At 36.3% G+C, this 230686-nt stretch carries 185 protein-coding genes and 1 tRNA gene (2 of these 186 running past the window's edge); 91 read left to right on the forward strand and 95 right to left on the reverse strand.

Going from position 1 to position 230686, the window contains the following annotated elements; genetic code table 11:
• Positions 1-3344: the 3' portion of a S8 family serine peptidase gene (locus tag KORDIASMS9_RS06380; protein WP_114902047.1), read on the forward strand. 493 nt of this gene lie to the left of the window's left edge; only the last 3344 of its 3837 coding nucleotides appear in the window; its start codon lies beyond the left edge, outside the window; its stop codon occupies positions 3342-3344.
• Positions 3345-3486: 142 nt separating this feature from the next.
• Here KORDIASMS9_RS06380 and KORDIASMS9_RS06385 read toward each other — a convergent pair whose 3' ends face one another.
• The 5 genes from KORDIASMS9_RS06385 to KORDIASMS9_RS06405 all read right to left on the reverse strand — a co-directional run bounded on the left by KORDIASMS9_RS06385 (position 3487) and on the right by KORDIASMS9_RS06405 (position 8216).
• Positions 3487-4245 (reverse strand): hypothetical protein, encoded by a 759-nt coding sequence (locus KORDIASMS9_RS06385; RefSeq protein WP_114902048.1) that lies wholly within the window; start codon positions 4243-4245, stop codon positions 3487-3489.
• A 204-nt stretch (positions 4246-4449) separates the two neighbouring features.
• A complete protein-coding gene (locus KORDIASMS9_RS06390) occupies positions 4450-5163 on the reverse strand; it encodes a 3'-5' exonuclease (protein ID WP_114902049.1) in 714 nt (237 codons plus the stop codon).
• Positions 5164-5374: 211 nt separating this feature from the next.
• Positions 5375-6205: a cyclase family protein gene (locus KORDIASMS9_RS06395; RefSeq protein ID WP_114902050.1), complete on the reverse strand. Its 831-nt coding sequence runs from the start codon at positions 6203-6205 to the stop codon at positions 5375-5377.
• A gap of 258 nt (positions 6206-6463) precedes the next feature.
• The gene (locus KORDIASMS9_RS06400) at positions 6464-6949 is read right to left on the reverse strand and encodes a methylated-DNA--[protein]-cysteine S-methyltransferase (protein ID WP_114902051.1); all 486 of its coding nucleotides are present in this window, start codon (positions 6947-6949) and stop codon (positions 6464-6466) included.
• A gap of 187 nt (positions 6950-7136) precedes the next feature.
• Positions 7137-8216 carry a CNNM domain-containing protein gene (locus tag KORDIASMS9_RS06405; protein ID WP_114902052.1) on the reverse strand — a complete coding sequence of 360 codons (1080 nt, stop codon included), beginning with the start codon at positions 8214-8216 and terminating at the stop codon, positions 7137-7139.
• 233 nt (positions 8217-8449) lie between these two features.
• On the opposite strand from KORDIASMS9_RS06405, the gene KORDIASMS9_RS06410 reads away from it, so the two are divergent.
• Positions 8450-10366, forward strand: a complete 1917-nt coding sequence (locus tag KORDIASMS9_RS06410; RefSeq protein ID WP_114902053.1) for a T9SS type A sorting domain-containing protein — start codon at positions 8450-8452, stop codon at positions 10364-10366.
• A gap of 57 nt (positions 10367-10423) precedes the next feature.
• Here the strand turns inward: KORDIASMS9_RS06410 and KORDIASMS9_RS06415 are convergent, their stop codons facing one another.
• Together KORDIASMS9_RS06415 and hemB are read right to left on the reverse strand one after the other, a co-directional pair.
• Positions 10424-10933 carry a DinB family protein gene (locus KORDIASMS9_RS06415; RefSeq protein WP_114905164.1) on the reverse strand — a complete coding sequence of 170 codons (510 nt, stop codon included), beginning with the start codon at positions 10931-10933 and terminating at the stop codon, positions 10424-10426.
• A 1-nt stretch (position 10934) separates the two neighbouring features.
• Positions 10935-11909, reverse strand: coding sequence for a porphobilinogen synthase (hemB, locus tag KORDIASMS9_RS06420; RefSeq protein WP_114902054.1), 975 nt, complete (start codon positions 11907-11909; stop codon positions 10935-10937).
• Positions 11910-12220: 311 nt separating this feature from the next.
• Here hemB and KORDIASMS9_RS06425 point away from each other — a divergent pair, with 311 nt between their 5' ends.
• A complete protein-coding gene (locus tag KORDIASMS9_RS06425; protein ID WP_162819792.1) occupies positions 12221-14425 on the forward strand; it encodes a hypothetical protein in 2205 nt (734 codons plus the stop codon).
• A gap of 153 nt (positions 14426-14578) precedes the next feature.
• Here the strand turns inward: KORDIASMS9_RS06425 and KORDIASMS9_RS06430 are convergent, their stop codons facing one another.
• From KORDIASMS9_RS06430 to hemA, 13 genes are all read right to left on the reverse strand, one after another.
• Entirely contained in the window at positions 14579-15808 is a 1230-nt protein-coding gene (locus KORDIASMS9_RS06430) for a tetratricopeptide repeat protein (RefSeq protein ID WP_240321145.1), read from the reverse strand.
• Positions 15805-17097 carry an ATP-binding protein gene (locus tag KORDIASMS9_RS06435; RefSeq protein ID WP_114902056.1) on the reverse strand — a complete coding sequence of 431 codons (1293 nt, stop codon included), beginning with the start codon at positions 17095-17097 and terminating at the stop codon, positions 15805-15807. The genes KORDIASMS9_RS06430 and KORDIASMS9_RS06435 overlap by 4 nt, the downstream gene beginning before the upstream one ends.
• Positions 17098-17185: 88 nt before the next feature.
• Positions 17186-17617: a PaaI family thioesterase gene (locus tag KORDIASMS9_RS06440; protein WP_114902057.1), complete on the reverse strand. Its 432-nt coding sequence runs from the start codon at positions 17615-17617 to the stop codon at positions 17186-17188.
• A 118-nt stretch (positions 17618-17735) separates the two neighbouring features.
• Complete coding sequence (gene hemF, locus KORDIASMS9_RS06445) at positions 17736-18638, reverse strand: oxygen-dependent coproporphyrinogen oxidase (RefSeq protein WP_114902058.1); 903 nt, start codon at positions 18636-18638, stop codon at positions 17736-17738.
• A gap of 155 nt (positions 18639-18793) precedes the next feature.
• Positions 18794-18979, reverse strand: a complete 186-nt coding sequence (locus tag KORDIASMS9_RS06450) for a hypothetical protein (RefSeq protein ID WP_114902059.1) — start codon at positions 18977-18979, stop codon at positions 18794-18796.
• A gap of 19 nt (positions 18980-18998) precedes the next feature.
• Positions 18999-19187 carry a hypothetical protein gene (locus KORDIASMS9_RS06455; protein ID WP_114902060.1) on the reverse strand — a complete coding sequence of 63 codons (189 nt, stop codon included), beginning with the start codon at positions 19185-19187 and terminating at the stop codon, positions 18999-19001.
• An 82-nt stretch (positions 19188-19269) separates the two neighbouring features.
• Positions 19270-20013: an EI24 domain-containing protein gene (locus KORDIASMS9_RS06460; RefSeq protein ID WP_114902061.1), complete on the reverse strand. Its 744-nt coding sequence runs from the start codon at positions 20011-20013 to the stop codon at positions 19270-19272.
• On the reverse strand, positions 20010-20534 hold the full coding sequence (locus KORDIASMS9_RS06465) for a GNAT family N-acetyltransferase (protein WP_114902062.1): 525 nt from the start codon (positions 20532-20534) through the stop codon (positions 20010-20012). Before KORDIASMS9_RS06465 ends, KORDIASMS9_RS06460 begins: the two co-directional genes overlap by 4 nt.
• Positions 20535-20827: 293 nt before the next feature.
• Complete coding sequence (gene hemE, locus KORDIASMS9_RS06470) at positions 20828-21850, reverse strand: uroporphyrinogen decarboxylase (protein ID WP_114902063.1); 1023 nt, start codon at positions 21848-21850, stop codon at positions 20828-20830.
• Between the two features lie 57 nt (positions 21851-21907).
• On the reverse strand, positions 21908-22420 hold the full coding sequence (locus KORDIASMS9_RS06475; protein ID WP_114902064.1) for an alpha-ketoglutarate-dependent dioxygenase AlkB: 513 nt from the start codon (positions 22418-22420) through the stop codon (positions 21908-21910).
• A gap of 31 nt (positions 22421-22451) precedes the next feature.
• Complete coding sequence (locus KORDIASMS9_RS06480; protein WP_114902065.1) at positions 22452-22808, reverse strand: four helix bundle protein; 357 nt, start codon at positions 22806-22808, stop codon at positions 22452-22454.
• Positions 22809-22947: 139 nt separating this feature from the next.
• Positions 22948-24528 carry a hydroxymethylbilane synthase gene (hemC, locus tag KORDIASMS9_RS06485; protein ID WP_114902066.1) on the reverse strand — a complete coding sequence of 527 codons (1581 nt, stop codon included), beginning with the start codon at positions 24526-24528 and terminating at the stop codon, positions 22948-22950.
• On the reverse strand, positions 24525-25784 hold the full coding sequence (hemA, locus tag KORDIASMS9_RS06490; RefSeq protein WP_114902067.1) for a glutamyl-tRNA reductase: 1260 nt from the start codon (positions 25782-25784) through the stop codon (positions 24525-24527). Before hemA ends, hemC begins: the two co-directional genes overlap by 4 nt.
• 202 nt (positions 25785-25986) lie before the next feature.
• On the opposite strand from hemA, the gene KORDIASMS9_RS06495 reads away from it, so the two are divergent.
• Together KORDIASMS9_RS06495 and KORDIASMS9_RS06500 are read left to right on the forward strand one after the other, a co-directional pair.
• Positions 25987-26874, forward strand: coding sequence for a helix-turn-helix transcriptional regulator (locus KORDIASMS9_RS06495; RefSeq protein ID WP_114902068.1), 888 nt, complete (start codon positions 25987-25989; stop codon positions 26872-26874).
• A 279-nt stretch (positions 26875-27153) separates the two neighbouring features.
• Positions 27154-28647, forward strand: a complete 1494-nt coding sequence (locus tag KORDIASMS9_RS06500) for an aminotransferase class V-fold PLP-dependent enzyme (RefSeq protein ID WP_114902069.1) — start codon at positions 27154-27156, stop codon at positions 28645-28647.
• A 95-nt stretch (positions 28648-28742) separates the two neighbouring features.
• On the opposite strand, the gene KORDIASMS9_RS06505 is transcribed toward KORDIASMS9_RS06500, so the two are convergent.
• Positions 28743-32192 carry a TraB/GumN family protein gene (locus KORDIASMS9_RS06505; protein WP_114902070.1) on the reverse strand — a complete coding sequence of 1150 codons (3450 nt, stop codon included), beginning with the start codon at positions 32190-32192 and terminating at the stop codon, positions 28743-28745.
• A gap of 213 nt (positions 32193-32405) precedes the next feature.
• On the opposite strand from KORDIASMS9_RS06505, the gene hemH reads away from it, so the two are divergent.
• The 8 genes from hemH to KORDIASMS9_RS23820 all read left to right on the forward strand — a co-directional run bounded on the left by hemH (position 32406) and on the right by KORDIASMS9_RS23820 (position 44002).
• Positions 32406-33449, forward strand: coding sequence for a ferrochelatase (gene hemH, locus KORDIASMS9_RS06510; protein ID WP_114902071.1), 1044 nt, complete (start codon positions 32406-32408; stop codon positions 33447-33449).
• On the forward strand, positions 33449-34789 hold the full coding sequence (locus tag KORDIASMS9_RS06515; protein ID WP_114902072.1) for an MATE family efflux transporter: 1341 nt from the start codon (positions 33449-33451) through the stop codon (positions 34787-34789). Before hemH ends, KORDIASMS9_RS06515 begins: the two co-directional genes overlap by 1 nt.
• A gap of 555 nt (positions 34790-35344) precedes the next feature.
• Positions 35345-38452: a glycosyl hydrolase gene (locus KORDIASMS9_RS06520; protein WP_114902073.1), complete on the forward strand. Its 3108-nt coding sequence runs from the start codon at positions 35345-35347 to the stop codon at positions 38450-38452.
• On the forward strand, positions 38453-39007 hold the full coding sequence (locus tag KORDIASMS9_RS06525) for a CopD family protein (RefSeq protein ID WP_114902074.1): 555 nt from the start codon (positions 38453-38455) through the stop codon (positions 39005-39007). It begins immediately after the preceding gene.
• Positions 39008-39099: 92 nt separating this feature from the next.
• Positions 39100-40512 carry a PAS domain-containing sensor histidine kinase gene (locus tag KORDIASMS9_RS06530; RefSeq protein WP_205318038.1) on the forward strand — a complete coding sequence of 471 codons (1413 nt, stop codon included), beginning with the start codon at positions 39100-39102 and terminating at the stop codon, positions 40510-40512.
• 6 nt (positions 40513-40518) lie between these two features.
• The gene (locus KORDIASMS9_RS06535; protein WP_114902076.1) at positions 40519-41301 is read left to right on the forward strand and encodes an enoyl-CoA hydratase/isomerase family protein; all 783 of its coding nucleotides are present in this window, start codon (positions 40519-40521) and stop codon (positions 41299-41301) included.
• Between the two features lie 157 nt (positions 41302-41458).
• A complete protein-coding gene (locus KORDIASMS9_RS06540) occupies positions 41459-42511 on the forward strand; it encodes a T9SS type A sorting domain-containing protein (RefSeq protein WP_114902077.1) in 1053 nt (350 codons plus the stop codon).
• 138 nt (positions 42512-42649) lie between these two features.
• On the forward strand, positions 42650-44002 hold the full coding sequence (locus KORDIASMS9_RS23820; protein WP_162819707.1) for a transposase: 1353 nt from the start codon (positions 42650-42652) through the stop codon (positions 44000-44002).
• A gap of 248 nt (positions 44003-44250) precedes the next feature.
• Here the strand turns inward: KORDIASMS9_RS23820 and KORDIASMS9_RS06550 are convergent, their stop codons facing one another.
• The gene (locus KORDIASMS9_RS06550) at positions 44251-46398 is read right to left on the reverse strand and encodes a S46 family peptidase (RefSeq protein ID WP_114902078.1); all 2148 of its coding nucleotides are present in this window, start codon (positions 46396-46398) and stop codon (positions 44251-44253) included.
• Positions 46399-46555: 157 nt separating this feature from the next.
• Between KORDIASMS9_RS06550 and KORDIASMS9_RS06555 the strand changes: the two genes are divergently transcribed.
• Together KORDIASMS9_RS06555 and KORDIASMS9_RS06560 are read left to right on the forward strand one after the other, a co-directional pair.
• Positions 46556-47650: a PA0069 family radical SAM protein gene (locus KORDIASMS9_RS06555; protein ID WP_371412757.1), complete on the forward strand. Its 1095-nt coding sequence runs from the start codon at positions 46556-46558 to the stop codon at positions 47648-47650.
• Between the two features lie 125 nt (positions 47651-47775).
• Entirely contained in the window at positions 47776-48207 is a 432-nt protein-coding gene (locus tag KORDIASMS9_RS06560; RefSeq protein WP_114902079.1) for a hypothetical protein, read from the forward strand.
• Between the two features lie 83 nt (positions 48208-48290).
• On the opposite strand, the gene KORDIASMS9_RS06565 is transcribed toward KORDIASMS9_RS06560, so the two are convergent.
• Positions 48291-48887: a hypothetical protein gene (locus KORDIASMS9_RS06565; RefSeq protein ID WP_114902080.1), complete on the reverse strand. Its 597-nt coding sequence runs from the start codon at positions 48885-48887 to the stop codon at positions 48291-48293.
• Between the two features lie 206 nt (positions 48888-49093).
• Between KORDIASMS9_RS06565 and KORDIASMS9_RS06570 the strand changes: the two genes are divergently transcribed.
• Positions 49094-49963 carry an AraC family transcriptional regulator gene (locus tag KORDIASMS9_RS06570; RefSeq protein ID WP_114902081.1) on the forward strand — a complete coding sequence of 290 codons (870 nt, stop codon included), beginning with the start codon at positions 49094-49096 and terminating at the stop codon, positions 49961-49963.
• A 12-nt stretch (positions 49964-49975) separates the two neighbouring features.
• Here the strand turns inward: KORDIASMS9_RS06570 and KORDIASMS9_RS06575 are convergent, their stop codons facing one another.
• The 3 genes from KORDIASMS9_RS06575 to KORDIASMS9_RS06585 form a co-directional block, all read right to left on the reverse strand.
• A complete protein-coding gene (locus KORDIASMS9_RS06575; RefSeq protein WP_114902082.1) occupies positions 49976-50635 on the reverse strand; it encodes an HD domain-containing protein in 660 nt (219 codons plus the stop codon).
• Positions 50636-50662: 27 nt separating this feature from the next.
• Positions 50663-51406, reverse strand: a complete 744-nt coding sequence (locus KORDIASMS9_RS06580; protein ID WP_114902083.1) for a lysophospholipid acyltransferase family protein — start codon at positions 51404-51406, stop codon at positions 50663-50665.
• An 85-nt stretch (positions 51407-51491) separates the two neighbouring features.
• The gene (locus KORDIASMS9_RS06585) at positions 51492-51902 is read right to left on the reverse strand and encodes a BrxA/BrxB family bacilliredoxin (RefSeq protein ID WP_114902084.1); all 411 of its coding nucleotides are present in this window, start codon (positions 51900-51902) and stop codon (positions 51492-51494) included.
• Positions 51903-52084: 182 nt separating this feature from the next.
• Between KORDIASMS9_RS06585 and KORDIASMS9_RS06590 the strand changes: the two genes are divergently transcribed.
• The 4 genes from KORDIASMS9_RS06590 to KORDIASMS9_RS06605 all read left to right on the forward strand — a co-directional run bounded on the left by KORDIASMS9_RS06590 (position 52085) and on the right by KORDIASMS9_RS06605 (position 55738).
• Positions 52085-52897 (forward strand): TerB family tellurite resistance protein, encoded by an 813-nt coding sequence (locus tag KORDIASMS9_RS06590; RefSeq protein WP_114905167.1) that lies wholly within the window; start codon positions 52085-52087, stop codon positions 52895-52897.
• A gap of 68 nt (positions 52898-52965) precedes the next feature.
• Positions 52966-53547: a HupE/UreJ family protein gene (locus KORDIASMS9_RS06595; RefSeq protein WP_114902085.1), complete on the forward strand. Its 582-nt coding sequence runs from the start codon at positions 52966-52968 to the stop codon at positions 53545-53547.
• Positions 53548-53692: 145 nt separating this feature from the next.
• The gene (locus tag KORDIASMS9_RS06600) at positions 53693-54127 is read left to right on the forward strand and encodes a dCMP deaminase family protein (RefSeq protein ID WP_114902086.1); all 435 of its coding nucleotides are present in this window, start codon (positions 53693-53695) and stop codon (positions 54125-54127) included.
• A 12-nt stretch (positions 54128-54139) separates the two neighbouring features.
• Positions 54140-55738, forward strand: coding sequence for a S41 family peptidase (locus tag KORDIASMS9_RS06605; RefSeq protein ID WP_114902087.1), 1599 nt, complete (start codon positions 54140-54142; stop codon positions 55736-55738).
• 278 nt (positions 55739-56016) lie between these two features.
• Here the strand turns inward: KORDIASMS9_RS06605 and KORDIASMS9_RS06610 are convergent, their stop codons facing one another.
• The 3 genes from KORDIASMS9_RS06610 to KORDIASMS9_RS06620 are packed head-to-tail and all read right to left on the reverse strand — an operon-like array spanning position 56017 to position 57450.
• Positions 56017-56619 (reverse strand): FAD-dependent oxidoreductase, encoded by a 603-nt coding sequence (locus KORDIASMS9_RS06610; RefSeq protein WP_114902088.1) that lies wholly within the window; start codon positions 56617-56619, stop codon positions 56017-56019.
• On the reverse strand, positions 56619-56825 hold the full coding sequence (locus KORDIASMS9_RS06615; protein WP_114902089.1) for a hypothetical protein: 207 nt from the start codon (positions 56823-56825) through the stop codon (positions 56619-56621). Before KORDIASMS9_RS06615 ends, KORDIASMS9_RS06610 begins: the two co-directional genes overlap by 1 nt.
• 40 nt (positions 56826-56865) lie before the next feature.
• On the reverse strand, positions 56866-57450 hold the full coding sequence (locus KORDIASMS9_RS06620) for a MarC family protein (RefSeq protein ID WP_114902090.1): 585 nt from the start codon (positions 57448-57450) through the stop codon (positions 56866-56868).
• A gap of 160 nt (positions 57451-57610) precedes the next feature.
• Here KORDIASMS9_RS06620 and KORDIASMS9_RS06625 point away from each other — a divergent pair, with 160 nt between their 5' ends.
• From KORDIASMS9_RS06625 to KORDIASMS9_RS06635, 3 genes are all read left to right on the forward strand, one after another.
• Complete coding sequence (locus KORDIASMS9_RS06625) at positions 57611-58180, forward strand: DUF3109 family protein (RefSeq protein WP_114902091.1); 570 nt, start codon at positions 57611-57613, stop codon at positions 58178-58180.
• A 271-nt stretch (positions 58181-58451) separates the two neighbouring features.
• On the forward strand, positions 58452-59432 hold the full coding sequence (locus KORDIASMS9_RS06630; protein ID WP_114902092.1) for a ribonucleotide-diphosphate reductase subunit beta: 981 nt from the start codon (positions 58452-58454) through the stop codon (positions 59430-59432).
• A gap of 151 nt (positions 59433-59583) precedes the next feature.
• Entirely contained in the window at positions 59584-62022 is a 2439-nt protein-coding gene (locus tag KORDIASMS9_RS06635; RefSeq protein WP_114905168.1) for a ribonucleoside-diphosphate reductase subunit alpha, read from the forward strand.
• Positions 62023-62232: 210 nt separating this feature from the next.
• Here the strand turns inward: KORDIASMS9_RS06635 and KORDIASMS9_RS06640 are convergent, their stop codons facing one another.
• A complete protein-coding gene (locus KORDIASMS9_RS06640) occupies positions 62233-63207 on the reverse strand; it encodes a polyprenyl synthetase family protein (RefSeq protein WP_114905169.1) in 975 nt (324 codons plus the stop codon).
• Positions 63208-63338: 131 nt separating this feature from the next.
• Between KORDIASMS9_RS06640 and KORDIASMS9_RS06645 the strand changes: the two genes are divergently transcribed.
• The 5 genes from KORDIASMS9_RS06645 to KORDIASMS9_RS06665 are packed head-to-tail and all read left to right on the forward strand — an operon-like array spanning position 63339 to position 70423.
• A complete protein-coding gene (locus KORDIASMS9_RS06645) occupies positions 63339-63947 on the forward strand; it encodes a TetR/AcrR family transcriptional regulator (RefSeq protein WP_114902093.1) in 609 nt (202 codons plus the stop codon).
• Between the two features lies 1 nt (position 63948).
• A complete protein-coding gene (locus tag KORDIASMS9_RS06650; protein WP_114902094.1) occupies positions 63949-65277 on the forward strand; it encodes a TolC family protein in 1329 nt (442 codons plus the stop codon).
• A gap of 36 nt (positions 65278-65313) precedes the next feature.
• The gene (locus tag KORDIASMS9_RS06655; RefSeq protein ID WP_114902095.1) at positions 65314-65673 is read left to right on the forward strand and encodes a four helix bundle protein; all 360 of its coding nucleotides are present in this window, start codon (positions 65314-65316) and stop codon (positions 65671-65673) included.
• Between the two features lie 40 nt (positions 65674-65713).
• Complete coding sequence (locus KORDIASMS9_RS06660; protein WP_114902096.1) at positions 65714-66886, forward strand: efflux RND transporter periplasmic adaptor subunit; 1173 nt, start codon at positions 65714-65716, stop codon at positions 66884-66886.
• Between the two features lie 9 nt (positions 66887-66895).
• A complete protein-coding gene (locus KORDIASMS9_RS06665; protein ID WP_114902097.1) occupies positions 66896-70423 on the forward strand; it encodes an efflux RND transporter permease subunit in 3528 nt (1175 codons plus the stop codon).
• A 75-nt stretch (positions 70424-70498) separates the two neighbouring features.
• Here the strand turns inward: KORDIASMS9_RS06665 and KORDIASMS9_RS06670 are convergent, their stop codons facing one another.
• Positions 70499-70858, reverse strand: coding sequence for a toxin-antitoxin system YwqK family antitoxin (locus KORDIASMS9_RS06670; protein ID WP_114902098.1), 360 nt, complete (start codon positions 70856-70858; stop codon positions 70499-70501).
• 414 nt (positions 70859-71272) lie between these two features.
• On the opposite strand from KORDIASMS9_RS06670, the gene KORDIASMS9_RS06675 reads away from it, so the two are divergent.
• From KORDIASMS9_RS06675 to aspS, 3 genes are all read left to right on the forward strand, one after another.
• Positions 71273-71950 carry a DUF6345 domain-containing protein gene (locus KORDIASMS9_RS06675; protein WP_114902099.1) on the forward strand — a complete coding sequence of 226 codons (678 nt, stop codon included), beginning with the start codon at positions 71273-71275 and terminating at the stop codon, positions 71948-71950.
• A 17-nt stretch (positions 71951-71967) separates the two neighbouring features.
• A complete protein-coding gene (locus KORDIASMS9_RS06680) occupies positions 71968-72867 on the forward strand; it encodes a hypothetical protein (RefSeq protein WP_114902100.1) in 900 nt (299 codons plus the stop codon).
• Between the two features lie 188 nt (positions 72868-73055).
• A complete protein-coding gene (aspS, locus tag KORDIASMS9_RS06685; protein WP_114902101.1) occupies positions 73056-74813 on the forward strand; it encodes an aspartate--tRNA ligase in 1758 nt (585 codons plus the stop codon).
• A gap of 109 nt (positions 74814-74922) precedes the next feature.
• Here aspS and KORDIASMS9_RS23115 read toward each other — a convergent pair whose 3' ends face one another.
• Positions 74923-75099 carry a hypothetical protein gene (locus KORDIASMS9_RS23115; RefSeq protein WP_162819793.1) on the reverse strand — a complete coding sequence of 59 codons (177 nt, stop codon included), beginning with the start codon at positions 75097-75099 and terminating at the stop codon, positions 74923-74925.
• A 232-nt stretch (positions 75100-75331) separates the two neighbouring features.
• On the opposite strand from KORDIASMS9_RS23115, the gene KORDIASMS9_RS06690 reads away from it, so the two are divergent.
• The 6 genes from KORDIASMS9_RS06690 (at position 75332) to KORDIASMS9_RS06715 (ending at position 79534) form a co-directional block, all read left to right on the forward strand.
• A complete protein-coding gene (locus tag KORDIASMS9_RS06690; RefSeq protein ID WP_114902102.1) occupies positions 75332-75871 on the forward strand; it encodes a hypothetical protein in 540 nt (179 codons plus the stop codon).
• Positions 75843-76661, forward strand: coding sequence for a tetratricopeptide repeat protein (locus KORDIASMS9_RS06695; protein WP_114902103.1), 819 nt, complete (start codon positions 75843-75845; stop codon positions 76659-76661). Before KORDIASMS9_RS06690 ends, KORDIASMS9_RS06695 begins: the two co-directional genes overlap by 29 nt.
• 30 nt (positions 76662-76691) lie before the next feature.
• Entirely contained in the window at positions 76692-78470 is a 1779-nt protein-coding gene (locus KORDIASMS9_RS06700; protein WP_114902104.1) for a chloride channel protein, read from the forward strand.
• Between the two features lie 15 nt (positions 78471-78485).
• Complete coding sequence (locus tag KORDIASMS9_RS06705) at positions 78486-79007, forward strand: hypothetical protein (RefSeq protein ID WP_114902105.1); 522 nt, start codon at positions 78486-78488, stop codon at positions 79005-79007.
• A 10-nt stretch (positions 79008-79017) separates the two neighbouring features.
• Complete coding sequence (locus tag KORDIASMS9_RS06710) at positions 79018-79257, forward strand: hypothetical protein (protein WP_114902106.1); 240 nt, start codon at positions 79018-79020, stop codon at positions 79255-79257.
• Positions 79258-79339: 82 nt separating this feature from the next.
• On the forward strand, positions 79340-79534 hold the full coding sequence (locus tag KORDIASMS9_RS06715) for a cold-shock protein (protein WP_114902107.1): 195 nt from the start codon (positions 79340-79342) through the stop codon (positions 79532-79534).
• Positions 79535-79620: 86 nt separating this feature from the next.
• On the opposite strand, the gene KORDIASMS9_RS06720 is transcribed toward KORDIASMS9_RS06715, so the two are convergent.
• On the reverse strand, positions 79621-80076 hold the full coding sequence (locus tag KORDIASMS9_RS06720) for a nucleoside deaminase (protein WP_114902108.1): 456 nt from the start codon (positions 80074-80076) through the stop codon (positions 79621-79623).
• An 84-nt stretch (positions 80077-80160) separates the two neighbouring features.
• Between KORDIASMS9_RS06720 and dxs the strand changes: the two genes are divergently transcribed.
• Entirely contained in the window at positions 80161-81933 is a 1773-nt protein-coding gene (gene dxs / locus KORDIASMS9_RS06725) for a 1-deoxy-D-xylulose-5-phosphate synthase (protein WP_114902109.1), read from the forward strand.
• Between the two features lie 161 nt (positions 81934-82094).
• On the opposite strand, the gene KORDIASMS9_RS06730 is transcribed toward dxs, so the two are convergent.
• The 4 genes from KORDIASMS9_RS06730 to KORDIASMS9_RS06740 form a co-directional block, all read right to left on the reverse strand.
• Positions 82095-82505 (reverse strand): DUF1801 domain-containing protein, encoded by a 411-nt coding sequence (locus tag KORDIASMS9_RS06730; protein WP_114902110.1) that lies wholly within the window; start codon positions 82503-82505, stop codon positions 82095-82097.
• Between the two features lie 256 nt (positions 82506-82761).
• On the reverse strand, positions 82762-82902 hold the full coding sequence (locus tag KORDIASMS9_RS23120; protein ID WP_162819794.1) for a hypothetical protein: 141 nt from the start codon (positions 82900-82902) through the stop codon (positions 82762-82764).
• 103 nt (positions 82903-83005) lie between these two features.
• A complete protein-coding gene (locus KORDIASMS9_RS06735; protein ID WP_162819795.1) occupies positions 83006-85801 on the reverse strand; it encodes a T9SS type A sorting domain-containing protein in 2796 nt (931 codons plus the stop codon).
• A gap of 262 nt (positions 85802-86063) precedes the next feature.
• A complete protein-coding gene (locus KORDIASMS9_RS06740) occupies positions 86064-87407 on the reverse strand; it encodes a deoxyguanosinetriphosphate triphosphohydrolase (RefSeq protein ID WP_114902112.1) in 1344 nt (447 codons plus the stop codon).
• Positions 87408-87640: 233 nt separating this feature from the next.
• Here KORDIASMS9_RS06740 and KORDIASMS9_RS06745 point away from each other — a divergent pair, with 233 nt between their 5' ends.
• Entirely contained in the window at positions 87641-90100 is a 2460-nt protein-coding gene (locus tag KORDIASMS9_RS06745) for an inorganic phosphate transporter (RefSeq protein ID WP_240321146.1), read from the forward strand.
• A 9-nt stretch (positions 90101-90109) separates the two neighbouring features.
• Positions 90110-90814: a DUF6503 family protein gene (locus tag KORDIASMS9_RS06750; protein WP_114902113.1), complete on the forward strand. Its 705-nt coding sequence runs from the start codon at positions 90110-90112 to the stop codon at positions 90812-90814.
• A gap of 185 nt (positions 90815-90999) precedes the next feature.
• Here KORDIASMS9_RS06750 and KORDIASMS9_RS06755 read toward each other — a convergent pair whose 3' ends face one another.
• The gene (locus tag KORDIASMS9_RS06755) at positions 91000-93273 is read right to left on the reverse strand and encodes a TonB-dependent receptor (protein WP_114902114.1); all 2274 of its coding nucleotides are present in this window, start codon (positions 93271-93273) and stop codon (positions 91000-91002) included.
• Between the two features lie 107 nt (positions 93274-93380).
• On the opposite strand from KORDIASMS9_RS06755, the gene KORDIASMS9_RS06760 reads away from it, so the two are divergent.
• The 8 genes from KORDIASMS9_RS06760 to KORDIASMS9_RS06795 all read left to right on the forward strand — a co-directional run bounded on the left by KORDIASMS9_RS06760 (position 93381) and on the right by KORDIASMS9_RS06795 (position 101120).
• Entirely contained in the window at positions 93381-94031 is a 651-nt protein-coding gene (locus tag KORDIASMS9_RS06760) for a metal-dependent transcriptional regulator (protein ID WP_205318068.1), read from the forward strand.
• 168 nt (positions 94032-94199) lie between these two features.
• Positions 94200-95114: a metal ABC transporter solute-binding protein, Zn/Mn family gene (locus KORDIASMS9_RS06765; protein WP_114902116.1), complete on the forward strand. Its 915-nt coding sequence runs from the start codon at positions 94200-94202 to the stop codon at positions 95112-95114.
• Between the two features lie 117 nt (positions 95115-95231).
• Positions 95232-95969 carry a metal ABC transporter ATP-binding protein gene (locus KORDIASMS9_RS06770; RefSeq protein WP_114902117.1) on the forward strand — a complete coding sequence of 246 codons (738 nt, stop codon included), beginning with the start codon at positions 95232-95234 and terminating at the stop codon, positions 95967-95969.
• A 5-nt stretch (positions 95970-95974) separates the two neighbouring features.
• Positions 95975-96739, forward strand: coding sequence for a hypothetical protein (locus KORDIASMS9_RS06775; protein ID WP_162819796.1), 765 nt, complete (start codon positions 95975-95977; stop codon positions 96737-96739).
• Positions 96740-96792: 53 nt separating this feature from the next.
• Positions 96793-97866 (forward strand): metal ABC transporter permease, encoded by a 1074-nt coding sequence (locus KORDIASMS9_RS06780; protein WP_114902119.1) that lies wholly within the window; start codon positions 96793-96795, stop codon positions 97864-97866.
• Entirely contained in the window at positions 97859-99250 is a 1392-nt protein-coding gene (locus KORDIASMS9_RS23825; protein ID WP_240321147.1) for a metal ABC transporter permease, read from the forward strand. The genes KORDIASMS9_RS06780 and KORDIASMS9_RS23825 overlap by 8 nt, the downstream gene beginning before the upstream one ends.
• Positions 99251-99722: 472 nt before the next feature.
• Positions 99723-100385: an autotransporter outer membrane beta-barrel domain-containing protein gene (locus KORDIASMS9_RS06790; RefSeq protein ID WP_114902120.1), complete on the forward strand. Its 663-nt coding sequence runs from the start codon at positions 99723-99725 to the stop codon at positions 100383-100385.
• Between the two features lie 108 nt (positions 100386-100493).
• Positions 100494-101120, forward strand: coding sequence for an outer membrane beta-barrel protein (locus tag KORDIASMS9_RS06795; protein WP_114902121.1), 627 nt, complete (start codon positions 100494-100496; stop codon positions 101118-101120).
• Between the two features lie 15 nt (positions 101121-101135).
• Here KORDIASMS9_RS06795 and KORDIASMS9_RS06800 read toward each other — a convergent pair whose 3' ends face one another.
• The 4 genes from KORDIASMS9_RS06800 to KORDIASMS9_RS06815 form a co-directional block, all read right to left on the reverse strand.
• Positions 101136-101258, reverse strand: a complete 123-nt coding sequence (locus tag KORDIASMS9_RS06800; RefSeq protein WP_114902122.1) for a FeoB-associated Cys-rich membrane protein — start codon at positions 101256-101258, stop codon at positions 101136-101138.
• Positions 101259-101262: 4 nt separating this feature from the next.
• Positions 101263-103419, reverse strand: coding sequence for a ferrous iron transport protein B (gene feoB, locus KORDIASMS9_RS06805; protein ID WP_114902123.1), 2157 nt, complete (start codon positions 103417-103419; stop codon positions 101263-101265).
• A 12-nt stretch (positions 103420-103431) separates the two neighbouring features.
• Positions 103432-103659, reverse strand: a complete 228-nt coding sequence (locus KORDIASMS9_RS06810; RefSeq protein WP_114902124.1) for a FeoA family protein — start codon at positions 103657-103659, stop codon at positions 103432-103434.
• Positions 103660-103737: 78 nt separating this feature from the next.
• Positions 103738-104406, reverse strand: coding sequence for an SCO family protein (locus tag KORDIASMS9_RS06815; protein ID WP_114902125.1), 669 nt, complete (start codon positions 104404-104406; stop codon positions 103738-103740).
• A gap of 139 nt (positions 104407-104545) precedes the next feature.
• Here KORDIASMS9_RS06815 and KORDIASMS9_RS06820 point away from each other — a divergent pair, with 139 nt between their 5' ends.
• The 3 genes from KORDIASMS9_RS06820 to KORDIASMS9_RS06830 all read left to right on the forward strand — a co-directional run bounded on the left by KORDIASMS9_RS06820 (position 104546) and on the right by KORDIASMS9_RS06830 (position 107933).
• Positions 104546-106306 carry a M1 family metallopeptidase gene (locus KORDIASMS9_RS06820; protein WP_114902126.1) on the forward strand — a complete coding sequence of 587 codons (1761 nt, stop codon included), beginning with the start codon at positions 104546-104548 and terminating at the stop codon, positions 106304-106306.
• A 119-nt stretch (positions 106307-106425) separates the two neighbouring features.
• On the forward strand, positions 106426-107754 hold the full coding sequence (gene rseP, locus KORDIASMS9_RS06825) for an RIP metalloprotease RseP (protein ID WP_114902127.1): 1329 nt from the start codon (positions 106426-106428) through the stop codon (positions 107752-107754).
• Positions 107755-107859: 105 nt separating this feature from the next.
• Positions 107860-107933 (forward strand) — tRNA-Asn (locus KORDIASMS9_RS06830).
• A gap of 89 nt (positions 107934-108022) precedes the next feature.
• Here the strand turns inward: KORDIASMS9_RS06830 and KORDIASMS9_RS06835 are convergent.
• Together KORDIASMS9_RS06835 and KORDIASMS9_RS06840 are read right to left on the reverse strand one after the other, a co-directional pair.
• Positions 108023-108250, reverse strand: coding sequence for a hypothetical protein (locus KORDIASMS9_RS06835; RefSeq protein ID WP_114902128.1), 228 nt, complete (start codon positions 108248-108250; stop codon positions 108023-108025).
• 135 nt (positions 108251-108385) lie between these two features.
• Positions 108386-110083 (reverse strand): helix-turn-helix domain-containing protein, encoded by a 1698-nt coding sequence (locus KORDIASMS9_RS06840; protein ID WP_114902129.1) that lies wholly within the window; start codon positions 110081-110083, stop codon positions 108386-108388.
• A 796-nt stretch (positions 110084-110879) separates the two neighbouring features.
• Here KORDIASMS9_RS06840 and KORDIASMS9_RS06845 point away from each other — a divergent pair.
• The 5 genes from KORDIASMS9_RS06845 (at position 110880) to KORDIASMS9_RS06865 (ending at position 122446) form a co-directional block, all read left to right on the forward strand.
• Positions 110880-111413 (forward strand): OmpH family outer membrane protein, encoded by a 534-nt coding sequence (locus tag KORDIASMS9_RS06845; RefSeq protein WP_114902130.1) that lies wholly within the window; start codon positions 110880-110882, stop codon positions 111411-111413.
• A 3-nt stretch (positions 111414-111416) separates the two neighbouring features.
• Entirely contained in the window at positions 111417-112028 is a 612-nt protein-coding gene (locus KORDIASMS9_RS06850; RefSeq protein ID WP_114902131.1) for a hypothetical protein, read from the forward strand.
• Positions 112029-112032: 4 nt separating this feature from the next.
• A complete protein-coding gene (locus KORDIASMS9_RS06855; protein WP_114902132.1) occupies positions 112033-117000 on the forward strand; it encodes a hypothetical protein in 4968 nt (1655 codons plus the stop codon).
• Between the two features lie 10 nt (positions 117001-117010).
• A complete protein-coding gene (locus KORDIASMS9_RS06860) occupies positions 117011-121441 on the forward strand; it encodes an RHS repeat domain-containing protein (protein ID WP_162819797.1) in 4431 nt (1476 codons plus the stop codon).
• Between the two features lie 288 nt (positions 121442-121729).
• Positions 121730-122446, forward strand: coding sequence for a hypothetical protein (locus KORDIASMS9_RS06865; RefSeq protein ID WP_114902134.1), 717 nt, complete (start codon positions 121730-121732; stop codon positions 122444-122446).
• A 51-nt stretch (positions 122447-122497) separates the two neighbouring features.
• On the opposite strand, the gene KORDIASMS9_RS06870 is transcribed toward KORDIASMS9_RS06865, so the two are convergent.
• Positions 122498-123232, reverse strand: a complete 735-nt coding sequence (locus KORDIASMS9_RS06870; protein ID WP_114902135.1) for a class I SAM-dependent methyltransferase — start codon at positions 123230-123232, stop codon at positions 122498-122500.
• 365 nt (positions 123233-123597) lie between these two features.
• Between KORDIASMS9_RS06870 and KORDIASMS9_RS06875 the strand changes: the two genes are divergently transcribed.
• From KORDIASMS9_RS06875 to KORDIASMS9_RS06900, 6 genes are read left to right on the forward strand one after another with little or no spacing between them, the layout of a single operon-like run.
• A complete protein-coding gene (locus KORDIASMS9_RS06875) occupies positions 123598-124020 on the forward strand; it encodes a prepilin-type N-terminal cleavage/methylation domain-containing protein (protein WP_114902136.1) in 423 nt (140 codons plus the stop codon).
• A complete protein-coding gene (locus tag KORDIASMS9_RS06880) occupies positions 124017-124499 on the forward strand; it encodes a prepilin peptidase (protein ID WP_371412758.1) in 483 nt (160 codons plus the stop codon). Before KORDIASMS9_RS06875 ends, KORDIASMS9_RS06880 begins: the two co-directional genes overlap by 4 nt.
• On the forward strand, positions 124499-125908 hold the full coding sequence (locus KORDIASMS9_RS06885; protein WP_114902138.1) for a GspE/PulE family protein: 1410 nt from the start codon (positions 124499-124501) through the stop codon (positions 125906-125908). The genes KORDIASMS9_RS06880 and KORDIASMS9_RS06885 overlap by 1 nt, the downstream gene beginning before the upstream one ends.
• A gap of 3 nt (positions 125909-125911) precedes the next feature.
• Positions 125912-128104 (forward strand): type II secretion system protein GspD, encoded by a 2193-nt coding sequence (locus KORDIASMS9_RS06890; RefSeq protein ID WP_114902139.1) that lies wholly within the window; start codon positions 125912-125914, stop codon positions 128102-128104.
• Entirely contained in the window at positions 128104-129300 is a 1197-nt protein-coding gene (locus tag KORDIASMS9_RS06895) for a PilN domain-containing protein (protein ID WP_114902140.1), read from the forward strand. The genes KORDIASMS9_RS06890 and KORDIASMS9_RS06895 overlap by 1 nt, the downstream gene beginning before the upstream one ends.
• Positions 129293-129805: a hypothetical protein gene (locus tag KORDIASMS9_RS06900; protein ID WP_114902141.1), complete on the forward strand. Its 513-nt coding sequence runs from the start codon at positions 129293-129295 to the stop codon at positions 129803-129805. Before KORDIASMS9_RS06895 ends, KORDIASMS9_RS06900 begins: the two co-directional genes overlap by 8 nt.
• 78 nt (positions 129806-129883) lie before the next feature.
• Here KORDIASMS9_RS06900 and KORDIASMS9_RS06905 read toward each other — a convergent pair whose 3' ends face one another.
• The 17 genes from KORDIASMS9_RS06905 to KORDIASMS9_RS06985 form a co-directional block, all read right to left on the reverse strand.
• Complete coding sequence (locus tag KORDIASMS9_RS06905; protein WP_114902142.1) at positions 129884-131023, reverse strand: type II secretion system F family protein; 1140 nt, start codon at positions 131021-131023, stop codon at positions 129884-129886.
• A complete protein-coding gene (locus KORDIASMS9_RS06910) occupies positions 131020-131490 on the reverse strand; it encodes a prepilin-type N-terminal cleavage/methylation domain-containing protein (RefSeq protein WP_114902143.1) in 471 nt (156 codons plus the stop codon). The genes KORDIASMS9_RS06905 and KORDIASMS9_RS06910 overlap by 4 nt, the downstream gene beginning before the upstream one ends.
• Positions 131483-131800, reverse strand: coding sequence for a hypothetical protein (locus KORDIASMS9_RS06915; protein WP_114902144.1), 318 nt, complete (start codon positions 131798-131800; stop codon positions 131483-131485). The genes KORDIASMS9_RS06910 and KORDIASMS9_RS06915 overlap by 8 nt, the downstream gene beginning before the upstream one ends.
• Entirely contained in the window at positions 131788-133095 is a 1308-nt protein-coding gene (locus tag KORDIASMS9_RS06920) for a hypothetical protein (protein ID WP_114902145.1), read from the reverse strand. Before KORDIASMS9_RS06920 ends, KORDIASMS9_RS06915 begins: the two co-directional genes overlap by 13 nt.
• A 3-nt stretch (positions 133096-133098) precedes the next feature.
• A complete protein-coding gene (locus KORDIASMS9_RS06925; RefSeq protein WP_240321148.1) occupies positions 133099-133572 on the reverse strand; it encodes a hypothetical protein in 474 nt (157 codons plus the stop codon).
• On the reverse strand, positions 133569-134228 hold the full coding sequence (locus tag KORDIASMS9_RS23610) for a hypothetical protein (protein ID WP_205318039.1): 660 nt from the start codon (positions 134226-134228) through the stop codon (positions 133569-133571). The genes KORDIASMS9_RS06925 and KORDIASMS9_RS23610 overlap by 4 nt, the downstream gene beginning before the upstream one ends.
• A 5-nt stretch (positions 134229-134233) precedes the next feature.
• Complete coding sequence (locus tag KORDIASMS9_RS06935) at positions 134234-134962, reverse strand: hypothetical protein (RefSeq protein ID WP_114902146.1); 729 nt, start codon at positions 134960-134962, stop codon at positions 134234-134236.
• Positions 134963-135147: 185 nt separating this feature from the next.
• Positions 135148-136455 (reverse strand): TolC family protein, encoded by a 1308-nt coding sequence (locus KORDIASMS9_RS06940; RefSeq protein WP_114902147.1) that lies wholly within the window; start codon positions 136453-136455, stop codon positions 135148-135150.
• Positions 136456-136469: 14 nt separating this feature from the next.
• Positions 136470-139634 carry an efflux RND transporter permease subunit gene (locus KORDIASMS9_RS06945; protein ID WP_114902148.1) on the reverse strand — a complete coding sequence of 1055 codons (3165 nt, stop codon included), beginning with the start codon at positions 139632-139634 and terminating at the stop codon, positions 136470-136472.
• Positions 139631-140746, reverse strand: coding sequence for an efflux RND transporter periplasmic adaptor subunit (locus KORDIASMS9_RS06950; RefSeq protein WP_114902149.1), 1116 nt, complete (start codon positions 140744-140746; stop codon positions 139631-139633). The genes KORDIASMS9_RS06945 and KORDIASMS9_RS06950 overlap by 4 nt, the downstream gene beginning before the upstream one ends.
• 180 nt (positions 140747-140926) lie before the next feature.
• On the reverse strand, positions 140927-141316 hold the full coding sequence (locus KORDIASMS9_RS06955) for a hypothetical protein (RefSeq protein ID WP_114902150.1): 390 nt from the start codon (positions 141314-141316) through the stop codon (positions 140927-140929).
• A 322-nt stretch (positions 141317-141638) separates the two neighbouring features.
• Positions 141639-141794 (reverse strand): DUF1737 domain-containing protein, encoded by a 156-nt coding sequence (locus KORDIASMS9_RS06960; RefSeq protein ID WP_114902151.1) that lies wholly within the window; start codon positions 141792-141794, stop codon positions 141639-141641.
• Positions 141795-141869: 75 nt separating this feature from the next.
• Positions 141870-142592 (reverse strand): LytTR family DNA-binding domain-containing protein, encoded by a 723-nt coding sequence (locus KORDIASMS9_RS06965; RefSeq protein ID WP_114902152.1) that lies wholly within the window; start codon positions 142590-142592, stop codon positions 141870-141872.
• Entirely contained in the window at positions 142592-143590 is a 999-nt protein-coding gene (locus KORDIASMS9_RS06970; protein ID WP_162819798.1) for a sensor histidine kinase, read from the reverse strand. The genes KORDIASMS9_RS06965 and KORDIASMS9_RS06970 overlap by 1 nt, the downstream gene beginning before the upstream one ends.
• Positions 143591-143601: 11 nt before the next feature.
• Positions 143602-143931, reverse strand: a complete 330-nt coding sequence (locus tag KORDIASMS9_RS06975; RefSeq protein WP_114902154.1) for a DUF4907 domain-containing protein — start codon at positions 143929-143931, stop codon at positions 143602-143604.
• A 111-nt stretch (positions 143932-144042) separates the two neighbouring features.
• Positions 144043-145011, reverse strand: a complete 969-nt coding sequence (locus KORDIASMS9_RS06980) for a kelch repeat-containing protein (RefSeq protein ID WP_240321149.1) — start codon at positions 145009-145011, stop codon at positions 144043-144045.
• Position 145012: 1 nt separating this feature from the next.
• The gene (locus KORDIASMS9_RS06985) at positions 145013-145915 is read right to left on the reverse strand and encodes a DUF6268 family outer membrane beta-barrel protein (RefSeq protein ID WP_162819799.1); all 903 of its coding nucleotides are present in this window, start codon (positions 145913-145915) and stop codon (positions 145013-145015) included.
• A 221-nt stretch (positions 145916-146136) separates the two neighbouring features.
• On the opposite strand from KORDIASMS9_RS06985, the gene KORDIASMS9_RS06990 reads away from it, so the two are divergent.
• Positions 146137-147453 carry a DUF4270 family protein gene (locus tag KORDIASMS9_RS06990; protein ID WP_162819800.1) on the forward strand — a complete coding sequence of 439 codons (1317 nt, stop codon included), beginning with the start codon at positions 146137-146139 and terminating at the stop codon, positions 147451-147453.
• The gene (locus tag KORDIASMS9_RS06995; protein WP_162819801.1) at positions 147437-148681 is read left to right on the forward strand and encodes an OmpP1/FadL family transporter; all 1245 of its coding nucleotides are present in this window, start codon (positions 147437-147439) and stop codon (positions 148679-148681) included. The genes KORDIASMS9_RS06990 and KORDIASMS9_RS06995 overlap by 17 nt, the downstream gene beginning before the upstream one ends.
• Before the next feature lie 7 nt (positions 148682-148688).
• Here the strand turns inward: KORDIASMS9_RS06995 and KORDIASMS9_RS07000 are convergent, their stop codons facing one another.
• The 4 genes from KORDIASMS9_RS07000 to KORDIASMS9_RS07015 all read right to left on the reverse strand — a co-directional run bounded on the left by KORDIASMS9_RS07000 (position 148689) and on the right by KORDIASMS9_RS07015 (position 159257).
• Positions 148689-150332 carry a T9SS type A sorting domain-containing protein gene (locus KORDIASMS9_RS07000; protein ID WP_114902159.1) on the reverse strand — a complete coding sequence of 548 codons (1644 nt, stop codon included), beginning with the start codon at positions 150330-150332 and terminating at the stop codon, positions 148689-148691.
• Positions 150333-150463: 131 nt separating this feature from the next.
• Positions 150464-152299 carry an SLC13 family permease gene (locus tag KORDIASMS9_RS07005; protein ID WP_114902160.1) on the reverse strand — a complete coding sequence of 612 codons (1836 nt, stop codon included), beginning with the start codon at positions 152297-152299 and terminating at the stop codon, positions 150464-150466.
• A gap of 99 nt (positions 152300-152398) precedes the next feature.
• Entirely contained in the window at positions 152399-153406 is a 1008-nt protein-coding gene (locus tag KORDIASMS9_RS07010; RefSeq protein ID WP_114902161.1) for a type IX secretion system membrane protein PorP/SprF, read from the reverse strand.
• A gap of 7 nt (positions 153407-153413) precedes the next feature.
• Entirely contained in the window at positions 153414-159257 is a 5844-nt protein-coding gene (locus KORDIASMS9_RS07015; RefSeq protein WP_162819802.1) for a PKD domain-containing protein, read from the reverse strand.
• Positions 159258-159864: 607 nt separating this feature from the next.
• On the opposite strand from KORDIASMS9_RS07015, the gene KORDIASMS9_RS07020 reads away from it, so the two are divergent.
• Positions 159865-160896, forward strand: a complete 1032-nt coding sequence (locus KORDIASMS9_RS07020; RefSeq protein ID WP_114902163.1) for a hypothetical protein — start codon at positions 159865-159867, stop codon at positions 160894-160896.
• Between the two features lie 267 nt (positions 160897-161163).
• On the opposite strand, the gene KORDIASMS9_RS07025 is transcribed toward KORDIASMS9_RS07020, so the two are convergent.
• Positions 161164-164049: a response regulator gene (locus KORDIASMS9_RS07025; protein WP_114902164.1), complete on the reverse strand. Its 2886-nt coding sequence runs from the start codon at positions 164047-164049 to the stop codon at positions 161164-161166.
• A gap of 673 nt (positions 164050-164722) precedes the next feature.
• Between KORDIASMS9_RS07025 and KORDIASMS9_RS07035 the strand changes: the two genes are divergently transcribed.
• From KORDIASMS9_RS07035 to KORDIASMS9_RS07070, 8 genes are all read left to right on the forward strand, one after another.
• Positions 164723-165151, forward strand: a complete 429-nt coding sequence (locus tag KORDIASMS9_RS07035; protein WP_114902166.1) for an ABA4-like family protein — start codon at positions 164723-164725, stop codon at positions 165149-165151.
• Positions 165148-165948 carry a hypothetical protein gene (locus KORDIASMS9_RS07040; RefSeq protein ID WP_114902167.1) on the forward strand — a complete coding sequence of 267 codons (801 nt, stop codon included), beginning with the start codon at positions 165148-165150 and terminating at the stop codon, positions 165946-165948. The genes KORDIASMS9_RS07035 and KORDIASMS9_RS07040 overlap by 4 nt, the downstream gene beginning before the upstream one ends.
• A 2-nt stretch (positions 165949-165950) precedes the next feature.
• Positions 165951-167021, forward strand: a complete 1071-nt coding sequence (locus KORDIASMS9_RS07045) for a sensor histidine kinase (RefSeq protein ID WP_114902168.1) — start codon at positions 165951-165953, stop codon at positions 167019-167021.
• A complete protein-coding gene (locus KORDIASMS9_RS07050) occupies positions 167018-167788 on the forward strand; it encodes a LytTR family DNA-binding domain-containing protein (RefSeq protein WP_114902169.1) in 771 nt (256 codons plus the stop codon). Before KORDIASMS9_RS07045 ends, KORDIASMS9_RS07050 begins: the two co-directional genes overlap by 4 nt.
• A 41-nt stretch (positions 167789-167829) precedes the next feature.
• The gene (locus KORDIASMS9_RS07055) at positions 167830-168918 is read left to right on the forward strand and encodes an SGNH/GDSL hydrolase family protein (RefSeq protein WP_114902170.1); all 1089 of its coding nucleotides are present in this window, start codon (positions 167830-167832) and stop codon (positions 168916-168918) included.
• A gap of 352 nt (positions 168919-169270) precedes the next feature.
• Positions 169271-170551, forward strand: coding sequence for a hypothetical protein (locus KORDIASMS9_RS07060; protein WP_114902171.1), 1281 nt, complete (start codon positions 169271-169273; stop codon positions 170549-170551).
• Positions 170541-171710, forward strand: a complete 1170-nt coding sequence (locus KORDIASMS9_RS07065; RefSeq protein ID WP_114902172.1) for a glycosyltransferase family 2 protein — start codon at positions 170541-170543, stop codon at positions 171708-171710. Before KORDIASMS9_RS07060 ends, KORDIASMS9_RS07065 begins: the two co-directional genes overlap by 11 nt.
• Before the next feature lie 17 nt (positions 171711-171727).
• Complete coding sequence (locus KORDIASMS9_RS07070; protein ID WP_114902173.1) at positions 171728-172087, forward strand: hypothetical protein; 360 nt, start codon at positions 171728-171730, stop codon at positions 172085-172087.
• On the opposite strand, the gene KORDIASMS9_RS07075 is transcribed toward KORDIASMS9_RS07070, so the two are convergent.
• Genes KORDIASMS9_RS07075 through KORDIASMS9_RS07085 form a run of 3 tightly spaced genes read right to left on the reverse strand, consistent with a single transcriptional unit; the run spans position 172088 to position 175907 of the window.
• Complete coding sequence (locus KORDIASMS9_RS07075) at positions 172088-174439, reverse strand: TonB-dependent siderophore receptor (RefSeq protein WP_114902174.1); 2352 nt, start codon at positions 174437-174439, stop codon at positions 172088-172090. It lies immediately after the preceding gene.
• Positions 174440-175351 (reverse strand): FecR family protein, encoded by a 912-nt coding sequence (locus tag KORDIASMS9_RS07080; protein WP_114902175.1) that lies wholly within the window; start codon positions 175349-175351, stop codon positions 174440-174442.
• Between the two features lie 46 nt (positions 175352-175397).
• Positions 175398-175907 carry an RNA polymerase sigma factor gene (locus tag KORDIASMS9_RS07085; protein ID WP_114902176.1) on the reverse strand — a complete coding sequence of 170 codons (510 nt, stop codon included), beginning with the start codon at positions 175905-175907 and terminating at the stop codon, positions 175398-175400.
• 190 nt (positions 175908-176097) lie between these two features.
• Here KORDIASMS9_RS07085 and KORDIASMS9_RS07090 point away from each other — a divergent pair, with 190 nt between their 5' ends.
• From KORDIASMS9_RS07090 to KORDIASMS9_RS07105, 4 genes are all read left to right on the forward strand, one after another.
• On the forward strand, positions 176098-177015 hold the full coding sequence (locus tag KORDIASMS9_RS07090) for a hypothetical protein (protein ID WP_114902177.1): 918 nt from the start codon (positions 176098-176100) through the stop codon (positions 177013-177015).
• Positions 177016-177199: 184 nt separating this feature from the next.
• Positions 177200-177799, forward strand: coding sequence for a methyltransferase domain-containing protein (locus tag KORDIASMS9_RS07095; protein ID WP_114902178.1), 600 nt, complete (start codon positions 177200-177202; stop codon positions 177797-177799).
• 93 nt (positions 177800-177892) lie between these two features.
• Entirely contained in the window at positions 177893-178705 is an 813-nt protein-coding gene (locus KORDIASMS9_RS07100) for a DUF6503 family protein (protein WP_240321150.1), read from the forward strand.
• Entirely contained in the window at positions 178705-179280 is a 576-nt protein-coding gene (locus KORDIASMS9_RS07105; protein WP_114902179.1) for a DUF2911 domain-containing protein, read from the forward strand. Before KORDIASMS9_RS07100 ends, KORDIASMS9_RS07105 begins: the two co-directional genes overlap by 1 nt.
• Positions 179281-179371: 91 nt before the next feature.
• On the opposite strand, the gene KORDIASMS9_RS07110 is transcribed toward KORDIASMS9_RS07105, so the two are convergent.
• From KORDIASMS9_RS07110 to KORDIASMS9_RS07215, 23 genes are all read right to left on the reverse strand, one after another.
• On the reverse strand, positions 179372-180208 hold the full coding sequence (locus KORDIASMS9_RS07110) for a DMT family transporter (protein ID WP_114902180.1): 837 nt from the start codon (positions 180206-180208) through the stop codon (positions 179372-179374).
• Positions 180209-180286: 78 nt separating this feature from the next.
• The gene (locus KORDIASMS9_RS07115) at positions 180287-181297 is read right to left on the reverse strand and encodes a hypothetical protein (RefSeq protein ID WP_162819803.1); all 1011 of its coding nucleotides are present in this window, start codon (positions 181295-181297) and stop codon (positions 180287-180289) included.
• 63 nt (positions 181298-181360) lie between these two features.
• Positions 181361-182080 (reverse strand): DUF4157 domain-containing protein, encoded by a 720-nt coding sequence (locus tag KORDIASMS9_RS07120; RefSeq protein WP_114902182.1) that lies wholly within the window; start codon positions 182078-182080, stop codon positions 181361-181363.
• A gap of 3 nt (positions 182081-182083) precedes the next feature.
• Complete coding sequence (locus KORDIASMS9_RS07125; protein WP_114902183.1) at positions 182084-182605, reverse strand: hypothetical protein; 522 nt, start codon at positions 182603-182605, stop codon at positions 182084-182086.
• A 24-nt stretch (positions 182606-182629) separates the two neighbouring features.
• A complete protein-coding gene (locus KORDIASMS9_RS07130; protein WP_114902184.1) occupies positions 182630-183148 on the reverse strand; it encodes a hypothetical protein in 519 nt (172 codons plus the stop codon).
• 13 nt (positions 183149-183161) lie between these two features.
• The gene (locus KORDIASMS9_RS07135) at positions 183162-184514 is read right to left on the reverse strand and encodes an ATP-binding protein (RefSeq protein WP_114905173.1); all 1353 of its coding nucleotides are present in this window, start codon (positions 184512-184514) and stop codon (positions 183162-183164) included.
• Positions 184504-185427: a hypothetical protein gene (locus tag KORDIASMS9_RS07140; protein ID WP_114902185.1), complete on the reverse strand. Its 924-nt coding sequence runs from the start codon at positions 185425-185427 to the stop codon at positions 184504-184506. Before KORDIASMS9_RS07140 ends, KORDIASMS9_RS07135 begins: the two co-directional genes overlap by 11 nt.
• A 45-nt stretch (positions 185428-185472) precedes the next feature.
• Complete coding sequence (locus KORDIASMS9_RS07145; RefSeq protein WP_114902186.1) at positions 185473-186309, reverse strand: hypothetical protein; 837 nt, start codon at positions 186307-186309, stop codon at positions 185473-185475.
• Positions 186306-188825 (reverse strand): hypothetical protein, encoded by a 2520-nt coding sequence (locus KORDIASMS9_RS07150; RefSeq protein ID WP_114902187.1) that lies wholly within the window; start codon positions 188823-188825, stop codon positions 186306-186308. Before KORDIASMS9_RS07150 ends, KORDIASMS9_RS07145 begins: the two co-directional genes overlap by 4 nt.
• Positions 188826-188965: 140 nt before the next feature.
• On the reverse strand, positions 188966-193165 hold the full coding sequence (locus KORDIASMS9_RS07155; RefSeq protein ID WP_114902188.1) for a contractile injection system tape measure protein: 4200 nt from the start codon (positions 193163-193165) through the stop codon (positions 188966-188968).
• The gene (locus KORDIASMS9_RS07160) at positions 193158-196037 is read right to left on the reverse strand and encodes a hypothetical protein (RefSeq protein WP_114902189.1); all 2880 of its coding nucleotides are present in this window, start codon (positions 196035-196037) and stop codon (positions 193158-193160) included. The genes KORDIASMS9_RS07155 and KORDIASMS9_RS07160 overlap by 8 nt, the downstream gene beginning before the upstream one ends.
• Entirely contained in the window at positions 196037-200740 is a 4704-nt protein-coding gene (locus tag KORDIASMS9_RS07165; protein ID WP_205318040.1) for a hypothetical protein, read from the reverse strand. The genes KORDIASMS9_RS07160 and KORDIASMS9_RS07165 overlap by 1 nt, the downstream gene beginning before the upstream one ends.
• A 31-nt stretch (positions 200741-200771) precedes the next feature.
• The gene (locus KORDIASMS9_RS07170; protein WP_114902191.1) at positions 200772-201200 is read right to left on the reverse strand and encodes a GPW/gp25 family protein; all 429 of its coding nucleotides are present in this window, start codon (positions 201198-201200) and stop codon (positions 200772-200774) included.
• Positions 201193-201492, reverse strand: a complete 300-nt coding sequence (locus tag KORDIASMS9_RS07175) for a PAAR domain-containing protein (RefSeq protein ID WP_114902192.1) — start codon at positions 201490-201492, stop codon at positions 201193-201195. Before KORDIASMS9_RS07175 ends, KORDIASMS9_RS07170 begins: the two co-directional genes overlap by 8 nt.
• Positions 201493-201758: 266 nt before the next feature.
• A complete protein-coding gene (vgrG, locus tag KORDIASMS9_RS07180) occupies positions 201759-203558 on the reverse strand; it encodes a type VI secretion system tip protein VgrG (RefSeq protein WP_114902193.1) in 1800 nt (599 codons plus the stop codon).
• Between the two features lie 6 nt (positions 203559-203564).
• Positions 203565-204236, reverse strand: a complete 672-nt coding sequence (locus tag KORDIASMS9_RS07185; RefSeq protein ID WP_114902194.1) for a hypothetical protein — start codon at positions 204234-204236, stop codon at positions 203565-203567.
• Positions 204237-204245: 9 nt separating this feature from the next.
• Positions 204246-204416, reverse strand: coding sequence for a DUF5908 family protein (locus tag KORDIASMS9_RS23125; RefSeq protein ID WP_162819804.1), 171 nt, complete (start codon positions 204414-204416; stop codon positions 204246-204248).
• Positions 204417-204437: 21 nt separating this feature from the next.
• Positions 204438-204887, reverse strand: a complete 450-nt coding sequence (locus tag KORDIASMS9_RS07190; RefSeq protein ID WP_114902195.1) for a phage tail protein — start codon at positions 204885-204887, stop codon at positions 204438-204440.
• Complete coding sequence (locus KORDIASMS9_RS07195; protein ID WP_114902196.1) at positions 204880-205341, reverse strand: phage tail protein; 462 nt, start codon at positions 205339-205341, stop codon at positions 204880-204882. The genes KORDIASMS9_RS07190 and KORDIASMS9_RS07195 overlap by 8 nt, the downstream gene beginning before the upstream one ends.
• A gap of 59 nt (positions 205342-205400) precedes the next feature.
• Positions 205401-206981 (reverse strand): phage tail sheath C-terminal domain-containing protein, encoded by a 1581-nt coding sequence (locus KORDIASMS9_RS07200; RefSeq protein WP_114902197.1) that lies wholly within the window; start codon positions 206979-206981, stop codon positions 205401-205403.
• Positions 206982-207035: 54 nt separating this feature from the next.
• Positions 207036-207851 (reverse strand): hypothetical protein, encoded by an 816-nt coding sequence (locus tag KORDIASMS9_RS07205; protein ID WP_162819805.1) that lies wholly within the window; start codon positions 207849-207851, stop codon positions 207036-207038.
• Positions 207848-208426, reverse strand: coding sequence for a DUF4255 domain-containing protein (locus KORDIASMS9_RS07210; protein ID WP_114902199.1), 579 nt, complete (start codon positions 208424-208426; stop codon positions 207848-207850). The genes KORDIASMS9_RS07205 and KORDIASMS9_RS07210 overlap by 4 nt, the downstream gene beginning before the upstream one ends.
• Before the next feature lie 305 nt (positions 208427-208731).
• The gene (locus tag KORDIASMS9_RS07215) at positions 208732-211218 is read right to left on the reverse strand and encodes an O-antigen ligase (RefSeq protein WP_114902200.1); all 2487 of its coding nucleotides are present in this window, start codon (positions 211216-211218) and stop codon (positions 208732-208734) included.
• A gap of 282 nt (positions 211219-211500) precedes the next feature.
• On the opposite strand from KORDIASMS9_RS07215, the gene KORDIASMS9_RS07220 reads away from it, so the two are divergent.
• The 11 genes from KORDIASMS9_RS07220 (at position 211501) to KORDIASMS9_RS07270 (ending at position 221966) form a co-directional block, all read left to right on the forward strand.
• Entirely contained in the window at positions 211501-212712 is a 1212-nt protein-coding gene (locus KORDIASMS9_RS07220) for an aminotransferase class V-fold PLP-dependent enzyme (protein WP_114905174.1), read from the forward strand.
• Positions 212713-212978: 266 nt separating this feature from the next.
• Positions 212979-214022, forward strand: a complete 1044-nt coding sequence (locus KORDIASMS9_RS07225) for a M43 family zinc metalloprotease (RefSeq protein WP_114902201.1) — start codon at positions 212979-212981, stop codon at positions 214020-214022.
• 93 nt (positions 214023-214115) lie between these two features.
• Positions 214116-214574 (forward strand): hypothetical protein, encoded by a 459-nt coding sequence (locus KORDIASMS9_RS07230; RefSeq protein ID WP_114902202.1) that lies wholly within the window; start codon positions 214116-214118, stop codon positions 214572-214574.
• A gap of 50 nt (positions 214575-214624) precedes the next feature.
• Positions 214625-215047 (forward strand): SufE family protein, encoded by a 423-nt coding sequence (locus KORDIASMS9_RS07235; protein ID WP_114902203.1) that lies wholly within the window; start codon positions 214625-214627, stop codon positions 215045-215047.
• Position 215048: 1 nt separating this feature from the next.
• Positions 215049-215375 (forward strand): iron-sulfur cluster assembly protein, encoded by a 327-nt coding sequence (locus KORDIASMS9_RS07240; protein ID WP_114902204.1) that lies wholly within the window; start codon positions 215049-215051, stop codon positions 215373-215375.
• Between the two features lie 2 nt (positions 215376-215377).
• On the forward strand, positions 215378-215893 hold the full coding sequence (locus KORDIASMS9_RS07245; protein WP_114902205.1) for a DUF2480 family protein: 516 nt from the start codon (positions 215378-215380) through the stop codon (positions 215891-215893).
• Positions 215894-216082: 189 nt separating this feature from the next.
• Positions 216083-217006: a DUF3078 domain-containing protein gene (locus KORDIASMS9_RS07250; protein ID WP_114902206.1), complete on the forward strand. Its 924-nt coding sequence runs from the start codon at positions 216083-216085 to the stop codon at positions 217004-217006.
• A gap of 148 nt (positions 217007-217154) precedes the next feature.
• Positions 217155-218090 (forward strand): DUF3078 domain-containing protein, encoded by a 936-nt coding sequence (locus tag KORDIASMS9_RS07255; protein WP_114902207.1) that lies wholly within the window; start codon positions 217155-217157, stop codon positions 218088-218090.
• Between the two features lie 441 nt (positions 218091-218531).
• Entirely contained in the window at positions 218532-219926 is a 1395-nt protein-coding gene (locus KORDIASMS9_RS07260) for a sensor histidine kinase KdpD (RefSeq protein WP_114902208.1), read from the forward strand.
• On the forward strand, positions 219926-220642 hold the full coding sequence (locus tag KORDIASMS9_RS07265) for a response regulator transcription factor (protein WP_114902209.1): 717 nt from the start codon (positions 219926-219928) through the stop codon (positions 220640-220642). Before KORDIASMS9_RS07260 ends, KORDIASMS9_RS07265 begins: the two co-directional genes overlap by 1 nt.
• A gap of 34 nt (positions 220643-220676) precedes the next feature.
• Positions 220677-221966: a hypothetical protein gene (locus KORDIASMS9_RS07270; RefSeq protein WP_114902210.1), complete on the forward strand. Its 1290-nt coding sequence runs from the start codon at positions 220677-220679 to the stop codon at positions 221964-221966.
• Positions 221967-222023: 57 nt separating this feature from the next.
• Here KORDIASMS9_RS07270 and KORDIASMS9_RS07275 read toward each other — a convergent pair whose 3' ends face one another.
• Together KORDIASMS9_RS07275 and hflX are read right to left on the reverse strand one after the other, a co-directional pair.
• Entirely contained in the window at positions 222024-222209 is a 186-nt protein-coding gene (locus KORDIASMS9_RS07275; RefSeq protein ID WP_114902211.1) for a hypothetical protein, read from the reverse strand.
• 338 nt (positions 222210-222547) lie between these two features.
• Positions 222548-223759 carry a GTPase HflX gene (gene hflX, locus KORDIASMS9_RS07280; RefSeq protein ID WP_114902212.1) on the reverse strand — a complete coding sequence of 404 codons (1212 nt, stop codon included), beginning with the start codon at positions 223757-223759 and terminating at the stop codon, positions 222548-222550.
• An 83-nt stretch (positions 223760-223842) separates the two neighbouring features.
• Between hflX and KORDIASMS9_RS07285 the strand changes: the two genes are divergently transcribed.
• The 3 genes from KORDIASMS9_RS07285 to KORDIASMS9_RS07295 all read left to right on the forward strand — a co-directional run.
• Positions 223843-224805 carry an endonuclease gene (locus tag KORDIASMS9_RS07285; protein WP_114902213.1) on the forward strand — a complete coding sequence of 321 codons (963 nt, stop codon included), beginning with the start codon at positions 223843-223845 and terminating at the stop codon, positions 224803-224805.
• 91 nt (positions 224806-224896) lie between these two features.
• Complete coding sequence (locus tag KORDIASMS9_RS07290) at positions 224897-230569, forward strand: fibronectin type III domain-containing protein (protein WP_114902214.1); 5673 nt, start codon at positions 224897-224899, stop codon at positions 230567-230569.
• 51 nt (positions 230570-230620) lie between these two features.
• On the forward strand, positions 230621-230686 hold the start of the coding sequence (locus KORDIASMS9_RS07295) for a type IX secretion system membrane protein PorP/SprF (protein ID WP_114902215.1). 852 nt of this gene lie beyond the right edge of the window; 66 of the gene's 918 nt are visible here — the first part of the coding sequence; its start codon is at positions 230621-230623; its stop codon lies beyond the right edge, outside the window.

Genomic DNA, 230686 nt, shown 5'->3' on the forward strand with positions numbered 1-230686 from the left:
ACGTTACAGGAACCATCATGGCTTCTGGAGTTGTAGCAAATGCGAAAGGAATGGCGCCACATGCAAGCGCTGTAGGATACGACTGGAACAGTGATTTAGGTGAAGCAACTTCGGCAGCATCTAGCGGAATGTTAGTTTCAAATCATTCCTACGGTTTTAGAGGCGATTTAGTACCTGATTATTATTTTGGAGCGTATATCACAGAATCTCGCGATTGGGATGAAATTATGTTTAACGCGCCCAACTATTTAATGGTAGTTGCCGCAGGAAATGACGGAAATCAAAACGGATACAATGCAAGTCCTTTGGGCGGCAATAGTTCGTACGATAAACTCACAGGACATTCTACATCCAAAAATAACTTGGTCGTTGCCAATGCACAAGATGCAAACATAGATGCAAGTGGAAACCTAATTTCTGTAGCTATCAATAGTAGTAGTAGTGAAGGTCCAACAGATGATTACCGTATCAAACCAGACATTACAGGAAATGGTACAGGCGTATATTCTACCTACCAAAACAGTGATACTGCGTACAATTCTATTACAGGAACATCTATGGCATCGCCAAACGTAGCAGGTTCTGTATTACTATTACAACAACATTACAACAATACAAATGGTTCATTTGCAAGAGCTGCTACCATCAAAGGATTGGCGTTACATACCGCTGATGATGCAGGAGCTTCGGGTCCTGATGCCGTTTTTGGTTGGGGATTAATGAATACAAAACGCGCAGCAGAAGCTATTTCTAATGATGGAAACGAAGCTAAAATTGAGCAATTGACCTTAACGTCTGGTCAAACGTACTCTATCACAGTTGATTCTGATGGAACAAATCCATTACTAGCTTCAATTTCTTGGACAGATCGTGCAGGAACGGCAACAACAGCAACAAACTCATCTACAGCAGTATTAGTAAATGATTTAGATATCAGAGTAACCAAAGGTGGAACAACCTACAATCCATGGAGATTAACAGGAGTTACAACCAACGGAACAGGAGACAATACCGTAGATCCGTATGAAAGAGTAGATGTTTCGGGAGCTTCCGGAACGTATACAATTACGGTAACACACAAAGGTTCTTTAGTGGGTGGAAGTCAAGATTTCTCATTAATTGTTACAGGACTTTCAGGAACACCAGTAGTATGTAATGCAACAACACCAACAGGAGTTTCAGCATCTGGAATCACAACGTCAGGTGCAGATATTGATTGGAATACCGTAACAGCAGCGACTTATGATGTTCGTTACAGACAATCAGGAACGTCAACTTGGACCACAAATGCAGTAGCAACAAATTCTACTACATTAACAGGATTGGCGGCTTCTACCTCGTATGAAGTACAAGTGCGAAGCGTATGTCCAAGCGGAAATTCATTATACAGTTCGTCAGTAACGTTTACCACGGCTGATATACCAGCATTCTGCTCAGGTTCTATAAGTTCTTTTCCATACAGTGAAGGATTTGAAGCTGGCGATGGCTGGACACAAGTTGGTGGAGATGATGGAGATTGGTACCGCACGAGCGGAAGTACACCATCTTCAGGAACAGGACCAACTTCGGCAGCGCAAGGAACCAACTATTTATTCTTAGAAGCTTCTACAAATAGCAGCCCTGGACAAATAGGAAACAACGGAACTGCAATTTTAGAAAGTGATTGTTTCAACTTGGCAGGAAAATCTTCAGCTACGTTTAGCTTTCAAAATCACATGTACGGAACTGCGGTTGGTAGCATAACTGTACAAGCTTCTACAGATGGAACTTCATGGGCAAACTTATGGTCAGATTCTGGCGATAAAGGAAACCAATGGAATAGTATTTCAGTAAATTTAAGTGCATACTTAGGGCAAGAAGTAAAACTAAGAATTGTAGGAACTACTGGAAACGGTTGGTCTAGTGATATTGCGATTGACGATTTATCAGTCACAGCTGTAGATGCTTCGGCAGATACAACGGCACCTGTAATTACGTTAAATGGTGCAGCAACCATCAACCTAACGGTTGGTGATTCGTTTACGGATCCTGGTGCAACGGCAAGTGATAACATAGATGGCGATTTAACATCAAGCATTGTGGTAACAGGTTCGGTAAATACATCCGTAACAGGAACATATACCTTAAACTACAATGTAAGTGATGCTGCTGGAAATGATGCTACACAAGTATCGAGAACAGTAAATGTGGATCCTGCAAGTACAGGAGGTTGTTCAGGCGGCGTAAGTTCGTTCCCATACAGTGAAGGATTTGAAAATACACTTGGCGCATGGTCACAATCTACCACAGATGATATCAATTGGAGTATTACTTCTGGAGGAACACCATCTTCAGGAACAGGACCAACTGCAGCAGCAGAAGGATCATATTACATTTTTGTAGAAGCTTCTGGAAGCGGAACAGGATATCCTAACAAGCAAGCCATTTTAAACTCGCCATGTTTTGATTTAAGTGGAGAAACACAAGCAACTTTCGCATTTAGCTATAGCATGTATGGCGCTGCCGATATGGGAAGTATTTCTTTAGAAGCGAGCGACGATGATGGTGCCACGTGGACTTCTTTATGGAGTGAAACAGGAAACAAAGGAACTGGCTGGCAAACGGCAAGTGTCAACTTAGCTTCGTATGTGGGCGGAAGTGTTCAATTGCGATTCAACCGTATTACAGGGTCAACTTGGCAAGCAGATATTGCTATTGATGGCGTAAGTCTTTCTACAAGTGGCGGAAGTGGACCATCGTGTTCAAATGTATCATTATCCATTACGTTTGATAATTATCCTGAAGAAACAAGCTGGGAAATCACGAATAGTGGAGGAACAGTAGTCGCTTCTGGCGGAACGTATGCTTCGCAAGCAGATGGCTCAACATTAGTTATTGATGCTGGATGTTTAGATGATGGATGTTATGACTTTACCATTACTGATGCGTACGGTGACGGAATTTGCTGTGCGTATGGAAACGGTTCGTTTACATTGACAAACAATAATACAGGCGCAACATTGGCTTCTGGCGGATCATTTACAACGTCAGATACAACCAACTTCTGTGTATCAGCTTCTGGAACCACAGCAACAGCAGATTACATGACTACTTTTAATGATACTAATGTAAGAGCTACTTTGGATGTGAAAATTTATCCAAATCCTGTAAAAGGAGCTACCTTAAATGTGACAACTTTGCAAGACAATGCAAGTTACACCATTATGAATATGGTAGGACAACACGTAGCAAAAGGAAACATCGTTTCTGGAGCTATCAATGTTTCTAAATTAAGAGCTGGCGTATACATGATTCAAATCAATACTGGATCGCAAACGGTCACTAAGAAATTTATCAAGCAATAATAAATAAATTTAGAGTGCTTAAAAAGCCCAAACGCTTCGTGTGTTTGGGCTTTTTTATGCTTTAAAGAAACATACATAGTTCGTGAGCGTTTAAAAACTCGAATAGTTACACCATTTTATGTGTAAATTGGTATTACAAACACTAACCAGCCATAAACGTTGGATCAAACGTTTCTAGCGTAAGCTTTAATACTTCATAAAATTCATCGGCAGTTCCGTCAATAGAGCGTCGAATCCAAAAACCAGGACAGGTAAATGCTTCATACACATCGTAGCCATTTTTTTCTTGAGATTCCGCAAAATCGCGAAACTTTTCTTGTAAATAAAATGATGGCCCTTTAATGCGACCATTCATATAATCGTGTTTTTCAGGATCGGCAATCGCGTCCAAATACCCATTCATAATTTCTTGATTGTTTGCGGCAACTTTATACGAAAGATAATAGGTGCGTATATATTTTTTGAGATTGCTATCATAATGTGCTTGCAGACCTTTGACAAAGGTTTTATTTTTAAAGACAAACCGAAGATTATCTTCCAATTTTTTGATAAATAGCGGATTGTAATACCCAAACGCTTTATCACTTTTATAATTTGGAGAAGTAGTATGCGGACCTTTTAAAAAGACAGATTCACCAACAATAGTTTCTAAAGTAGCAATGCTAAAAAATTGATCGTATAAGGCATAGCGTCCACGAACGCCACTTTCTGGAATGTACGTTTCTGGTACTTCTTTGTAAAAGTCGATAGCTGAAACAGTGTTGTCCCAATTGTCAATCGTTGCGTTTGAATTTTTGCGTAATTCTTTGATGGTTGTTTCGTTTTTATAGATGGATTTCTGCAAAGAACACGCCGCAATAAAAAGAAAAATCAGGCAAATAAAGGAAGTTTTAAAATTCATAGAAGTGGTTTTGAATTGAACGAATATATAAAATATTAATTTGTCAAATCATCAATTTGATGATTTGAAAATGACTTTCTAAGAAACATATTGTTATACTTAGTTCAAGTATAATTGACTAAAATACTAAAAGCTAACATCCAAAAGCGTTTACATTGAGCTTGCCGAAATGAAGCGTTCCAAAACCAAAGACCTAATAGCCAACTACACATGCAACATTTCTTCATCTTCCAACAACGGTTCATTGCGCAATCTGAGTAATATCTGCGCGACAGCGATGACATCTTTTTCACAATACGTAATGATGCGATCAATATCGCCTTCTTCGTAAAATACATTGCGGACTTGACTGCCATCAATATCATCTTTTGGAGATGGAATGCCCAAAACTTTCGTCATCAAACGCAAGGAAGTATAGTGTTTGTAATCGCCAAACTTCCAGAGTTCCATCGTATCTAAATGCGGAATTTCCCATGGTTTTTTGCCGAATAAATTCAACTTAAACGGTAACGGAACGCGATTGATAATCATACGACGCGCAATGTATGGGAAGTCAAATTCCTTTCCGTTGTGCGCACAAAGCAATTGTTGAGGTCGGTTGAAATGCGATTCGAGCAACGCTTTAAATTCCCGTAATAAGTGCTCTTCTTCGCCGTAAAAGGAAGTTGTTCGAAACTGTCGGATATCGCCTTTATTGGCAAAATAGCCAACGGAAATACAGATGATTTTACCAAATTCTGCCCAAATTCCAGCACGATCATAGAATTCGTCAGCGGTAAATTCGTCTTTACGTTGATACGAAGTTTTTTGTTCCCAAAGCGTTTTTTCTTCGGCATCCAAATCGTCAAAATGTGGATATTCAGGAACCGTTTCTATGTCTAGAAACAATACATTTTCTAAGTTAATTTTATGTAACATACGTCTTTATTTAGTACGTTCATGAGGAAGAATTAGGTACTAGGAAGACTTTGCTAGTTTTCGTTTTTTTAGCTTTTCTTTATAGAAAGACTTTTCAGCAATATACAGGGTTTTGATGACTTCTGCAAAAATCTGTGCATTTGCATTGGTCAAATACATAGTTTTTCAACGGTCATTTCTTGTGTTTGCGCGACTTGTTTTTTTGATCCTTTTACTTTTTAACAATAGCTACAATTCTCAAAGGAGCGCCACTTCCTCCTTTAATTTTCATGGGTAATGCAATGATTTCAAATCCGCTACTCGGCAATTTGTCTAAATTGGTCAAATTTTCAAAAGCAGGAATATTTTGCTGTAGTAAAATTACGTGACTTTTAAAGTATGTAGATTGTCCGTAATCAATGCTTGGTGTATCAATTCCGATTGCGTTTATATTGCGTTGTTGTACCAACCATTCGGCAGCTTCAGCAGACAATCCGGGAAAATGTAACTTTTCAACAGCCATTTCTCCACGTTCGTCAGTGCCCATATATTTTACTTTGTTGGGATAGTATTTGGCAAATCCGGTTTGTAATAATACGATGCTTCCGTTTGGAATTTTTGTATTCTCTTTTTGTTCCCAAGCTTTTAAATCGTCAATGGTAATGAGATAATCTGGATTTGGAAGTGCGTTTTTAGAAACATCTATTTTTATGGCAGCACCGATCAGTTTTTCAAGTGGTATTTCATCGACGGATTGTCCTTTTTCGGCAAAGTGAATTGGTGCGTCAATATGTGTTCCGCCATGTTCTGCAGTACTGAAATTATTGGCGGCATAGAAAAACCCTTTGTCTGTTTTTCCCTTAAAAACCGTATCTAAATTAAATTCTTTTGCCGTAACCCAATACACCGTTTCATCAGAATAGGAGTGTGATAAATCAATGATTTCAGTTTTTACAGCTTGTTTTTGAGGAAATGCTTCCGTGTTTTGTGATTTTTCAGTTTTCTCATTACAAGAATTGAGTAAAAAAAGGAGTAACAGTAGGAATGGAAATGATTTTTTCATCTTGATATTTTTGTCTTATCGTACAAACAGAAGATACTATTTAACGTGAGTTCGATATAAATATTATGCTATGTACATTATTGTTAATACATTACACTTAATGTCAAATCGAGCGCAGTCGAGATTCCTTTGAAAATATCAATTCTTAGCTGTTCTCGACTGCGCTCGAACTGACAAGTGTTTATTTTTCAGTAAATTACAAGTAAAATAAAGGTTTTTTAAGTCGAACTCACGTTATTTATTTTTCTTGAAATGAAATTAAAATAATGATTGTTGCTTTACAGGACTTTCATGCTCCAACAACCATTTTTTTCGCCACAATCCGCCAGCGTACCCTGTGAGCGAACCATCACTTCCAATAACTCTGTGACACGGTGTGACAATCCAAAGTGGATTTTTTCCATTCGCGGAAGCTACGGCACGAATAGCTTTGACATCGCCCAATTTTTTGGAAAGATCTAAATAGGAACAGGTTTTTCCAAATGGAATTTTGTTGAGTTCTTTCCATACTTTTTGTTGAAATGTAGTTCCTTTTGGAGTTAATGATAGATTGAATTCAGTTCGATTTCCAGCAAAATATTCTTCCAGCTGTACAATACATTCTTTTAAAACTTGTGGATTATGTTCAGAGTTTTCAATCTCAATTTTTTCATCTACCACAGAAATTTCGAGAATACCAACAGTGTCGGAAACAACTTTAGCGATTCCCAGTGGAGTTTCAATATGTGCTGTATGTGTATTCATCGGACTTAAAACGCTACTTCGTCGATAAAATGTGTAAAATTACAGATGAAGTGTATTTTTTTCATAAATTTGTGCTTTCTAATTTACGATAATAATTACGAAGTTTATATATAAATCCGTTACAAAAGAAAGTTGTTAGTAGTTGGTGATTTGCGTAAAATTTACCAATGACAAATGCCCAGTCGATTTATTCTTCTGGGTTATTTTTTTCAATAATTCCTAACTTTTTAGCACGTTTTTCCCAACTTTTACGAGCGAGTTGTTGCAAGTCGGCCACATTATCACTTTCGTCCATAATTTCCAAACCAAGCAAGGTTTCAATGACATCTTCCTGACTTACCAATCCGCTTACAGAACCGTATTCGTCTACAACTAAGGCAATATGTTCGCGATGTTCAATGAGTTTTTCAAACAATTCAGGAATCGGCAAATTTCGTTCAGTAACCAACAATTCGCGCTGAATAGAAGACAACGGTTCTGAACCTTTTCCATCAATAATGGCTTCCATTAAAGTATCTTTTAAGAAATAGCCAGAAATATCATCACTTTTAGAGCCGTGAATTGGAATTCGCGAAAACTTTAAATCGGGATTTTCATCATAAAACTGCTGAATGGTTTTGTCAGACGAATCAATTTTTAAAACCGATCGCGGTGTCATGACATCTTTTACCAAAATATCTTTAAAACCAAGCATGTTACGAATCACTTTGCTTTCCGACTCTTGAAACACACCTTTATCGGTTGCAATTTGCGTCATTGTCGTAAAATCTTCACGACTCAAGATGCTTTCGCCATGACCTTTGCTACCAATAATTTTGGTGAACAATTGCAAAATCCATAAAATTCCTGTGTACTTTAAAATCAGCACCATAATATCAAGCGTTCGTGTAGTAAAACCTGCAAGCTGTTTCCAGTACATGGCGCCAATAGTTTTTGGAATGATCTCTGAAGCCACTAAAATCAAAATAGTCATGATAACAGAGATGATAAATACACCGTAACTATCTTCGTCACCATAAAGTTTTTTTGCCTCTGTACCAACCATAATGGCACCCACAGTATGCGCAATGGTATTTAGTGTTAAAATGGCGATTAACGGTTTGTCAACATCTTGTTTTAAGGCTTTCAAATTGTCGGCAAAGGCTTTTCCTTCTTTTTTCTGGATGTTTACAAACGTTGGAGTAACGCTCAATAATACAGCTTCTAAGATGGAACATAGAAAGGAAAAGAATATAGAAATTACTCCGTAAATTATTAATAGTGTCATGATATTTCAAAAATTGTATGTGGCGAATTTAGCTAATATTTTGCTCAATTTTTTAGATACCTCCGTAGAATCTTTGAAGTTTTCGTTTTTTTAGTCAAGATGTGTCATTTTTTATAAAAAATAGTGGTGATGCTTTATAAAGCATCAGTTACTCCTTTATAAAGCGTCAGTATAGATGCTTTTTTTCAGCGATTTAACATGATAAGTTTGCTTCAAACAAAAACATTTAAATTATGAAAAAAAATATCATTAAACTTACATTATTACAAAAGTGCCTTGTGATGTTCGTGGCTTTATCAGTAGTACATCTTGCTACACATACAACAATGGCGCAAGAAGTGAAAGAAACTCAAAACTCAAGAATTGAAGGTGATAATATTGAAGTCACGCTCGAATTGTTTAATCAAATAAAAGATTGGCAAAATAAACGAGACGAACAACTTCCTTTAGATGCGTATTTAGCTACGCAGAACATTTCGCAAGAAATGCAGCCTAAAGTAACTACACTTTTAAGAGAATTGCGAGGCGATTCAAGAGATACAGATTGTAATTGTGTTGTGCTTACGGTAAACTCTTCATATGATGTGGCCGCAAATTATACCAATCAATTTTCACCACCGGAAAACCAAAGCGGCTTGACTACTTGGTATTCTGAATCTATTTCGGGAGCCGCAACACGTCAGCGATTAAAGCTAAATTCACCAACAACAAACAATGAATATGAATATGAAAAGTCGGTAAGCGGTAATGAAACATCTTCTAACAGTTACGCGCATATGTCATTTAATTATTTATGTACCAATGGAAGCTTATTGCCAGAAGATTGTGGCTGCGCTAAAACCATTGATTTACGAGCAAATTATTATGGAGATTCTTGGGTAGCTACTTCTGCCACAGGTGGTTGGGGAACGCATTCCAGTTTTGCAGCTGTGGAAGACGGTGTTGCCTTATTTGCTACAGATCAATATCTAACAGATACGCAGATTACGGTACTTGCTGGTGGACAATTTCAATTGTCTAGAGCACAAGATGATACCTGGAATCCTGAATTTTGGACGAATACAGTTGATTTAGCATCTTCTATTGTGGGAGTCGTTGTAGCAATTAATACGGGTGTGCCAATCAACTGGGCTACGACTGTGACTAATGTAGGTGGACAAATTATAAATGTTTTTCAAACACCAATGGATATACATTATCAAGAAGAAGAAGACGGATCAGCTGCAGATAATTTTTCAGTAAGTTACACTGGAGGTATTACGCTAGAGCCAAACCACATCGTCACAGTGTCTATGATTTCTAAAGGATATATTTATGGAAAAGGAAAAGGAAAATTTGTGAGCGATTCTGAACATAGAAGTGCTTACTTGATTTCAGCAGTATTACCATTTAACAACTCAAATCCAGAGTGTTGTATGGAGCAGTATGGAAAATGGGTTTCTGGAGCCTTAGGACTTCCTGGATCTACAGCGTTACGAAATACTATAGCAGCACACCAAACCTTATTTACTCCTTGGGACAATCTATCAGATACCAACGGTGACGGAAATGTGAATATAAATACAAATATTGGTTTTGCATACCGAGCTGAAGAGTGCAAAGTTTGTGGAATTGATGTCGTAACAGGATTAAATGTGAGCGCTAGCGGATTAAATATTGGTTCCAATACGCGTCCTGCTGTTTTTTCATGGAATGGACAAGCTGGTGTAGCTTATTATCAAATTAACTTGTACAGCAGTACGGGAGTTTTGTTAAATACATTTAATACTTCGGACACAACGTATACAGCGAATTTAGTGCCAGGAGATTATAGTTTTTCTGTAACTGCAATTTGTGATAATGGTGAATCAACAGTTTCAGGAACGCAACCATTTACAGTAAAACCTTTACGAGCTGATGATGGAGACATACGTCTTAAATTGTCACCAAATCCAGGAAAATCTAATGTTGAAATCAACGTTGAAAACTACGAAGAATTCAAAACCATAAACGTTCAAATTACGGACATAAGAGGAATTTCGTACTACAAATCGCAGATCAAAAATGGAGTACATAACGTGAATATTCAAACATGGAATACGGGTATCTATTTTTGTAAAATCACAACAGATGATAACAAAACTACGGTAAAGCAACTAATAAAAGAATAGTTGGGTTTAGTTTAAAATGGGAGAAAGAGAGTCTGTAGCAATACAGGCTCTTTTTTATTACCAACCACGATATCGCGGCGGTTTTATACCGTTTAAGTTTAAATAGACAATGAGTTGTCCTCTGTGGTGCGAAACGTGATCTTGCAATAAATTTAAAATTTGCAACTTGGTTTTAGGACCCGCGAAGAATTTTACAATTTCTTTTAATTCTTCGGGAGAAGCTTTTTTGATGATGGTTGCTGTATTATCAAATGCAATTTTTAATGCGGCAATCACTTCCACTTTTGTTGTATACGTTGCTTCCTTTTGATCGTTCTTCGTTTCTTTTGAAAAGTAGGTAGAACTCAACCAATCCATATTTTGTTTGATATGCAAAAGTTGCTCTTTAAAGGTCTTTTGGCGTTCAGTAGGTTTGAAATCATACTTGTCTTCTGGCATGGCTTCTGCCATTTCTACTAAATACTGTTTAGAATTTTCCCATTTCTCTAAAAAGGCAGAAATTGGTGTGTCTTGTGCGTTTGCGAATGTAGTTGCGAAAAGGACAATAAGTACAATATATTTTTTCATTTTACGATAATAATTTAATAACATCTTTGGCAAAATAACTCGCAATCATATCTGCGCCCGCACGTTTAAACGCCATAATCGATTCTAGCATTACTTGATCGTGATTGAGCCAACCTTTTTCCGCTGCAGCTTTAATCATCGCATATTCGCCACTTACTTGATAGACAGCAACTGGCACATCAAATTCATTTTTCACTTCGCGGACAATATCTAAATATGCCATACCTGGTTTTACCATCACAATATCTGCACCTTCATCAATGTCCATTTCGGTTTCTCGCATGGCTTCAAAACGATTGGCAGGATCCATTTGATAGGTTTTTTTATCTCCAAATCCTGGTGCAGAATCGAGTGCATCACGGAAAGGACCATAAAATGCTGAGGCGTATTTGGCACTGTAACTCATAATGCCAACATCGGTAAAGTTTTCATCTTCCAAGGCTTCGCGAATACTCAAAATACGTCCATCCATCATGTCACTTGGTGCTACAAAATCCGCTCCAGCTTCTGCATGTGAAACGCTCATTTCTGCCAACACTTCAATGGTATCGTCATTTACAATTTTTCCATCTTCTACAATGCCATCATGACCATACGAAGAATACGGATCGAGCGCAACATCGGTCATCACAATCATATCAGGACAGGTATTTTTTATCACTTTGATGGCGCGTTGCATCAAACCATCTGGATTTAAGGCTTCTGTTCCTTTATTATCTTTTAAATTATCTGGCACTTTTACAAACAGTAAAACAGCTTTTAATCCTAAACTCCAAAGTAATTTCAATTCGCCAACTAGCGTATCCAAACTATGGCGATAATAATTCGGCATCGAAGGAATTTCTTCTTTGACACCTTTGCCTTCCACCACAAAAAGTGGTACTAAAAAATCGTTGGCTGAAATGGTATTTTCTCTTACCAAACCGCGAATGGCAGCATTGGTGCGTAAACGTCTGTTGCGTCGAAGTGGAAACATATTTTTTGTTTAAAAAGTGACTTCTACAAAGATACTAAATAACGTGGGTTCCGTATGATTTCTAAAAAAATTAAGTGTTTTTCAGTTATAAATTACAGCAAAAAGACATTCTAACATCAGTCAAATATTCCTAACAATACAAAAGGTACTCGTTATTTATAAAATACGATGATATTAAACACAATAATAGTTTTAAAGTAGCGGTTGTCAGTTATCTTTGAAGTCGCAACTTTTTTGATTGCTTCACAAACTTATTCATCACAATTCAACATTCTCAAATTCAAAGAATACACGCATAAATTATACCAAATATGATAAAAAAATACACAATACTAAGCTTCTTTTTAATAGGAATCACGTGTGGAATGCAAGCACAAGAATTTGCTTGGGTTAACCAAGTAGGAACGACAACAAATGACGACTTAACGAGTATTACAAGTGACAATTCAGGAAACGTGTATATTTCTGGACATTCTTCGGCTTCTTTTGTTAACAAATATGATGCTTCTGGAACGTTAACATGGTCAAAAGGTATTGATAATATAAATGCTTTAGGAAATACAGGAAATAGCGAAATGATGCACACCAATATAGATGGCAGTGGAAATATTATTTCTGTGGGAAGTTTTCGCGCTACGTGTGATTTTGATCCTTCTCCAATTGCAGCTATTTCCATAACATCTGTAACAGCTTCATTTGGACCAACGTGGGACATATTTATTCAAAAATTAGATGCCAATGGCGATTTTCTTTGGGCTAAAAGGATTGGAGGAAATTCAAGTGTCAGAGATACTGCATTGATGTCTAAAACCGATGCTGATGGTAATATTTATGTGACTGGATACTTTGGCGGAACGGTAGATTTTGATTCTGGAACTGGCATAAATAACATGACAGCTAATGGTAGTGATGACGCCGCTTTTTTATTGAAACTAGATGCTGCGGGTAATTTTTTATGGTCAAGAAAAATAACAACAAATGACGACTCAAGATCAAATGCGTTAGTGTTAGACGCTTCCAACAATGTATACATTACAGGATATTTTAAAGGAACACTAACGAGTGCCTTTGGAATATTTACTGCACAACAAACTAGAGATAGTTTTATCGCTAAATTTGATACAAATGGAAACGTTTTAGGAACTTATGTTTATGGAGGAGAAACCGAATCTATAGCTATTGATGCAAATGATGATTTGCTAGTTGCTGGCTTTTTTAGAAGTACAGTAGATTTAGATCCTTCTCCAACAGGAACAACCAATGCAACATCAGCAGGAGTTACAGATATGTTTTTAACTAAAATTGATGCTTCAGGAAATTTAATTTGGACCAATACTTTTGGAAATACAGGTTTTGACGATATTGCTTCTGTGGCTGTAGACGGACAAGGAAGTGCCTACGTTACCGGGCGCTTTTTTGAAACCATAGATTTTGATCCCTCAGCAAACACAAACAGTCTCACTTCTATCACTACCGATATAAATGGTGGAGGCGATATTTTTGTTGCGAAATACAATAACTTAGGCGAATATGTTTGGGCGTACAGACCTGATGGAACCAACGGCTCAGATGATGGAAGGTTTATCTCGGTAGATCATCTTTATAATGTATACACCATAGGAAATTTTGTTGGATCACACGATTTTAATTTCTTGGCAGGCGTCAATGTCTTAACATCTATGGGAAGTTATGATGGGTACATTCTAAAAATGGAACAAAGTGAATTATTTGCTAAAATAAGTCCCAAAGTATTTCTACAAGGTGCGTTATCGGCTAGTGGAAATACGAGTTTAATGCGAGATGATTTAAGAGTTTCTAGCTATTTACCCACAACATCTCCGTATGGTGATGGATCTTCTTGTGATGCTTCTGTTTTTAACGCTGGTGGCACTAGTGGAACAGGAAACGCCGATGATGATATTGTAGATTGGGTTTGGGTAGCATTAAGAGACGCTACAAACAATACCAATATTGTTGCAAGTGCAGCTGCGTTGCTCCAAAAAGATGGTGATGTTGTTGCGTTAGATGGAATTTCAACGCTAGAACTTGCAGTTCCTTATGCAGATTATTATGTGTCTATACATCACAGAAATCATTTAGCGATTATGAGTGCAGCGGTATTTTCAATAACAGATCAGGCAACTACTGTAGATTTTACCAATAGTTTGAATCAAATAACCTTTGGAGTCAATGCGCAAAAAGACATGGGAACAGGAACCATGGCGTTATGGTCTGGTGATGTAAATAACGATGCCTTAGTGCAATATGCAGGTATTACACCCGATTCGCCTTTTATCTTATCTCAAGTTTTGAATGACGCTGGCAACTTTTTAGTTTTACCAACATTTATTCTTACGGGCTACAGTAATGCTGATATAGATATGGATGGAAATACGCAATACACTGGAACCAATCCAGATACACCTTTCATCTTGCAAAATATACTAAGCGATCCTGGAAACTTCTTAAATTTAAGTACGTACCAAATACTTGAACAAGTACCAGTAAATGAATAAAATTTCACAATAATTTTTCATGTTACTGTGAGTTTGATATAAAAAGAAAACGAAAGTAAAAACTGAAATTTAACACTTTAGGTGATTAAAGCATGTTTTTTGTAAAATTTTGTTTGAATGAAATTTATGCCGAACTCACAGTAAATATGTTTCTCACGAAATAAAATTAAACAACCATGTATACACCACCATCATTCCCAGCACAATGCCGCCTACGAGCATGATATCTGCTGTAAATAACATTCCCAGAAAACCTACGGAAAGCATCGCGATTCCATAAAAAAGTCCAATCATTCGTCCTTTTTTACTTTCTCGTAAAAACGATCCTGGTAAAGGCAATAAGGCACAAAAACAGGTAAATCCCCAAAGCATGTATAATGGATTGTCAAGCGCGAAGAATAAAACAACGCCTAAAATTCCCGCTAAGGTCAATCCGCCAAAAGCGTAACCACTGTACTTTTCATTATCGGTCAATAAATATTTTCCATACGAATCGCCCAATAAAATAGTGTTCGATAATGCTTCCATAATCCAGCCGCCAAGCACAAAAACTAAATACACAATGACAAGTGGAATGATCAAAAAGGTCAAATCAGAAGCTTCTAGCATTTTAACGCCAAAGCGATACGCAACATACAAACCAATAATAAAAATCCATTGATTTCGCGACGACTGTTTGCTCATCCAAAAGGCATATTTTAAATACCATTTGTACAAGAAGTTTTTCGATTTAATAGCGGTTGCCATGCCTTCACGCGCGTATTGCATGTTTGGATTGAGTTGTAAGGCTTGTTTGAAATGATGCAAGGCTTTTTTAGTATCGCCATTTTCCAATGAAACCCATCCAACATTGGCATGTGCGTAATCATCTTCGGCATTGTCATACAAAATATGTTCTACCGTTTGATTGGCTTCTTCTTTCCGATTCAACTTGGTCAATAAACGTGCACGAATGTTTAAGCAGGCAGTATTTTTAGGATCGAGTTGCAACCCTTCATTCACAAAATGCAGTGCTTCTTCAAACTTCTTTTTGTCCATCAACAACGCGCCTTTAAACCCAAAATAATCGGCTTGATACGGATCGAGTTCAATGCTTTTATTCACCAAACTAATCGCGTCTTGCAGTTTGTCTAATCGGGAAGCGATTTGTGCTTTCAAAAAGAATAAATTACCTTCATTGGGTGTTTCATGCAATAATTCATCAATCATTTGGGATGATTTTGCATACTCGTCCACATTGAAAAAACACAATGCTAAATAGTATTTGCTGGCATAATTGTACACACTTTCGGAAACGGCTTCGCTCAAATAAGGAATCGCTTCTTGAAAACGTCCCAATTCAAACAATTGCACGCCGCGTAAGTGGTTTTTTGATTCGATCATTTTTTGATGTTTAAATAGGCTAAAATATCATCGTACAATCCGCTATCGTTGGCATACAACGCATAATTTTTTGAAGACACAAACCATTCTTTCGTGCTTGGTTTTATCTTTTTAATGGCTTTTAAAATATCTTTTGTGCTTAATGGTTTTGGAATTCCGTCTTTGAAAGAAGCTTCTAATTTGCGTTCAATAGCAACATCAATCGCCGCTTGGATATCCGCACCCGAAAATTCTTTGGCGGCTTTTGCCAACGCCATATAATCAATGGTTTCCGTTGGTTTTTCTTGAAGATGAATGTTAAAAATAGACGCTTTGGCTTCTACATCTGGTGGCGATACAAAAATAATACGATCAAACCGTCCTGGACGGCGAAATGCTGGATCTAAATGCCATGGTGCGTTGGTGGCACCTAAGACTAAAATTCCATCATTATCTGCGTCAATTCCGTCCAATTCTGCCAAAAACTGATTGATCACAGTTCTTCCAGAGGTTTTGTTGACATCGTTTCGGTTCGCGCCAAGCGCATCAATTTCATCTATAAAAATGACACACGGCGTATTTTTTCGAGCAGTTTCAAAGATTTCGTGCAAGTTTTTCTCTGAGTTTCCAATCCACATGTCCAAAATATCATTGATGCCAACACTGATAAAATTCGCGTTGATTTCTCCCGCAGTGGCACGTGCAATATGCGTTTTTCCACATCCTGGCGGACCGTATAAGAGAATACCGCCACCAATTTTTTTGCCATACGCTTTGTACAAATCGCGGTGTTCTAACGGTTTTATGATTTTAAGATCAATCTCCTTTTTAATATCGTCCATGCCACCAATACTGGCAAAATTGGTCGTTGGCTTTTTTAAGAACGACAAACCATCTTCATCAATAAAATCGGGTTCGCGCGTTGTATTGACTTTTAACATATTGTCAAAATCTTCATTCTGGTAACTCGGATCAAGTTCTAAAAGTTCTTTATAGGTTTCTTGCGCGTCGCTATAATTTTCTTGATTGATTTGGCAATAGCACAACAATTCTAAATATTTTGGTTCGGCATTTACCTTGATGATTTCTTCTAATAAGACTTCGGCGGCTGTTAATTTTTGCTGTTTGTAGAAGCAATTTGCCAGTTCGTATTTGGCGTCAATATGATTGCTGTCTAGATCAATAATTTCGATCAATTGTTGTTCGGCTTCTTCAAAACTTCCTTGCTGCATGTATAGTTTGGCAATTTGAAGTTTGAGCGGAATATTATTGGGAGAAAACTGTAAGGCTTCTAATAAACTTTCTAACATGCGTTCAATTTTTCTTTACATCAATTTTTAAAATTATTTAAAAATACAATAGTTTTCAAGAAAAGTCACGCAATATGAAAAACTTACATTATTTATATCCAATTTCTTCGCTCAATGTAATTTTGCTTTTTGTGAAGTTTCCTGTGCCAAACGCAATTTCACGTCCTTTTTCATCCACCAAGGTACTTTCTGCCACAAATAAATTGCGCGATTTGAATTTGACTGTTCCCGTTGCTGTTATTTTTCCCGAATTTACAGGTCGTGTAATATTGATATTGAAGGAAGTGGTTAACACAAACGCATCTTTTACCACAGAATTTACTGCAAAGAAAGCGGCATCATCTAAGAGTTTGAAATATACCGAACCATGAATTGCGCCCAATGCATGAAAATACTTTGGATCAATCGTCATAGAAATCGTAGCAGTTTCATCGTCAATTGCAATTTCGGTCGTATGATAAATCTGCGTATTCATATTGGCAGATAAATACATGCGTTCGAGTTTTCGGTAGTGTTCCATGATTTAAAAGTAGTGAATTTTTAAAAATAGCTTGAAGAAAAGTGTTTGTAAATCTATAAATTCAACTATTCTTTGATGAGATTCTGAATCAAGTTCAGAATGACGTTTCATGAGCTTTTCAAACCCAATCTTTCGGCTTCTGCAACACTTCAATCAATTTTGCTTCTTCACTTCCGTCTTCGGGATGATGATTGTATTTCCATTGTACGGTTGGTGGCAAACTCATCAAAATACTTTCAATACGACCGTTGGTTTTGAGTCCAAACAAAGTTCCACGATCGTGTACCAAGTTAAATTCCACATAACGTCCGCGTCGCACTTCTTGCCAATCTTTGTGTGCTTGTGTGTATTCCATTTCTTTGCGACGTTCTACAATAGGCACATAACTTTGTAGAAAACTGTTTCCGATTTCCGTGACAAAATCATAACGATCTTGCATCGTAAATTCGTCTGTCTTTTTTAGGTAATCAAAAAATAATCCGCCAACGCCGCGTGCTTCATTTCGGTGTGCATTCCAAAAATAGTTGTCACAAGTTTCCTTGAATTTTGGATAAAATTCTGAATGATGTTTGTCGCAAGCTTCTTTACAAACGGAATGAAAGTGTGTTGCATCTTCCTCAAACAAATAATAGGGCGTTAAATCTTGTCCGCCGCCAAACCATTGCGTGACTACATTTCCATCAGCATCATACATTTCAAAATAGCGCCAATTGGCATGCACGGTAGGAATGAACGGATTTTTAGGATGCAATACCAAACTCAATCCACACGCAAAAAAATCACCTTGTTCTACCTTGAAATTTTTACGTAACGCTTCGGGTAATTCTCCATGAACTGCCGAAATGTTGACACCGCCTTTTTCAAAAATAGCCCCATTTTCAATCACACGTGTACGTCCGCCGCCGCCTTCTGGACGTTCCCATAAATCTTCTTGAAACCTAGCTTTTCCATCAATTTTTTCGAGTGTTGACGTAATGGAATCTTGTAATTGATGAATGTAGTTGAGAAATTGGTCTTTCATGTTAAATCACTTGCTTTGAACTGTATTGCAAAGGTACTTTTTATATTAGAAATATGGCAAAATTCCTTTAGGCAAAAAAAGAAGCCATTGCTGACTTCTTTCATATAAATTGTATGTTATACCAATTAAACTATCAGATTGGTATTAATCTGTTTTTAGGAGACACATTTTGGATAGCCATTACAAGATAAGTTACAGCTATTTCTTTCGCTCGGACACGCTGCACCAGGACAGCTATCAGTTGGTGCTGCAAAACCACCAATGATCATTTTTTGAGCTTGTTCTTCTAATGAAACAATTGTGTTTTTCCCTAATTTTAATGTTGTTTTACTTTTTTTCATTGTTTTAACTTTTTGCTTATTATCTTATTGGCATTTGGATAGTATCTTCACACGGTCCGTTTTCAGCACACGTTTTTCTCTCTGTTGGACATGCCTGTCCAGGACAGCTTTCATAGGAAGTTTGTGCTTGTTGGAATCCACCTAAAATGCTTTCTAAAGAAGCAATTGTTTTCTTACTAAATGCTAATTTTGCTTTACTTTTTTTCATATGTTTTATATTTTAATTAAACATGAAATGTAGCGAAAATTTATAGGAAATATTCTATATGAAGTCTTAAAAAAATGAATTTTCACTTTTTTGTGTGCAATTCTCTCAAGGTAGAAAGGGTGCCCGCTACGGCGGAAAGTGGCAATACGAACAAAATTCCAACTACGGGAATTAGCAAAATCAGCATGAATACGATTCCGTTTCCAATGGCAATTCCACGATGTGCGCGTACATATTGAACGCTTCTTTGGTATGGAAAATACCGTTCTAGCGTATAATCCATATTTCCAAATCCGGCATAATACGCTTGCACTAAAAAGATCAACACCAAAAATACCACACCGATAACAGGAATAAAACTAAAGATGAAAAACGGAATGATCCACAGAATTTCAATGAACGCGTTTCGAACGCCAATTTGAATTCCTCTTGCAAATGCGGATGTTTGTGCTTTAAAACCGGTGCCTGGTTTTTTGACAATTCCGTAGATATGACGTTCTATTTTTTCTGAAATCGGACTCATAAATGGTGCCACAATAATCATCAACGCATGTTTAAAAATGACAATTCCGAAGGCTAAAACGATCAAGCCACCAATAAAATTACTAATCGCAATTACGGTTTGTTTACCCCAAGAAAATGTCCATACACTGGCAATATAACCGCCAATATCATCTGAAAAACCCCAAGAAGCACCAATGATGACAATTCCCAAAATAAAACTGACGATAATCGGGATTTTAAAAAAGCGCCATAAATTGAGTTCGTTCAACAAGCGGTATGCTGAAAAGTAATCTTGAATTCCGTTAAATATTTCTTTTATCATAAGTTGCGTTCAAAATGTAAAACGTCCATCACATTTCCGTGAAAATCTTCGTGTCCGTTTTTGATGCGTTTCGTTAATACAAAGTTATGTTTTTCTGCGATACGCAAGCTACTTGGATTGTCTTCTCCAATAATTACAACCGCTTTTGTAAGGTGTAATTTGTCTTTACAGTAGGAAAGCAATTGTGAAATTCCCGCTGAAACAATGCCTTTTCCTTCATGTGCGCCATCAATAAAATAGGCAAGTTCACATTGTTTGGTTTGCCAATTTATCTTTTTTATGATCAACAAACCAATGGGTAATTGAGAAACTTTAGAAACAATTTTAAAGGTGTAATTTTCTTTGGCGTTGGCTTCGCGAATTTTGGTTTGAATGTAATATTCGGTCGCCAGTAACGAACAGTTTTCTTTTGCGGTAATTGGAAAATATTGATGCAATCGTGTGGCATTCGCTTGAATCAACTCAAAAAGCGGAATTTTGTCTGTTGTTTCTAAAAGTGCTATGGAAAATTTTGGTTGCATTGTTGTAAATGTAGTGCAAAATTTGATGGTATAAAAAATCCGTCATTCACTTTTGCAAACAACGGATCACTTATTAGTTTTTATTTTGTTAGATTCCCGATTTCTAGGGAACTACAACGTTAGGGATGTAGGCACTTCGACTACGCTCCGCACAAGCTTTGTTGGAGCTTTTGGATTCCTGCCTTTGCAGGAATGACAAAGTAGTGTTAAAAAAAAGCGACTGCTGAAAGCCCGACCACAAAAGTACGCTGCGATTTTCTCGAAGCGTACTTTTGTGGGAACGCCCAATTGTATTATACTTTGTATTCTTTGACTGCTTCGATAAAGGCTTTGGCATTGTCCAATGGAATGTCTGGCAGAATTCCGTGACCTAAGTTGACGATGTATTTGTCTTTTCCGAATTCGTTGATCATTTGATGCACCATTTTCTTAATTTCCGCTGGTGGCGAATACAATCGCGTTGGATCAAAGTTTCCTTGCAATGTGATGTTTCCACCTGTGAGATAACGTGCATTTCGTGCAGAACACGTCCAATCGACACCTAAAGCCGCCGCGTTGGATTGTGCCATTTCTTGAAACGCAAACCAACAACCTTTTCCGTATGCAATGACGGGCGCATCATCTTTGAGTGCTTCAATAATTTGGTTAATGTATTGCCATGAAAATTCTTGATAATCTGTTGGCGATAACATGCCGCCCCAAGAATCGAACACTTGTAGCGCATTCACACCCGCTTTTACTTTTTCTTTGAGATACGCAATGGTCGTATCTGTAATTTTTTGCAATAATTGATGTGCCGCTACCGGATTGGTAAAGCAGAATTTTTTGGCTTTGTCAAAGTTTTTGCTTCCTTGTCCTTGCACACAGTAGCACAAAATTGTCCATGGCGAACCTGCAAAACCGATCAATGGAATTTCGTCATTGAGCAGTTCTTTCGTCGCTTTGATGGCTTTGTACACATAATCTAAGACTTGTGCATCAGGAACAATAACATTGTCTACATCTTTTTGTGTTCGCACAGGCTTTGGCAAATACGGTCCAAAATTAGGCTTCATTTGCACTTCAATATTCATGGCTTGCGGAATGACGAGAATGTCCGAAAATAAAATGGCAGCGTCCATTCCGTAGCGACGAATGGGTTGCACTGTAATTTCACTTGCCAATTCAGGTGTTTGACAACGTGTAAAGAAATCGTATTTTTTTTTGATTTCCATGAATTCTGGTAAATAGCGTCCTGCTTGGCGCATCATCCATACGGGCGGACGTTCTACGGTTTCTCCTTTTAATGCTCTTAGAAATAGGTCGTTTTTTATCATGTTTTAGCTTTTGGCTATTAGCTTTTGGCTTTTGGCTCTTTGCTTTTAGCTATTTTTTTATTTCATCTTACGAAAGGTCAAACTCATTCTTCCTTTTTCAGTATCTGATTTTGGAATTGCGTGTTGCCATTTGTCTTGTACTTCGTTAGTCATATAAATAAAAGAACCTGAAGGCAATTCAAAGTCTTTTATTACTTCTTTATTTTTTATGTTTCGAAATCGTAATGTTCGTGTTTCACCAACTGAAACGATTCCGACACCTGTATTTTCTGCTAATATGTCTGTTTGATCAGAGTGAAAACCCATTCGAGATTTTCCATCCAAATAATAGTTAATCAAACAGTTGTTTGGCACAAAGTTGAGTGTTTTTTCAATTAAATCAATAACTTCTTGTATTTCTTTATGGAATGGTTCATACGGATAACTGATTTGAGAATAGTTGTATGCTTTCCCAAAACTCGCTGTTTTACGTGCAGACATACGCTCATCCCAAGAAACATTGTTTTTTAAAAAATCAAATAATACTTCTGGTTGTTGGATGAAGTTTTCTATGTATGTAATACCGTTCATTTTTTGGCTATTAGCTTTTGGCTCTTTGCTTTTAGCTATTTTTGATTTTGTTTATTAATCCGTTAATCATTTTACCTTCTTTTTGAATCAATGCTAAAATTGAATTTATCTTAGAAGCTTCAATTAGATTGAGTTCTGTAATAATGATCATTTGTGTTTCTAATTCGAATAGCGAACCTATTGCGATTTCCAAGAATCTTTTGAATTCTATTTCACTATTTCTACTACAACCTTCCGCTATGTTTGAAGGAATAGAAACCGCAGCACGTGTTATTTGACTTTTTAATCCGTATCTTTCTGTTGAAGGTAAATTATCTGAGAGTTTGTAAACTTCTTTTACAAGTGCGATTCCGTTTTTCCAAATCTCTAATTTCTTAAAATCCCTCATTTTTTTTAGCTTCTAGATTCTAGCCTTTCGTATTTTTGTTGATAATTTTTTACTGTATAATTATTTTAAACGAATATTTTTATTTTTTAGCTAACAGCTAACAGCTAACAGCTAACAGCTAACAGCTAACAGCTAACAGCTAACGAGCGTAGTGCGAGTTGACCAACTCAATCACACTTTCCACGGTTGGGACTTTGGCAACTCTTACATCTTCAAAGTGTTTTTTTGCTTCGTTGGCAGTCGTTTCGCCAATACAATATGCAATTCCTTTGGCTTTGTTGGCGGAAACATAACTTTGTACTGTTGATGGACTGTAAAATAGGACGCCTTCAATGCCGTCTTGTAATTTTTCCGCATCCAACATGGTTTTGTACGCGTGTACTTCTGTGACTTCTATATGATTTTCTTCTAAAATTTTTGGCAATGCATCTAAGCGAATGTCACTGCAAAAATAGGTTGCGGTTGTTCCTTCGATAAATTCTACTAAATACTCCGCCAGTAGTTTTGAGTTGCGTGTCGATTTGGTCACAGGACCAATTTTTTGCTCAATGAGCTTTTTTGTTCTTCTCCCAACGCAGTAAATGTTTTCAAATTGCAATTCGGCAGATGAAAAGTTTTGCACCAAGGCTTCTACGGCATTTTTACTGGTAATGATAACGTTTTTAATTGGTTTTCGAACGACTTGCGGCTTGATTCTATTTGTGCTAATTTTGATGAAATCGCTACTTTCCATAACAATTCCGTCATTGAATTTTTGGCGTTGTGCTTCTGTCAACAATTTGGTAGAATACACATTAATTTGCTTGCCCGTGTTTTTGATTTCATCCATCAAGCGTTTTCCGCCACGTTCAATGATAAAGTCTGAACAGTATTGTGCCAATTCGTGATGTTCGCCGAGTTTTTCGTAACGTGTTACGTAAATTCGCTTCGTTCCGTCAGTGCTTAGCAATACACCTTCTAGCGTGACAACGTCATCTTTTATATAGGCAATGGCACCAATTGGCGCGGTACAACCACCTTCTAATAAGTTTAAAAATTTGCGTTCAATGGTTGTACAAATTTCTGTTTCTTCATGATTGATTTCTGCGCAAATTGTTCTTACTTCTTCATCAGCTTCTAGCGCTGTAATCATAATAGCACCTTGTGCTGGCGCTGGAACCATCCATTCTAAATTCACAGAATCTTCTGGTCGTAAACCAATACGTCCCAATCCCGCGGCAGCGAAAATAGCACCATTCCAGTGTTCATTGTCTTGCAGTTTTTGCAAACGCGTGTTTACATTTCCTCGTAAATCTTCAATGGTATGTGTTGGGTATCGGTGTAGCCATTGTGCTTTTCGGCGCAAGCTTCCTGTGGCAATCACAGCTTCGCGTTGCGATAAAAATTCTTCATTTTTCTTAAAAACCAACATGTCGCGTACATTTCCGCGTTTTAACACGGCAGCTTGTACAATACCTTTCGGAAGAACTGTAGGAACATCTTTTAGCGAATGCACAGCAATATCAATGTCGCCGTTAAGCATGGCAATATCAAGCGTTCGGGTGAAAATCCCTGTAATTCCGAGTTCGTAAAGTGGTTTGTCTAAGACTAAATCGCCTGTAGCTTTTACAGGAACTAATTCGGTTGTATGCCCTAAAAATTCGAGTTGTTCTTGTACGACTTTGGCTTGCCACAATGCGAGTTCACTATCTCTAGTCCCGATTCTGATGCGTTTACTCATAGTGAGTTGTTTTCCAATTGAAATACTTTTTGTATTAGTGCTACACTTTCTTCTGAAGTGGTACTATCACCTTTGAGATGATTGGCGAATTGTGTAGTTATTTTTTGAATGATTCTATTGCTGATGATTTCTGCTTGCGATTCGTCGAAATCATTGAGTTTTTTACGTTGAAAGTCCAATTCAGCATTTTTGATCGCTGTCAATTTTTGTTTCAACGCTTTGATCGTTGGTGCAAATTTTCGAGTTTCCAACCAAGCGATGAATTCTGATTTTACTTCTGAAATGATGATTTCCGCTTTTGGCACATCTGCTTTTCTACGCTCCAAAGTTTCATCGGTAATTTGCGATAATGCATCTAAATGAACTAAGGTTACATTGTCAAGTTCTGTTACATTACGCGATACATTTTCTGGAATGGATAAATCGAGAATTAATAATTCTTTGTTGGTTAGAATATCTTCTTTGGAAACTGTTGGACGGTGCGCGCCGGTTGCAACAATAAGTACATCTGTTTTTTGAATTTCCTCGGAAAGTGCTTCGTAATCTTTCACTGTTAGATTGAACTTTCCAGCAATTCTTTCAGCTTTGTCTTTCGTTCTATTAATCAGTGTAATGTGATCGTTTTTAGTGTGTTTCACTAAATTTTCACAGGTATTTCGACCAATTTTACCAGTTCCGAAAAGGAGAATATTTTTTTCTGAAATGTTTTCTATGTTTCTCAATATGTATTGAACGGACGCAAAAGCAACCGAAGTGGCTCCTGAAGAAATTTCTGTTTCGTTCTTAATACGTTTGCTTGCGGTAATGACTGAATTTACCAAACGTTCCATAAAACCATTGATCAATCCTACTTTTTGCGAAGCTTTGAATCCTTTTTTTAATTGTGAGATGATTTCGAAATCACCTAAAATTTGACTATCCAAACCACTTCCAACTTTGAACATCTGATTGATAGCATCTTTATTCTTATAGATATACGCTACTTTTTCAAACTCTTCCGCAGTTCCATTTGAATAGTCGCACAATAATTTGATAAATTGGCAAGGATGTGAAGCAAAACCGTAGATTTCTGTTCGGTTACAAGTAGAAATGATGAGCGCGCCATCTCCAATATGTTGAACCTTGGTAGTTTCTAATATGGAAGCCTGCGCTGCATCTGTCAAACTAAATTTTCCTCTAATATGTGCTTCTGCTTTTTGATAGCTCAAGCCTACACAGTAGAAAGAATTATGTTTAGAAATGTTATATTGCTTCATAGTGATTCAGAATCGGTAACAAAAGTATCATTCAGTGCGAAATAAAAATAACGCTCAAAGGACTTTTTATAACGCTATAAGTTTTTTATGATAAATATCATGAAAAACTTATGAAAAGTTGTAATTTTACTGCAAAATAGGGCTTTTTAGGGGATCTAGCATAGAATCATTCTAAATAAGACAAAAACAGGTATTTCTACTTATGGAGGAAAAAAATAACGCTCAAAGGACTTTTAAAGAGACTCAGGTCGAAGATGGCTTCTATATTTTGAAGCTTCAAAATGATAGTGATGATACTCAGCAACTTATCCGCGAAATTGACAGTAGCTTCATACAGTTTCATTTTTGTGTAAAAGGCGCGTGTAAATTCAATTTTAACAATGGAAGGTATTCTTTTGATGTGTTGGATGAACATGCATTGTTATTATACAATCCGCAAACAGATTTACCGATTAATGTCGATGTAAGCGCTAAAACATGGTTGATTTCTGTGTTGATTCCTATTAAAAAGTTTCACTCGTTATTTTCTACCGAAGCCAATTATATTCACTTTTTAGATGCCGATAAGAAAGATAAAAAGTACTACGATACTAAAAAAATAACGCCGATGATGGCTGTGGTGTTGAATCAAATGCTGAACAACAACATGCACGAATCCATCAAAAAATTATATTTAAAAGGAAAAGCCTACGAGCTGCTGAGTTTGTATTTTAATCGAAGTGAAGATGCCGATATTGAGCAATGTCCGTTTTTGGTAGATGAAGAGAATGTATTAAAAATCCGTCGCGCGAAAGATATCGTTATTGCAAATATGGCAGAACCTCCAGGCTTGCAGGAATTGGCAAATGAAGTTGGTTTGAATATTAAGAAATTGAAAGAAGGTTTTAAGCAAATTTATGGCGATTCCGTGTTTAGCTTTTTGTTTGATTATAAAATGGAATATGCTCGAAAACTTTTAGAATCAGGCAGTTATAACGTGAATGAAGTTGGTCATAAAGTCGGGTATAGCACGGCAAGTCACTTTATTGCTGCATTTAAAAAGAAATATGGCACTACACCGAAAAAGTATATTGTATCAAGTGCGAGTTAGCGTGAATAGTGTGTTAATGTGGTAATTTGAAAATGTACCCATTAAAATATGATTTAAAAGATTATTACAAGTAAATGTACTACACTTATCTTATTTGTTGGCATGAGTTTAAACTCGCGTTAACGTATAAATACGTTGCTTTTGCGTACTATCCGCAAAGGTATTTTCCGTAATTATGGGCTGTTTTAGGACTGTATTTCTATTCAAATTTGTGTTTTAAGAAAAGGTGATCTCTGAAAAACCTGAAACGAGTAAGAAACACAATTTAATTGAAATAGTATGGAAACGAATACGATTCAACACGACATGCTTGCGCTTGTAGAAACACTAGCACAACAATCATTAATTACTGACGAACAATATCATCTACTAAAACAAGATTTTAAACTGACTTCTACTGTTGAAGCAATTTTTGATTGGGCGCAGGTTCGAAAATTATTTTTTGATAGCGGAGTCAATCCAAATTTTGAAGTAGAACCAATGAATTCTGCCAATTTGTGTCCTACATTTTTTCCAGTGCTGAGAAGCATCAATTCGTTGCGCTTACAGTTTAATGCAGATATTTCGATGCAATCGAGAAAAGAACGGTATACACGAATTTTAGAAACGATACGTAAGGTAATTGGTCAACATGTGGGCGCGGTATCTACATCTGAGATTAAAAACATTGCGTTGGTTCGGAATACGAGTGAAGCCAACAATCAACTTTCTAAAGGATTTAAGCTTTGGGAAGGAAATACCGTTTTGTTGTGGGATGAAAATCATCCGACGAATAATAATGTCTGGAAATTACGATCAACCGCAACGAAAAAGGTGCAGCTATTTTCACTGAAAGAAGTCGATTTTTTTCAGTGGACAGATGCTGAAATTCTAAAAAAAATAGGTGACATTATTATTGATACCATCAAAAATACGGATGGTAAAACGGTAATGTTGAGTTTTTCGGAAGTATCTAACATTTCGGGAATCTGTATGCCTTCCCAAGAAATTGTAAAAAGAGTCCGCGCGGAATATCCAGACATGCACATTCATGTTGATGGCGCTGTAAGTTGGGGCGGATTGGGGATCAATTTGATAGAAAAAAATGGTGTCAAAGGTGTCGATTGTGACAGTTTTGCGTCAAGTTCGCACAAATGGTTGATGGGACCTTTTGAAACAGGCATTTTTTACATGAAACCTGAGCGCGCTAAAAATTTCGATATTAGCATTCATGCGTATGATGGAAAAATAGGTTTTAAAGATGAACTGCCAAAAGATACATCGCGATTTGAATTGCTAGGGCAAAGAGATGAAGCCAATCTTTATGCGTTAGGACATACGATTGCACAACACAATAACATCAATGGGAACGATCCAAAACGTATTGAAAAGCGCGTAAAATTTCTTCAAAATGACTTGCGAAAAAAATTAAAATACATCGCTGGAAGATTACGAATCGAAATTATTCACATAACGCCTATTTCTGAAAAATTCTCTAATGGTGTAACAGTGTTTTCAATAATTCCACCTAGAAGAACACTTAATCATGAAAATTTATACAATTATTTATACGGGAAAAGAGGCGATCGACATCGTTTTGCAGTTGGTTTTATTCCAGAAAGAAAAGGCGATAATCCACATCCTGAAGCACTTCGAATTTGTCCACACATTATGAATTTACCTGAGCAAATTTCCGCAGTTGTGCTAAAGATTGCAGATTTTATTGATGAAAATCATACGATTACGATGGAAGAATTGAATAGGCTAACACTTGAAAACGCAGTTGTGAATTAGAAGTTACGGCGCGAGTCGGGAGACTCGCGCCAGCGTCAGTGCAAGTCTCTACGTCAGCTGTTTGCTATCGCGAGTCTCCCGCTCCGCGATGCACATTAATATGACCGCGTTCGTCCGCTGATGCGTTTTCGTCGTTTATATTTTACTTGTTCTACGGCTTCTTCAAACAATTCTTCGTCAATTTCCGCACCGTAAATGCGTTTGCCTCTCGATTTGGTCAATAAATACGGTTCGGTGTTCAATGTTGGTTTGTCCACAAATGCCACATGATATAATTTGTTCGTATCACGATAGCGATTTTCTTCTGTGACTTTGAAAAAATAAATGGTAATATCGCCATCTTCATTTGTGACGTTCACCGTTTTTACAAACGAAATGGTGTCTTTCTCTTTATCGAGTCCAATGCGACTCATTAGTCCTGCTTTTGCATAGTGTTGTTGGGTTTTCAGCGAATCGGGAACAATGGCTAACAAGTCGTTTTCTGCCAATTTCCATAACATAGAAGCCAGCGCTTTGTCATCAAAAAAGGTCTTTTCTTTCAATTCGCCAGGAATTTGTTCTTTGTTTTTTGCCAACAATACTACATACGTCGTCAAGGCGGTTTTTGCTTCTGTTTTGATCAATTTTTGATAGAAATCTCGAACGTTTTTATCCTTTCGGAACGGAAATAACAACTTTACATATAACTCCAATGCTTGTCCGCTTTTATAATTGTAAGAAGACGATTTCCCTAAGTTCCGCTTCACTTCAATTCGGGCATCGTTCAACAATTGATTTTTATACTTTTTATAAATTTTTGGTTTGATGAGACTACTATCGCTTAATTGCGTTAATAGTTGATAAATAGGCATTTTATACTCTTGAATGCTTGAGTATTTTAGCAATTCAGGGAACAATTCCTTTTTCAATTCTAACCTGTCTTTTCCTGTTTTAAACAGTCGATTGATGGCTCTTGAATCTAGCGGAAAATCTTTTTCTAACAACTCCAAAATCATTTCGTAAGAAGCTTCATCTTTCTGTTGTAACAGCGTTTTTAAAATCGCCGTTTGTGTTTTTGGCTTGTCGTACGCTTCAATGTATAATTCTTTTAAAAATGGAAAAATTCGATCATTTTCAAGCTTTCCTAAAGACGAAATTAAATAGTTTTTAATATTCTCTCGATCTTCATCAAACTCGTGTGTTTTCAAAAGTTCAATAATTGGATTTGCATGTGCATCATCAAACTTAATTTTAGCATACGCTTTGAGTACAATGCTGTCATTATTTTTAATGCCATCAAAGAAAATTTGCGTTTTGTCTACAAACACATCTTTCCCAAGTAAAGTATCTAACGGCGTAAAGGTTTCGTAAAAATTCTTCACAAATTCTGAACGTGCTGCGATGGAATCTTCCAACGTAGTTAAGCTAAATAAAACACCATTTTTCAAGATATTTTTTCGGTATATTCGTTTTGCGCTCGCGGTATCTTTTAAAATATACGTGCTGTAATATAGATTATCTTTTTGTGCACGTTTTTTATCTTCAATTACAAAATTATATTCGTAAAAACGTTCCATGCCATCCCACAAACTGTCAATATTGTGAAACATTTGCAAGTCGTGATATTTTACGCGGCGCACCAATACTTTTTCATTGCTTTTTGACGTATAGGTAATGTATTTTTTTTCTTGATCATACTCCTTTTTATCAGGATTGAATCGCGAATTATACGAAGATCCAATTGCAGGTTGTTTGGTATTGGTCAACACGGAAAAATGCAGAGAAGTATCCAACACTTTGTTAAATTCTTTATATGTTGGTGTTTTTAGTTTGAACGATGTAAAATAGGTTTGTGCCTTTTGTGCATCGTCAGTGATCATGCCGAGCAAATAATAACTTTCATCTTTTACGATGGTTTTTAGGTAGATTTTCCGCTTTGAAATCGTATCAACAATCGCGGACGATTCATAACTTTTATAATCATAATTGACAAAGGTGCCATCAATCTTCTCAATATCAAGTTTTTTGTAAAAATTATCGTGAATATATTCTGCTTCAAACGCATCTTCTTCAATATAGCTGATGTCGTTATTAAAGACTTCTTTAAAGAAATAATATTCGTCATTCACAGCGGCTTGCAACAACTTATTTCCTACGTTTTTGGTGTTGTCTGAAATAAAATTTGCAGGAAATAAAAACGCGTATTTATTAAATTCCGAAGTATAGGTTTTTAATTCGTTAGAAGGTTTGCGAAATTGTATCGAGTTAAAAATTTCTTGCTCATATTGTAGTACAAAATCTTTCTTTCCGCCAAATTTGATGATGATCATTTCCAACGGCGTTTTGTAAATATGATACTTCTGGTAATCGCCTTTTTTCGTTTTATTCACAATGCTAAATCCAGGAAACGGACTCGTCAACGGTTCTTTGGAAATAATATCGCCAGGAATGTCTTCGTATAATAATGGATCAATTTCTTCCAAGGTAATTTTTTCCTCATTCGGAAACAGATCGTAGGTATTTAAACGTGTAATGGTCAAATATGCACCGTTGGTCATGTCGGGTGCGAGGTAAAATTTTTGTTCTTTATATACAAATTCACGCAGTTCATCAAACGTTTTTATGGTAATAAAACCATCAGGCGTGCTGTAACTATTCAATTCAGGTTGTACGTGCAAGTCTTCCAACTCAACTTTTGCTTTCATGGCAAAATCGGTTTGTTTAGACGTCAACGGTTTCACCGTATATCCACGATCTTCTAACATTTGCAACATGCCTTTTTCTCCTGCTAAATGTGCGGCACCAACACCTGCAAAAACGGTTTTATGTTGCATGAGCGAATCCATCACAATGACCATATTTTCATTGCGTTTGTACAACATGTGTTCACGATAAAAATCAGTATTTACAGCGGCGCCAATAGAATCGAGTAGCCAAATATTTCGATCTCTGTACGCGTCTTCTTGAACGGTATAGCGATTTTGATCTTTGAACATTTTTTGAACCCATTCATCCGGTTTTTTCTTCAAAATATTATACGCTGCGCGCGAAGTTAAATACCGCGATTCTTTGATGTCTTCTAAACTAATAATCGGTTTGTTGTTCTTTTTTCCTGCTTGGTAAATAAACATATCCAAGTAGGTTTCTTCTTCAAAATCATCCGCGCCAGCTTGTTTGCGGTACAAATATCCGTTGATGATTCTATTGTCAAATCGAATAATGCGTCGCACGGCTTCTTTCTTGGAAAATCGCGGATTGAAATTTCGATTGTAAAAATTCTCTTCCCCATAACTTTGTGGGGATTCTTCAGACATTTGTTCATAATTATGTGCCAGCCAGGTTGTCGGATCAGATTCTAGGGCAACCGTTTCGGCTTCATTCAATGCTTTAAAAAACACATCGTCCAATCGGAACGCAACTTTCTTACTCACGTGCATCGTTCCGTACAAAAAAGACGGTTTTTCCATGCCATTTCCAGAAACTTCCCAAAGCAGACTTTGTTTGTCTTCTTGAGCAATTAAAAAAGTGGTGCAGCACAGAAATAAGAGTGAAATATATAATCTCATAAAAAAGGTAGAAAAAATTAATGGTAATCGTGTTCTCGGTAAAATGTCAACTAATGTACTAAAGATATGAATTCTTTCATGTTAACAGAATCATAATGCGTAAAAAAGGCTTTTTAATGAGTGTATAAACATTTCCTATACTTGTCTGTGCAATATTTGAAGATAGAGTCGTATTTTTGTAATTCTTTAAAAAGAAGACTAAAAAACAAACAAATGAAAGGTGTATTACTGATAAATCTTGGTTCGCCAGATAGCCCAAATCCTAAAGACGTAAAAACATATTTAGCCGAATTCTTAATGGACGAACGCGTGATTGATGTTCCAAAATGGCTTCGAACGTTCTTAGTAAAAGGAATCATTCTCAATACGCGTCCGAAAAAATCGGCAAAAGCCTATCAAAAAATCTGGTGGGATGAAGGTTCTCCATTAATCATTATCTCTGAACGTTTTCAAGAAAAAATTAAAGCGCGCGCCAAAGTGCCTGTTGCATTGGGAATGCGTTACGGTTCCATGAGCATTCACAAAGGATTGAAAGAATTGCACGATCAAGGTGTAGATGAAGTATTGGTTGTTCCACTGTATCCACACTACGCGATGTCTTCGTACGAAACGGTAGTTGTCAAAACGGAAGAAGAGCAAAAAGCACACTTCCCAAACATGGAATTGACAGTTGTGCCGCCTTTTTACAAACATCCAGATTACATCCGCGTACTTTCAGAAAAAATAAAAAAACACATCGCAGACATTGATTACGATCATATTCTGTTTTCGTATCACGGAATTCCAGAAAGACATATTCGTAAATCTGATCCAACAAAATCGCATTGCAAAATGGACGGAAGTTGTTGCAATACGCCGTCAAAAGCACACGAATATTGCTACAGACATCAATGTTTTGAAACCACAAAATTAGTGGGTGAATATTTAGACTTGCCAGCAGATAAATTCAGCAACTCGTTCCAATCGCGTCTCGGTGGCGATCCTTGGTTAAAACCGTATACGGATAAAGAATTTGAACGTTTTCCAGAAGAAGGCAAAAAGAATTTAGTTGTCATCACGCCAGCATTCGTAGCCGATTGTTTGGAAACGCTTGAAGAAATTGCAATGGAAGGTGAAGAAGAATTCAAAGAAGCTGGAGGAGAAGAATATCAGCATATTCCTTGCCTAAACGACGATGATGAGTGGGTAAAAGTTATGACCCGTTGGATTAACGAATGGAGTGTAACTTCCGAAGCTAAAGAAGAAATAAACGCCTAATGGCAACCAACAAATCTGCCGAACTAGGAACGCAACCCATCGGTAAATTGCTCATTGCACAAGCGGTTCCAGCGTCGATTGGAATCCTTGTCATGTCGCTCAATATGGTTGTTGATACCATTTTTGTGGGACAATGGATTGGTGCGATGGCAATTGCGGCAATAACGGTTGTGGTACCGCTTACCTTTTTAATAGCTTCTATTGGAATGGCAATTGGTGTTGGTGGCGCGTCCATCATTTCCAGAGCGTTAGGAAGAGACGATCACGACAAAGCACAGCGAACGTTTGGAAACATGATTGTCATGTCGTTCGGTTTGGCAATTTTCTTTGTCATTGTCGGACTCATCTTTAAAGAAGAAGCCTTGGCATTATTTGGTGCGAAAGGTAAAATTTTACCGCCCGCCGAAATCTACTATGTCATTGTCATGTACGGAATTCCTTTTTTGGCATTGTGTATGACGGGAAATCCTGTGGTGCGTGCAGAAGGCAAACCAAAATTTGCCATGGTTGCGTTGATTCTTCCTGCGTTTGGAAACATATTTTTCGATTATTTATTTATCAATGTGTTGGATATGGGCATGGCAGGCGCGGCTTGGGCAACGTCCATTTCGTACTTTATCTGCTTTCTCTTCATCTATTGGTTTTTCCTATCAAAACACAGTGAACTTAAAATTAAATTGCGTTGTTTCAAGTTAGAACATGCTATTGTGCGTGAAATAACAGAACTCGGTGGTGTAACCTTGGCGCGACAAGGAATGGTGAGTATTCTTTCCATCATTCTCAATCATACACTATTTCAATATGGCGGCGAAACGTCGGTTACCATTTATGGAATTATCAGCAGAATGTTAATGTTTGCACTATTTCCTGTGATGGGAATTTCGCAAGGATTTCTACCAATTGCAGGTTACAATTACGGAGCAGAAAAGTTGGCGCGTGTGCGCGAAAGTATCAATATATCCATCAAATATGGAACAGGTTTGGCGTTGATAATCTTTGCCGTCATCATGTTTTTTCCAGAACAAATCACGCAAGTGTTCACCAAAGACGAAACCGTTATTCGTGAAACGCCAAATGCACTGCGTTGGGTATTTCTAGTCACACCATTAATCGCGGTACAAATGATTGGTGCAGGCTATTTTCAAGCCATTGGAAAAGCCGTTCCTGCGTTATTGCTCACCTTAACCAAACAAGGTTTTTTCCTCATTCCGTTAATTCTCATCTTACCACAATACTTTGGAATCTTTGGAGTTTGGGTTGCCTTTCCAATTGCCGATTTGATGTCAACGATTGTTACTGGTTGGTATTTAAATCGGGAAGTGAGACGTACGTTGAAGTGATCTTAGATGTTAAATGTTGAATTTTAAATGTTGAATTATTTCAAAGCACAATTTGTTTCTTTTAGAAACTACGCAGTTGTTTATAAAGTGTAGTATTATCAAACAAAGACAACACATTGAGTGATGAATTAGTATTGAGAAGTTTCAAATATCATCTGAGTATATTTTAGATTGCCTTTTAGATTTTTAGATGCTGAATGTTGAATTATTTCAAAGCACAATTTGTTTCTTCTAGAAACTACGCAGTTGTTTAGAAAGTGTAGTATTATCAAACAAAGACGTCACATCGAGTGATTTTCGTTAGAAAATTGTATCGAGATGTACTTTGAAGTTTATTCCGTATTTGTGAGTATTCCTCGATAGCTTTATTGAGGGCAGTCGAAATACAATTTTTCTCCATTTCATTTCGAAAAACCACTCGAAAAGCCGCTTGCTTTTATTTATAGGTTAAGAGTTATTAAAAACAAATCCACAAAACAACAATTAACAAAAACACAAATCCATCCTAAAAGAATAATCCGTATTTTAGTAGCTAAAACCAAACGAGCCTAAAAAATGCGAATTACAACTCTACTACTGGCGCTATTTCTTACCCTAGCCAGCCAATTGGAAGCACAAGCACAAACTTTTGACGAAACGTATTATAAAAACCTAGAATACAGACTTATCGGGCCGTTTCGTGGCGGACGAAGCGCCGCAGTCACAGGCGTTCCCAACAAACCAAATTTGTTCTACTTTGGAGCAACAGGCGGCGGAATTTGGAAAACAACCAATGGCGGACGCGCTTGGGAAAATATTTCTGACGGTTATTTTGGCGGAAGTATCGGTTCCATTACGGTTTCAAAAAGCGATCCGAATGTCATGTATGTTGGCGGTGGTGAAAAAACCGTGCGTGGAAATGTTTCTTCAGGGTACGGCGTTTGGAAAAGTGTCGACGCTGGAAAAACATGGAAAGCTTCGGGACTTAAAAATTCACGACATATTCCAAGAATGGCAGTGCATCCTACAAATTCAGATATTGTATATGCTGGTGTGATGGGAAATATTTACAAATCTTCCAATGATAGAGGTGTTTACAAAAGTATAGATGGCGGAAAAACATGGAAAAAAACCTTGTTTGCCAATGCAGATGCAGGTGTTGTCGATTTGCTAATTGATCCTACAAACCCAAGAATTCTGTACGCTTCTACCTGGCGAGTTCGCAGAACGCCGTACAGTTTAAGTTCTGGTGGCGATGGTTCCGCTTTGTGGAAAAGTACCGATAGCGGCGAAACGTGGACAGAAATCTCCACGAAAAAAGGATTTCCAACAGGAACTTTGGGAATTATTGGAGTTACCGTTTCTCCACTTAACAATCAACGTGTTTGGGCAATTGTAGAAAACAAAGACAAAGGTGGTTTGTACCGAAGTGAAGACGGCGGCGAAACGTGGACGCAAGTCAACAGCGAACGTAAATTGCGTCAGCGCGCTTGGTACTACACACGTGTGTATGCAGATACCGAAAACGAAGATGTGGTGTATGTATTAAACGTGCGTTATCATAAAAGTACGGATGGCGGAAAAACATTCAGTACGTACAACGCTCCGCACGGAGATCATCACGATTTGTGGATTGCACCCGAAAATCCAAAACGCATGATTATTGGCGATGATGGTGGCGCGCAAATAACCTATGATGGCGGCGAAACTTGGAGCACGTATCACAATCAACCGACGTCACAATTTTATCGTGTCACAACGGATAACAGTTTTCCTTATAGAATTTATGTAGCACAACAAGACAATTCTACCATACGAATTCCACATAGAACTGACGGACGCTCTATTTCGGAAGACGATTGGGAAAGTACGGCTGGTGGCGAATCGGCACATATTGCGGTCGATCCAAAAGACAATGACATCGTATATGGAGGAAGTTACGACGGTTTCCTCACGAGAGTAAATCATAAAAAAGGAACAGTTCGTGCTATAAATGTGTGGCCAGATAATCCGATGGGACACGGCGCAGAAGGCATGAAATATCGCTTTCAGTGGAATTTCCCAATTATTTTTTCAAAACACAATCCGAATAAATTATATACCTTTTCAAATCGTGTGCATGTCACCGAAAATGAAGGACAATCTTGGAAAATTATCAGTCCCGATTTGACGCGAAACGATCCGGAAAAATTGAAATCTTCTGGCGGACCGATTACGCAGGATAACACTTCCGTAGAATATTACTGTACTATTTTTGCTGCGCAAGAATCGTCATTGAAAGAAGGTTTACTATGGATTGGAAGTGACGACGGATTGATTCATATCACGCAAGATGGTGGACAAACTTGGCAAAATGTAACGCCAAAAGGAATGCCCGATTGGATGATGATCAACAGCATTGAGCCAAGTGCATTTGATGCAGGAACGTGTTATGTAGCGGGAACGAAATACAAAACAGGCGATTTTAATCCTTATATCTATAAAACGACTGATTACGGAAAAACGTGGACAAAAATTACGAACGGAATTAATTCGGAGCATTTTACACGCGTGGTTCGTGAAGATCCAAAACGCAAAGGTTTACTGTACGCAGGAACGGAAACAGGCATGTATATTTCGTTTGACGATGGAAAAAACTGGCAATCGTTTCAGCTAAACTTGCCAATTGTTCCAATTACGGATCTAATCGTAAAAGACAACAATTTAGTCGTGGCGACACAAGGAAGAAGTGTGTGGATTATTGACGATTTAACCGTGATTCACCAACAATACAATCTCACAAAAAATGCACACATTCTTTACAAGCCAAAAGATAGTTACAGAATGCGCGGCGGTTCTCAAAAAGGAAGTAAAACCGAAGGAACCAATCATCCAAATGGCGTGATGACGTTTTTCTATCTCAATGAGTATGACGAAAAAGATGAGGTTTCGCTAACGTATATGGAAGCGAATGGTGATGTTATAAAAACATTCAGCACAAAAAATAAGGAGAAGGACAAACTTACGGTTGACAAAGGCGCGAATATGTTTGTGTGGAACATGATGTATAAAGGTACAGAACGTTTAAAAGGAATGATTTTGTGGTGGGCAAGTCTCAACGGACCAAAAGCAGTGCCAGGCGAATACAAAGTAAAATTGACCGTGAAAAAAGAAGGAGAAGATGCGGTTGAAATCACGAAACCTTTTACAATTTTAGCCGATAAAAGAGCCGAAAGTACGCTTGCCGACATGCAAAAGCAATTTGATTTCATCAAAGATGTGAATGCTACGATGGACAACGCACACAAATCGATCAAAAAAATTCGTAAGATCAATGCAAAATTGACCTCTTTTGCAACACAATATAAGGACGACGAAAACGTAAAAGAATTGGTAGACAAAGCGAAGGAATTGAAAAAGCAATTCACGGAAATTGAAGAAGCGTTGTATCAAACGAAAAACCGCAGTGGACAAGATCCGTTGAATTTTCCAATTCGTCTCACAAACAAATTAGGACACTTAAATTCGCTCGTAAGCATGGGCGATTTTGCACCAACCGAACAAGATATTGCGGTGAAAAACGAATTGACACAAAAAATTAATGCAGAACTCAGCACATTCAACAACTTGATTGATACTGAAATCAAAGCGTTTAACGATGCTTTTAATGCGAAAAAACTAAATTATCTCTTTATAGAAGACTAAATGTTATTAGAATATTACGGTTACATAAAAGCACTGCATTTAATATTTGTAGTCACATGGTTTGCGGCGTTATTTTATATTCCGCGCTTGTTTGTATATCAAATTGAAGCCTTTCACAAACCTTCGCCTGACAAGGAAATTTTAGGCACACAACTCAAACTTATGGCAAAACGCTTGTGGTTTATTATTGGGTGGCCATCCATGGTGTTGGCAACTCTTTTTGCAGTGTTGCTACTCATTGCCAATGCATCTTTATTGCAATTGGGTTGGATGCACGTAAAGCTAGCATTTGTATTTTTGCTAATTCTATATCATTTAAAAACACACCAAATGTACAAGCAATTGCAAAAAGATGACGTGCGGTATACGTCCAATTTTATGCGATTGTGGAATGAAGGTGCGACATTTATTCTATTTGCCGTGATCTTTTTGGTGATTTTAAAAAGCGCTATCAATTGGATTTTTGGCGTGATTGGAATTTTCGTATTAGGAATCTTATTAATGATTGGATTTAAAGTGTACAAACGCATCCGCGAGAAGAATCCGAATGCCTAATTTTGGCTTGATTATTGTGCGAAAGCAAGGAAGATAAACCCACATTCATGAAACCCGCTAGACTTTCATTACGTTCCCGAATATTTGCTTACATGATTCTACTGATTTTGGTAGCTTCTATTTTAATTGCATTGGTGACTATTTATCAATACAGTGAACAATCGAACGATTACCATTTGCGTCGTTTAGATCGAAAGGAAAAGCAAGTAAAAGGGCACATCAAATACTTGATTAATTTTGAAACAACCTATGTTGTCAGTGAAGAAAATTTAGCATTGATCTTTAAGGAAGAAATCTACAAAATTGCCGATATTCACAACGTAACCTTCAATTTGTACGACTTGGAAGGTGGTTTTTTGAAAACTTCAGATACATCTATACGAAGTGAAGGAATTATTGAATGTTTGCCCGCTAAAATTCTAAACAATCTGCAATACGATATTGACAAACATTACGTAGATGATATTGCTGTTGAAAACGGCACCGAATATCAATCTTCATACAGTATTATTACGGATATCAAATCAAAACCGCTCGGAATTATCAATCTTCGGTACAAGTTAGACAATACCTTCAGCGATAGCGAACTGCGCGAATTTTTAACACGATTGGGATATACGTACGTTTTAATGTTGCTGATCGCGATTGTATTTGCGTATTTTATTTCCAAATACATTACAAAATCACTCAAAAAAATTGGTGAAAAGCTCGATCAGACACGTTTCAATCAACGGAATGAAAAAATTATTGTGGAAGATGCAGGTGAAGAAATTTACAACCTAATCAACGCGTATAATAGTATGATTGACGAGTTGGAAGAAAGTGCGGTAAAACTGGCGAAAAGTGAACGAGAACAAGCGTGGCGTGAAATGGCAAAACAAGTAGCGCACGAAATCAAAAATCCGCTAACACCCATGCGTTTGAGCGTGCAAAGTTTCCAACGAAAGTTTGATCCGAATGATCCAAACATTCATCAAAAAGTAGACGAATACACTAAAACGCTTATTCAACAGATAGATACAATGAGCAATATTGCGTCTGCATTCTCCAATTTTGCCAAAATGCCAGCACAGCAAAACGAAATGTTGAACGTGGTCGAAATTACACGTTTGGCAATGGAGTTGTTCACCGAAGATTATATTAATTACTCGTATGAAGAAAGTGAAATAATTGCCAAGTTTGATCGAACACAACTCATTCGTGTGGTTACGAATTTGGTAAAAAATGCCATTCAAGCCATTTCTGACGAACGTCCGCCACGAATTGAAGTTCGCGTGTTTGAGCAGGATGATAAAGTGATGATTACCGTTCAGGATAACGGAATTGGAATTTTAAAAGACAATGCACCGAAAATATTTGAGCCTAAATTTACCACCAAAACAAGTGGAATGGGATTAGGACTCGGAATGGTAAAAAATATTGTAGAAACTTACGACGGAAATATTACTTTTACATCAGAAGAAAACAAAGGCACCACTTTTAGAGTGTCATTTCCAAAAATCTAAATAACCATGAGCTACGAAAACATCCTTGTACAAAAAGAAAACGGAATTGCAACCGTAACGATCAATCGTCCCAAAAAGTTAAACGCGTTAAATCGTGATACCATTCAAGAATTACATACTGCTTTTTCAGCGTTAGAAGCTGATGCCGAAACAAAAGTGATTGTCCTAACAGGAAGTGGTGAAAAAGCCTTTGTAGCAGGTGCTGATATTAGTGAATTTGCTGATTTTTCAGTGGACGAAGGTGGAAAATTAGCGGCAAAAGGACAAGAACTCTTATTTGATTTTGTACAGAATTTAGGAACACCTGTTATTGCTGCTGTAAATGGATTTGCACTTGGTGGCGGATTGGAATTGGCAATGGCAGCACATTTCAGAATCGCGAGTGACAATGCCAAAATGGGCTTGCCAGAAGTATCGCTTGGCGTGATTCCTGGATATGGCGGAACACAACGTTTGCCACAATTGGTAGGCAAAGGAAAAGCCATGGAAATGATTATGACCGCTGGTATGATTGGCGCAGAAGAAGCCAAACAGTGCGGTTTGGTAAATCATGTGACAACGCAAGAAGAGTTGTTAGGTTTGGCAAATAAACTTGCGACTAAAATCACGCGAAACTCCTTAGTAGCTATTCGCGGTGCGATTAAAGCTGTGAATGCCAATTATGAAGATGGTGTAAATGGTTACAAAGTTGAAATTTCTGAATTTGGAAACTGTTTTGGAACGGAAGATTTCAACGAAGGAACTACTGCGTTTTTAGAAAAACGCAAAGCAAATTTCCCAGGAAAATAAAAGATACTTCTAGCAAAATACAGGTGTTTTCTCGTGTTTTTTAATGTTTGAGTGCTATTTTTTGGTATAAATTGTGATAATTTCCTATTTTGAGTAGGGTAAATAGTTGACTATAATGTTATTATAGTGATATACCAACCAATTCACAAAACCAACCATGAAAAAAACTGTACTTGCTATTCTATTTTGCGCGTTTGTCTACAACGTAAACGCACAATGTACCATAGATCCTTTTATTCAACAAAACTATGAATTGGATGCTCAATTGTTAGTCTTGCGTGAAATTTACAATAACACAAGTGATCCGGATTATGACAATCCGTTTTTAACACAATCCCGTGTAGATGCTTATCTAGAGAAGTTTTCAGCAATGTATGCCAATCCACAAAACTTAGTAGACGTAGATTCTATATTTAATGAATTTCAATTTCATGTAAATTCGTATAATTTAGCCTATAAAAAAATGGAATTCAAAGTGCCCACAACGGCGAGTTGGGTTCAAAATTTAAAAGATACTGGACAATCTGGTGTAACTGCGGTTGACGATTTTTTGACACAATATCAATTTTCAGTGACTAGTTTTTTTGATTATTCATCGGGAAGTAATGCAGGGCTCACAATATTTGAGCTGACTACGGCATACGATTTTTTGAACACCTATGCATTGATTGATGACTTGCAAAACACCTCTAGTGATATTACAGAAGTTGATGATAATTTGCTGGACCTTTTTGTATTATGTAATTACACAGGAATCCCCTATACGGTACAAGAATACGCACTGCCTCCCGCGGATCTTCCTGTAAATCAGTGTAATATATGGAAAAGTAGTACTTCTACAAATACTGAATTTATATTTGGTTTTTCATTAGGAATTTGTTTCAATCCTGGATCATATATTCCTAACCTTAGATATGTAACTGTTTCTGCTGATTGTAGTATGGTGACCTTTTCTAGAACGCTGTCTGCAGCAGAAGTTGAACTTATAGATGTAAAAATCTATCCAAATCCAGCTTCTGATTTTATAACTATAGAAGGAATTGACACTATTCAATCTGTAGAAGTTCATTCTATTTTAGGGAAAAGAGTAGGAGTTTCTATGAATACCAATTCACAACTTGATGTGAGCAAATTACAAAGCGGCATCTATTTCTTAAAAGTAATAGACGATCAAAATCGTTCTGCGATTAAGAAATTTATCAAACAATAAAAAGTTCATTTAAAAAGGCGCATTCAGAAAATACGTAAAGCCTTTTAAATACTAATATTTCTTTGTAAATTAAAGAAACATAAAACCCCGAAAATGACCGATATGGTTCAAAAACGGGGTTTTCTTTTTTCTCTAGCCATGAAAATACAAAGAATTTCTGATTTACAAACCCGTTTATCTCTTTTTTCGATATCTGAAAATTACACGCTGTTTTATGAGCGTTTTTTGCAAAGTGATTTAGGTAAGATTTATACAGCCATTCCTTGGGACGATTTGGTAGCCACTTTTAATATTAAGGAACACAAACTAGGTAGGAATATGCTTTTCAGTCCTAAAGGTCGTCTAGCTTTAATGTTTTTAAAACATTATGCTTGTTGTAGCGATAAACGTCTTTTAGAACAACTTAACAGTAATGTTGACTATCAGTTTTTTTGTGACATTTCTTTAGGTTTTAATCGGTTGACAAATTCTAAAATCGTGAGTCAAATACGATGTGAGTTAGCGGGCTGTTTGGATATTGAAGTCTTGGAAAAGTGTCTATACGTAAACTGGTCTGGTTATATAGAGAATCCTGATCAAGTCACTGTGGATGCTACTTGTTATGAGAGTGAACTGCGATATCCTACCAATCAAAAGCTACTATGGGAAGCTGTTCATTGGATGTACAATCAACTCCGCAAAAATGCTAAAGTAGTAGGGGTAAAAATGATACGCAGTAAATACTTGAAATGGAAACTACGTTATCATGGCTTTAGCAAGATGCGTCGTAAGTCCAAGTCCAAACGAAAATCACTGACACGGGCACTTTTATTGTTATTAAAGAAGTTTATCGACTTTGAAGCTCACTTACGTAAAAAGTACAACTTGCAAGCAAGTGTACAATACTATCGCAGAGTAGCCACCATCAAAAAAGCCTACCTCCAACAAGAACAGCACTTTAGAACAGGTGAAAAGATTAAAGACCGTATTGTAAGTATTGCAAAAGATTACCTGAGACCTATTGTTAGAGGAAAAGAAATCAAGCCTGTAGAATTTGGAGCAAAAGTCAATAAACTACAGATCGATGGAATTAGTTTTATAGAACACCTAAGTTTTAATGCTTTTAATGAGGGAACACGACTGCAAGCCACCATCTACAAAGCACAACAACTTACCCATAGAAAAACCAAGATTATTGGGGCAGATGCCATATATGCCACTAATAAGAATAGAAAATTTATCACAAAGCATCAGATCAAAACTGACTTTAAAAGAAAAGGGAAGCCGCCTAAAGACTATAAAGAGGAGCAAAAACTTAAGCGCCTAATCACAAAAGAAAGAGCTACACGATTGGAAGGTAGTTTTGGAAAAGAAAAAGAGCATTACCTTCTCAAAAAAATAAAAGCCAAAACAAAGCCCACGGAAACCTTGTGGATATTCTTTGGCATACATACCGCTAATGCTTTAGAAATCGGTAGAAGAATCTGCAAAAACCAACAAATAGCAGCATAAAATTTTAAAATAGCTTACCAAAACTATGGAATAGGTATGTCTTGTCGTTAACAAAATCAACCAAAAAGAACCTAAAAACGATTTAAAATGAAAATCCAAGAAATGAAATAGATCAAATCTTGGATTTTTATGTTTTAGCTAGCTTTAAGTGAGCTATTTTCTGAATGCGCCTAAAAACATAAAAAAATCCTGCTCAATACTGAGCAGGATTTTTAGCATATTCGTTTTAGTAGTAAGCTAAATAGGTATTACTTTTTAATCGTTAATTCTTTGATAATATTATCTGCGCCCGATAGTTTATCAACCAACCACAACACATATCGAATATCTACATTGATGGTGCGTTGTAATTTGTCGTCGAAAATGACGTCACCAGCCATGGCTTCAATATTTCCATCAAAAGCCAAACCGATCAATTCACCTTTTCCATTCAATACTGGCGAACCTGAGTTTCCTCCTGTAATATCGTTATTCGTTAAGAAGTTTACAGGCATGTATCCGTTTTTGTCTGCATATTGACCAAAATCTTTTTTCTTATATAAGTCCATTACTTCCGCAGGTAAATCAAATTCATCATCATTAGGCTTGTACTTTGCAATCATCCCTTTCATTGTGGTGTAATTGTTTATTTTCGCGTCGTTTCTAGCGTCTTTCGGTAATGCCACTACTTTTCCGTATGTTAAACGCAATGTAGAGTTGGCATCAGGATATTTTACGCTGCTTAGTTTTGACACACGCAATCCTTGTACAAATTTTCTATATGCTTTGCTGTACGCTTCCTCTGCGGTTGCAATTGCTTCTGGGTTTTCTCTGTATTTTGCGAGTAAGTCTTTCGACAGTAAATACAGTAGATCGTTTTCTAATAATACTTTGTTTGGATACATTAAAAATGCTTCCAAGCGTTCTTTCGATGTAAATATGCTCAATTCCATGATTGCATTTACGTAGTTTTCCAAATCGTCTCCTGCATCTTCTTTGAGTTGTTTTACAGCAGCAGGCAATTCATATCCAGATTTTTCAATATATAATTTTAATTGTGCTACCATCACATCTTTTTCCAAAGGCAAGTACATATTTTTAAAAGTATCATCAATCAATGCTTGTAATCTTGGCTGTAATTCTTCGCGTTTCGCTTTGTTTTGTTCTATGAAATATTCTAAGTTTCTACCAATTCTCCATGGAGCTACCGCAAATTTGCTTCCGCGTAAAAGACCAATTAAATAATTATCATGTCGTGCCTTATCGTTGGTTAGTGCATAATACGCATTGATATCACTCACCACATTTCCATACATTTCTTTGTTGCGTTTTTTATTTGCCCAACGATCAAATTTCTTTTCCAAAGCACGTTTTTTGTCGGCTGTCCCATGTTTGGTTAAGGCATCAATCATTCCTTGTCTGTTCTTCCAATAATTGGCAATTCCTGCGTATGCAGAAGCATATTTCAGATTTACATCTTCACTATTGTCCATATGTTTTTTCATGACATCCATACTCACCTTTGAAGCTTCAACCCAAGCAGGGTAGGCATATTGTACGTTTTGTTCAATTCCTTCCGCAGGCATCCAACGGTTGGTACGCCCAGGATACCCTAAAATCATGGCAAAATCATTTTCTTTCACACCAGTTAAATCTACTGCCAAGTGTTTTTTAGGTTTCATCGGAATGTTATCTTCTGAATATTTTGCAGCATTTCCATCTTTATCAGTATACACTCTAAACAGTGAAAAATCTCCTGTATGGCGCGGCCATTCCCAGTTATCGGTATCTCCACCAAATTTTCCAATACTTTCCGTTGGCGTTCCTACCAAACGAACATCTTCATAATCTTCATACACAAAAAAGTAAAATTCATTTCCTTGGAAGAAAGAACGTACCGAAACCGTGTATTTTCCGCCTTCATTGTTTTCTTTCTCAATAACGGCAATTTCTTTATTGATAGCAGCTTCTCGTTCTTTTTCGGACATTGTATCGTTTACTTTTGACAAAATACGCTCACTTACGTCGTCCATTCGTACAAAAAAGCGAACATACAAACTTTCAGGTTTCAATTCTTCGTCAAAGCTTTTTGCCCAAAAACCATTTTTTAGATGATTTTTTTCTTCTGTAGATAATTCCGCAATCGCATCATATCCACAGTGGTGATTGGTCAATACCAATCCTTGTTCGGAAATAATACTCGCTGTACAACCACCATTAAATTGCACAATGGCATCTTTAAGACTATTATTATTAATGCTATAAATTTCTTCGGCGGTTAGTTGTAACCCCATTTTTTGCATATCTCTATGATTCAATCTGTCGATAAACATCAAGAACCACATGCCTTCATTGGCTTTTGAACTTGTAGGCATCATAAAAATGCTTACAATGATAAATAGAATTATTTTTTTCATGTATTTGTGTTTTTTAGAGGGCTAAATATACTTAAAATTGAAACTTTTTATTGGGAGATTAACGAATAATTATAATTTGAAAGATAGCATCTAAATTCCCGTAGTTGCAGTTCTTTTACACGTGTAAGAAATATTTCAAATACGATGTTTTTTACTTTTGAAAAAAAGAAAGAAAACCTTGGGAAATTCAACTACAATAAAAGGCAGAGGTGCGCAAAAAAATGTACACAATCGTTTTTTGGAAAATGCACACGAAGTGCGTTCCGATTTTTTAGAATATTGCCAAAAAGAAGGCGAAGAAGCCGATAAAAACAAAACAACGTATATCAACGTATTTCCCAAAACTATCCTTAACAAAGTTACAAGTCCCGATGTAGGCATGGAGTATTCGCTAAATCCGTATCAAGGTTGTGAGCATGGTTGTATTTATTGTTACGCCAGAAATAGTCATGAATTTTGGGGTTTTAGTGCCGGATTGGATTTTGAACGAAAAATTCTCATCAAACAAAATGCGCCGCAACTCTTAGAATCTACCATAAAAAAGAAAACCTGGAAAGCGCATACCATTGTATTATCGGGAAATACTGATTGTTATCAACCTGCGGAAAAAGAACTGAAAATCACCCGAAATTTGTTGAAAGTATGCTTAAAATACAGACATCCTGTAGCCATTATCACTAAAAACTCACTCATCCTACGCGATTTAGATGTGTTGAAAGAATTGGCAAAAGACAATCTCATTGGTGTTAATATTTCCATAACGTCCTTGTCGGAAGAAACACGCCGCGTGTTGGAACCGCGCACCGCAACCATCAAGAAACGACTAGAAACGGTGAAAACACTGGCGGAAAACGGAATTCCTGTGAATGTGATGCTGGCGCCTATAATTCCGTCCATCAACAGTCATGAAATTCTGCCTTTGGCGAAAAAAGTATCGGAATTGGGTGCCACTTCCATTGCGTTTACCATTGTACGATTGAATGGCGCGATTGGTGAAATTTTCACCGATTGGATTCGCAAAACCATGCCTGACAAAGCGGATAAAGTATTGCATCAAATAGAAAGTTGTCATGGCGGTACGTTGAACGATAGTCGCTACGGACATCGGATGCGCGGCGAAGGAAAAATAGCAGAACAAATTAGAAACTTAATTCATCTTGCCCGACGCAAATATTTTAAAGATAAAAAAATGCCGAAACTCAATACGAAACTTCATGAACACTACAAAAACGGGCAATATTCGTTGTTCTAAAAACGCTCACAAACTAAAAACCACGCTTACAAACTAATATGCGTGTTGCGTAGAATATTCTTATATATTTATACAAAGAACCCCAATTTTCAACGTGAAAAATGTACCATCAAACATAAATCACAATGAAAAAAATAATAGTGTGTATGCTTTCGTTTTTTGTACTTTCGTGTGCATCTGATGATGAATTAGTGTCAATTACAGAAGAAAACAGCATCAGTTTTCATCTAAATGGAGTTGCATATTTTATAACGGAATATGATGTTGGAATTGATCCGACAGATTCCAATATGCGGATGATTGAAGCTGTATTTGACAACGACACCAAAAAAATATCCTTCTTTGTCATTGTAGAAGAAACCAACGAAATAGAACGTTTTGTGTTAGAAGAACATGGCGTTTCGTGGATTTCCGAATTTGGATTGGGATATAGAGATACTTCTATCACAACGCATACAGACAGTAAAATGGAAGGAACATTCAACATTATCATGGAAGACAGAAACGGTCAGCCTTTACATATATTTATCAACGGAGTGATTAATATTGGGTTTTAGTTGTTGGCTAATTACACTATAAAAACAAAAAGCGTAGCATCATGAGACACTACGCTTTTCAACATTAATTGTGTTGGTTGAATCTAAAATTTAATACGTTCTGAAAATTCTCGTCCTTGACTTTCAAAGAAAACGGTATAACTTCCTTTTTTCTCTTTCGAAAGTTCAAATATACGTTCCATAATTTTTGTGTTTTCAACTTCTTCTGAAAAAAGTAGTTCTTTTCCCTGCTGAAAAGATGGTGTGTAGTATAATTTCATCTTCAAAGGTGCTACATCTAAAGAAAGTCGAGAAACAAATAAGTAATTGTCTTCCAAACGAACGGTTGGTTTGTAAATGACAGTTTCATTCTTTTTGTCAAATGTAACCTTGTTTGAAGCGACTGTAAATGGAATGACTACAATTTTTACATCTTTATCCAACTCTACATAATAGTTTCCATCAGGTAAAGAAGTAAGGTCAAAACCTTTGGCATAACTTCCATTTTTTTGAATCGATTCTTTATAAACGATGAGTAAATTAGCGTCTTTAATAACCAATTGATGTCCTTTCTTCACATTATCAAATGTGATGACAGTAGGTTCTTTGTGATTGTCTAAAGAAGATGTACCGTTCGCAAAACTAAGCATACTTACGATCATCATTCCCGTGCATACGATGTGTTTCATTCTTTTGTTCATGACTTTGTGTTTTAAATAATTACAGTACAAATGTAGGTTTGATGTTGCCATGGAAAAACGCCTATTTTGGCAGATTTGTGTGTTATTTTAACCGTTAAATAATTGTAAACTTTTTTATAAGTTAAAATAGCATAGAATTAAGATAAAAGAACACACTTTTTAGGCAGATTTAGTCGTAAATTTGTACAGCTAGTAAACATCTTGCTGTGAATACGAAACCTACATTAGAAAAAATAACGCCTGCGTTTGGAAATTCAATTCTTGTGGCACAAAATACCAAAAAGCGAAAACGAGAATCGGCATTTTGGCATTTTCACCCAGAAGTGGAATTGGTGTATGTAAATAAAGGAAAAGGAAAATGCCATATTGGAAATCATTTGTCGTATTTCAACAACAGCCAGTTAATTTTGATTGGTTCTAATTTGCCGCACAATGGTTTTGCCGATCGCTTAACGTCGAAAGGAAAAGAAACGCTGATACAGTTTAAAACTGATATATTAGGGAAAGAATTTTACAATTTGCCTGAAATGCAAGCCATTTCACTCTTACTAGAGAAAGCAAAAAAAGGAATTCGGTTTAAACCAGAAACTAAAAGAATTGTGGGGCCAAAAATTGAAAAACTGCCCAAATATGAAGGGTTTAAAAGAATCATTAAACTGTTAGAAATTCTGGATATGTTGGCGGTTGCAGAAGATTATGAGTTGCTCAACGTCGACGGATTTGCCTTTGAAACACAACCGCAAGACAGTGTAAAGATTGATACGATTTTTAAATACATCAACAGTAACTTTCAGCGTCACATTAGCTTGGACGAAATCGCGGATGAAGTCAACATGACTGTTCCTGCATTTTGTAGATACTTTAAAAAAGTAACAGGAAAAACCTTTACCAAATTGGTGAACGAATACAGAGTGGTATTTGCCACAAAATTATTATTGGAAAGTCAAAATAGCATTACTGAAATTTGCTATGAAAGTGGTTTCAACAACTTTTCACATTTCAACAAACTCTTCAAAGAAATTACCGGAAAAAGTGCCTCTAAATACAGAAGTGAAATGAAAATGATGATTCAATAACCCAGCACCTTTTCAAGCTTTTCCATTCCATTCCGCAAAAAACTGCGCTAAAAACTGTTCCATAAACACATGTCGTTGTTCGGCAATTTTTTGTCCAGTTTTCGTATTCATTTTATCTTTCAACAATAATAGCTTTTCATAAAAATGATTGATGGTTGGTGTAGTCGATTTTTTATATTCCGCTTTGGACATATTTAGATTTGGTGCAATTGCAGGATCGTACAACTTTCGATCTTTAAATCCGCCATAGTTAAAACAACGTGCAATTCCAATCGCGCCAATGGCATCCAAACGATCTGCATCTTGAATCACATCCAACTCTGGCGAACGAAATTGCTGCTCAAAATTTCCACCTTTAAACGAGATATTACTAATAATGTTTTCAACATGCACAATGTCCGCTTCCGCCACAGCGACACTTTCCAAGAAATTCCGCGCTACTTTTGGTCCAATCGTTTCGTCACCATGGTGAAACTTTGAATCGGCAATATCGTGTAATAACGCGCCGAGACTCACAATAAAAACGTCTACAGTTTCTTCTTTGGCAATCAACAACGCATTTTTGTACACACGTTCTATATGAAACCAATCGTGTCCACCTTCTGCATTTGCTAAGGTTTCTTTCACAAACACAATCGTTTTTTGGATGATTTCTTCTTTAGATAATGACATAACGACTTCTCTTTTCAGTATAAAAAATTATGCAACAACAATGTGTGAAGTAATTACTTTTTCAAGCTGTGCAATCAGTTCTTGGTATGTTGCCTTTGGATAATCGCTCAGTAAAATAGGCGGATGCGCATCAATCGTAATTTTTGCACCCAAACCTAATGGAAACTTTCCATATTTGGTCGTTTTCCATGAATTATTGATTGTTACGGGAATAATCTGTGCATTCGGAATGTACTTAAATAATACCTCCAATCCTCTAGTTTTAAACGGTTTTGGAATGCCGGTGCGACTGCGTGTTCCTTCAGGAAAAATAATGCCTGCGTAATTGTTATTGTAAATAAGTTTTGCAAATCGGATAATTTCTGCAATGGATTGCTTTTGATTCTTTCTGTCAATCAACGCAGCGCCTGTTTGTCGTAAACTAAACGAAATGCTTGGAATGCCTTTTCCCAATTCTTTTTTGCTGATAAATCTCGGATAATGCTTTCGAAACATCCAAATCAATGGTGGAACATCGTTCATACTTTGATGATTTGACACAATAATCACAGGTTTATCTTTCGCCAATTTGTACTGATTGCGAAGTCGGTAACGCGTACCCAAAATAGCATGACAATACATCAAACTAATTTGCAACGCATTCACACTACGTTGATGTCCGTTGTGTCCGCCAAGCTTCAAAAAAATCCATTGAATGGGATGAAAAATCACTAGCAACAATCCAAAAACAAGCATATAAATACTTGAAAGTAGGTAGGATATAATTTTCATTACTTCCTTATATTTTATATTGATTCAACAAAAAAACAAAACCACGCGATGGCGTGGTTTGTATAACGTATTCGATAAAAGTGAATTAGCAATTTTCGTTGTACGCATCTTTCAGGTTTTCAGCAATCATTTCTGCTGGTCTTCCTTCAATATGATGACGTTCTAACATGTGTACTAACTGTCCATCTTTAAACAATGCCATGCTTGGAGACGATGGAGGAAAAGGAATCATATAGCTTCTTGCTTTATCAGTTGCTTCTCTATCTACGCCTGCAAAAACCGTTACTAAATTATCAGGTTTTTTATCATTATCTAAAGACATACGTGCGCCAGGTCTTGCATTGGCTGCAGCACAACCACACACTGAATTTACAACAACTAAGGTTGTCCCTTCTTTTGCTAACGCAGAGTCAACAGCTTCTACCGTATGTAATTCTTCAAAACCTACTGCGGTTAAATCGGCGCGCATTGGTTTTACCAATTCTGGTGGATACATAATCTTTATAAATTAAATTCATTAATAATTTTGCAAAGATACGGATAAATCCTATTGCACCCGAATTCAGAAATGCTGTTTTTTTGTTAAAGAAAACTGAAAATGTAGTAGCTATTTTTAGAAATATACTGGTTGTCAATACTTTTTTCTCGGGAAAATGTATCTTTGGTAAAAAACAAGATATGAGTGGATTTGCAAGCTGGATTGGAGGCGCGTTAGGTTGGACACTTGGTGGCCCTATTGGAGCCGCTATTGGTTTTGCCATCGGATCAGCCGTTGATAAAGCAACGTCAAAAGGATTATTACTGGATGAACCGAAACAATCAAAAAAACGCCGTCGTAAAAGAGCTGAACCTACGTATGAAAAACGGAGAAGGCGCAGAACTACCACTGCGGAAAAGCAATCGCAAACCAAATCAGGAGATTTTGAAGTGAGTTTGTTGGTGCTTTCTGCGATTGTGATGAAAGCAGATGGCGAAGTTTCCCAATCTGAAAAAGATTATGTGCGTGATTATTTTATAAAAATGTATGGGAAAGAACGTTCTAATAATGCGTTTAAATTGTTCAACGGATTATTGAAAAAAGAAGATATTTCCACACGTCAAGTTTGTCAGCAAATCCAAACGTTTATGGACCATTCGTCGCGTTTGCAATTACTACATTACTTATTTGGTGTGACCAAAGCAGACGGACACGTAAGCGAAGAAGAAGTAGAACTGATTGAAAAAATAGCAGGATATCTATACATTAACGATCGCGATTATCAATCGATCAAAGCAATGTTTTACGATCCAATTGATGCTGCGTATCGCATTTTAGAAATTGACAAATCGGTTACGATCAACGAAATCAAAAAAGCCTATCGTAAAATGGCGAAAAAATACCACCCTGATAAACTGCAACACTTAGGTGAAGAACACGTAAAAGGCGCAGAAGAAAAATTTCAACGTGTACAAAAAGCTTACGAACAACTGCAAGAAGAACGCGGTTTTTAAATTCCCAAAATAAAATGTAAGTTTGAAACACAAACCCCAAACCCCAAACCTAAAACCTACAATTACTTATGAGCGACTTTTGGATTTTCTTTAAATTAGGACTCAATCACGTATTAAACTTTGACGGATACGATCATATTTTATTCTTAATTGTACTTGTTGTTGCGTATGTGTTTAAAGATTGGAAACGCGTATTTTGGATTGTCTCCGTATTTACGATCGGACATACCATTTCTTTAGCATTATCAACATACAATGTTATATCTGTTCGTGTCAATACAGCGGAACTACTTGTATACGTAACCATTATTGCGACTGCATTGTACAATATATTTACTGCTGGGAAAAACAATAACAAAACAAAAATTGTCATTCTCTTAGTCGTCGCATTATTCTTTGGATTGATTCATGGTTTGGCATTCTCCAACTATTTCAAAGAAATGACCAACGGTATAGAAAGCAAGTTATTGCCAATGTTAGAATTTGCCTTAGGTGTAGAAGCGGCACAAATCATTATTGTTTTAGTTGTTTTACTACTTTCGTTCGTATTCCAAACCGTATTCCGTTTCTCCAAAAGAGATTGGGTAATGGTTGTTTCCTCCATTGTACTTGGTATCGCTTTTCATATTGTGGATGCGAATTTTTTGTAGAAGATACTTTCATAACCACAATTTTGGTAAAAAATTAACAACGAAGTTATTGTGATTCCATCAGAAACCTAATATCTTCGTTACAGAAGGTGAAGAAGCAACGATTACAGTTGCTTTTTTTCGCTTTAAAAAGTTACATTTGTACATGCTCAAACAAAAAAAAGCAAAATACGATCACGCCTATTTGCGCATGGCAAAAGAATGGGGAAAACTTTCCTATTGTCAACGAAGACAAGTTGGCGCGATTATTGTCAAAGATAGAATGATCATTTCTGATGGTTACAACGGAACACCTTCAGGATTTGAAAATTTCTGTGAAGATGAAGAAGGCTACACAAAATGGTATGTATTGCATGCGGAGGCAAACGCCATCTTAAAAGTAGCAGCTTCTACGCAATCCTGTGTTGGTGCCACATTGTATATTACGATGTCGCCATGTAAGGAATGTAGTAAGCTGATTCATCAATCAGGAATTACGAGAGTTGTGTATGTAGATGCGTACAAAGATGATTCAGGCATACAATTTTTAAAAAAAGCAGGCGTTGAAGTAGAACACATTCCTTCGGTTGAAGCGTCTTAAAACAAGCATATTTTGAATAAAAAAACACAATACTTACTTCCCGTGATCATTGCAGCCGCAGTTGCCGCAGGTGTATTTATTGGTGGAAAATTAAATTTCAGTGCTACGCCCGAAAAACTATTCTCATCCAACACAAGCAAAGACAAACTCAATCGCTTGATTGATTACATTGACTACGAATATGTAGATGATGTCGATGTGGACAGCATTGTGGATGTGACGGTAAATAATATCTTAGAAAATTTAGATCCGCATTCTGTATACATTCCTTCGGAAGAAGAAAAAAGAGTAGCAGAAAACATGCAAGGTGATTTTGTAGGTGTCGGAATTCGTTTTGATATCATCAATGATACGCTCACAGTTGTGAGAACCTTAGAAGGTGGCCCAAGTGTTGCCGCAGGAATCAGAGCGGGCGATCGCATTTTAATGGCGGACAAAGATACGTTGTACGGAAAAAATTTGCGCAACACACAAGTCATCAAACGATTGAAAGGTACAGAAGATACGTCTGTAAAATTGAAAATCTACCGTAAAAGCACTGATGAAGAGTTATACATTGATCTAAAAAGAGCCAAAGTTCCAATCAAAAGTGTAGTAGCGCATTACATGTTAACAGACGATTTAGGCTATATAAAAATCAATCGTTTTGCAGAAACTACCTATGACGAATTTGAAGAAGCATTGGAAAATCTGCAACAGCAAGGCGCTAAACATTTAACGTTGGATTTACGCAACAATCCAGGTGGAATTTTAGACATTACACGCGATATTGCGGATGAATTTTTGGAAGATGGAAAATTAATTCTGTTCACCAAAAATAAAAAAGGAGAGATTGATAACTATTACGCTACCGACAAAGGCGATTTTGAAGATGGCGAAATTTATGTGTTGATCAATGAAAAATCAGCATCAGCAAGTGAAATTGTAGCAGGCGCACTGCAAGACAATGATAAAGGTGTCATTGTAGGAAGAAGATCGTTTGGAAAAGGATTGGTACAACGACCAATGCCGCTCGGAGATGGTTCGGTAGTTCGTTTAACGATTTCACGTTATTATACACCAACAGGACGTTCCATTCAGCGTTCGTACAAAAAAGGGAACAACGATTATTTTGATGAATATTATGAACGTTTCAAATCGGGAGAATTGAAGTCGATGGATAGCATCAAAGTAGCAGATTCGCTCAAATTTAAAACGCCAAAAGGTAAAATTGTATATGGCGGTGGCGGCATCATTCCAGATGTATTTGTACCATTGACAAGTTCACCAGAAGAATTATCGCTGGAACGCGGATTGCGTGCAAAATTTGCTGGATATATTGATGAATTTGTCTTTGAAAAACTAGACACTGACAGAGCTGCGTATAGCAATATGTCGTTTCAAGAGTTTATGGATACTTTTGAAATTTCAGAAGAATTACTCCAAGAATATGCTGAATATTTTAGCAAAAAGCGCGGGCAACGTATCTACATAGAAAAATTTGCCAATCAAATGAAACGACACCTCAAAGCCGTGTTTGTTGAGCAATTATACGGAACCAATGAGTATGAACAACAACTCAATGTTGGCGATGCAATGATTGAAAAAGTGCTAGAGTTGCATGGGAATTAATGTGATTAGTACTGAGTATTGAGAAGTTAGTATTGAGAACTTTCAAAGAAAAATTCCGCAAGACTATTCTAAACAAAACACAATATCTTCATATTTTCAATAAAACTAGAACCGTCACTTCGTGTGGTTTTCGATAGAAAATTGTATCGAGAAGTACTTTGAAATTCTTACCAGAATTTTGCTCGATTTGACGTTTGTAACAATGTGTAGATTTTGAATGTTTGTTTAAAACTAAAGAGGATTCGTGTCAATTCAGTATAGTGAAGCGATCTAAAAATCTAGATTTTATCATGCACTTTCGTGTGATTGCCATCATTCCAAAGCGTTAAAATGTCAGTAGCAACCTGCGCGCCACTTCCTGCGGCAATGGCAAATTGACTTCTCCAACCGGCAATGGTGCCACAAGCATACAATCCATCTTTTACCAAATGATCATCGTTTTTTAAATACACACGATCTTTTTTGGCAGCCGCTCTTGGATGCGGCGCAATACATTCCTCCAAACCTTCAATCGTAAACGGTTTTGCATAATTCAACGCGATTACGACCAGTTTACTCTGATAGGTGTTTTTATTCGTTACGATTTGAAAATTGCCTGCTTCTCCTGTAATTTCAAGTACTTTTTCTTTGGTAATTTGTGTCACGTGCGGATACACTTCCGTGAGATGTGCTTGTCCTTCCATCAAAATTTCCGCACCTGTTTTTCCTTTTGGTAAGCCTAATACATTATTAAACAATGCATTTTGCAAATGGGAAGATCGTTGGTGAAGTACAATGCCAATCTTTTTATCTACAGCAAACGGTTTCTCTTTGGCAGAACCTAAAATGAGCGCGCATTGCATTCCTGAAACACCGCCACCAACCACAAGGACGTCAAACATTACTTCTTAGAATTATTAATTTTTTCCTGAATCTTCTTTGACGTCAAGAAAATCAATACAATCATAATAGCACACAAAGAAGCCAATACGCCTACTAAGGCTACCAAGCTGTCTCCTTGTAAAATATTGTCAAAATTTAGTTTGGTTACGTTGTAAATACAAAGAAACGCTGCTAACACGATAAACACATACGAGAATATTTTCATTTTTCTTTTCCTTTTAAAAGTGAATTTTTACGGTGCAAAATTACGCAAATATTTCTTGAATTCCCGTAGTAAATATTTTAACTGAAATTGCTAACAGGATGACTCCGAATACTTTTCGTAAAATACGAATTCCATTCTGACCAAGCCAGCGTTCTATCTTCACTGAAGCTTTCAACACAATATACATAATGATCATATTGATTAAAAGTGCCACGACAATATTTTCTGGACTAAATTCCGCACGAAGCGATAAAATAGACGTCAAACTTCCAGGTCCGGCAACCAATGGAAAAGCAATCGGAAACACAGACGCATCACTCATGGCATTTTCTTCATCTTCCTTAAACAAGGTAATTCCCAAAATCATTTCCAATGCCAAAAAGAACAGAACAAACGAACCTGCAATCGCAAATTGACTCGCCGTAATGCCAATTAAGTTCAACATACTTTGTCCCACAAACAAAAACACGGTCAAAATAACACCTGCAATAATGGTCGCTTTTCCCGATTGAATATGTCCTGTTTTGCGGCGTAAATCTATAATAATAGGAATGTTTCCAATAATATCAATCACGGCAAAAAGTACCATACTTGCCGTTAGAATATGTTTAAAATTTAGTTCCATTGTTGATCCTTTTTAAAATTTGCGGCAAAAGTATAGTATTCCTCCAATTTTCAATGCAAAATCATGTGTTTTTTAGTTTAAATTAAGGTGAAGTTTACGGTCGTAAAAAAATCATAGAATTGGCTGAAATTAAAACTGTAGAAAAAAGTATATTTGCCACATGTTTCAAATAGGAAAAACCATCATTTCAGAAGATATTATTGAAAACGACTTTGTGTGCAATCTCAGTGCGTGCAAAGGAATTTGTTGTGTAGAAGGTGATGCTGGTGCGCCACTGGAAGATGAAGAAATTAAAAAGTTGGATGCTATTTACGACACCGTAAAACCTTTTTTGCGAAAAGAAGGAATTGCGGCTATTGAAGCGCAAGGAACCTATATTGTGCGAGAAAATGGCGATTTGGAAACACCTTTGGTCAACGGTGCGGAATGTGCCTATGTAACGTTTGATCAAAATAATACTGCGATGTGCGGAATTGAACAAGCGTATAATAAAGGTGTAATTGATTGGAAAAAACCAATTTCTTGTCACTTATACCCAGTGCGTGTGGAAGCGTATAGTGATTTTGCAGCAGTCAATTATCACCGATGGCCCATTTGTGATGATGCGTGTAGTTTAGGGAAAGAATTACAAGTACCGATCTATAAATTTGTAAAAGAAGCCTTGATTCGAAAATTTGGAGAAGATTGGTATTTGGAACTTGAGAAAACTGCCAAAAAATTGGGACGCTAATCCATAAATCTCATTTTCTCATTTTTTTTCACAAACGCTTGTTTTATCGCTGTTAACAACGAATAGGTATTTGTAAGTTATTGATAATCAGTAAAAAATGCCGTTTTTTAAAAATGTTAAAAAGTAGGAAAAAACTGTACTGTTGTTAAAAACTCTCGAACTTTGTGAATAAGTTACACTTTCATTTCCGCCTACAATTTTCCATCTTTGTTATTCCCAAATCAAACAATAGTCTTTTACCCAATTTTACATTAAAAAACTCTATAATTTTATGTCATCAGCAATAGAACCCATCTTACAAGAAAACAAAGACAGATTTGTGATTTTTCCAATCAAACATGCAGATATTTGGGAATGGTATAAAAAATCGGAAGCTAGTTTTTGGACAGCGGAAGAAATTGACCTTCACCAAGATTTGACAGACTGGAATACAAAATTGAATGATGACGAACGTTATTTTATCAAGCATATTTTGGCATTTTTTGCCGCTTCAGACGGAATTGTAAATGAAAACTTAGCAGAAAACTTTGTCAACGAAGTACAATATTCAGAAGCAAAGTTTTTCTACGGATTCCAAATTATGATGGAAAACATTCATTCTGAAACATATTCGTTATTAATTGACACGTATGTAAAGGATGAAAAAGAGAAAAGCAAATTGTTTCAAGCAATTGAAAATTTTCCTGCTATCAAAAAGAAAGCCGATTGGGCATTGCAATGGATTGATTCACCAAGTTTTGCAGAACGTTTAATTGCGTTTGCTGCAGTAGAAGGTATTTTCTTTTCAGGTGCATTCTGTTCTATCTATTGGTTGAAGAAAAGAGGAATTATGCCTGGATTAACGTTTTCTAATGAGTTAATTTCTCGTGATGAAGGTGTACACTGTGATTTTGCAGTACACTTACACAACAATCACTTGGTAAATAAAGTTCCGAAAGAACGTATTCGCGGAATTATTGTAGATGCATTAAACATCGAACGCGAATTTATCACAGAGTCTTTACCTGTAAGTCTCATTGGAATGAATGCTAAATTAATGACACAATATTTAGAGTTTGTAACAGACCGACTCCTACAAGAATTAGGTTGTGAAAAAGAATACAATGTGTCCAATCCATTCGATTTTATGGATATGATTTCTCTTCAAGGAAAAACAAACTTCTTTGAAAAAAGAGTTTCAGAATACCAAAAAGCAGGTGTGCTGAACAAAGAAGAAGAGAAAGACAAATTTAGCTTTGACGCAGATTTCTAAAAGAAAACTCCTTTCATTTTGATTGCTTAGGGAATCAAAATTGTAAATACATTAATAAAACCCAACATGCCAATTTTTTCCCGAAAATTGGTAAAAAAACTAACCCCTTTTCTCAACGAAAGTGAGAAAAGCACAAAAAACAGATGAGCGTATGTTTGTAGTAAAAAGAGACGGAAGAAAAGAGCCAATGATGTTTGACAAGATCACTTCGCGAGTGAGAAAGTTATGCTATGGCTTAAATGATTTAGTAGATCCTGTAAAAGTTGCGATGCGTGTAATTGAAGGATTATATGATGGAGTAACCACTTCAGAATTAGACAATTTGGCAGCAGAAATTGCCGCCACCATGACGACAACGCATCCTGATTATGCACGATTGGCAGCGCGTATTTCCGTGTCAAACTTACACAAAAACACCAAAAAATCATTCTCGGAAGCGATGGTGGATTTGTACGAATATGTAAATCCAAGAACAGGAAAAAAAGCACCATTATTATCAGATGAGGTGTATAATGTAATTATGGAAAATGCAGATCGCTTGGATTCTACCATTATCTATAATCGCGATTTTGGATACGATTACTTCGGATTTAAAACCTTAGAACGCTCCTACTTACTAAAATTAAACGGTAAAATTGCAGAACGTCCACAGCACATGCTTATGCGTGTTTCTGTTGGAATTCACTTAAACGATTTAGACGCAGCGATTGAAACATACGAATTGATGTCTAAAAAGTACTTTACGCATGCAACGCCAACGCTTTTCAACTCGGGAACGCCAAAACCACAAATGTCATCTTGTTTCTTGTTAGCAATGCAAGATGATAGTATTGATGGAATTTACGATACGCTCAAACAAACGGCAAAAATTTCACAATCTGCAGGTGGAATAGGATTGTCTATTCACAATGTACGTGCAACAGGATCATACATTGCAGGAACTAACGGAACAAGTAATGGAATTGTGCCAATGTTGCGTGTATACAATGATACGGCACGTTATGTAGATCAAGGTGGCGGAAAGCGTAAAGGCTCATTTGCAATTTATGTAGAACCTTGGCATGCGGATATTTTTGACTTTCTAGACTTGAAAAAGAATCATGGAAAAGAAGAAATGCGTGCGCGCGATTTATTCTATGCAATGTGGATTCCAGATTTATTCATGAAACGTGTAGAAGAAAATGGACCTTGGACATTGATGTGTCCTAACGAATGTCCAAACTTATTCAACGTTCATAGTGAAGAGTTTGAAGCATTGTACTTACAATACGAAGCAGCAGGAAAAGGAAGAAAAACCATCAAGGCGCGTGAGTTATGGGAGAAAATCCTAGAATCTCAAATTGAAACAGGAACGCCATACATGTTGTATAAAGATGCGGCAAACCGTAAATCGAACCAAAAGAACTTAGGAACCATTCGTTCTTCAAATTTATGTACGGAAATCATGGAGTATACGTCTCCTGATGAAGTTGCCGTGTGTAACTTGGCTTCGATTGCATTGCCAATGTTTATCAAAGGAAAAGAATTTGATCACAAAGAATTATTCCGTGTGACAAAACGTGTGACGAAAAACTTAAACAAAGTAATTGATCGTAATTACTATCCTGTAAAAGAAGCAGAAAACTCTAACTTCCGTCACCGTCCAATTGGATTGGGTGTGCAAGGATTGGCAGATACGTTCATCAAACTGCGTATGCCTTTTACGTCTGATGAAGCAAAAAAGCTAAACCAAGAGATTTTTGAAACCTTATACTTTGCAGCAGTTACGGCTTCTATGGAAATGGCAAAAATAGAAGGTCCATACCAAACGTATGAAGGTTCGCCAATATCAAAAGGAGAATTCCAACACAATCTTTGGGGAATTAAAGATGAAGAACTCAGCGGACGTTGGGACTGGGGAAAACTGCGCAAGCAAGTAGCTGAAAATGGTGTGCGTAACTCGTTATTAGTAGCGCCAATGCCAACAGCATCTACCTCACAAATTCTTGGAAACAACGAGTGTTTTGAGCCGTATACATCAAACATTTATACGCGAAGAGTACTTTCTGGAGAATTCATTGTGGTGAATAAGCATTTGCTAGAAGATTTAGTAAGCTTAAACCTTTGGACAGAAGATTTAAAGCAAGAATTGATGCGTGCCAATGGTTCTATCCAACACATTGACGAAATTCCACAAGACATCAAAGAATTGTATAAAACAGTGTGGGAATTGAGCATGAAAGACATCATTGACATGTCGCGTCACAGAGGATATTTCATTGATCAATCGCAGTCACTAAACTTGTTTATGGAAGGTGCAACCATGGCAAAATTAACGTCTATGCATTTCTACGCTTGGAAATCTGGATTAAAAACAGGAATGTATTACTTGCGTACAAAATCGGCAGTTGATGCGATTAAATTTACCTTGAAGAAAGAGGTAAAAAAAGCGCCTGTAGCTGTTGAAGCTGCCACGTCAATTTCTGTACAAACGGTAGCCGAAAAACCAACTCCAGTAGCAGTTGAGCCATTAACGCCAGAAGAAATGAAAGAAATGATTGCAAGAGCTAAAGACGGGCAAGATGATGATTGCTTAATGTGTGGTTCTTAAATTGAATTTGATAACAGTGTGAGTTTCAAAACTTACATTAGCATATAGAAGAAGGGAATGTTGGAAAACATTCCCTTTTTTAATTGGTATAAGTATTCAATTTCGTCCAAGTACTTCTCGATACAAATTTGCTGCACAAATTCACTCGAAGTGACGTTTGGTAATTCAAAAGCCAAAAAAATCTAACAGCGCAACAGCGCGGTCTAAAATCTATACCGTTCTATTCATCAATTGCTTACCAAACGCTTGAAGTTGTTGCTTTTCTTTGTCGCCAATATGCAACGTTTGCAATACTTTAAACGCTTTTTGTGTATACTCAGAAATGGCCGTTTTCATCGTTTCTGGTATATTAGCTTTGTTAAAAATAGCTTTCACAGTCGCTACTTTTTCGTCAGTACCTTCAGATTTCTCAGAAAATAATCGCAACAGTGTTTTTGTGTCTTCTTTTGAACTGTTTTCAAGTGCTTTTAAGTATAAATAGGTCTTTTTATTTTCAATAATATCGCCGCCAACTTGTTTTCCAAACGTTTCTGGATCGCCGTAGGCATCTAAATAATCATCTTGAAGCTGAAAAGCCAATCCTAAATAACGACCAAAATCGTAAATGCCTTGTGCATCTTGTTCGCTGGTTTCTGCAATAATAGCACCCATTTTCATCGCGGCGCCGACCAAAACGGCGGTTTTATATTCAATCATTCTCAAATATTCAGGAATGGTCACATCGTTTCTCGTTTCAAAATCCACATCATATTGCTGTCCTTCACACACTTCAATGGCTGTTTTACTAAATAATTCTGCCAACGCTTTAAAAATTGGACCTTCATAATTTTCAAACAATTGATAGGCTAAAATCAACATCGCATCGCCTGATAAAATACCAGTATTCAAATCCCACTTTTCATGTACGGTTGCTTTTCCTCTTCGCAATGGCGCGCCATCCATAATATCATCATGCACCAACGAAAAGTTGTGAAAAACTTCTACCGCCAAGGCAGCATCTAAGGCTTTCGTGTGAGAAGTTCCAAAAATTTCTGCCGTCATCAAGGTCAACACAGGACGCAAGCGTTTTCCACCTAATTGAAGAATATACACAATAGGTTCATATAAATTCTTCGGTTCGGTTAATACTACTTTTTCTTCAAGATATTCAATAAATGTTTCTCTGTATTGAGCAATCTGTATCATGTATGTGAAAATTTTACCAAAAATACCATATTTCCTTTGCATGCAAATTAAAATGAATTGTTAAATAATTGTAAAAACTTTGGAAACTTTTTTTGTTTTCAAAGTTTCCTGCATATTTTTGCAGCCTACTTATGAAAGATAAAATAAAAGTAACGGCAACGGAATTGTTCTTAAACTTAGGGTTTAAGAGTGTGACTATGGATGATATTGCCAATGAAATGGGAATCTCCAAAAAGACCATTTACACACATTTCAACAATAAAACAGCATTGGTAAGTGAGGTAACAAGTTCGCTATTTTGTGTAATTAGCGAAGGAATCGATTTGATTTGTTCTATAGAAAAGAACTCTATTGAAGAGTTGTACGAAATCAAACGCTTTGTGATGGAACATTTAAAAAATGAAAAAACGTCGCCTTTATATCAACTTCACAAATACTATCCAAAAATCTATGCAACCTTAAAAAAGAAGCAATTTGATTTGATGCAAGATTGTGTCATGGATAATTTAAAGCGTGGTGTGCACACAGGAATGTATCGTGATAATATCAATGTTGAATTTGTATCACGCATTTATTTCACGGGCGTTACAGGGATTAAAGATCAAGACTTTTTTCCTGCCAGAATGTTTCCAATGGACGCGTTGATGGATCAATTTTTAGAATACCACTTGCGTGGAATTTGCACACCTAAAGGACTTGAAACTTTACAAGAATGTATAACAACTAACCAATTAACATAACATGCGAAACAAACTAATATATCTCTTTAGTTTATGTTTTCTGAGTTTCGGATTTGCTCAGAATCAAGAAATACCCAGAAGCTTTTCTTTAGAGGAAGCCATTACTTTTGCGCTTGAAAATAACAGAACAGTCAAAAATGCAGTTCGTGATATTGAAGCTGCGAAAGAGCAAAAATGGGAAACGACAGCGGATGGACTTCCGCAACTGAATGGTAATATTGACTACATATACAACATAAAACAGCAATTTGAAGATGCGGTCGATTTTGATGAAAACGGATTCATTGACTTTGGTGCTCAGCAGTCTGTAACAGCAACGGCGACGTTATCGCAATTGGTGTTTGATGGTTCGTATTTGGTAGGATTGCAATCGGCAAAAGTATTTTTAGAAATTTCTAAAAATGCCAAAGAAAAAACCGATTTAGAAATTCGTCAAGGAGTCATAAACGCCTATGGAAATGTGTTACTTGCTGAAGAAAGTATTATGATTTTAGAGCGAAATAAGAAAACGCTGGAAGACAATTTGAGCGAAACTCGTAAAATTTATGAAAATGGTTTGACAGAGGAAGAAAATGTAGAACAATTAGAAATTACGTTGTCAAGTGTGGAGAGTAATTTGAGAAATATGAAGCGTCTGCGCGATCTTTCCTATCAAATGTTCAATATTACGTTGGGAATTGATGTAAACAACGAAACCAAACTAACAGATACGTTGCCAACGCTAACGTTTCAAAACATAACACCATCACTCTTAGAAGCCGATGAAGATGTGACGAAAACGATCGATTATAAAATTGCGGCAAATGATACGCGTTCCAAAGAATTATTGGTCAAATTAGAAAAAAGCAAAGCGCTGCCATCATTGAGCGGATTTTTATCTGGTTCGTATTTAGGAAATGGTGATCAGTTTGAATTTTTTACCAACAATCAAACCTGGTTAGGAATTGCCTCTTTTGGATTTAGTTTGAACATTCCGATTTTCAGTTCCTTGAAACGAAGTGCTTCTACGCAACGTGCAAAAATCAATCTTGAAAAAGCACAAGATGATTTGTTGGAAGTAGAACAACAACTAAAATTTCAAATTGCTTCTGCAAAAAGCGACTATCAATTATCCATTGAAGAATACGAAACTTCAAAGAAAAATTTGAGGCTTTCGGAACGTATCGAGAAAAAAAATCAAGTCAAGTTTTTTGAAGGTGTAGGTTCTAGTTTCGATTTGCGCCAAGCACAAACACAACTCTACACAGCACAACAAGAATATTTACAAGCTATGCTGGATGTTATTAACAAAAAAGCAGCGTTGGAAACGATTTTAAATACAACGAATTAATTTATAAAGTTTAATAGTTTATATGTTTAAAAGTTTATGAAACAGTTCTCATTTGAAAAATTGAATGTTTGGCAAAAGTCAAAAACCTTAGCTGTAAACATATATACAATCACAGGAAAATTTCCTGAAGTAGAACGCTTTGGACTTATAAGTCAAATAAGAAGATGTAGTATTTCTGTCGCTTCAAATATAGCTGAAGGTACAGGTAGAAATTCCGCAAATGATAAAGCAAGATTTACAGAAATTGCCTATAGTTCCTTAATTGAGTTATTAAGCCAACGGGTTATTGCATACGACTTAAACTTTATAATTAAAGATGTATATGAATTAACTAGAAAAGACATAGAAGAAATTAGCAGAATGTTAAATGCATTACGCAAATCGCAGCTAAACTAATAAACCAATAACAAAAAACTGACAACAAAAAACAACAATAATGAAAAAAATAAATATCCTCCTTCTTCCAATCATCCTTATACTTGCATCGTGCGGCGGCGGAAAAGAGAAAGACATTGACACGTTAATCACTGAAAAAAACGTTGAAAAACTAACAGAAAGAAGAGACGCTTTAAAAACAGAAAGGAGTGAATTGGATGCAAAAATCAAACAGCTTTCAGAGGCTATTGAAGAAATCAATCCAACGAAAAAGAAAACTTTTATTACGGTATTTTCTGCCAAAGACAGCATTTTCAATCATTACCTAGAATTACAAGGAAGTGTAGACACCAAAAAAAATATAGTCATCACGCCAGAGTATAGCGGAATTCTAAAACAAGTATTTGTCAAAGAAGGACAACGTGTTTCCAAAGGGCAAATTTTAGGAAGAATCGACGATGGCGGATTGAGTCAGCAAGTATCGCAATTGCAAATTCAAGCTGACTTGGCAAAAACAACCTACGATCGTCAAAAAAGATTGTGGGATCAAAAAATTGGTTCGGAAATACAGTTTTTACAAGCAAAATCTGCATACGAAGCGCAACAAAAAGCCGTAGATCAGTTGCAAACGCAATTGAGCAAAACTGCGGTCAGAGCACCTTTTTCAGGTGTTATTGATGATGTCATTACTGAGCAAGGTTCGGTAGTTGCTGCGGGACAATCACAATTGATTCGTATTGTAAACTTGCGCGATATGTACATTGAAGCGGTCATTCCTGAAAAATACCTGACAAGTGTGACAAAAGGAAAAAATGTAGAAGTATATTTTCCAGTATTAGGAAAAACGGTGAATGAAAAAATTCGCCAAGCGGCAGATTTTATTGATCCAAACAACCGTACGTTCAAAGTGGAAATTGGCGTTAATAACAAAGATGGAAACATTAAACCGAATCTTACGGCAAAGCTTAAAATCAACGATTACACAAACCCAAGCGCAATTTTAATTCCGCAAAATGTCATTTCCGAAAATGCAGAAGGCGAGCAATATGTATATGTAGCAGATTCCATTCAAGGAAAAACAGCCAAAGCCAAAAGAGCCGTTATCAAAACAGGAAAAACACAAGGTGACTTTATTGAAGTCTTAGACGGATTAAAAAATGGAGACGCAGTTGTAGATGAAGGTGCACGTAGTGTAAATGACGGACAAGAAGTAACGATTCTAACAAAAAAATAACAGCGACCAATGTCAGATAAAAAAATAAATAAGGAATTCAAATTATCCTCTTGGGCAATAGATAATCCTACCATTATCTACATCATTATGGGATTGTTGTTGGTACTCGGATTGTCGGCGTACTTTAGCATGCCAAGGGAAAACTTTCCGGAAATCAAGGAAACAAAAATTTACATCAGTACCATTTATCCAGGAAATACCGCCGAAGATATTGAAAAGCTGATTGTAGATCCGCTCGAAGATCAAATTAAAAATATCAGTAATGTGGTAGAAGTAACGTCAACTTCACAAGAAGACTACGGAATTATTGTAGTTGAATTTGACGAAGACATTACAGTTGAAGAAGCCAAAACGAAAATAAAAGACAAAGTCGATACTGAAAAAGGTGGAGAAGATTGGCCAACGTTCAACGGCGCAAAAGTAGAACCAAATGTGTTTGACTTAAACATCTCAGAAGAAACGCCAATTCTAAACATCAACATTTTGGGTGATTACACGGTGGAAAAACTCAAAGAGTATGCAGAATTTCTAGAAGATGAAATAGAAGACTTAGAGCAAATAAAACAAGTAGACATTCGTGGAGCACAAGAAAGAGAAGTAGAAGTTGCGGTAGACGTGTATAAAATGATGGCCGCAAAAGTAAACTTTGACGATGTTAAAAATGCCATTGCCAATGGAAACGTCACGATTTCTGCTGGAAACTTAATCTCTTCAGGACAAAGACGTACCATTCGTATTTTAGGAGAAATTGAGGAGCCAAAAGAGCTGAATGACTTTGTGGTAAAATCTTTAGATGGACCAGTATACTTGCGTGATATTGCAACGGTAAAATTTCAAGAAGAAGACAAAACAACCTATGCGCGTGAGTTTGGAAAAAGAGTGGTCATGCTCGATGTGAAAAAGCGTGCGGGAAAAAATATGGTCGCTGCCGCAGAAAAAATCAATGTCATTATTGATGATTTCAAAAAAGAGCATGAAGACTTAAAAGTAACGATTACTAATGATCAATCTGAAAAAACCATCAACCAAGTAAATGACTTGGTCAACAATATCATTTTCGGAATCATCTTGGTTGTGTATATCTTAATGTTTTTCTTAGGATTTAGAAACGCACTATTCGTAGGATTGGCAATTCCAATGTCCATGTTTATGTCGTTTATGATTCTGAATTTGTTAGGATATACCATGAATACCATGATTCTTTTTGCACTCATTATGGGACTTGGAATGCTCGTCGATAATGGAATTGTAGTTGTGGAAAACGTATATCGTTTGATGGACGAAGAAGGAATGTCGCGAATAGAAGCTGCCAAAAAAGGAATCGGAGAAATTGCATTTCCCATCATCATTTCTACCTTAACTACAGTAGCGGCATTCGTTCCGCTTGGAATGTGGCCTGGTGTCATGGGGCAATTCATGATCTACTTCCCAATTACACTTTCTGTCGTATTAGGTTCATCCTTATTTGTGGCAATATTTATCAACTCCATGATGGTTTCCCAATTTATGGAAGTCGGCGAGCGTGAACTCAAACTAAGACAATTGCTCATTCTCACTGCTGTACTATTATTTTTAGGTGTTATATGTTATCTAATTGGTGGCGATGCGAGAGGATTAGGAACCTTATTTATCTTTATTGCAATCATGTTTTGGGTATACAAATATGTCCTCAAACCATTGGCACGTTTTTTCCAAACGAAAATATTAGCAGCACTTGAAAGAGCGTACGAACGTTTCTTGCGATATGCCTTAACGGGATGGAAATCGTTTGCATTCTCTTTTGGAACTTTTATGTTACTAATTGTGACGTTTGCATTCTTCGGACAATCCATAGGAAGCAAACGAACCAAAGTAGAGTTCTTTCCAGATAACAAACCAAATCAAATCATCGTTTATATTGAATATCCACAAGGAACCGCGATTGAAAAGACGAATGAAATCACCAAATCTATTGAACAACGTGTATACGAAGTTCTGAGAGATGACGAATACATGGAAGATGGTAGTAATTTCTTAGTAGAATCTGCCGTATCACAAGTAGGTGAAGGTGCTGGAAATCCACAAACCGATGGTGGTTCTACTGCGGAAATGCCACATAAAGGTAAAATTACCGCGTCTATGCGCGAATACAAATTCCGAAAAGGAAAAGACAGTGAAGTATTGCGTAAAAAAGTAACGGAAGCACTCAAAGGAATTTATCCAGGAGTTGCCATTTCTGTAGAAAAAGATGCGGTTGGTCCGCCTGTTGGGTATCCGATCAATATTGAATTAGAAGGAAAAGATTATACAAAATTAATCGCCGAAGCTGAAAAATTACGCGATCTCATCAACTCAAAAAATATTGCAGGAATTGAAGAATTAAAAATCGACGTGAACAAAGGAAAACCTGCGATGCAAGTCGTGGTAGATCGTGAAAAAGCGGGAGAATTAGGTGTTTCTGCAGGACAAGTTGGGGAACAACTACGTAACTCACTATTTGGTGTAAAAGCTGCGGTGTACAAGGAAGATGGCGAAGATTATGATATATATGTGCGTTTCAATCAAGACAATCGTTATAACAAAAGTTCGTTGTTCAATCAAAAATTGATTTTTAGAAATCAAATGGGGCAATTGAAAGAAATTCCAGTGTCGGCAGTTACCAAACAACGAAATACCTCTGGATTTAGCGCCATCAAACACAACGATTACAAACGTGTTGTAACCGTATATTCAGGACTCGCACCAGGCTACACAGATGCTGCTGCGATTGTAGATCAAATCAAAGCAGAACTTGGAGACGAATTTAAGCCAGAAGGAATTAAAGTTGATTTTACAGGACAAATTGAAGAACAAGAAAAGCAAATGATCTTTTTAATGAGTGCATTCTTTGCTGGTTTAGGGTTAATTATGCTGATTCTGATCTTCCAATTTAGTTCAATCTCAAAACCAACCATCATCATGATTGCGATCTTTTTAAGTTTGATTGGTGTTTTTGGAGGATTATTAATCACAGGTGCGCCATTTGTTATTATGATGACCATGATGGGAATTATTTCCCTTGCGGGAATTGTGGTAAATAATGGTGTGGTTTTACTCGATTATACACAATTACTGATTGATCGAAAAAAACATCAATTAAAAATTCCGAAAGACACCTATTTACCAATACCGCATGTATTTGAAGCTATCGTAAAAGCTGGAAAAGCGCGTTTGCGTCCTGTATTACTAACAGCAATTACAACGGTTTTAGGATTAATTCCGCTCGCCATCGGATTCAATATTGATTTCTTCTCGCTATTCAGTGAATTTGATCCAAAAATATATTTAGGAGGAGACAACGTCATATTCTGGGGACCATTAGCCTGGACAGTTATTTACGGATTGATTATTGCAACATTCCTAACGTTAATCATCGTTCCAATACTATTCTATCTCATTACGAAATTCAAATTTTGGGCGTTCAAAAGCAAACGTCCTATAGAATATGGTAGCATTATCAACGACGCAGATGAAGATGACAACATCAACGAAATTGATTTACCGATAGAAACGGTGTAATAAAATAGAAACTTATAAAAACAAAAAAATCCCGAAATCATACAATTTCGGGATTTTTTTATGATCGTTAAAAACTTATTTATTGCTAACTACCGTAGTAGAGCGTTTCCAAGTATTAACGTCTTTAATTTTACTATTTGCATAATCTACTTCACTCAAACGATCTGTATTCCAAAAGAACCACTTTCCTACTTTTTGTCCTTTATCGTAGTTTCCAACAGCAGTTTTCTTTCCGTTTACGTCAAATGATTTCCATTCTCCTTGCAACTTTCCATCGAGGGTAAAAAAACCTGTTTGTGCTACTTCACCATTGGCATGATAATATGTAGCTTCAATCAAATCTCCTTTTTTCTCTAAGGTTGGTTTCTTGTCGTTTTGCGCAAATGCAGTCAGTCCTGAAACTAGGAAAACTGCTATTAAAAGTAATTTCTTCATGTCTATATATTTTTAATAATTTGAGGCTTCTGTTAATATTTACATTACAAACTTAACGTTTTTTTTACTTTCAAGCAACATTTGCATAACATTAAATTAACATTGGAATCGAAAAATACTGTATTTCAGCAGTTTAATGATGGTTTTAATAATAACATTCAGCCAAAAAAGGGGAAAAACACCTATTCGTAATTAGGGTTAAGATGGCAGTTATTCATCAGATTAGCATGTATTTTTGAGAAAAACTAAAACTAATACCAATTTACACATAAAATGATGTTTATAAACTCGTTCATTTGGCAGTTTAGTTCTTTGTGAATACGTTCCGTAGCTAAGGCTATACAGCCAAAGCAACTTCGTATCCAAAACACCATTTTAAATGTAAATTGATATAATTTAAAAAAACTACTACTTATGGGGGCAATTGGAATAGAATGGGTAAACCAATATAATGGCAACGCTTCTGATCTTAATAATAACGATGACAATGCCAGAGGTTTTTATAACACGCTGCATGGCACGCGACAATTTGATTATGGAGATAACCTAGCTTGGGATCAAGATTTTGAAAAATCAGGAAAAGGATCGCCAAACGCGGGAACTGATACAACATATATTGATAATGTTGATATTGCTTTTTTCTCAGGTCACGGTGCTAGAGATTATTTATTATTTGGTCGAAACGATCGCGACAATGCAAAAGCCCGAAATACAGAAATGGAATTGGGCGACAAAGACTTAGAATGGATTGTTTTTGATGGATGCAATGCACTAGATTTTAACGGCTTATGGAACCGTTGGGGTTGGGGCGTTTTTAAAGGATTGCACTATATTTTAGGATTTGCAACAATTTGTTATGACAGAAAAAGTAGAGGGAAAAAATTTGCCAACCGATTAAATGATGGCTGGACCATGCGTGAAGCATGGATAAAAGCTTGTAAAGAAACGGAACCTAATGCAACAAAATGGGCGTATTTACGTGCCAACGAAGGCGGAATTACTACCTATAACGATCATTGGCATGGAAAAGGATTTGTAAGTCCAGATCCTGACAATCCTGATATGTTACTATACCTTAACGGAAATTGCTAATTATAAAAATCACAAAGATGAACGATTCATTATTCAAAATAAACACAAAATTACCAAAGCACGTTGGCGACATATTCATGTATAAAACCTTTCACTTTGGTACAGCATCCACTAGAAACAGAGACTATGCCGATTATGTGATGAAACGTGTGGAATTTTTGCGCTCCAACTTCAAAACGGAAGGTGAACTTAGAGATTTAGGCGAACAACTGATCATCAAAAATGAAAAAGAAGCGTTGGAAATTTACACTGCAAGCGATTCTTTTTGGTGGACCGATCGCGTGAATGCATTCAGTGAAAATAGAAAACTTTCAGAAAATCTTCCAGACCGAGATGAAGCTACAAAAAATGCAGTTCAATTGTTAGAAAAACTAAAAATTGACACCCAATTCATGAAATTACAATCGGTAACTAACAATATTGCGGCTTTTAGCCGATCGCCAAAAGACGAAAAAGGAGAACAATATCCAACAAGCGTCAATATAAATTTTTCGTATGAATTGGACGGATTTCCATTATTTGGTTCGGGTGCTAAAACCCAAGTATCATACGTCACAAAAGATCAATCTGTGGAGGTTTTACATTTTTACAGAACGCCCAAACAGGCAGGTAAAATAGCGATCATTTCACCTGAAGAAGCATTGCAGCAAGTGTTAGACAATTCTCGTTTTGCTACTATCAAAGAACAAGGAAAAAGCTCTGGGGAAATCACGGATGTAAGTTTAGGGTATTACACTGCAGATCCAACCGACTTACAACGCTACTTGCTTCCAGTGTATAAAGTACAAGGAAATGTATCTACACCGCTGCTTGAAAATTACGAGTTCAACTTATATGTCATTGCTGCGAAAGAAAGTCAAGACAAAGCCAAACAAACAGGCTTGGTTAATCAGCCATTGGACACGGTTTTCAACTAATAAAACTGCCAAGAATACTAAGCGCTTCACAAACTATTGTGGAGCGTTTTTTTATTTGTGAAAATGTCATATCGAGCGCAGTCGAGATATCAATGAAAAGAATAGTATCATTTTCAAATTTATTTCCACTTCCAACACACTTCATCCACTAAAAACTTGTAAATTTGCGCTTTTAAAATCGCATACACATGTACAGATCACATAGTTGTGGTGAACTAAGAGCATCACACATTTCACAAGAAGTTACCTTAGCAGGTTGGGTTCAAAAGTCTAGAGATAAAGGATTTATGATTTGGGTAGATCTCCGCGATCGCTACGGAATCACACAATTAATCTTCGATGAAGAACGCACACCAACAACCGTTTTTGAAACCGCAAAAACACTTGGTCGCGAATTCGTAATTCAAGTGAAAGGAAACGTGATAGAACGTGAAGCGAAAAACGCAAAAATGCCTACGGGCGATATTGAAATTTTAGTAACCGAATTAACGGTGCTTAACGCTTCATTATTGCCACCATTTACGATTGAAGATGAAACGGATGGAGGAGAAGATATCCGAATGAAATATCGCTACCTAGACATTCGTCGAAATCCTGTAAAAGACAGTCTCATCTTTCGTCATAAAGTAACGATGGAAGTGCGCAAATACTTGTCTTCGCAAGAATTTATTGAGGTAGAAACGCCATACTTAATCAAATCGACACCAGAAGGCGCACGTGATTTTGTAGTGCCTTCTCGTATGAATGAAGGACAATTTTACGCCTTGCCACAATCGCCACAAACCTTCAAACAATTATTGATGGTGGGCGGAATGGACAAATACTTTCAAATTGTAAAATGCTTTCGCGATGAAGATTTACGTGCCGACAGACAACCAGAATTTACGCAAATTGACTGCGAAATGGCGTTTGTAGAACAAGAAGATATTTTAAACGTATTTGAAGGACTAACGCGTCACTTACTCAAAGAAATCAAAGGAATAGAAGTAGATAAATTCCCAAGAATGACCTTTGATCATGCCATGAAAACCTACGGAAATGACAAACCAGACATTCGTTTTGGAATGGAATTTGGCGAGTTAAACGAAGTAGCACAACACAAAGAATTCAACGTATTCAATTCGGCAGAATTGGTGGTTGGAATTGCCGTTCCTGAAGCTGCAAGTTACACACGAAAGCAAATTGACAAACTCATTGATTGGGTAAAACGTCCACAAGTTGGTGCGCTCGGAATGGTCTATGTAAAATGCAATGAAGATGGAAGCTTCAAATCATCGGTAGATAAATTCTACGACCAAGAAGATTTGGCAAAATGGGCGGAAGTTACAGGAGCCAAGCCAGGTGATTTAATCTGTGTATTATCAGGGAATACCAATAAAGTTCGTGCGCAACTAAGCGCCTTACGTATGGAAATGGCAGAACGCTTAAACTTGCGAAATCCAAAAGAATTTGCGCCACTTTGGGTGGTAGATTTTCCGTTGTTAGAACTCGACGAAGAAACAGGACACTATCACGCCATGCACCATCCATTTACGTCTCCAAAACCAGGACAATTACAATTATTAGACAGCAATCCTGGCGATGTAAAAGCAAACGCGTATGATTTGGTCTTAAACGGAAATGAAATCGGTGGTGGATCTATTCGTATTCACGATAAAGAAATGCAAGCTGTCATGTTTAAGCATTTAGGATTTACCGAAGAAGAAGCGAAAGCGCAATTCGGGTTCTTAATGGACGCTTTCCAATACGGAGCGCCGCCACATGGTGGATTGGCGTTTGGATTGGATAGATTGGTTGCCATTTTAGGCGGACAAGAAACGATTCGTGATTTCATTGCGTTCCCAAAAAACAATTCTGGTCGTGATGTCATGATTGATGCACCTGCGCCAATTGATTCGGAACAATTAAAAGAACTCAGTATACAGCTGAATATACAAGAAAAATAAACAGTAAAAAGGCTGTCTAAAAAGAAATAAAATATTAAGCCAAACCTTTCGTTGAACTAGATTCATTATTGATTTGGTTTTCAAAACTTCTTAGACAGCTTTATTATCTCTAATTCATTTGGCAACCTCTGTTTGGACATGAAAATTTGAACGATGGATCACAGGTAATACTCAATTGGTCACACTGCCATTCTAAAGCACTTGCGCCTCCTTTTACAACGGTACAACGTAAATTGCTAATGGTTTTCTTTGAAAACTGTAATTTTTCTAATGTTTTCTTTTTCATAACTTTCTTTTTTAGTTAAAGATTAATTTTTGCCATTTGTAAGAATGACTTTTCTCACATAAAAATACAACTTTTTCAAAAAACTTTCAATTTTGATCCATAATGAAGAGTGTAGCTTCTAAAAGCTTACTTATTTGTCATTAATAAAACTAAAAAAGTAATTCATACTAACAGATACGTTGTATGTTGAAAATTGATCGTATTTCTGATTAATTTTAGATATTTTTGCAGTATGAGAACAATCAAAACTCGAAAAATATATAGCATTGCTATCGTGTTAGCCATTTGCGTTGCTTCTTGCGAACAGCTACCAAAAGAAGAAACCTATATTCCCACAGAAAATGCATTTACTTCAGATGCACATTATATTGATCCTGCAACAGCGTTGCTAAGTGACGGATTTTCAGCCTGTAATGAAGACTATATTTTGCAATATTACAATCCAGAATATGCACAGTATAGCCAAGGGAAAAATGGATTGCGTAACTTTATCTTGTCAAACTATCAAAACAAAAACTATACAGATTCTGGCTATCTCAACATTCGCTTTGTCATCAATTGCAAAGGAGAAGCAGGACGGTATGTGATTCATGAAAACGACTTGGATTTACAACCAAAAACATTTAACAAAGACTTAAAAGAACAACTTTTTGGGTTGACCACGCAACTTAAAGAATGGACGCCAAACTTTATACGTGGCAATTTTTACGATACATACATGTACATCTCATACCGAATAGAAAATGGAAACATTACAGAAATTCTTCCTTAGTATACTAGCGATATCAGTATTGTGTGCTTGCGAAGATGAAAGCGAGCGAAAAAAACGTGCCTTAGAGAGTTTTCAACGCGGAATGAAACATTACCAAGGATCTCAAAACGGAATCAACGCATTTGCGAGAGCTGTAGAACTCGATCCGACACATGCAGAATCGTGGCGCGAATTGTCCATTCCTTTCCTAAAAAGAGGCATGCCACATTTGTGGAAAAAATACATTGACAAAGCGGTGGAACTCGATCCTATTGCTTGGCAAGGCTATCGTGGATACAATTATTTGTGGTTTTATCGCGATTATAAAAGTGCCATTGCCGATTTTGATGCAACAGACACACTTACGCCAAACTTTATAGACAATCCGCAAGGACATAGTGTCGATTATTGGCGCGGAATTGCTTATTTGGGCTTAAAAGATTACAAAAACAGTATTGCCTATTTTGACAAACACATTCAAAAAGAAATTGACGAAAGTGGTGAAGATTGGGTAGAACATGAAGCATTTCTATATCGCGGCATCGCACATTATGAAGCTGGAAACGACGAAAAAGCACTGAAAGATTTAAACACCTTACTCAAATACAATGCAGACTTTGCTGATCCGAAATATTACAAAGCGGCAATTATTGCAAAAAAAGATACAAAAGCAGCGTTGCAAATTCTTGAAGAAGCAATTCAAGATTTCCAAAATGGTTACACGGATAAGCGTCCGTACGTAGAAACCATTCGTCAACTCTATTTGGAAGATTATACAAACCTACAAGCGAAATTGGAAACGATGGATTAGATTTGTACTTTTAAAAGATACAAACGCAAGATGCCATCACAGAAAAAATCACGCTTTACACGCTTTTTAATTTGGAGATACAAACATATTTCCAATAAAAATTTCGTGTATATATTAAGTGTTTTAGTCGGTTTAAGCTCTGGTTTGGTGGCAGTAACGATTAAAAACATCACGTTTTCTATTCAGGCATTGTTGGAAAACGGAATTATCTTTTCTAAAAACCAATTGTACTTTATTTTGCCCATTATCGGCTTGTTTTTGGTATATGTATTGTTGCGATTCGTCTTTAAAAAAGAAACCGAACACGCCATTTCTTCTATTCTGTATGCGTTATCGAAACGTACGGGCATCATGGAAAATCACAAAATGTACATTCCGCTACTTACCGCACCGTTAACGGTTGGTTTTGGAGGTTCCGTCGGATTGCTCGGACCAGCAGTAGCTTCAGGTTCTGCCATAAGTTCCAACATTAGCAAATTGTTTCATATTGACAGCAAAACGCGGATGTTGTTGATTGGTTGTGCGGCGGCTGGTGCCATTTCGTCCATCTTTAAATCGCCCATTGCAGCCATTATATTTGCGATAGAAGTGTTCAGTCTCGATTTAACCTTAACGTCTTTAATTCCGTTGTTATTAGCATCAGTTTCGGCAGTAGTAACGTCGTATTTTTTCTTGGGAAATGAAAACTTATTCAATTTCAATCTTATAGAACAATTTCAGTTGGGCGACATTCCTTTTTACATTTTACTAGGTGTAGGAACGGCTTTTGCGTCTATTTACTTTACCAAAATGCACTTTGGGATTACAAAATTTTTTGAACGCTTTCGCGAGAAGAAACACAGACTCATTATTGGCGGATTGACCATTGGTGTCATGCTGTATTTTATTCCGCCGCTCTACGGAGAAGGTTTCGGATTCATTACCAATCTGTTAGATGGCAATCATATAGAAGCACTCGGAACCACACCTTTAGATAAGTATACAGACAATATTTGGGTCGTCATTCTATTATTGATCGGAATCACCATTTTTAAAGCAGTAGCAATGACAACAACTTTTGCTGCGGGCGGTTCGGGCGGAATTTTCATTCCAACAATGGTCATGGGAAGTGCGCTCGGAAATGTGGTTGCGAAAATCATCAATCAATTAGGATTTAGTGTTTCGGAAGCTAATTTTACACTCGTCGGAATGGCAGGATTAATTGCAGGCGTATTGCATGCGCCGTTAACCGCTATTTTCTTAATTGCAGAAATAACGGGCGGTTATGACTTATTTGTACCTTTAATGTTGACGTGTGCGATTTCGTTTCTTATCACAAAAAATCTATTAAATTATACCATTTACACACGTGAATTAGCCGCTACGGGCGATTTACTAACGCACAATAAAGACGAAACGGTACTTACGTTGATGGCTTTGGATACCGTAATTGAGAAAAACTTTAGCATCATTCAGCCACAAATGACTTTGGGACAAATGCTGCATGAAGCGGTGGCAAAATCGAATCGAAATTTATTTCCTGTGGTCGATGATGAAGACAATTTGGTCGGTATTATTTTGCTGGATGATATTCGTGAATTTATGTTTGATACCGCGTTGTACGAGTCACTTCACGTAGATGACATTATGCATCACGCGCCCGATTATATTATTTATGAAGAAGACAATATGAAAACCGTCATGAAAAAGTTTCAAGATAGCAGCGCATGGAATTTACCAGTGTTGAAAAATGAAAAATATTACGGATTCGTCTCAAAATCGAAATTATTGACGGCGTATCGCAGAAAGTTGATTAATTTTACGCGATAATTTGTATTTTTCAGCATGAGATATATTTTCAGCATATTGATATTAGTATTTGCCTCTTCAATTGTTCTTTCTCAAGAATTAAAAATTGTTGATAGAGATGGATTTTCAATAGCGTTTCCATCAAACTGGGAAGAAAAAGAAATGCCGGGTCATCTTATTTATATTATGGAATCTGATAAAGAATCAGAAGGTTACTTACTAACTTTAGGAGTACAAGTCACAAAAGAGAAAGAAACTTTAGAAGAATTTATAAAGCGATATGAACACGATTTATTAAATAATACAACTTATAAAGATTGTAAAATTGAATTGAAAAAAGAAATATCTTCTGGTGGTAAAAAAGGGATGCGTTATTTTTGTCATGCAATAGCTGCACACATTCCAATAGAAATTATCAGCTTCGCTATTGAACATGATGGGCAAATTATTTTGACAACTGCAACTGCTTTTTGGCTCGATCCTTCTAAAAAAACAACAGATTTTATACTATTATTCAATACAATTGAAAAAATACTTAATTCAATAAAAGTAGCATAGATACGATATTATGAAATACTTTCTCATCACACTCATTACAGCTTTAATTGGCGTTTCAATTTTCGCTTACAATTACGAATTTGCCGAAGAAGACTTTGATCAAAAAGTGATTGGAATTTGCATTTTGATCTTCACTTTTATTTGGATGCCTGTATTTATTTACTATCGTTACAAGGACAAAAAAAAGGAAGATTTTATACTTTCTAACGAAAAATTGAAAGAAATGAATGACTATGGTCGAAAAGAATAACACAAAAAACACACTTTATGTATGTGGGTTGTCCTTGAAAAATAGTAACTTAGTTTTCTATTAATTTTATTTTTTATCACAAATGACTGGTACAGTTAAATTTTTCAATGAAGACAAAGGTTTTGGATTCATTACCAACGACAACACAGGAAGAGACATTTTTGTTCATGTTTCCAACTTAAATGGCTTAGTATTAAACGAAGGCGACAACGTTTCTTACGAAGAAGAAGAAGGCCGTAAAGGGATGGTTGCTACACAAGTGCAAATTATTGAATAAATTGTTCAACAAACCCACCGTTACAAGTTACACGCGCAATGAAAGTTGCGCGTTTTTTGTTATACCAATTTACATTTAAAATGGTATTAGTTTAAATTTCGTCTTTGAATAAAAAACTGTTTCAGCAATTGTGAAGCTTCTTCTGCTAATACGCCGCCTTTCATCACGGTTTTTGGATGTAGTTTAGTGTTTAAATTGATGCAACCACGTTCGGTATCGCGTGCGCCGTAGACAATATTTGATATTTGACTCCAATACAACGCGCCAGCACACATTTGGCAAGGTTCAAGCGTAACGTAGAGCGTACATCTTTTTAAATATTTTCCGCCTAAAAAATTTGCGGCTGCGGTAATTGCCATCATTTCAGCATGCGCTGTGACATCGTTTAAGGTTTCTGTTAAGTTATGTCCGCGCGCAATCACTCTATTGTCAATGACAATCACAGCACCTACGGGAATTTCGCCTTTTTCAAACGCAAATTCGGCTTCTTGCAGTGCTTTTTTCATAAAGTAGTTGTCGTCAAAGATGTTTTCGAGTTGCATGGATGAAAGTATTATGATGTAAAATTAGTAAGTTTTTAGTGAACCAACTTCAAAAATCGTAATTTTATACCTTGAAAATCCCGCATGAAAAATTTACTTTCACATATCAATTCACCAACCGATTTACGGAAACTTTCCAAAAAAGAACTTCCTCAAGTTGCGCAAGAATTACGCGAATTTATTATTGACATTGTTTCTGTGAAAGAAGGACATTTAGGCGCAAGCTTGGGCGTGGTCGATTTGACAATTGCGCTACATTATGTGTTTAACACGCCAAAAGATTTGCTCGTTTGGGATGTGGGACATCAAGCATACGGACATAAGATTTTAACCGAAAGACGCGAAGTTTTCCACACAAACCGACAAAAAAAAGGCATTTCTGGTTTTCCTAAACGCGAGGAAAGTGAATACGATACGTTTGGCGTGGGACATTCGTCAACGGCGATTTCCGCAGCGTTGGGAATGGCGATTGCGTCCAAGTTACAACAGAATTTTACCAAACAACATATTGCCGTTGTTGGCGATGCTTCTATTGCAAGCGGAATGGCGTTTGAAGCCATGAACCATGCAGGCGTTACGGATACGAACATTTTGATTATTTTGAATGATAACGCTATCGGAATTGATCCAAGTGTAGGCGCATTAAAAATGTATTTGACCAATGTAAAGAAAGGCACACAGAAGCAAGATAATATTTTTGAAGCCCTAAATTTCAACTATTCGGGACCGATTGACGGACATGATATTATTGCGGTTGTAGCTGAATTGGAACGCTTAAAAACGGTCAAAGGGCCAAAGTTTTTGCATGTCATTACCACGAAAGGCAAAGGATTGCAAAAAGCTGAAGAAGATCAAGTGAAATATCATGCGCCCGGGAAGTTTGATAAATTTACTGGCGAACTGAAACCCAAAAATACCGCACATTTACCGCCAAAGTTTCAAGATGTATTTGGACATACGATTGTAGAATTAGCGCAAAAAAATGAAAAAATTGTGGGAATTACGCCTGCCATGCCCACAGGAAGTTCATTAAAATTTATGATGGAAGCTATTCCCGATAGAGCATTTGATGTTGGGATTGCCGAACAACACGCAGTGACGCTGGCGGCCGGAATGGCAACCCAAGGTTTAGTTCCGTTTTGTAATGTGTATTCTACATTTTTGCAACGCGCGTACGATCAGGTGATTCATGATGTAGCATTGCAGAATTTACCTGTCATTTTTTGTTTGGACAGAGCTGGTTTGGTAGGACAAGATGGCGCTACACATCACGGTGTGTTTGATTTGGCATATTTACGCTGCATTCCAAATTTGATCATTTTTGCACCTTTTGATGAGGTTGCACTTCGAAATATCATGTACACTGCACAACTTGGCTTAGCGCATCCAATTGCAATTCGGTATCCTAGAGGTCGCGGAAGTGTTATAGATTGGAAAAAACCATTTCAAAACATAGAAATCGGGAAAGGTCGTTGTTTGATTTCAGGTTCAAAAGTAGCGGTATTAAGTATTGGATATATTGGAAATCTAGCGAAAGCGGCGATCAACGAATTGGATGTTACGGATGAAATTGGTTTGTATGATATGCAGTTTGTAAAACCGTTGGATGAACAGTTATTGCATCAAGTGTTTGCAACGTATGAAACGATTGTGACGCTTGAAAATGGTGTTATTACTGGTGGTTTTGGAAGTGCCATTGTCGAATTTGCTTCAAAACATACATATTCTAATACAATACAAATGTTAGGCGTTCCCGATACATTTATAGAGCATGGAACGGTTGAAGAATTGCATGAGGAATGTGGTATTTCAAAAGAAGCGATAAAGAAAATGTTGATTTTTTTGTTAGACAATTAGCATCTTTATCATTCCTGCGAAGGCAGTAATCCATGAGTTCAGTGTTGATTTTGCCGAAATTAAGACAAGATTCGGTATGGTTTCAAAGTAGATCTCGATATAAAATTCTTTCAGAATTCCACTCGATCTGACGATTCGAATTTACACATTACAACAGGAGTCTATCGTTTCAACTGATAGCTTTTTTCAATGAGCTGTTTTAAAATATTCATGTCTACATCTGAAAGACTTTTTACATACAAACACCCTTTTCCTGTTTTGTGTTTTCCGAGGTTGTTTAATAATTCAGTTTCTGTGTTTACATCATACGTCATGTAGAGCGACATATGTGCTTTTGCGGGAGAGAATCCTGTGCGAAACCATTCAAATTCATCACCATTTTTTCGTTGATACGAATATTTTCCATAACCAATCATGTTTTTCCCCCACATTTTCGCTTCTTTTCCCGTGACTTCTTTAAATACTTCTAGCAATATTTTTGCATCTGCTTTTCGTTTTTCGTTTTGAACGGTTTCAACAAAAGCATGTACATCTTTTTCAGTTTCTGCATTTACTAAGGTTTTTTTCGCCATGATGCATCGTTTTTAGGTTAATTATTTAGAGAAATAAAAAGCGAACGTCTTACATCAAATTTATACATTAACGTGAGTTCGACTTAAAAAACCTTTATTTTACTTGTAATTTACTGAAAAATAAACACTTGTCAGTTCGAGCGCAGTCGAGAACAGCTAAGAATTGATATTTTCAAAGGAATCTCGACTGCGCTCGATTTGACATTAAGTGTAATGTATTAACAATAAAGTACATAGCATAATATTTATATCGAACTCACGTTACATTAGTTAATATCGCTTTCGCTGGAATTTTTCCTTGTTGTGCTTCTTTTTTCTTTTTACTACTAATGATGTAGCCAATAATGGCAAGAAATAGCAAAATATATATAATTCTTCTTCTTTTCGTTTGATTCATAATCATAAAACTTCCAGCAAATACTAAGTTACTATTTTTTCAAGTATAAAAAAAAGCGGACGTATTGAGATACGTCCGCTTTCAATTTTATATAGAATGCTCTTTACTGAATCACGATTTTTTGTGTTTTGATAGCATCGTTTTGTTGAATTTTCAAAATGTAAACTCCTGTTGATAATTCAGAAAGGTTCAAGTTAGCAGGTGCATTTCTTGCTAAATCAAGTTGTTTTACACCAGCTTGTTGTCCTGCAATTGTATATGCTGTAATGGTAGCTTTCCCGCTTTGATTTGCTTTAATGGTCATATTTCCATTAGAAATCGTCGGATAGATGGAAAAGTTATCAGCCGCTGTAAATTCTTCTGTGCTTAATACGCCTGGAAGGAACTTTCCGGTAAAGAAACCTCTACCGTGCGTGGTAGCCAATACGGTATTGTCTGTAGTTCGTAAATCTAAATCCAATACAGGAACGGCGCGCATTCCATTATCAGAACGTGTCCATGTTGGGGTTGGTGTATCAAAATTAGCAGATCTCCAAACACCAAGTTCTGTTCCTATAATGACTTCAGCACCATTGGCTACTAAAGGATTTACTAGAATTGCTTTTACAGGAATATCTGGTAAATTTCCTTCTTTTGCTTGCCAAGTTGCTCCAGCATCAGGCGAATACCATACATTCGTTACTCCATAGTTATGGAAAGTTACATACAAATCGTCTTCCGTTTCACCGAATTCAATATCTGAAATACTTCCTACAAAACCTGGATCTTGTACGTTTGACCAAAGTCGTATGTTGGTTAAAGCAGCTTCAATTTTTAATAAACGCCCATTGCGAAGTCCTGCATATACTGTTTGCCCATTGGCAGATACTGCAAATGCAGTAGGACGACTATTTAGTAATGAATTGGTTAAATTGTTTGTCACAATGCTAGCACTTCCGCTAGTAATATTTGTATACTGCCCAATAACAGCGGATCCTCCAGAGGCATCAGCATACAGTGTATTGGTGTTTTTGTCCAATTCTGCTACGTTGATAAAAGCACCATTGTTTCCATTACTTGCTATAAAATACGCCCCTGAAAAATTTAAGGAAGGATATGGAATGAATACGTGACTTAAAAACGGGAAGGAAGCAATCATATACCCATCGTTAAAATCAATCGCTGTATATGCGCCATCTCCTCCTAAGAATTCGGCAACACTATTGATACCAGCATTCGCATCCAAAGTAATTAAACTTCCGTTGTCTTGTGTTCCTCCGGCAAAATCATCACCATCAGCGATATCGCCATCGGCAATGTCGCCATAATAAAATTGCGTTACGTTATAATTTAAGTTTCTTGATTGAATAGCATTGGCATTCCCTGCTGAGTTAACGATATCCGCGCTGTAATATACACCACCGTCATTTCCTATGATTGCCTGTGTATTGTCATTCGGACGAAAAACAATCGCATGCTGATCCGCATGCACAAAAGAAGCTGTAATATTTTGCTGTCCGTTTCCTGTTGTCCATTTCGAAATTTGATCCCAATTGTTTAGATTGCTATCATATTTAAACAAATCAATACCACCAACATATAAGTTATCATTGTTATCTACTTCAATCGGTAAATTATAAAATGCTTGTTGTCTTGTGTAATCAGATGCAGGAATTCCATTATCGGCATCATTAGGTTCTGTTAAAGCGGAAAGAGACACAAAATTATCCGTTGTTTGATACAAATCTGCTTGCGATCCACTTCCAATATCAGCAGCAACCCAAAAAGTGCCTGGAGTTATAGAAGAAGGCTCTATTTCTGTACGTTGTGCACTTGGTATTGTGGTTACTAAATTGAAAGTATTTCCATCCGTTGATTGGTAAATAGATCCTCCAGGATTTCCTAAATAGTCTCCCGTAGTCGCTAACCATATATCGTTGTTTAAATCGATTTCAATATCGTTTGGATTTCTAAACGCACCATTGCTATATTGAATTGGAAAGCGTGACCAGTTTGCGCCACCATCATCAGATTTGTACAATCCGTGTTGATCAAATCCTAAAATATTTGTTGGGCTTCCTGCTTCTCGGTAACGAGCACTCGCCATGGCAGCATATATTTCTGTTGTTCCGTTGTTATCTCTTGCAACAAGGTCATTTACATAGAAAATTCCATCTAAAAGCAATACGCCACCTGGGGAAGAAGTTGAAGTTCCGAAGTTTCCACCAATTACCTGCTGCCAGTTTGCACCACCATCTGTAGATTTATAGACTCCAGATCCTACAGCAAATCCTGATGTATAGGATTCTCCTGAGGCTAGATACATGATGTTTGAATTATTTGGATCAGAAATAAGTACGGTTACGGAAATGTTATCCGCTAATCCTGGTACTAATTGCCAAGGTGAATTTGCATCTGTAATATCATCATTTACCCATAATCCACCAGAAACTCCACCTGCAAATACACGTGTATAGTCGTCAGCAGGATTGGCATTGTTGATGTCATTCGGATCAAATAGTAAAGCTCTTGTACGACCACCAATGTTATTAGGTCCACGTTCTTCCCAGTTATTGTCTACGGCATCTCCAGGCGCACGACCTTGCAATTGCGATAGTTGTCGCTGAATTTCAGGAATCAATTCTGGAGTTGGTCTTCCAAGACTTGGATTCATCGTCAATTCCCATAATTGTTCATTGTAAGCATTTGGTGGCAATCCTTTTGCTTTACGATCTTTACGTGATAACTTTTGTGTTTCTTTGTACGGACTATTGGCTAAAAAATTAGCATGTTTTTCACGCAATTCAGCGCTTGAAATTTTTTCTTGTGCTTCCTCAGACGATACATTCATCAGAACATATCCTGCGACAGCGACAAATAGAAGACTTGCAAATGCTCCTATTGTTAATTTTCTTTTCATATTTTTTGTTTTAAGCATAATTGAATCTCACGCAAGTGATTTAGTAATCATCTCATTAATTTTTAATGCAATTTTTTTGAGGTATATTTAATTTTAAAATGGACTGAGTAAAACGTGTTATTCTTTTTGAGTTAGTGTTTTTAAAATGTTTTTTGCGTCTACTTTAAAGCTAAAATAGTGAGTGCAGCGCAAAAAATGAATGCTGTTTTTTTAGAATAATTTTAGACATAATATTTAGTAAATTGGGTTTAGCAAAATTTATTTATACGGTTTTGGCTGTGAGTTTGTTAAACAGAATTACCGCTTTACTATCTGATAATTTAGAGATGTAATTGGTAATATTCATCAGCCTGTGGTATAAATAGTCTGTTGTATAGTCTACACTTTCGGGTAAAACTTTCAAAATGAGTTTGTCATAATTTGAAAGTGTTCCTGTATGATAGTTTTCTACGGCTGTAATAAAGGTGTTGAGCAACTGTTGCAATACGTGATATCCTGTAATTTCTTTTTCGATAACTTCGTCACTTCTGTAGATTTTATCAATGCTTATTTTGATAATATCATCAATTTGCGCCTTGTATTTGCTCTTGTCCATAATACCTACAGAAAAATTGCCTGCACAGATGGCTTCTTCGTTTTCCAAGAAGATACGCACTGCATCTTCAATTAAAGTGTTGATAGATAATGCTCGTAAATAACTTAAACGGTCTTCACGGTGTTGCAATTGGCTATATTTTTCTTTGTGAATGGTATCTCGCACCAAATTGATTAAATACTCCAATGCTTTTTCTTCTTGAATCAATCCGAGATTGATGCCATCTTCAAAATCAATAATGGTATAGCAAATATCATCGGCGGCTTCTACCAAAAATGTCAGTGGATGTCTTGCATACCGAATGTCATCTCCATTTCCATATTTCGTTAAGCCAAGTTCCTCAGCAACATCAGTAAACGCTTCTTTTTGCGATTGAAAAATTCCGTATTTCTTATCTGCAATATGTGTAGTTGGTTTTTTAGGAAGCGATTGTTTTGGATATTTCATAAAAGCACCTAAGGTTGCATAACTCAAACGCAAACTTCCGTCTACACCTTTGCGATTTTCGGTCAAAATTTTAAATCCGTTGGCATTTCCTTCAAAATCACATACATCTTGAAACTCTTTTGGAGTTAACTTTGATTGAAATTTTGATCCATTCCCGATTTTAAAATATTCACCAATGGCTTTTTCGCCAGAATGTCCAAACGGTGGATTTCCAATATCATGTGCCAAAGCAGCCGCAGCGACAATAGCGCCAAAATCGTTGAACTGAAATCCGTGAACTTCTTTTAAATGTGGATATTTTTCTAGGAGTTTTGTGCCTACTTTTCTTCCCAAACTTCTTCCTACCACCGAAACTTCCAAGCTATGTGTAAGTCGTGTGTGTACAAAGTCAGTTTTAGATAATGGAACTACCTGAGTTTTATCTTGCAAGCTGCGAAAAGCGGAGGAAAAAATGACGCGATCGTAATCCACTTCGAATCCCAATCGGGTTTCGTCTTGCTCTTTACGCAGTCGTTTATGGGTATCTCCGTGACGTTTTAAAGAGAGTAATTGTTCCCAATTCATTAGAAAAATAGCATTTTACGTGCAATATACCACATATATAAATGAAATGCCAATCCTTAACAATTATCAACGCTTCATACCAGCATTTAAAGGAAAATGAACGATATTTCCTCGATTTTTTAGTTATTTGTTATATTTAACACAGCTATGGATGGTATTTAAGATATAACCTTTAGGTAACATTACATTTGGCGACACTATTGATATTTGTAAATTATTTTTAATATCCTCATATGGACAATATTTACTTACTGATGATCATTGCATTGACGGTATTGGCAATTGCCGATTTAGTCGTAGGAGTTAGTAATGATGCAGTAAACTTCTTAAACTCAGCTATTGGCTCTAAAGCCATTTCTTTTAAAACCATCATGATCGTTGCGAGTATTGGTGTTGCTATTGGTGCTATTTTTTCAAGTGGATTGATGGAAGTCGCCCGAAAAGGGATTTTTACACCCGAAAATTTCGTTTTTCATGAAATCATGATCATTTTCATGGCGGTGATGATTACGGATATTTTACTGCTCGACTTTTTTAATACGCTCGGAATGCCAACGTCTACCACGGTTTCCATTGTGTTTGAATTGTTGGGTGCCGCAGTTGCCATGGCACTAATTAAAATTAGTAAACAAGGAGCCGATTACGATACCTTACTTCAATACATAAACACCTCACAAGCCACTAAAATTATTGTAGGAATTCTGCTCTCGGTAGTCATTGCCTTTACCGTTGGTGCACTTGTACAGTGGATTTCACGCTTGTTGTTATCCTATAATTTTAATGAAAAAGCACGTTGGATTGGCGCTTTGTTTGGTGGATTTGCCTTAACAGCGATTACCTATTTTATTTTTGTAAAAGGAATCAAAGGAACTACGTATGCGAGTTCTATTATAGAAACTTTATACACAGGGCCACGTGATGGTTTGCTCGCTTGGGCTAATGAATATTTCACAACTACCTATGAAAGTATCGCAGAACTTGTAAAAGCCAAAGAAAAAACACTCACAGTTGACGATAAAACAGGTGTAGCTACCATTACATTAAAGAATTTCTTAGAAGTGTATGTATGGCAAATTGTATCGATCAGTTTGGTGGTTTGGTCTGTGATTTCGTATGTAATAATGTCGTTTCTTAAAACGAATATCTACAAACTAATTATCATTGTAGGAACGTTTGCGTTGGCACTCGCTTTCGCTGGAAACGACTTGGTAAACTTTATTGGTGTACCAATTGCAGGTTGGCAATCATACGATAGGTTTATGATAGATGCTGGAGCAAATGCTGCCGATATAGAGTTGGCTGCTAGAAGTTTTTCCATGGATTTCTTAGAAGATAAAGTACCGACACCAACCATCTTTTTGGTCATTGCAGGATTGATCATGGTGGTGACACTATGGTTTTCAAGCAAAGCAAAAGCCGTTGTCAAAACATCGATCGATTTATCTAGTCAAGAACAAACCAAAGAGCGTTTTAGACCGAACTACTTATCAAGAGCACTGGTGCGAACTTCTATTAGTATGTCACAAGGGATTGCGCAAATTACACCAAATTCTTGGGAAAAGAAGATTGACAAACAGTTTACCATTCCGCCAGTAAAAAGTTATCAAAACAAAAAAGACATTCCTGCATTTGATATGGTACGTGCGGCTGTAAATTTAATGGTAGCCAGCGTATTAATTTCGATTGCGACTTCGATGAAATTACCATTATCTACAACGTATGTAACATTTATGGTTGCGATGGGAACCTCTTTGGCAGACAGAGCTTGGGGCGCAGAAAGTGCAGTGTATAGAGTTGCTGGCGTATTGAATGTGATTGGAGGATGGTTTTTTACAGCAATTGTAGCTTTTGTTGCTGCAGGATTAATTGCCTTTTTGCTAAATATCAATCTTGAAATTATGTTGCTCTTATTGTTGAGTTTGGCAGCATTCCTATTGATTCGAAATTATATCATTCACAATAAAAAGGCGAAAGAAGCGAAAGTTGAAGACAGCTTAAAGAAAGCGGAAAGTAGTTCAGTGCAAGGTGTTATCCACGAAAGTGCTGACAATATTGGAAGTGTATTGACAAGAGGAAATAGAATTTATACAAGCGCTATCAACGGTTTGGCTAAGCAAGATTTGAATATGCTGAAGAAAAATCGTAAAAATATTTCCAAGCTATCCGATGAAATTGACGAATTGCGTGATAATATTTTCTTCTTCATCAAAAACTTAGATGAAGCAAGTAGCGTGGGTGCGAGTAATTTTTACATCAATATTTTAGACTATTTGCAAAACATTACACAATCGCTAGAGTACATTTCGAAAGCGAGTTTAAAACATGTAAACAACAATCACAAGAAGCTTAAATTCAATCAGATAAAAGAACTGAAACAGGTTGATGAAGCAATGGAAGCTTTGTTCAATCAGACAAAAGAAGCGTTCGCTTCCCGTTCGTTTGAAGATATTGAAGGTGTACTTGTCAGTAGAAATTCCATTTTTGAATTGGTGCAACAAAAAATTCAAACGCAGGTAGAACGTACGCGTACCGAAGAATCGAGTCCGAAAAATACAACACTATATTTTAGCATATTGCTAGAAACGAAAGATTTATTGAACGCTACGATGGATCTTTTAGAAGTATATTACAAAGAGCACGATAGTTCGGTAGAACCAGCAACGATCAAAGAAAAATCGGATCAAGAAGAATAAATAACACACATGATTAAAACCATTTTCACTTTTATCATTCTAACCACCACGACATTTGCTGTTGGACAAGAATTGTCGGGGGAAGAATTGTTAGCAAAAGCCATTCAATACCACGATCCAAATGGCAATTGGGATTCTTTCAATGGAACATTACAAATTACGATGGAAACTCCTAAAAATCCTGCACGTGTAAGTACCATCAAGATCAACTTACCCAAAGAATATTTTTACGTAAAAGCCACACGTGCTGCGGAAACTACAGAATATACAGTTGAGAAAAACGATTGTAAAATTGCCTTCAACGGCAACACGGAAGTTTCTGAAGAAGTCAAAAAAGAAAACAATCTCAATTGCGAACGCGCCCATTTGTACAAGAATTATTACACGTATTTATATGGGTTGCCCATGAAATTAAAAGACGAAGGAACCATCATTGCTTCAAAAGTGATGAAAAAAACCTTTAAAGGGAAAGAATATTTAGTGCTAAAAGCAACCTACAAAGAAAGTGTTGGAAAAGATACATGGTACTTTTACTTTGATCCAAAAACGTATGCTATGGAAATCTATCAATTTTTTAAGAATGAATCTAAAAATGATGGAGAGTACATTTTACTTTCAGAAGAAAAAGTGGTCAACGGAATCAAAATGCCAAAAATTCGCGCTTGGTATTACAATGCAAATGATGGTTATTTAGGTACTGATATTTTAGATTGATGGTTAGTTTGAGTTGAAAACCCCAACCAGCTTCGGCTTCACTTTTAGGTTGTTAGACTATTTGAAACATCGTTACGAGAAAGTACGACGAAGTAATCTGCTATTTCAGGAGCATTGCGATTTTTCCGAAATCCGTCATGCGATCTTGAATCAAGTTCAAGATGACACAAAATGATTCAAAAAAATCAAAGATCTGTTCCAAAGCGAAGTCCAACAAAAATTGTGCGCGGTTGTGCAGGTCCGTAAATATAATTTGGATCACGGTCAATCGTTTGGTCAAAATCATCTTGATACGCGTTCAGCACATTTTTGACGCCAGCGTTGATTTCCAAGCCATATTTTTCAGAAATACGAAACGTTTTACTAGCATTTAAGCCAACTTCAAACAAAGTAGGCGTTTCTTCCAAAACGGTTTCAGGAATAAAACCAGCCACATGCGGTACAAACATACTTCCTGTATACACGCCATTTACATTAAAACTCCATTGGTCGTTTGGCGTAAAACTCATCAACATATTTCCATATACATTCGGCGTACGCGTGATTCTATTTGTTACAATTCCTTGTTCGGGTTCATACGAATTTTCAAAATAACTATTCTGAAACGTTCCGCCAAGCTGAAATAAAAACTTCGGATTTGGACTGTAACGCGCTTCCAAATTCACACCATTTACAATCGCATTATCACCATTTATCTTTTCCTTAATCTCCAAACCATCTACTTCGCCGCGTGCTTCATACACAAACGGATCGTTGATTGTCGTATAAAAACCTTCCAACGTCAACACGAGTTGATGATCTTCATGCTGATGCGAATATTCCAACGAACCAATAAAACTATGCGACAATTCCTCCTTTAAATCTGCTGCCAAACGCACCCGACGCACTTCACCCGTAATAATCTCCGAATGCACATCCTCCGAATAAAATTGTGGCGCACGAAAACCTTGCGAATAGCCAGTTCTAAAACTCACGGTTTCACTAATATTATACAAAACACTTACGCGCGGATTCACAATAAAAAGTGATTCATTTGTCAAATTAGACGTAAACAATTCACCGCGAGCACCTGTAAGAACTTTTAAATTGTCTAAAATTTTCCAGTCGAGTTGTGTATATATTCCAAGTGTATTGGTGTTTTGCGTTATCGGAATGATCAACGGATTTTCCCTGCGTTCTGTAATGCGATTAAAGCGATGTTCTACGCCAGACGTCAAATCCATACTGCCACTGATAAAATTTTCAAACTTTACCGTATGTTGCATTCCTGCAACGGTCACAAAATCTTTCGTCAAGCCAAAACCGTTTGGATCTTGATTCGTACCATAATAATTGTCAGATCGTGTATGTTGAATATTTCCATAGGCGGAAAACTTCTGTAGATAATCTTCTGAAAAATAATCAAATGTCAAACCACCGCCAATCACATTACTCGTAATTTCTTCGGCGATATTGGCAAATAAAGGCGATTTGTCTAGAAAATCTCCACCGCGACGGTATTCATGCGATGTATTAAATTCGAGTGTTAACTTGCGTCTAAAATCTAACTTATAAAACGATTTGAAGCCGAAGTTGAGGTTTTGCAATTTGGTAATTTCGGTAAACCCATCATCGTTATTGTCATAACCTTCACGATTGCGGTGCATGCCAAAAAAGGTAATTCCTTTATTCAAATCTTCGGATACAAATGTGGAATTAAAAGTTGTCACAGCATCCGTGCTTTCGCCGTCAATCAAGCCAATTTTTGAAGCGACTTGAAACTGATTTTCCACAGGATCTTTCGTAATAATATTAATTGTTCCCGCAATCGCATTCGAACCAAAAATAGCAGATCCGCCGCCGCGTGTGACTTCAATTTGTTCAATCATATTGGTGGGAATCTGTTCCAAACCATAAATTCCGTTCAACGAACTAAATACAGGACGACTATTGACTAAAATTTGCGAATACGCACCATCCAAACCGTTAATTCGTATTTGTGTAAATCCACAATTCTGGCAATTTACTTCCGTACGCAAACCAGGTTGAAAATTCAAACCTTCAAACAGCGTAGCAGCTTGAACCTTTTGTAACGATTCAGCATTTGTAACTGTCACCAAAACAGGCGCTTCACGGCGATTCAACGCAGTTCGTGTTGCAGAAACCACGACCTGATCCAATCCTAAAAGATCTTCTTCCAAATACAGAGTAAATGACAAGTTTTTATCAGTAACTGTAATTGCTTTTTCAATCGTTTTAAAACCGATAGATTGCACCATCAAAACATAATTCCCTTTCATAACTTTCAATGAAAAGTTTCCAGCTTCATCCGTAATAGTGCCGTTATTGGTATTCTTTAAATAAACATTCGCAAAAGGAGTTGGACTGTCTTTATGAAGTACAGTTCCTTTAATTTCAAATGTTTGAGAGAAGCCTGTAACAGATAATAAGTAAAAAGCTAAACAAACTTTTAAGTTCATAGTAATATTTTTTTTGTAAATATATTACTTATTTTTAGTCTTGTCTAAAAAAAGAAATTATATAAAGGTAAAAATTGTATATTTGTCCTGTTAATTAATGCATTATGATGACACTTTCTGAAGAAAACTACTTAAAAGCCATCTATCACATTAGTGATGCCTGTGATGGTGGTATTAGCACAAATGCCATTGCGGAACGGATGAATACCAAAGCATCTTCTGTGACAGATATGATTAAAAAACTATCTGAAAAAGGCTTGGTGCATTACAAGCGTTACAAGGGTTCTGAATTGACGGAAGAAGGAAAATTAGTGGCTGCCAATATCATTAGAAAACACCGTTTGTGGGAAGTATTTTTGGTAGAAAAGCTCAACTTCACGTGGGATGAGGTGCATGATGTAGCAGAACAATTGGAACACATAAAATCTGAAAAACTCATTAATCAATTGGATGAGTTTTTAGGGTTTCCTAAGCGCGATCCGCACGGCGATCCTATTCCAGATAAAGACGGAAACATGTCTGATCATGCAGACGTATTATTGGTAACGTTGAATACAAATGACAAAGGAATTATTGTCGGTGTAAAAGATTCCTCTTCCTCATTCTTAAAATATTTGGACAAACAAGGAATTGCGTTGGGCAAAAAAGTGAAAGTGATGGACAAAGAACCGTTTGACAATTCCATGAAAATTCGCATTAAAAAAGAAGAATTCATGATTTCACAACAAATTGCGAATAATATTTATATCAAAAAGTAGTATGAAAGGTAATAGGTTTTTAGCATTAAGCATTCGTTGTATTTCGAACGTCACCTCGAGTGGCGAATCTACGATTCGTTGTATCGAGAAGTACTATGAAACGCTAAGGAGTTAAAGAACAAAGTAACAAAAAGACACTTCGACAAGCTCAGTGTAAACAATAAATAAATGAAAAAATACATATACATACTAATTGCTGCCATTACGATAACGAGTTGTAAAACGGAAGTGAAAAAGCAAAACGGAACGCTTCAAATCGTAACCACAACCACCATGATTACGGACATGGTAAAAAACATTGGTGGCGATGTAGTGGAAGTACAAGGTTTGATGGGAAGTGGTGTAGATCCGCATTTGTACAAAGCCAGCGCAGGCGATGTTGACAAGCTGTTTGAAGCAGACGTGATCATTTACAATGGATTGCATTTGGAAGGAAAATTGGAAGATGTTTTTGAAAAAATGCGCCAACAACAACGGCAAATTATTGCCGTTTCGGATGCTATTGACAAAAATGGCTTGATTGGTTCTGAATATTTTGCCTCCAATTACGATCCGCATATATGGTTCCACATTGACTATTGGAAGCAAGCCGCACAATTTGTGATCAACGAACTCAAACGATTAGACAGTAAAAATGCAGAAACCTTTGAAAAAAACGGACAAGCGTATTTGTCAAAATTAGATGCATTGGCGAAGGAGATTTCAGTAACGATTGAAGCATTACCTGTTGAAAAGCGAATTCTAGTTACAGCGCACGATGCGTTCAATTACTTTGGAAAATTACATAATTTTGAAGTTGTGGGTTTGCAAGGATTATCTACCGCAACAGAAGCTGGAGTACAAGATGTTCAAAAGTTGGCGGACTTTATTATTGAAAAAAATGTAAAAGCTATTTTTGTGGAAAGTTCAGTGCCAAAACGTACTATTGAAGCCTTGCAAGCTTCGGTAGAAGCAAACGGACATGAAGTCGCTATTGGCGGAACCTTATATTCAGATGCACTTGGCAACGCAGGAACGGTAGAAGGAACCTATATTGGAATGTATACATATAATGTACAAACGATAGTGAACGCATTAAAGTAGTTCCGTTTGAACTTAAAATGTTGAATACACAAATTAACGAATCAACAAAAAGACACTTCGACAAGCTCAGTGTAAACTATAAATAATCAAAAGCTCAGTGTAAACACTAAATAACCAATGAAAAAAAACTACGCCATCACCGTTGATGACCTTACGGTCGCTTACAATTACAAACCTGTACTTTGGGATATTGATTTGGCGATTCCAGAAGGTGTATTAATGTGTATTGTAGGACCAAATGGCGCGGGAAAATCTACGTTGATCAAGGCAATTTTGGGAATTTTGAAACCGATTGCAGGAACGATTTCTATTTTTGGAAAACCGTATGCAAAACAACGTTCATTAGTTGCGTATGTGCCGCAAAAAGGAAGCGTAGATTGGGATTTTCCAACCACCGCATTAGATGTTGTAATGATGGGAACCTACGGAAGTCTCGGTTGGATAAAACGTCCTGGGAAAAAAGAAAAGAAAGCTGCGTTGGAAGCCTTGGAAAAAGTTGGGATGTTGCCTTTTAAAAACAGACAAATCAGTCAGCTTTCGGGTGGACAACAACAGCGAATTTTCTTGGCAAGAGCTTTGGTACAAAATGCTTCCATCTACTTTATGGACGAACCGTTTCAAGGTGTAGATGCCACGACTGAAAAAGCGATCATCAACATCTTAAAAGAACTCCGAAAAGCAGGAAAAACAGTCGTAGTGGTGCATCACGATTTGCAAACGGTTCCCGAATATTTTGATTGGGTAACGTTTCTAAATGTGAAAAAAATTGCCACAGGTCCCGTAAAAGATATTTTCAATGATGACAATTTGACTAAAACCTACGGAATTAACTATAAAGTGAGTGTTCAAGAATAACGCGTATGAAACCAAAAACGTTCTTTTTACTACTATTCAGTGCTTTTTCACTTTCAATGTTTGCCCAAATCAACATGAAAGCGGAAGAAGCAAACCTGCTGAAAACATTGCTAAAATTACGTTCCAATGATCAAGAAATGGACTTGGAAAAAGTGTCGATTCAATTTGAAAATACACTCAAAACAATACTTTCAAAAGAAGAAAGCTGGCACTACAAATTTCCCGAATTGCGCAAATACATTGATATCAAGCAATCAAAAGATAAAAAAATCAGAACCTTTAGTTGGGACAGTCGCATGGGCGGAAGTTGGCATACCTTAAACACGTTCATTCAGCACGAAACTGAAAACGGTTTGCACGTATTTTCATTGCAAAATAAAAAAGTATTGGACAATGAAGAATTACATGCCAACGAAGCATACAGAGACGCCGTTATCATAGATATTCACACGTTTCATAACGGATATTTGTTGGAAGGTTTTGGAACGCATGGAAGCGGACATCATCACAAAGTATTGACGTATTACGAGTTGGTCAACGAAAAATTAATTCGAAAAGAAATTTTTGAAAACAACCAATCGATATACGTGTTTTTAATTCCAAGAAAGTATGATTTTGATCTAGAAGTGAATGTAGAAACGAAAACCATCACGCATAGCGAATTTGTAATGGACAACGATATTGGTTTTTATATGCCAACCGAAAAGCAAGTCATACTGACGTTTGACGGGAAAAAATTCAACAAAACCATTAAAAATAAAAAGCCATAGATTTTCAAGATTACATACAGCTTATTTTTTCTAACTATACCGCGCGGATTGTGATGTTAGGAACTGCCATTTTGGGCGCCATTTGTGGCATGCTGGGAAGTTTTGCCGTATTGCGAAAGCAAAGCCTGTTGGGCGATGCCATTTCGCACGCTGCGTTGCCAGGAATTGCCATTGCTTTCTTAATTACAGGTGTAAAAGACAGCAATTTGTTCTTGTTGGGTGCGTTAATCAGTGGATTGATTGGTACATTTTGGATTCGAAGCATCACGAAAAACACACATTTAAAATCGGATACGGCGTTAGGCTTAACACTTTCTTTATTTTTCGGATTCGGAATGCTGCTTTTAACCTTTATTCAAAAACAACCGAATGCCAGTCAAGCTGGATTGGACACGTATTTATTCGGTCAAGCCGCGACGTTATTGGCAAAAGATGTGTGGCTCATTGCGATTGTGGCAGGAATTGCATTGTTAATTTTACTCGTTTTTTGGAAAGAATTTAAAATCTTACTGTTTGACGAAGATTATACCAAAACGCTTGGTTTCAATACGCGTTTCATAGATATTTTAATCACTACATTTATCGTCATCACCATTGTGTTAGGTTTGCAAACCGTAGGCGTTATTTTAATGAGTGCCATGTTGCTTGCTCCAGCCGCAGCGGCACGACAATGGACAAACAGTTTGGAAATTATGGTCATTTTAGCAGCGATTTTTGGAGCTTTTTCAGGTGTGGTTGGCACAGGAATCAGTACTGTTGTCGGGAATCTTTCCACAGGTCCAGTCATTGTATTAGTTGCCTCAGGAATTGTGTTGCTTTCGTTTATATTTTCGCCAAAAAGAGGTTTATTATTCAGAGAAATTCGCTTTCGAAAAAATAGAAACAACATCAAAATGCAAAAAACCTTGGCGTTTATGTATGAAATTGCCAAAACACATGAACATATTTCGCATCCGCACGCAATTAAAATCTTAAATGATTTTCAAGGATTTTCAAAACGTTCGTTGCAGGAACTCGTGGATTTGAGTTATGTGCAAATTAACGGACAACAATGGTCTATGACGCAAAAAGGCTTTACAACCGCTGCCAATTTATACAATCAACAAATAGAAGATACGCATGAATAGCGCACAAATCACCATACAAATTATTGTGACACTTGTCGCGATTGCCTGCGCCATTCCAGGAACATTTTTGGTATTGCGAAAAATGTCGTTAATCAGCGATGCCATCAGTCATTCTATCTTATTGGGAATTGTGATTGGTTTTTTTATTGTGGAAGATACTTCGTCGCCGTTGCTCATTTTCTTGGCTGCCTTGGCGGGAGTTGTCACAGTAATATTGGTCGAATTCATTCAAAAAACAGGTTTAGTCAAAGAAGATACTGCTATTGGACTTGTATTTCCTGCGTTGTTTAGTATTGGTGTCATTCTCATCTCAAAAAATGCCAACGATGTCCATTTAGATATTGATTCGGTGATGGTTGGAGATTTAAGTCTCGCACCGTTTGATCCGTTGTTGATCAATTGTCAAGAAGGCATTGCAGATTCGTGTGTCAACTTAGGGCCAAAAGCCATTTGGGTAGTTGGGATTATTTTGATCATTACGTTAACATTATTATTTGCCTTTTTCAAGGAATTAAAAGTGAGCACGTTTGATGCAGGTTTGGCAGCAGCCCTAGGATTTTCACCAGTTATTATGCATTACGGATTGATGACAGTTTCATCCATCACCATTGTTGGAGCCTTTGATGCGGTTGGACCGATATTGGTTGTTGCACTCATGATTGCGCCTGCGGCAACTGCGTATTTATTCACCAAAGATTTAAAGAAAATGTTGTTGCTTTCCTGCTTTTTTGGTGTCATTGCTTCCATTGCAGGATTTTGGTTGGCATACATTATAGATGCTTCTATTTCGGGTTCTATGACGACGGTGTTGGCAGTATTATTTTTACTTGTTTATGAACCGATTATTACTTCTGTTGTTGTGAGTTTTTTGACAGGAGTTGGTATTATTTTTTATCAGTGGTATACCTTTTTAATGGCACAAGGTATTGAGCTTGACAAAATGCTTTTAGGAAAGAAGATACAAACCGTATTTTCAGAATTTATATTTTTAGATTATTTCTACATCTTCGTTATGACTTCTATATTTTCTGCGACATTAATCTACATATTACCAAAAAGAGGCTTGATTTATGGCTATTATAAAGTACGACAACAAAAAACGGAAATCATGTTGTTGGTGTTTTTATTGCACATTCGAAATCATACCGAAGAAAGCGAACGTCATGTAAAACATTTAAACGAACATATCAATTGGCAACGATTGCGATCACAATCTATTGTCGCTTTGGCGGAGAAGAATAATATGATAACGGTTACGGATCAAATTATTTCTTTAACAGAAAAAGGAGACGATTTTACCGAAAAAGCCATTGATTATATCATCACTAATAAAGACACAGAAATAGAAGAAATGAAAGATGATTTCTTTTTATTTAGAGGATAAAACAACACATCATTAAGAAAAAAGCAGTTTTTGTAAAAACGCACATTCTTTCAAAAACGCAGAAAACATCCTCAAAATCAACTAACAAACATTAGTTACTTGTTAATCAGTAACTTATGGATATTTCACAATAACCGTTTATCGAATAATTAAGTGCGTTTATCGACAAACTATGTTCGTTAACCTAATTATTGATCATTTCATGGATAAAGAATGTACTTTAGTATTGAGTAATTTTAGAAATCATTTAGTTGTTTAACTTAAGACATTAATTAACAACTTATTGTTAAGAAAAGAGAGTGAGGCTTAACACTCTCTTTTTTTATGCTTATTTTTTACCTACATCTCCTATTTCAACACTTCACGCTTCGTTAAAGTCTATTAAAATACCATTAAAGCACTGTTAAAAAGACAGGGATTTTGAAACGGCTATAGTACATTTGGTAGCAACATTAACATTAAAACCATTATAATGAAAAAAATTACACTATTCGTGTGTCTACTATGTATTGCCTTTGTAAATGCTCAAGATGACGACAAAAACACTGCTGACAAACTTACTTTTGATAAAGGAACACAGTTTGTAAACCTAAATTTTTCTTTGAATAGTAGTCAATCTGACTTTACGCAACAAATGCAAGGACAAATAGGAAATGGAGAAAGTGATGCTTTTGGCTTTCAAATAAATGCTTCCTATGCGTATGCCATTAGCAGCGATTTATTCTTAGGAATTGGTTTGGGATATTCCATTACTAATCTCAAGAGTGAAATCAATAATGTAACGCAAAATGAAAGCGATAATAAGTCGTATCAAATATTTCCATATGTGCGTTATTACAAAGGAATAGGAAAAAAATTAGCACTATTTGTGCAAGGAGAAGCACGATATTTTCGTATTGAAAATGACCTAAACTCATTAAACAACGGAACATCTGACAATTTCTTTGTTGGAGTGCGACCAGGAATTACATTGATGCTCAATAAAAATCTAGCTATAGAAACTTCTATTGGCGCATTGGGTTATTCACATAGAAAAGGAGAAAGCGAACAATTAGATACTGAAACAACAGGCAATTCGTTTGGTTTATCTTTAAACTCTTCTGAATTATTTTTTGGATTGAACTATTATTTCTAGGCGCGCATCAAATCATAAACATCACAATTTTTGGTAAGCTGCTAAACGTAGTTAGAAAAAATCTACGACTAACGACCATCTTACCATTTTGAAAATCAACATACAAAAATGAAAAAAAATATACTTTATATAAGTCTGCTTATAGTTGCATTTGTTCATGCGCAAGAAGTAGACACACAAACTTCAGATAAACTTCGTTTTGAAAAACACACACAGTTTATCAATACAAACTTCTCTATAAGTGTAACGAATCAAGAAACCAGATCATTAACTGCGAATACTACCGTAGACGAGAAACGTAATTCCTATAACTTTCAAGTTTCTTATGCGTACGGTATTGCTGAAAACCTTTTTTTAGGCGCTGGCCTTGGTTACGGACATGAAGTCACTACGTTTGGTTCAAATTCAGTAATAGGAAATAGATATAGAATACTTCCTTTTGTACGCTATTATAAAGGAATAGGAAAGCGTTTAGCACTTTATCTTCAAGGAGAAGTTAGTTTACAACATACAAATGTTGACAGATCTAAAGAAAATAGTTTTTCTGCGGGACTTCGCCCAGGAATTACATTGATGCTCAATAAAAAATTGGCATTGGAAACTTCTATAGGATTCTTTGGCTACTCTTCAAGTAATTTTGAAGGAGATAATATTCCTTCCGAAAGGGATAACAAAGCAATTAATTTGTCATTAAATTCTTCGAACTTACTTTTTGGATTGAATTATTATTTTTAAAAAGTGAAATTATACTTATGAACAACCGCAATCGTCTTCTCCACAAGCTTTTGCGGTTTTCTTTTTCCAAAAGAATTTCTTCACGATAAAAGCTATCGCAATTAAAAATACAACACCAACTATTATCTTTTGAATCATGCTATTATTTTAAAAACTGATACGCAATCAATCCTGCAACATACGCAATCACGGTCATGGCACCTAATTGAATCATGGGCCATTTCCAGCCATTGGTTTCTCGTTTTACAATTGCTAATGTACTCATGCATTGCATGGCAAACGCATAGAATAGTAAGAGTGAAATTCCCGTAGCAAAGGTAAATACTTTTTTTCCAGAGTTGGAATGCACTTCTGCTTGCATTTTTGCTTTGATGGTATTTCCACTTTCGTCATCGCCTTCGCTTCCTACACTATAAATGGTTGCCAAAGTTCCGATAAAGACTTCGCGCGCTGCAAACGAACTTACTAAGGCAATTCCTATTTTCCAGTCGTAACCCAAAGGTTTAATGGCAGGTTCTATGGCTTTTCCAATTGTACCCAATACTGAATTTTCCAAGCGCATTCCTGCAATTTCATCTTCAATTAATTCTTCTTTAAATTCAGGTATTTTTTTGATGATAGAATCATTCATCGCTTCCTCATCAAACGTTTTTCCAGCTTCTTTATATTCTTCTTCCAAACTTTCACCGTAGCGAAGTATTTTATTTTTCAACGCAACTTCTTGTATTTTTGTAAAACCATTTTTTTCAATGGATTCCGCTACAATGGATTCCGCATTATGAAATTGATCATTCACACCAACAGATCCTAAAACCCACAAAATAATGGAAATCGCTAAAATGATTTTTCCAGCTTCAAACACAAATGTTTTGGTTTTTTCAACAACCGTATATGCCACATTTTTCAACAATGGCACTTTGTATTTTGGCAATTCTACTACAAAATACGACTTGCTTTCAATTCGTAAGGTTTTATGTAAAATGTACGCTGATAGTAACGCAATGGCAAATCCGATCAAGTATAATAACATTAAGGTAATTCCTTGCCAATTAAAAATCCAAAACACACGTTCGTTCGGAATGATGAGCGCAATCAAAATGGCGTACACAGGCAAACGCGCTGAGCACGTGATAAACGGTGTCACTAAAATGGTGATCAAACGTTCTTTCCAGCTTTCTATGTTTCTCGTTGCCATAATTGCAGGAATCGCGCAAGCGGCACCCGAAATTAACGGAACGACACTTTTTCCGCTCAAGCCAAATTTACGCATGATTTTATCCATTAAAAAGACGACGCGACTCATATAACCACTTTCTTCCAAAATGGCAATAAAGAGAAATAAAAAGGCAATTTGTGGAATAAAAATGACGATTCCGCCCAAACCAGTAATGATGCCATCGGCGAGTAAATCGGTAAACATTCCAGCAGGCAATACTTCTTTTGTCCATTTGGCAAGTGCGCCAAATGCGCCGTCAATAAAGTCCATAGGCACATTACTCCACTCAAAAATCACTTGAAATATTAGCAATAATAATATGGCAAAAATCCCGTAGCCAAAGAATTTATGTGTAAAAACACGATCGAGTTTCGCTTGTATGTCTGTTGCTTTGGAACGATCGACTACATACGACTTTTTCAACGCTTCGTTGATAAATTGATAGCGCACAATGGTTTCGCGGTGCTGTACTTTTTTAAGTTCCGTTTTTGATAGAGAAGTGAATAAATCGGTATTGGTAATGGTATTTTGTGTAATTCTTTCTGCGGGAATGCAACGTTTTGTTGACAGTGATTTGTATTCGATGATGGCTTCTTTTACCTCATCAATTCCTGTTTTTTGCTTGGAGCTGATGACGACAATCTTCGTTTTTAAATCTGCTTCTAACTGTGGAATGTTTATAGAAATTCCTTTCGATTGCATTTGATCCGCCATGTTCACGACCAATATTGTGGGAATTTCTAAATCTTTTACTTGCGTGTAGATGAGCAAGTTGCGTTTTAACTGTTCCACATCTGTTACCACAATAGCAACATCAGGATAATTGTCATTTTCAGGAGTATTTAAAACGTCAATTACAATCTTTTCATCTGCGGAAGAAGGATTTAAACTATAAGTTCCTGGCAAATCTAAAATGGTTGCTTTTTGCGTTTTGGAGAGTTTGCAAGTTCCTGTCTTCTTATCTACTGTAATGCCAGGGTAATTTCCAACTTTTTGGTTCAAGCCTGTCAAATGGTTAAATAAGGATGTTTTTCCTGTATTTGGATTTCCTATTAAGGCTACTTTTATGGTTGAATCACTCATGAGGAACTGGAATTACAAAACTTTTTCAATTTGAATTTGCGCTGCAGTATCTTTTCTGATGGCAATATTACTTTCGTTAATCGTTAAAAATAAAGGACCATTAAAAATTGCGGTTTGTACCAATGAAATTTCGTTTCCAGGCAAGCAACCCATTTCAATAAGTTTTAGCGGAATGGAATCAATTGGAAAGTCGAGAATAATCGCTGTTTCCCCTTTTTTTAAATCTGCAATCGTCAACACGTCTTTATTTAGATTAATTTTAAAGAAGCAAAAATACACCAAAAAGTTTAGTTAGAAAATTTCCGTGTCAAAAAAGCATTATTCGTAAGAAGCTTTGAGAATTTTAATATCTTTTAGTAGTTTTTGAATTGCTTCCTCATTGGTACCGTCGTAGGTTCCACGAACTCTTTTTTCTTTGTCAACCAAAATGAAATTTTCGGTATGTATCATGCCATAATCGTCATCACCAGTAGATTTTACAGCCAAATACGATTTGCGAGCTAGGTCATATATCTGTTTCTTATCGCCCGTGACTAAATTCCACTTTTTATCATTGACACCTTTTTCAATAGCATAGCGTTTGAGTTGTGCAACTGTATCAATTTCTGGCGTGACCGAATGCGATAACAACATGACATCATCATCGTCAAGAATTTCTTTTTGCACAAGCGCCATATTCTTTGTCATTACTGGACAAATTGTTTGGCATGTTGTAAAGAAAAAATCGGTTACATAAATTTTATTTTTATACGTGTCTTGTGTGATGGTATCTCCGTTTTGATTGATGAGTTTAAAATCTTTAATCACATGATATTTTCGAACGTGTTGAATGGAAGCGTCTACCAATTCAGGGTTGAAATTATCAGGCTGATACACTGGAAGTGCGTCTTCTTGCTTCAATGCATAGTAAAAAGATACAATGATAATGGTTGATATACAGCCCATTACGATCGCAAAAAGTCTGTATTTCTTAAAAAATGTTAACATGTAATGTCGTTTAACGGATAAATTTACAGTTCGTCGATAAATTTTAGGGGGTTTATCGAAAAAACCGTGGACAAATTTACGATTTTTAAATTTGACTGGGAAAAATTCCTATATTGTTAATCCCAAATCTAGCTTAACTATGAAAAAAACCATCTTAGCCATTGGTTTTTTATGGACTTTCGTCGCTCTTAGCCAAACTGATCAAGACTTGATCAATGTCGCTAATGGTGAGTCTCAGAAAGCAGTAAAACTACAGGATTTTCAAGCAAATGAGAACACAGCTTATTATGATTTACTTTCGCATAGATTAGAGTTAGAGTTAGATCCTGAAAAACACTACATTAAAGGAGAAGTTACTACAGAATTTCGCGTTTTAGAAAATACAGATACGATCGTTTTTGATTTATATGATAATTTAGAAGTGTCTTCCGTGACTGGAAATGATGAAAAACCACTACAGTTTATCCACGAAAATAACGAGCTTTCCATTTTATTTACAAATGATCTTTGCGAAACGGCAACACATACGTTAACGATTGCCTACGAAGGAACTCCTAACAAGAATACAAGTGGCGACGGATTTGTCACAACAAAAACACGAAATAACATCCCATCATTATATACACTTTCTGAACCGTATGGTTCTAGCGAATGGTGGCCATGCAAACAAGACTTAAACGATAAAATAGATCAAATTGACGTCATCATTACGGCTCCTGCAGCTTACAAAGCTGTTTCCAACGGAATGGTAATATCAGAAACTCAAGAAGGAGCTTTGATGACGACGCATTGGCAACATAATTACCCAATTCCGACCTATTTAATTGGAATTGCCGTAACAGAGTATGAGGTTTTCTCGCAAACGATAGAAAGAAATGGACATAGTTTTGATATTGTAAATTATGTGTATCCTGAATCTAAAGACAAAGCCGAAGAGTATACCGAAGTGACGGTGGAAATCATGAATTTGTTTCAAGACTTATTTGGGGAATATCCTTATAAAGATGAAAAATACGGTCACGCTGAGTTTGAATATGGCGGTGGTATGGAACATTCAACGATTTCTTTTATGGGGAATTTTAGCAGATCGTTAATTGCGCACGAATTGGCACACCAATGGTTTGGAAACAAAGTGACATGTGAGTCTTGGAATCATATTTGGCTCAACGAAGGATTTGCCACGTATTTATCTGGATTGGTAGAACGTCATTTTGATGGAGAAGAAGATTTTATCAATTGGAAACGTGGAAAAATTGCAGACATTACCACGTCGCGCGCTGGTTCTGTGTATATACAAGATGAAAAACTAGAGAATGTAGGGCGTATTTTTAGTTCTCGTTTGACCTATAATAAAGGTGCGATGGTGATTCACATGTTGCGTCAAAAATTAGGAGACGAAGTATTTTTTAAAGCGATCAGAAATTATTTAAACGATGAAGAATTGGCGTATGGATATGCAAATACAGACCAATTACAAGCACATTTAGAAAATACAAGCGGAGAAGATTTACAAGAATTTTTTAGCGATTGGATTTACGGACAAGGATATCCTTCGTATGATGTAGCGTGGTATCAAGCGAGTACGAATGAATTGAATCTTACATTCAATCAAACACAATCGAGCAAAAAAGTAGATTTCTTTGAAATGAACGTTCCAGTTTTAGTAGTTGGTGCGCAAGGAGAAGAAAAATACCTTACAGTTGATCATACTTTCAACGGACAGGAATTTGCTATTAGTGTAGATTTTGAAATTGCAGATATTATTTTGGATCCCAAATTTGATATGATTTCTAAAAATAACACCATTAGAATTGACATTGATGCTGTTGCTGAATTGGAAATTCAATCTTCTATTGACAATACGGCAAATAAAACTTCGCTGGTAACTGTTAAAAAATAACACATCACATACACTTTCTGAGTAAATATGGTAAAATCTGATTTTTAGGTTGCTGCTATTTTTTTTAAGTAATCATAAAACCTTACTTTTGTGCGTTCTATAAACATTTTACATTATAAATGGGCGTATTTATTCAGATTACATCGTTTGTCTTAATCATTTCAATTTTAGTAATTCTTCATGAATTAGGGCATTTCATACCAGCAAAACTTTTCAAAACAAAAGTTGAAAAATTCTACTTATTCTTTGATCCTTGGTTTTCTATTGTGAAAAAGAAAGTGGGTGACACCGTTTATGGAATTGGTTGGTTGCCTTTAGGTGGTTATGTAAAAATTGCCGGAATGATTGATGAAAGCATGGACAAAGAACAAATGGAAAAACCACCACAACCGTGGGAATTCCGTTCCAAACCCGCTTGGCAACGTTTAATTATTATGTTAGGTGGCGTTATTGTGAACTTTTTGTTAGCTTGGGTAATTTACATTTCCACATTTGTATACTATGGTGAATCGTATATTCCTGTAGACGAAATAAAAGATGGATTGTATGTAGATGAAATTTCAGAGCAAATAGGATTGCGTACGGGCGATAAAATTCTTAAAATAGACGGGAAAGATGTTGAAAAACTAGACAAATACTTGTCTATTGATATTCTTTTAGGTGATGAAATGACGGTATTGCGCAATGGAAAAGAAGAAACCTTTCTGTTGAGTGATGAAGGTAAAAAAGCAGCTTTAGATAGTCAAGGAAGAAACTTTGTAAATCCACGTTTTGCACCTGTTATTACAGTAGATACTACCAAAACCAACGCTCGAGAAGCTGGATTGCTTACGAATGATGAAATTATTGCTGTAAACGGAACTAAGGTGCAGTTTTGGGATGAATTCACCAAAAACATAAAAGCAAATAAAAGTAAGGAAGTAACTATTACGCTAAAAAGGGACGGTCGTGAATTGATGTTTCCTGTAAAAGTTACAGATAGTGCCACTATTGGTGTTATATTGAATAGTGAAGAAGCGAAAGAGCGGTTGCTTGTCAAAAAAGAATATGGGTTTATAGAGGCGATCCCTAGAGGCTTTGAAGAAACGATCAACGTATTGGTACGTCAAGTAAAACAATTCAAGTTGATATTTAATCCTGTCATTCAAGGATACAAAAAAGTAAAAGGTCCAATTGGGATTGTAGAAATGATGCCACCTTCATGGAATTGGAAGTTCTTTTGGGGCTTTATGGCGATGTTTTCCGTGTGGTTAGCCTTTTTAAATATCTTACCTATACCAGCTTTGGATGGTGGTCATGTAATGTTTTTATTGTACGAAATCATTGTGGGAAAAGCACCTTCGCAGAAAGTCATGGAAATTGGTCAAATCATAGGATTTGTGATCATCATGAGTTTAATGGTAGTCATCTTCGGAAACGACATTTGGAACTTGATCAAAGGCAGTTAAGTCGTAGAAGCATCAAACAAGTTAAAAGTTTTTCAATTTTTTAAATAATTTGTTTGTTCGAAATAAAAAATAGCATATATTTGCCCTCGCAAAAAGCAATAACACTCCTCCTTAGCTCAGTTGGTTAGAGCATTTGACTGTTAATCAAAGGGTCCTTGGTTCGAGCCCAAGAGGGGGAGCAAAGCTTTCAAAAGCCATCCATTAGGGTGGCTTTTTTTATGTGTGTACTTCTCGTGAAACTGTGAATTTTTCCAAGTTGGTTATAATTTTAACATTTAGTCACACCAACCATGCACATAGAGTGATGCACTGAAATACAAGCTACGCATGTTACTTCATTCGTATTACAATTTAGCCATGTTGGGTCTGAGTTATCGCTTGGGTCATGTCCAGAATCAGTAGTGGTCTCTGTTCCTCCAAAATCATCACCACCAGTTATACTAAATTGATTCAACTTTGAGATTTGTTCCTTCTTAAATAAAAGTTTTTTTTTCATACGAATGCGGTTTTAAAATTCAGATTATTTCTCTGGTAAGAGTTTACATCTGACTGTTAACAATTTCATCAAATATAAAAGGATATACAGCTAACTTTGTAAACTTCATTCTGTCAATTTATAAACTAGCCCTAACTAACTGCTTTGATTATCAATTTTATGTAGATTTTTAATAAACGTTGACGGATATATGTTTGTCACTTTTTTAAATGCCCTAGAGAAAGGTTTTGCAGTTTTAAAACCACATTCTTTTGCAATAGCTTCAATTGTATAGGCTCTAAAACGGGTGTCATCTTTAAGTCGTTTTATGGAGTACTGGACACGTAATTTTTTTATATATGTTGTGTAAGATTCATTCTTATACTCATTTATAATGTTAGAAAGATACGCTGTATTCGTATGCAGCTTTTTTGCCAAGAAAGGCAATGTGCAATTTTGTTGTAAAAACAAATGATCGCTTTCAAATTGTGTCAGTGCATCCAGAATTTGCTGAGTTTGTACTTCAGGAATTACTTTTTTTACGATATTAGCATCATTTTCTTTTGTTTCCTCAAGAAGTTTTTGAAAAGAAGCCTTATTTTTTTGTTCACGCCTTCTAAAAAATAAATATCCTACAATAAGCGATATAACCAGTATTATTGAAAAAATATACCAACCTGTTTTCTTTTTGGAGATGTTTTTTAAAGCATCTTCTAATCTATAGATCCTTTTTTGAAGTATGCGTATTTTATCTTTTTGGTCTATGGATGCCTTGGTTTTTTCATTATCTGAATAGCGTTGCTCAGTATATGCAATTGCTAGCTGTGCATATTTTATAGCATTTTTTAAATCTCCTTTTTGCTCATAACATTCTGATAGAAGTGAATAGGTAGAAGGTTTGTTTAATTTTTTTGAAGCGCCTCTAAAAAATGGTTCACTTTTTTTAATATAATAAATGGCACTATCAGTTTGCTGTAATCTTAAAAATGTTTTTCCTTTGTAAAAGTAACTTTCTTGAAGTGTTTGCTGCACTTTTGTGACTTCATTCGTTTTTATCGAACGATTAAAATAAGTGAGTGCTGTTGCATAATTTTCTTTTATAAAAGCATGAATCCCAGATAAGTTTTCAAAATATGCAATTGTTTTCAGATCCTTTTCTTGAATTGCAAGTTGGAGTCCTTTTTGTGTGAAAAAAGAAAAAGAATCGAGTAATTTTTTTTGTTCTTTATAAAATGAATATTTACGTAAGTATGTATTTCCTAAGCTTCTTATAATACTGAGTCTTAAATTATAATCAATAGTATCAGTTTCCACCTTTTTGTACAGTAAATTAAGTATTATTAAAGCCTTGTCTAGTTCGCCCAAGGTATAATAAAGTGCTCCAATTTTATGTTCAATTTTTAGAATTAAATTTTTATTTTGTTCTAATTCTGCAATTGCTAAAGCCTTAAAATAATAGTTTGATGCGTTATCATATTCTTTTTCCTTATAATAATAATATCCCTTTTTTTCATACACGTATGCCAGTTCTATCTTTTTTCCAATCTTAGCCAAATCATAAGCAGATTCTAGATATGAAAACGCTTTTTCTTTAGTTCCATGAAGAATTTGATGATGACACATTTTTAGAAAAGCAGTAAGTTTCTCTTCTCTTTTAGTTGCTTTTGGATAAAGCGCATCCAGATAAATTTTAGCAAGCTTAGGATTTGTTTTTCGGATAGATTCATAGGTGTTGGCTATCTGTTTAAATGAATACTTTTCCAAACTGTCAGATTCACTTTGTGGAGTTGTTTGACTATTACCAAACAATGGAGTTAAAATGTATAAGAATAATAAAAAAATAGCATTTTTCATCTGAGAAGAAAATTTAGAAATAAGTAAAACTAGTAACGTATTTTATAAAAATAGGTACATTCTTTAAGATATCTAATTTTAAAATATTTTTTACGATCTTATATATGATCATGTAAGTAATCTGGTTGAACACTGAACACTTTGTAATATTTCTAAAACTGAATGCATGATTTTACTAGTGATTTTGAAATTCAAAAATAGTTTTGGTTGAATTCAGTCGTTTTTGATTTGATCAACTCAATAGATCACTAATAAAGTTTTTTTGGGATGTAGAATATTAAAAATAATACCAGCACAAAATTTGAACCAAGTTGTAGAAAAACGTACTCACTGCATATTATGTAAGGATCAATAAAAGATAACTCGCCAACAATCAATTTTTTGGTTCAATAACAAGGAAGAGCGCAAACTATAAGGTTATTTTTCTCATTCAAAATAAGATTTTACCTCTCTATTTTTCTACTAAAATAGAGATTAGAGAATTATACCAATTTACATTTAAAATTATTGTATGGTTTGCTCCAGCCAAAATATAATGATTGCAACTACAGAAGTATGACCAAAAATTAATGTTTTAAATGTTCATAAATTGACATATTTGCAAGCGAAAAAACAGGAATAAAAATTTGTTAACATATTCTTAACAAGAAAAAACATGCAAAAAAGCTCAAAAATCAACGCTTATTTCCAAAAATCAACGCTTACAAAAAACATTTTCCAATTTTAGTTGAAAAGACTACTTTCGCGAATATTGCTTTTCAGAAACTAAAATTAGTTTTTAATTTAACCTATATACATGAATAAAATAGCTATTTCCTTGTCCATACTTGCCGTACTATTGGCAACATTTGCAATCTTCTATCTTAAACCATCAAACGAATTAGTTTACGTAGATGTAAACAAACTTTTGGATGGATACAAGCGCACGGAAATTGTTCGCAATGACTTGCAACAAAAAACTAAACTGCTCACATCAAATGTTGATAGTTTAATTTCGGGTTGGCAAAAAGAGTTGAAAACTTATGAAAAAGAACGTTCTTCAATGTCAACAAAAGAAAAAGAACTCCAACAAGAGCTTCTATCAAATAAGCAGCAACAAATCAATAATTATCAGCAAGCCGTTCAAAAGCAAGTAGCGGAAGAAGATCAAAAGGCTACGCAGACCGTCATTAATGATATTAATGATTATGTAAAAGAATACGGTAAAAAAGGAGGATACCAAATCATATTTGGTGCAGGTGGCAATGGAAATATCATGTATGCTTCTGAGGGAACCGATTTAACAGCACAAGTTTTAGAGGGTTTAAATAAAGAATTTGAAGGAAAGTAATTTATGAATAAAAAGATACTTTTTTTACTACTTCCCATAGTTGTAATACTGTCTGGTTGTTCTAACAATACCTTTGATTCACAAACGGAATTGTTAGCATTTATTCAAGATGAGTCGAATGGTTTTCTTCAAGAAAAAACGGTGAACGGAATTACATTTCAGCTATTGTATCGGCCTACCGATTTATTGGTGCATCAAGAGCTGACCAATCAAGATAAAAGCAGCATTCCAGCATTAAAAAACAGGTATAATCAATATCTATATTTCAATCTATCAATGTCTCGAGGAACTAAAGAATTACTAAGTGCTTTGCCTAAAAATAAAAATGAATTCGGGCAAATGGTCAATGATCTTGCTTTTGGAATGGATCAAAAGGTAAATTTATTTACAAAGAAAAAAGACACTATAGAGATGGTAGATTTTATCTATCCAAGAATGTATGGGATGAGCAATGCAACAACAATCATGTTGGTATACCCAAGAAATAAAGAAAAACTTCAAGGCGATTATTTACATCTAACCATTGAAGATTTTGGAACCAATACAGGAGAAGTAAAATTCAAAATTCCAACAGACATACTAAAACACGAACCAAAATTATCTTTTAAACAATAAATAGATGGTCAAAACGAAATTTTCACATAGAGTTTTAGCGGTTTTTTTAGCGCTAAATTTTTTATCTACAATTATTCCAATAAACCAATTATTAGCAAATAATAGTGGACCAACAGCACCAGAAGCATCTAGTTTTGAACCTGTGGATGCTACTGATATGGTAAATTTAATCACAGGAGATTTAAGTTATGTGCTTCCATTGTTAAATGTACCTTCTCCTGAAGGCGGCTATCCTTTATCATTATCATATCATGCAGGTATTGCGATGGATCAAGAAGCGTCATGGGTTGGATTGGGCTGGAATTTAAATCCTGGAGCCATTAATAGATCAGTTAATGGATTTCCTGATGATTGGGGTAAGTCTAGAGTAAACGAATTTTTTTATGATGTAGGTTGGACTGAAAACTTTTATGATGTTGGAATAGGCGGAAGATTTAAGGGAGGAATCTCTATTGGTTTAGGTGCTTCTTGGGGAAGTAATAAGGCCTTTGGAGGAAGTGTTAGTTTTGGCTATGGAAAAACTTCTATTGACTTAAATACGAATTATGGTGCTAGTATTAAATTTAAGAAAGGGTTTAGTTTAGGGATATCTGCGAAAAGTATCAGTTTAGGACATTCTTTTAGTCAAACTGCTGGCGACATGAAGTTAGGAGGAGGTGCCAAAATAGGATATAATTTTAGCGATAACACATTTAATGGGAGTTATTCAAATAGTCTAAACTATGATAATTCATTAAAGTCTTCTGTTGGAATATCTTTTAGTTCTAAGGGAACTTCGATTACAAATGGCTTAGGTTATGGAAAAAGGAGTGCTTCATACACATCTTCATCATCATCATTGTCAGCAGGCGATTATACAATTAAATCAAAAACAAAAGGGTTAAATCTAGATTTTGGTGCTTTTTGGTTAAAATATATCAACACTGAAGTGGAATATTCATTATTTAAAAGAAATAATTTATACGTTTCAGGAACTTTATATCCTTATGAGGCTTTAAAAGTTAGAAACAACTTAGTGGATCAAAATAGTTTTATGGACGTCTTAGAATCTGGAATATATGATGAAACGTATGGTCATACGAATGAGTTTTTGAGACCAAATCATGACAACTATTCTGTAAATGCACAGGGAATTTCTGGTAATATTAAGCCTAACTATTTTGAAGAAATAAATTTAATTCAGAAAGGAAATAAGATAGAAGCGTCGTTAGAAACTTGGAAGGAATACATAGCCCCAGCCAATTTAGAGAATGACACAGAGAATGACATTAATGAAAAAACATATTTCTATTTTGACGGGGAATATAGTGGTTTTAGACGTATAGATAGAACAAAGTTTTTAAAACCAAGTTCTGTTACTCAGATGAATACTGCTAATGCGACACAATTTTACACGCAAGATACTGGCAACTATAGTTTGACAACAACTCCAGATGGAAATCAAATACATGTCAACAACAGAAAAAGGTCAGGGAATTATGTTGAAACGTATTCCAATCAAGATATTAGAAATAACACTACTGGAACAGAATTTTTAGAAGCAAAAGATTTGGTACGCACTGATATGAATACATTTATAGACGAAGGTGTAGGTGCTTTTAAAATTACAGCTGTTGATGGGAAAACATATCACTATTCTTTACCTGTATATCAGTTTGAATCTGTAAACAAAAACTTTAAGGATGATACGAATGAAGATAAAAACTTCCTTGAAATAACAAAATCTAAACCGTACGCGACTCATTGGCTTTTAACAGCTATAACTGGACCTGATTTTATAAAAATGGATGCAAACAGAAACTATCCAGACGAGGGTGATTATGGGTATTGGGTGCGTTTTGATTATGGAAAATGGTCAGACGGTCATGGATGGAGAACTCCGAACAATGAGTATGAAACAATTTACAATAATAATGATCAAAATTATGTGTATTCTTACGGAAGAAAGCAAATTTATTACTTAGATGCTATCAAGACACGTACACATACTGCCTTATTTGTAAAAAATTTAAGATTGGATAACAATTCAATCGAAATTCCAGAATACACGACAAAATGGACTTCAGGCAATTTTGATTATATAGCAAATAGTAAAAGCTTTCAAGAAGATAAAACAAAGCCATTTGCAAAACCAGGAGAAGTATTATATAGGCAAAACAATTCAACCTGGACATTGGCTTCACAAGATCAATTTAGTGGTATAGAAATAGAAGACTGGGAAGCAAGAAAGCAAAATTTAAAATATTTTGATATTCCTTCAGGAAAAACCTTAAGATTAGATAAAATATTACTGTTAAAAAATGAAGATGCTACTTATAATAAAGGAGCTGGCAATCTAACTTCTGTATTAGATGGTGTAGTGTATACAAATGATATATTCTTTGATATTTTGGCAACTAGATATGGAAGTAGCGACATGCCTGTTTCTTTAATAAACGAAACCTTATATGCTGATAAAAATATAATTAAACAATTTCAATTAAACCAACATCAAAATGTATTAGACGTAAGTGATCTTGTATTGAATAATTTAGAAGTTAAAGCAGTCAAAACGATTGACTTCAATTATGATGAGTCCTATCCACTAGGAAAAAACTCGATAACATCCAATGCTTCTAGTAAAGGAAGATTAACATTAAGCACCCTAGATTTTGGAGGGAAATCAGGTGTTAAATTAATACCTCCCTATTCATTCAATTACGCAAACGCAGCAGAATCTTTTAATAAAGATAACATAGATATTTGGGGATATAATAAGGATTTAGCTGATGTTTGGAGTTTAAATTCTATACAATCACCGTTAGGAGGAAAGATTCAAATAGAATATGAAAATGATAAGTATACACCAGCGGCAGCAGGGGAAATAGTTTTTAGAAAGGATTTAAGACAGTATTATGATGACCTTAATACGCCTAGAACAGTTACTATTCCAGATGCCAATGGATATTTTATAATTGATAGTAGACAACACTTTGGAATTAAAGTTGGTGATCAATTAGACTTCTTCTATGGCTGCGGCTCTTTTGATATTTTTTCAGGAGTGTCACAATTAACTACAACAAGAACAGCTACAATTACAGAATATTTAGGAGGAACAGAATATAGAGCTCAAGTGAGTGCTCCTCCAAATCAATTTGAATGCGATCCTACTGACGGCGATGCAATATCAATTACTGCTAAATATAATTTAAACCAAGAATTTGAAGGAGGTGGTATACGCGTAAAAAGTATAAAAGTTATTGATGAAAATAGTAGTGAATATATCACCAACTATAATTACAACAATGGAACAACTTCTTATATACCGTTAAAAGACTATAATTTATCTTTTGCTTCTGAACTACCTGCGCCAGGAGTACTTTATGAAGATGTTGAAGTGGAAAATTTAGATGCGAATACCCGAACCAATTACAAGTTTGAAGTATTGAAAAAAATCCCAGGGACAGCAGACTATAATTTATTAACAGCAACAATGGAAGCTGACAGTCATTTTGCACCTCCTGGGGCAGCATATGTATTGAAAGTAAATATAGAAGATAAATTATCTAGACTGGGTAATTTAATATCAACTGAAAGCTATAATTCAGAAGGTCATTTGTTATCAAAAGTTACTAATAATTATAAAGATGATTTGAATGCTGATGGTCAAATAGGAACTACGCAAGAAAGTTTTAAAAGTATGCACAGATTTACATCTAGAGAAGATCTAAATGGATTTAGAAGTGAAACTTGGAGATTTGACAATACTAGTTATACAAAATATCCAAATGTCCTTTCGAGTCTTGCGGAAGTTTCAAATGGAATCGAAAATGTCACGTATTATGATAAGCATGATTTTTTAACAGGTCAATTACTTGAATCTACCAACATAGGTAGTAAAGGAAATCAATTTAAAATAGAACTCATTCCTGCTCATACGAAATATATTGCAATGGGAGCAAAAGTTGATGATATGACCAACAAAAATATGTTAACTCAAGAAGCGATGAGTAAAACATATTTAAAAGTAAACAATCAATGGAAAGAAACAAGTATAGGAATAACAACTTGGAATAATAACTGGTCATATACAAATCAAGTTGGTCTACAAAATACACCTTCAACAGATGATGAAAAAATTTGGCGTAAACACAAGTCATACACATGGCAAGGAAATCTTGATACCAATGGAACCTTGCTAGGGTATTCTGATACTTTTAATTGGAATTTGGGCGCAAGTCAGACTAGTGAATGGAAACAACTATCAGAAATTACACAATATAATCATTATTCTATGCCTCTTGAAACCAAAGATGTAAACGGTAACAAAGTAGCAACAAAAACAGGAGATGATTCTTCGAAAATATTGGCAGTAGGAAATGCTGGATATGGAGAGATGTTCTACACAGGTGCTGAAAATGATAGCCCGTCAACAGCAACTACATACATAGATCAGCAAATAAAAATGGACAATGGCGCTACACGAACTAACACAAAATTTCATACAGGAAGAAGTTCAGTTGAAATACCAGTTGGAGGACGTTTAGGGGCAATTTTCCGAGAGAATACCTACAGAACAGGTAAATATAAAATATCTGTTTGGGTACACAAAGAGAACAATGACAATGCAAGAATTCAAGGAAACGCTTTTAATGGTGAAATCATTCCTGCTGGCGATTGGGTACTTATGAACCACTATGTATCATTCTCAAACAATACAGGAACACAATTCCCTTATGTAACTTCAGCTAGCGGAATTATACACGTAGATGACTACAGAATTCATCCTGTAAGTTCTTCTATGTCTAGTTATGTTTATAATGAATGGGACGAACTATCTTATATATTAGACAGTAATAATCTAGCAACATATTTTGAATATGACAACGCTGGAAGGCTTGTGAAAACATCCAAAGAAGTTGTAGATGATGGCTCTCTTACAGGAGGTTTTAAGAAAATATCTGAAAATAAATATCATTACAAAAACAACTAAAAATCGAGAAATGAAAAAAAGCATATTAATTATAATATTAGTTCTAGGCTATATTCATTTTGGATTAGCACAGAACATGACTTGGGGAGTCAATAATAGTTTTATACTACATGAACAAACTATTTTTCCTGGCGAGAACTATATGTATTCCAATATACCAGATCATAGTGAAATTACTTCTATAGATAGATTGCTATCCGCGACGACTTCAGCTTATGTGAAGGTATCTAATATTTCAGAATTTTCCAGTTCTCCAGGCGGAGTCACTCTAAACAGTCCTCCATCAACGCTTAATTTGTCAATTTCTTTAGTGCCTGTTTCAACTTCAGAGATTACTTTAGAGCGTGATAAATTTACACTTCTAGTTCGTCCAGGACGCGGTAGTATTGGCGGTACTACCTACTATAGCATCGTTGCATTTAAGGGAACATCTCTATCATCATCGACTGTGGCTACAGTTAATAATTTAACGCTGACCGATATTGTCAATGCAGAAGTCATGATTGAAAAAGTAGGGGTTTCTACAATTAATTTCAAATACAACGGAACCATTTTTGGGACCACGGTCATAGCAGATCCTAGTGTGGATTACAACCTATACTTTGATACGCCTACGGGTCCGTATTTTGGATTTAAGTATGATTTTCAAGGTTTTGATTTTAGTCCTTTGTATTATCCGTGTATCACAGGATCAGCGAATTCAGATAAAAACTGGATATCAAACTGTTCATATGATATAAATGGTAATATAAAGGTTTCTGGAATTTCATATTCAGATGAGTTGGGTAGACTATTACAGACACAAGGTTTTGATTTAAAGACTGGTAAAAGATGGATTTCAGAAATACAATATGATCAACAAGGAAGACCTGCATTTGCTACTTCTTCATCTCCAGCAAATTTACTTGGTTTAGAATATACCTATAAGACAGATTTTATTAAAAAAGTAAATGGAATTGCCTATACGAATTCAGATTGGGAGAATATAATACCACAAGCAGTGGGAAGTCAAGAAGAATCATTAGGATGGTATTATAGTACAAATAATACAAGTGAGCCTTTTCAGGATATTACAGATTACCCGTTTATTAGAACCACATATAGTAATCTCAACCCAGGAGCTACTCAAAAGATAGAGGGAGGAAGGCAACTAGATAATAATATTCCACAAGGGTTTTCATATACAGTTCCAGCTACACAGGAATTATATTATGTTTTTGGAAGTGATGCTTTTCAAGGAGAAACCGCAGTAGAAGGAAAAGAAGTTATTTTGAAAGCTTCTAAGACAGTTTCAATAGATGAAAAAGGAAATGAAAATGTAAAATTTACTGATGCAGAGGGAAAAACTTTGGCATCAGCTCGTTCAGGAGGAACTGTAAATTATGACGTAGTAGCTCTAATAGGAGAACAAGGATATATTGATGTGCACATTCCAAAAAATATAACAAACTCACAAATATCTTTTGAAAATAGTAACATTGGTGATTATACGATTTACAACCTTCGAACGGAAACGATAGTAACTTCTATGACAGGTGGAAATTTTTATCGCTTAGTATTAAACAATGCTTCAAGTGAAAACAAGAGCTACATTACATCTGCAGGAACTATTGTATCAGATGCAAATAGTAAAGGAATCAGGTATCCTGTCAATTATTATGATTATGCGTTAAGCTATTACGATGATGCAGGGATGCTTGTAAAGTCTACTCAACCTTTAGGTTTTAATGCTTCATGTTTGACAACAATTCAAGCAAATCCAACGCATAGTTTAGAAAGTACTTTTACATACAATGCCTTAGGTGAAATAGTAACTTCTACCAGCCCTGACAATGGTATAGCCACCTTTAAGTACCGAGCTGATGGACAAATACGTTTTTCTCAAAATAGTAAACAAGCGTTAGTCAATGAATTTTCTTATACAAATTATGATAATTTAGGGCGATCTATCGAAAGTGGAGTTGCACAGGGGAATTTTTCAACCGTAGATGCGGATATTGATGTTTTCTCAGCAACTAATTATAAAGAACAAAATTTTGTTACATACGATGAGGTAAATACATCAGAATTAAGTTCATTAAATATTGACTATCAATCTCCTTCCTTTTTATCAGGAAATGTAGCCAAAACACAAAATGATCAAACAACTACTTATTACAGTTATGATATCTATGGGCGTGTAAAATGGGTGGTACAAAATATTACAGACTTAGGTTTTAAAACAATCGATTATGAATATGATCCAATAACGAGTGCAATTTCTAAAACGGTGTATCAAAAACATGATGCTAATGAGCAATTTATTCATAGATACACTTATAATTCCGTTGATAATAGCCTTGTAAAGGTAGAGACTTCCACAGATGATATTATATACACAGAACATGCTGTTTATGAGTATTATGAAACAGGTCAGTTAAAAAATATTCAATTAGCAGAAGGAATACAACAAATAGATTATGTATACACATTAGGCGGACAACTAAAATCGATCAACCACCCTAGTCTATCTTCGATAGATGATCCAGGCGGCAGTGCTAATGATATGTTTGGAATGACCATTGATTATTTTACAAATGATTATCAACGTACCAATAGCTTTCCAACAGTTACCACAGGAACCAATCAATACAATGGTAATATCAAAGGAATCACATGGAATGTAGATCAAGATGCAGGAGAAAACCCATTACAATATAGCTATGAATACAATAGAGAAAACTGGTTGACAGAAGCTAATTTTAATGGAAATGGAAATATAAATACCACAATACCTCAAAACATAACGATAGATACGACTGCCGACCCAGATCAAACGGTTGCCGCTAGTAGCTCCATAAATTTTCTACCTGGTGCTCAAGTAACTGCTGTTACAGGAACAGAATTCAATGCAGTAATAAATACTAATACAGCGGCAGGTAATTATGAGTCTACAGATTATCAAGTATCAAACATAACCTATGATGCCAATGGTAATATAAAGACCTTAGATCGTAATAAGAACACGCAAGGTGGAAGCAATAAAATGGATGAGTTATCCTATGTATACAACACCAACAAGCCTAATCAATTAAAGCAGATTACAGATGCTGTCACGGTAATCACAAATGCTAATGATATTAAGACGCAAACCAATCCCGATAATTACGAATATAATGAAATAGGTCAGTTGATTAGAAACAATGGAGAGGATATAAGTTATACATATAATGCAAAAGGACTGGTAACAGAAATAAAAAAGATATTAACGGATGAGTTAATTGTAAAATTTTATTACAATGATAAAAATCATAGAGTAAAAAAAGAAAGTTTTAGTAATGGTATATTACAAACTACAACTCATTACATTCGAAATACATTCGGTATACCACTGGCTATCTATGAAAATAGTACTTTAGTTGAACATACAATCTATGGCAACACAACATTAGGAATTCATTACAGAGCAAGTGATACCAATGCATATCAATTGACAGATCATTTAGGAAATGTTAGGGCCGTAATTTTAAGAAATGGGACGAATGCAGTTTCTTTAACGGCAAAAACGGATTACTATCCTTTTGGAATGCCTATGCCAAACAGGCATGTTGGTGACGGATACAGATATGCATATCAAGGACAGGAAAAAGACCCGGAAACAAATATGGAAGCTTTTGAACTTCGTTTATGGGATAGTCGTATCGGACGTTGGTTAACTACCGATCCTTACAATCAATTTCATTCTCCTTATTTAGGGATGGGGAATAATCCAATCAATGGAATTGACCCCGATGGAGGAAAGTTTTTTGATTGGTATGAAATATTAGATTCAGATGGTAATGAGACTGGAAGAATAGTTTGGCTTGACGGCAATGAAGAACATGATGGATTTAAACACTTATCGTATTGGTATAGAGAGACAGATACTTATAATAATACCTATGTTTACGATCCAATTACTAAAGGAGTCTATTATTCAGGATGGCTTAGTAATGGAGAATATGTACAGAATATGATGACCGAATCATTTGATGGATGGCTTGATGTAGTATTAATTGAAGCAGATACAAGAAGTACAGGAGAAAAAATAGATGATTATGTAAGAGGCATTGAAAACGCAGTCATAAGAACAACATCAAAACTTACAAACATAGTTGGAAGCCAAATAAATGTTTGGTGGCATGAGGGATTTCACCCAGGAAGAGCATATAATGCTGAACACTATTTGTGGGAGCATTACTGGGAATTAGATGAAAACAGAAAGTATGTTAAAATTCATTTGCGAGACTCAAAAGATATAGAAACTGCATTAGATCCCGTGGTGATTCTCACTTCAATACCTGGAGGTTTTACTTATAATTTAACGGGTAAAGCAATTCAAGATTTTATTCTAAATAAAACTATAAATGCAACAATATTAGAAACCATAAGAACTATTCATAGTAACTATAATGAAAAATAAAAATGGAGGACTATATAATTTTCTTTCTAATCTTACTGTTTTTAGAGATTCCAGGAGCTTTTGTTCGCTGGATTTGGCTGAGAAAAAAATACTCTTTCAAAGAAGTTCTATTAAATAATAATAGAATATACAATTTTATAATTAGTGTAATTTTACTTGCAATAGGATTATCAATTTTTAATAGCTTTAATTAAATATTGATTTTTTCACATATGTGGAGTCTATCCATTTAAAAAATATTTTATAATTATTATATCAAATAAATAACCTTAATAAAAAAACATAAAAATGAAAAAACACACATTATCCATTCTATTCGCAATGCTCTCATTAGCAGTTTTTGCACAACACGATTACGACAACGAAGGCGTTATTTACTCCCATGGAACAGATCCACATGTGTCCATTGGAAGTGATACGCTTCTAGGAACTTTTTCAACTCAACAATCAGTACTTCAACTGCTCAATACAGATGGAGCGGTTGTTTCCCTAGGTATGATGTTCGATCCCTTACATAGAGTATATATGAATTTCAATGCATTTGGAAATGGAATATATCTAGATCCAAATGCGTCACTTTCACTTTCAGGCGGCTCTAGCTTTTTTAGATTTAATGGCTCAGGAATAGATGGTGGTTCCGTTTCCATAGGCTCAAATACTACGGTGGTACCCACAGGATATAAACTTGCTGTTGGTGGAAAAATAATTACGGAAGAAGTAACTGTACAACTAGAAACTGAGTGGCCCGATTTTGTATTTCATAAAAATTATGATCTGGATAGCTTAGAAGAAGTTGAAAAACATATAGAAGAAAAAGGACACCTAAAAAATGTTCCTTCAGCAAAAGAAGTTGAGGAAAACGGAATCTCTTTAGGGGAAATGAATGCAAAAGTTCTTCAAAAAGTAGAAGAATTAACACTGTATATGATTGAACTCAACAAAGAAGTAAAAGAGCTTAAAGAAGAAAATAAAAAGCTAAAAGCGCTATTGAAAAAAGCGCAATAACACATGCATACATTATCTGGAAGAGTGAAATCACTAACAAACCCTAGTATTTCACTCTTTTACTTTTTGAAGTAAATAATTGGGATTATGAGCTATGATTTTAAACGCATCATGCTGCTGAATTTCTTGTATAAAATCCGAGCTTCCAAAATGTAAATGTTTCGCAGAATCATCAAGCAAGATAAACCCGTTTACCTTTAACTTTGAAGCTACATTTTCAAAATCTTTTTTGGTCTGTTCATACGAGTGATCTCCATCAATATAACCAAAAGAAATCTCTTGCTGAATGCTAAATGTTCTATCAAAAACATCGGTAAACTCATTATTGGCATTCCATTGCTCAAAAAACGCATCAGAAGTGAGATGACAGGTATGTGGTTTCTTATTTGGATGTAATAACGATGCAGCATTAACAAATGCCTGTTTTATATATGATACATACTCTTTTCTTGTCACATCAACCTTTCCATCAATATGTGTTTCAATGATTCCTGTATGATCCTTAAAACCTTCATAAATCCACGCATCACAACCCACAAACATGTGTTTTTTATCATGCTTAGTTAACAAATGCAACATTACATTGGTAGACAAACCGGCATACGATCCGATCTCAAAAACAATACCGTCATCCGGCATATGTCGGATTGCATAATCCATTAAATAAATATTACCTTCATGCAGCATGCCTTCGCCAATAATGGTCGCTTTAATCCTTTTAAGAAAAGAATCATCGTGAATAGTTTTATACTTTTTCCTAAAAATTCTTTGAATACTTTTTTTCATGATGCGCGTATTGGAGCTACAATTTCCCAAATAGTAAGACGAAGATCAAAAGTATTGATTTTTTTAAAATGGGAAGTCACAAATCAAAACTTTCATTGGTTTTTTTCAGAAGAATACTAAAAATACCTTTCATTCAAATAATAGAACTCAGAACAGATCAATTCCTATTTTCTTTTTTAAAACGTTCGTACACTAAAAAGAAAGAAAAGTGTACACATACAAAAGCGAGTATGCTACCAAAAAGAACAAAGAAAAATATATAAGCGTTACCAATAAGTATTTTGTATTGTTTATTTTAGCTCATTGTATATTCTCTATCGATGCCACATATATTAAACTAAAATCGTTAGTGTTAAAAACTGTCAATGAAGCTCACAAAATATTCAGTATCAAAACATAAAGTAAAAGCCTTTAACTTACAGGAAATCCTAATAGTGCTGGCAATTATTGGAATTTTACTGCTCATAGCATTGCCCAATTTAATGCCGTATATCTCCAAAGCAAAAGCCACAGAAGCACAATTTCAACTCAGAGCGATTCACTCCATGCAAACACAATATCGCTATCTATATTCACGCTATTCTAATGACTTCAACGAAATAGACTTCGAAGTACCATTAACCACTGATAAAGGCGGAAATGCACGCTATTCTTATGAAATAATGTCCGCGGATGGAGCCAGTTTCAAAGCACGTGCAGAAGCCACAGAAGACTTCGATGGCGACGGAATCAGAAATGTGTGGGAAATTGACGAAAAAGGAAATCTCAAAGAAATTATAAAAGATTGAGCATTGCTGTAAAAATCATACTAATCGGATCACTAATGAGCATTTTGTATCAAGATATCAAAGAAAGACGTGTATATTGGTTTCTATTTCCAATAGTTGCCTGTACTGCGGGATATTTGTATTTTACAAATACGTTTTTTGAACTCTTTTGGCGAACTGCCGCAGTGAATTTCGGAATCATCGCATTGATACTACTAGTGCTTCAAGCATATACAAAACTCAAACTAAAAAGCAACTTACAAGAAGTATTCGGATTGGGTGATGCGTTGTTATTTATCGCACTATGCGCCGCGTTTCCAATTGCGACTTTTATCGTATTTTTTGCCTTTTCATTAGTGTTTTCCTTGATACTACATGTTGTGCTAAAAACGCAAACAAAAATGGCTTCCGTTCCACTTGCAGGGTATATGAGCCTGTTTTTTATAGGAATATATATGATGAATTGGACAGGATTTCTACCAAATATCTACAGCGTATAATGGAAGTGCAAAACTATAACATACACGTTTCATTGCAACAACTCATTAGCAGTTCGCAAGCGTATCACTATCGCGTGATTCCAATTGCCGTTGAAAATGAAGTCATAACATTTAAGTCAGAATCTACCAATGAAGCATTGCGCAAAGAACTTTCAATTGTTTTCAATAAAGAAATTCAACTAGAACGAGCATCTTCTTCAACTATTGAAAAATACCTAGCGACAAACTTTCGAAAAACAGCCAGCAACAAAGCGGAAGCATTACACTATACAGACGATTTCCTAGAAAAAATCATCATGGCTGCGAAAGACATTGGAAGTAGTGATATTCACTTTGAACCCTATGAACATTCCTGTAGAATTCGCTTTCGCTTAGATGGAAAACTCAAAGAACACTATGTCATTCCTTTAGCAGAATATCCTGTGATCATCAACAAAATCAAAATCAAAGCACAACTAGATATCTCTGAAAAACGATTGCCGCAAGATGGACGCATCACCATCAACAATGTGCAAGGCGAATTTGACATTCGTGTCTCCTCGTTGCCAACCTTACACGGCGAAAAAATAGTGCTTCGAATTCTTAGTAAAGATGCCAATCACATCAATCTGGACGAACTCGGTTTTTCTAAAAATGAATTACAGACCTACAAAGAAATCATCAAAAAACCGAACGGAATCATCCTCATTTCAGGTCCCACAGGATCAGGAAAAACGACCACGCTATACGCAACACTAAAATTACTAAACGATTCAGAAACAAACATTCTCACCATTGAAGATCCTATTGAATATACACTAGAAGGAATCAATCAAGTGCAACTCAAAGAAAACATTGGACTCGATTTTTCAAGCACATTGCGAACCTTCTTACGTCAAGATCCGGATGTAATCATGGTAGGAGAAATTCGTGATGCCAAAACCGCAAACATGGCAATCAGAGCCGCACTCACAGGACATTTGGTATTATCAACGATTCACACCAACTCTGCTTGGGCAACGATTTCACGATTAATCGACATGGACATTCCGCCATTTCTCATTGCAAGTACATTGAATATGAGTGTAGCACAACGCTTGGTTCGAAAACTTTGCAATCACTGTAAAACAGCAAAACCTATTGAAACGGCAACGCTCCCAAAAGATGTGAAACTTCCTAAAAACATTCAAACGCATCACGTCGCAGTTGGTTGTAATGCCTGCTATCAAACAGGGTATTTAGGCAGAAAAGCCGTCTATGAAATCATTCCGATTGGCACAGAATTAATCAATCATATCAAACAAAACGAAACGGAAATTTCAGACTATCTGAAACAAAAAAATATAAACACTTTAAAAGACAATGCAATGGCACTTATTGAACATGGAACGACTTCCATCGACGAAGCCTATGCATTGCTATCAAACTAAAAAATGAAAAAGCTATTCATACTCATACTCTGCTTTATACAATTTACGGCATTTGCACAAGAAATACCGCGCATTGAAGCACTCAAAAATCAAATAGAAGCACTTGCGGTAGACAATGTGGGACTTACAGAAAATGTAAAAACGGATATCAGTGTCGCCAATGTGTCGCTCAGTAGTTTTTTGCTCGCTGTGGCGGAAATACACAAACTGAACTTTAACATTTCATCAGAACTCAGCAGCATCAACATTGCAACTAATTTCCCAAATGTAACAGTGGCAGATTTGCTTATTTTTCTATGCAAAGAACACGAACTCACTATCGAATTTACAGGAAACATTCTCTCGGTGAAAAAATACATCAAACCGATTGAAAAAGTACAGCCAAAAGCAATTCCAATGACGTACGATATGAAAAGCGATCGTGTGAGTTTGGATATAAAAAATGATACGCTGTATACAGCTTTTAAAAAAATCATGAATACAACGGGAAAAAATCTAGTATTCTCTCCTGATATTGAAAACAAAATGATCACTTTTTATGTAAAAGATGTTTCGTTTGACACTGCCATGGAACAATTGGCGTTTGCGAATCAATTGTACATGGAAAAAGGGAGCAATGGTTTTTACATCTTTGAAAATGACGCACAAGTAGTTGCAAACAATCAAAATGGCAATACTGCACCACCAAAAGCAAGACGCAGAAAGTCAAACTTTACCTTTAAAATCTTAGACAAACAACGAAAAATGATCGAAGTTGATTTCACCAATGTGTCCATTGATGCAGTCATTCATGACATTGGCACGGCTTTAGAAATTGACATATTTACATCCACACCACTCACCAATGCAGGAACGGCAAGCGTTACTTCAAAACGTATCTATTTTGACGATTTGCTTACAAAAATGTTTGAAAGCAATCAGACGAATTCCATGCAAGGAACTGCAAATACAAGCAGATCAAATAGTGGTCAACGTGGAAATCAAAACAATCAAGTAACAGGAACAACACAAGCCTTTTTTACCTTCAAAAAAGACCGAAACATGTATATTTTCGGAACAGCAAATCAACTCAGCTTGCGCGAAATATCAATCATTCCACTAATGCATCGTTCCATAGAATTACTAACCGATTCCAGTGGCAGTGCCAATACAACACGCGCCAGAAGTAGCAATGTAGGACAAGCTTCAGGATTAGGTGGCAACAATCAATTTGATTCTTTTTCGGGTGGAAATCAAAACAGAGCAACGCTTAGTAGGAGTGGACAAGCCAATCAAGGAAATGGGTTGGCAAATAACAACCGCAGTCAAGCAGAAGCACTCATCAATATTTTACCTGCTGATCTCATTGCAGATTTACAGATTCAAGCAGATTATGAACTCAACAGTTTCTACGTAAGTGGACCAAGTTCTAGTGTAAATCGCTTTCGAAATTTTATTGAAAAAATAGACAAACCTGTTCCCGTCATTCTCATTGAAGTCATGCTGATTGATGTAAGCAAACTATCCGTAGTGGAAACCGGAATCAGTTGGGGAATTGGCGATGAAGCAACACGCACAAGTGGAAGCATTTTTCCAACTACCAATTTAACGCTTGGCGCAGAAACTGTCAATCGTGTCATTGGCGGTTTTGACGGTTTTGGCTCGTTTAACTTAGGGAAAGTAGTGCCTGAATTTTTTGCCAATATTTCTGCGATGGAACAAGATGGCGATATCAAAATTCGTTCTACGCCAAAAATATCAACGCTAAACGGACATCGTGCCACACTTTCCAACGGAACTACTTCGTATTATGCGGTAACTCAGCGTAACATTTACGGAACAGACAATCCGCAGACTTCAGAAATTACCAACTATTTTCCAATTGATGCAGAACTTGGAATTTCCATCAAACCTATCGTTTCAGGTGACGGACAAGTTACGCTTGATATATTTGTGATTCAATCTACCTTCGGAAATCGAATAGACGATGCAGCACCGCCAGATATTAGCTCTAGAGAATTTAGATCTATTGTAAGAATGCGCGATCAAGACATTGCCGTATTAGGTGGTATTGAAGAAATGCAAAAAAGAAACGAAGGCAATGGTGTACCATTTTTAGCTAGAATTCCAGTCATAAAATGGTTGTTCAGCAAGCGTAGAAGACAAAAATCGAAAGCAAAACTTACGGTACTTATCAAACCAACAGTCATTTATTAATGCTTGATCAGCTCAAAACATATCTTTTATACGGAACTTCCTATTGTGGCATTGAACACAATAGCAGCAACACTATTGAAGCAATTCTGCTAAAAAAGAAGAAAGCTGAAGTTGTCATTGAAGATACCGTTTCGGGAAAAACCATTGATGAAATTGCTCCAAAATTGCCCAAAAAACAACATGCGTTTCTCATTGTAAACAACGATGATGTGTTGAGCAAATACATTCAAAGCAATGAAGCCTCTCAAAATCGCTTGTTGTATGAAGCGTTTCCAAATTTGAAAATCAATGACTTTTACTATGAAATTGATTCGCACGGAAACTTTCACAACATTTCCATCTGTAGAAAAGCTACCGTTGACAAACTCATAGAAGCGTATCAAAAACAACAGCTTACCATCATTGGGTTTTCATTAGGAAATGCAATGACTGCTGTTGTCACTAAATTTATAGCGGAACCGAGCTATTATACTTCAAACGCTTTACTGACCAAAGAAAACAATCAAATCACAGGAATTTCAGCACAAGAAGAAGTGCCAACTCAAACATATACGATCAATGGATTGGAAGTTCAAAATACACAATTGCTGAATTTCGCAGGTGCATTATCGTACATTTTACAATCCAAAACAACGGTTTCCAATTTTGAGGAAACGGAAACAGCATTGACAACAAACTTTCGGCAAAAGCGTTTCTTTAGTCAGTTTATCATCTTCGGATTGGGTTTTATGTTGTTGGTATTACTGTTGAATTTTTTTCTATTCAATTCGTACTATGAAGCTGTGGAAAGCATGAAGCAAACAGCCGCTGTGAATAGTTCGCAAAAAGAAAAACTATTACAGCTCAAAGCGAGTGTGGATGAAAAACAAAAAATGGTGGATGATATCTTAAAAAACTCATCTTCAAGAAGTTCTTTTTATATGGATGCAATTGCCAACTCGCTTCCGAGTACGATGCAGTTGGCAGGATTAACCTATCAACCCATTGAAAAGCGCATTAAAAAAAATAAGGCAATTCAATTGACGCAAAATACCATCACAATTTCAGGAATTTCCACAGATAGCGACTTGTTTTCCGATTGGATTCAAACCCTAGAAGATTTGGATTGGATTGATACTGTCACGGTTCTCAATTACGGTTCACAATCCAAAAACACCACAGATTTTTCACTAAAAATAACCTTGTTCCATGAGTAATACACTAAAAAATAGAGTGCTTATTGGCGGGTTTATAGTACTGCTTTTTCTGTGTTACAAATTTGCAATCGCCAATACGTTTGCGCTCAAATCAGAATATTCGAAACTTACCAAAGAACAAAAAATCTTTGAGAATACGCCGAAACAAATAGCACTTTTAAAGAAGAAAGAACACTATTACGATTCGCTATTAACCAAATATAAAATTGGCGGAACTTCACTACAAAACAACTTGCTCAATACGGTCGCGACATTTGCGAAAATAAATGACTTAAAAGTTGTTGATTTCTTAGAGCCGCATGTATTTAGTGAAAAATCATTGACAATTAATACCTATTCTTTTACCGTTGAAGGACATTTTAACAATATCCTCCAACTCATTTATACACTTGAACAACGCACCAAATACGGCGAAGTCATTAGTGTTTCGTATGAAAAAAAGAAAAACTACCGTACAGGAACATCCTATCTACAAGCAAAAATTGTACTGCAAAGTTTTGGGTAATTATAGTTACATGAAGTCGTTGCATGAAGTCTCCGTTAATGTTGCATGAAGTCTCCGACTTCATGTAAACATTCAACATTAAGCACCCAAAACCGTTCCCAACTTAAACATCGGTAAATACATGGCAATCAAAATAACACCCACCATAATTCCAACCAATACAATAATCAACGGTTCCATAATGGTAGACATCATTTTGGATTGACGTTGGACTTGTTCGTGATATTGCACATTCAAACGATCAAAAATAAATTCTGTCTGATTGGTTTGTTCGGCAACTTTCACAAGCGCAATCATCTTATCACTAAAAATAGGATGCGAAGCCAAACTCTCACTCAACGTTGCGCCTTTTAAAATGGATTGCTCTACACTTTCCAAAGCATCTTGCAACGGATAAAAATCAATCATCTTTTTCACCAATTGGATGCTATTGATCACAGGAACTTTAGAAGCCGACAACAACGCAACCGCTTGTGTAAACTGTGACAAGTACACGGTTTTGATAAAGTTTCCAAAAAACGGCAATTTCAACAGAAAACGATCCTTAAAACGGCGATACCATTCTTTCTTATGAAATAAAAATCGGGAAGAAAATAACGCAATCATTCCCACCAAAATCAACAAACCATACGATTTTAAAAATCCTGAAACATTAATGATAAATTCAGTAATGCCAGGCAATGCCACTTTGTTCTGTTTAAAAATATCTTCAAACATCGGTACGACAAATTGCAACATGAAAATCACCACCAAAAATGCCGTACTCAAAATAATAATAGGATACGTAAGCGCACTAATCACATCTCTGCGTTGTTGATTTTTTCTGCCAAAAAAACTGCCCAATTGCCTCGCCACTTCTGAAAGCGTTCCTGTTTCTTCGCCAATTTTAATAGAATAATATTCGTATTCTGTAAAAGCTTTGTGCGATCGAATGGCTTCCGACATGCTTTGTCCGTCAATCAAATCGTCTACCACAGTAGCTAAAATTTCCTTTGTGTTTTTTTTCTTTTGTGAATTGTGTAAAAGCTCCAAAGATTCTTTCAAAGAAACGCCTGCGCTCAAAAGCACTGCGAGTTCGGTATAAAAATCCTCTTTGAGTTTATTGGAAAAACCTTTCCCGAAAAGGACAATCTCTTTCTGTAAAATAGAAGCAATTTCAGATTGTTTTCTTGAAGAAACATTCTTTTCTTGGTTGATATTTTCTAACTTAAAACTCATGGATTCATATAGGTATTTGCAGTATTTCGCTTGTAAATAAAAATAGCCGCACTTTTAAACTCCTTGCCAGCAGTAAGTTTAAAAGCATCAATTTTATTTGTATTTGTTTCTACACCTTCAAAATAAAGGCTAATATCATTGATCGTTATATTGAAAGTATCTGTTGCTTTTTCAACATAATTTGTATCAAAACGATAGCTTATTGTGTCTATTTCGGAGATAAAATCTAACCTTTTTTCAACATCATCATACTGAATTTGGTTGGAACGATGTACATCAATATACAAAGATTGCTCTAGCAAACTCATACTTGTCGTATGTTGAAAATTTGTTTGAATGCCTCCCATTTGCTTTTGCACCAATTGCAACACCGAAAACGCAATGCCCGCTACGATCACCGTAATCAAAATTACAATGATCAATTCACTAAGCGTAAACGCTGCTATTTTATGTTTCCGACTATTCATACTTTTCGATGCGAATCGTTTTTTGAGTTTCTTTGTGGGAAGCTTCAAAAATGAGCTTCTTGCCTTCTCGTGCTACAAAAATCTCCCAATTGTTAAATTCCTCATCATACGGAATGGAAATTTGATGGTGCTTGGATAAATATGCAAGTTCAGAAATATGCGTTTTTAATGCATCCGTATTTTGTCGCACAGTAGTATTAAACAAGGAATTTAACAAAAACGTAGAAATCATAAACACAAGCACAATTAGTACCGTGGCAACCAACGTTTCCATCAATGTCGCAGCTTTTATCTTTTTTAATACAACCATTTCATTACTTTACATTTCAAATTCCCCAAAGGGAAACCTACATATTCATCAATCAATTCAGCACTCGAAATACTTCCGTTATATATATGATTTTGATACACCGAACCGAATTGTTTGGTGATGAAGCCGCTCGTATATACACTTCCATACACATTTCCTAACAATTCCAATTGCTGCTGACAGTACAAAAAGCCTTCTAATTTGGAATTCTCTTTGAGCATAATTTGCGGTTCAAAACGATTCTTAGTTTCGTCTTGCAAATAGCAAATAATTCCTTGAACGCGCGTATCTTGATCTATAAAAATATGTTTTTTAAGCTCTTGATTGGATGTTACTTTCAAATCGTCTTCGGTCTTTATCACCAATGCCGAAGGATAGCTGAGTTCACAATTTGTTCCAACGAGAATTTGCGTGCTTGCAATGGCTTGAAACGTTCCTTTCACATTAGACTCAATCACAATTTCTGGAGCAATCAAAATAACATCTTTGAGCGTTGAAGATGCAGCAACTTTTATTTTAGTGTTGGATCGAATTAAAATGTTTCCCACAAGTTTTACATTCAACAAGTCCAATTCGCCACGACTAAACACGGTTTTTACAGGTTTGGTAAACGAATTTGTATAAATTCTCCCTGGTTTCAAATCTATATAACGATCGTTTTGCATGGGAAGCGGTAATTTTTGCAAAGCGGCCAAATAATTCGTCAACTGCTGTGGAAGTTGCGGAAGCGTTTCAGAACTCTTCAAAATAGTTCCGTATACGAGTGTATTCCCATAATACGAATTTCCTGAAATTGTTCCTGCGCGGACACCTCTTTTAGGCAAATAGGTTTTTCCTTCAATTTTTGTATTTCCAACCACAATCAAAGGACGATTGGTTTCCTGTAGAAACAACGCCGTCCGATCCAATCCTGATTGCCAACCACTCACAAACGCCATTTTTTCAAACGTTTTTCCTTTGGTGGTCGCTTGCGAAAATACTTTTCCAAACATTCCCCAATAACTTTTGTGCAGTTTGGAAGTCATGCCGAGTTCTGCATCCAAAACTCTTGACATGGTATCTATTTCTCTCGTATAGTTTTCGAGGGCTTCTAATAAAGTAAATTCTGATTGCTGAATGGTTTCTATGAGCAGATCAGACTTTTTTTCAAACAAAGAATGCGAATGTACAAGCACCACAAAAACAGAGAGCAACACCGCAATAATTGCGGAAATTAAAATGGCAAACTGCAACGCGCCTGCTTTTACTCGATGATCGAGATTTAAAATTTTTTGAAGTGTATCTCGATATTTCATAAACTATTTAGACACTGCAATCGTTTTGCGTTTTCCTTTGTAGCGAATTGTGATTGACTTTTTAGTTCCTGTCAAAAGTTCAATATCTTGAATGGTTTTTCCTGTTTTAAAAAGTTGTTGCGTTCCTTGAATAGAAACGATGTAGATATTCTGAGCACTTTTTGGTTTTGAAATCACACCTTTATACACAATTGGTGGAAACACTACCGAATCTTTTTTTATTGAAACTTTTCGGGTTGTATTAGAAGTTTGTTTTTCGCGGTATGGTTTTCCCAAAAAAGGATCGCGATGTTTGGTATGGATACGAAACGTGTCCTTTTCAATGGTTTGTTTGGGTGAAAAAGTTACGTTTGAATTTGCAGCGATCACAGGCGACTCATCAGCATTCATCTTAGAAAAAATCTGATAACCAATGACGCCCCAAATTCCGAGAACCACCACCAATAACATATATGTTTTTCCTTTTTTTGTGATCATTCTATTGTAAATGAATATGTTGCATACGGCGTTGCATATCCGCTATTTTCAGCGCGTACACGCCATTGATAGCTATTTCCAGCTTCTAACTCAACCGAAATTGAATTTTCAGGAACTGTAGTGTCTAATTCTAATTGAATAATATTCTGAAAATCAGGTCGTGCAATTTGAACGTGATAGTTTTCTGCATTTTCTACCGCTTCCCAAGACAACGTAAATGTTGTAAGATTAAGTGTAATAGTATCAGCAGGAGCAATCAAATTCACAGTGCTATTTGTGATGTCTTGAACTTCCGTAACATCCGTTGTAAATGAATAGGTTGTGTATGCTGTTGTATAATCGCTGTTTTTTGCACGGACACGCCATTGATAGGAATTGCCTGCTTCTACGTCTATCGAAATTGAATTTTCCAAAATGGTAGTATCTAGTTCTAATTGAATAATATTTTCAAAATCGGGACGAGCAACTTGTACTTGATAGCTTTCTGCATTTTCTACCGTTTCCCAAGACAAGGTAAATGTGGTAATGTTCACGATAGCATCATCCGCAGGAGCGATCAAATTCACAGTATCATTCGTGATGTCTGGAACTTCAATAATTTCAGAGCAACTCACCAAAAAAAGAGGGATACATATACTGTATATATATTTTTTCATCGTATTTATAATTTAAAATAATTGTCCTTTTGAACTGCCTTGTGTGCTTTGCGATGCGTATTTGGTGGACAACCTTCAGAATCGCTCACAATATCAGCAATCACTAGTTTATGTTTGTTATTTTCTTTCCAGCAAAAATTAGCGGTTTCATAAGCAAATACAACACCTTTAGACACTACTAAAACTTGCTTTTTTCCATCTAAAAACACCAGTTGTAAACTAAATTTCTTGGAAGCTGATTGTACCAAAAACACTTCTTCTGCTTTTTTTAATAGATTGATATCTTCTGTAGAAAATCCCACTGCAACACTCGTGACCATTTGTGCATCTTCTTTGGTTTCCAAATAGGAACGCAATCCTGTATTTTTAGCATCATTCAGTGCCGAAGTAATGGCAACACGATCTACAAATTGTAAGAGCACATATTCAGGCTTTACGTTGAGTGAATCTGTATAGGCTAGTGCTACTTTTTTCGTTTGTTCGTTTGCTTTGGCAAAGGCTTTAAAAGTTTGCTTGGAAAAAGCTACAGGTTGTACGCTTAGTTTTATTTTTTCTTCAAAAACAGGAATCGCAATGCTTTTATACGAATTTGAAATAACCGTTTCATTAGACAAACCGATCGAACCCAATTCAACATTGGTTTCCGTAAGTTTTTGCGTTGTTTGATGCACTGAAATGGTTGTGCAACTCACGACTGTTATTGAGAGTAAGATTCCAATAAAGAAATTTCGCATACGTATTATTTTTTTCAAAAATACTTAAAGATATTGGAATTATGTAAAATAATATACAAGCGTAAAAGTAGGGAATGTAATTTTTTGTTTCTACTGAAGATTTCACCTAAAAAACGACTCTTGACTCTTTGAATTTAATACAGCTAAAAAGGAAATATTTTTCAAAAACATAAAAAACACATACGTTACTTCAACAATTTCCCCGCCATTTGCAACAATTGCAATTCGGAGTTTTTAGCGTCGTATTTGGCTTGACTTAAATTAAGTTTCGCGTTCAACAAATTGATTTGTGCTTGTCTGAAATCTAACGTGATCACTTGTCCTAATTTGTATTGCTCTTCGGTGCGTTGAAAACTTTGCACGTTGGTTTCCAAGTTCATTTCCTGCACGCGAATGGTATACAACGCATTTTGATAGGTTTCCCATGTATTGTTCAAATCACGCAGTAATTGTTGTGAGGTTTGCTGTTTGCGAATATTTTCGCTATCCAAGGCAATCTTAGCATTCTGAACCCGCGTTTTGGTTTTTCCACCATCAAAAACATCCCAGGTCAAATTTAAACCTACACCAAATCCGTTAGTAGTTTGACTCGCAAAAGCAAAGGCTTGATCACTATTACTTCTACCAACACTATACGAACCGTCCGCTGAAATTGTTGGCAACCAACCCGATTTGTTCATCTTAATATCGTAGGCGTTAATGGCAATATTCTTCTCAATTTGCAGCAATTGTACATTGTTTTGTTGTAAATTTTCTTGTAAATCTTCCAAAGTCAAATCAAAGGTGTAGTCGATGTTGGTATCTACTTCATAATTGATCTCTGAAACGTCTGTTCCCATCAAAATATTTAGATCACGTTTGGCATTTTTTAGCAATCTTTGACTATCCAAATAGGAAATACTATCATTATTACGATCCACTTCTGCGGTCAACACATCCAATTTGGTAGCTTGTCCAAATTCAAAATTATACTGTGTGCGTTCCAAGCGTTGTCGCGAAATCGCCAACGTTTCAGATAAATTCTTAGTATTTTCAGATAAACGCGCAATTTCAAAATAACTCGTGTACACTTGCAACAGTGTATTTTCAATAGTTTGCCGTGCTTGTAACTCTGTTAACCCTTGTGTTTCTTGCAATTTCTTAAAATTATATCTTCGGTTAAAACCATCAAAAACAGTATAGTTTAGTGAAACTGTGGCATTGTAATTTTCGGTCACGGCGCCATCAATAACAAACGGATCGCCTTCTTGTGTTTCTGCATCCACATTATTTTCATCATACGTTGCACTTGCGGAAGTGGTGACCGTTGGTAAATAACCTGTGTTGTAAATGCTGGTGTTATTTTTAGCCGTTTCTATTTCATTTACAGACACTAACACATCGTAATTGTTTTGTAAAACTAATTGTATGACTTCGTTTTGGGTGCGTATTTTTTGCGCTTTCGCGGGAATGAACCCTAGAAAAATCACAAGTATGAAACATATTTTTTTCATCAGATACTTACTTTTTAATCGATAAATTCTTGTTCGCTTTCCATCTCAATAATGGCACGTTCTACTGCTTCATTGGTGGGTTTTTTGCCAGTCCAAAGCCAGGTAAGATTCACTTTTCCAGCATTGAAAAACGAGAGTAAAATAGGAAGTGTAAATAAGGTCAATACGGTGGCAATTGCGATTCCATACGCGACCGAAATTGCCATCGGAATTAAAAATTGTGCTTGGCGACTCGTTTCAAAAATCAAAGGTGCCAATCCGACAATGGTGGTCAACGATGTTAAAAAAATCGCTCTAAATCGTGATTTTCCTGCCGCAATCACGGCTTCTTTGTATGGCAAACCTTCTTTTAAGAAAGTATTGAGTTTGGTAATTAACACGAGTCCGTCGTTCACTACAATTCCCACTAAGGCAATAATTCCAAGCATGGACAAAATATTAATCGGGAAACCGTGAATATAATGTCCCCAAGCCACACCAATCAAGCTAAACGGAATGATTACCAACAAAATTAACGGCTGACTGTACGAGCGAAAGGTAAACACAATCACGATGTAAATCAGCAATAAAAATACTGGGCCAACCGTTGCCACGGAACCAATTATTTTTTGTGCCTCTCGGTTTTGACCTTCAAACAATTGCGATACACTTGGATACTTTTTAATGACTTTAGGCATGATTTCTGTTGAAATACTTTGCATAATGGCAGTAGCACTTTCCTTTGGGTTTTTCATGTTGGCTTCCACACGAATTTCGCGCAATCCGCCCAAATGACGAATGCTTACTTCACCACGCGCAATGGTATAGGTGGCAATTTCACCAAAGGCCACACGCGCTCCTGAAGGCGTAATAATTTGCATGTTTTCTAAGCTTTCAATGGATTCGCGTTCTTCACGTACATACCGAACCCACACACGTATTTCATCCTGTCCGCGCTGAAAACGCTGAATCTCTGAACCAAAAAATCCGCTTCGTATTTGCGACATCACATCGTTGAGTTGCAAGCCGAGTGAATATGCATTGTCTTTTAATGTTACTTTAATTTCTTTAATTCCAGCAGGATCGGTATCTACAACGTCTCTCACTTTTGGACTTTTGGCAATAAACGCCTTTACCATTTCCTTTGCCTTTCGCAAGTCTTCAATATCATCGCTGACCAAAGAAACCGACACAGGTTTTCCACCCAAAGAAGTTCCCGAACCGTAAATAAGTTTTTCAGCACCGTAAATTTCACCCACTTCTTCTTTAAAGGCCAGCGAAATTTCATCCGCAGAAAAATCACGCAATTCGCCAGGCAATAGGTTGACTAAAACAGTAGCATTTGCTGAGCCTGGACCAATAGTTTTAATAGCGTTTAATACAGGTTGTTGTTTAGGATCGTCGGTCGTTGCAAACTTTTTGTTCACCTTCCAAACGGCGGTTTCTATTTTTTGTGCGAGCGAATCTGTAATCTTTTCATTCGTACCTTCGGGCATGGTCAATTCAATACTAACGGTTTCACTAGCAACTGGAGGGAAAAAGGTAAATTGTATAATTCCGCCAGCAATCGCTCCAAGCGTTATCATTAAGAATACCGTGGGGATGATTAGCCCTAAAATTTTTGTGTACACATTTTCCATAAAAAAAGTAATGGACGGTGCGTAGATGCGGTTTTTGATGAAATTCATCAAGAGTTCTGCCTGTTTGCTGAGGTAATTTGGTTTTTGTTCTCTATTCAATGCCTTAGAATGGGCAATGTGCGCGGGCAGAATGATCAATGCTTCCACCAACGAAACCGTAAGAGTCACGGCGACCACAATGGCAACTTCTCCAAAGAAAGAACCAATATCTCCATCCAAAAAGAAGAAAATTGAAAATGCCAAAACAGTGGTGACAATAGCAGATAAAATAGGAGGAATTACTTGCATCGTACCATCAATCGCAGCTCTGATGGGCGTTTTTCCTTTTTCGTATTCGCTGTAGATATTTTCTGCAATGACAATGCCGTCATCGACCAAAATACCAATTACGATGATCATTCCAAACAATGACAATACGTTAATGGTAATTCCAAAATAACCGACAAACGTAAACATTCCCAAGAAGGCGACAGGCAAACCAAATGCCACCCAAAACGCTAAACGTGGTTTTAAAAAGATCGCCAAAAATATAAAGACGAGGACCATTCCGATGAGTGCATTTTCAAGGAGTAATTGCGTACGCTGTTCTAGAATAACAGACGTGTCGAACGTAATGGATATTTGAATTTTATTACTGGTTTTGTTGAAGTTTTCAATATACGTACGCACTTTTTCTGCGGTTTGCAACAAGTCTTCGCTGTTGGTATTTTGGATGTCGATCGTCACGGCAATTTCGCCGTTATAAAAGGTGGCATTGGGCGATTCATTAAATTGATCTTTCACCGTAGCAATGTCTTTCAACTGAATGATATTTCCGTTCGCATCAGACTTTACCACGACATTTTCAAGTGATTTTGCTTCATAGGCACGATTTTTTGCGCGAATTAAATATTCTTCAGCTTCTGTTTTTACCGAACCTGCCGTCGTGATGATGCTCGTTTTGGAAACCGCATCGGCAATGTCTTGAAACGACAAATTATAGGCGCGCAAATCACTTTCTCGCACGGCAATTTCAATTTCTTCATCAGGAAAACCTGAAAGTGTCACTTGCGAAATCCCTTGCATGCGCAGAATATCTGTTTCTACTTTTCGAGCCGTTTGCTTTAAGGTGCGTAACGGAATATCGGTTCCACTGATGACAAAGCTGACGGATTTTGCAATGTTTTCACGTTTGCCAATTACTGGCGGTTCCATCCCAACGGGGAAATTAGGAATCTTATCGACGGCATTTTTTATATCTGCCAGTACGTTGTCAATGTTGTAGCTTCTATCAATTTCTACCGTAAGTACTGCATTGTTTTCAGACGATGTTGAAGTCACACGATCTACACCGACGACACCTTTTAAATTTGTTTCGATAGGCAACACCACACCTTCTTCAATTTCTTGTGGAGACGCACCAGGATATACTGCCGAAATGGTGATAATGTTGGAGTTTACTTGTGGAAAAAAGGACGTTTTTAAACTTGAATATCCGAAGTAGCCAAACAACACAAATGCAATCACGATGATATTGACCGCAACAGGATATTTGATAAAATAGGAGATGATTTTTTTCATTCGTCAATAGTTACAGGATTTACTATCAATCCTTTGTAGGCGTTGGGAAGTACTTGCGTAAGCATCGTAGCGCCATCTGGCAACCCTTTAATCACGACTTTCGTATCGTTGGAATGAATGGGAGTTACTTTTACCAAATCGAGGGTTTTGCTGTTGACAACAAAGAGTTTGTTGTTGTCAATGAGTAATTTTCGATCAATTTCAATGGCGTTTTCTGCTTTTTCTACGGGAATATTGGCTTCTAAATACATGCCTTCTCTCAGATTTTTGTCTTTTACTTCGATAAAAACGGTGACGGTTTGCGTACTTTGATCTACACGTGCATTGATGCGCGTTACTTTTCCAGTGTATTGCTGCTTTTGTTCGATGTCATTCAGCAACACTTCTTTTCCTTTTTGCAATAGATTCACATACATTGCATTGACATTTACTTCCAATTCATACACAGATGGATTGATAAATTCGCCCAATTTTTGACCAGATCTCACCAAGGCACCTTTGTTTACGTTTGCTTCGGTAACCGTTCCACTAAAAGGTGCCGTAATTCGGTATTTGACGAGTCTTTCTTCTAAATTTTTAATCGTGTAAAACGTATTGTAAATATTTTTTGCTGTGACAAATAGTTGTTCACGATCGGAATTTGTGGGTGGTAGTTTTTGTGTTGTTTGATTGACATTAAATTCTTTTAAATAGGCATACCAAGCATTGTATGATTCTTGGTAATCCAAACGCATGTCTGGCATGATGGAAGCAATCAAGTTTTGCAGATTGCTGCGTTGTGCTAAAATCGTTGCATAAAATTCGTTGCTGTTTATTTTTAGAATCGTTTCTCCTTTTCGGAAGCTAACACCTGGACGAAACTCTTTTCCGGAAGTTTCTAACAACCCTTGTACTTCTGCGAACAATTCTACTTTGTTTTTGGCAACTAAGTTTCCGTTGGCGTTTACAACAATTGGAATTTCACTATTGGTCACTTTTTCTACATAGACGATTTTGGGAGCATTATTGGGAATTACTGCTTCTTTTTTAGGAGTTTCGCTGAATGTTTTAGAGACAAACATACCGATCAATAGTAAACCGATACAAACACCAACGATGATTATTTTTCGCATGATATTGTGTGCTTTGGTGTTAAAAAAAGAAGCGTTCGAACTACGGCAAACGCTTCTTTAGAAATAAATAATTAAAAAACGAATTACTTGATTAACAAGATTTAGTGTCCTGTGGATTGTCCTTTCTTAGGAACATATATTCTTTAAAAGTACACATTGGACGTATTTTTAGCTGCTATGCTATTTGTTTTTTCGGCTATCAATCCATGCCTTGAATTCTTCTTGCATTTCTTCTGAAACGGAGTCTTCATACTGTTTCATTTGGTCTGCGGTGAGTATATTTTGAAGTTTACCTTTGGTTTCTTTTTGAAGCGATTTCATTTTCCCGCGCATGGTAAAAATAGAACCGTTTTCGAAGATGTCTTTTTTCTTTTTGGCATCTTCAAGCATGATGGGTTGCACATTGATAGTTTGTACATCCGTAAGCGTTAGTTTTTCTTGCAACATTGACGTCATTTTTTCCGCCATTTCCGTAGCTGGTGTGGCTTTCATTTTTGCCATACGCGATTGAGAAAACCCGTGTGTAGAAAACAACGTAAAAGCAATAATAGTGAGATATTTGTAATACATTTTCTTTCTTTTTATTCAAAAGTAGCTAGTTGTCGAAGGGTTTGAAACTATATTATACGTAGCGGTAATTTGTATATACAAATCTGGTTTTTTTGTCGATGAAGGGTTTTGGTTGATGAGTTGAAATCAAAAAAAAAATGTAATAAATGTCAAATCGAGCGCAGTCGAGATTTCTTTGAAATTATAAATTCTTAGTTGTTCTCGACTGCGCTCGAACTGACAAGTGGTAAGTTTTAGTAAATGATGATGTAATGTAGTGATTTCTTGAATTTCTTCATTTGAGAGAGTTCCATCTATCATAATGAATTACCTTAAAATAAGATTATTCACATATAATAGCTTGTGCAAAAAATATATCATTATCTCCTCTAGTACTTATTGATACACCTCCTTGTAGTTTCCAACCACGACTTAAAGCCTTTTCTATTCGACTTTCTAATTCTTCAGCCTTTGTATCCCTTAATATTTCATACTTCATATTTATAAAAATTAAAAATTACACTATATGTAAATATATAAATTTCCTACAAAAATCCAAAGTATTCAAAAAGTACTAAATCCCCAAACGCTTCAACACCTCACTTTTATAAGTTTCGCCAATAGGAATGCGAATGTCGTCAATGATAATTTTTGTTTTTTGCAAGGCGCGAATGTAATTGATGTTCACCAAAAAGGAACGATGTACGCGCAAGAAATAATTTGGCAATTTGTCTTGTATGACTTTGAAGTTGGAAAGCGTCAACACTGGTTTGTTGCTGTCTTTGAGGTGAATTTTGATATAATCTTTCAATCCTTGAATGTACTTGATGTCGTCCACGCTAATTTTAATATTTTCATATTCCGATTTTACAAAAATAAAGTCGTTGGTCGCTGACGTTTCTTGCAGACTTGAAGACGTAATGTTAGGACGCTCTTGATGTTCCATTTCGTATTTTTCTTTAGCTTTTGTTACCGCTTTTAAGAATCGGTGAAACGGAATTGGTTTTACCAAATAATCGGTGGCGTTGAGGTTAAACGCATCCAATGCATATTGCGGATACGCCGTTGTGAAAATGAATTGTGGAATGTTATGTACGGTTTTTACCAAGTCAATTCCCGTAAGGTTGGGCATTTGAATGTCTAAAAAGACCAAATCTACCTGGTTTTTGTTTAGCATTGTAATGGCGTCTAGCGGATTGTTGCATTTTGCCACAATGTCAATGCCGCCAATTTGGAGTAAATACGATTCTATCACATCAATCGCCAGCGGTTCATCATCAATAATAATACATTTCATTAGTCTAGTTTTAAGGAGAGATTGATGGTAAATTTTCGATCTTTTTCAGTAATTCTCAAGGTGTGACGCTCCGGATATAAAAGCTCCAAACGATCGCGCGTATTTTTGAGTCCAATCCCTGAGTTTTCTTTGTCTGTCGTGTTCTCACCGATGATATTTTCACACAAAAAATGCAAGTGATCACCTTGTACTTTGATTTCTATTTTAATGTCGGTATTTCCTTTGTAATCGGTGCCGTATTTAAAGGCGTTTTCAATAAAAGAGATAAATAAAAGTGGTCTTACTTTTTGTGATGAAACTGTGCCGTGAATGTTGATCTTTACGTTTTCATTCTGCGCGATGCGTAAGCGTTGCAGTTTGATGTAATTTTGAATGTAATCCAGCTCTTGCTGAAGCAATACAAATTCGTCATCTGCTTGATACAACATGTAGCGCATTAATTCCGACAAGGTAATGACTGCTTCGGGTGCGTCATTGGATTTTTTCCGCGTAAGCGAATAAATACTATTTAACGAGTTGAACAAAAAATGCGGGCTCAACTGACTTTTTAAAGCTTCCAACTCTGATAAATTTTGTGAAGCTTCAATTTCGCGTTTGGTTTCATCATTTTTTCTCCATTCTTCATAAATACGAATGCTCGTACTTACAATGATAAACATAGAAGAAAACAATACAGGAAGCGATTTTGGAATTTTGTCCGTGTCCAGCGGAAGAAAATCTGGCCTATTCAAAACATAAAAATCAAAAATAAAATTGATACTCAGTAACACGGCAATTGAAGCCAGAAAGAGTATGAACTTTTTTCTGAATAATAATAGCGGAACAAAGAACAAGTAATTCACATAAAAGGTGACAATTTTGACACTTACTCGCATTAAAAAATCGCTTGGAAAAGAACCTCTTTCCACAAAAATTTGAGTAGAAATGGCACTAATGAAAAACATCCATGTGAAAAAATGGATAAAGAATCGTTTTCTATGTTTTATGTATTCTCCCAAGGTTTTTTAGTTCAAAGTAAATGTACACAATTAAAATCTATTTGTAATTGTTTGAGTTCTTCTAAAGTAACCGATGGGCCTTTGCTTTCAATCATTTTTTTAGTGACTAAATCAGCCGTGCGTTGTGCATCTTGTTCTGTGCAAAAAGGTACATTTCCTTGAACAGCAGGAATAAATGTTTGTTTGATCACCACTTTTTCCTCAATTCGAATTACGTACCCAAATCCTTTAGTTAACGGAATCACCTCTGAGGTAATTCCGTAGTTTTGCTCTACACAAGCCGTACAAAGTACGAGTAGGAGCAAAAGGGTTTTATATGTATTTTTTTGTAAAATTTTCATCAGTATAAAAAGAAAAGCATCCTAACAATAAACATCATTAGGATGCTAAGTTGAGTAAGCATGTAACAAACCACTATTATAAATCACACTTACCTTCCCTAAAAAAAAAGTCTAATCGTCTTCGTTGTATTCTTCTTGCGGAAATAATTCATAATTGTCGTCTAAGTATAGATTTCCTGTTCTTCCAAGCAAAACCAAACCTCTGGTTCCGTTAGAGAAACTAATGGCATCTTGTCTAATTGCCGCTTCTAATCCAGTCACTTCTTCCCAAGTATCAGTTCCAGGGCTGTATTCCCATACCGTTCCGATGGCACCTACATTATATCCGGTAGCAATGTAGCCCAAACCGTTAATGGCAAAACCAGTTCCAAAAGAACGCATTACACGGTAATCATCGTCATCATCTAAATCGCGCAATTTGGTCCATTGTTCGGTTGCGGTATCAAATTCCCAGAAATCATCTACGAAAAGTCCGTTGCTTTCACCAGTGCCTAAGTATACTTTGTCATTTAAGTTAAAAGCGATACCGCCTCTTCGTTTTTGTCCACCAAAACCAACTAACTCTGTCCATTCATCCGTCGTTGGATTGTAACGCCAAAAGTCTTTTTTATCATTATCGCCATCGTAACCTGTGCCTAAATAGCCAAATCCATTTCCAGCAAAACCGACTGCTTCATAGCGTGGCGTACCAGCAAAGCTTGCTTTTTGTGTCCAGCTATTTGTGGCAACATCATATTCCCAAAAATCACCCAATTCATTATCGCCATCATAGCCTAAACCTGCATATCCTTTATTATCAATGGCAAAGGCAGAAGCAGAACTTCGTGGTGTTCCTGGAAAAGCAGCTTTTTGCACCCAAAAATCTCCATTCATATCATATTGCCAGAAGTCGGTTAGGTAATCGTCGCCATCATAGCCAGTTCCCATGTATCCGTTATTGTCAATCATAAAAGAAAAGGCATTGCTTCGTGGTGTTCCGTCAAATACAGAACGATCTGTCCAATTTCCGCGTGAGGTATCATCATCGTTATTATCGCAACTTATGCATAGCATCATGCTGACCATAAGTGTGCATATCATTTTATTTTTGTTGCTCATCATTTCGTTTTTTAGTATTTAAATTAAATTTTATTCCTGTTGAAAAGTAAGGTTTTGCCGCAGCGTCAAAGTCATACAGCGTATTGTTGTCTTCGTCTAAAAGTTCATATTCATTTAAGAAAGAATAGCCGCCTTTTACAGATATTGCCCAATTGCTGTCCATCCAATAGTTGTATTCCAAGCCGAGTCCCGCAGAAACAAACAAGGATTTTTGTGCTTTTCGCGTGCCTGGAATAATGACATCTTCACTCAAGTTGGCATAAAACCCATTGAACCATGAAGACAATCGAAACTCACTTTTTTCTGTCATTCGGTACGACACAAACATGCGTGGAAACCCTAAACTGATCGTATATTTTTCATTCAATTTCTTCGTATAATTGATAATTGGTAAAATTCTAGGTTCTCCAAATACAGGAAGATAGCCAACACCAATTGTCAATTCGTATGGCTTTTCAGGACTTCCTCCAAATTTTTTCACGCCCAAACTTGCATTGAATTGAAAGTCTTCTGATTGTATACTTGATGCCAAGTTGGATACGATGGAAGTTCCTCCACTGACTTGTAAATTCCAACCATTTGATGAAATTGGGCGTATGTACATCAATCGGTAATTGATACCATATATTTCGTTAAATGCAGTAGTGCTAAAATTGACACCGTTGTGATTCAACTGAAAATAGTCCAATCCTACGGAATTCATCAACATTCCTTTCTTTAGTTTGATGGGAATATTGGCACTCACATTTGTTCGGTAAAACTCTACTTCATCTTCTCCTTCGGGAGTCATGGTATAGTTGAACGAAAGTAAATCTGGCTTTTCCTGCGCAGCGCATATCATTACAGTCATACAAAACAGCATACAACACCAATGCGTCTTTTTCATAGCTTAAAATTTTCAACGAAAGTATTTTTAGGTATAATTCACACAAAAAATACTAGACAGATACCTCTTTTTTATATACAAACAAGGGTTTTTTATAGATGAAACCGTTTTTTAAGGCTCGTATGTGGAAATATGGTATTGGTCTAGTAAATAAAGGTTTCAGTATATAAATTTTAGTGTGGCACGATGATTCTGCTAGTTTTGGCGAAAAATTAGATAGCATGAAATACCTATATAGTTGGTTATGCGTACTTGTACTGGCTTCTTGCAGTATAGATCGGGAGAATATTTCGCTCACAGTGGGCGAAGAGTTTAATGATCTTACTACACGTGTCATACTGATTGATACGTTACAGATAGAAGCTTCCACATTTAAGTTTGATTCTATTATTACATCGAATACGACGCGAATTTTAGTGGGCTCATACACTGATCCAGTTTTTGGAACAACGACTTCGGATAGTTATTTAGAATTGATTCCAACCGATGGCGATTTTGATTTGCGTGATGATGCCGTGTACGATTCCATTGCGTTGATTATGAAGTACGATCGTTATTTTTACAACGATACCATTCCGCAGCAGCGTTTTACTGTACATGAAGTAACAGACAATATTAAAACAGATACTGACGCTTTTTACAACACCACAACGTTTGAAACAAACGAAAACCCGATTGGTGATATTGTGTTTGAAGCGCGTCCAACCAAAGGAGATTCCTTGCATATTCCCATTGATCAAGCGTATGGACAATTGTTATTTGAACGTTTGAATGACAATACCATCAATGATATTGACGACTTTTTGAATCGCTACAACGGAATTCAAATTCGACCTGACGCCCAAAACACATCGGTTTTAGGCTTTTCACCTTCACCCAACAATACGTTTCTTCGTTTGTATTATACGGTTCCTGATGAAATTGAAGATCAAGAATATGAAAAAGATTTTTCAGTGAATGGAGTTAAATTATTCAATCATATTGAAAGTGATCGTACAGGAACCATTTTTCAAGATTTAAACAATCAAGAAACCGATGCAATAGCAAGTGAAACTACGGATGACAAAAGCTATATACAAGCAGGAACGGGAATTGCATTAAAAGTGGAAATTCCACATATAAAAAATTTATTTGATGTTGCCGGAGAAAATGGCGTGTTGATGAGTGCCAATTTGCGTTTTAGACCTTCGTTGAATTCGTATACACAAAATTTAACCATCAGAGATTCGCTCGTTACGTTCATTCTCGATCAAAATACCGAAGTAGAATCGCAATTATTTCAATTAGACGGAAGTCCTGTATATGCTGAGATTGAAGATCAAAATGATGAATTTAATACCTTGACGTATAGCGTTCCGATTGACTTTTTTGTACAAACAAAATTACAAGAACGCTTTGAGCAAAATACGTCGCTGAGCTTTTATCCAGTGACGTTCAACAGTTCTGTAGATCGTTTTATTATTGATGGAGAAGGCAGCAGCAATAGCCGAAAAATAACGTTAGAAATCACCTATGCAGTTTATGAAGATGAAGAGTAGTTTGCTCGTCCTATTGAGTGTTTTGGGAATGCAGTTTGCATGCGCACAAAGTTCAAGTTTGTCAAGTTCGCCATACTCGTTATACGGTTTGGGTGTGCCCAATGAAACGGGCGTCGGAATCATTAATGCGTTAGGAAAATTGGGTTTTGCCATGCCTTCGTTGACAAATATCAATGATAAAAATCCTGCGTCGCTTGGGCGAATGACACAAAAATCATTTCTATTTGATGTAGGAATCAAAGCGCAGCGCGAAACCGTGATCAATTCTTTTGTAGAAGAAACGCGTTTCAATGCAAACTTCTCCAATATTTCATTGGCGTTTCCTATTTCAGAAAAATCAGGTGTGGGAATCACGCTCATTCCATTTACCAATGTGGGATATGTTTTGTTGGGAATAGAAACGAATATAGAAGGAACGACAGATACTTTTTTCACGAATGTAAATGGTGCTGGCGGTTTGAACGATTTTAAATTCAGTTACGGATATAGTGTTACGGATAGCTTCAGAGTAGGTGCAAGTGGTTCGATACTTTTTGGAACTATTGATGAAACGGAAACCAATTTTATTGACGATACAGCTTTAATCATCACGGAAGAAAATCATTATTCGGGGTTTCGGTTTGATGTTGGTTTGCAATACGACTGGTCTGAACGCACTTCTTTTGGGTTGAATGCCAAATTTCCAACGCTGCTCAATGGAAGTCAATCACGTACCATTGAAACGTTGGGAACTGCCACCATTACTACGCGTGAAGAAGACAACAATTTACCAGATTTTGAGCTGCCGTTGGAAGTTGGTTTTGGATTTATCAGCAACTTTCTGACAAATAAATTAACGATAAATGCCGATTACCAACATAGTTTTTGGGATTCCACTGATCAACGCGATTACTTAGGTGAATATGTAGATCAGCATCAGTTTGGGATGGGACTTTCCTATCGAAAAAATGGAAGGGCGCTCAAATATTGGGATCGTATTTTTTACCGCGTAGGTTTTAATTATGACAGTGGAAATTTAAAAGTAAACGATTACCGAGTTGAAAATTATACGCTCAGTACAGGTGTTGGTTTGCCCATTTCGTCGCGTACCAATTCTATGCTGAATATTTCGTATTCGTATGGGCAAAAAGGACGTGTTTCCAACGGACTCATTCAAGAGAATTTCCACTTACTCACGCTTAACTTTAGTTTTGATGGCAAATGGTTTGTGAAACGGAGGTACGATTAAACGGTGTTTAGTTAATCAACAGCATTCTAGTATACGTTGCTGATTGATTGGTGATTTTTATAAAATACTGTCCAGAGGACCAGTCTGACACATCAATATTCATTTGTTGGTTTTTATGATTTTCTTTACCATACACTTTTTTTCCAGTAATATCATAAATTAGTATGCTTGCTTCATGTAGAAATCCCCATTGAATCGTAACAAAGGTCGTGGCTGGATTCGGATATATATATAAATTATTTAAGAGCTGTTCATCAACTTCCAAGGATGTATCTGAAATGTCAACACCTTTAAAGCTAAGCATCCCAATACCATTTTGATTCACAATAAAAGGAGTATCATTAGGATTGTGACCTAAATAGGATAGCTTTGGCTGCGCTTCAACACTATTTTCCGATAAATTAAGGGTTACAGTATTTCCAAAAACACTTCCGCTTATAATTACGATATCCGTATTACCTTCTATCCAAAAATCATTTTCCACACCATTCTGCCAAGTGTATATATCCGTTGCTGGAAGTAAATCAAATCTAATTTGATTTCTCAACGTATTTGTAAAGCGTACATTGTCAATATTAGGGGAATAAATTCCACTGTCATTGGCTGAGTCGTAAAAATCATAAGCGACCAAATCATACAATCGTGTTGCTAAGACTTCATATCCATTTACATTATAATAGTGGCAATCATCGAAGCCTTTGGTGATTGCATTGGAAGAAATCAAAGTTGTTTTGGGAAGTAACCCCAATCTTCTGTTTGCTTCTGGAGCTTGAAAATCTCTTCGATAATCGGGATATCCGGTAATTGAACAGCCGTATCTTACTTGAAAGATATAGTACTGAGCTGGCGCGTAATCTTCTTCCCAAGCCGCATACAAGTTGTGAAAAGCATTTACATAATTTGCAACAGATGTAAACGCATTTGATTCTCCTTGAAACCACACAATTCCCCTTACATCTCCCACAGAAAGATTGGCTTCATGATACCTGCTTAAAAGTCTTCCGTAGTTGGTGTCTTGGTCTAAAATATCATCATCATTCCGAAGAAAATGTGAAACCGCTTTCCCACCTTCGCCACCGTTTAATACTAAAACGGGTACATTTTGATTGTTTATGATAGATGCTGCAAATCGATATCCAATTCCCCCAAAAGTAAAAGGATTCGGATCAAAACTCCATTCTTGGGTTTCGAGCACAAAAGTTCTTATAAAATTATTTTGAAAAGGAAACGGTTGGTTAAAGAATCGATTTCTAATCGAATTGGATTGCCCAGTGACGATATACACATCGCCTGCAACAATATTATTAGTTTCTTTAAGTATAATGCCCGTATCAGCAGTAAGTTTAAATCTATATTGGAACAATCCAGCGGCTATAGTTTGAGAGAATTCAAAACCAGCAGTATTGTTGTTATATGACAAAGGATAGGTTAGGCTTTCTATGAGTATATCATCTTTATATACTTCTAATGTCAACACCGAAAAACCACTAGACATCTCAACTTCACCAGAAACTTCAACTGTAGCCGTGTTGCTGATCACATCTCTTTTGTATAATTGAAGATCTTCAGGAAATTCATAGATAGAAACCTGTGAAGAAGCTAAATACGGCAATAACACAGAAAATAATAGCGAAATTTTTAAAAATTTCATGAAAAAACAATTTTTTGAAAAAGTATGAAAGATTTGTCAGACTATCAAATTTCTTCTTTTATCAGCTGTATTTGTTAGTTGTTTTTAATTTTATGTTTTGAATACGTTCAAAGATGCTCGCTTTTAGTGTTTTAAAAAGGCCAAATTAACGGAACTAACAGCATAGAAACGATAAAGAATATCAGCAACAACGGCGCACCAACTTTTACATAATCCATAAACTTATAATCTCCTGCCGACATCACCATGGCGTTTGTCGTAGTTCCAACAGGCGTTAAAAAAGCGGTAGAAGCACTAATGGCAACAACAATCATAAACGGTTCTGGAGAAATGCCTAACGATTGTGCGGCAATGATGGCAATAGGCGCCATTAAAACCGCTGTGGCGGAATTGTTAATTGCTTGACTGAATAAAGTGGTTAATAAAAATATGCCGCTCAATAATACGATTGGATGTACACTTCCCAGCGTGTTTACCAAACTATCGGCTGCCAATGCGGCAACACCTGTTTTTTGCAATGCCAGTCCCATCGGAATCATCGCGGCAATCATAACCACGCTAATCCAACTGATGCCTTTGTAGGCTTTTGCCATTGGTACGCAACCTGTTATTAAGATGAATCCTGCGCTAATCATCGCAGCAATGGCGCCTGGCACAATTTTGAAGACTAATAAAAAAATCATCAATAACAGCATTCCTAACGAAATGTATGATTTATACGTAAGCTTGTCTACATTTTTTGCCATACTTTCTGGACTTCCTGAGATAACAATATTTTTGTACATATTTTTCAATGCTTCAATGCGTTCCCAAGTACCGCGAATGACAAACGCATCACCCGCTTTTATCGCTACATTTTTATCTTTGAGTGGTTTATTGTTTCGAGAGGCTCCCAACAACTGAACTCCTGCTTGTTGTAAGTACAAACCCATAGGAATATTGCGCCCTAAAACGATAGAATTTGGAGTCACAATCATTTCTGCCATGCCCACTTCTTGATTTATAAATTCTTCTTTTAAATCGTCATTGTCACTTTTAAATGGAAGAATCCCTAAATGATATTTAATGACAAACTTATCAATGTCTTTTGCGCTTCCTTTTACCGTAATAATATCGTGATAGCGCAGTTCGGTATCTGCTGTTGGAAACTCAACAAAACGTTTGATTCCTTTTAGGGGTTTTGGAAAACGTCTGCGCAAACGTATGACGGACAAGTTGTTTTCTTCAAATTTCCAATCGCCAATATTCGTGTCAATCATCGGAGACATGGAACGAATTCGCAATCGGTAAATGTTATCGCCAACACTGTAATTTTCAATCCATTCGTGCATTTCTGAATCAATATTTACAGGTTGATTGTCGGTAGTGTTTTTGGGTAAAATTTTAAATCCTACATATCTAAAATACAGAATCGAAATGATGAGTAACGGCAAACCAATCAGCGCAAATTCGAAAAAAGAAAAGGATTCAAAACCGTTTTCTGCCAAGGCATTACTCGCAATAATATTTGGTGGTGTTCCTGTCAGTGTGAGCAATCCGCCCGTATTGGAGCCAAAGGCAACAGGCATTAATATTTTAGATGGTACAGTTCCAATGCTCCAAGCTGCGGAAACACTTACGGGAAGTAAAGTAGCCACAGTTCCTGTATTGCTCACAAATCCTGATAAAACGCCAGAACCTAAACTGACCAGCACCAAGAGTTTGGGTACACTTTTTCCTGCCCATTGCACAAATTTTTGTCCAGCCAACGCCGTCCAGCCAGTTTGCGATAAACCTTCTCCGATAATAAATAAAGAAGCAATCATAATCACGGTAGCGTTGCTAAAACCGCTTAGGGTTTCTTGCAAATCTAAGATGCCTGTTAGGAATAAACTCAACATGGACATGAGCGCGACAATATCGGGTGTAAATTTTCCCCATACAAAAAGGGCAATCGTGATAACTAAAATAACAAGAACGATGTACATAGCAATTTAATCTTGGTAATGGATATATAAAATACTTTTTACGCTGCAATTTAATTAATGTAAAAGTAATATTTTACAGATGGAATCAGTTTATATAATTTATTTTATGTAGGTAGGACAACCATAACAATCTTCATAACGAGATGTAAAGCGATAGGTTAAAGAAAATTCATAGACTCCATTTGTTCTTCCAATGTTGGAAGTATTCACATCATACGAAACACCAAACCGTAAATCGTCGGTAATGCGAACACCAAAAAAAGGATTTATAGAGGTTAATACATGACTGTTTTCAGTTCTGTCAAAAACATCCATAGAAAATGTTGCACCTGCCAGAAAGCGTTCAAAATCGAAAATAGTTCCTATATCCAAACGATCAAACCTGCCTTGTCGCATATAATTTCCAGTAGCAATTAATTTAGCTTCATTCGGTAAAAACGAAATATCGACCATATCTAATAATTTTATTTCATAACCTGTACTAACAGAAAGCAACATTTCTAGCGGTTCATTTCTTTCATCACGCAGCGAAATATTAGGTCTGTTAATATGTTTTAAAGAAAATCCTATCCAAGAATTACGCGTGTTAAATACCATTCCGGCAGAAATATCTACATAATTGACAGTCGTATTTGGTGTTAAGGGATCAATTGAGGTAGGACTATTGACACCTGTATTGATATTTATTTGATCTTCTAAAAGTAGATTTTGAAAGTTAAAATCTTTGAATCCCCAACCTATTTCGATGCCTGGTCTAAAAAACCATTCGTCAGACAATTGTACTCGATATGCGTAATTAACATTGAATTGTTGAAGTCTATAATCGTTAAAGCTTTCTGTTTGACTTATAGCATTGAAACCGATTCCGCTATTAGCTTCTTCTAGCCAAAAACTAGCAAAAGCATAACTCGTTTCAACTCTTAAATCTAATGACGGCCATTGTATTCTCTGCAAAACACCTGCATACGGAGCTTCTGAACTACCCGAAAACCCTGGGTTTAACGTTTCAGGAATAAGATAAAACTGTGTAAATATTGGATCCTGTGCTTTTACTTTAGAGATTGAAAATAAAAGTGCTACAATAAAAATTAAAAATTTGATTTTCATAGCTTAATTAAAGAATTAGTGTGAAAGCACCGCTTTTTTCAACCGTTTTCCCAAAGAACGTTTTTGCAGTGAATGTATAATAATAATTTCCGTTTTCAGACTTCTCAGGTTTGCGACTACCAACAGTGCCATCCCAACCTCGAATAGTATCACCTGACTCAGAATAAATTAAGCTTCCCCACGTATCATAAATATTCAACTCCATTGAGTCTAAACCTATAAATATAGGTCTGAATAAATCATTTAAACCGTCTTCATTAGGTGTAAAACCTGTGGGTAATTCTAGTTTGTATCCTTTGTCAATTTCTAAACTGATTACTTTCGTATAAACACATCCATCTGGAAAAGTCACGGTTTGTGTAACGATATAAGTTCCTGGCGAAGCATACGAATGGATAGGATTTTCTTCATTCGAAAAGTTTCCATCACCAAAATCCCACGAGACACTGAAATCATCACCTGTGGTGGTAGTGGTAAATTGAATTGGATCTATTTGTGAATAAATTCCGAAGGTTTCAAATGCTACGGAAGTGAGCGTAAAATCAGCATCACTAAACTCTGGAATATCTACTTCAAAAGTATAACTAGCGGTACAACCCAAAGCATCCGTTACGTCTAAAATGACGAGTCCATTTTGTGAAGTAGTCATCATTTCATCATTAACTCCTGTAACGATTCCGCTTGACCAATTCAAGGAAAATGGCGGTACACCACCAGAAACTTGTGCGGTAAATATTTGACTTGCCGAAAAAGCAGCACAGTTGACAACCGTTTCCGTAGCAACATCAATGACAATTTCGGGCGGACGAATAATCGTGAAAGTGTCTGAAGCTTCACAACCATTTCCATCCACAACGTTTACAAGATAATCTCCCGCAGGAATGTCGTTTAAATCTTCCGAAGTTTCTCCATTAGACCAACTTACAGTATACGGTTCAGAACCACCAGAAATTAACAAGTTAATCGCACCTGAACTCGCATCGTCACAATCCAAGGCATTGGTGATATTGCCAGAAAGTGTCAACTCGGCAGGTTGAATAATGATAAAAGTTTCCGTGTAAGAACAGGGTGTTGCATCTGTTATATTTACGGTATACGCGCCAGGACCTAAATTGTTTCGTTCTGTACCCGCATTTGCATCATCTGTCCACGCAAAATCTATCGGTTCTTGTCCACCTTGAAAGTTTAAGTTGATACTTCCATCATTTGCACCAAAGCAAGAAATTTGTTGTACTACAGGTGCTATCGTAAAGGATATTGGTGGCGGAATCGTCACTGTGACCGAAGCCGTACAATTATTTGTGTCGGTAACAGTAATCGTATAATCGCCCGCAGATAAATTTGTTTGACTTAAACCTTCTCCTAAATTACTCCACGCAATGGTATAGGAACCAGATCCGCCTGTAATACTCGTAATTGTGATGGAACCGTTATTGTCATCAAAGCATAAAGGTTCGGTGGATGTAAATGTAATCACAATTTCGTCAGGCTGTGTGATCAATACGCTTAACGTGTCGTCGCAACCATTTGCATCTGTCACTGTTAGGTTGTAGGTTCCGCCAGCTAAATTTGTTAAGTTTTGATCGGTACTTGTAAAACCATTTGGTCCAGTCCAAGCATACGTATATTCAAAAACGCCTGGAGCGGTTTCTGTAGGCGATCCACCTGTGACATTGATGTCGATTGCTCCAGAAGTTTCGCCAAAACACGCCACATTTGTTTGGTTTACTAGAGAAGCCAATAATTCATTCGGTTCTGTAATGACAAATGTTTGTGTTACAGGACCACAACCGTTGGCATCTGTAACTGTTAATTCGTAGGTGGCTGCTGAAAGGTTTGAAATATCTTCGTTCGTAGAAAAAGCAATCCCATTTCTCGTCCAGTTGTATACGTAATTTGGTGTTCCCCCTGCAATTGTTACTGCAATTTCTCCATCATTCGCACCAAAACAACTGATACTATTTTCTGTATCTACTGTGAGAGTTAACGCATTAGGTTCAGTAATCGTATAGGTTTCATTAAAAGGACAACCACCTTCATCTTGTACCGAAAGTGTATAATCGCCAGGCGCTAAATTAGAAATCGTTGCATTGCTGGAAGTAAATCCTCCTGGACCTGTCCATGAAAGAATGTAAGGTGTTCCTGAAGTAAATGGTACGCCGCCAGTAATATTGGTGATGATTTCACCATTATTTGCGCCAAAACAATCAATTTGTGTGATGGTAATGTTTGCAGAAATAGCTGGATTTACGGTCACTTCTACAGTAAACGGAGTTCCATTACAAATTCCTGCCGTTGGTGTTACCGTATACGTAACCACAGCAGGCGAAGCGGTGCTATTTGTTAAGGTTTGACTGATATTTGTTTGTGGATTCGTCGCTGCACTTGCGCCTGTAATGCTTCCTACGGGAACAATCGTTGGTGCTGTCCACGTATAGGTTGTACTCGTTGGTACTGTATCGCCGTTTGTGGTATTTGGTGTTATAGAAAAGGTGTCGCCACTACAGATGGTTTCCGTGAAATTGCTGATACTTGGTGTTTCATTGACGATAATTTCCGCCGTATTGGAAGTGATCTCAGAGCAACCTCCTGTTGAAAACGTAATAATACAATAATAATAGATTGTTCCTGTGGTAGCAACCGATGGTGTATACGAAGCTGTAGTTTCTCCAGCAATGGCAGTTCCTGTAGTAACATCATCGACTGTATTGGAATACCATTGATAGGTTGGTGTGCCCACTCCATTGGTAAAACTTACGGAAAGCGTAGTTACCGCATCACCCAAACAGAGTTCTTGTGATGGTGGTTGCGTGGTAAATGCAGGTCCAGGATTTACATTCACTTCTGAAGTATTACTCACAGCAGAACAACTTGCGCTTGCCGCTTGTGAAATGACACAATAATAATACAAAGTTCCCACAGTATTTGTTGGTGGTGTAAATGTTGCGTTGGTGGCTCCTGCAATGGCAGTTCCTCCTGTATTTGAATTTACCGTATTGCTAAACCATTGGTATGAGAATGTTCCCAAACCACCCGAAGCTTGCACGGTTACATCTTGTGGAACACTGTTTTGACATAAGGTTTGTGTTGCTAACGGTTGTACATCGACTACAGGTGAATTCACAACGATAATTTCTGCCACATCACTTATAACATCATTACAACCGCTTCCCGCAAAGGAAAGTTCAACATAATAGTAAAAGTTTCCTGCTGTGGTAAATATTGGTGGCGTGTATGTTGCATTGGTGGCTCCTGCAATGGCAGTTCCGCCTGTATTACTGTTGGTTGTGTTGCTAAACCATTGATAGGAAACAGTTCCTGTTCCATCTGTAAAAGTCACTGATAAAGGAGTGTCAATTGTACTTCCTACACATAAGCTTTGTGTTGTAGTTGGTTGATTTGTTATACTTGCATTTGGTGTGACTGTGACACTTGCCACTTGCGAACTGATATTAGAACAACCACCTGTTGCAAAGGTAATTTCACAGTAATAGAATAGTTCGCCTATGGTGTCCGTTGGCGGAATATAATCAGCATTGGTTGCACCTGCAATAGCTGTTCCACCAGTGTTACTGTTTGTTGTATTGCTAAACCATTGGTATTGTGCCGAAGCATCAGAAGTTGCCACACTTAACGTTATTGGCGCTCCGTTTTGACATACCACACTCGATTGTGGTTGTTGCGTGATTTCGGGTGCAGGATTTACGGTGATTACAAAATCTACAGGAGTGCCATCACAATTTCCGATGGTTGGTGTTACCGTATATGTCACCGTTCCTGAAGCAGTATTCGTAGTCGTAAGTATTTGTCCTAAGATATCACCTGTTCCAGATGGTGAAAATCCGCTAATTCCCGCAGTAGCGGTGGCAGTCCAAGAGAAGGTAGTTCCTGTGACACTAGACGTTACGTTGATGTCTGAAAAAGCAGTTCCTGAACATATATCTTGTGTTAGATTTGTGTTGGTAATGACAGGCACTTCTTCAATGGTAAACGTTTCTGAGATCAGTGCAGACGTACCACAATCGTTCGTTACTTGTAGTGTGAATGTGTAGGTTCCTGCGGTTCCATAGTCAATTGTTCCAGGTGATTCTAGGTTGGAACTTGCAGGTGTTGCTCCTGGAAATTGCCAGTCATACGTTACTGATCCAGCATTATCCGTACAGGTATTTATGATTGCGGATGGATTGATGGAAGTCGTATTACAAATAATCCCGACAGGATCAATCGTAGCTGTTGGTGGTTGTTTGACGATGACTTGCTGTGATGTGTTTTCCGTTCCACAGAAATTTGTTCCTGCGAGTTGAATGGTATACGTTCCTGGTGTGACAAAATTGAACGAAGGATTTGCGGAAGTTGCTGAGGTACCATTCGTAAAACTCCAATCTTCGGGAGTTGTTCCACAAAAATCGGATGCGTACGTAACTTGCCATAAATAGGTTGGTGGTACACAACCCGAAGATTCATCTGTGGTATTTGTAGTCGTTACAGCCAAAGGTGTACAACCGTTGTCTGTACTCAACGTAAACTGTGGATTTACAGGTGCTTCCACACAAATCGTTTGTGAGATCATGTCTGTTGCACAGGTATTTCCAACCATTTGTGTTATCGTATAATTTCCTGGCTGTGTAAAATTAACACATAAGTTTTCAGAGCCAGTGATCCAAAGATTAGGATTCGTAGATCCAAAATCATTTCCTAAAGTTCCACTATTTATTGTATATGTATTGGGCGTTATTTGCCAAGTAATGCTAGGGTTTGTATCACAATCACTATTGGTACCATTTGTAGCATTTCCAATAGATAAATCTTGAAAACATACTTCGGTATTTGTACAGGCAGGTTCTGTTGGAAATGAAAAATCTGCTATTGGATCTGATGAAACTAGAATTGGTGCCACCGTTGCGGTAGATGTTGCACATAAATTGGAAGCGGATATGGTAGCAGAAAAAGAATTCATAAATCCACCACTATTCGTTCCGCAAGAAGTCACATTAAATTGATGCGTTATGGAGGATGGAGGTGGATGCGTTATGGTTGGTAAGGTAGTACCATCACTAAAAACGACCGTGTAGGTTGTGGATGCTGGGTTATTTTCAAAACCTGTAATTTGAAACGTAAGCGAACCGCCTGCACAGATGGTTGTATTTCCGGGTGTATCAAACCCAATTCCAGGGGTAGAACCTAAAAATACAGTGTATTCTTGTACCGTTGTACACCCATTATTTCCTACAATTGTATAGGTAAGTGTGTAGGTGCCTTGATTATAGTCGTGTGTTAATAAATTCCAAGTAGTACCTGTAAAAGGCGTAGTTCCATCGCCCCAATCAATCGTATAATTGGTATTTAAAGTTGACGCTGTTGAAGACGCATTGGTAAACGTAAACGTAGCTGTGGGATTACCATCACAAATGCTAAATAAAAATTGTCCAGGTTCAGTTCCATCACCATTTATAGTTGGATCTGGACCAGGTGTAATTGTAATATCAATGGATTGCCCTGTTACCATCATACTAGCTCCAGTTTGATCTTGAACATTTGTTAAAACATAGGTGATGACTCCGTCAAAATTGGTAGCAGTGGTTAATGTCACACTGTTTTCACCTGGCGCAGTTGTAACTGTTGCTTGGACTCCATTCCTGGTATAGGTAAATGTATATGGAGCGGTTCCAGCTGATCCTGTCAATGTAATTATGGGCGAATCGCTGTATTGACAAATGGTGGTAACATCTACACTAATTGTTGCATTGGGCATCATGCTAACAAGTGTAGGTTTTGAATTTGATGACAATGCACTATTGGTTTGTAATGCAAAGCAAATCAAAAATAGTGCGAGTAGGTATTTTTTGATCATAGGCGGTTGTCTTGTGTCAAACGACATATTCAGTAAACTTGTAAACGTTAAAATTTTAACAGATTAAAAGTACTTAATATCTTTTGGTTAGTATGAGAAATACGTTAAAAAATTTGAACAACGTCTTCATTTTCAAAATAATTCAATCTTTGGCGTTTATTTTTATGGATTTCCGCATTTCAAGTACTTTTTATGATTTCTTTATTTCTTGCTGCTAAGTTAACAGGAAATCAATTTATATATAACCTCAATATAGATGGGTTTTTCTATACTTATAATTAAGGATGTAGACATTTTTTAAAGCCCTCGATTTTCTATCACACTTCTCGTATGTCCGTTTTTGTAACGTTTTACGGCTTCTTGTCCGAAAATGCAAGCGGCTATCCGTTATTGAAACCTTCTGTCCGTTTTTGCATTTGATACGAGCTTGTACCTACCTACTTTTATATCGTTAAATAACTAATATTTTATTAACCAAATCATTTTTTATATGAAAAATTTAAAAAAGAGAAATCCACATTTTAATCCATAGCTTCCTTGTAATTAAACAATGTATTAAACTTGATTTCTTAGAAACCAATAATGTTAAAAAATAAAAATATATATTATGAAAAAAATTAATAAACTTTTAGGATCATTAATCTTAATTTCTTTTTTTGCTTTTATAAGCTGTCAAAAACAGGATTTAGCCGGAGAAGATACAACGACTACTGCACTTGAAGAAGATGTAACAAATGTAAAGCCCGATGTAGTTTCTGAAACTTATAAATTTGGCAAAACAATTGAAGATCTTAACTTCGCAAAAAGACCAACTACCTTGAATACCTTTACTTCTTGGAATCAAATTACTAAAAATGAAGTAAGGGATGTTGGTATTGATGATTCAGATGTTTTCGATATCATAGATGATCAATATCCATACAATTCACCGTACTTTAATTATGATGAGGTGCTGTCTGTATCACTTAATAATTCAGAGAGTTATGGACCTAATTATTGGTCAAATATAACTAACCCTAATACAAGTGATCCTGATTTGCCTGAATATAGATTCTATGGTACGGGAGATGTTAGTCAAAATAATGATTTTACACCATGGCAACCAGTCCAAAATGTTAGTGCAGAAGTAATTACAAACTATTTAGATGAACCACAATTACTGGATAGAGAGCTTTGGTTTACTACAACAAGGTCTGTTAGTCGTGAATTTACAATAGAAGCTAGTACCACTGTAAGTATAGAGGCATCAATTGAAATCCCCTTTGTCGCAGATATAGGAGGTTCTATTTCGACTACATTAGGAGTATCATCTACCGTAGCTGATGAAAAAGAATTCAATAGAGATTTTTATAAGCCTGCCATAGAAATCCCCGTTGGAAAATCAGTAAGATTTGTACTTGAAGAAAGAACAGTTCCAGTAGAAACAGAATGGAAGTTTCCAATTCAATTTAGAGGAAATTATGTTGTGGGAAGAGGAGTAGGAAATTTCGGTGTACCTTACTTTGTAGATGTTCATAAAGTGAATGTTAATGCCTTTGATGATGAGTATGATCAACCAGATAAATATCACACTGTTCTAGTTACTGAATATCTATCACATGAATTTAGAATTGGGGCTTATATAATCAACAACCAATAGATAGATATTTATACAATAAAAGAGGCTCTCTAAAAAGCCAGATTTTCGTCAAACCGAACTTGAATCGGTTTCTCATCATCATTGAAAATCAGGATAATAATATCATTTTAAATGTAAATTGGTATAAGATTCTGAATCAAATTCAGAATGACGTTTTAAAAACTTTTTAGACAGCCACTTTCTTAGTTTTATAGATTAAGAGATGGACGAGAATGAATAAAACTTTCATTAGAAACACTTGATCATTCATATCTTAATTTTTTGATTTTAAATTTGAAAATAATTAGACGGATGCTTTCCAAAACGTTCCATATACAATTTACTAAAACGCGTAGTATTGTGCATTCCTACAGACATTGCCACCGCTTTTACATTGTTATATGTGCCGTCTTCGAACAAAGTTCTTGCTTTTAATAACTGAATTTCTCGTTGAAACTTCTTCGGACTCAACCCCGTAATCAGTTTTATTTTTCTACGTAATTGACGTTCGCTTAGATATGTTTTTTCAGAAAGGTCATTGAGTTTAAAATCTGAATTGTCCATATTTTCCTCAATGATTTCCGCTACTTTTTCAATTAATTCGGTATCGGATTTGCTAGTTTTTACGCTTAAACCCATATAGATGCTATTATTTTTAGGAGTCATTTCTAACAATTCATCATCCATGTGAACAGTAGCTTCTATTTCTTCTTTAAATTCTTTTCTGCTCTGATACCGTTGCAACAGGTTTTGTATTCTTGCTAACAATTCAGAAGCTATAAAAGGTTTGGTCAAATAATCGTCCACGCCAATAGTAAGTGCGTTTAACTTGTATTTAATGTCTGATAATGCCGTTAACATGATGATGGGAATTTCACGATACGCATCAGATTCTTTCAATGTTTCTAGCAAGGTAAATCCGTCCATGGCAGGCATCATTACGTCTGAGACAATCAAGTCAACCGCAGTAGATTGTAACTTATCTAGTGCTTCTTTTCCATTATTCACAATGACTAATTGATAATTTTCTTGTAGGATAGAAGCAATAAACTGTTGCATTTCAGGATGATCTTCCACAATTAGAATTGTTTTATCGCTAACTTCAGTATTGAGCGTAAAATGATCTGAGATAGCTTCTATAGTAGGAACTTGCACATTTGTAAATGTCATCTTCGTTTTTTTAGTAACATTTTTTAAGGGAAGCGTTACTATAAATTCACTTCCTTTGTCTATCTCACTTTGTAGATAAATGGTTCCGTTCATGAGTTCCACCAATTCTTTCACTAAAGACAATCCAATTCCATAACCACCTTCTAAAGGTTTTGAAGTATCCTTGCTTTGAAAATAACGATCAAAAACAAGCGGAATATCATCTATAGAAATTCCAACACCTGTATCTTTTACGGAAATAACAAGGATATCTTTTGTGTCAAGTTTCCCATATACAGAGATGGTTCCTTTAGCAGGCGTATACTTTATTGCATTTGAAAGTAAATTACTCAATACTTTCTCTAGTTTTTTTGTGTCGATAATCGTATGTAAATGCTCTAAATTTTTAAAACAAAAATCAAAGGTGAGTTGTTTTTGTTTCATTAATGGTACAAATTTTTGCATTATTGTATTCAAAAAAGTATCTAGGGCAGTACGTCGTGTGTGTAATGCCATTTTTTTGACTTTGAGTTTGGACAGATCAAGAATATCATTGATCAATGTTTTCAAAGAAGCGGTATTTTTCATTGCCATTTTTAACTTTGATTTGGTGACAACATCTAATTGCTCATTATTACTATTCAAAGCTTGCTCCAAAGGTCCTGTAATTAATGTTAATGGCGTTTGTAATTCGTGTGTGATATTGGAAAAAAACAATGATTTGGCATCATCCAGTTGTTTTAACTCTTTATTCTTTTTAACGATTTCACGCACAAGTTCCATTTTCTTTCTTCGATCTTTATAGATATAAATAGCAGCTATCAATGCTATAATAAATAATAAAACAATAAAAAGAATCACTTGATTTAAAGTCTCACTTTCTGCTTCTACAAGTGCGATACTTTCATCTCTTCGCTGAATTTCCAATAATAGACTCTTTTTAAGTTGTTTGTTATTAGAAATCTTATTTTTAATAGTAGCTATTTTTTCTAAAACAGTATTTGCTTTTTCAAAAAGCCCTTTTTCTTTATACACATTATACAAAAGGTTCGCAAAGGCAATATGTCTTTCTGAAACATTTTGATTCATAATAAGACCGAATGCTTTTTCAGCATTATAAAGTTTCATGGAAAGATCGTTTTTCTTTGCACTCATTAACGCTTTTAAATAATAGTATTTTGACAGTAAACTAAGATAATTTTTTTCATTTATCAATATATCATGCGCTTTCTCTAAAAAAAGATCAGCTTGTATGATGTCATTGGTATCTACATACAAATGCGCCAATTCCAAATAAGCCATTGCTGTTCTAAAAACATACTTATTTCTTGTAGCAGTAGTCAAAGCTTTATTTATAAAATCTAACGCTATATCCATATTTCCTAATTCTCTGCTATAACGTGCGTAGCGTAGATAAACAATAGAAGAAATTTTAGTAGTAGTTATATTTTTTTTATTGATGTACGTAAAAAGCGCATCAAATTGATCAAGGGCAAGTTGATAATTTTTTTGTATAGCATATATTTCCGAAATATTAGTAGTTGCAGATTGTCTTCGATCAAAAAAGCTATGATCAAAAATATCCTCGGTTTCGGCAATAATGATATTAAAATAATTCAATGCCTTTACCAAATCACCTAAGCTCAAATAAACGGTTCCCTTAAAACCAACACCAACTAGAAATTGTTTCTTACTTTCAGGAGAAAGTTTATTTTTGGTTAGTTGTACCACTTTATCGCTATAATACAAGATGCTATCATAACGAGGCTCCTTCAGATAATAGGTTGATTTATAATATATTTTACATATATCGGTGTAAGCCTTAGCAGAATCGATGGTGTTGACTGCTACTTTTAGCAGGTCTAATTTTTCACGTAATTTTTTTTGATGCGTAGCTAATAACGTTGTTCGTAAATCTTTAGATTCTGATGTGTTGGTATCTTTATTATTGCTATATGAAAAAAAGCCAATTAACAAAGCACACCCAAAAAGTATTTTTCTATGTAGATTTTTTGGGCAATTCATAATTAAATTTAACTCTTTTTTTATGAAATTGGGTATATTTTCGACAAACAACTTCCTTTTAATTGTGCAAAAAAGTAGGTTAAAACCGTAATAAAATTCTGTAATACTTATTTGTGCAAAGAAAATAAAAAAATCGAAAGTAACTGAATAATACCAATTTACATTTAAAATAGTGTTTTGGACATGAAGTTGCTTTGGCAGTATAGGATGCTGTGAATGATTTGCATAGCCGTAGCTACGAAAAGTATTTGCAAAGAATTAGGCTATAAAATGAACGAGTTTATAAACATCATTTTAAGTGTAAATTGGTATAATAGGTTGCCTAGTAAATTTTTACAAAAATTAAAATAAACATAAAAAATCAATCCAAATCGTAAAATATAGTCACTTGCCTACGGAAAAACCATAAACTTTCTAAGGTTCGCCTTTTTCTTGAAAATAACATCAAAAAGAAAGAATAGTATTACAAAAACTAAGCTTTTGAGACTAAATTTACAATGTATTGGAAAGTTGTAAAATTATTCAATTTGAGTGTTTTACTATTAAAATCCATACAACTTTCACACTTCAAACCACAATTACGACACTTCAACAAAAAGACCTATTATCTTAGTACAAGAAGTTTCATCTTTGAACCATCAATCAAAAAACGAACCTATAAAATAAACAACCTATGACACCTTCAGAAGTTTTTAAAATTGCCAACATGCTTATACTACCCATGTGGATCTTGCTTATTTTTCTTCCCAGATGGAAAGTGACACGATTTTTCATTGACTATAAAGTCGTTCCCATCATCCTTTCGGTAATTTATGCGATTTACATTGCTATTGCTTTGAGCGCTGGTGGCGGAATGGACTTTGGAAGTCTACAATCTGTCATGCAATTATTCACAGTAGAAAACGCTGTGTTGGCGGGTTGGCTTCACTATTTAGCCTTCGATTTACTAGTCGGAATGTGGATGGTGAACCAAAACAAAAGCTTGAAAATTCATCCAGTCATCATGGCGCCGTGTTTGGCAGGAACGCTTATGTTAGGTCCTGTAGGTTTCTTAGTTTTTATGATCGTTAAAAGTATCAAACTTAAAAACGCAACCGTATGAAACTCATCAAACACATTTTTAACACCGTAAAAAAAGAAAGTCCAATACTATATGCAATTGTGCTGCTACATTTTGTGCTGGCTGTAGTGTGTATAGGTGGAATTTTAATAGACGATCGTACAGTGACAGGAATTAATGTATGGATAAAACCTTTTAAATTCTGGATTTCTGGCGGAATTTACATACTAACATTAGGCTTTTTCATCACCAAATATCCGTATTCAAACATCAAGAAAAATATCGTCAGAAATATTGTTTCTTGGACCTTGTTACTAGAAGTTGGCATCATATTTTACCAAGCAGTTCGAGGCGTGCGCTCACATTACAACCAAGATTCGCTGTTTGATGGAATGTTATTCATGGCAATGGGAATCTTAATCGGAATCAATGTGTTGGTCATGATTTTACTAGCATTTGATGCGGCACGATTAAAATTGAAAGTCGCCAAACCCATTCAAGTTGCCATCTTTCTCGGTTGGGTCGTTGTCATTGTAGGAAGTTGGGTTGGCGGACAAATGATCGGTCAAAATGCACACAATGTCGGTATTGCCGATGGCGGCGATGGTTTGCCAATCTTAAATTGGAGTACAACTGCGGGCGATTTGCGCGTAGCACACTTTGTGGCGTTGCATGGTATTCAAATAATTCCGTTATTCGCATGGATGCTGGTTAAAAAATGGCATGCAACAATGGCTAAGAAAACCGTTGCAGTTATCATTTTCGGATTGTTATTTGCAGCGTGCATTGCGTATGTGTTCTATCAAGCCAAACAAGGAATGCCACTCATTAAACTATAAAAATGAAACTTCTCAACAAAGAAAAACGCTTACAATACATAGGTTTCAACGATATTTGGTTTGTTGTGATCGGTATTATCATTCTCAGTTTTGTAACCGATTATTTATTCACCAATTCATTTGCACGCTATCCTTTTTGGAAAGCCATACCACATTGGAGTATCTCGCTCTTTTTTTCCATAGCAAACTGGTTGGTAATGCGCATGTATTTTATTTTCTTACGAAAAAAACTTCCAAATGTGGAACAAGTAGGCAAACGCGCATTGATCTTATTTGTAACGATTGTTGTCTCTGTAACTATTATTGATGCCATAGGTGGACTTATTGTTGGATATATTTTAAATGAAACGTATTATTTTTCGGAACGAATTAGAATCTTACTTCCAATCATTATCATCAGTATGATGGTCATGGCAATATATGAAGCCATTTACTTTTACGTGCAACTCAAAAAATCCATTCGTGAAGAAGAACAAGCAAAACAAGTCGTCGTTTTGGCACAGTTAGATGCGCTTCGCAATCAAGCACAGCCACATTTTTTCTTTAACAGTCTAAATACCTTGCGCGATATCATTGATCAAAATTCAAAAGATGACGCGAAACAATTTGTAGACAAACTCTCTGATGTATACCGTTTTATCTTAGATGCTGGCGATGCAAACGTGATTCCGCTTCGCAACGAACTAAAATTTGCAAAAGCTTACATTCACATTCAAAAAGAACGTTTTGCCGATAATTTAAAACTCAATTGGCAACTTCCAGAAACGATTTTGGATCGCTTGATTGTGCCGATGAGTTTGCAACTATTATTAGAAAACGCCATCAAACACAATGTCATTTCGCGCTCAAAACCGTTGACCATCAATGTGAACGTTGAAAATGATTATTTAATTGTGAAGAATAAAATACAGTTAAAATCAACAAAATTACCATCTACCAAACTCGGTTTGATCAATATTGAAAAACGACACGCATTGATTTCTGACAAACGCCCAAAAATTGACAATAATGGCAAACAATTTACGGTTGCAGTACCTTTACTTTTATCATCTGACTTAAACACATACTCATGAATGTACTCATCATCGAAGACGAATTTCGCGCAGCAAATCAGTTGCAAAACATGTTGAAACAATGTGGTTTTCAGTACCATTTAGCAGACACGATTGATACGGTGGAAGATGCTGTGAAATGGTTTCAAACAAACGAAATGCCCAATTTGGTATTTATGGATATTCAATTGGCAGACGGTTTAAGCTTTGAAATTTTCCAGAAAGTTGAGGTGGAAGCACCAATCATATTCACTACAGCTTTTGATCAATATGCCATTCAAGCATTCAAAGTAAACAGTGTGGACTATCTGTTAAAACCGATACAGAAAGAAGATTTACAAAAAGCACTCGAAAAATTCAACAAATCAAATTCATCGCAGCAGATTGAAAATTCAGTCTTAAAACAATTATTAACAAGTATTCAATCGCAAACAGAACAAAAAAACGCTAAAAAACGAAATGGCTTATTAGTCAAAGAAGGCGCCGGTTTTGTACAAATCAACATTGCCAATTTGCTGTACATATATTCGGAAGACAGCGTTACATTTGGCGTTACCGAAACCAAGCGCTATGTCATTGACGAAACGATAGATCAGTTGTTCAGCACATTACATCAAGATGAATTTTATCGCATCAATCGTGGACAAATAGTAGCGAAACGTGCCATTCAAAAAATAAATCCGTATTTTAATCATCGTGTAAAACTTACCGTTTCCAACGAACGCGATCAAGAATTCATTGTCAGCCGCCAAAAAACGAGTGATTTTAAAGCGTGGATGAATCAATAGTTGAAAATTTTAAAATATAAATTGGTATTTTCGTCTTCACAATGCCAAAAAAACTCAAACTCATACTCACCAACATTGCCATTTTATTGATAGGAATTCTATTGATAGAACTCTGCTTCGGCGGATGGTTTAGCAGTAGCAATCAATTGCGCAATTTAGGAATCATCAAAGATGCCAAATTCGAATTTGACGTGAGTCATTTGTACGACACCAACACACCCACAATCACATATACAAGAGATAAATTTGGTTTGCGCGGTATTTCCACCTACAATCAACCTTCAACAATCAACATTCTTACGGTTGGTGGCAGCACAACGGATCAACGGTATTTAGACGATTCCCAAACATGGCAGGAAATATTGGAACATGAACTTCAAAAAAATGGCAAGAACTTGCACGTTTCCAACGCAGGTGTAGACGGGCAATCAACGTACGGACATCTAAAAAGCACCGATATTTGGTTTCCGAAAATTGAAAAATTGCAACCAAAAATCATTCTTTTTTATGTCGGAATTAATGACTTTTATACCGTAAATGGCGATTCCAAATACGATGATATTCAACAAGTAGAAAATGGTGGTTTTAAAAGTAATATCAAAGACAAATCAGCCTTATACAACGCGTACCGAAAGCTGAAAGGCATGCAAAAAGCCACCAAATTTGAAGTCGGACATCGTAACATTAATTTTTCACGCGTGCACTACACCAAAGAAGTCGTCGTCAATGAAAAATTGTTAGAAATCTATGATGAAAAAAATCTAAAAGCCTTTAAAACTCGGATTCAAAAACTGATTGCGTATGCCGAAAGTCTGAACGCGATTCCTATTTTTATGACACAACCAACCTTACACTTTAAAATTAGAAAAGGTGTTGTTTTTGGCACAGAAGAAATCAAATATCTTGAAGAAAAATACGCGTACAACGGTTTGGGATATTTCAAACTACTCAACAAACTCAACGACGCCATCCGAGAAGTTTCAGCATCGGAATTGGTCATCGATTTCACCAACGATGAAACGTGGAACATTATGGATTTTTACGATTACTTTCACATGACACCCATAGGCGCAAAAAAATTAGGCAAAAAAATATACACCGAATTAGACAAACGAAACTTAGTAAAATAGCTCTTGGATTTCTACACAAACATTCATGTAAAATCTCCGCATGAGTAATCCCAAAAAGCATTCGTGAATTCGTGACAAAACTTTGCAAAACAATCCGTAATAATTGAAAAAAAGCTGAGCACGAATTCACGAATTATTTTTATTTCTGATAATTTATTTGATTCGTCTTTGCGAGAATTTCACAAAAATTCGTGGCAATCTGTTTCTTTCAACTACAATATCGTTCTATATTAATAATATAGCCACGTTGAAAACTCCTCCTTCAGATTAGCAACGTCAGTAATATTTAGATTTGTGACATTGAGCGCACTCGAAATGAAAAAATATAAATACTTTTACCAAAACGAAAACGGTGAAGTGGAAGCAACAAAAAAGTAACATTGCAATCGGAATTTTATTTCTGATCGCTTTTGTGGTGGTACTTCGCAATCCCGCAGTATTTTTCCCAGATTCACAAGGATATTTGGAAATGCACATCATCCGAACGCCAGGATATCCGCTATTTCTTCAATTTGCACAAAGTATTTTTGGCGATTATTTTGAGACAGCAACCGTAACGATTCAAATCTTATTTGGATGTTTTAGTATCTATTACTTCATTTATAAATTACGATCAAACCAGGTTTTAAATGACTTTTTCAGTGTTTGTTTGGCATTTGTATTGTTGTTGCCATTCATTACAGGATTGAAAATTGCCAATAACATGCTCTCAGAATCGCTGTCGTATTCGTTATACTTAATCATTGTTGCAAAATTCATTGCGTTCTTCCTCACAAAAAATGTCAAAGAACTTTATATGACGTTGCCAATTTTAGCGGTATTACTCATTACGAGATATCAATTTATCTTTTTCATTCCGCTTGGATTAGGACTCATTTTTTGGGTAAGTTACGTTCAAAAATCATTCAAAAAATACGCGCTTATCAGTGTGTTATTTGTAGCGCTTCCGCTGATTACGTCCTTGGCAGATAAAACCTATCACAAAATTATTCACGGTCATTTTGTAAGCACACCTTGGACGGGAATGAGTGTCATTACGCCAATATTATTTGTAGCAGACGCTGAAGATGCTACGGTGTTAGAAACTGCGAAAGAAAAGGAATTTTTTAACAATGTCTATCAAGATTTGGCGGAAAAACAAATGAATAGCAATCATTTACAAGTTCCTTCAAACGATACACCAACCATGTATTACATTAAAAATTACGCGAACATTCAAATGGGACCGATTTTTAAAAACGGAGAAGCACTTTTAGATAAAACCCTGACGAAAACAGAAAAATTCATTGCCTTAGATCAATTCATAAGCAAGGTTTCCAAACCTCTATTGTTTGACAATTTCTCAAAGTGGAGACGCTTGTATACAGGAAATGCCATTTTTGGTTTTGGCGGTTTCAAATATGCACTTTTGTACTTTTTAATTGCGTTGTGTAGTTGTATCGCATTGCTAAAACGAGATCAAGCAATATATAAAATCATAGGACTAAGTTCACTATTGGTCATTGGAAACGTGCTCATCGTTGCGATTGGAATGCACGCGGTAGTTCGCTTTACTTTTTACAGCGATTGGGTATTATTCTTCACGATTTTCGTATTATTGAATGCGCTTAACAAAAAACGGTATGAATCCTGAATTATCTGTTGTAATGCCATGTCTCAACGAAGCTGAGACTTTGGAAATCTGTATCAAAAAAGCACAGGGTTTTTTTGAAAAACATCAAGTCAATGGTGAAGTTGTCATTGCCGATAACGGAAGCACAGATGGTTCGCAAGCCATTGCCAAACGTTTGAATGCACGCGTTGTTCCTGTTGCTGAAAAAGGTTATGGAAACGCACTAAAAGGTGGCATCAAAGCAGCAAAAGGGAAATTTATCGTTATGGGCGATGCAGACGATAGTTACGACTTTTCGAAGCTGGAATTATTTGTGGAAAAGCTTCGCGAAGGCTACGACTTAGTGATGGGAAATCGGTTCAAAGGCGGCGTCAAAAAAGGAGCCATGCCATTTTTGCATAAATATTTGGGAAATCCTGTATTATCGTTTATTGGACGACTCTTTTTCAATATCAAAATTGGTGATTTTCATTGCGGATTGCGCGGTTTTTCCAAAGAAGCGTTTCTCAAAATGGAACTCAACACCACGGGAATGGAATTCGCTTCCGAAATGATCGTAAAATCGAAACTCAACGGATTGACGATTGCAGAAGTTCCAACGATTTTATCTCCTGATGGACGTTCGCGTCCACCACACTTAAACACATGGCGCGATGGTTGGCGACACTTACGTTTTTTATTGCTCTACAGTCCGCGATGGCTCTTTTTATATCCTGCATTTTTGTTGATTATAGTGGGAACAGTTTTATCTACATTGCTTATCTTAAAACCACTAAATTTCAACGGAATTGTTTTTGATGTACACACACTTTTATACACAGCAAGTGCAGTTATCATTGGATTTCAATTTTTGATGTTTTATGGTTTGACCAAAATTTTTGCGGTTGAAAACGGATTGCTTCCCAAAAGTGATCGCTACCACAAATTATTCAAGTTTTTCAATTTGGAAAAAGGCTTGATCGTTGGTTTTTTAACCTTTGCTTTGGGAATTTATCTAAGCATTGCAGGATTATTAGACTGGAAAGCCACAAGTTTTAGCGATTTACAACCTGCCGAAACCTTACGCGTGATTGTTCCTGCGGTATTCACCATCATGTTAGGATTGCAAATCATTCTCTTTAGTTTCTTTTTTAGTATTTTGGGATTGAAACAAAATAGTAAACCTGAAATGAAAGCTTAAAAATAGATACATTTTTCATGCAAGGCGGACCATTTAACATTCACAAACCAAACCAAAAAGTATATTTAACAACTGGAATATACGGGATACGAGTATTAGGTGGTTGGAGTGTTCGCGTCCGTGATTTCTCTGTGTCTTTAAGAATAGAGAATATGAACATCACTATTGAACCCAAAAAGACAATCTGGAGAGTACAAGATTGGGGATTTAAGAAAAGAACAAAAAAAATAATGGTATTGGATGTACTACAATCAGGAAATTATATCATTACATTTAAAAACCCTAAAAGTTTAAGCGTAAGAAGATCAAACTTGATTGTAATGCGGTTGTTTGAAAAAGAACTTCCCAATGAAAGTTTAGAAATATGTATTGGATGATCAAAACTCCAACCGAACCATAAAATTAGGCGTTCGTCCCAACGAAATTTTATCAATAGTTCGCAATTGAAATTCAGCATTTTGTGTGTTGAGAATGACGCGATAATTTCGGTTTAAAATATTTCGCTGATTGTATATATTCAATAAAGAAACTCCGAAAGACGCTTTTAGATTTTTATTTTTAAAAGGCGTTAGTTTATACTTTGCAGAAAAATCTAAGCGATGATACGGTTGTAAACGTTCTCCGTTTCGTTCTCCGTATTGAATGGTAATATTTTCTGCCGTATCACCTTCCAAACCTGTAGCCAAGGTATACGGACGCGAGGTTCGGTAACGCCAACCAAGAGACAATTCTAAATTGCCAAATGTTGCCGATTGCACCAGCGACAAATAATGTCGGATGTCAAAATTTCCGTCAAACGGAAGCGTATTGTTTAAATCTTCAAACTGAAATTCGTTTTGGGTGAAGGCATAACTTACCAAACTCGTAAAGTTATAGAAGCGCTTTTTAACCAATACATCCAAACCAAAAATAGTACTTTCACCAACAGACAATCCGGTAGTTTCAATGTCAAAACCACGCGTAAGTGACGTGAGATTGTTGATTTTTTTATAATACATTTCTGCATCTACATTCCAAGAATCGTACTGAAAACTTCCGCCCAAACTGACTTGTTCACTGCGCAACACAGGAATTTCCTCATCTGTAGAAACCCAAACTTGATTCTCCAATCCGAAGCTTTGCGTTTCAAACTCCGTAATCTGACTTACAAACTGATATTGACGTTCCGCAGAAAAAACCGCGTTAAAGTGATCGTCAATCTTCTTTGAAATATGAATTCGTGGTTCTACAAAAAACTCATCAATTTCAGTAGCATAACTTCCGCGAATGCCTGAAAAAATTGTCCAATCGTTCCAAGTAAAACGATGTTCACCAAAAATGGCGTGAATGGTATTTTTAGAATTTTCAGAAGTCACCAAAAAATCAGGATCAAAAATCACATCCGATTGTCGTCCAATGGTATAATCCAATTTGTTTGCAATCAATTCGTAACCGCCAATAAAACGATGTTGTTTGTTCAGTGTATATGTAGCTTGCGCATGCAATCCGATTTCGGAAATACCATTTTCTTTGACCGTTTCATAATCAAACAAATTAGACAATAATTCTTCTCCCAAATACTTAAAATTATACTGTGAAGTTGTCAAATTTAGTTCGGTAGCAACATTTTTATTCCACAAATATTCCCAAGAAATACCAATGCCGAAATTATTAATATTTAATCTGTCCTCTGTGCGACGATTGATTTCATCAAACTGTGACACAAAATCGAGGTCGTTTTGAGAAGCAATAGCACTAACTTCGAGCGTATTGTTTTCGGTAAGTTCGGCAATAACTTTCGCCGTAAAATCAATAAAATAGAAAGAATTATTGGTACGAGAAAGCATGTCGCTAAACGTTCCTGTATTGTCTGTGATTTTAGTATTTTGAAAAATTTGCTCTGAAAATTCATCAAACGTAACCGTTTCAAACGCATCCGAATACGAACGACGAAACGAAGCAATAACGGCTACTTTTTCGCCAATAGGTTGTTGTACAAACGCATCTACATAAATCATATTGGCGCCCAATCCGACAACCGTTTTTTTCGGAATATTGGTTTTAGATTCAATATCGATCACGCCTGAAATATGATTCCCGTAGCGAGAAGGTGTGGCGTTTTTGTATATCGTTACGTTATCAATCAAATACGGATTGAAGGAAGAAATCATCCCAAAAAAGTGATCGTATTGATACATTTTAATGCCATCCCAAAGTATCAAATTTTGATCGGGCGTTCCACCGCGAATGTTCAATCCTGTAGAAGTTTCGTCGGGACTTTGAATGCCTGGAATGAGTTGTACACTTTGCATGACATCTGCTTCTACAAAACCTGGAAGCACTTGAAAATCTTTGGGCCTGGCTTCAATAGCGCCGTCAATGGTTTTTAAAAATCCTGTCGTCAAATAATTGGCAATGACGACTTCTTCTAAATCAATGGTACGCGCAGCAATGTTGCTTTTTTTCTGTTGTTTTAGAATGTAGGAAGCGGCTGTGATTTTTCGAAAAATTAAGTTCGTTTGTTGGGAAATAATTTCTATCGTTTCCGAAAGTGTTTCGGGTAATTTTTGCAGTGAAATGATTTTCCCTTGCACAATGTTAGAATTGTATGAAATGCTGACTTCAAAGCGTTTTTCTACATCCGTAAGTACCGTTTTTAGCGGCGTATTTTTGTAAGCATTCGCTGGCTGTTGTGGATATGCGTAGTAGAAGCACACGAGTAATAAATATACTAAATATGCTTTTTTCATCTACTTTTTTGAGAGCGTCACTAGGTTCATATTCAGTGTGTAATCAATGTCCATGGCTTCAAAAACAGTTTGCAGTGCGACTTCAAGATTGTTGTTTACAAAACGACCTGTAAAGCGTTCTTGCGTGAATTTTTCTTTGTTTTTTATGGTGATTTCATATTGATTTTCTAATGCGTCCAATACTTCCGAAAGAGGCGTTTCTGTAAAGGAACTTAAACCAGACATCCAAGTCTTTTCTGTAGTATTGAATGTCCAGTCAGTTACAGTAGCATTGTAGGTTCTCACTGCTTTTCCCTTCGTTAACATGTGCGTTTTTTGGGTAGTATTTGTCACATTTACTTTTCCAGAAAAGCATTGTACTTCTAAGAAATTTGTATTGGTATCTACATTAAATTCTGTGCCTAAAACTTCGATAGTTCCTTCTTTTGTGATGACTTTAAAAGGCGCACCTTTGGTGACTATAAAATACGCTTCGCCATCTAAGTGAAGTATTCGTTCATTAGTATAACTTTCTTTATCGTAATCTAGCGTTGATTTTGCATTTAAAACAACTTCTGAGCCATCAGGAAGATTGATGGCAAGTTGTTTTCCAAAATCGGTTTGGTAGCTCATTGTGGAATTCTTCAAGAAAAAGTAGAGTCCAAATAAAATAATTAGGGAAGCTGCGGCAACATACACATAACGCAAGTTCAGTGTTCTTACTTTCGGTTGTGACGCTATTTTTTCTTTGATACTTGCCAACACGGCATCTTCATCATACGCAGGATCTTTTAATTTGTCCGTCGCGTTGATGATTTTAGCATAGGTTGTATACGCTTCTGTTTGTTCAAAAGCGTGTGTTTCTTCGGGAGACAATTCTCCACTAAGCCATTTTGCTAAATCAATTTCGGTATGTTCTTCATGCTTCTTCATGTGCTCTTAACTTTATAGACAACTCAGTTTTAGTTTACCCTACCTTTTATATATCACCAATTTCTTTTCGCATTATTTTTAATGCATTGTGCATGCGTTTTTCGACAGCTTTCTTTGAAATATCAAGGAATACTGCAATTTCAGTATATGTTTTTTTGTCGATTCGATTTAGTAAAAAAACTTCACGTTGTTTCTCAGACAAACTGGCAATGGCATTTTCTAATTTTTGCATGAATTCTTTTTCTTCTAACAAAAATTCAGGATTTTCTACATCTACGTCCGACGTTTTAGTCTGCTCGTGTTGCCATACTATTTTTTGATGCTTCACCACATTTAAAAATGCATTGTTGGCGACTCTTTTTAGAAAGAATAACGCATTTGCAAATGGTACCTTTTTACAGTTATTCCACAATTTAATATAGGCTTCTTGTACCAAATCTTCTGCTAAATTTGAATCGCCACATTTATAAAAAATATAATTGCGCAGTGTCCTAGAATGCTGCCTAAAAAGGGCATCAAAATTTTGAGTTTCGCAGATTGATTTTTTGGGTTTCAAGATATATATAATTGGTATGAGTGATTCCTTGTTTCAAAAGTAGATAAAAAATATTAACTTGTAATTTATTAAAAATCAGAGAATTGAATTTTTATTTCTAATTTTTTTTGCGCAAAGGTAGGGTGAAAATAGATACAGTTGTCTATAATTCGTAAACCCAAAAAAACACAATTCTAAACTAAAAATAATTATGAAAAAAATTCTGAAATTCTCATTAATTCTTGCGCTTGCCGTTTTTACGTTTTCTTGTAGTAACGACAACACAGATGTTATTCCTGAAGATCCACAAGGTAGCGAAACAAATGCGCTGATAAAAGCAAATTTGAATACGTATGCACAAAATGCAGTTTCTACCAATCAAGCACAGTCAATGTTTGAAAACAACGAAGAAAACAGTGAAATTGTTGATGATTTTCCAATTGAGAGCTGCTTTACGATAAACTTTCCATATACTGTAACCAATGGAAATACAACTGGAACTGTAAATAATGAAGCAGAAGCAGAAAACTTCTTTAACGCAGGCTACACAATAGCATTTCCTTTGGATATTACCTTAACTGATGGAACTGTAATTACACTTGCAAACGAATTTGAATTTATCGAAATTATTGAAGATTGTCTTGACGAGGAAATCATCTCTTTCGGAAACGATTGTTTTGAATTCAATTTTCCTTTAAGTGTTATCACTGAAGATGGGAATTCAGTAGTCGTAAATGATGAATTTGAATTATTTTCTTTAGAAACTGCCGTTGGTTTCGACTATCCAATTTCTGTAACTACAGAAACTGAAAACGGCGCTGTTGTCGTAACGATTAATAATGACGACGAGTTTGATGACCTATACAACGAATGTTATGACATTGATGATTGTGATGATTGCTATGAAAACTGTTTCGAAATTGTATATCCAATTACGCTAGTACAAGACAATGGAACTATAGTAACCGTAAATGATGATGATGAGTTTTTTACATTCCTAAGTGGTCTTGGTGAAAATGATTTCTTTACACCAACGTATCCAATGAATATTGAGTATGAAGATGGAACATTAGCAACCATTAACAGTGATGATGAATTGGAAGCAGCATTTGATGCTTGTGACGACTAAAAGTTTGGTTATGAATAGATAGACAAACCTACGTTTTTAAGCAACGTACCGTTTTTTAATTATTCATAAAAACCCTTGTTTCGAAAGAAGCAAGGGTTTTCTTGTGTGTAAAGATTCAATTATTGAAAAGTTCTTTCTGTAAGAAGTCAAATTCTTTTCCGAACTTTACCTAAAAATTGCATTCATGAATTCCGCAGAAACAAAAGAATATTGGTCACAACGGTATAAAGAAGCTCGTACAGGTTGGGATATTGGTGCGCCTTCCACACCTTTACAAGCATATATTGATCAACTAACAGATAAGAATCTGAAAATTTTAATTCCAGGTGCAGGAAATGCGTACGAAGCTGAATATTTGTGGAAACAAGGATTTACAAACGTATTCATTTTAGATATTTCTGAACTTCCACTGCAAGAATTCCAACAGCGAAACCCTAATTTTCCTGCTGAACATTTACTGTGTGAAAACTTTTTTGAACACAAAGGAACCTACGATTTAATTGTAGAGCAAACGTTCTTTTGTTCGTTTCCACCATTGCCAGAAACCCGAAAAAAATATGCAAAACACATGTATGAATTGTTGCGTTCAAATGGAAAGTTAGTAGGTTTATGGTTCAATTTTCCTTTGACGGATGATTTGGAAAATCCACCCTTTGGTGGAAGCAAAGCTGCATATCTGAGCTATTTTGAACCGTATTTTGAGATAAGAACTTTCGAGAAAGCACACAATTCCATTCCGCCACGTGCAGGGAAAGAGTTGTTTGGAGTATTCGTAAAAAGTTAAACTTTGTTAAAGTAGGAAAGGATTGGGATTTAATTCGACAAATTCACCAACCAAATAAAAACGAACAATACTAACTTAAAGTTTCAAACAGTTTTGAAAAAAACGCTCCAAGCATTCGTACTACTTATATTGTTTTTTGGTTTCACAGCATGTGATTCCAACAAAAAATCATCAACAAAAGAAACGGAAACAGTTTCAAATACTAACACAAAAGAAATAGCCAAAACTACCGATAAAGCTACAGAAATTCTTCAAGCAACTATTCAAGCACATGGTGGTAAATTGTATGATCAGGCGAAGTTTCAATTTACGTTTAGAGGAACCAACTATCGTTTTAAAAATGATGGCGACAAGTATATGTACAGTTCGTATCGTTTTAAAGAAGGCACATCTACGAAAGATGAACTAGCCAATGGAACATTCTCACGCAAAGTGAATGACTCAACAGTAACACTTTCCGACAAGAAACAAGCAAGTGCAATTGGTGCGCTTAATTCCGTGATTTATTTTGCTACGTTGCCACACAAATTGAATGATAAAGCGGTTAATGTGAGCTTTGTAGAAGAAACTACCATCAAAGAGCAATTGTACGATGTGTTGAAAGTTACTTTTAACCAAGATGGCGGCGGTGAAGATTTTGAAGATGAGTATCACTATTGGATCAATCAAAAGACAAAAAAAATAGAGTATCTCGCGTACAATTACCAAGTAAATGATGGTGGTGTTCGTTTTAGAAGTGCGTACAATGTGCGTGTGGTAGACGGAATTACGTTTCAAGATTACATCAATTACAAAGCGGACGTTGGTACACCATTAAAGGATTTGCCAGCTTTATACGAAAAAGGAAATTTAAAAGAATTATCACGAATAGAAACCCAAAACATAATTAATCTAAACAATCTATAATGAAAAAAATCATGATGATGCTTGCGTTTTTTGCAGCAGTAAGCGTAACATACGCACAAAAATTCCCAAAAGCAGACAAAAGTCCAACGGATATTGCACATTATCCAACCAACGCAGCTAAAAGAGCTTTTGCCAAAACAGCCGAGCAAAAGAAAGCTTTGGAGCCAAAAATTAGAGTCATTTATGCGCGACCTTATAAAAAAGGAAGAGACGTTTTTGGCGGTTTGTTAAAGTTTGGAAAAGCATGGCGCGTGGGCGCAAACGAATCTACGGAGATTTTATTTATGACAGATGTTATGGTGGGCGATACTCAAGTAAAAGCAGGACGTTATTCAGTCGTAATCATCCCAACAAAAGATTCTTGGACGATGAAAATTAATTCTGAAAATGACGGATGGGGAAATTACTCGTACGACGCTTCTAAAGATGTGGCGAGCATTACCGTTCCGACACAAAAGAGTGATAAAGAAATAGAGCAATTATCCGTTGTTTTATACGAAAAAAGTGAAAATACAGTACATTTAAAAATAGGTTGGGACACCACGGTTGCAGAGTTTCCAATTACGTTGAAATAAAATACTAAAGAAGCAATTATTTAGTTCAAGTTTATACTTTAAGTAAACTTCAAAAAGCACTTGCGAGTAATCGTGAGTGTTTTTTTGTGATTTATTTTGAAGTTTTTAGGTACGTATTCAACGTTAAACCAATGACAATTAAAATAATTCCGAGCAGACTCCAAAGTGTATATGATTCTCCAAACCAACTCAGTCCGATGAGCATGGTGAAAATGACTTCAATATACTTTAAGGGAGCGGCTTTGTTGGTTTCGGCAAGTTGCAAGGCTTTCGTCATATATAATTGTCCCACATAGCCAAAAACACCCAAACTGAGCAATAATGCCCATTCCCAACCAACGGGCGTTTTCCAATACGGAATGCACAAAATTCCACCAGCTAGTAAAGCAACCAACATAAAATAATTCACCACAACAATTGGATGATCGTCCGCACCAATTTTACGAATAATGATAAATACCAAGCCGCTAAAAAAGGCAGAAGCGAGTACGAGTAATAATCCTGTCGTATCAATTTGTGTGTCAAATCCTTTTAAAACGACCACACCACTAAACGCAATAAGGAAAAAGAGCCATTGTACAGGTTTTATTTTTTCTTTGAGAATGAATAAGGCAAAAACCGCTGCAAAAATAGGAGAAATATACCGTAGCGAAACTGCCGAACCAATAGGTAGATATTTGATTGACATAAAAAACAATGCCATCGACGTGACTCCGACAACGCCGCGAAGTATGAGCAATGTGCGTTTATTCCCAAGCATGGAAATATTATACTTTAGCAACAGCGGAATGGTAAAAAACAAGGTTCCGATAGATCGGAAAAATACAATTTGATACGCATTAAAATCGCCCAAATACTTTACAATCGCATTCAAAAACGCAAAGCCAATCGCGCTGATGATCATGAATTGAATGGCTTTTTTGAGCATATAGTTTGTGATTTTTTACAAAGCACAAAAGTAGAGAAATAAAATAATTATGAATGGTATTTTACAATAGAAATGACATTATTGTCTGCGCTGATACGCTTCGTGACTCATGCGTTTGATGCGTTTTGCAAAAGGAGAATTTCCGCCAATTCGTTCTTGATGAATGTATAACAATAATTCATTCATTACGGTATCATATTCATTGTCTGGATTTCCCATGGCATAATTTAATCTGCCTTGTATAAAATGTTTTTGAACTGGTGCTATCGTAGGGTCTGATTGTAAAGAACGATTGGCAGCATTTAGCTTTTTGATTAAATAATTGCGTTGATGCGTCATATTTTGACCAATCTGTTGATCATTTGCACCGCGTAAATGAAGATTTGCAAATGTTAAGTGCTGATTCATTCCGTATTTTCTGTCTGCACGTGCATGTGTCAATTCATGCAGTAAATATCGTTGTCGTTCTTCTGGATCTCGAATAGTTCTATCCAATCTAACATTATAACCTGCGGCTCTAACTTGATGATTTTTTCTACTAGTATCACCTTTAGGATGAACAGCCCCAAAAGAAGCCGTCACAGGATCAGGATTATCCATAGTTTCCGTCATTACTTTATGGAGTAATTTATTTTTTTGAGGAACAGTACGCCGTGTCCTTTTCAAATTTTCCAACGGATTTCCCTTAAATTTTTTATATCCTAAATATCCCAAACCGCCGATGAGTCCTATTCCACCTGCAATTGCCAATCCTGCGCTACCAATTCCTGCACCAACAGCCAACGCGCCCAAACCCAAACCAGCCGTAATAGCACTTGCTTTTCCATCTTTGGTTGCAAAAGGATTCCAACTTACTGCTTGAACAACCTTATTTTGAGATGTTACATTTGTGTTTTTCTTAGCTGCGATTTCTTTTTGCTGCAACGCGCTGCTATCCATCATAGTAATTTGCTTTTGCTCTATAATAGAAGAAGCGCGATTATCTTCTAAAGAAAAACTACTTTTTTCACCCGAAAAAGCATGTACATATGCAGCAACTGGTTGCCGTTTTCTCTCTTTGGTTTTATGAAGAAGTTGTGTGTTCATCATTTATATGTCAATGGTGCTGATGATCATAAATTGAATATTGTTGATTTATGATAGATGAATAACCTACCCATGATGCTTTTTTAGCCACTTCGTACACTCAATCCATGTGGGTACATTCAGAGCTCTTAGTTGCTTATTTGTCATTTTGTAGCTATCTCTCAACTTTGCAACTATTTGTTGTTTTGTCATTTTTTTTGTAAAATTAACAGTATGGTTGTTATGAAATTTAATGTGATCAAATTCTATATGCCACTTGTCTCCTTTTCCAGCATCAAATACTCCTTTTTTATGTAGCTGCGCAATTGTTCCTGCGTGCCCATCCATTATTTTTACATTTCGCTTTTCTTTTTTTTGAGTAACCACAGCTCTTGCGCCCATCACATCTGCTTCTTTTTCCAAGCCAAGGTTATCGTTTATTTTCGCACCATTTACGGTTTTTGTAGGTTGTACACGTCCTTGTTTTTGCTGTACTACATGCCAAGCTTCATGCGCTAAATGCTTTTCTTGTCCAGAAGCCAAATGAATATTGGTTCCTTGTGCATACGCATGCGCGTTGAGTTGTGCAGGTTTGCTAGAATTGTAATGTACTTTGACATCATCTAAGGAATGACCAGAAAGGTTTTCCATACCCGATTTTAAATTGTCAGGCAATCCTGTGTTGTTTTTTTTCTGTTGAATGATAGATGCGGGACGATTGTCTTCCAACATCTTTCCTTTTCGTTGATGCGCAGCAGCCGTTTTTGTTGTTTTTGTGACTGATTTTTTATGTAGTTGTTTTTTCATGGTCTAGTCCGCTTTAGTGAGTTTTGATAATTTATTCTCCGTCCTCATTTGCATTGCAAAAGATCCTTCAGGAGGTTTTCCTGGATCTTTTGTCCAAGCGCCTGCACCACCATCTTTAATGGTATAATGATACTTTGTACCACCAATATTAAAAGTACCTGTAAAGCTGGTAAATGTTTTCGCTTGTTCCTTCCATCCATTGCAATGAAAATGTTGAATAAATTTAAGTCCAGTACCCAATTCAGCAGATTCATCAACAATACCAGCATTTTTAGAACGTCCAATTTTATTTTCTGCAAATCTTAAAACAGATGGCGTACTAAAAAGTTGTATAACATCTGAAGCTACGCGTTGAATAGGATTTGATGTTTGCATGAATGAAATAATTTTTCGTTGAGAAACCGCTTGTATGCGATTATCTTTCAATGAAATACCATCATGCTGACTTTTTACAGATTCAGCTGTATGCGCCACCGCTATTTTCTGTGAGTTTTTTGCCGAATTTTTCTGCTGTTGTGTTGTCATGGTATTTCTTTTTGCACACTATTATTAACGAATTGTACTATTGGTAGCAACGATTACAGGACTTTTTCCACCTTCATAATCCAAGGCAGAGCAATAATTGTAGCCGTTGATATATGTTTCAAGTCTTTCCAAATGTGGATCGTAATAGGGCAACTCGACTGTTTTTCCAGTAATTAAACGTCGTATATATTCATTGTAAAAAGGATATTCTGTAAATAGCTTGTCAACATGTTCAAGTTCAATGTGTGCCTCTTTATGGTAATGATGCATCATATTTTTATAGTTGATGATTCCTACAGCAACTTGTTCATAAAAGTATTGGAGTATTTTTTGAAAAGATGTTGTTTCGCTTGAACCAATTAAAAACACACGACGATTGGTTATGAGATAACCAATAATATTGAAATTTTTTTCAACAGTGCAACTATTAAGAGCTTCGGCAATAATGATATTTCGCTGGTCTTGCGGAATGTCTTTGCGCCATGAATGCATCACCAATAGTTGGGCATGCTTTTTAAATCGTATTATTTCTTCAATAGTCATCCTCAGAATGATGTTAAGGTTGCATAATGGTTTTGTTTTCTTTTTTGAGTTCTCTTCGTATTCCCGTAATTAATTCTTGCTTTTTCACAACAGTATCACCACGTTGAATGGCCGCCAACGCACAGTAACGCAGCACATTGATAATGGCACCACCAGCCAATTCATAATTTTCAGCAATGGAAAAGACATCAATGTCAGGCGACAGTGTACACGTTCCTGAGAATGCTTTTTGCCACAATGTAAAACGTTCTTCCACAGAAGGCATTTTAAAGTGAATGATCGATTGAAATCTTCTAGAAAATGCGTCATCCATGTTTGCTTTTAAATTGGACGCCAAAATGATGAATCCGGGAAAGTCTTCAATGCGTTGCAATAAATAGGCTGTTTGCTGATTGGCATGTCGATCGTTAGATGAATTCGCTTTGGTTCGTTTTCCAAACAACGCGTCGGCTTCGTCAAAGAATAGAATCCAATTTTGATGAGCAGCGGTATCAAAAATACGCGATAGGTTTTTTTCGGTTTCTCCAATGTATTTGGATACAATCATCGACAAATCTACGCGATATACATCCAAGCCTAAATTTTTACCTAATAAAGAAACGGTCAACGTTTTTCCCGTTCCTGGAGGTCCGTAAAATAAAGCTCTATAGCCAGGTTTCAAGCGTTTGAACAATCCCCAATCTTGTAACAAGGTATCTTTGTGAACCAACCAAGTTTTCAATTCTTCTACTTGATCCATAATGGCAGGATTTAGCACCACATCCTCCCACGCTAACTCGGTCGTTATTTTTTGTGCTGGAAACGTACTACTATGTGCTAACTTTGGTTTTTCTCCCGTAAGGAAATAATACAACCATCGGTGATTTAAGTTTAAAACACCATTAAAGTTAGGGATAAACGGTTCTGTCGTTTCTATATCTAATACCTGTTCTCTTTGAAAGATATGATCGTTTTCAAACAGTGAAAGCACTTGCAATCGCCATTCCGGATTTAATGCTGAGATGAGAAATAACAAGGTTTGTCCTGTAGGCAAAAAACCACTGTGATTTTTATCGATGACACCTCCAAATTCGGTAAATCCACGATTGTAAATACTATTTTGACCGAAAAACACATCTAATATTTCTGGTCGAATGTGCGGTGTTATCGCCAACGCCAAGGCAATGCGTTCTATATTGGTTAAATTCCATGCTTGTACCGTATTGGCAAAAGGGGAATCTACTTCTGACAGATCGGGCATGGGAAGTTCAGTCCAATGCATTTCGACACCTTCATGTTGCAAATAACAGCTGATGACTTGATTGATGACATTTTGCAACCAATCAATTTCAGCGTATAGCGAACCGATATTTTCATTAGTTTCCATAGGTGTTGAATAATTCATATACATCGTCTAAGTTGGCATTTGTCCAAGAAAAATACTGTAAAGCTGTATTTGGATTCAACTGATTTGCCTGCAACATGTCTAGTATACAAGCTTGCGCATTAGAATTTACAGATGCAGAAAACGAAAGGGTATCATGATGAAAATCATATTCATAAAAATTATTTACCCAAGCAGGAACTCGTTGTCTTTCAGCAATTAAATCACTGATAAAGACTTCAAATTTTTCTTGTTGAACGACTAGTTTTTTTGCTTTAAAAAAAAGTGGTTTTCGCTTGTCTTCACGATGGTAAAACTCTATTTCTCTTGCTTGGATGGTTTTGGCACTTGAATCGCCAAAAATGTCTACCAATCCATAGTTTTCTGATTCTGTAGCAATTTCCAATTCTCCTTTGTCGGAACTTGCAATTGCCAGTGTCCAATCTTGCGTAGTGGCACATTCGGTGACGATATAAAGCTCTCGAAACGAATAGATGACTTGCGTCATTTTAATGATCAATTCTTCTTGAATTTCGCTCCAATTAGCAATTTTAACAGACTCGGGAGCACTACTTTTAAAGAAGAAACTTCCAAATCCGTCAAAAGCTAATACTTGTTTGCTAAACTCAAAATCACCTTCAATCGCATTGTGTCCGCTGTCGCGACCAGAATACGGTTTGGTAATACCTTCGCTAAAATTCCAGCTTGCTGGGTTGAGTTTAATTCCATTCTCAAAAGTGACATCATCTACATGGACAACATTGTTTCTAAAGATATTACCTAAGACGATAATTTCTCCATTTTTAATTTGAAAGAAATCGCCAGGAAATACACTCTGACTTAGTTTTCGTGTGGGTATAAAGCCACCTGTTTTACTGTAAAAGCTTCGATAGAATTTTTTGAATACCTTGTCCATAATAGTTGTTTTTAAGAGATTAAATTACACCTAAGATACTCAAAATTAAGAGGCTAAAGCTGCGGCGTTGGCTGCGGCATATCCAGCTTGTAATGAGCTAAGATTTATTTGTGCTTTGCTCAATTCTCTCTTGGTATTGTTCAATTGCTTGATGGTGTCATTACTTGCCGCCAATGCTTGATTGTACATATTTTCACTGATTACATACGCTGTATACAATAATCCTCTAATACTGGTTGCAGGAGATAATGGAACATCGCTTTGTATGTTATCTACAGTGTCATCACCAATTACAAATTCATAGAGTTTTATGGCTTGTAACATTTCTAAAGCTACCGCAGCTTCCGATTCTTTGGTGGTTGCTTGTGCTGCAAAAACCGATTGCAAGGCTACTAATGTTAAGGCTACAGCATTGTTTGCATCTGAACTTGCAGTGGTAACCATCGTAACCAATTCGTCTGAAATTAAAGGATTTGTTGCTTTTGTTCGGATGACTAAATTTCCAAGTTTATTAATGATTTCGGCAGAGAAAATCAATTTGTCTATCAGATGGCTTATTTCTTTAGAAACCTTTTTTATTTTAGATTCTGCCAAAACGGTTTCATTAAAGGTAAGTTCTGAGTTGTTTTTTAGGGTGAGTAAATTTTCTACAACTTCATCTACCAAATCTTTATTGCTAAGTGCTTTGTTTTTGTTCGTTTCTGCAGTTGCTAAATCTGTTTTTAGTTTGTTTGATTTATCCGTTAATGAATTTACAATCGCTTCTAATTGTTCGACTAAGCTTTCCGCATTGAGAACTTTTTGTGATAATTCGTCGAGTTCCTGCTTTTTGCGTTCAGTAACGCCGTATTTTGATGACTGTAAAGTTAATAAGTTGCTCATGATAATTGGTTTTTATAGTTAATAAGACTTGTTGAGTTTTTTGGTTGATATTTGAAATCATTTGTGTTTTGAAAGTCAGATAATGCATTGGTAAACTGCATATTCTGCTCTACAGATGCCGCACTTGAAACCGCCAATATAGCTGGAATGTATATATTTTTGTTAATTAGTCTGTTTCCAAAATTATCGGTAGTTTCTGGTTCAATGGTCATTTCTTGTCTGCTACAGATATATCCATTAAGAATATATTTATAACCAGCAGCAATGATCTTTAGATCACCAACTAACTTCAACATAAGTTCATCTAACACCATTTCTTCGACTAATACGATGGTGTCCTTTATTAATTGTTCGAATTCCTTTTTTGCTTTTTCAAAAGAGTTTATAATTGCTTGTACATCCTTTAAAATGGCAATAATATCTTCTTTCAGCTTTTCTCGCCCTTTCTTAGTCAAAGAATCTTTTAGAAGTTGATCACAGTCTGTAATAAATTTATTAACATTTTGCTCTAAAGCTTCTATATTAACTTCTAAAGCTTCCGCATCATCCAAAATCTTTACAATTTGTGATGTGATTGCTTTTAAAAGAGAGTCTTTCGCTTCTGCTGTTGACGTGTAACTACCTGCAGGTACTTGTTCTGCAGTTAATAGATCAAAGTAAAAGCCTGGCTTTAAATGTTGTTTGCTATTTTCTAAATTGGTAATTGCCGCACTTCTTTGCGCTTTTAAAGCTGCCAGTGCTTTTTCTAATTTGGCAAGTTGTGCTTCAAGGTTTTCTTTCTGTAAAGTTAAACTGGCAATCGTAGCTGTTAATGCCACTTCTTCTTTTTCTAGCGTAGCTTTCTCTTTTGGATCCGTAGATTTTTTCTTGCTCTTTGCTTTTACACTTTTTAACTCATCATTTGCTTCTTTGAGTTGCGCATCTATTCCTGTAATTTCCGCTTGTTTTGATGTAATTTTTGTGCTAGTACTTGCAATTTGAGGATCGTAGTAGTCCGCAATTTTTTCCATGCCTTCTGCTTCAGACTCAATAGCATTCAATCCTTCAACAGTTAGCAAATCTTTGATTAAATCTTTATTGTGTGGAAGAAACATGCATCTGTATGACACTGTATAATCTTTATCTTCCCAAACCGTAAAACTTACTACTTGTTTTTTTGAAGCATCTGTAGGTACAACAACATCTTTGCTAGGAGCACTAATGCCATTAGGTGTCACAACAATATTCGCAGCTTTTGGTGCATTTAATTGATTTTGAAGTACGAATTTTGCAGAAGCAGCCGACAAATAATTGTCAAACGTATTGATCATTTTCTTATAATTCGTTCTCAATTCTGCATACACAAAAATCACATAATCACTTCCCAATTTCATAGGATCACCATCGGTATCGTTTAACTGAGATGTAAATATTTTTTGAGTAATATTTCCTAAGCTTGGGTTCTTTTTTTGTACCGTTAAAAACTCTTCTTGAGAAATTTGGACGAATTGTTTTTTATCATTTTTTGTCACCAATCCATCCGCTTCAGAAATAGAGAATGTATCTTTTTTACTAGTTTTTGCTAGCATGATATAGTAATTCTGTACAGGATTGTACACCTTAATGGTTTCATCATCTTCCGAAGGCTTTTGTAGTTGTTGTAGCGGTTGAATGACGTTTAAAAAAGGTGCTTTATAATGTGAAAATTGCACCGTGTAATGTGTTTCATCTCCAATTGGCTTATCAGCATCAGATTCGTCTGCTGTACTTACTCCCATAATAGAAATTACTCCTAAACCAAGATTTAATTCCTTACTGGTTAGCGTATACGCTGTTTCTGTAGCATGATATACTGCATTTACATCTTCTAAAGCGCCTTCTGCCTTTTTCTCTTCCGTATTGGAAGTTGCTAATTTTTCAGTTTCAGTAACCAATTCCGTCGTAATCGCATCTAACTCAGTAGCGGTAACGCTTAATAAGCTTTTTACAGAAGCATCGGCGGTTGTCGCTTCTTCAGCTAATGTATTTGCAGATATTTCAGACACTAACGCAGTAGCTTCCATACTGTGTTGCGAAGTACGTTCTGCCAAATACGCAGTTTGATCCATGTATTGTTTTGCTTTTTCTGCCTGGCGGTAAATTTCCGTACCATAATCAGCAGCGTTGACAATACTAAAAATACTTCCTGTATCACTCGCAAGCTTTAAAATAGCATTGGCAGCTATTTGTACATTGGCAGCAGCTACCGCGCCATTAGAGACTGATTTTGCCACATAACTTTTTACGTTATTTGCAGACGTTAATACATTGGTAGACATATCACTGTCAGTAACAGCTTGACTGTTTACCTTTTGTTGAAAATTGTATTTCAACGTAGTCACTTCTAATTTTTCGGCTGCAGTAACACGCGCTCCTTGTGCATAATACATGGAAAATGTAGCAGCATCTTTTTGTGACTTTAGTTTTTGTAATTCCAATTCTTGTGCGTTCAATGACGAAACGACACTCGAATGTAGATTTTCATTGTAAGAATTCATAAATTTTATTTTTTAGTTTGTTAATTAAATTTTAAACCATTTTTCAGGTTAAATTATCTTCTTCCGGTCTGAATATTTTCAGCCTTAGCTACTGTCTATTTTTACTGTTTGTGTGTGTACGTTCATGGTTGTATTGTTTTTTAAAATGGCCAAGTAACATGCAATGGTTTCTCCATCCATGGTAATTTTATGATTGAAAAAGAAAAAGGCGATTTGATCATTAAAATATCATACGCGCGTTTTTCTACAGTGAGTTCCCAGCGTTCTTCTGTCTCGCGTAAAATACCTTCACGAACAAGCCAGTTGCCACGGAAACCATCTACGGAAGTGTTGCCAATAGCCGTCCAGTGATTGATGGCAGCTTGAATCATTCCATCGATCAATTCTTTTTGACTTTCGGTCATGTCCACACTACTTTTTACAGGCGTAAATGGTGAAATTCCGACTAAAACCTTGTTCAGTGTTAGTAGCGATTCTTCCGTTTCAGTGAGTCCCGTAACGATGTATTGCAAATAATGGATAGCGTTGAGTTGTGCTTCGTCCGAGATAAAAACGTTGTCTTTAATGAGGTCCAAACGCTCTAATAACATTAAAAAATACGTGTTCAACAATACCAATCCTGCGTTGGGAATGGCAATGCCTTCTTTGGGTAAAGTCTTTGAGGTTTCGTCTATCATTTTGGTATCTATTTTTTTAAGTGTGTTTGCTGAATTTTCGCTTTTGGATGATTTTTCACTCGAAATCAAACTTTTATACGTCACCAATAAAGCTGTCGGCAACATCATTTTGATCGTGTTGATGGCTGTGAAAAAATCCTGCTTTTGCACTGCTTTTTTTCCGCAAGTCTCCCACAATAATTCATTCCAAATTTGCGTGCTGGCAATCAAAGACCAATTGGAAGTACGCCAAGCGATCACTATTTTATTAAGAATGATTTCTTGTAATTTTTTTGTTGAAATACCGCGCATGTTGGTAAACGCAATGTTTTCATATAGTTTTTGAACATCTAAAAGTTCGCGGTGTTGTGTTGTGTATAATTTCAGCAGCGTTGTAACAAAGGTTTCAAAATGAAGGGTTTGCGCGAATTGAAGCAACTGCACTTCCGAAATTTGCGAACTGCGAATGGTTTTTAACATCACCAACGGTTGCTGCGCGATCAATTCGTTGACCACACGTTCGTAACTGTACGCTTCTTTGTGTACAAACCAACTCGGTAATGAAAATTCTTTGATGAGGTGTGCGCTCAACAGTTCTATTTGTGCAGTTTTTGTATAGGTTTGAATGGCTTCCGAAAGTGAAATTTGTGGTTGCTCGTATAGCAATTCAAAAACTTGATGTCTTTTTACCAATACTTTTTTGAGTAAAGAAGGAACTTGACTGTTTTGATTGCGTAGGTGTTTTACAATCGTAATTTGATCCAACGTGGCAATTTCTGAAAGTGCATCAAATGTCGTTTCTATGAGCATTTCTACTATTTTTTTCGCTGCTTTTTTCTGTTGAATTAACGCCATGGTTTGTTTCCAGAAAATGGTTTCCAAATTAGAAAGGATTTGTGCATTTCCCAGTTGTCTGGCAAGCATGAATAAGGTTTGAATTGACTGAAATACTTCCGATTGCGCACTTGAATTGTCATTGGCATGAAACACGATAAATGTTTCAAATGACATCGCTTCTCGTAAAAATGTCAACTGTTTTTGACTGATCGAAGTTTCCCGTAAAATGCTTCTAATTTTTGAAGGTGAAGTTTCCAATCCAAAGACAAGCAAGTCTGAAAAACCAACGGTTTTGTTGTGAATTTCAACGGTAGTTTTCGTGGTTTTTAATTGTGTATGTAAGGTTTCAAATAATGCTACTATAGAAATTTGATATGGTGTTTGTAGCGTTTGTATTTCAGTTACAATTTTGGGTGTTTTTTCCGCAAGTTTCAACACTTTCTTGGGTGTCGCTTGCAATACAGGAAATGCTTGAACAACCGTTTTTTCAAATAGCGAAACCAAACGGCGTTCGTTCCCGCGATGTGTTGTATAATCCACCAATACTTGCCAAAAAAGTTCGTGCAATATAGAGTTGATTTGTGTGGTGTTCAACGTTGTTTTTACTGTTGTAAAACGGGTTAAAAATTTTGTTAGTAAACGTGTACGGAGCTGTTTTCCGTTTGCAACGAGGTAGGAAATAAACCTGTCTTCATGCGCTTTGAATTCGATTGAGTTTACTTTTTTGGAACGCACCAGTTTTGAAAGATGTGTGGCAACTTCCGTTTGTTGGTTTGTTGCTTCGGTGAATGTCAAAATCACTTCCAAATCAGTTTGTGCTACTTGTACTTTATAGCGTTTTTGCAAGGAAACAAATTCACGTGCCGACCATGAAAGGGTACGTGTTTTTGGAGTTTTCAATAACAACTGTATCACTTCTTGAATGTCTTTTTTGGAAACGCGTACGCGACTTTCTTGTTGCTCCAAAGTTTGTAATAGTTGCGAGAAGAATTTGGCGGCGTTTCCTTTTGGTTGCTTCCAAACAACTTCCAATCCAATTGCCATAAGCGTATTTTTGATAGCGCGAATCGCCGTTGCTTTTTTTGGATTGTTGGAAATCAATGTTTCTAACAATTGCTGAATTTTTAGCAACAACACATGTTTTTGTGGCACAACCGTTTTTAGGAATCGTGTTGTTCCGTATTCCGCAATCAAAGCCGTAATATGCATTTTGAATTTGGGTGTTTTTTTAAATTCTTGTACCACGTTCCAAAACGTTGTTGGCGAAGCTGAAATCCATTTTTGCACTGTTTTTTCTAGGGTTTTTGTACTGTTGGAAGTTTCAATTTCCGTTGCATAACGCGCTAGAATTTGTTGCAATGTAGCTTTGGATGTATAGGTTTTTGTATTTTTAATTTCTTTTTGATACAGCAAATTTAATTCGTTAAATAGCGTGATGAAACTTGTTTTCTTTTGTGTTGTGGTTACATTTGCTGAGACAAAATGATCTAAAATGACGAGTTTGCGTTGCGGTTGTTTTTTGGCTAATTTTTCGATCACGAAATCTAAAAAGGCACTTTTTTCCACCGATGTATTTTGATGTGCGATACAAAATTCAATGCCGAACGTATACAAGTCTAACACATCTACTTTTACATGATCGGTTGTAGGAAGTTTTGCTAAAAATGAAATTTGCTTCAATACGTTTTTCGATTGCACAGGTGATAAAGCCACAAATAGATTTTCAACCGACGCAGGAATTAAATCTTGTAAAATCGCTTTCCAAACAGTTGGTTTTTGTGCTACTTTTAGGATGATTTTTTGAAAACGCGGTGTATCTAATTTTGATAAATTAATGACCAATTCGTTAAACTCATTTTTCTGCACATTGGTACTTCTCGCGGAAGCGTTATAAAAATACGTTTCCACTTTTGCCCAAAAATTTTCTTGCTGCTTTTCCGTTTTGATACGTGAAAAAGTAGTATTACGAACTTCTTCAGATAATAATTTTAATATTGCGATAAAACCCTTATCTACTTGCGAATATTCATTGGTACGTTCTATGGCATCTTCAATCAATTCAATCATTGCATCGTACGAAAGGTTGAAATGACTTGCCATTTGTGAAACCGTACTTCGCACAAAAGCAATGCGATTGAAAATAGTGCCGCGTTCTGTAAAGAGATAATTTAAAATCCACAACCAAATATTTTTCTTCAGATCATTGGTGCTCGTTTGAACAATTGTTTCTTTTTCTTGTACTTTGACAAATTCTTCTGAAAAATTGATAATTTGTTGATGATTGTTCGGTTCTAATCCCGCAATGATTTTTTTGATAATTGCATCTGGAAATTGCCAAGCAATGCGCTTTCTAACATTGAGAGAAACGCCAATGTGTTGAATCATCTGGATAACATCCAAACGATTATTTAACAATTGTGAACGCATAATTTCTACAGAACTTCCGTAGGTTTCTTGATAATTCCACGGTAAGATTCCTTGCAGAAGGAAATCGCGCAATACGTTAATTTGTGCAATGTCTTCATGAATTATTTCCAAGGTTTGATCGCCGTTTTTCGGATACATGATCAAGTCGTACAATGCATTTCGTAAGGCTTCTTCCAAACGCAACGGAAGTTCGCTCAACATATTTTCATAGGTAATGGCACCGAGATCAATGGCTAACTTTTTAATCTTCAAGGTTTGCCCTTTTGGACAAATACTGTCAAACACACTATGGATCACGCGCTTCATTTTGTACGCACTCCATGCACTGATATCCGTCTGCAATTGATGCGCCAAACTATTGGAATCAAAAGCCGTTTGCCATTGGCAACTTGATATGATATGTGTTCCTTGACTATGCATTGGTGTCTTTATATATTGTTTTTAATTGTGTCACTAAGTTTCCTGCACTAGCAACTATTTTTTGCGCGCGCGTAGTTGCTGCGTTTGTGACTGTTTCAAATGGTTTTGGTGCCGCATAAATGTTTGCATTGTACCATGTAACATACAATGGAATTAATGTTTTTAAATCGTCTGCACTTGTAGGCATAGGATGTGCCGAAATATGGATTGGCAATTGACTTTCCATAAAGTAGGAGAGACGATGTTGCCAATCGGACTCTTGTAATTCTTTTATATAATCTGGAAAAATCCACAACAGCGTATTTTGAAATAATGAATCTGTGATGTCCGTATTGTGTTCTCCATTCCAACTTACTGTAGCGGCCCATAAAATTGATGAATTTTCAATCGGTGAAAACACAACATCAGTCAGCTCTTCTTCAGGTATTTTTGTGGTTGTAAACGTTGGATTGATTTTTTGCAAAAAAGTGTCAATGTCTTGCGATTTTATCGTGTCGAATGCTGCTGAAAGTATCATGAACTCCTCATAGGTTAAGGTCACTTCCATACTAATAATGATTCCAGGTACGACTGTATCTTGAAAGTACAGCTGAAACGTTCCAGATTGTAATAACAAGTTTGTTTCAATCGAAATCATTCCTTTTCGCTCTGTCAAAAGCCATAAGGTAAGCGCACTTTCTTCGAAAAAATCTTCTGATGGATTGACAATCATGTCTTCAGTATCTCCATCTAAAACGCATTGTATAAAGTTGATGTAAATTGGTTTTAGCGTCAACAACATGCTTAGTTTTAAAGAAATGGTTGCATAATCCAAGCAATCTTGTGTGGTAATGGTTTCTAGTTTATTGACCTGTTTTACATTAAACACACCTTGGCTTTTATAGGTTTTTGTAAGAATATTGTACAATTCTTTCTTTGCTAAATATTCCGCTTTTATTTGAGCAATTTGTTCCTGTGTTTGTCCTAAAACATTTGAAAGTGATAGTTGTAAATCAGCCAATGCTTCTCTTGCATTGGCGTTGGCTAATTGCTGAATTAAAGTTGCATTGATGTCTACCATATAAGCGTTCAATTTTGCCGCGCCAATACAGTTATACGTTTTGGTTCTGTTGTATGAAAGTACTTGTAAATTTTGAAGATATACGCTTTTAATAATTACGCGATCTTTGATGATATTGCCAGAATATACCGTTCCAAAAACAAGCGTATCCATCACCAAAGGCGATTCGCCATGTCGCGCCAATAGATGATTGAGCAAGTCGTTTCTGCGTTGTAAATTTACGGTGTCATCCTCTGAAAACACCAACAAACCATACATGTATGAGTTGTACGGATCGTCTTGGTATTCTAGCCAATTTTGATATGTAAGTTCGTCTTGTGATTGTGAAACTGGACCAAATTTAAAAATGCTATTGTTCCGCAATAAGGGTTGTACATTTGGCACACTTTTATACAGCGATTGGTAAAAATATGTGGGTGAAAATACTTCAAACGGCGCAGGATATTTGGGATGCGCTTTTTCTTCTTTCGATTTGATATTGTTATACTGTTCTAAATCGGAAGGTGTACCTGTGATGGCGTTTTTAAAGGAAAATAATTTGTCAATATTCGCCAATTGTGCAAACTGATTGCTTAGCATCTGATCGAACAAACTTAAATAGCCTTTCAATTGTCTTGATTGTGCTATTTGATAGGCTGGCATGGAATCGTTCACCGCATTTAAACCAACCGCATACGCTTCTGGAAATGTGTGTTGAATGGAATAGTAACTGGTAATGTCTCTGTATTTTCCTGTTGGTACTTTAGGTGCAATTTGTACCGAAGCCACTTCATTAATTTGTGAACTTGGTTGTTGCATGTTTGCCAATTCGTCTAGCAAAGAGGTTTTTAAAGAAGTGTTTAATTTTTTGCCTTGCATGCTTATTGAAAAACCTGATGTGTCTGTACTATCTGTGTCTTTTGATTGCTTTGGTAGTACGCTGAAAGTTAAGATTTCATATTGTTCACAAGTTGCCGAATTTTTTGGCGCATTTTTATATGTAAATGAAATTCCCGAAACCGTTTGTACGCCGTCAATATTTTTGATGAGTTGTGTAATTTCAAAAGGATAAATAGTATTTCTTTTAGGTTGAATACTTTCAGAAGGAATCCAGCCGTTTTTGAGCGATGGTCCATTGAAAATGGCGTTTGTTTTTTCGCCAGAAACTTTCAACATATCATATCCTGTCTGCGTTACCTCTGGAAAAATATAATTATTGATAGACTGCATAATTTCAGGTAGCACCGAGTTAAAATCATATCCAGATTGTAATTCCAATGTTCCGCTTACGGTATATTCTTTTGGGGAAAGTAGTTGCGGTTGCAAAAACAATTCACCCAAATTTCGACGACTGTTCAATACCGACAAAGTTTCACTTATGGGCGCATCAATTACAGACGGATTGCTGTAATTCGGATCTAACAAGAGATATACTTGATAGATGCCATTTACAAACGGAAACGTTAACGAAATTGGTAAAATCACCACATTTTTAACGCTTGGCACTTCATCAATAATAAACTTTATATAATCGTTCACCGTGATGGACGAAGTTGTTAAAATATTTTGCGGCAGGTAAAATTGATTTTCAACAGTTAAATCGCCGTTTTTAGCTGTCAAAATATCTTTTATGGAGAAATTTGCACAATAGCCAAGTTCTGTAAAGGCATAGCACAATTGCTCCAAAATAGTCACACCAGGATCGCTCGGATTCAAGTTTGTCCAGGCTTTATCACTATGCTCTTGAATGTACGCAAGACCTGCTGCTTTGAGCGCTTCAAAATCGAGCTCCAAAGGAAGTTGTGTGTCTACGATGTAATTTTCCTGCGTCATTAGTTGTATGTGATTGTACTATTTTTTGTCATGTTATTAAGTGATGGTACCAATAGAATTCCATCTTTTTGCGCTATTTCTTGCTTGGGTTTTTCATTTTTTCGATATTCAATGGCTCCGGTGTCAAAATTTTTAGTGCCAACTAGAAACGAAATGCTGGTTACTTCTAAAATGCTGTCATAACTGTTGATAAATGCGGCAAGTTGCGCCGTAGTCAGTCCTGTATCAATGGTAATTTGTTCTTGTGCGCTGGTAATCCATGGTGCTAAGAATATATTGATGCCATTGTTTACTTCTTTGGTCACGGAGGTAATATCTTCACCAGGTTGCACTTGAATTTCTGCCGTAATTTTTACATAGTGCAATTCAAAATTCTCCACAGAAACCGTCAAAAAAGGTGACACGCGTGCAGCAATGTATTGTTGTATTTCCAATTCCTTACATTCGCTGAGTAGCGGTTGAAACGCGTTGGTTTCTGTAGCATCTGCAACACGTTTTATGACATGTGTAAACGCTTGTTTTTGAGATTTTTTGTATATCGTTTTGGAATAATATACTTCTGGAAACTCCAATCGGATTGTGTTGTAAAAATCGTCCATGGTCACCAACCGATCTTTCGTTTTGAGTCGTGTGCTTACGCGCGCATTCATTTGCATGTTGGTTTCTGCGGCTTTTCCACCAAACGAAGCAAAAGGTTGCACTGTTGCTGCAATTTCGGGAATGGCAGTTTGCGGACTTGTAATAACATTTGGTAAAATTTGCGGAATTTCCGTTGAAAAATCATCTGCCGCTACGACACGTTGCAATGTAAATCCGTTGGTGTTGAGATACGAAGTTTCTGGAAAGCTATCAAGATTGTCAATAGTGCCAATCGCAATCCAATAATTGCTTCCGCTCATTGTGTCATGAACCGTTGTAATATCAGCAGGAATATTGATGGTGATGATACCTGAACAGGTAAAATGATCGGTATCATCTGCAATATCAGTATCTGCAAACGCTTTCCAGCCATCGGTACTTAGATACGAATATTGAATTGATTTTTTTTCAAGTATTTTCTCTGTGTACGTTCGCGCAAGCTCAACATAAAAACTTACTTCAGCAGGCATGATAAGATCTTGCAATTCGATAAATAATTGACCTTTTGATGAGAATTTTGGCAATATAGGCAAGGCTGTTAGTGGTGTTATGAGTCTTTCTGTTTTTTTTGTGGGCAAGGTTCCAATTATGATATTTTCTGCGATGATTCTTTCATCTAAAGTGGTATCATATACTTTGTAATTGGCAAAAGGTGTATTGTAAAAACATTGCAGCGGATAGTTTTGTTTATTTGTGGAAAAATCATAACTCACCGAAGCCGCATAACTTCCTTGAAATGCACTGACCATTGGGACAAACGGAATGTTTGGCGGAGAGACCAACGGGTTTTCTGCACCTGAATTGTTTATTTTTTCTGCGATGATATCCGCATTGAATAGCGCAATTGCTTGTACTACTTTTGGGTATAACTCTGTTCCAAAACCGTAGGTAGGCTCGGTTAATTTCATTCGTAAAAATCCTGCTTCCGTTTTGTCGGTAAGTTGCAGTATTTTTTGCTGTAATGTTGCATCAACATTTGCTGGATTCAAGTCAATTCCTGCAAAATCGAACGTGCGCGATACAGGAATCGTTTTTAGATTGGTAGTGTCTTCGAAAAATAAGTTTTCTTCTATCGCGGAAGAAAATGTATTCGTATTAATGGTATAATAAAAACTTTCCCAAATACTATGTTGCAGTTGTTGAAAATCTACATAAAATGAGTCATTAGAAAAATAATTCGTAATTGCAGGAGGTGTTTCAGTGGCTGTATCTGTTTCGTTATCAGTTCCAAAGATATTTTTTAGTTGACTGAAAAATGTTTTTTTCTCTTTTCCTTTTGGAGTAAGCGCACTTGTTTCAAAGGCATTAATTTTTTCTGTAATGGTTGTTTTTGTAGTGTTGATTTCGTTTGTAATAGTTGTTTTTGCTGTATTTACCGTAGTTGCATCTACTTTTCCGGCTGTGGTAATAGTGGAACTTAATGTTTGTAATGTCGTTGTAATGGAGCTTGACATTTGCGTATTTAACGTTTGAATAGCTACGATCAATGTACTGACAGCTTTTATGTTCTTTGCTAGTTTTGTGTTTTGATTTTGTACTGTACTTGTAAGATCGGCTACGTTAGTTTTGATCAATTGTACAGCATCACTTACTGTATTTTTGTTGAGTATATTGGCAAACAAATTATCTTCCGAGGAAGTGACCCCTTGATAAAACGAATTTTGCAATTGTGTAATTTTTTCAAGTGCTGCGATCAACATATCAACTTGTGAAAGTTCTGATGAGTACGCACCATTTAAGTATTGATTATACGCTTGGTAATAGTTTTCAAAATCAAAATCAGCAGCAAACGGATTCCACGTTAACGTAAAACTGATGTCCGTAGCTGGTTTGCTGAAAATTTCGGCATTTCCTACCATAAAATGCTGATTCACTTTTGGCGCGCCTCCCAACAATTGAAAAGGTTTTTTAGGATTCAATTGTCCAAAATCATTATACAATTGAAAATTTTGCAATTCGTTTACAGTAACATCAATATTTAGTGTAGCAATTGCTAGTTTTGAGTATGTATCATCGTAATTTGGAAATACAATTTTTAGCAGTGGCCATTCAGAAGTATATCCATCAGGATTTTTGGTAAATGCTTTAATTGCTGGATCTGTTGCATTCAACTGTAATTGTAGTTGATTTTTGTTGGAATCAGTAGAAATATTTCCAGCAGCAGGTACTTCAAACCAAGCTTTCTCCGTGCTTAGGTAGAATGTAAAGTCAGGTTGTGAAAAATCAATTTCTTTACTTTTTGAAAATGTAAACGTAAGCAAGAGCGTTCTTTTTGTAGCTTCTTCCAAATAAAACATCGGCGAAGCAATCGTAAATGCCAATTCTTGTTGTGTGCCAACTGGGGTTTGTGCAGAACCAAAGGTTTTCCACGTTTCTATTGCACCAGTTTCACCTTTAGTAACCATATTTACAGGCGGTAATTTTTCTAAGTATAATTGAATGCTACCAGTATTGTTGGTTTTAGCAAGTGTGTATGCATTGACAATTTTTGCAGGATTGAACGAGGTTTTCTGCGTAGCTTCAAACAGAATTGGTTGCTTATCTGCATTAATTCCCGCAGAAAAAAGGGTATTTTTTTCGAGTTGAAATGTCGCTGTTTTCTTTGCCAATTCGCTACTTGCAAAAACCATATCGGGCGATACACTGTTTGGCGATTGTTTTAAAATGTCGTCGTAATAAAAATTCAAATGTTTGGTAGCCAACGAATTGAATTGTTTCTGATAAATTTTCAACAAACTCGTGAAGGTTCTCAGTAACATCGTATCTGGAAAATGTCCAGGCTTTTGTTGCAGCGTTATCAATTCGGTATCGGCATACGAAATGCACTTGCTGTAAAATCCAAAAACTGTTTTTCCTGTGCCTTTTAAACCATTAAAAATATCCAATCGGACTTGTTTGGTTAAAATATATGCAATGATTTCTTTGAGCAATTTGTAAAGTTCTTTCTCAATTTTCACAATATCTTTTACAAGCGTTTCAAAAACCCTTTTCAAAATGGTTAAAAACCATTCGCCAAACGTTTCTAAAATGCTCACAATTGTACTTATTATTGCTTCCAAATAGTACAGAGCTTTGTCAATCAATTGTTGAAAATTTTCTGGAGTCAAATTGACCGTAATAGCTGTAAGCGTATCTTGAAAGTCTTTGATGTCGTTCAGCAAGTTTTCTATGGCGTCAGAAGCATCTTTTTCCGTGGTATTTGCTGTGAGTTTTTTCAGTTCCGCAATAATTGCCTCAACTATTTTATATACAACTTTTGCGGCTCCTTTTTTAAATGTAATTACTTTATCAATGATAGCACTTGCGTTTGAAAATAAAGTATTCAACGCTTTTTTTAATTCTGTAAAAGCGGCTTTCACAGTTGCACTTATTTCTTGCGGTGTACTTGGCAATTTACCTTTAAGGAATTGAAGTAGTTCGTTAACCAAAGTGGCAAAATCCTTAAAAAAGTAATACACATACTCATTTTCAGGTGAAAACTTCAAGTTTAATAATGTCCAATAGGGTGTTTTTCCTTTGCTATCTTTCCAGATTTTTTGATCGTAATTCTCATACAAATAGGTATCTACAGGTTGTATGTTTGGAACGATTTTATTGAGATTAAGATCCGTTCGCAACGCCAAAATTGCCCAAAGCAAGGCGCTTTGTTGTTGTTTTACTTGCTGAATGATATAGGTTTTAAGATTGTAATCCAAAGTCGATTGTTGCATGTAACTCGTCCATTGTTCAACGGTTTGAAACACTGCACTCAACTGATCAAAGAGCTGATTGAATCCGTTTGAAATATACGTTGTGTGGATGTCTTCTTGCAAGGCTATTTCCAATTGTAAACATATATTAATAAACAACGAATAGGCTTTTTGAAAAGCTGTTTTTGCAATAGAAGCCACTAAAAAAACAGGATCTTTTAGTAAAAAAGGAGCCCAATTTCCGTTAATCGTATTTGTACGATCATAAAAGTTAAACAATGAGGCAAAGTCTGCCAGTAGCCGCAAATTATCAGTTTCCGTTCTGCCATCTATCAAACCAGCACTGGGCACTAAAGCTTCCTCTAGTGCTATCATTGCTGTATGTTGATCAAATTGACGCATTGTTTTATCGTTGTAAATTGGTGCCTTCTTTTATGTAAAAAGGATACACATAATTGTGTCTTGTATTGGTTTGATTGTACATATAATCAATAGAAACTTCTACCAAGCCATTTTGTAAATCGGCAAAAGTGACCTCAACTTTTAGTACTTTTATTCTTGGTTCATTATTTAAGAGTGACGCTTTTACGGCTTCTCTAATTTCTCCTTGTAACGTAGGACGCATTTCTTTAAAGAAAAACGTTTGCAATCCTGAACCAAATTGCGGTGAGAATGGGCGTTCTCCAAACGTGGTTTGCATGATCAAATGAATCATTTCATTGATATTCGTTTCATACTTGGTCAATTGCAACTGATGATTTTCCACAGAAAACGTCACTGGAAATGACCAACCCGAACCGAGAAATTCTTTTTGTATGTTGTTCAAGCTATCCACCGATCATCACTGTAAAATCTCCCAAAACAATAGATCCGCCGTGTGCGGTGGTATCGCCTATTCGTGCGGCGGGCATTCCGCCAATCATAACGGTGGCAGAACCTTTTACAATAGAATCTGGTGGTCCTACACAAGTCAACATATCGCCCACACGTGCGGCAGGCAATTTGCCAATTAAAACAGTAGGTTCTCCGGGTCCAATAACAGGGCCGCCTACATGCGGAATTGGTGGAAGTCCTGGTGTTACCATCGGACATTCATGAAAATCGGTTAATCGTGCTGCTGGTGGCATAGTTTTGTTTTAGTATTGAGATGTTAGTATTGAGAATTGAGAATACTTTGTAATTCACTCATAACATCTTTATTTTATTTATAATATTGATTTACATAAGATTTTAGTCATACTTACTAATTCCTATTTTTCCCAAGTACTTCTCGATACTAAATTTCTACAAAATTTCACTCGAAGTGACGTTTTTGTTTTTCTAGTATTGAGATGTAAGTATTGAGAATTGAGAAAAATCTAATATCTCACTACTCAATTCTAATATCTATTAGTTAATTAATCATCACCATCGCGCCTTTAATAGTGGTTTCTGTTCCGCCTTGAAGCGAAGCGGTCATGCTTCCTTCTGCGGAGTATTGCATATCAGCGGTTTGTTTGATGTTCATTCCTTTGACTTGTACATCGCCGCCTGAAGATTCAATAGAAACGCCCATATCACCTTTTAACGTGAGGTTTTGCGAAGCTTGTACGGTAATGTCTTTGTCACTTGTAATGGTAATGCCACTTTCCGACATCACAATGCTGTTGTTGTTTTGATCTTTGATGGTGATTTGCTTATCTTGATCGCTAAAAATAGCGGTATTTTTACTAGGTGTTTCTAGTGTAAGCACTTTGTTTTCATCGTCAAATTTCACGTTGATTCCTGTTTTGGATACAATTGCTTTGATGGTGTTTTTTTCGTCAGGATCTAAGCCTTCAAACGGTTTGTTTTTGTCTGAACTATACATGCTTCCCAAAATGATTGGATAGCGAGGATCTTCATTCAAAAAACCAACCACAACTTCATCGCCAACTTCTGGCATAAAGAACGCACCTGCGCCTGAAGTGGAGTAGAAGTTTGTCAATCGTGCCCATAAACCTTCTCCATTTGGATCAAATAAAGGAATATCAACTAATACACGATATTGACTATCTGGATCTTCATACATCTTTTTTACGGTAGCATTGAACAATCCTTGTGCGCCTGGCAATAATCCGGAAGCTGGTGGTGCCATGACGTCTGGTTCTTCTGTAAACCATACAGGCGACAAACCAACGGAAACTTCGGTAGTCCAGTTTCCATGTCCAATCAAATGATGCACGTTGGAAATAATGTGATCGCCATTAAAACGATCGCCCAAACCTGCCAGAGTGATGTATTTTCCTGGATCAACCAAGTTGCTTCCTTGAAATTTGACTTCCCCTTGAATTTTAGCATACGCACTTTTTACCAACGCCGCTTTGGACCAATTTGTTAAGTCAGCAGCTTGCACTGGCGCGGTAGTTTGCAATTCATAATCAGACAATCCGACAACTTCCGATAGTTTTTTAGATGATAAGTTTCCCGGACCTGCATAACTACTAGAAGCATCACCTGAAGCAGTTGCCTGTTGAGAAAAATCCCAAGAAGTTCCTTTTGCCGAACCTAATTGTGTAACTGAATCAAGCGAAGCATTAAACTCCAATAGGTTATTTCCATAGGCAATTTCTAAGACAGAGGTTGTATCATTATCTGGAGGAAACACGGAGACTTTTCCATTGAGTGTCGTTACAATCATGCCGTTTGTTTCCGCTCTAGCGAGGATAAAATCCCAATCGGTTGTATAGTATTGCACTTGCTCTGGCCATTCGGTTGTCGTTGCCGAAACATCAGCCGATAAGCCGCTATAATTTCCAATAATAGCACTCATAATGTCACTGTCTTTCTTTTTGGCGTAGGTGACACTTTTACGTCCAACAATCATTTTTACGGCTTCATCACGACATTCTACTACTAAAACGGAACCTTCTGCACCGTGTATACGAATGCTTTGTTTGGTAATGATTCCTTCAAAAATGGTTTCGTTTTTAGAATCGTATCCGACTTCAATCGTAATTTTATTTCCTGGCACAAATGTGCTAGAGGAACTTACGTCAAACGTTTCTGTAGCGGGACTTCCATCAATGATGACTATTTTTGCTACCGAGATGCGATTGATCCCTTTTTCCACTTCAATAGATTGTACGTCCATGGCGTCTGGAATAGCACTTCCATCGGTTTTAATATCGAAAGTGACCAATCCGCCACTTGTAATGTTTGTTGATGCGCTCATATAGTTTTAGGTTGGCTTAATGATTGGTGGAAATACCAATTGTTCTCCACCTTTTAATTGTCTGAATTTGTTTAAATCATTGTACTCTGCTACTTGAATGTAATAGTACGGCGTGTTCCAAACCTTGTTTGATAATTGCGGCAAGCTTTCTCCTTGAACAACTTCGACCAAATGTGAAATGTCGGGAGAACTTTCATTGTCTTCTTTTTTTCGCTTGTCAGCAGAAACATATTTTCCGAAGCTTAATGAGATTTTCGCTCTCAGCGGACTTCCATCAGGTTTGAAAAGTGTGTACGTAGTATCAAATGATTTTAATACGCTGTAAAATACCAAATCGCTTCCCCATTGAATTTTTACGAAATTCGGTCTGTGAATATCGCCGTTGTAGGTGTATACAATGTCTTCTAAGGTTTCAATTTCCTTATTGAGATCAGTTCGTTTGTTATCGACAATACCTGTACAATCAATGACAATGTCAAAACTGAGATTGTCGCTTGGTGTGTGTTTGTATTTTTGCGATGTTGTACTTGTATCAATAGGTTGTTGTTCATTGTATTCAATGCTACGACTCCATTTGATTGATTCTGGATTGATCATGAGATTGTACGGATCGCCTGAGACGGCTTGTGTAAAGTCTTCGTCTTTGTATCCTGTTATTTTCATATATTCTAATGCCATAATCGTGCTTTATCGGTTATACTTTTCTCGTTTTTGTGCTTCAGTAATCATGCGACGGCAACTTTCCAATACTTCATTTTTGAGTTGTGAAGTATCATACGCGCTGCGTTTGCTGTGCAAGTTTTCATGAACGGTTTTTATTTCCGTCTTGATGACTAATTCTCTGATTTCTATCGGCATTTTGTACGTTTTGTATACGATTTATGAACTTGTTCCCACATCAAAATACGTGTATGCAAGTTCCATAGTTTCAATCAATATTTCACTTTCCTGCGATTTTAAATCGGACACTGCATAGCTTACGGGATATGCGTTGTGAAATGTCCATTTTTTTAAAACTTTCGCTTCATTATCAAGGAGATTTACAGATACATCTTGCGTTTTTATGGCGGTTGCAAGTCCACCATCAAGTGTATCTGAAAACCATTGAATGAGTGACGATCCTGTTGGAACAATGGCGCGTTTGAGTATTAAATTTTTACTCGAACTCGTCGTTGGCAACCGATATTTGAATCGGTTTTCTCCGCCGCCAGCCACTTCTTCTATGCCCAATTCTTTGCTGATTCCTGAGACTTCTTTAAAAGCCGCATCTTCGCCTTCAAACGAAAGTGAAAAATAGAAACCAACAGGATATGCACTGTTATTATCCATTTGTTATGATGAGTTGTTCGTGTGCAATTTCTAAGGTATCAATTGCCACTTCGTTTCCATCAGATTTCAAATCGGTACTTGTAATTTTGGTTGGCCATGCATTGTTGAGCTGCCATTGCATGGTTACTTTTCCGGCTTCGTCCAATAGTTTTATTAATACCGTTCTACGCTTGATTGTGTTCATAGAAATTTCTGCATGCCATTTCCAAAAGGTATTGTCGTTGACAAAAACGCCGCGTTTCATGGTTACATTTCCATACTTTACAATGCCCGGCATTTTTTCAGTGGAAAAGAGTGTACTATTACTTTTACGGTATTCTATGATTTGATTTTCAACGTCCATTCCAGAAACTTCTTGGAATGCAACGCCTTTCATTTCAGTTCCTAAATCTACTTCGAATCGGAACTTCGGCATGGGCCATGTTGCGCCTTCTTTACTTCCATCATCTGCCATAATCTTATGTTTTTAATGAGTTATACTTTTTGTTTTTTTATACGGTTTCTAGGTATTTATTAACTAGAAGTTGCTTGTTGTTGTTGGAATGTCAGTACAATAAATTCTGCTGGACGTACTACAGCAACTTTGACAGTTACATTCATAAATCCATTTAAAATATCGTCTGAAGTCATGGTGGAACCTAATCCGCATTCTACCGAAAAGGCTGCTGCTGCTGTGGCACCTTGCAATCCTCCTTGTTTCCATATTCCAGTTAGGAAGCTTCCAATCATTGATTTTACACCTTCCCACGTATTTTTGTCATTTGGTTCAAAAACGTACGCTTGCGCTGCTAGTTTACAGGATTGTTCCAAGAAATTCATGGTTCTTCTTACGGATAAGTAACGCCAATCTAAGCTGTTTCCATCTAAGGTTCTGGCACCCCAAATTAGAATTCCAAGTCCATTGAAAAAACGAATCGCGTTGATTGATTTTCCTGAAACTGCATCCACATTTAGGTCTGCTTGTTGCGATTCTGAAAGTTTTATAGGTAAGGATGACGCACCCACCATAGAAGTATTTGCTGGTGCTTGCCATGGACCAACTTCGTTATCCGTTACAGTAATTACTCCAGCCATTCCGCCACTTGGTGGTAACATATTTGCATCGCTCAATACATGATTGATGATGGAACTGTACGTTTTGCTAGAAGTAATGAGTGAATTGTTGTATTGACTCACAGTTAATGGGGTTCCTGAAGGATTTTCAATGTTTCCAATAATCGTATCTACTGTTTGGTTTGGATTGTCTGCTGGACTTAATAATGGTTGTAATTGCTTTACATCGCCACCAAATAGATTGGTATAATCAATGTCGGAAGTCTGCATAATAGTCGTTCCCACAAATGGATAATACGCTGTTCCGTAATTGAGTCCGTTGGCACCAGTGTTGTCACGGAATGCGGTGATGTCGTCCATCCACATTACGGGATCAGGATTTCTTCCTCCAATTACATCAAAAATGGCAACGGCGGTTTGCATTTCTTCTGCTTGTAATAGCATAGAAGCCATCAAGGTTCCGTTATTTGCCACGGAAAGCAATGTCGCTTCTGGACAGATATACATGGTTGGTTCTTGTTCGTTTTTCAACAATGCCAATCCGTTTGTTAAATCGTTCAATTGTACGTTCGGATTTACAATTTGATCGCCTGGTGTCATTGCTTTTCCTGATTGTGCTCCATAACTTCCCACAGATACAATATATGCATCACCGCCACCATTTTCATAGAATAAGCGAATGCTGTTGTACAAATAGTAAATCGTGTTTGGATCGGGCACAATGGAATAGTAGGTGCCATCAATTAACATATAATCACCTTTTTCGGGCTGACTTTTTTCTGCCACCAAATAATACTGCGGACTGTATTGTTTTGCAGGATCTGCGGGTGCAGGAGGATCAGGTAGCATAAAAATTGCTTGAAAATCTGTAAAGGATGTAATTTTGGTCGGCACATTCGTGTACGATTTCCCTTCATACATGGCTTGTGGAGTATATCCTATAAATGCGGGAACTGCGGTTGCTACGGGAACAACAGAATTTCCGAAACCATTTATTTCATTGATATAAACCCCTGGAGATTTAATGGTTGATAAATTCATAAAATAGTAGTTATTAGTTCGTAATAATTTTTTATAAGTACTGAATAAGGCATCTTAGATATATAAGTACACTAAGGATGCTATTGTATGGTCGTCTTGTGTTTGTAAATTTTGTGGATTCGGAATAGGCAATCCTTTGAATATGATTTCCTTTCGTTCGCCTGAAATGGTTTTTTTGGTATTGATTAAATTGAATTGATGTGTTACTTCATTTGTTAATGGAATTTGGATTTGTGATGAAAATGGCAATGCGATATCACCATTTTGTAAGGTAATTTCCGCCGCAGCGGTAAACTGAATGGCTGCGTCTGTACTTTGTATTTCGAGTTGATTGTATTCTTGATTAGATTTGTTGATTATATAATAAACCCACTGTGTTTGGCGTGCCTGCAATTGAATGCTGTAAGCTATAGGATCGTTTGTTTTTTTTGCTTGAATGAGATCTTCAAACTTGATTGTCAATTGTAATGCATGTTGTGTAGCTGCTTTTTGCACAAATGTTTCTTTGAGCATTATACTATTGTTTGAAGCATCACTGTTTGTTTGATCACTTGTAAATGTGAGCACGCCAACTTCGTTCATGGGAATGTCCGTAAAATAGTAGAAATTCTGATCGGTGGTTCTTCCTAAAAATTCAAAAGCCGTTTGCCCAGAAACTTGCGAAATATAGTTTAAGTACGTTTCTAAAGATTGATTGGTGGTGGAATACACTTCAAATCCATCATTTGTTTTGCGTATTGTAAGTCCGTACTTCTGAAATGTGGCTTGCGTTTCTGCGGCAGCTTCATATAGCAAACATTCACAAACGTTTGATGCATAATACGAATGCGACACACTCACGTTGAATAGTAATGTATAGGTTGTATTCATGATTTTTCGTCAGTATTTGTGTTGATGCTTTGTACTGCGGTATCAAATCCTTCTGCTTCGTCAGCGACAATTGTTACGAGTCTCAATTTATAAATGACAGATGGTTGATATTTCGCGCCAAGCGCGGTCCACAAGTTTTGCATCTGCATGTAGTTTTCTCCTTTTTGAAATTCGTACTCCAACTTGCTAATTTCTTTCGGAATTTCAGCACTTTTAGTGGCATCAACCATTTCATTAATTTGAAAAAACTGAATAGATGCATCTAAAAATTTTAAGGCTTCTATATAATTGTCAAAATTGGGTGTAATCAGCGTATACAAGTTATACCGATGGCTTAGCGATTTTCGGACATAATTTCCATCGCTTACTCGTTGATTTTGGTTGTAAAATTGTTTCGTAGTTTCTTGCTCCACGTGAATCAGCGAGATAATGATTTTGTTTTGATTTTCTTTAGGTACAGCGCCTGTTTGATCAATAATAGGATTGATCACTACAACATCGTCATCCAAGCCAAATTTCATTTTGACATATTGGTTGAGTGTTTTTCCTGTAAATTGAAGTGCTTTTTCAATCATGTTGGTAAATGGTTTGGTTAGCTCGCTTGTAGCATGCTAAAATTAATAATACATTGATTGCACACAGTGAAGTAGGCGTATACGATTCATGTACATTTTGTAGTCGCACAAAATTTTCCGTAGACAAAACGTAGACAACATGAAATTTAGAACAATACAAATGCTGTATTGTAGCTCATATTATAGATGCTTTTATAATTATTTGGGGGAGAAGATATCAGCAATACTTCCTCACAAAAGATAGGAAATTATTGTGAATGAATTGAGTAGTTATTTTAATAAGTTAGCTGTGAGAATACACTATGTTATTCTTCATATTTAGAAGGTGGCAAACTCATTGCTTGTGGATATTTTTTCTTTCGGCTTGCACGGTAATCTTCTTTGGCTTTTTCGAGTTGTCCCAATTGCTCATAACAATATCCGCGACTGTATTCTGCTTTTCCATCGACAAAGGCACGTGCTTTAATGACTCGCGAAAGGTTTTTGATAGCAGCTTCGTAGTCTTTATTAATCAAATCGATAATACCAATATTTTGAACCGAGAGAAAGTCTCTAGGATTGGTTTCTAAAATTTTTTCAAAAATAACGCGCGCCTGTGCATATTGTTGTTTTACAAACAAGTCGTACGCTTCTTGATGTTTTTCTTTTACTTCTTTGCTGCTTAAATAGGATTTAAATTTGAGTTTCCCCATCACTTCTTTTTTTGCATCTACCAGTTTTTTGCTATACGTATTGTATGCAATTCCAGTATCCAACACTTTCAACATTAAATCACTGTCTTTGTAAAACTCATACATCGTATTGGCTTTCGTTTCCCATTCGTTAATATCTCTTGGATTGTATTTAGAATAACGATGCATAGCATTCAGCAAACTTGCGGTATCTTTTCGTTTTGCATAAATCTTTTTCAACATGTAATAATTGGTCTTAAATGCTGGGAAAATATCAAAAACTTGTTCCGAATAGTATTGTGCACTATCTAAATTATCTTTTACATTTAAAAAGATTTCTGCTTTAAATGATTTTACCAACAACGCATCTACATTGTATGATTTTGATTCGTTTAAAATTTTCAACGCTTCGTCATATTGCTTTGCTTTGATGGCGTAATTTGCTAAAAACACATTATTTACCGTTCCTACATAACTCAATTGCGGATAGTTTGTCCATTGTTTTTTGACACTTTCAAAGCTATTTTTAAGCTTCTTATCACTAAATAACGTTTTGCCCATTAAATCGGTTCGAAGATTACGCTGCAATTGATACGCACTCAGTATCGCATAATTAGAAGCTGTACTCACCACACTGAATAAAAACAAAATCCCAAACAACGCGTATGGTAATTTTTTGTTGGAAGTTGCAGGTTGATCGCTTTTTTTTGAGCGTGTAAAAGCAATTAGCAAACTTACCGTGAAAATAAAATAAAACTGAATTGGTGGTCGCTCTAGCGGAAAGTTTAAAAGTGCGTCAAACGTATACGAAGCCGCTACTAAAAAAATAGCGAAATACACCCATTGCATTTCATACGAAGTTTCGGTGCGCATCAACTTAAAAAACCAGAGCAATGGAAACACAAATAAGCTTACATACAACAAAAAACCTACAATTCCAGTCTCAGCAAGTTTTTCTAAAAAATCATTGTGTGCTCGTCTTGGATTGGCGAACGCACCTTTATTATTATTGAAGTTTTGATAATGCTCTCTTTTACCAACTGCTTTGTAATTTCCGTAGCCAACACCTAAAATTGGACTTTTCTTAAAGTTTCTAATTGCCAAAGCCCACAGTGAAAACCGCCCAGAACTAAGATTCGATTTCTTTTGAATGGTAATGGTATTGTTTGCTATTTTACCTTCTTTTACAGCACTATTTTCCGCAATCGTCTTTCCTTTATAAAAATCAATATTCTTTGGGTTGAGCATGTCATCCAAAGAATTCATAGTGCCTTTTTCAATTTTATTCACATTGACCACCATTAAAATGACAAACAACGGTGTCAATGCTAAAATGATGGTTTCTTTTTTTAAAGAAGCTGTATTTTTCTTTTTGATAATTCCGAAGAGTAAAAAACCAAGGATGCAAAGGAACATAAAACTCAACGAAACCATGGCCGATCTTGAACCTACTAAAAATAGTGCCATCATCCCTAAAATGATTGCAAGGAGCGAAGTATATTTCCAAATTTTGGTAAAATGAATAAAACCATATATCAATAATGGCAACTGCACCGCAATAAAAGCAGTATAAATGTTCACATTGGAAAATCCACTTCGAAGTCCATTTACAAACTCCAACGATCGCATCAATGCTGCATTTCCATAAAAATAATTTACAGCGCGCCAACCATAAAACCCTACCAAAACGATAGAAACTTTACAGGCAAATACAAAAAATGCCTTCGGGTTTTTTCTCACGAAAGTGTACACGCAAAAAAAGGCAACTATAATATTTACAAAACGCGACAAGTGTACCAAACTTTCACTTGCATTAATAGCGGTAATCATGGACAAACAACCTACAGTAAAAAATCCTGCCAGCAACCCGAGATACAATTTTGCGGTTTTCTGTAACTGAAATGCTTGAAAAAAATGGTTGTTTTTTACAATAAAAATCAACGCAACAATATTGAGTAACGACACATACAACCATTGTGGCGCATCATAATCCATGGCATTTAGCAAAGGAATAAAACACGACATCATATACAAGAGTAGAAAAACATGTGCAATGATCAATTGATTTGGAAGTTGGTTTGTTGCGGAAGCCGCGTTGCTTTTAGGCTTGTTTTTAGGCATTGCTTGGATTTTTACGTCATGAAAAATACTAATTTTCACCGTGTAAGTCAAATGAATTCTAACGACTATTAGTCATGACTTTCAAAACAAATAAAGAGAAAAATATTGAAATCTGATAAAATGTTTTTTAAAAGAATAGAAGAAACCCGATTAAACGCATCAATACAACGTTGATTGCTGTTACAATAACAACGTATTTATTATAAAAAGTGATAAAGGATTCTACGAATAGTTAGTATCTTTGCAATGCAAGAAAAAGAGAGTATGATGGAAAAAGAAATTATGTTAGATATTGAAAAAATACGCAAAGATTTTCCTGTGCTTCATCGTGAAGTCAATGGAAAACCATTAGTATATTTTGACAACGCTGCAACTTCACAAACGCCACAGCAAGTCATTGATTGTATTGTGGATTATTATTCTCGCTACAACGCGAATATTCATCGTGGCGTACATACCTTGAGTCAAGAAGCGACCGATGCGTATGAAGAAGCACGTATCAAAATACAGCAACATTTCAACGCGGCAAAACCGTATGAAATAATCTTAACCTCAGGAACTACCGATAGTATTAACTTAGTAGCAAACGGTTTTTCGTCTTTCTTGGAAAAAGGAGATGAAATTATTGTTTCAGCATTAGAACACCATTCTAATATTGTGCCTTGGCAAATGTTGTGTGAGCGTACGGGCGCTGTTTTAAAAGTAATTCCGATGTTTGAAAGTGGACAGTTAGACATGGAAGCATACACGTCTTTACTCAATAAAAACACAAAATTGGTGTTTTGTAATCATGTGTCAAATGCATTGGGAGTGATCAATCCGATAGCATTTATCATAGAAAAAGCACACGAAGTTGGTGCAGCCGTTTTAATTGATGGCGCGCAAGCAGCTCCACATATCAAAGCAGATGTGCAAGCACTAAATGTAGATTTCTACGTAGCTTCTGCACACAAAATATGCGGTCCAACGGGCGTTGGTGTGTTATACGGAAAAGAAGATTGGTTGCACAAATTGCCACCATACAGAGGCGGCGGCGAAATGATTGACCAAGTAACGTTTGAAAAAACAACGTATGCAGGTTTGCCACACAAATTTGAAGCAGGAACACCCAATATTTGTGGCGTTATTGCTTTTGGCGCTGCGTTAGACTATATGAATGACATCGGTTTTGAAGCCATTGCGGCGTATGAAAACGAATTATTGGAATATGCCACTGAAAAATTACTGGCCATTGGCGATGTTACTATTTATGGAACAGGTGCAAAAACGGCGGTGATTTCTTTTAATATAGAAAACATTCATCCGTACGACATTGGTACCATTGTAGACAAACTCGGAATCGCAGTGCGGACAGGACATCACTGCGCACAACCAATAATGGATTTCTATAAAATTCCAGGAACGGTAAGAGCTTCATTTTCGTTCTATAATACCAAAGAAGAAATTGACGTTTTTATTGAAGCTGTACAGAAAGCTAAAATGATGCTTTCGTAAAAACGAATATAAAATACCGCTTATCGACAGAATCGACCTATTGGTCGATTCTTCTTTTTTGTAGTAAACTGAAAATCAACCCTGTATTTCGTCGATAACGTCAGTAATTTTCACTTGTAATCTAAAAATGACAAAATGTTATATTTGTAACAATTGTTCTGTAAAAATGCTATTTATCTAAAAAATTAGCAAAAACCTTAAAATATTCTTAAAAAAAACTAGTTTTGACAGATTTTTATTAACCCTAATACACAAATAATTTAATTATGAAAAAACTTCTAGTAAGCATGTTCGCGCTTGGCGCAATCATGGTGTCTTGTAGCGATGACCAGGCTGTAAACACAAATGACTTAGAGCAGCAAAAAGCAGATATGAGTGACTTCTACTTATATACTGAGAACACTGAAAAAGCAGCTGGAGGCTGTTATTCAATGCAAAAATTAAATGCACAGCTTGACAAAAATCCTGAGTTATTTGAAAAAATGTATGACATTGAGAAAAAGTTTCGACAAAACTCAATAGCTCAAAGACCAGGAAATGGTAACGGCGGCGGTAACAACGGCGGCGGCGGCGGAGATCCAGAACCACCAACAGATAACTTAGGTGTGGTAACAATTCCTGTGTATGTACATGTTGTATATAGCAACAGCAATGAAAATATTAGCGATGCGCAGATCAATTCGCAAATGGCGGTATTGAATGATGACTTTAGAAGAACAAATAATGATGCAAACCAAACGCCATCTTTATTTGCTCCCGTAGCGGCAGATACTGAAATTCAGTTTAGCTTAGCAGGAACATTCAGATACTCAAACTCAAGAACTTCTTGGGGAACAAATGACTTAGTAAAAGCTACATATCCACCAGTAACACCATCAACTCACATGAATATTTGGGTGTGTAACATTGGAGGTGGAATCTTAGGATACGCGCAATTCCCAGGTGGAAGTTCAGCAACTGATGGTATTGTAGTAGGACCACAATTTTTTGGAACTACAGGTTTTGTAGCATCTCCATTTGACGAAGGTAGAACGACAACTCACGAAGTAGGTCACTACTTAAATCTACGTCACATTTGGGGAGACGGAAGATGTAACAGAGATGATTTTGTTTCTGACACACCAACTTCTGACAGACCAAACTACGGATGTCCTTCATTCCCAACAACACACTGTCGTTCAACAGACATGACTATGAACTACATGGATTATACTAACGATGCGTGTATGAACATGTTTAGTGAAGGTCAAAAAGCAAGAATGCGTGGTGTATTAGTTTCAGGTGGCGCAAGAGCTAGCTTAGTAAACTAACCTATATAGTGCTAAATTTAAATTTAAGAAAGACGTCATTATTGGCGTCTTTTTTTGTATTATTATACGAACCGAATTTTAAACCCATTCATCATGAAATATCTACTAGTTCTATTCTCCATCACACTATTTGCTAAAGGTTGTAATGATAAAAATCCCGATGAGGAAACTCTAAAAAATGCCCAAGACAAAATTTCTATCCAGTATGAAGCGTCTACGCGAGGATTTTATCAAAAAATAAATTTGACCAAAGAACTATTTTCTCTGACCAAAATTCGTGGTGGCAAAGTTTCTGTACAACAAGAAGTTTCTGAGGAAGATTGGAACGAAATTGTAACACTTCTTGATAAGATAGATGCTGAAAAACTCAAAAAAAATTATATGAATGCAGACGATGTTGGACGAGATGCCGTTATTCCTGCAATATTGCAAATTAGTTACAAAGAAAATGTAGTTACCAATGTAGAGTTTGGACATGGAAATCCGCCCAAAGCACTTGCCGCACTCATGACAAAAATTGAAGCAATGGCAAATGCAGTTGACAAACCGTAATAGTTGTTGTATTTTTGCGTCTAATAAACCATTGTGTAAAGGAAGAAGAAATGACGATACAAGAAATACAAGACGAAATTGTAGACGAATTCAGCATGTTTGACGATTGGATGCAACGGTATGAATACATGATTGACCTCGGAAAATCATTGCCTTTGATTGATGAAAATCTTAAAAAAGACGAAAACCTCATCAAAGGTTGTCAAAGTAAAGTATGGGTTCATGGAGAAATGAATGACGGGAAACTCGTATTTACCGCAGATAGTGACGCCATTATTACCAAAGGAATCATTGCGATTTTAATTCGTGCATTTTCCAATCAACATCCAGCAGCTATTATTGATGCCAATACCAATTTTATTGATGAAATTGGCTTAAAAGAACATTTGTCACCAACACGTGCCAACGGATTGGTGAGTATGATCAAACAACTAAAGTTATACGCAATCGCGTATCAAACACAACTCAATTAACATGTCAGAAACAACGATAGATACAGACGCTTTAGGCGAAAAAATAGTACGCGTTTTAAAAACAATTTACGATCCAGAAATTCCAGTAGATATTTACGAATTAGGATTAATTTACGATGTTTTTATCAATGAAAACTTCGATGCAAAAATTTTAATGACGTTGACATCACCAAATTGTCCTGTTGCAGAAACGCTTCCGCTAGAAGTAGAAGAAAAAGTAAAATCGCTCAAAGAAATCAACAATGCTACCGTTGAAATTACCTTTGAACCGCCATGGGACAAAGATTTAATTAGTGAAGAAGCAAAACTAGAATTAGGTTTACTATAACTATGGCAGACGAAATCATCAATAGAGTAGCGCAGAGCAAATTGGTTACTTTCAACTTGGAAGATTATTATCCAAATGGTGCGCGTGTGCAATTTGACATTTCTGGCTGGTTGATGGAAGGATTGATTCTTCGCGAAAAAGAATTCCGAAATCATGTTGCCGAACACGATTGGTCACAATATCAAGGAAACTATATAGCGTTGCATTGTAGTACAGACGCTATTATTCCTGCATGGGCATACATGTTGGTGAGCGTATATTTAACGCCTTTTGTCGAAAAAGTTATTATTGGTTCGTTAGAAAATCTAGAAACGTCCATTTACCAAGATATCATCCGAAATTTAGACGTTTCGGCATATCAAGATGCACCTGTAATTATAAAAGGTTGTGCCAACAAACCTATACCAGACAACGCCTACGCGATGATGGTTGCCAAATTACACGGTGTGGCAAAAAGCATTATGTATGGCGAAGCTTGTTCGTCGGTTCCTTTGTACAAGAAGCAGAAAAAATCTTAAAACTTCATTTAATTTACTGATTATCATTTGTTTAAATAAATTATTTTAGTTTTGTAAACTAATGTTCAAATTTTATATTTGCCCTCGCAAAAATAAAAAGGTTGTGAAATAAATTCTTACATTAGCTATGATAACTAATGTTTACAAAAAATCATTTTACATCACTCATAAACAAATAAAAATAAACAAATGAAAAAAATCGTATTTGCTATTGCACTATGTGTAGGATTAAGTTCAATGAATGCGCAAACTGCGGAAGAATTGAAAGCACAAAAAAAGGAAAAACAAGCAGCCGCCGATGCTTTGCAAGCAGAAGCTAATGCAATTCAAGCACAAATTGATGCACTTCCAGGTTGGAAAGTAGGTGCTTTTGGAACTATTGGTGGAAGTCTTTCAGAATTCAACAATTGGTATGCGCAAGGTGTGCCAAACAACGCTTCAGGAAACATCGGATTTACCGTAAACGCGTATTCAAACTTAAATCAAGAAAAATTCTTTTGGAACAATAGTTTAAATGTAAACTTAGCGTGGGTAAAGTTAGACGACAAAGACGATCCAACGGATAGCGACAAATTCAGAGAAGCAACAGACGTATTCAACGTGAGTTCCTTATACGGACGCAAATTGAGCGATAAATTTGCAATTTCTGGATTGATGGAATACAGAACCACGTTACTAAGCAACTTCAACGATCCTGGATACTTAGATGTTGGTGTTGGTGGAACTTGGACGCCAATTTCAAACTTAATCGTAGTAATTCATCCATTAAACTACAACTTTGTATTTAGTGATAATGATACTGTATTCGAATCTTCGTTAGGTGCTAAAATTGTAGCAGATTATACAAGAAGTATCGGAGCCATCAACTTTAAAACCAACTTATCAATGTTCCAAAGTTATGAAAGCAGCGACTTATCAAACTGGACATGGACAAACTCATTCAGCTACACGTTGTGGAAAATGATTGGTGTTGGTTTTGATTTCGGATTAAGGCAAAACAAGCAAGAAGCGGTAAACTTCAATCTTGCACAAGGAAATGCAGGAACTACGTTTGACAATGTAGATAACAAATTACAATCATACTGGACTATTGGTTTGAGTTACAAACTATAAATAACATACCAAGCTCATATACAAAGCGTTTCCATTGGAAGCGCTTTTTTTTTAAACTAGATTTTAAAATATTTTGCATTCAGAATTTGCCTTAAAGTCGCAGACCTTTTATTTTTGGCGCTTTATTTTTTAAAACGAAGTACTCACTATGAAAACTGCACTAACGCTCTGCCTATTGTTCATAAGCACATTGGTTACTGCACAGGAATTACAAACATCGAAAGTAGTAAAAGCTACTATCATAGGTTCTGCTAGAATTCAGGAATCATACACACCAAAAGATACGATTCCGAAAGGTTGGCGATCTCGCGGGAATATTTCGTTTCTTTTCAATCAGACCGTATTTTCTAATTGGGCAGCTGGAGGTGAAAATACCATTTCGGGAACTTTGGGTATTACGTATGATTTGAATTACCATCAAGAAAAGTGGGATTGGGACACAAGAATTGTAGCAGCATACGGTTTGATACAAACGCGAAACAGTGAATTTGCTAAAAAAACAGACGATCGTTTTGAGTTGAATTCTGTCATTGGTAAAAAAGGAAAAAACAATTGGTTTTACTCGGCATTTTTGAACTTCAGAACACAAATGACCAAAGGATTTCGATTTGAAACAGACGAAAACGGAAAAGAAATTCGCACACAAAATACCAATATTTTGTCGCCAGCATACATTTCGTTTGGACCTGGATTGTTATGGAAAAAAGGTGATAACGCTAACTTCAATCTTGCGCCTGCAACTTCCAAAATGACGATTGTAGATCCTAATTTTACCTTGCCAAACTCCGCATATTTTGGCGTTGCAGAAGGGAACAGTCTTCGGTACGAATTGGGAATGTATGCTTCTGGCTATTATAAATTTACGTTGTTTGAAAATATTGTTTTGGAAAACATTCTCAACGTGTATTCCAACTATTTAGAAAAACCTGAAAATATAGATCTTGATTTTACGGTAAATGTCATCATGACGATTAACAAATATCTTTCTGCAAACATTAACTTTCAAACTATTTACGATGACAATGCGTTCCGAGGCTTCCAAACGCGTGAAGTATTAGGGATTGGATTGAATTATGGGTTTTAACAATAAATCTTTTTCATAGTGCTTCTCAATATTACTTTTCTTCATTTTATTTCGAAAAATCATCCGAGGTGACGTGTGGGAATGACGATTTTTTTGATGCGTCTTTGCGAGAATTTTACAAAAAATTCGTGGCAATCTGTTCATCTCAAATACAAATTTGCGTATGATTTTATCAGATTGCTTCACTACGTTCGCAATGACGCATCAAAGGAGTTTCCGTAAAAAGATAAAAAATCTACAATCAAAAATCGTAAATCACTACGTTAACGGACTTCTTCACACAAAAACAACTTCCATTAACACAAATCCAAAAATCGAGTAAACACAAGTATTTCCAGCGTTTTTTAGGTTAACAATCGGTTAACGAATGTGTTTTGTATGGCTACTCATCTTCGAATTGCTACTTTTGAATTGTTGAAACTGCCAACGAACCAATAATACATGAAAAACAAAATCACCATATTAATCATCGCGTCTATTGCTACGTTACTGGCGCTTTCTGGCATTCAAGCCTATTTGGTAGAAAACGCGTATCAGCTCAAAAAGCGTGCATTTATCAAAGAAACAGACGATGCAATTTCAGATATTGACAACCATCCTGAATTGGATTCATTGGTTGATATTTTAGGAGAAGAGTTGCAAATTCACTTGAGCGATTACAAAAATGGGCGTATCAGCAAAGCTGAGGTAACTCGTAAGCTTCAAACAAGCGGTGATAGTGTGAACACTTTCTACATGGAACGTTACCGGAAAGAATTGGAAACCATTAATTTAGGCTACGAAATTCGCTATCAGCGACAACTTTCAAGCATTATATTATTTGATGGACAAGAAACAGACAGTATTTTTCCGTATGCAACGAAAAAACATGTGACGATTTTAGGGGATGATTTTAACAATGAAAATTCGAGTGTCATCAAAAGTTCACGAACGTATACGGAGTTTGCGTATGTAGCGCAAGAAAACGATAGCGTGTTTACAAAATCACTCGATTTAGAATTAAAAATGCGCGATGTCATTTTAATTGTCGATTGGCAAAGTATCGTATTCCGCCGTATGGGAATCTTGCTTGTATTTTCAGTGTTGCTAATGTTGTTTGTGGTGGGATTGCTCTATTATTCGATTAAAAATTTAATCAAACAGAAAAAAATTACAGAAGTAAAAACCGATTTCATCAACAATATTACACACGAATTAAAAACGCCGTTGGCAACCTTAGGTGTCGCTTCCAAAAGCTTAAAAAACAAGGAAATTCGCAATTCTGCGGAAGCGTTCGATCACACCTTAAATATTGTAGACAGACAAAATACGCGCTTGCAAAAACTCATCGATCAAGTATTAACGAACAGTCTCAGTGCCAACGACATTGTATTATCGAAAGATTCCGTGATAGACAACGCGTATTTTGAAGATTTAATTGCAGATTTTCAACTGTCTACACAACAACGTAATTTAACGATTATAAACAATGTATGCAGAGAAGAAGTATTATTGCGAATAGACACATTTCACTTTACCACGGCACTTTTCAATATTTTAGAAAACGCGGTGAAATATGGAAATCCTCATACAGAAATTATCATTGAAACCTTGCTAAAAGGCAACGAATATTGCATTCAAATTACGGATAATGGCGTGGGAATTGCAACAGAAGATCAAGCACAAATATTTGACAAATTTTACCGCGTAAGTCACGGAAATGTACACAATGTCAAAGGTTTGGGACTTGGATTGTATTACACAAGTCAAATCGTAAATGCACACGACGGCACTATTACTGTAAAGAGCGAATTGTCAACAGGAACCACTTTTACCATCTTAATACCAATTAACTAATGCAAAAAACCAACATTTTACTCGCAGAAGACGATTATGATTTTGGAAGTATTTTAAAACAATACTTAATGATTCACAATTTTAATGTGACTTGGGCAACCGATGGAGAAGAAGCATTGACGCTTTTTACTTCAGATAAACATCAAGAAGAAAATGCCTTTGATATTTGCGTATTTGATGTGATGATGCCAAAATTGGACGGTTTTTCATTAGCAGAAAAAGTGATTCAACACAACCCAGAAATTCCCTTTATCTTTTTGACAGCCAAGAAGATGAAAGAAGATAAAATACGAGGATTAAAACTCGGAGCCGACGATTATATCGTCAAACCATTTGAAGCTGATATTTTGGTATTACGCTTGCAAAACATACTGAAACGAACGCAAAAACAGCGAATTTCATCAAAAAACGAACAGCAATACGCAATTGGAAAGTATGTATTTGACAGCGTAAATTATCAATTGAAATTCAATGGAGAAACCCAACGAATTACTGAAAAAGAAGCGCAACTCATTCAGTATTTCTACGATCACAAAAACCAACTCATCAAACGAGAAGACGTTCTTGAACATGTGTGGGGAAATGACGATTTCTTTTCTGGAAGAAGCATGGATGTATTCATCAGCCGACTTCGGAAATACTTTAAAAAAGATGCAGCCATCGCTATTGAAAGTACGCGTGGTGTCGGATTGACTTTTAAAATCGTCACAGATTAAATTAAACATTCATCAAAATTTAAAAATAGAACAAATGAAAAATTTACTCATAACAACAATCTTAATGCTGGCATTTCACATAGGATTTGCACAAGAAGAACCACCAACACCACCAACGCCGCCAAATTCATCTTCAAACTACAGTAGTTCTATGAAAAGTAGTGGCAAAAATGGAAGTACTTCTGTGTCCGTTAGTCAAACAGATGACGATTATAAATTCCGAGCGCGTTTTCCAAAAAACAGATATGCAAAATTGAAAACGCTCATTGAAAACACACTTGGCGGAAAAAATATGGACATTGGAAAAGGATATTCCAAATGGAGCAATGACGAAAAGGTATATTATGTGAAGCTGACAGAGAAAAACTTACGCATGACGGTTGACTTAAATGTGGCTTCGCCAGATTTGGCAGCGAAAATCAGTGCTTTGGGAAAAGATGCTAAGCTTATTATTTCTGGAAGTACTGTAAAAGTTGAGCGTGAACGCATGCAACGTAAAGCAGATCGTATGCGCGTAGAAGCAGATCGTATGCAACGTGAAGCAGAGCGATTGGAACGACAAGCATTGCGTGAAGCAGAACGTACAAAAAGAATGGCACAACGCGAAAAAGAACGCATGCAACGCGAGCAAGAACAGATAAAACGCGCTGCGAAACGTGTAGAACGTGAAGCCAAACGCGTAGAGCGCGAAGCAAAACGATTGGAAGAACAAGCACGTCACAAAGGTGGCGTGAGTTCTTACATCAAACGTTTGTTGGACGATCCGAAAACAAAATACACGGCAACTTCTGGCGCAAATCTGAATTGGATTTGGCCAGAAGTTCAAGAAAATCTCTTGGCGTCTTTACTAGAAGATAATTTAATCAAATCTACCGCTGAAGTAACGTTTACCACAGAGAAAGATCGCATGTATAGCAACGGTGCAGAACTTACAGCAACGCAGTATGAAAAGTACAACAGTATGCTTCGCAACGCAGGAATTCAGTCAAATGCTGATTTTTCATTTTACAAACAAGCAGATCATATTGTGGTCATTGGTCTAAATGCACGGATTAAAAAAGTATTTAACGATTTACACAAAAAAGGACATATTGCTTCTACTGATGAAGCCATAAAGCTTTTGATTGATGGAAATAGCATCACAAAAAACGGAACTGTTTTAGGGAAAGAAAAAGTAGCTGCCTACAATGCCATTCTTCGTGACAACGGCATTATTCCTGCGCCTGGAAAATATATTGAAATGAAAAAAGCAGGAAGTTATCGTTTGGGCTATAGCTTGGGAAGCAAAGGAATTGTGGGGACTTGGATTGAAGAAAAGCGTTAATAAAAAAAGAGCCTATACAAATAGACTCTTTACATTCAGTACATAGTATCAAAAATACTATCTGTCAGTTGGTGCATTAATAGGATCTTTTGGTGGACAAACGTAACACCAAGTTAATTTTGTTGGATTTGTACAACTTAAAATATCGTCAGATTTTCCCGGAGCTGCTCCTCCAATTTTTTTAACAGTTAAATCAGATACTGATTTTTTGTTTAACGCCAATTTTTTCAAATTTTTTTTCATAATGTAAACTTTAATAAAGGTTTATACTTGTGTTCAATCAAAAAGAAGTTGCGCTTTTTTAAAATTGTTACCCAATAAGAAGAAATTACACCAATTTTTCTATGAGAAGCGAAGTTGCTTTGGCAGTATAGCACACTGCGAATGATTTGCATAGCCGTAGCTACGGAAAATAGTCGCAAGGAAATAAGAATGCTGAATGAACGAGCTTATTTGTTGCACCTTATAGTAGAATTGGTATTACTCATTCTGTGTATTGTATTGCTCTAAAAAGAAAAATTGTAATGCAGCATAAAAAAAAGGAAATACTCACAAGCATTTCCTTTCGTTTGAAGTCAAAGTTATGTCAATTCCTCGTAATCTGGATACAAGAAATTATTATATGGAAAACGCGTTACATGAATTTCACGAACTACATTGTATACTTTTCGTTTAAACTCATCTAAGTTTTCTTTGTTGATGGCGGAGATGAACAAGACTTCTTCTGCAGAAGAGTTCATCCATGTTTTTTTCCAATCATCTAATGTGTAATGTGCTTTGGTTTTTTCGGTAATCAAATCATCACTCTCAATAGTTTCATGCGTGTAGGCATCAATCTTGTTAAAAACCATAATAGTAGGTTTATCAGCACTTTTTATCTCACTTAAAATCTGATTCACAGAAGCAATATGATCTTCAAAATTTGGATGTGAAATATCTACGACATGCAATAACAAATCGGCTTCGCGCACTTCGTCTAAGGTACTTTTGAAAGAATCGACTAATTGTGTGGGTAACTTTCGGATAAATCCAACCGTGTCACTCAATAAAAAAGGTAAATTTCCAATGACTACTTTGCGCACCGTTGTATCAAGCGTTGCAAACAATTTATTTTCGGCAAATACGTCACTCTTACTAATGACATTCATTAAGGTAGATTTTCCAACATTGGTATATCCAACTAGAGCGACTCTAACTAATGCGCCTCTATTGCCACGTTGAACCGCCATTTGCTTATCAATCGTAACCATTTTTTTGCGCAATAAAGCAATCTTGTCACGCACAATACGTCTATCGGTTTCAATCTCCGTTTCTCCAGGACCACGCATTCCAATTCCTCCTCGTTGACGTTCCAAGTGTGTCCATAAACCTGTCAATCGTGGTAATAAATATTGGTACTGTGCCAATTCTACTTGTGTGCGTGCATAACTTGTTTTAGCACGTTGCGCAAAAATATCTAAGATCAATCCCGTTCGGTCAATAATCTTACATTTCAATAAGCGTTCAATATTTTTTTGTTGTGAAGGAGACAATTCATCATCAAAAATAACGGAGCCAATATCATTTGACTTTACAAATTGTTCTACGTCTTCCATTTTTCCCGTTCCGATAAATGTTTTCGGATTCGGAATATCAATCTTCTGTGTAAAACGTTTTACGACTTCACCGCCAGCTGTGTACGTTAAAAACTCAAGCTCGTCCAAATACTCTTTTGATTTGGCTTCATCTTGATCTTTCGTAATTACTCCAATAAGGACGGCGCGCTCGTACGCAATGGTTTTCTTCTCTAGCATAGATAAAATTAAAAGACAAAGTTACACATTTCCTTTGTTGATTTTAGTACTTTTATGCTTATAAACTAACATAATAGGTTTTAATGGAGAAAAAAAATACGATTCGGAAATATCATACAGTAGCATTTTATAATCTTGAAAACTTATTTGATACTTTGGACGATCAGTATGTGTTGGATAATGATTTTTTGCCAAATTCGGATCGTAATTGGACACCCGAACGTTATGAAAAGAAAATTTACAAACTCGGAAGTGCCATTTCAAGTTTAGGACCTGAAGAAGCTCAAAATGCACCTGTACTCTTAGGTGTTGCTGAGGTAGAAAATAAAAAAGTGCTTCGAGATTTGGTGGAATCCAAGAAGCTTCAAGAATATGAGTATGATTTTGTGCATTACAACTCACCAGATGAGCGAGGTATAGATGTTGGTTTATTGTACCAAACAGAATATTTTGAAGTAATTACATCAGAATCCATTCCTGTACTATTATATGATGAAGAAGGCAAGCGCGATTTTACACGTGATACATTATATGTAAAAGGATTGCTCAATAACGAATGCATTCACATCTTTGTCAACCATTGGTCTTCTCGCAGAGACGGAGTTGATGAAACGGCGCACAAACGCATCAAAGCCGCAGAAACCGTTCGTGAAAAAATAAATTACATTCAAGCCGAAGAACAAGATCCGCACATTATTATTATGGGCGATTTTAATGACGATCCCACAAGTGACAGTGTGCATAAGTATTTAATGGATACCGATTTATACAATCCGATGGAAAAATTGTTGACCTTATATAAAGGTAGTTTAAACTACAAAGGAGAATGGAATCTATTTGATCAAATTATCTTCACTACAAATTTCTTCGATTACAAAAAAAGCACACATAGTTTTGCTTCCGCAGATATTTTCGACGAACACTTTTTAGCACAGTGGAAAGGCAAATACAAAGGCAATCCTTTCAGAACTTACGCTGGCAGAAAATATTTAGGCGGATACAGCGATCACTTCCCAGTGTACATACAATTGAAATTCAATAACTAAACGGCTATTTTTTCAACTAAAGTGTTAAAGTAAAGTTAAGTTTATATTTTTTTACTATTTTTAGGGCTACTAACTATTAACCAACTTTTTTATGAAAAAATTTACCTTGTTATGTATGCTAGCGTTGTTCAGTACGTTTGCATATTCTCAAGTACTAAATCAGGCTGCTGGTTGGCCGAATACCAACTGGTCGGTCACTGGAACATATAATGCTGATCCAGGCGTTTTTGAAGCCGATCCAACATTGTCAGCAAACTTTGCTTATGACGATGATGATGCAGGTAGTACGAGTGCAGATGACATTGCTGCTGAATCGCCTGTTATAGATGTTTCTGCTGCATTTACAGCAGGAGAAACTTGGCTAATTGTAGATGTTGATTACACATTCAATCAGCTAGGAGCTACATTAAATTTAGAATATTGGGATGCTGATGCAGCCGCTTGGGTTGTATGGCAAGAATTTGGTGCAACTGCCGATCAACCTTTCGGAGACTTTTGTACTGGAGGAAGAGATTCTTTTACAAGTGACCCTTTAAATGTCTCAGGATTTACCGCTACACAACAAACAGGATTCCGTTATCGTTTATCTTATAATGATAATGGTGGTTGGCAATGGGGCTTTTGCTTCGATGCGCCAACAATCACCTCTGCGACTCCGCCTTCTTGTATAGACGTTTCCAATTTAGCAGTGGCTAATGTAGGCGCAACATCAATAGATGTTAGCTGGGATGCGAATAATGGAGAAACAGCATGGGAAGTTGCTATTCAACCAGCAGGAACAGGTGTTCCTACAGGTGCAGGAACTGCTGTGACGACCAATGCTCCATATTTGGCCACAGGATTAATGCCTGCTACTGCGTATGAAGTATATGTGCGCGCAGATTGTGGCGTAGACGGATTTAGTAACTGGGTAGGACCAATTAACTTTACAACATTAAACTTACCTCCGCCAGCTCCAGTAGGTGTAACATGTCCTTCAGGATCTTCAACGTTCTTATTTACAGAAGATTTTGAAGTTGATCCACCAGCAGGTTGGACAGGAACAGGTTTTGACGGTTCTAATGGAAATTGGGACATTACTGCCGGAGGAGCAAACTCTGGAGGAACAGGACCATCGGCTTCTTTCAATGGAGGAAATCACTTAGAATATGAAGCATCAGGAAATTCATCGACGATTGCATCTGCAATAAGTCCAGCAATAGATTTATCTACGGCGACTGATGCCGCAGAATTAACTTTTTTCCTTCATGCATTTGGAGATGATATAGGAACCTTGAATGTAAATGTAGGAACAAGTGCAACAGGTCCTTTCAATACAGAATTAACATGGTCAGGAGATATACAAACTGCAGATACAGACGCATGGGTTCCCGTAGGAATTGATTTAACTGCATACTTAGGACAAGTTATTTATATAGAATTTAGCTATGGAGGAACAGGTGCAGGATTTGAAGGAGATTTATCCATAGATTTTATGCGTGTTGAAACATGTGGCTCTTTCTGTATTGCTCCAAGTAATATTTCTGCTGCAAACATCACAACAACATCAGCAGACATAAGCTGGGATGCCAACAATGGAGAAACAGCATGGGAAATAGCAATACAACCCGTAGGAACAGGTGAACCAACAGGTGCAGGAACGGCAGTAACTACAAATGCTCCGTACATGGCTACAGGTTTAAACGGTTCTACAACATATGAAGTATACGTGCGAGCAGATTGTGGACCTAATGGATTTAGCATTTGGGCTGGACCATTCACATTCACAACAGATAACTTGCCTCCACCAGCTCCGGTTGGGGTAACATGTGCTTCAGGAACTTCTACTTTTATTTTTTCAGAAGACTTTGAAGACGATCCACCATCAGGTTGGACAGGAACAGGATTTGACGGTTCTAACGGAAATTGGGATATTACTGCTGGAGGAGGAAACTCTGGTGGAACAGGACCATCCGTATCTTTCAGTGGTGGAAATCACTTAGAATATGAAGCATCAGGAAACTCATCGGCAATTGCATCTGCAATAACTCCAGCAATAGATTTATCTACAGCAACTGATGGGGCAGAATTATCATTTTATCTTCATGCTTTTGGAGCAGATGTAGGAACTTTAAATGTAAATGTTGGTACAAGTCCAACAGGACCATTTACCAATGAATATGCTTGGATAGGAGAATTGCAAACAGCCGATACAGACGCTTGGGTTCCAATTGGAATTGATTTAAGTGCATATTTAGGACAAGTTATATATATAGAATTAAGTTATGGAGGTGCAGGAACAGGATTTGAAGGAGATTTATCTATAGACTTTATGCGTGTGGAAACATGTGGTTCTTTCTGTATTGCACCAAGTTCATTAGCGGTTGCCAATGTAACGGACACCACTGCTGATCTTAGCTGGATACCAAACAACGGTGAAACAGCTTGGGAAGTTGTAGTACAACCAGCAGGAACAGGGATTCCAACAGGTTCAGGAACGCCAGTAACTGTAAATGCTCCATACACAGCAACAGGTTTAACTTCTACCACCGCATACGAAGTATATGTTCGAGCAGACTGTGGCGGAGGAGTTTTTAGCACATGGACAGGTCCAGTGAACTTCTTTACGCAACCATCAGCTCCAACTGGAGTGAGTTGTAGTGCAGGTGGCGCGGCTGGTTTTGTCTTTATAGAAGATTTTGAATCAAATCCACCAGCAGGTTGGACAGGAACAGGTTTTGATGGTTCCAATGGAAACTGGGACATTACTCCTGGAGCCGCAAACTCTGGAGGAACAGGTCCTTCTGCATCTTTCAATGGTGCAACACATTTAGAATATGAAGCATCTGGAAACTCATCAGGCATTGCATCTGCAATAAGTCCACCAATAAATTTAACTACGGTACTTGATGATGTAGAATTGTCATTCTACCTTCATGCGTTTGGTGCAGATATAGGAACCTTAAATGTAAATGTTGGTACAAGTCCAACAGGTCCATTTACAACAGAATTTACTTGGACAGGAGAGTTGCAAACAGATGATACAGATGCTTGGACTCCAATAGGTGTAGATTTAAGTGCATATCTAGGTCAAGTTATTTATATAGAATTAAGTTATGGAGGTGCTGGAACAGGATTTGAAGGAGATTTATCCATAGACTTTTTACGAGTGGAAGCATGTATTGATACCACGATACCACCATCATGTACTTCTTTAACCTCACCTTTAAATGGAGCTACAGATGTCGAAATTATTGGAGGTAACATATCTTGGGCACCTGCAGTAGGTATTGTAACAGATTATAATGTAACTGTTGGAACTACTCCTGGAGGAACAGATGTTTTCTCAGGAAACGTAGGTAATGTTACAAATCTCGCATTAGGAGATTTATTGTATGAAACTACATATTATGTAACAGTAACACCACTAAACACCAATGGTCCAGCTGTAGGCTGTATTGAGGAAAGTTTTTCCACACGACTTGATCCAAATCAAGTAGTCAATTTAGTATGTGCTGATGGACCAATTACGGTTAATTACTGTTACGATAACGATGAAGAAACTACATTCTTATTTACTTCTGATACAGGATTCCCAATACGAATAACTTTCGATTTCGGTACTATAGAAGCTGGTTTTGACTCTATAACTGTCTATGACGGTTCAGATCCTTTAACTAGTCCTGTTTTATTTGATGGAGATAATGGAGGAGACCTTACAGGTTTAACTTTTGAATCTACTTTAGGAAATATCTTAATAGTGATCAATAGTGATGGTATTGTCAGTTGTACTTCTGGTGCATTTACAACATGGCAATGGACCGTGGAATGTTTAACATGTTTTGATCCATCAGCAACATTTAGTGTTGTTGACGATTGTATTACAGGTGATCAATTCCTAGTTGATGTAGAAATTACAGATTTAGGAGATGCTGGTTCTGTAACAATTACGGATGATTTTGGTAATCCTTCTCAAGTAGCTACGGCACCAGGAATATACACTTTTGGACCCTATGCCAACGGAACTAATGTTGGATTCTTCGTAGTTCATGATGATGACAATAGTTGTGGATTGACAAGTTTACCAATAACACAAGCATTCTGTCCAGATCAAGAGTGTAGCATTATTAATGCAGGATATGATCAATTGCAGACATGTGATATGACATCAACTGACTTATCAGCAACGTTTATGGCAAGTTCCATAACATCAAATACAAGTTCATACACCATAAGTGACTTAGATTGTCCACCAGATAATTTAACTGGAGATCCAACAAGTATTACTGCGGATGATAGATGGTCTGAAGTGATCGACTTAGGGTTTGATTTCCAATTTTTCGGACAAAACTATTCGCAAGTAGTAATAGGAGGAAACGGAATTGTTGCTTTTGATGTTACTTTAGCAAATGGATTCAATGACTGGTCTTTTTCTGAAGATATCCCAAATCCTGCTTTGGTACAGGGTGGAGGAATACACAGAGCTGCCGTATTTTCACCATACCACGATATTCATCCAGGTATTGGTGGGCAAATTGAATATACTACGGTAGGGACAGCACCAGAAAGACAATTTAAAGTTACATTCTTTGAGGTACCATTATTCTCATGTACCACATTGTTAAGTACACATCAGGTTATTTTATATGAATCTTCAAATGTAGTAGATGTATTAATATTAGATAAGCCTACTTGTAATACTTGGAATGGTGGAAGAGCTTGCGCCGGAATACAAAACGAAGCAGGAGATGTTGGATATGCACCTCCAGGAAGAAACACAAGTGATTCTCCTTGGACGGTAACAAATCAAGAATTATGGCGATTTGTTCCAGACGGAAATCCAAACTTTACGTTTGAGTGGTTCGATGAAGATGGTAACGTGATCAGTAACAATACTGACATTACGGTATCACCAACAGAAACCACTACATATACGGCTGCTATTACCTATGCGTTGGCTGATGGTTCTCTAGTGATGATAACAGATGATGTCACTGTCACGGTACAGGCAGATCCTGTCATTGGAGATTTAGTAACCTTAGAAGCTTGTGATGAAGATTATGATGGCGTAGTTGTCTTTGATCTAACAGAACAAGATTCCAATGTCACTTCGTTAGCAAGTGGTGTTACAATTTCATACTATGAAACCATGGCAGATGCGGAAGCAGGAACAAACATGCTTGCGGATCCAACGCAATATTCAAGTCCTGGAGGAACTGTATATGTTCGTCTTGAAGATGATGTTACAGGATGTTACTCAACAGCGGACTTCCAAGTAAGCGCATTATTCCAAATAGATCCAGCTAATATTGCATTAGAAGGTGAATGTATGGAAGGTGAATTTGTGATTACCGTAACCCCATTAAATGGTGGATACGATCCAGCAACGGTAACGTACGAATGGTCTGGCGGTTCATCATTTGATAATGACAGCGATCAATTCGTTGCAACAGATGATGGAGAATATACAGTAACGATTACTTCTGCAGACGGTTGTTCTAGTGTACAAACATTTACAGTAATCAACGCTATGTGTTCATTCCCGCAAGGAATTTCACCTAATGGAGATAACAGAAATGATAGTTGGGACTTACGAGCATTTAGGGTGCAAGAATTAGAAATATTTAATTCTCTTGGTCGTTCTGTGTACAAACAGAATAACTATACGAACCAATGGAGAGGTCAAACAAATGATAATGATGAATTACCAGTAGGTACTTATTTTTATGTATTGCGACTAGAAAATGGAGAATCTAAAAACGGATGGGTTTATTTAAACAAATAGATCTCTATAATTAAACATCTAAATTCTTAAAATATAATATTACATCATATCATGAAGAACTTATATATCGCACTATTTGTATTACTTTTTTCGCTACCATCACTTGCGCAGCAAGAT

This window comes from Kordia sp. SMS9 (genome assembly GCF_003352465.1).
Lineage (GTDB): Bacteria > Bacteroidota > Bacteroidia > Flavobacteriales > Flavobacteriaceae > Kordia.

Bases quoted from the DNA above. Each gene is read 5' to 3' on its own strand.
- KORDIASMS9_RS06385 (WP_114902048.1), bottom strand. From the start codon at position 4,245: ATGAATTTTAAAACTTCCTTTATTTGCCTGATTTTTCTTTTTATTGCG.
- KORDIASMS9_RS06390 (WP_114902049.1), bottom strand. From the start codon at position 5,163: ATGTTACATAAAATTAACTTAGAAAATGTATTGTTTCTAGACATAGAA.
- KORDIASMS9_RS06395 (WP_114902050.1), bottom strand. From the start codon at position 6,205: ATGAAAAAATCATTTCCATTCCTACTGTTACTCCTTTTTTTACTCAAT.
- KORDIASMS9_RS06400 (WP_114902051.1), bottom strand. From the start codon at position 6,949: ATGAATACACATACAGCACATATTGAAACTCCACTGGGAATCGCTAAA.
- KORDIASMS9_RS06405 (WP_114902052.1), bottom strand. From the start codon at position 8,216: ATGACACTATTAATAATTTACGGAGTAATTTCTATATTCTTTTCCTTT.
- KORDIASMS9_RS06410 (WP_114902053.1), top strand. From the start codon at position 8,450: ATGAAAAAAAATATCATTAAACTTACATTATTACAAAAGTGCCTTGTG.
- KORDIASMS9_RS06415 (WP_114905164.1), bottom strand. From the start codon at position 10,933: ATGAAAAAATATATTGTACTTATTGTCCTTTTCGCAACTACATTCGCA.
- hemB (WP_114902054.1), bottom strand. From the start codon at position 11,909: ATGTTTCCACTTCGACGCAACAGACGTTTACGCACCAATGCTGCCATT.
- KORDIASMS9_RS06425 (WP_162819792.1), top strand. From the start codon at position 12,221: ATGATAAAAAAATACACAATACTAAGCTTCTTTTTAATAGGAATCACG.
- KORDIASMS9_RS06430 (WP_240321145.1), bottom strand. From the start codon at position 15,808: ATGATCGAATCAAAAAACCACTTACGCGGCGTGCAATTGTTTGAATTG.
- KORDIASMS9_RS06435 (WP_114902056.1), bottom strand. From the start codon at position 17,097: ATGTTAGAAAGTTTATTAGAAGCCTTACAGTTTTCTCCCAATAATATT.
- KORDIASMS9_RS06440 (WP_114902057.1), bottom strand. From the start codon at position 17,617: ATGGAACACTACCGAAAACTCGAACGCATGTATTTATCTGCCAATATG.
- hemF (WP_114902058.1), bottom strand. From the start codon at position 18,638: ATGAAAGACCAATTTCTCAACTACATTCATCAATTACAAGATTCCATT.
- KORDIASMS9_RS06450 (WP_114902059.1), bottom strand. From the start codon at position 18,979: ATGAAAAAAAGTAAAACAACATTAAAATTAGGGAAAAACACAATTGTT.
- KORDIASMS9_RS06455 (WP_114902060.1), bottom strand. From the start codon at position 19,187: ATGAAAAAAAGTAAAGCAAAATTAGCATTTAGTAAGAAAACAATTGCT.
- KORDIASMS9_RS06460 (WP_114902061.1), bottom strand. From the start codon at position 20,013: ATGATAAAAGAAATATTTAACGGAATTCAAGATTACTTTTCAGCATAC.
- KORDIASMS9_RS06465 (WP_114902062.1), bottom strand. From the start codon at position 20,534: ATGCAACCAAAATTTTCCATAGCACTTTTAGAAACAACAGACAAAATT.
- hemE (WP_114902063.1), bottom strand. From the start codon at position 21,850: ATGATAAAAAACGACCTATTTCTAAGAGCATTAAAAGGAGAAACCGTA.
- KORDIASMS9_RS06475 (WP_114902064.1), bottom strand. From the start codon at position 22,420: ATGAACGGTATTACATACATAGAAAACTTCATCCAACAACCAGAAGTA.
- KORDIASMS9_RS06480 (WP_114902065.1), bottom strand. From the start codon at position 22,808: ATGAGGGATTTTAAGAAATTAGAGATTTGGAAAAACGGAATCGCACTT.
- hemC (WP_114902066.1), bottom strand. From the start codon at position 24,528: ATGAGTAAACGCATCAGAATCGGGACTAGAGATAGTGAACTCGCATTG.
- hemA (WP_114902067.1), bottom strand. From the start codon at position 25,784: ATGAAGCAATATAACATTTCTAAACATAATTCTTTCTACTGTGTAGGC.
- KORDIASMS9_RS06495 (WP_114902068.1), top strand. From the start codon at position 25,987: ATGGAGGAAAAAAATAACGCTCAAAGGACTTTTAAAGAGACTCAGGTC.
- KORDIASMS9_RS06500 (WP_114902069.1), top strand. From the start codon at position 27,154: ATGGAAACGAATACGATTCAACACGACATGCTTGCGCTTGTAGAAACA.
- KORDIASMS9_RS06505 (WP_114902070.1), bottom strand. From the start codon at position 32,192: ATGAGATTATATATTTCACTCTTATTTCTGTGCTGCACCACTTTTTTA.
- hemH (WP_114902071.1), top strand. From the start codon at position 32,406: ATGAAAGGTGTATTACTGATAAATCTTGGTTCGCCAGATAGCCCAAAT.
- KORDIASMS9_RS06515 (WP_114902072.1), top strand. From the start codon at position 33,449: ATGGCAACCAACAAATCTGCCGAACTAGGAACGCAACCCATCGGTAAA.
- KORDIASMS9_RS06520 (WP_114902073.1), top strand. From the start codon at position 35,345: ATGCGAATTACAACTCTACTACTGGCGCTATTTCTTACCCTAGCCAGC.
- KORDIASMS9_RS06525 (WP_114902074.1), top strand. From the start codon at position 38,453: ATGTTATTAGAATATTACGGTTACATAAAAGCACTGCATTTAATATTT.
- KORDIASMS9_RS06530 (WP_205318038.1), top strand. From the start codon at position 39,100: ATGATTCTACTGATTTTGGTAGCTTCTATTTTAATTGCATTGGTGACT.
- KORDIASMS9_RS06535 (WP_114902076.1), top strand. From the start codon at position 40,519: ATGAGCTACGAAAACATCCTTGTACAAAAAGAAAACGGAATTGCAACC.
- KORDIASMS9_RS06540 (WP_114902077.1), top strand. From the start codon at position 41,459: ATGAAAAAAACTGTACTTGCTATTCTATTTTGCGCGTTTGTCTACAAC.
- KORDIASMS9_RS23820 (WP_162819707.1), top strand. From the start codon at position 42,650: ATGAAAATACAAAGAATTTCTGATTTACAAACCCGTTTATCTCTTTTT.
- KORDIASMS9_RS06550 (WP_114902078.1), bottom strand. From the start codon at position 46,398: ATGAAAAAAATAATTCTATTTATCATTGTAAGCATTTTTATGATGCCT.
- KORDIASMS9_RS06560 (WP_114902079.1), top strand. From the start codon at position 47,776: ATGAAAAAAATAATAGTGTGTATGCTTTCGTTTTTTGTACTTTCGTGT.
- KORDIASMS9_RS06565 (WP_114902080.1), bottom strand. From the start codon at position 48,887: ATGAACAAAAGAATGAAACACATCGTATGCACGGGAATGATGATCGTA.
- KORDIASMS9_RS06575 (WP_114902082.1), bottom strand. From the start codon at position 50,635: ATGTCATTATCTAAAGAAGAAATCATCCAAAAAACGATTGTGTTTGTG.
- KORDIASMS9_RS06580 (WP_114902083.1), bottom strand. From the start codon at position 51,406: ATGAAAATTATATCCTACCTACTTTCAAGTATTTATATGCTTGTTTTT.
- KORDIASMS9_RS06585 (WP_114902084.1), bottom strand. From the start codon at position 51,902: ATGTATCCACCAGAATTGGTAAAACCAATGCGCGCCGATTTAACCGCA.
- KORDIASMS9_RS06590 (WP_114905167.1), top strand. From the start codon at position 52,085: ATGAGTGGATTTGCAAGCTGGATTGGAGGCGCGTTAGGTTGGACACTT.
- KORDIASMS9_RS06595 (WP_114902085.1), top strand. From the start codon at position 52,966: ATGAGCGACTTTTGGATTTTCTTTAAATTAGGACTCAATCACGTATTA.
- KORDIASMS9_RS06600 (WP_114902086.1), top strand. From the start codon at position 53,693: ATGCTCAAACAAAAAAAAGCAAAATACGATCACGCCTATTTGCGCATG.
- KORDIASMS9_RS06610 (WP_114902088.1), bottom strand. From the start codon at position 56,619: ATGTTTGACGTCCTTGTGGTTGGTGGCGGTGTTTCAGGAATGCAATGC.
- KORDIASMS9_RS06615 (WP_114902089.1), bottom strand. From the start codon at position 56,825: ATGAAAATATTCTCGTATGTGTTTATCGTGTTAGCAGCGTTTCTTTGT.
- KORDIASMS9_RS06620 (WP_114902090.1), bottom strand. From the start codon at position 57,450: ATGGAACTAAATTTTAAACATATTCTAACGGCAAGTATGGTACTTTTT.
- KORDIASMS9_RS06625 (WP_114902091.1), top strand. From the start codon at position 57,611: ATGTTTCAAATAGGAAAAACCATCATTTCAGAAGATATTATTGAAAAC.
- KORDIASMS9_RS06630 (WP_114902092.1), top strand. From the start codon at position 58,452: ATGTCATCAGCAATAGAACCCATCTTACAAGAAAACAAAGACAGATTT.
- KORDIASMS9_RS06635 (WP_114905168.1), top strand. From the start codon at position 59,584: ATGTTTGTAGTAAAAAGAGACGGAAGAAAAGAGCCAATGATGTTTGAC.
- KORDIASMS9_RS06640 (WP_114905169.1), bottom strand. From the start codon at position 63,207: ATGATACAGATTGCTCAATACAGAGAAACATTTATTGAATATCTTGAA.
- KORDIASMS9_RS06645 (WP_114902093.1), top strand. From the start codon at position 63,339: ATGAAAGATAAAATAAAAGTAACGGCAACGGAATTGTTCTTAAACTTA.
- KORDIASMS9_RS06650 (WP_114902094.1), top strand. From the start codon at position 63,949: ATGCGAAACAAACTAATATATCTCTTTAGTTTATGTTTTCTGAGTTTC.
- KORDIASMS9_RS06655 (WP_114902095.1), top strand. From the start codon at position 65,314: ATGAAACAGTTCTCATTTGAAAAATTGAATGTTTGGCAAAAGTCAAAA.
- KORDIASMS9_RS06660 (WP_114902096.1), top strand. From the start codon at position 65,714: ATGAAAAAAATAAATATCCTCCTTCTTCCAATCATCCTTATACTTGCA.
- KORDIASMS9_RS06665 (WP_114902097.1), top strand. From the start codon at position 66,896: ATGTCAGATAAAAAAATAAATAAGGAATTCAAATTATCCTCTTGGGCA.
- KORDIASMS9_RS06670 (WP_114902098.1), bottom strand. From the start codon at position 70,858: ATGAAGAAATTACTTTTAATAGCAGTTTTCCTAGTTTCAGGACTGACT.
- KORDIASMS9_RS06675 (WP_114902099.1), top strand. From the start codon at position 71,273: ATGGGGGCAATTGGAATAGAATGGGTAAACCAATATAATGGCAACGCT.
- KORDIASMS9_RS06680 (WP_114902100.1), top strand. From the start codon at position 71,968: ATGAACGATTCATTATTCAAAATAAACACAAAATTACCAAAGCACGTT.
- aspS (WP_114902101.1), top strand. From the start codon at position 73,056: ATGTACAGATCACATAGTTGTGGTGAACTAAGAGCATCACACATTTCA.
- KORDIASMS9_RS23115 (WP_162819793.1), bottom strand. From the start codon at position 75,099: ATGAAAAAGAAAACATTAGAAAAATTACAGTTTTCAAAGAAAACCATT.
- KORDIASMS9_RS06690 (WP_114902102.1), top strand. From the start codon at position 75,332: ATGAGAACAATCAAAACTCGAAAAATATATAGCATTGCTATCGTGTTA.
- KORDIASMS9_RS06695 (WP_114902103.1), top strand. From the start codon at position 75,843: ATGGAAACATTACAGAAATTCTTCCTTAGTATACTAGCGATATCAGTA.
- KORDIASMS9_RS06700 (WP_114902104.1), top strand. From the start codon at position 76,692: ATGCCATCACAGAAAAAATCACGCTTTACACGCTTTTTAATTTGGAGA.
- KORDIASMS9_RS06705 (WP_114902105.1), top strand. From the start codon at position 78,486: ATGAGATATATTTTCAGCATATTGATATTAGTATTTGCCTCTTCAATT.
- KORDIASMS9_RS06710 (WP_114902106.1), top strand. From the start codon at position 79,018: ATGAAATACTTTCTCATCACACTCATTACAGCTTTAATTGGCGTTTCA.
- KORDIASMS9_RS06715 (WP_114902107.1), top strand. From the start codon at position 79,340: ATGACTGGTACAGTTAAATTTTTCAATGAAGACAAAGGTTTTGGATTC.
- KORDIASMS9_RS06720 (WP_114902108.1), bottom strand. From the start codon at position 80,076: ATGCAACTCGAAAACATCTTTGACGACAACTACTTTATGAAAAAAGCA.
- dxs (WP_114902109.1), top strand. From the start codon at position 80,161: ATGAAAAATTTACTTTCACATATCAATTCACCAACCGATTTACGGAAA.
- KORDIASMS9_RS06730 (WP_114902110.1), bottom strand. From the start codon at position 82,505: ATGGCGAAAAAAACCTTAGTAAATGCAGAAACTGAAAAAGATGTACAT.
- KORDIASMS9_RS23120 (WP_162819794.1), bottom strand. From the start codon at position 82,902: ATGAATCAAACGAAAAGAAGAAGAATTATATATATTTTGCTATTTCTT.
- KORDIASMS9_RS06735 (WP_162819795.1), bottom strand. From the start codon at position 85,801: ATGAAAAGAAAATTAACAATAGGAGCATTTGCAAGTCTTCTATTTGTC.
- KORDIASMS9_RS06740 (WP_114902112.1), bottom strand. From the start codon at position 87,407: ATGAATTGGGAACAATTACTCTCTTTAAAACGTCACGGAGATACCCAT.
- KORDIASMS9_RS06745 (WP_240321146.1), top strand. From the start codon at position 87,641: ATGGACAATATTTACTTACTGATGATCATTGCATTGACGGTATTGGCA.
- KORDIASMS9_RS06750 (WP_114902113.1), top strand. From the start codon at position 90,110: ATGATTAAAACCATTTTCACTTTTATCATTCTAACCACCACGACATTT.
- KORDIASMS9_RS06755 (WP_114902114.1), bottom strand. From the start codon at position 93,273: ATGAACTTAAAAGTTTGTTTAGCTTTTTACTTATTATCTGTTACAGGC.
- KORDIASMS9_RS06760 (WP_205318068.1), top strand. From the start codon at position 93,381: ATGACACTTTCTGAAGAAAACTACTTAAAAGCCATCTATCACATTAGT.
- KORDIASMS9_RS06765 (WP_114902116.1), top strand. From the start codon at position 94,200: ATGAAAAAATACATATACATACTAATTGCTGCCATTACGATAACGAGT.
- KORDIASMS9_RS06770 (WP_114902117.1), top strand. From the start codon at position 95,232: ATGAAAAAAAACTACGCCATCACCGTTGATGACCTTACGGTCGCTTAC.
- KORDIASMS9_RS06775 (WP_162819796.1), top strand. From the start codon at position 95,975: ATGAAACCAAAAACGTTCTTTTTACTACTATTCAGTGCTTTTTCACTT.
- KORDIASMS9_RS06780 (WP_114902119.1), top strand. From the start codon at position 96,793: ATGTTAGGAACTGCCATTTTGGGCGCCATTTGTGGCATGCTGGGAAGT.
- KORDIASMS9_RS23825 (WP_240321147.1), top strand. From the start codon at position 97,859: ATGAATAGCGCACAAATCACCATACAAATTATTGTGACACTTGTCGCG.
- KORDIASMS9_RS06790 (WP_114902120.1), top strand. From the start codon at position 99,723: ATGAAAAAAATTACACTATTCGTGTGTCTACTATGTATTGCCTTTGTA.
- KORDIASMS9_RS06795 (WP_114902121.1), top strand. From the start codon at position 100,494: ATGAAAAAAAATATACTTTATATAAGTCTGCTTATAGTTGCATTTGTT.
- KORDIASMS9_RS06800 (WP_114902122.1), bottom strand. From the start codon at position 101,258: ATGATTCAAAAGATAATAGTTGGTGTTGTATTTTTAATTGCGATAGCT.
- feoB (WP_114902123.1), bottom strand. From the start codon at position 103,419: ATGAGTGATTCAACCATAAAAGTAGCCTTAATAGGAAATCCAAATACA.
- KORDIASMS9_RS06815 (WP_114902125.1), bottom strand. From the start codon at position 104,406: ATGTTAACATTTTTTAAGAAATACAGACTTTTTGCGATCGTAATGGGC.
- KORDIASMS9_RS06820 (WP_114902126.1), top strand. From the start codon at position 104,546: ATGAAAAAAACCATCTTAGCCATTGGTTTTTTATGGACTTTCGTCGCT.
- rseP (WP_114902127.1), top strand. From the start codon at position 106,426: ATGGGCGTATTTATTCAGATTACATCGTTTGTCTTAATCATTTCAATT.
- KORDIASMS9_RS06835 (WP_114902128.1), bottom strand. From the start codon at position 108,250: ATGAAAAAAAAACTTTTATTTAAGAAGGAACAAATCTCAAAGTTGAAT.
- KORDIASMS9_RS06840 (WP_114902129.1), bottom strand. From the start codon at position 110,083: ATGAAAAATGCTATTTTTTTATTATTCTTATACATTTTAACTCCATTG.
- KORDIASMS9_RS06845 (WP_114902130.1), top strand. From the start codon at position 110,880: ATGAATAAAATAGCTATTTCCTTGTCCATACTTGCCGTACTATTGGCA.
- KORDIASMS9_RS06850 (WP_114902131.1), top strand. From the start codon at position 111,417: ATGAATAAAAAGATACTTTTTTTACTACTTCCCATAGTTGTAATACTG.
- KORDIASMS9_RS06855 (WP_114902132.1), top strand. From the start codon at position 112,033: ATGGTCAAAACGAAATTTTCACATAGAGTTTTAGCGGTTTTTTTAGCG.
- KORDIASMS9_RS06860 (WP_162819797.1), top strand. From the start codon at position 117,011: ATGAAAAAAAGCATATTAATTATAATATTAGTTCTAGGCTATATTCAT.
- KORDIASMS9_RS06865 (WP_114902134.1), top strand. From the start codon at position 121,730: ATGAAAAAACACACATTATCCATTCTATTCGCAATGCTCTCATTAGCA.
- KORDIASMS9_RS06870 (WP_114902135.1), bottom strand. From the start codon at position 123,232: ATGAAAAAAAGTATTCAAAGAATTTTTAGGAAAAAGTATAAAACTATT.
- KORDIASMS9_RS06875 (WP_114902136.1), top strand. From the start codon at position 123,598: ATGAAGCTCACAAAATATTCAGTATCAAAACATAAAGTAAAAGCCTTT.
- KORDIASMS9_RS06885 (WP_114902138.1), top strand. From the start codon at position 124,499: ATGGAAGTGCAAAACTATAACATACACGTTTCATTGCAACAACTCATT.
- KORDIASMS9_RS06890 (WP_114902139.1), top strand. From the start codon at position 125,912: ATGAAAAAGCTATTCATACTCATACTCTGCTTTATACAATTTACGGCA.
- KORDIASMS9_RS06895 (WP_114902140.1), top strand. From the start codon at position 128,104: ATGCTTGATCAGCTCAAAACATATCTTTTATACGGAACTTCCTATTGT.
- KORDIASMS9_RS06900 (WP_114902141.1), top strand. From the start codon at position 129,293: ATGAGTAATACACTAAAAAATAGAGTGCTTATTGGCGGGTTTATAGTA.
- KORDIASMS9_RS06905 (WP_114902142.1), bottom strand. From the start codon at position 131,023: ATGAGTTTTAAGTTAGAAAATATCAACCAAGAAAAGAATGTTTCTTCA.
- KORDIASMS9_RS06910 (WP_114902143.1), bottom strand. From the start codon at position 131,490: ATGAATAGTCGGAAACATAAAATAGCAGCGTTTACGCTTAGTGAATTG.
- KORDIASMS9_RS06915 (WP_114902144.1), bottom strand. From the start codon at position 131,800: ATGGTTGTATTAAAAAAGATAAAAGCTGCGACATTGATGGAAACGTTG.
- KORDIASMS9_RS06920 (WP_114902145.1), bottom strand. From the start codon at position 133,095: ATGAAATATCGAGATACACTTCAAAAAATTTTAAATCTCGATCATCGA.
- KORDIASMS9_RS06925 (WP_240321148.1), bottom strand. From the start codon at position 133,572: ATGATCACAAAAAAAGGAAAAACATATATGTTATTGGTGGTGGTTCTC.
- KORDIASMS9_RS23610 (WP_205318039.1), bottom strand. From the start codon at position 134,228: ATGAAAAAATATATATACAGTATATGTATCCCTCTTTTTTTGGTGAGT.
- KORDIASMS9_RS06935 (WP_114902146.1), bottom strand. From the start codon at position 134,962: ATGCGAAATTTCTTTATTGGAATCTTACTCTCAATAACAGTCGTGAGT.
- KORDIASMS9_RS06940 (WP_114902147.1), bottom strand. From the start codon at position 136,455: ATGAAAAAAATATGTTTCATACTTGTGATTTTTCTAGGGTTCATTCCC.
- KORDIASMS9_RS06945 (WP_114902148.1), bottom strand. From the start codon at position 139,634: ATGAAAAAAATCATCTCCTATTTTATCAAATATCCTGTTGCGGTCAAT.
- KORDIASMS9_RS06950 (WP_114902149.1), bottom strand. From the start codon at position 140,746: ATGCGAAAAATAATCATCGTTGGTGTTTGTATCGGTTTACTATTGATC.
- KORDIASMS9_RS06955 (WP_114902150.1), bottom strand. From the start codon at position 141,316: ATGTATTACAAATATCTCACTATTATTGCTTTTACGTTGTTTTCTACA.
- KORDIASMS9_RS06960 (WP_114902151.1), bottom strand. From the start codon at position 141,794: ATGAAGTATGAAATATTAAGGGATACAAAGGCTGAAGAATTAGAAAGT.
- KORDIASMS9_RS06965 (WP_114902152.1), bottom strand. From the start codon at position 142,592: ATGAAATGTATTATTATTGATGATGAACCGCTGGCGATTGATGTGATA.
- KORDIASMS9_RS06975 (WP_114902154.1), bottom strand. From the start codon at position 143,931: ATGAAAATTTTACAAAAAAATACATATAAAACCCTTTTGCTCCTACTC.
- KORDIASMS9_RS06980 (WP_240321149.1), bottom strand. From the start codon at position 145,011: ATGATATGCACACTTATGGTCAGCATGATGCTATGCATAAGTTGCGAT.
- KORDIASMS9_RS06985 (WP_162819799.1), bottom strand. From the start codon at position 145,915: ATGAAAAAGACGCATTGGTGTTGTATGCTGTTTTGTATGACTGTAATG.
- KORDIASMS9_RS06990 (WP_162819800.1), top strand. From the start codon at position 146,137: ATGAAATACCTATATAGTTGGTTATGCGTACTTGTACTGGCTTCTTGC.
- KORDIASMS9_RS06995 (WP_162819801.1), top strand. From the start codon at position 147,437: ATGAAGATGAAGAGTAGTTTGCTCGTCCTATTGAGTGTTTTGGGAATG.
- KORDIASMS9_RS07000 (WP_114902159.1), bottom strand. From the start codon at position 150,332: ATGAAATTTTTAAAAATTTCGCTATTATTTTCTGTGTTATTGCCGTAT.
- KORDIASMS9_RS07005 (WP_114902160.1), bottom strand. From the start codon at position 152,299: ATGTACATCGTTCTTGTTATTTTAGTTATCACGATTGCCCTTTTTGTA.
- KORDIASMS9_RS07010 (WP_114902161.1), bottom strand. From the start codon at position 153,406: ATGAAAATCAAATTTTTAATTTTTATTGTAGCACTTTTATTTTCAATC.
- KORDIASMS9_RS07015 (WP_162819802.1), bottom strand. From the start codon at position 159,257: ATGATCAAAAAATACCTACTCGCACTATTTTTGATTTGCTTTGCATTA.
- KORDIASMS9_RS07020 (WP_114902163.1), top strand. From the start codon at position 159,865: ATGAAAAAAATTAATAAACTTTTAGGATCATTAATCTTAATTTCTTTT.
- KORDIASMS9_RS07025 (WP_114902164.1), bottom strand. From the start codon at position 164,049: ATGAATTGCCCAAAAAATCTACATAGAAAAATACTTTTTGGGTGTGCT.
- KORDIASMS9_RS07035 (WP_114902166.1), top strand. From the start codon at position 164,723: ATGACACCTTCAGAAGTTTTTAAAATTGCCAACATGCTTATACTACCC.
- KORDIASMS9_RS07040 (WP_114902167.1), top strand. From the start codon at position 165,148: ATGAAACTCATCAAACACATTTTTAACACCGTAAAAAAAGAAAGTCCA.
- KORDIASMS9_RS07045 (WP_114902168.1), top strand. From the start codon at position 165,951: ATGAAACTTCTCAACAAAGAAAAACGCTTACAATACATAGGTTTCAAC.
- KORDIASMS9_RS07050 (WP_114902169.1), top strand. From the start codon at position 167,018: ATGAATGTACTCATCATCGAAGACGAATTTCGCGCAGCAAATCAGTTG.
- KORDIASMS9_RS07055 (WP_114902170.1), top strand. From the start codon at position 167,830: ATGCCAAAAAAACTCAAACTCATACTCACCAACATTGCCATTTTATTG.
- KORDIASMS9_RS07065 (WP_114902172.1), top strand. From the start codon at position 170,541: ATGAATCCTGAATTATCTGTTGTAATGCCATGTCTCAACGAAGCTGAG.
- KORDIASMS9_RS07070 (WP_114902173.1), top strand. From the start codon at position 171,728: ATGCAAGGCGGACCATTTAACATTCACAAACCAAACCAAAAAGTATAT.
- KORDIASMS9_RS07075 (WP_114902174.1), bottom strand. From the start codon at position 174,439: ATGAAAAAAGCATATTTAGTATATTTATTACTCGTGTGCTTCTACTAC.
- KORDIASMS9_RS07080 (WP_114902175.1), bottom strand. From the start codon at position 175,351: ATGAAGAAGCATGAAGAACATACCGAAATTGATTTAGCAAAATGGCTT.
- KORDIASMS9_RS07090 (WP_114902177.1), top strand. From the start codon at position 176,098: ATGAAAAAAATTCTGAAATTCTCATTAATTCTTGCGCTTGCCGTTTTT.
- KORDIASMS9_RS07095 (WP_114902178.1), top strand. From the start codon at position 177,200: ATGAATTCCGCAGAAACAAAAGAATATTGGTCACAACGGTATAAAGAA.
- KORDIASMS9_RS07105 (WP_114902179.1), top strand. From the start codon at position 178,705: ATGAAAAAAATCATGATGATGCTTGCGTTTTTTGCAGCAGTAAGCGTA.
- KORDIASMS9_RS07110 (WP_114902180.1), bottom strand. From the start codon at position 180,208: ATGCTCAAAAAAGCCATTCAATTCATGATCATCAGCGCGATTGGCTTT.
- KORDIASMS9_RS07115 (WP_162819803.1), bottom strand. From the start codon at position 181,297: ATGATGAACACACAACTTCTTCATAAAACCAAAGAGAGAAAACGGCAA.
- KORDIASMS9_RS07120 (WP_114902182.1), bottom strand. From the start codon at position 182,080: ATGAAAAAACAACTACATAAAAAATCAGTCACAAAAACAACAAAAACG.
- KORDIASMS9_RS07125 (WP_114902183.1), bottom strand. From the start codon at position 182,605: ATGACAACACAACAGCAGAAAAATTCGGCAAAAAACTCACAGAAAATA.
- KORDIASMS9_RS07130 (WP_114902184.1), bottom strand. From the start codon at position 183,148: ATGACTATTGAAGAAATAATACGATTTAAAAAGCATGCCCAACTATTG.
- KORDIASMS9_RS07135 (WP_114905173.1), bottom strand. From the start codon at position 184,514: ATGGAAACTAATGAAAATATCGGTTCGCTATACGCTGAAATTGATTGG.
- KORDIASMS9_RS07140 (WP_114902185.1), bottom strand. From the start codon at position 185,427: ATGGACAAGGTATTCAAAAAATTCTATCGAAGCTTTTACAGTAAAACA.
- KORDIASMS9_RS07145 (WP_114902186.1), bottom strand. From the start codon at position 186,309: ATGAGCAACTTATTAACTTTACAGTCATCAAAATACGGCGTTACTGAA.
- KORDIASMS9_RS07150 (WP_114902187.1), bottom strand. From the start codon at position 188,825: ATGAATTCTTACAATGAAAATCTACATTCGAGTGTCGTTTCGTCATTG.
- KORDIASMS9_RS07155 (WP_114902188.1), bottom strand. From the start codon at position 193,165: ATGCATAGTCAAGGAACACATATCATATCAAGTTGCCAATGGCAAACG.
- KORDIASMS9_RS07160 (WP_114902189.1), bottom strand. From the start codon at position 196,037: ATGACGCAGGAAAATTACATCGTAGACACACAACTTCCTTTGGAGCTC.
- KORDIASMS9_RS07165 (WP_205318040.1), bottom strand. From the start codon at position 200,740: ATGATAGCACTAGAGGAAGCTTTAGTGCCCAGTGCTGGTTTGATAGAT.
- KORDIASMS9_RS07175 (WP_114902192.1), bottom strand. From the start codon at position 201,492: ATGCCACCAGCAGCACGATTAACCGATTTTCATGAATGTCCGATGGTA.
- vgrG (WP_114902193.1), bottom strand. From the start codon at position 203,558: ATGAGCGCATCAACAAACATTACAAGTGGCGGATTGGTCACTTTCGAT.
- KORDIASMS9_RS07185 (WP_114902194.1), bottom strand. From the start codon at position 204,236: ATGGCATTAGAATATATGAAAATAACAGGATACAAAGACGAAGACTTT.
- KORDIASMS9_RS23125 (WP_162819804.1), bottom strand. From the start codon at position 204,416: ATGCCGATAGAAATCAGAGAATTAGTCATCAAGACGGAAATAAAAACC.
- KORDIASMS9_RS07190 (WP_114902195.1), bottom strand. From the start codon at position 204,887: ATGGATAATAACAGTGCATATCCTGTTGGTTTCTATTTTTCACTTTCG.
- KORDIASMS9_RS07195 (WP_114902196.1), bottom strand. From the start codon at position 205,341: ATGGCAGATGATGGAAGTAAAGAAGGCGCAACATGGCCCATGCCGAAG.
- KORDIASMS9_RS07200 (WP_114902197.1), bottom strand. From the start codon at position 206,981: ATGAATTTATCAACCATTAAATCTCCAGGGGTTTATATCAATGAAATA.
- KORDIASMS9_RS07205 (WP_162819805.1), bottom strand. From the start codon at position 207,851: ATGAATACAACCTATACATTACTATTCAACGTGAGTGTGTCGCATTCG.
- KORDIASMS9_RS07210 (WP_114902199.1), bottom strand. From the start codon at position 208,426: ATGATTGAAAAAGCACTTCAATTTACAGGAAAAACACTCAACCAATAT.
- KORDIASMS9_RS07215 (WP_114902200.1), bottom strand. From the start codon at position 211,218: ATGCCTAAAAACAAGCCTAAAAGCAACGCGGCTTCCGCAACAAACCAA.
- KORDIASMS9_RS07220 (WP_114905174.1), top strand. From the start codon at position 211,501: ATGTTAGATATTGAAAAAATACGCAAAGATTTTCCTGTGCTTCATCGT.
- KORDIASMS9_RS07225 (WP_114902201.1), top strand. From the start codon at position 212,979: ATGAAAAAACTTCTAGTAAGCATGTTCGCGCTTGGCGCAATCATGGTG.
- KORDIASMS9_RS07230 (WP_114902202.1), top strand. From the start codon at position 214,116: ATGAAATATCTACTAGTTCTATTCTCCATCACACTATTTGCTAAAGGT.
- KORDIASMS9_RS07235 (WP_114902203.1), top strand. From the start codon at position 214,625: ATGACGATACAAGAAATACAAGACGAAATTGTAGACGAATTCAGCATG.
- KORDIASMS9_RS07240 (WP_114902204.1), top strand. From the start codon at position 215,049: ATGTCAGAAACAACGATAGATACAGACGCTTTAGGCGAAAAAATAGTA.
- KORDIASMS9_RS07245 (WP_114902205.1), top strand. From the start codon at position 215,378: ATGGCAGACGAAATCATCAATAGAGTAGCGCAGAGCAAATTGGTTACT.
- KORDIASMS9_RS07250 (WP_114902206.1), top strand. From the start codon at position 216,083: ATGAAAAAAATCGTATTTGCTATTGCACTATGTGTAGGATTAAGTTCA.
- KORDIASMS9_RS07255 (WP_114902207.1), top strand. From the start codon at position 217,155: ATGAAAACTGCACTAACGCTCTGCCTATTGTTCATAAGCACATTGGTT.
- KORDIASMS9_RS07260 (WP_114902208.1), top strand. From the start codon at position 218,532: ATGAAAAACAAAATCACCATATTAATCATCGCGTCTATTGCTACGTTA.
- KORDIASMS9_RS07265 (WP_114902209.1), top strand. From the start codon at position 219,926: ATGCAAAAAACCAACATTTTACTCGCAGAAGACGATTATGATTTTGGA.
- KORDIASMS9_RS07270 (WP_114902210.1), top strand. From the start codon at position 220,677: ATGAAAAATTTACTCATAACAACAATCTTAATGCTGGCATTTCACATA.
- KORDIASMS9_RS07275 (WP_114902211.1), bottom strand. From the start codon at position 222,209: ATGAAAAAAAATTTGAAAAAATTGGCGTTAAACAAAAAATCAGTATCT.
- hflX (WP_114902212.1), bottom strand. From the start codon at position 223,759: ATGCTAGAGAAGAAAACCATTGCGTACGAGCGCGCCGTCCTTATTGGA.
- KORDIASMS9_RS07285 (WP_114902213.1), top strand. From the start codon at position 223,843: ATGGAGAAAAAAAATACGATTCGGAAATATCATACAGTAGCATTTTAT.
- KORDIASMS9_RS07290 (WP_114902214.1), top strand. From the start codon at position 224,897: ATGAAAAAATTTACCTTGTTATGTATGCTAGCGTTGTTCAGTACGTTT.